Annotated in this window: 202 protein-coding genes and 1 pseudogene (2 of these 203 cut by a window edge); 113 read left to right on the forward strand and 90 right to left on the reverse strand. The window is 56.8% G+C overall.

Features of this window, described 5'->3' with window-relative positions; translation table 11 throughout:
• A protein-coding gene (gene xylA / locus N7578_RS07600; RefSeq protein ID WP_311109669.1) for a xylose isomerase crosses the window boundary here: on the forward strand, positions 1–681 show its 3' portion. It extends 630 nt beyond the left edge of the window; 681 of the gene's 1,311 nt are visible here — the last part of the coding sequence; its start codon lies beyond the left edge, outside the window; its stop codon occupies positions 679–681.
• A 180-nt stretch (positions 682–861) separates the two neighbouring features.
• On the opposite strand, the gene N7578_RS07605 is transcribed toward xylA, so the two are convergent.
• Positions 862–1,467: a TetR/AcrR family transcriptional regulator gene (locus N7578_RS07605; RefSeq protein WP_111790376.1), complete on the reverse strand. Its 606-nt coding sequence runs from the start codon at positions 1,465–1,467 to the stop codon at positions 862–864.
• Positions 1,468–1,527: 60 nt separating this feature from the next.
• Between N7578_RS07605 and N7578_RS07610 the strand changes: the two genes are divergently transcribed.
• From N7578_RS07610 to N7578_RS07640, 7 genes are all read left to right on the forward strand, one after another.
• Positions 1,528–2,397, forward strand: a complete 870-nt coding sequence (locus tag N7578_RS07610; RefSeq protein ID WP_311109670.1) for a DMT family transporter — start codon at positions 1,528–1,530, stop codon at positions 2,395–2,397.
• Positions 2,398–2,900: 503 nt separating this feature from the next.
• Positions 2,901–4,268, forward strand: a complete 1,368-nt coding sequence (locus N7578_RS07615) for a GH1 family beta-glucosidase (protein WP_311109671.1) — start codon at positions 2,901–2,903, stop codon at positions 4,266–4,268.
• A gap of 156 nt (positions 4,269–4,424) precedes the next feature.
• Entirely contained in the window at positions 4,425–5,054 is a 630-nt protein-coding gene (locus N7578_RS07620) for a nitroreductase family protein (protein ID WP_311109672.1), read from the forward strand.
• Positions 5,055–5,521: 467 nt separating this feature from the next.
• The gene (locus N7578_RS07625; protein WP_311110084.1) at positions 5,522–6,562 is read left to right on the forward strand and encodes a methionine ABC transporter ATP-binding protein; all 1,041 of its coding nucleotides are present in this window, start codon (positions 5,522–5,524) and stop codon (positions 6,560–6,562) included.
• Positions 6,552–7,220, forward strand: coding sequence for a methionine ABC transporter permease (locus tag N7578_RS07630; protein WP_311109673.1), 669 nt, complete (start codon positions 6,552–6,554; stop codon positions 7,218–7,220). Before N7578_RS07625 ends, N7578_RS07630 begins: the two co-directional genes overlap by 11 nt.
• Positions 7,221–7,275: 55 nt before the next feature.
• The gene (locus tag N7578_RS07635; protein WP_311109674.1) at positions 7,276–8,052 is read left to right on the forward strand and encodes a MetQ/NlpA family ABC transporter substrate-binding protein; all 777 of its coding nucleotides are present in this window, start codon (positions 7,276–7,278) and stop codon (positions 8,050–8,052) included.
• 145 nt (positions 8,053–8,197) lie between these two features.
• Complete coding sequence (locus tag N7578_RS07640; protein ID WP_311109675.1) at positions 8,198–10,438, forward strand: bifunctional diguanylate cyclase/phosphodiesterase; 2,241 nt, start codon at positions 8,198–8,200, stop codon at positions 10,436–10,438.
• A gap of 161 nt (positions 10,439–10,599) precedes the next feature.
• Here the strand turns inward: N7578_RS07640 and N7578_RS07645 are convergent, their stop codons facing one another.
• The 3 genes from N7578_RS07645 to N7578_RS07655 form a co-directional block, all read right to left on the reverse strand.
• Positions 10,600–11,556: a rhodanese-related sulfurtransferase gene (locus tag N7578_RS07645; RefSeq protein WP_311109676.1), complete on the reverse strand. Its 957-nt coding sequence runs from the start codon at positions 11,554–11,556 to the stop codon at positions 10,600–10,602.
• A gap of 232 nt (positions 11,557–11,788) precedes the next feature.
• Positions 11,789–12,697: a CHAD domain-containing protein gene (locus tag N7578_RS07650; protein WP_311109677.1), complete on the reverse strand. Its 909-nt coding sequence runs from the start codon at positions 12,695–12,697 to the stop codon at positions 11,789–11,791.
• On the reverse strand, positions 12,681–13,169 hold the full coding sequence (locus N7578_RS07655) for a CYTH domain-containing protein (protein WP_311109678.1): 489 nt from the start codon (positions 13,167–13,169) through the stop codon (positions 12,681–12,683). The genes N7578_RS07650 and N7578_RS07655 overlap by 17 nt, the downstream gene beginning before the upstream one ends.
• A gap of 189 nt (positions 13,170–13,358) precedes the next feature.
• Here N7578_RS07655 and N7578_RS07660 point away from each other — a divergent pair, with 189 nt between their 5' ends.
• The 4 genes from N7578_RS07660 (at position 13,359) to N7578_RS07675 (ending at position 15,824) form a co-directional block, all read left to right on the forward strand.
• On the forward strand, positions 13,359–13,997 hold the full coding sequence (locus N7578_RS07660) for a 2-dehydro-3-deoxy-phosphogluconate aldolase (RefSeq protein WP_311109679.1): 639 nt from the start codon (positions 13,359–13,361) through the stop codon (positions 13,995–13,997).
• Between the two features lie 107 nt (positions 13,998–14,104).
• Positions 14,105–14,800 (forward strand): tellurite resistance TerB family protein, encoded by a 696-nt coding sequence (locus N7578_RS07665; protein WP_311109680.1) that lies wholly within the window; start codon positions 14,105–14,107, stop codon positions 14,798–14,800.
• 120 nt (positions 14,801–14,920) lie between these two features.
• Positions 14,921–15,607, forward strand: coding sequence for a GNAT family protein (locus tag N7578_RS07670; protein ID WP_311109681.1), 687 nt, complete (start codon positions 14,921–14,923; stop codon positions 15,605–15,607).
• On the forward strand, positions 15,600–15,824 hold the full coding sequence (locus tag N7578_RS07675; RefSeq protein WP_311109682.1) for a hypothetical protein: 225 nt from the start codon (positions 15,600–15,602) through the stop codon (positions 15,822–15,824). Before N7578_RS07670 ends, N7578_RS07675 begins: the two co-directional genes overlap by 8 nt.
• Here N7578_RS07675 and N7578_RS07680 read toward each other — a convergent pair.
• The 3 genes from N7578_RS07680 to N7578_RS07690 form a co-directional block, all read right to left on the reverse strand.
• Positions 15,815–16,903 carry a nickel/cobalt transporter gene (locus N7578_RS07680; RefSeq protein WP_311109683.1) on the reverse strand — a complete coding sequence of 363 codons (1,089 nt, stop codon included), beginning with the start codon at positions 16,901–16,903 and terminating at the stop codon, positions 15,815–15,817. The two genes, N7578_RS07675 and N7578_RS07680, sit on opposite strands and share 10 nt — an antisense overlap.
• Entirely contained in the window at positions 16,897–17,538 is a 642-nt protein-coding gene (locus N7578_RS07685) for a DUF1007 family protein (protein WP_311109684.1), read from the reverse strand. Before N7578_RS07685 ends, N7578_RS07680 begins: the two co-directional genes overlap by 7 nt.
• A 146-nt stretch (positions 17,539–17,684) precedes the next feature.
• Positions 17,685–18,578 (reverse strand): LysR family transcriptional regulator, encoded by an 894-nt coding sequence (locus N7578_RS07690; RefSeq protein WP_311109685.1) that lies wholly within the window; start codon positions 18,576–18,578, stop codon positions 17,685–17,687.
• A 538-nt stretch (positions 18,579–19,116) separates the two neighbouring features.
• On the opposite strand from N7578_RS07690, the gene odc2 reads away from it, so the two are divergent.
• The 4 genes from odc2 to N7578_RS07710 all read left to right on the forward strand — a co-directional run bounded on the left by odc2 (position 19,117) and on the right by N7578_RS07710 (position 23,131).
• Entirely contained in the window at positions 19,117–20,250 is a 1,134-nt protein-coding gene (gene odc2 / locus N7578_RS07695) for an ornithine/lysine decarboxylase (RefSeq protein ID WP_311109686.1), read from the forward strand.
• Positions 20,251–20,442: 192 nt separating this feature from the next.
• Positions 20,443–21,012 carry an N-acetyltransferase gene (locus tag N7578_RS07700; protein ID WP_311109687.1) on the forward strand — a complete coding sequence of 190 codons (570 nt, stop codon included), beginning with the start codon at positions 20,443–20,445 and terminating at the stop codon, positions 21,010–21,012.
• Positions 21,013–21,478: 466 nt separating this feature from the next.
• The gene (locus N7578_RS07705) at positions 21,479–22,057 is read left to right on the forward strand and encodes a hypothetical protein (protein ID WP_311109688.1); all 579 of its coding nucleotides are present in this window, start codon (positions 21,479–21,481) and stop codon (positions 22,055–22,057) included.
• A 600-nt stretch (positions 22,058–22,657) separates the two neighbouring features.
• Positions 22,658–23,131, forward strand: coding sequence for a hypothetical protein (locus N7578_RS07710; protein ID WP_311109689.1), 474 nt, complete (start codon positions 22,658–22,660; stop codon positions 23,129–23,131).
• A 188-nt stretch (positions 23,132–23,319) separates the two neighbouring features.
• Here the strand turns inward: N7578_RS07710 and N7578_RS23755 are convergent, their stop codons facing one another.
• From N7578_RS23755 to N7578_RS07735, 5 genes are all read right to left on the reverse strand, one after another.
• Positions 23,320–23,568, reverse strand: a complete 249-nt coding sequence (locus N7578_RS23755; protein WP_422646675.1) for a hypothetical protein — start codon at positions 23,566–23,568, stop codon at positions 23,320–23,322.
• 404 nt (positions 23,569–23,972) lie between these two features.
• A complete protein-coding gene (locus tag N7578_RS07720) occupies positions 23,973–25,796 on the reverse strand; it encodes a TniQ family protein (RefSeq protein ID WP_311109690.1) in 1,824 nt (607 codons plus the stop codon).
• Positions 25,797–25,849: 53 nt separating this feature from the next.
• Positions 25,850–26,869 (reverse strand): TniB family NTP-binding protein, encoded by a 1,020-nt coding sequence (locus tag N7578_RS07725; RefSeq protein WP_149147584.1) that lies wholly within the window; start codon positions 26,867–26,869, stop codon positions 25,850–25,852.
• A 4-nt stretch (positions 26,870–26,873) separates the two neighbouring features.
• Positions 26,874–29,135 carry a Mu transposase C-terminal domain-containing protein gene (locus N7578_RS07730; RefSeq protein ID WP_311109691.1) on the reverse strand — a complete coding sequence of 754 codons (2,262 nt, stop codon included), beginning with the start codon at positions 29,133–29,135 and terminating at the stop codon, positions 26,874–26,876.
• Positions 29,132–29,980 (reverse strand): hypothetical protein, encoded by an 849-nt coding sequence (locus tag N7578_RS07735; protein ID WP_311109692.1) that lies wholly within the window; start codon positions 29,978–29,980, stop codon positions 29,132–29,134. The genes N7578_RS07730 and N7578_RS07735 overlap by 4 nt, the downstream gene beginning before the upstream one ends.
• A 1,313-nt stretch (positions 29,981–31,293) precedes the next feature.
• Here N7578_RS07735 and N7578_RS07740 point away from each other — a divergent pair.
• The 3 genes from N7578_RS07740 to N7578_RS07750 all read left to right on the forward strand — a co-directional run bounded on the left by N7578_RS07740 (position 31,294) and on the right by N7578_RS07750 (position 34,527).
• Entirely contained in the window at positions 31,294–31,743 is a 450-nt protein-coding gene (locus N7578_RS07740) for a hypothetical protein (protein WP_311109693.1), read from the forward strand.
• Between the two features lie 202 nt (positions 31,744–31,945).
• The gene (locus N7578_RS07745; protein ID WP_311109694.1) at positions 31,946–32,563 is read left to right on the forward strand and encodes a hypothetical protein; all 618 of its coding nucleotides are present in this window, start codon (positions 31,946–31,948) and stop codon (positions 32,561–32,563) included.
• A 44-nt stretch (positions 32,564–32,607) separates the two neighbouring features.
• Complete coding sequence (locus N7578_RS07750) at positions 32,608–34,527, forward strand: AAA family ATPase (protein ID WP_311109695.1); 1,920 nt, start codon at positions 32,608–32,610, stop codon at positions 34,525–34,527.
• Positions 34,528–35,022: 495 nt separating this feature from the next.
• On the opposite strand, the gene N7578_RS07755 is transcribed toward N7578_RS07750, so the two are convergent.
• A complete protein-coding gene (locus N7578_RS07755) occupies positions 35,023–35,508 on the reverse strand; it encodes a hypothetical protein (RefSeq protein ID WP_311109696.1) in 486 nt (161 codons plus the stop codon).
• A 1,534-nt stretch (positions 35,509–37,042) separates the two neighbouring features.
• On the opposite strand from N7578_RS07755, the gene N7578_RS07760 reads away from it, so the two are divergent.
• Positions 37,043–37,900 (forward strand): alpha/beta hydrolase, encoded by an 858-nt coding sequence (locus tag N7578_RS07760; protein WP_311109697.1) that lies wholly within the window; start codon positions 37,043–37,045, stop codon positions 37,898–37,900.
• Positions 37,901–38,266: 366 nt separating this feature from the next.
• Here the strand turns inward: N7578_RS07760 and N7578_RS07765 are convergent, their stop codons facing one another.
• Positions 38,267–38,788 (reverse strand): PIN domain-containing protein, encoded by a 522-nt coding sequence (locus N7578_RS07765; protein WP_311109698.1) that lies wholly within the window; start codon positions 38,786–38,788, stop codon positions 38,267–38,269.
• A 328-nt stretch (positions 38,789–39,116) separates the two neighbouring features.
• Between N7578_RS07765 and N7578_RS07770 the strand changes: the two genes are divergently transcribed.
• Positions 39,117–39,344: a hypothetical protein gene (locus N7578_RS07770; RefSeq protein ID WP_311109699.1), complete on the forward strand. Its 228-nt coding sequence runs from the start codon at positions 39,117–39,119 to the stop codon at positions 39,342–39,344.
• A 4-nt stretch (positions 39,345–39,348) separates the two neighbouring features.
• Positions 39,349–40,791, forward strand: coding sequence for a catalase (locus tag N7578_RS07775; protein WP_311109700.1), 1,443 nt, complete (start codon positions 39,349–39,351; stop codon positions 40,789–40,791).
• A 50-nt stretch (positions 40,792–40,841) separates the two neighbouring features.
• On the opposite strand, the gene N7578_RS07780 is transcribed toward N7578_RS07775, so the two are convergent.
• Complete coding sequence (locus N7578_RS07780) at positions 40,842–41,195, reverse strand: hypothetical protein (protein ID WP_311109701.1); 354 nt, start codon at positions 41,193–41,195, stop codon at positions 40,842–40,844.
• Between the two features lie 212 nt (positions 41,196–41,407).
• On the opposite strand from N7578_RS07780, the gene N7578_RS07785 reads away from it, so the two are divergent.
• Positions 41,408–42,790, forward strand: coding sequence for an FAD-dependent oxidoreductase (locus tag N7578_RS07785; RefSeq protein ID WP_311109702.1), 1,383 nt, complete (start codon positions 41,408–41,410; stop codon positions 42,788–42,790).
• Between the two features lie 19 nt (positions 42,791–42,809).
• Here the strand turns inward: N7578_RS07785 and N7578_RS07790 are convergent, their stop codons facing one another.
• Genes N7578_RS07790 through N7578_RS07800 form a run of 3 tightly spaced genes read right to left on the reverse strand, consistent with a single transcriptional unit; the run spans position 42,810 to position 45,462 of the window.
• On the reverse strand, positions 42,810–43,205 hold the full coding sequence (locus N7578_RS07790; RefSeq protein WP_311109703.1) for a response regulator: 396 nt from the start codon (positions 43,203–43,205) through the stop codon (positions 42,810–42,812).
• 35 nt (positions 43,206–43,240) lie between these two features.
• Positions 43,241–43,891, reverse strand: coding sequence for a response regulator (locus N7578_RS07795; protein ID WP_311109704.1), 651 nt, complete (start codon positions 43,889–43,891; stop codon positions 43,241–43,243).
• Positions 43,888–45,462, reverse strand: a complete 1,575-nt coding sequence (locus tag N7578_RS07800; RefSeq protein WP_311109705.1) for an ATP-binding protein — start codon at positions 45,460–45,462, stop codon at positions 43,888–43,890. The genes N7578_RS07795 and N7578_RS07800 overlap by 4 nt, the downstream gene beginning before the upstream one ends.
• A 407-nt stretch (positions 45,463–45,869) precedes the next feature.
• On the opposite strand from N7578_RS07800, the gene N7578_RS07805 reads away from it, so the two are divergent.
• Positions 45,870–46,763, forward strand: a complete 894-nt coding sequence (locus tag N7578_RS07805) for a LysR substrate-binding domain-containing protein (RefSeq protein WP_311109706.1) — start codon at positions 45,870–45,872, stop codon at positions 46,761–46,763.
• Positions 46,764–46,949: 186 nt separating this feature from the next.
• Here N7578_RS07805 and N7578_RS07810 read toward each other — a convergent pair whose 3' ends face one another.
• From N7578_RS07810 to N7578_RS07840, 7 genes are all read right to left on the reverse strand, one after another.
• Positions 46,950–47,873 (reverse strand): AraC family transcriptional regulator, encoded by a 924-nt coding sequence (locus N7578_RS07810; RefSeq protein WP_311109707.1) that lies wholly within the window; start codon positions 47,871–47,873, stop codon positions 46,950–46,952.
• Positions 47,870–48,754, reverse strand: a complete 885-nt coding sequence (locus N7578_RS07815) for a helix-turn-helix transcriptional regulator (RefSeq protein WP_311109708.1) — start codon at positions 48,752–48,754, stop codon at positions 47,870–47,872. The genes N7578_RS07810 and N7578_RS07815 overlap by 4 nt, the downstream gene beginning before the upstream one ends.
• 102 nt (positions 48,755–48,856) lie before the next feature.
• Positions 48,857–49,501: a response regulator gene (locus N7578_RS07820; RefSeq protein ID WP_311109709.1), complete on the reverse strand. Its 645-nt coding sequence runs from the start codon at positions 49,499–49,501 to the stop codon at positions 48,857–48,859.
• Positions 49,488–50,978, reverse strand: coding sequence for an ATP-binding protein (locus tag N7578_RS07825; RefSeq protein WP_311109710.1), 1,491 nt, complete (start codon positions 50,976–50,978; stop codon positions 49,488–49,490). The genes N7578_RS07820 and N7578_RS07825 overlap by 14 nt, the downstream gene beginning before the upstream one ends.
• Positions 50,979–50,987: 9 nt before the next feature.
• On the reverse strand, positions 50,988–55,952 hold the full coding sequence (locus tag N7578_RS07830) for an AAA family ATPase (RefSeq protein ID WP_311109711.1): 4,965 nt from the start codon (positions 55,950–55,952) through the stop codon (positions 50,988–50,990).
• Between the two features lie 44 nt (positions 55,953–55,996).
• Complete coding sequence (locus N7578_RS07835) at positions 55,997–56,479, reverse strand: hypothetical protein (RefSeq protein ID WP_311109712.1); 483 nt, start codon at positions 56,477–56,479, stop codon at positions 55,997–55,999.
• 27 nt (positions 56,480–56,506) lie between these two features.
• Positions 56,507–57,352, reverse strand: coding sequence for an enoyl-CoA hydratase/isomerase family protein (locus tag N7578_RS07840; RefSeq protein ID WP_311109713.1), 846 nt, complete (start codon positions 57,350–57,352; stop codon positions 56,507–56,509).
• A gap of 235 nt (positions 57,353–57,587) precedes the next feature.
• On the opposite strand from N7578_RS07840, the gene N7578_RS07845 reads away from it, so the two are divergent.
• Positions 57,588–58,475 carry an alpha/beta hydrolase gene (locus tag N7578_RS07845; protein ID WP_311109714.1) on the forward strand — a complete coding sequence of 296 codons (888 nt, stop codon included), beginning with the start codon at positions 57,588–57,590 and terminating at the stop codon, positions 58,473–58,475.
• Between the two features lie 248 nt (positions 58,476–58,723).
• The gene (locus tag N7578_RS07850; protein WP_311109715.1) at positions 58,724–60,112 is read left to right on the forward strand and encodes a hypothetical protein; all 1,389 of its coding nucleotides are present in this window, start codon (positions 58,724–58,726) and stop codon (positions 60,110–60,112) included.
• 138 nt (positions 60,113–60,250) lie between these two features.
• Here N7578_RS07850 and N7578_RS07855 read toward each other — a convergent pair whose 3' ends face one another.
• Together N7578_RS07855 and N7578_RS07860 are read right to left on the reverse strand one after the other, a co-directional pair.
• Positions 60,251–61,144, reverse strand: a complete 894-nt coding sequence (locus tag N7578_RS07855; protein ID WP_311109716.1) for a competence protein CoiA family protein — start codon at positions 61,142–61,144, stop codon at positions 60,251–60,253.
• Positions 61,065–61,298 (reverse strand): hypothetical protein, encoded by a 234-nt coding sequence (locus N7578_RS07860; RefSeq protein ID WP_311110106.1) that lies wholly within the window; start codon positions 61,296–61,298, stop codon positions 61,065–61,067. Before N7578_RS07860 ends, N7578_RS07855 begins: the two co-directional genes overlap by 80 nt.
• A 137-nt stretch (positions 61,299–61,435) precedes the next feature.
• On the opposite strand from N7578_RS07860, the gene N7578_RS07865 reads away from it, so the two are divergent.
• Entirely contained in the window at positions 61,436–63,235 is a 1,800-nt protein-coding gene (locus N7578_RS07865) for a DUF4209 domain-containing protein (RefSeq protein ID WP_311109717.1), read from the forward strand.
• Between the two features lie 244 nt (positions 63,236–63,479).
• On the forward strand, positions 63,480–63,992 hold the full coding sequence (locus tag N7578_RS07870; RefSeq protein WP_311109718.1) for a GrpB family protein: 513 nt from the start codon (positions 63,480–63,482) through the stop codon (positions 63,990–63,992).
• 217 nt (positions 63,993–64,209) lie between these two features.
• Here the strand turns inward: N7578_RS07870 and N7578_RS07875 are convergent, their stop codons facing one another.
• The 4 genes from N7578_RS07875 to N7578_RS07890 form a co-directional block, all read right to left on the reverse strand.
• A complete protein-coding gene (locus N7578_RS07875) occupies positions 64,210–64,965 on the reverse strand; it encodes an amino acid ABC transporter ATP-binding protein (protein ID WP_311109719.1) in 756 nt (251 codons plus the stop codon).
• Positions 64,962–65,642: an amino acid ABC transporter permease gene (locus tag N7578_RS07880; protein WP_311109720.1), complete on the reverse strand. Its 681-nt coding sequence runs from the start codon at positions 65,640–65,642 to the stop codon at positions 64,962–64,964. Before N7578_RS07880 ends, N7578_RS07875 begins: the two co-directional genes overlap by 4 nt.
• An 86-nt stretch (positions 65,643–65,728) precedes the next feature.
• Positions 65,729–66,502, reverse strand: coding sequence for an amino acid ABC transporter substrate-binding protein (locus N7578_RS07885; protein ID WP_311109721.1), 774 nt, complete (start codon positions 66,500–66,502; stop codon positions 65,729–65,731).
• A gap of 149 nt (positions 66,503–66,651) precedes the next feature.
• Complete coding sequence (locus tag N7578_RS07890; RefSeq protein ID WP_311109722.1) at positions 66,652–67,587, reverse strand: LysR family transcriptional regulator; 936 nt, start codon at positions 67,585–67,587, stop codon at positions 66,652–66,654.
• Positions 67,588–67,770: 183 nt separating this feature from the next.
• On the opposite strand from N7578_RS07890, the gene N7578_RS07895 reads away from it, so the two are divergent.
• The 4 genes from N7578_RS07895 to N7578_RS07910 all read left to right on the forward strand — a co-directional run bounded on the left by N7578_RS07895 (position 67,771) and on the right by N7578_RS07910 (position 70,514).
• Positions 67,771–68,484 (forward strand): SDR family oxidoreductase, encoded by a 714-nt coding sequence (locus N7578_RS07895; RefSeq protein WP_311109723.1) that lies wholly within the window; start codon positions 67,771–67,773, stop codon positions 68,482–68,484.
• A gap of 23 nt (positions 68,485–68,507) precedes the next feature.
• The gene (locus N7578_RS07900) at positions 68,508–68,747 is read left to right on the forward strand and encodes a 4-oxalocrotonate tautomerase family protein (protein ID WP_311109724.1); all 240 of its coding nucleotides are present in this window, start codon (positions 68,508–68,510) and stop codon (positions 68,745–68,747) included.
• A gap of 4 nt (positions 68,748–68,751) precedes the next feature.
• The gene (locus N7578_RS07905; protein WP_311109725.1) at positions 68,752–69,447 is read left to right on the forward strand and encodes a type 1 glutamine amidotransferase domain-containing protein; all 696 of its coding nucleotides are present in this window, start codon (positions 68,752–68,754) and stop codon (positions 69,445–69,447) included.
• 149 nt (positions 69,448–69,596) lie between these two features.
• Positions 69,597–70,514 carry an AraC family transcriptional regulator gene (locus tag N7578_RS07910; RefSeq protein WP_311109726.1) on the forward strand — a complete coding sequence of 306 codons (918 nt, stop codon included), beginning with the start codon at positions 69,597–69,599 and terminating at the stop codon, positions 70,512–70,514.
• 190 nt (positions 70,515–70,704) lie between these two features.
• Here N7578_RS07910 and N7578_RS07915 read toward each other — a convergent pair whose 3' ends face one another.
• The gene (locus N7578_RS07915; RefSeq protein ID WP_311109727.1) at positions 70,705–71,319 is read right to left on the reverse strand and encodes a hypothetical protein; all 615 of its coding nucleotides are present in this window, start codon (positions 71,317–71,319) and stop codon (positions 70,705–70,707) included.
• 330 nt (positions 71,320–71,649) lie between these two features.
• Between N7578_RS07915 and N7578_RS07920 the strand changes: the two genes are divergently transcribed.
• Both N7578_RS07920 and N7578_RS07925 read left to right on the forward strand, forming a co-directional pair.
• Positions 71,650–72,300 carry an HD domain-containing protein gene (locus N7578_RS07920; RefSeq protein WP_311109728.1) on the forward strand — a complete coding sequence of 217 codons (651 nt, stop codon included), beginning with the start codon at positions 71,650–71,652 and terminating at the stop codon, positions 72,298–72,300.
• Positions 72,301–72,427: 127 nt separating this feature from the next.
• Positions 72,428–73,408: a GlxA family transcriptional regulator gene (locus tag N7578_RS07925; RefSeq protein WP_311109729.1), complete on the forward strand. Its 981-nt coding sequence runs from the start codon at positions 72,428–72,430 to the stop codon at positions 73,406–73,408.
• 7 nt (positions 73,409–73,415) lie between these two features.
• Here the strand turns inward: N7578_RS07925 and N7578_RS07930 are convergent, their stop codons facing one another.
• From N7578_RS07930 to N7578_RS07960, 7 genes are all read right to left on the reverse strand, one after another.
• Complete coding sequence (locus tag N7578_RS07930; RefSeq protein ID WP_311109730.1) at positions 73,416–74,066, reverse strand: HD domain-containing protein; 651 nt, start codon at positions 74,064–74,066, stop codon at positions 73,416–73,418.
• 262 nt (positions 74,067–74,328) lie between these two features.
• Positions 74,329–75,279 (reverse strand): aromatic alcohol reductase, encoded by a 951-nt coding sequence (locus N7578_RS07935; protein ID WP_311109731.1) that lies wholly within the window; start codon positions 75,277–75,279, stop codon positions 74,329–74,331.
• Positions 75,280–75,501: 222 nt separating this feature from the next.
• Positions 75,502–75,735 carry a 4-oxalocrotonate tautomerase family protein gene (locus N7578_RS07940; protein ID WP_311109732.1) on the reverse strand — a complete coding sequence of 78 codons (234 nt, stop codon included), beginning with the start codon at positions 75,733–75,735 and terminating at the stop codon, positions 75,502–75,504.
• Between the two features lie 12 nt (positions 75,736–75,747).
• Positions 75,748–76,464, reverse strand: a complete 717-nt coding sequence (locus tag N7578_RS07945) for an SDR family oxidoreductase (protein WP_311109733.1) — start codon at positions 76,462–76,464, stop codon at positions 75,748–75,750.
• A gap of 70 nt (positions 76,465–76,534) precedes the next feature.
• The gene (locus tag N7578_RS07950) at positions 76,535–77,413 is read right to left on the reverse strand and encodes an alpha/beta fold hydrolase (protein ID WP_422646691.1); all 879 of its coding nucleotides are present in this window, start codon (positions 77,411–77,413) and stop codon (positions 76,535–76,537) included.
• A 57-nt stretch (positions 77,414–77,470) separates the two neighbouring features.
• Positions 77,471–78,145, reverse strand: coding sequence for a type 1 glutamine amidotransferase domain-containing protein (locus tag N7578_RS07955; RefSeq protein WP_311109735.1), 675 nt, complete (start codon positions 78,143–78,145; stop codon positions 77,471–77,473).
• A gap of 43 nt (positions 78,146–78,188) precedes the next feature.
• Positions 78,189–78,617: an OsmC family protein gene (locus N7578_RS07960; RefSeq protein WP_311109736.1), complete on the reverse strand. Its 429-nt coding sequence runs from the start codon at positions 78,615–78,617 to the stop codon at positions 78,189–78,191.
• A gap of 219 nt (positions 78,618–78,836) precedes the next feature.
• Between N7578_RS07960 and N7578_RS07965 the strand changes: the two genes are divergently transcribed.
• Genes N7578_RS07965 through N7578_RS07975 form a run of 3 tightly spaced genes read left to right on the forward strand, consistent with a single transcriptional unit; the run spans position 78,837 to position 81,984 of the window.
• On the forward strand, positions 78,837–79,940 hold the full coding sequence (locus tag N7578_RS07965; protein WP_311109737.1) for an NAD(P)-dependent alcohol dehydrogenase: 1,104 nt from the start codon (positions 78,837–78,839) through the stop codon (positions 79,938–79,940).
• Positions 79,941–79,945: 5 nt separating this feature from the next.
• Positions 79,946–81,496, forward strand: coding sequence for a hypothetical protein (locus tag N7578_RS07970; RefSeq protein WP_311109738.1), 1,551 nt, complete (start codon positions 79,946–79,948; stop codon positions 81,494–81,496).
• Positions 81,493–81,984 (forward strand): SCO family protein, encoded by a 492-nt coding sequence (locus tag N7578_RS07975; protein WP_311109739.1) that lies wholly within the window; start codon positions 81,493–81,495, stop codon positions 81,982–81,984. Before N7578_RS07970 ends, N7578_RS07975 begins: the two co-directional genes overlap by 4 nt.
• Before the next feature lie 16 nt (positions 81,985–82,000).
• Here N7578_RS07975 and N7578_RS07980 read toward each other — a convergent pair whose 3' ends face one another.
• Positions 82,001–82,897, reverse strand: coding sequence for an AraC family transcriptional regulator (locus tag N7578_RS07980; protein WP_311109740.1), 897 nt, complete (start codon positions 82,895–82,897; stop codon positions 82,001–82,003).
• 175 nt (positions 82,898–83,072) lie between these two features.
• On the opposite strand from N7578_RS07980, the gene N7578_RS07985 reads away from it, so the two are divergent.
• From N7578_RS07985 to N7578_RS08005, 5 genes are all read left to right on the forward strand, one after another.
• Positions 83,073–83,246 carry a hypothetical protein gene (locus tag N7578_RS07985; protein ID WP_311109741.1) on the forward strand — a complete coding sequence of 58 codons (174 nt, stop codon included), beginning with the start codon at positions 83,073–83,075 and terminating at the stop codon, positions 83,244–83,246.
• Between the two features lie 13 nt (positions 83,247–83,259).
• On the forward strand, positions 83,260–83,889 hold the full coding sequence (locus N7578_RS07990; RefSeq protein ID WP_311109742.1) for a LysE family transporter: 630 nt from the start codon (positions 83,260–83,262) through the stop codon (positions 83,887–83,889).
• 66 nt (positions 83,890–83,955) lie between these two features.
• Entirely contained in the window at positions 83,956–84,282 is a 327-nt protein-coding gene (locus tag N7578_RS07995) for a hypothetical protein (protein ID WP_311109743.1), read from the forward strand.
• A complete protein-coding gene (locus N7578_RS08000) occupies positions 84,242–85,345 on the forward strand; it encodes a D-cysteine desulfhydrase family protein (protein ID WP_311109744.1) in 1,104 nt (367 codons plus the stop codon). Before N7578_RS07995 ends, N7578_RS08000 begins: the two co-directional genes overlap by 41 nt.
• A 495-nt stretch (positions 85,346–85,840) precedes the next feature.
• The gene (locus tag N7578_RS08005) at positions 85,841–86,998 is read left to right on the forward strand and encodes a glycerate kinase (protein ID WP_311109745.1); all 1,158 of its coding nucleotides are present in this window, start codon (positions 85,841–85,843) and stop codon (positions 86,996–86,998) included.
• Positions 86,999–87,026: 28 nt separating this feature from the next.
• Here the strand turns inward: N7578_RS08005 and N7578_RS08010 are convergent, their stop codons facing one another.
• Together N7578_RS08010 and N7578_RS08015 are read right to left on the reverse strand one after the other, a co-directional pair.
• Entirely contained in the window at positions 87,027–88,208 is a 1,182-nt protein-coding gene (locus N7578_RS08010; RefSeq protein ID WP_311109746.1) for a hypothetical protein, read from the reverse strand.
• A gap of 194 nt (positions 88,209–88,402) precedes the next feature.
• Positions 88,403–89,278: a LysR family transcriptional regulator gene (locus N7578_RS08015; RefSeq protein WP_311109747.1), complete on the reverse strand. Its 876-nt coding sequence runs from the start codon at positions 89,276–89,278 to the stop codon at positions 88,403–88,405.
• A 249-nt stretch (positions 89,279–89,527) separates the two neighbouring features.
• Here N7578_RS08015 and N7578_RS08020 point away from each other — a divergent pair, with 249 nt between their 5' ends.
• The 11 genes from N7578_RS08020 to N7578_RS08070 all read left to right on the forward strand — a co-directional run bounded on the left by N7578_RS08020 (position 89,528) and on the right by N7578_RS08070 (position 100,216).
• Positions 89,528–90,715, forward strand: coding sequence for a transporter substrate-binding protein (locus tag N7578_RS08020; RefSeq protein ID WP_311109748.1), 1,188 nt, complete (start codon positions 89,528–89,530; stop codon positions 90,713–90,715).
• A 40-nt stretch (positions 90,716–90,755) separates the two neighbouring features.
• A complete protein-coding gene (gene urtB / locus N7578_RS08025) occupies positions 90,756–91,658 on the forward strand; it encodes an urea ABC transporter permease subunit UrtB (RefSeq protein ID WP_311109749.1) in 903 nt (300 codons plus the stop codon).
• 3 nt (positions 91,659–91,661) lie between these two features.
• On the forward strand, positions 91,662–92,705 hold the full coding sequence (urtC, locus tag N7578_RS08030) for an urea ABC transporter permease subunit UrtC (RefSeq protein WP_311109750.1): 1,044 nt from the start codon (positions 91,662–91,664) through the stop codon (positions 92,703–92,705).
• A 44-nt stretch (positions 92,706–92,749) separates the two neighbouring features.
• Entirely contained in the window at positions 92,750–93,526 is a 777-nt protein-coding gene (gene urtD / locus N7578_RS08035) for an urea ABC transporter ATP-binding protein UrtD (RefSeq protein WP_311110085.1), read from the forward strand.
• Positions 93,519–94,208 carry an urea ABC transporter ATP-binding subunit UrtE gene (gene urtE, locus N7578_RS08040; protein ID WP_311109751.1) on the forward strand — a complete coding sequence of 230 codons (690 nt, stop codon included), beginning with the start codon at positions 93,519–93,521 and terminating at the stop codon, positions 94,206–94,208. The genes urtD and urtE overlap by 8 nt, the downstream gene beginning before the upstream one ends.
• A 30-nt stretch (positions 94,209–94,238) precedes the next feature.
• Positions 94,239–95,759, forward strand: a complete 1,521-nt coding sequence (locus N7578_RS08045) for an amidase (protein ID WP_311109752.1) — start codon at positions 94,239–94,241, stop codon at positions 95,757–95,759.
• Between the two features lie 9 nt (positions 95,760–95,768).
• The gene (locus N7578_RS08050) at positions 95,769–96,674 is read left to right on the forward strand and encodes an alpha/beta hydrolase (protein WP_311109753.1); all 906 of its coding nucleotides are present in this window, start codon (positions 95,769–95,771) and stop codon (positions 96,672–96,674) included.
• A 105-nt stretch (positions 96,675–96,779) separates the two neighbouring features.
• Positions 96,780–97,553 carry an MOSC domain-containing protein gene (locus N7578_RS08055; RefSeq protein ID WP_311109754.1) on the forward strand — a complete coding sequence of 258 codons (774 nt, stop codon included), beginning with the start codon at positions 96,780–96,782 and terminating at the stop codon, positions 97,551–97,553.
• A gap of 13 nt (positions 97,554–97,566) precedes the next feature.
• Positions 97,567–98,514 (forward strand): PDR/VanB family oxidoreductase, encoded by a 948-nt coding sequence (locus N7578_RS08060; RefSeq protein ID WP_311109755.1) that lies wholly within the window; start codon positions 97,567–97,569, stop codon positions 98,512–98,514.
• Positions 98,515–98,567: 53 nt separating this feature from the next.
• A complete protein-coding gene (locus N7578_RS08065; protein WP_311109756.1) occupies positions 98,568–99,530 on the forward strand; it encodes a hypothetical protein in 963 nt (320 codons plus the stop codon).
• Complete coding sequence (locus tag N7578_RS08070; RefSeq protein ID WP_311109757.1) at positions 99,527–100,216, forward strand: hypothetical protein; 690 nt, start codon at positions 99,527–99,529, stop codon at positions 100,214–100,216. Before N7578_RS08065 ends, N7578_RS08070 begins: the two co-directional genes overlap by 4 nt.
• Before the next feature lie 106 nt (positions 100,217–100,322).
• Here N7578_RS08070 and N7578_RS08075 read toward each other — a convergent pair whose 3' ends face one another.
• On the reverse strand, positions 100,323–101,195 hold the full coding sequence (locus tag N7578_RS08075; protein WP_311109758.1) for a LysR substrate-binding domain-containing protein: 873 nt from the start codon (positions 101,193–101,195) through the stop codon (positions 100,323–100,325).
• 237 nt (positions 101,196–101,432) lie between these two features.
• On the opposite strand from N7578_RS08075, the gene ycaC reads away from it, so the two are divergent.
• From ycaC to N7578_RS08090, 3 genes are all read left to right on the forward strand, one after another.
• Positions 101,433–102,044: an isochorismate family cysteine hydrolase YcaC gene (gene ycaC, locus N7578_RS08080; RefSeq protein WP_311109759.1), complete on the forward strand. Its 612-nt coding sequence runs from the start codon at positions 101,433–101,435 to the stop codon at positions 102,042–102,044.
• A gap of 132 nt (positions 102,045–102,176) precedes the next feature.
• Positions 102,177–103,106, forward strand: coding sequence for an XdhC family protein (locus N7578_RS08085; RefSeq protein WP_311109760.1), 930 nt, complete (start codon positions 102,177–102,179; stop codon positions 103,104–103,106).
• Positions 103,100–103,732, forward strand: a complete 633-nt coding sequence (locus N7578_RS08090; protein ID WP_311109761.1) for a nucleotidyltransferase family protein — start codon at positions 103,100–103,102, stop codon at positions 103,730–103,732. Before N7578_RS08085 ends, N7578_RS08090 begins: the two co-directional genes overlap by 7 nt.
• Before the next feature lie 17 nt (positions 103,733–103,749).
• Here the strand turns inward: N7578_RS08090 and N7578_RS08095 are convergent, their stop codons facing one another.
• The 12 genes from N7578_RS08095 to N7578_RS08150 all read right to left on the reverse strand — a co-directional run bounded on the left by N7578_RS08095 (position 103,750) and on the right by N7578_RS08150 (position 119,793).
• Entirely contained in the window at positions 103,750–104,991 is a 1,242-nt protein-coding gene (locus tag N7578_RS08095) for a YbfB/YjiJ family MFS transporter (protein ID WP_311109762.1), read from the reverse strand.
• Between the two features lie 38 nt (positions 104,992–105,029).
• Positions 105,030–105,926, reverse strand: a complete 897-nt coding sequence (locus tag N7578_RS08100) for a LysR family transcriptional regulator (protein WP_311109763.1) — start codon at positions 105,924–105,926, stop codon at positions 105,030–105,032.
• Between the two features lie 127 nt (positions 105,927–106,053).
• Entirely contained in the window at positions 106,054–107,412 is a 1,359-nt protein-coding gene (locus N7578_RS08105) for an FAD-containing oxidoreductase (protein ID WP_311109764.1), read from the reverse strand.
• Positions 107,412–107,870, reverse strand: coding sequence for a DUF4126 domain-containing protein (locus tag N7578_RS08110; RefSeq protein ID WP_311109765.1), 459 nt, complete (start codon positions 107,868–107,870; stop codon positions 107,412–107,414). The genes N7578_RS08105 and N7578_RS08110 overlap by 1 nt, the downstream gene beginning before the upstream one ends.
• A gap of 35 nt (positions 107,871–107,905) precedes the next feature.
• Positions 107,906–110,158 (reverse strand): molybdopterin cofactor-binding domain-containing protein, encoded by a 2,253-nt coding sequence (locus N7578_RS08115; RefSeq protein WP_311109766.1) that lies wholly within the window; start codon positions 110,156–110,158, stop codon positions 107,906–107,908.
• Between the two features lie 28 nt (positions 110,159–110,186).
• Complete coding sequence (locus N7578_RS08120) at positions 110,187–110,678, reverse strand: 2Fe-2S iron-sulfur cluster-binding protein (protein WP_311109767.1); 492 nt, start codon at positions 110,676–110,678, stop codon at positions 110,187–110,189.
• Entirely contained in the window at positions 110,671–111,969 is a 1,299-nt protein-coding gene (locus N7578_RS08125; protein ID WP_311110086.1) for a cytochrome c, read from the reverse strand. Before N7578_RS08125 ends, N7578_RS08120 begins: the two co-directional genes overlap by 8 nt.
• A gap of 277 nt (positions 111,970–112,246) precedes the next feature.
• Positions 112,247–115,747, reverse strand: a complete 3,501-nt coding sequence (locus tag N7578_RS08130; protein ID WP_311109768.1) for a P-loop NTPase fold protein — start codon at positions 115,745–115,747, stop codon at positions 112,247–112,249.
• A gap of 667 nt (positions 115,748–116,414) precedes the next feature.
• On the reverse strand, positions 116,415–116,978 hold the full coding sequence (locus N7578_RS08135; RefSeq protein WP_311109769.1) for a hypothetical protein: 564 nt from the start codon (positions 116,976–116,978) through the stop codon (positions 116,415–116,417).
• 95 nt (positions 116,979–117,073) lie between these two features.
• The gene (locus N7578_RS08140) at positions 117,074–118,147 is read right to left on the reverse strand and encodes an NAD(P)H-dependent flavin oxidoreductase (protein WP_422646676.1); all 1,074 of its coding nucleotides are present in this window, start codon (positions 118,145–118,147) and stop codon (positions 117,074–117,076) included.
• Entirely contained in the window at positions 118,147–119,385 is a 1,239-nt protein-coding gene (locus N7578_RS08145; RefSeq protein WP_311109770.1) for an MFS transporter, read from the reverse strand. Before N7578_RS08145 ends, N7578_RS08140 begins: the two co-directional genes overlap by 1 nt.
• Before the next feature lie 108 nt (positions 119,386–119,493).
• The gene (locus N7578_RS08150; RefSeq protein WP_311109771.1) at positions 119,494–119,793 is read right to left on the reverse strand and encodes a helix-turn-helix transcriptional regulator; all 300 of its coding nucleotides are present in this window, start codon (positions 119,791–119,793) and stop codon (positions 119,494–119,496) included.
• A 306-nt stretch (positions 119,794–120,099) separates the two neighbouring features.
• Here N7578_RS08150 and N7578_RS08155 point away from each other — a divergent pair, with 306 nt between their 5' ends.
• The 7 genes from N7578_RS08155 to N7578_RS08185 all read left to right on the forward strand — a co-directional run bounded on the left by N7578_RS08155 (position 120,100) and on the right by N7578_RS08185 (position 127,593).
• Positions 120,100–121,707, forward strand: a complete 1,608-nt coding sequence (locus N7578_RS08155; protein ID WP_311109772.1) for an ATP-binding protein — start codon at positions 120,100–120,102, stop codon at positions 121,705–121,707.
• Positions 121,704–122,321, forward strand: coding sequence for a response regulator (locus tag N7578_RS08160; RefSeq protein WP_311109773.1), 618 nt, complete (start codon positions 121,704–121,706; stop codon positions 122,319–122,321). The genes N7578_RS08155 and N7578_RS08160 overlap by 4 nt, the downstream gene beginning before the upstream one ends.
• An 839-nt stretch (positions 122,322–123,160) precedes the next feature.
• Positions 123,161–123,412: a hypothetical protein gene (locus N7578_RS08165; protein WP_311109774.1), complete on the forward strand. Its 252-nt coding sequence runs from the start codon at positions 123,161–123,163 to the stop codon at positions 123,410–123,412.
• 54 nt (positions 123,413–123,466) lie between these two features.
• Positions 123,467–124,933, forward strand: coding sequence for an amidohydrolase family protein (locus N7578_RS08170; RefSeq protein ID WP_311110088.1), 1,467 nt, complete (start codon positions 123,467–123,469; stop codon positions 124,931–124,933).
• Between the two features lie 13 nt (positions 124,934–124,946).
• Positions 124,947–125,426, forward strand: a complete 480-nt coding sequence (locus N7578_RS08175) for a DMT family transporter (RefSeq protein WP_311109775.1) — start codon at positions 124,947–124,949, stop codon at positions 125,424–125,426.
• A gap of 83 nt (positions 125,427–125,509) precedes the next feature.
• A complete protein-coding gene (locus tag N7578_RS08180; protein WP_311109776.1) occupies positions 125,510–125,884 on the forward strand; it encodes a carboxymuconolactone decarboxylase family protein in 375 nt (124 codons plus the stop codon).
• Positions 125,885–126,087: 203 nt separating this feature from the next.
• Positions 126,088–127,593 carry a mechanosensitive ion channel family protein gene (locus N7578_RS08185; RefSeq protein ID WP_311109777.1) on the forward strand — a complete coding sequence of 502 codons (1,506 nt, stop codon included), beginning with the start codon at positions 126,088–126,090 and terminating at the stop codon, positions 127,591–127,593.
• 28 nt (positions 127,594–127,621) lie between these two features.
• Here N7578_RS08185 and N7578_RS08190 read toward each other — a convergent pair whose 3' ends face one another.
• Positions 127,622–131,038 carry a TM0106 family RecB-like putative nuclease gene (locus N7578_RS08190; protein ID WP_311109778.1) on the reverse strand — a complete coding sequence of 1,139 codons (3,417 nt, stop codon included), beginning with the start codon at positions 131,036–131,038 and terminating at the stop codon, positions 127,622–127,624.
• A 299-nt stretch (positions 131,039–131,337) separates the two neighbouring features.
• Between N7578_RS08190 and N7578_RS08195 the strand changes: the two genes are divergently transcribed.
• The 4 genes from N7578_RS08195 (at position 131,338) to N7578_RS08210 (ending at position 138,427) form a co-directional block, all read left to right on the forward strand.
• Complete coding sequence (locus tag N7578_RS08195; RefSeq protein ID WP_311109779.1) at positions 131,338–134,331, forward strand: TerB N-terminal domain-containing protein; 2,994 nt, start codon at positions 131,338–131,340, stop codon at positions 134,329–134,331.
• The gene (locus N7578_RS08200; protein ID WP_311109780.1) at positions 134,328–135,650 is read left to right on the forward strand and encodes an ATP-binding protein; all 1,323 of its coding nucleotides are present in this window, start codon (positions 134,328–134,330) and stop codon (positions 135,648–135,650) included. The genes N7578_RS08195 and N7578_RS08200 overlap by 4 nt, the downstream gene beginning before the upstream one ends.
• Complete coding sequence (locus N7578_RS08205; protein ID WP_311109781.1) at positions 135,613–137,865, forward strand: DEAD/DEAH box helicase; 2,253 nt, start codon at positions 135,613–135,615, stop codon at positions 137,863–137,865. The genes N7578_RS08200 and N7578_RS08205 overlap by 38 nt, the downstream gene beginning before the upstream one ends.
• Positions 137,866–138,067: 202 nt before the next feature.
• Positions 138,068–138,427 (forward strand): hypothetical protein, encoded by a 360-nt coding sequence (locus tag N7578_RS08210; protein WP_311109782.1) that lies wholly within the window; start codon positions 138,068–138,070, stop codon positions 138,425–138,427.
• Positions 138,428–138,434: 7 nt separating this feature from the next.
• Here the strand turns inward: N7578_RS08210 and N7578_RS08215 are convergent, their stop codons facing one another.
• On the reverse strand, positions 138,435–138,683 hold the full coding sequence (locus tag N7578_RS08215) for a hypothetical protein (RefSeq protein ID WP_311109783.1): 249 nt from the start codon (positions 138,681–138,683) through the stop codon (positions 138,435–138,437).
• Between the two features lie 484 nt (positions 138,684–139,167).
• Between N7578_RS08215 and N7578_RS08220 the strand changes: the two genes are divergently transcribed.
• The 4 genes from N7578_RS08220 to N7578_RS08235 all read left to right on the forward strand — a co-directional run bounded on the left by N7578_RS08220 (position 139,168) and on the right by N7578_RS08235 (position 142,528).
• The gene (locus tag N7578_RS08220; RefSeq protein ID WP_311109784.1) at positions 139,168–139,569 is read left to right on the forward strand and encodes a MarR family winged helix-turn-helix transcriptional regulator; all 402 of its coding nucleotides are present in this window, start codon (positions 139,168–139,170) and stop codon (positions 139,567–139,569) included.
• 89 nt (positions 139,570–139,658) lie between these two features.
• Complete coding sequence (locus tag N7578_RS08225; protein WP_311109785.1) at positions 139,659–140,954, forward strand: MFS transporter; 1,296 nt, start codon at positions 139,659–139,661, stop codon at positions 140,952–140,954.
• Between the two features lie 230 nt (positions 140,955–141,184).
• Positions 141,185–141,877: an OmpW family protein gene (locus tag N7578_RS08230; protein WP_311109786.1), complete on the forward strand. Its 693-nt coding sequence runs from the start codon at positions 141,185–141,187 to the stop codon at positions 141,875–141,877.
• 207 nt (positions 141,878–142,084) lie between these two features.
• Positions 142,085–142,528, forward strand: a complete 444-nt coding sequence (locus tag N7578_RS08235; RefSeq protein ID WP_311109787.1) for a glyoxalase superfamily protein — start codon at positions 142,085–142,087, stop codon at positions 142,526–142,528.
• Positions 142,529–142,545: 17 nt separating this feature from the next.
• Here the strand turns inward: N7578_RS08235 and N7578_RS08240 are convergent, their stop codons facing one another.
• Entirely contained in the window at positions 142,546–143,712 is a 1,167-nt protein-coding gene (locus tag N7578_RS08240) for a hypothetical protein (RefSeq protein WP_311109788.1), read from the reverse strand.
• A 272-nt stretch (positions 143,713–143,984) separates the two neighbouring features.
• Between N7578_RS08240 and N7578_RS08245 the strand changes: the two genes are divergently transcribed.
• Positions 143,985–144,269, forward strand: a complete 285-nt coding sequence (locus N7578_RS08245; protein WP_311109789.1) for a hypothetical protein — start codon at positions 143,985–143,987, stop codon at positions 144,267–144,269.
• Between the two features lie 403 nt (positions 144,270–144,672).
• Positions 144,673–145,836 (forward strand): MFS transporter, encoded by a 1,164-nt coding sequence (locus N7578_RS08250; protein WP_311110089.1) that lies wholly within the window; start codon positions 144,673–144,675, stop codon positions 145,834–145,836.
• A 102-nt stretch (positions 145,837–145,938) separates the two neighbouring features.
• Here N7578_RS08250 and N7578_RS08255 read toward each other — a convergent pair whose 3' ends face one another.
• The 3 genes from N7578_RS08255 to N7578_RS08265 all read right to left on the reverse strand — a co-directional run bounded on the left by N7578_RS08255 (position 145,939) and on the right by N7578_RS08265 (position 149,141).
• Complete coding sequence (locus N7578_RS08255) at positions 145,939–146,931, reverse strand: WD40 repeat domain-containing protein (RefSeq protein ID WP_311110090.1); 993 nt, start codon at positions 146,929–146,931, stop codon at positions 145,939–145,941.
• Between the two features lie 205 nt (positions 146,932–147,136).
• Positions 147,137–148,237, reverse strand: coding sequence for a GTP-binding protein (locus N7578_RS08260; protein ID WP_311109790.1), 1,101 nt, complete (start codon positions 148,235–148,237; stop codon positions 147,137–147,139).
• A gap of 103 nt (positions 148,238–148,340) precedes the next feature.
• The gene (locus N7578_RS08265) at positions 148,341–149,141 is read right to left on the reverse strand and encodes a creatininase family protein (RefSeq protein ID WP_311109791.1); all 801 of its coding nucleotides are present in this window, start codon (positions 149,139–149,141) and stop codon (positions 148,341–148,343) included.
• A gap of 81 nt (positions 149,142–149,222) precedes the next feature.
• Here N7578_RS08265 and N7578_RS08270 point away from each other — a divergent pair, with 81 nt between their 5' ends.
• The 4 genes from N7578_RS08270 (at position 149,223) to N7578_RS08285 (ending at position 152,676) form a co-directional block, all read left to right on the forward strand.
• A complete protein-coding gene (locus N7578_RS08270; protein ID WP_311109792.1) occupies positions 149,223–149,750 on the forward strand; it encodes a MarR family transcriptional regulator in 528 nt (175 codons plus the stop codon).
• Positions 149,751–149,873: 123 nt separating this feature from the next.
• Positions 149,874–150,896: a LacI family DNA-binding transcriptional regulator gene (locus N7578_RS08275; RefSeq protein ID WP_311109793.1), complete on the forward strand. Its 1,023-nt coding sequence runs from the start codon at positions 149,874–149,876 to the stop codon at positions 150,894–150,896.
• 226 nt (positions 150,897–151,122) lie between these two features.
• Positions 151,123–152,082: a 2-hydroxyacid dehydrogenase gene (locus N7578_RS08280; RefSeq protein ID WP_311109794.1), complete on the forward strand. Its 960-nt coding sequence runs from the start codon at positions 151,123–151,125 to the stop codon at positions 152,080–152,082.
• Between the two features lie 108 nt (positions 152,083–152,190).
• On the forward strand, positions 152,191–152,676 hold the full coding sequence (locus tag N7578_RS08285) for a peroxiredoxin (RefSeq protein WP_311109795.1): 486 nt from the start codon (positions 152,191–152,193) through the stop codon (positions 152,674–152,676).
• A 6-nt stretch (positions 152,677–152,682) separates the two neighbouring features.
• Here the strand turns inward: N7578_RS08285 and N7578_RS08290 are convergent, their stop codons facing one another.
• Positions 152,683–153,438 carry a gamma-glutamyl-gamma-aminobutyrate hydrolase family protein gene (locus N7578_RS08290; protein WP_311109796.1) on the reverse strand — a complete coding sequence of 252 codons (756 nt, stop codon included), beginning with the start codon at positions 153,436–153,438 and terminating at the stop codon, positions 152,683–152,685.
• 296 nt (positions 153,439–153,734) lie between these two features.
• Here N7578_RS08290 and N7578_RS08295 point away from each other — a divergent pair, with 296 nt between their 5' ends.
• A complete protein-coding gene (locus tag N7578_RS08295; RefSeq protein WP_311109797.1) occupies positions 153,735–154,829 on the forward strand; it encodes a TRAP transporter substrate-binding protein in 1,095 nt (364 codons plus the stop codon).
• A 321-nt stretch (positions 154,830–155,150) separates the two neighbouring features.
• Here the strand turns inward: N7578_RS08295 and N7578_RS08300 are convergent, their stop codons facing one another.
• Both N7578_RS08300 and N7578_RS08305 read right to left on the reverse strand, forming a co-directional pair.
• Positions 155,151–157,034, reverse strand: a complete 1,884-nt coding sequence (locus N7578_RS08300; protein WP_311109798.1) for a TRAP transporter large permease subunit — start codon at positions 157,032–157,034, stop codon at positions 155,151–155,153.
• 1 nt (position 157,035) lies between these two features.
• Complete coding sequence (locus tag N7578_RS08305; RefSeq protein ID WP_311109799.1) at positions 157,036–157,599, reverse strand: TRAP transporter small permease subunit; 564 nt, start codon at positions 157,597–157,599, stop codon at positions 157,036–157,038.
• Positions 157,600–158,033: 434 nt separating this feature from the next.
• On the opposite strand from N7578_RS08305, the gene N7578_RS08310 reads away from it, so the two are divergent.
• Positions 158,034–158,258 carry an aa3-type cytochrome c oxidase subunit IV gene (locus N7578_RS08310; protein WP_311109800.1) on the forward strand — a complete coding sequence of 75 codons (225 nt, stop codon included), beginning with the start codon at positions 158,034–158,036 and terminating at the stop codon, positions 158,256–158,258.
• Positions 158,259–158,337: 79 nt separating this feature from the next.
• Entirely contained in the window at positions 158,338–158,871 is a 534-nt protein-coding gene (locus N7578_RS08315; RefSeq protein WP_311109801.1) for a hypothetical protein, read from the forward strand.
• A gap of 111 nt (positions 158,872–158,982) precedes the next feature.
• Here the strand turns inward: N7578_RS08315 and N7578_RS08320 are convergent, their stop codons facing one another.
• On the reverse strand, positions 158,983–160,236 hold the full coding sequence (locus N7578_RS08320) for an FAD-binding oxidoreductase (RefSeq protein ID WP_311109802.1): 1,254 nt from the start codon (positions 160,234–160,236) through the stop codon (positions 158,983–158,985).
• A gap of 234 nt (positions 160,237–160,470) precedes the next feature.
• Between N7578_RS08320 and N7578_RS08325 the strand changes: the two genes are divergently transcribed.
• A complete protein-coding gene (locus N7578_RS08325) occupies positions 160,471–162,198 on the forward strand; it encodes a PAS domain-containing methyl-accepting chemotaxis protein (protein WP_311109803.1) in 1,728 nt (575 codons plus the stop codon).
• Positions 162,199–162,305: 107 nt separating this feature from the next.
• Here N7578_RS08325 and N7578_RS08330 read toward each other — a convergent pair whose 3' ends face one another.
• Positions 162,306–164,336: a hypothetical protein gene (locus tag N7578_RS08330; RefSeq protein ID WP_311109804.1), complete on the reverse strand. Its 2,031-nt coding sequence runs from the start codon at positions 164,334–164,336 to the stop codon at positions 162,306–162,308.
• 122 nt (positions 164,337–164,458) lie between these two features.
• Positions 164,459–164,689: a hypothetical protein gene (locus N7578_RS08335; protein WP_311109805.1), complete on the reverse strand. Its 231-nt coding sequence runs from the start codon at positions 164,687–164,689 to the stop codon at positions 164,459–164,461.
• A gap of 387 nt (positions 164,690–165,076) precedes the next feature.
• Between N7578_RS08335 and N7578_RS08340 the strand changes: the two genes are divergently transcribed.
• Both N7578_RS08340 and N7578_RS08345 read left to right on the forward strand, forming a co-directional pair.
• Entirely contained in the window at positions 165,077–166,411 is a 1,335-nt protein-coding gene (locus N7578_RS08340; protein WP_311109806.1) for a solute carrier family 23 protein, read from the forward strand.
• Between the two features lie 198 nt (positions 166,412–166,609).
• A pseudogene (locus N7578_RS08345) lies at positions 166,610–168,682 on the forward strand (ATP-binding protein).
• 175 nt (positions 168,683–168,857) lie between these two features.
• On the opposite strand, the gene N7578_RS08350 reads toward N7578_RS08345, so the two are convergent.
• The 8 genes from N7578_RS08350 to N7578_RS08385 all read right to left on the reverse strand — a co-directional run bounded on the left by N7578_RS08350 (position 168,858) and on the right by N7578_RS08385 (position 178,607).
• Positions 168,858–170,174: an LLM class flavin-dependent oxidoreductase gene (locus N7578_RS08350; protein WP_311109807.1), complete on the reverse strand. Its 1,317-nt coding sequence runs from the start codon at positions 170,172–170,174 to the stop codon at positions 168,858–168,860.
• Positions 170,175–170,178: 4 nt separating this feature from the next.
• Positions 170,179–171,534, reverse strand: coding sequence for an MmgE/PrpD family protein (locus tag N7578_RS08355; protein ID WP_311109808.1), 1,356 nt, complete (start codon positions 171,532–171,534; stop codon positions 170,179–170,181).
• 4 nt (positions 171,535–171,538) lie between these two features.
• Complete coding sequence (locus N7578_RS08360; protein ID WP_311109809.1) at positions 171,539–172,354, reverse strand: amino acid ABC transporter ATP-binding protein; 816 nt, start codon at positions 172,352–172,354, stop codon at positions 171,539–171,541.
• A gap of 12 nt (positions 172,355–172,366) precedes the next feature.
• Positions 172,367–173,149 (reverse strand): amino acid ABC transporter permease, encoded by a 783-nt coding sequence (locus tag N7578_RS08365; protein ID WP_311109810.1) that lies wholly within the window; start codon positions 173,147–173,149, stop codon positions 172,367–172,369.
• Complete coding sequence (locus N7578_RS08370; RefSeq protein WP_311109811.1) at positions 173,146–173,889, reverse strand: amino acid ABC transporter permease; 744 nt, start codon at positions 173,887–173,889, stop codon at positions 173,146–173,148. Before N7578_RS08370 ends, N7578_RS08365 begins: the two co-directional genes overlap by 4 nt.
• Before the next feature lie 196 nt (positions 173,890–174,085).
• On the reverse strand, positions 174,086–174,925 hold the full coding sequence (locus tag N7578_RS08375; protein ID WP_311109812.1) for a transporter substrate-binding domain-containing protein: 840 nt from the start codon (positions 174,923–174,925) through the stop codon (positions 174,086–174,088).
• A 356-nt stretch (positions 174,926–175,281) separates the two neighbouring features.
• Entirely contained in the window at positions 175,282–177,570 is a 2,289-nt protein-coding gene (locus N7578_RS08380) for an NADP-dependent malic enzyme (RefSeq protein WP_311109813.1), read from the reverse strand.
• Between the two features lie 152 nt (positions 177,571–177,722).
• Positions 177,723–178,607, reverse strand: coding sequence for a LysR family transcriptional regulator (locus N7578_RS08385; protein WP_311109814.1), 885 nt, complete (start codon positions 178,605–178,607; stop codon positions 177,723–177,725).
• A 396-nt stretch (positions 178,608–179,003) separates the two neighbouring features.
• Here N7578_RS08385 and N7578_RS08390 point away from each other — a divergent pair, with 396 nt between their 5' ends.
• From N7578_RS08390 to queE, 11 genes are all read left to right on the forward strand, one after another.
• Positions 179,004–181,433 carry a glucose/quinate/shikimate family membrane-bound PQQ-dependent dehydrogenase gene (locus N7578_RS08390; protein ID WP_311109815.1) on the forward strand — a complete coding sequence of 810 codons (2,430 nt, stop codon included), beginning with the start codon at positions 179,004–179,006 and terminating at the stop codon, positions 181,431–181,433.
• Between the two features lie 279 nt (positions 181,434–181,712).
• Positions 181,713–183,143, forward strand: a complete 1,431-nt coding sequence (locus N7578_RS08395; RefSeq protein WP_311110091.1) for a mannose-1-phosphate guanylyltransferase/mannose-6-phosphate isomerase — start codon at positions 181,713–181,715, stop codon at positions 183,141–183,143.
• A gap of 303 nt (positions 183,144–183,446) precedes the next feature.
• On the forward strand, positions 183,447–184,679 hold the full coding sequence (locus N7578_RS08400; protein WP_311109816.1) for an ABC transporter substrate-binding protein: 1,233 nt from the start codon (positions 183,447–183,449) through the stop codon (positions 184,677–184,679).
• 191 nt (positions 184,680–184,870) lie between these two features.
• On the forward strand, positions 184,871–185,773 hold the full coding sequence (locus N7578_RS08405; protein WP_311109817.1) for a sugar ABC transporter permease: 903 nt from the start codon (positions 184,871–184,873) through the stop codon (positions 185,771–185,773).
• On the forward strand, positions 185,766–186,707 hold the full coding sequence (locus N7578_RS08410) for a carbohydrate ABC transporter permease (protein ID WP_311109818.1): 942 nt from the start codon (positions 185,766–185,768) through the stop codon (positions 186,705–186,707). The genes N7578_RS08405 and N7578_RS08410 overlap by 8 nt, the downstream gene beginning before the upstream one ends.
• Before the next feature lie 23 nt (positions 186,708–186,730).
• Positions 186,731–187,819 carry an ABC transporter ATP-binding protein gene (locus N7578_RS08415; RefSeq protein WP_311110092.1) on the forward strand — a complete coding sequence of 363 codons (1,089 nt, stop codon included), beginning with the start codon at positions 186,731–186,733 and terminating at the stop codon, positions 187,817–187,819.
• Between the two features lie 56 nt (positions 187,820–187,875).
• Positions 187,876–188,640 (forward strand): sugar phosphate isomerase/epimerase, encoded by a 765-nt coding sequence (locus N7578_RS08420; protein ID WP_311109819.1) that lies wholly within the window; start codon positions 187,876–187,878, stop codon positions 188,638–188,640.
• A gap of 25 nt (positions 188,641–188,665) precedes the next feature.
• Positions 188,666–189,799 carry a Gfo/Idh/MocA family oxidoreductase gene (locus N7578_RS08425; RefSeq protein ID WP_311109820.1) on the forward strand — a complete coding sequence of 378 codons (1,134 nt, stop codon included), beginning with the start codon at positions 188,666–188,668 and terminating at the stop codon, positions 189,797–189,799.
• A 119-nt stretch (positions 189,800–189,918) separates the two neighbouring features.
• Positions 189,919–190,629, forward strand: a complete 711-nt coding sequence (gene queC / locus N7578_RS08430) for a 7-cyano-7-deazaguanine synthase QueC (protein WP_311109821.1) — start codon at positions 189,919–189,921, stop codon at positions 190,627–190,629.
• On the forward strand, positions 190,629–190,985 hold the full coding sequence (gene queD / locus N7578_RS08435; protein ID WP_311109822.1) for a 6-carboxytetrahydropterin synthase QueD: 357 nt from the start codon (positions 190,629–190,631) through the stop codon (positions 190,983–190,985). Before queC ends, queD begins: the two co-directional genes overlap by 1 nt.
• Positions 190,982–191,737 carry a 7-carboxy-7-deazaguanine synthase QueE gene (gene queE / locus N7578_RS08440; protein WP_311109823.1) on the forward strand — a complete coding sequence of 252 codons (756 nt, stop codon included), beginning with the start codon at positions 190,982–190,984 and terminating at the stop codon, positions 191,735–191,737. Before queD ends, queE begins: the two co-directional genes overlap by 4 nt.
• Positions 191,738–191,886: 149 nt before the next feature.
• Here queE and N7578_RS08445 read toward each other — a convergent pair whose 3' ends face one another.
• The 6 genes from N7578_RS08445 to N7578_RS08470 form a co-directional block, all read right to left on the reverse strand.
• Positions 191,887–192,936: a Gfo/Idh/MocA family oxidoreductase gene (locus tag N7578_RS08445; protein ID WP_311109824.1), complete on the reverse strand. Its 1,050-nt coding sequence runs from the start codon at positions 192,934–192,936 to the stop codon at positions 191,887–191,889.
• Positions 192,937–192,942: 6 nt separating this feature from the next.
• Positions 192,943–193,728 (reverse strand): ThuA domain-containing protein, encoded by a 786-nt coding sequence (locus N7578_RS08450; RefSeq protein ID WP_311109825.1) that lies wholly within the window; start codon positions 193,726–193,728, stop codon positions 192,943–192,945.
• Between the two features lie 61 nt (positions 193,729–193,789).
• Positions 193,790–194,818, reverse strand: a complete 1,029-nt coding sequence (locus N7578_RS08455; RefSeq protein WP_311109826.1) for an ABC transporter ATP-binding protein — start codon at positions 194,816–194,818, stop codon at positions 193,790–193,792.
• An 11-nt stretch (positions 194,819–194,829) separates the two neighbouring features.
• On the reverse strand, positions 194,830–195,663 hold the full coding sequence (locus N7578_RS08460; RefSeq protein WP_311109827.1) for a carbohydrate ABC transporter permease: 834 nt from the start codon (positions 195,661–195,663) through the stop codon (positions 194,830–194,832).
• The gene (locus N7578_RS08465; protein ID WP_311109828.1) at positions 195,660–196,640 is read right to left on the reverse strand and encodes a sugar ABC transporter permease; all 981 of its coding nucleotides are present in this window, start codon (positions 196,638–196,640) and stop codon (positions 195,660–195,662) included. The genes N7578_RS08460 and N7578_RS08465 overlap by 4 nt, the downstream gene beginning before the upstream one ends.
• A 65-nt stretch (positions 196,641–196,705) precedes the next feature.
• On the reverse strand, positions 196,706–197,971 hold the full coding sequence (locus tag N7578_RS08470) for an ABC transporter substrate-binding protein (protein WP_311109829.1): 1,266 nt from the start codon (positions 197,969–197,971) through the stop codon (positions 196,706–196,708).
• Positions 197,972–198,239: 268 nt separating this feature from the next.
• Between N7578_RS08470 and N7578_RS08475 the strand changes: the two genes are divergently transcribed.
• The 3 genes from N7578_RS08475 (at position 198,240) to N7578_RS08485 (ending at position 199,977) form a co-directional block, all read left to right on the forward strand.
• Positions 198,240–199,253 (forward strand): substrate-binding domain-containing protein, encoded by a 1,014-nt coding sequence (locus N7578_RS08475; protein WP_311109830.1) that lies wholly within the window; start codon positions 198,240–198,242, stop codon positions 199,251–199,253.
• Positions 199,254–199,441: 188 nt separating this feature from the next.
• Positions 199,442–199,639: a hypothetical protein gene (locus N7578_RS08480; RefSeq protein ID WP_311109831.1), complete on the forward strand. Its 198-nt coding sequence runs from the start codon at positions 199,442–199,444 to the stop codon at positions 199,637–199,639.
• Between the two features lie 179 nt (positions 199,640–199,818).
• Positions 199,819–199,977 carry a hypothetical protein gene (locus N7578_RS08485; RefSeq protein ID WP_311109832.1) on the forward strand — a complete coding sequence of 53 codons (159 nt, stop codon included), beginning with the start codon at positions 199,819–199,821 and terminating at the stop codon, positions 199,975–199,977.
• Positions 199,978–200,090: 113 nt separating this feature from the next.
• On the opposite strand, the gene N7578_RS08490 is transcribed toward N7578_RS08485, so the two are convergent.
• Positions 200,091–200,663, reverse strand: coding sequence for a DNA-3-methyladenine glycosylase (locus N7578_RS08490; RefSeq protein ID WP_311109833.1), 573 nt, complete (start codon positions 200,661–200,663; stop codon positions 200,091–200,093).
• Between the two features lie 54 nt (positions 200,664–200,717).
• On the opposite strand from N7578_RS08490, the gene N7578_RS08495 reads away from it, so the two are divergent.
• From N7578_RS08495 to N7578_RS08505, 3 genes are all read left to right on the forward strand, one after another.
• A complete protein-coding gene (locus N7578_RS08495) occupies positions 200,718–201,032 on the forward strand; it encodes a hypothetical protein (RefSeq protein ID WP_311109834.1) in 315 nt (104 codons plus the stop codon).
• A 181-nt stretch (positions 201,033–201,213) separates the two neighbouring features.
• The gene (locus N7578_RS08500; RefSeq protein WP_311109835.1) at positions 201,214–202,269 is read left to right on the forward strand and encodes a murein L,D-transpeptidase family protein; all 1,056 of its coding nucleotides are present in this window, start codon (positions 201,214–201,216) and stop codon (positions 202,267–202,269) included.
• Between the two features lie 19 nt (positions 202,270–202,288).
• Positions 202,289–203,101, forward strand: coding sequence for a L,D-transpeptidase (locus N7578_RS08505; protein ID WP_311109836.1), 813 nt, complete (start codon positions 202,289–202,291; stop codon positions 203,099–203,101).
• Positions 203,102–203,171: 70 nt separating this feature from the next.
• On the opposite strand, the gene N7578_RS08510 is transcribed toward N7578_RS08505, so the two are convergent.
• Entirely contained in the window at positions 203,172–204,506 is a 1,335-nt protein-coding gene (locus tag N7578_RS08510; RefSeq protein ID WP_311109837.1) for an aspartate aminotransferase family protein, read from the reverse strand.
• A gap of 145 nt (positions 204,507–204,651) precedes the next feature.
• On the opposite strand from N7578_RS08510, the gene N7578_RS08515 reads away from it, so the two are divergent.
• From N7578_RS08515 to N7578_RS08530, 4 genes are all read left to right on the forward strand, one after another.
• Positions 204,652–205,200 (forward strand): cupin domain-containing protein, encoded by a 549-nt coding sequence (locus tag N7578_RS08515; RefSeq protein ID WP_311109838.1) that lies wholly within the window; start codon positions 204,652–204,654, stop codon positions 205,198–205,200.
• 616 nt (positions 205,201–205,816) lie between these two features.
• Positions 205,817–206,497: a sugar transferase gene (locus N7578_RS08520; RefSeq protein ID WP_311109839.1), complete on the forward strand. Its 681-nt coding sequence runs from the start codon at positions 205,817–205,819 to the stop codon at positions 206,495–206,497.
• A 224-nt stretch (positions 206,498–206,721) separates the two neighbouring features.
• A complete protein-coding gene (locus N7578_RS08525; RefSeq protein WP_311109840.1) occupies positions 206,722–207,981 on the forward strand; it encodes a polysaccharide biosynthesis/export family protein in 1,260 nt (419 codons plus the stop codon).
• A gap of 7 nt (positions 207,982–207,988) precedes the next feature.
• Positions 207,989–209,257 (forward strand): O-antigen ligase, encoded by a 1,269-nt coding sequence (locus tag N7578_RS08530; protein WP_311109841.1) that lies wholly within the window; start codon positions 207,989–207,991, stop codon positions 209,255–209,257.
• 88 nt (positions 209,258–209,345) lie between these two features.
• Here N7578_RS08530 and N7578_RS08535 read toward each other — a convergent pair whose 3' ends face one another.
• From N7578_RS08535 to N7578_RS08555, 5 genes are all read right to left on the reverse strand, one after another.
• Positions 209,346–209,840 carry a hypothetical protein gene (locus N7578_RS08535; RefSeq protein WP_311109842.1) on the reverse strand — a complete coding sequence of 165 codons (495 nt, stop codon included), beginning with the start codon at positions 209,838–209,840 and terminating at the stop codon, positions 209,346–209,348.
• 187 nt (positions 209,841–210,027) lie between these two features.
• Complete coding sequence (locus N7578_RS08540; protein WP_311109843.1) at positions 210,028–211,386, reverse strand: HlyD family type I secretion periplasmic adaptor subunit; 1,359 nt, start codon at positions 211,384–211,386, stop codon at positions 210,028–210,030.
• 8 nt (positions 211,387–211,394) lie between these two features.
• Positions 211,395–213,593: a type I secretion system permease/ATPase gene (locus N7578_RS08545; protein ID WP_311109844.1), complete on the reverse strand. Its 2,199-nt coding sequence runs from the start codon at positions 213,591–213,593 to the stop codon at positions 211,395–211,397.
• 77 nt (positions 213,594–213,670) lie between these two features.
• A complete protein-coding gene (locus tag N7578_RS08550) occupies positions 213,671–215,692 on the reverse strand; it encodes a hypothetical protein (RefSeq protein WP_311109845.1) in 2,022 nt (673 codons plus the stop codon).
• Between the two features lie 158 nt (positions 215,693–215,850).
• Positions 215,851–216,807: a fibrinogen-binding protein gene (locus N7578_RS08555; protein ID WP_311109846.1), complete on the reverse strand. Its 957-nt coding sequence runs from the start codon at positions 216,805–216,807 to the stop codon at positions 215,851–215,853.
• Between the two features lie 889 nt (positions 216,808–217,696).
• On the opposite strand from N7578_RS08555, the gene N7578_RS08560 reads away from it, so the two are divergent.
• The gene (locus N7578_RS08560; protein WP_422646677.1) at positions 217,697–218,476 is read left to right on the forward strand and encodes a LuxR C-terminal-related transcriptional regulator; all 780 of its coding nucleotides are present in this window, start codon (positions 217,697–217,699) and stop codon (positions 218,474–218,476) included.
• A gap of 70 nt (positions 218,477–218,546) precedes the next feature.
• Here N7578_RS08560 and N7578_RS08565 read toward each other — a convergent pair whose 3' ends face one another.
• On the reverse strand, positions 218,547–218,894 hold the full coding sequence (locus N7578_RS08565) for a hypothetical protein (RefSeq protein WP_311109848.1): 348 nt from the start codon (positions 218,892–218,894) through the stop codon (positions 218,547–218,549).
• A gap of 394 nt (positions 218,895–219,288) precedes the next feature.
• Here N7578_RS08565 and N7578_RS08570 point away from each other — a divergent pair, with 394 nt between their 5' ends.
• From N7578_RS08570 to N7578_RS08590, 5 genes are read left to right on the forward strand one after another with little or no spacing between them, the layout of a single operon-like run.
• On the forward strand, positions 219,289–220,311 hold the full coding sequence (locus tag N7578_RS08570) for a UDP-glucuronic acid decarboxylase family protein (RefSeq protein WP_311109849.1): 1,023 nt from the start codon (positions 219,289–219,291) through the stop codon (positions 220,309–220,311).
• A gap of 1 nt (position 220,312) precedes the next feature.
• Complete coding sequence (gene galE, locus N7578_RS08575; RefSeq protein ID WP_311109850.1) at positions 220,313–221,296, forward strand: UDP-glucose 4-epimerase GalE; 984 nt, start codon at positions 220,313–220,315, stop codon at positions 221,294–221,296.
• Positions 221,293–223,224 (forward strand): glycosyltransferase family 2 protein, encoded by a 1,932-nt coding sequence (locus N7578_RS08580; protein WP_422646678.1) that lies wholly within the window; start codon positions 221,293–221,295, stop codon positions 223,222–223,224. Before galE ends, N7578_RS08580 begins: the two co-directional genes overlap by 4 nt.
• Positions 223,225–223,239: 15 nt before the next feature.
• Complete coding sequence (locus N7578_RS08585) at positions 223,240–223,746, forward strand: DUF995 domain-containing protein (protein WP_311109851.1); 507 nt, start codon at positions 223,240–223,242, stop codon at positions 223,744–223,746.
• Positions 223,747–223,758: 12 nt separating this feature from the next.
• Positions 223,759–224,724: a glycoside hydrolase family 26 protein gene (locus N7578_RS08590; protein WP_311109852.1), complete on the forward strand. Its 966-nt coding sequence runs from the start codon at positions 223,759–223,761 to the stop codon at positions 224,722–224,724.
• Positions 224,725–224,917: 193 nt separating this feature from the next.
• On the opposite strand, the gene N7578_RS08595 is transcribed toward N7578_RS08590, so the two are convergent.
• Positions 224,918–226,105 carry an AGE family epimerase/isomerase gene (locus N7578_RS08595; protein ID WP_311109853.1) on the reverse strand — a complete coding sequence of 396 codons (1,188 nt, stop codon included), beginning with the start codon at positions 226,103–226,105 and terminating at the stop codon, positions 224,918–224,920.
• A 338-nt stretch (positions 226,106–226,443) separates the two neighbouring features.
• On the opposite strand from N7578_RS08595, the gene bcsN reads away from it, so the two are divergent.
• The 3 genes from bcsN to N7578_RS08610 form a co-directional block, all read left to right on the forward strand.
• Complete coding sequence (bcsN, locus tag N7578_RS08600; RefSeq protein WP_422646679.1) at positions 226,444–227,427, forward strand: cellulose biosynthesis protein BcsN; 984 nt, start codon at positions 226,444–226,446, stop codon at positions 227,425–227,427.
• Between the two features lie 88 nt (positions 227,428–227,515).
• Positions 227,516–229,711: a UDP-forming cellulose synthase catalytic subunit gene (gene bcsA / locus N7578_RS08605; RefSeq protein WP_311109855.1), complete on the forward strand. Its 2,196-nt coding sequence runs from the start codon at positions 227,516–227,518 to the stop codon at positions 229,709–229,711.
• A protein-coding gene (locus N7578_RS08610) for a cellulose biosynthesis cyclic di-GMP-binding regulatory protein BcsB (RefSeq protein WP_311110094.1) crosses the window boundary here: on the forward strand, positions 229,711–230,686 show its 5' end (the start). The gene runs 1,451 nt beyond the window's last position; the window shows 976 of its 2,427 coding nt (coding positions 1–976); it begins with the start codon at positions 229,711–229,713; its stop codon lies beyond the right edge, outside the window. The genes bcsA and N7578_RS08610 overlap by 1 nt, the downstream gene beginning before the upstream one ends.

Raw genomic sequence — 230,686 nt, forward strand, 5'->3', positions numbered from 1 at the left:
ATGCTGCATATGGTCGTGGAATACAAATACAAGATCGGTTTCAAGGGAACGATCCTCGTCGAGCCGAAGCCGCAGGAGCCGACCAAGCATCAGTATGATTACGATGTCGCGACGGTCTACGGCTTCCTCAAGAAGTACGGCCTTGAGAACGAAGTGAAGATGAACATCGAGCAGGGCCACGCGATCCTTGCCGGTCACACCTTCGAGCATGAACTGGCGCTGGCATCGGCGCTCGGCATCTTCGGTTCGATCGACATGAACCGAAACGACTACCAGTCCGGCTGGGATACCGACCAGTTCCCCAACAACGTGCCGGAAATGGCGCTGGCCTATTATCAGGTTCTGCAGGCGGGTGGTTTCACGACCGGCGGCACGAACTTCGATGCCAAGCTGCGCCGCCAGTCGCTCGATCCGGAAGACCTGCTGATCGGCCACATCGGCGGCATGGATTGCTGCGCCCGCGGCCTGAAAGCTGCGGCAAAAATGGTGGAAGACGGCGCGCTGTCGAAGCCACTTGCCGAGCGTTACGCCAAGTGGGATCAGCCGGAAGCTCAGAAGATGCTGCGTGGCGAGTACAAGCTCGAGGATATCGCAGCGAAAGTGGAGCGCGAGAACATCAACCCAGAGCCGAAGTCCGGCCGTCAGGAATACCTCGAAAACATCGTCAACCGTTACGTTTGATTGCTATTTTCTTGAGAAGAAGGGGCGGGGACTGTTTCCCGCCTTTTTTTCTCGTCATTTGCTTTGGCTCAGAGTTAAGGTTGTGGTCGCTGTGGAGGTGAACGCCAGTCCGGCAAATTTGCGGAACTGGATGGCAGATGCCACCAACTGAAAGCCACGCGGCGTGGCTGCTTTGCGCCATCAGCAGACATATACTTTAGTGGGCGAAATCAAACGTTTCAGCCCGATTTCACGGAAGCGGGTGAATGCCGACACATCATCCTTGGCTTTAGCGCGAATGAGCGCTCCCTCATAAGCGTCCACGATACTGGCTGTTAGATCATTGATGTTCTCGTCACTGTCGAGCTCGCCATCCCGCTGCGCAGCAGCCAGCACCCCTTGAATACTTTTCTCCCAGCGGTCGAATGACATGGAGAGCGCATCGAGAACAACTGCGCTCCGGCCAGCGGCGCTTTGGGCAATCATACCGTAAAGGCACCCTGCATATGGGGCGTCCGCCTTGTACTCTTGTTCGAGCGCTGCGAAATAGGCATCGAGGCGGGCCAGCGGACGGAGCGACGTGTCTGTGAAGAATGCCTCCCGCACCTGTCGGTACTTTTCCTCATACGCTTCGATGACCGCCACTACGAAGTGATCCTTGCTTTGAAAGAAGTGGTAGAATGACCCTTTCGGCACATCGACGGCCTTCAGGATGGGGCCGATGCCCACACCTTCATAGCCATGCGCCAGTAATTGCCGCAAACCTTCGGAAATGAGGCGTTCACGCGTCGTAGATTGACTATACATCACTAGACCAATCGTCTACTAAATTGTTTATGCACATCTCTCTCCTTGGGTTGACCTCATATGAGCATAGCACGCAGTAGGCTTGTCGGCATCTATCTCGTGATTTCTTCTGCCGTTCTGTGGAGTACGGCAGGACTTTTTGTACGCATCGCCGACATGGATGTCTGGTCGATGGTCGCTTGGCGGTCGGCCTTCTCATTCGTCGCGCTAGGCACTTTCGTATTGATCCGCCGAAGATCGACGAAGAACGGAGTTGAATGGACTTTTGGTCTGCCCGGGGTTGCTGCATGTGCCGTGTCTACGGTAGCGTCGATCACCTACATTGCGTCTTTGCAGTGGACGACTGTCGCGAATGTCATGACGGTCTACGCCACGCTTCCGTTTGCAGCGACCGGGATCGCCTTCTTATGGATGCGCGACCGCGTGACATACCGCTTCGTCATCGCTGGCTGTCTGGCTTTCGTGGGAGTAGCTATTTCGGTCGGAGCAGCTATTTCGGCAAATGACCTTCTTGGCATCCTGGCTGCCTTTATCATGACAGCTGGATGCGCCACACAGATTGTCATTGCCAAACGGTTTCCTAACATGGATTCGATGACGATGACGGTCTTCGCCGCGTTGGCCTGCCTTTGCATCGCCCTTCCGCTCATGCAGTATTCGATGCCGACATGGACACAGCTCGTTGCATGCGCTTTCTATGGGATTTTCACAACCGGAATTGGTTATGTCCTTTTGTTGCTTGGCTCTCGCCGGGTGAGTTCAGGTGAAGCCGGACTATTATCCATGCTCGACGTCATCCTTGGCCCGATATGGGTCTGGATTTTTTACAGCGAGGAGATCAAGCTCCCAGTCCTTCTGGGCGGCGCAGTCGTTTTGACTTCTGTCTTTTGGTATCTTCTACCAGCCCGTAAGGTTGCTGCCCCCGTTTGAGCAATGTCAGTTTCGGGCCACAAGTGTCGTTGGTGATATTTGCTCCATAGCTCGGCAAATTTCTTCTCCCCGCTCGTCCCCGCCCCAGCATTTCGCTGCATCATTGTCGTCGCAACCGGAATAGAAGGGCGATACGCGCGGCGCCCTTCTCGGGCCGGTTGCCGGCACCGAAAACATCGTTCTGGCAGACGTGTTTCGGAAAGGCCCCCCGCTCATGCCAGAGGCGGGAGGGTACGATCCGATAGGTGCCGTAGCAATCTCCTGTCCTTGCAGAAATGCCCGGTGGATGCATCCAATCCTCCCCATACCTCCATGCCCCGCATCTGCCGGGCTTCCTCTTCCCGCATCCCGCCCATCGCGGGACCGAAGACGTTTTTTGCAAGCGCTTTGGATTTCTCTGAAACGTTTTAGAATTGGATGTGTTGCGGCTGTACGTACCGGTCAACATGGTCTAAACCGCCTGTACTTACCCGTTTTCCGGCATGCCAGAGAGGAGTTTTCCGATGACCGATCCCAAGGTGCTTGCAGCCCGGTTCCCCGGCGATTTCCTGTTCGGCGTGGCAACCGCATCCTTCCAGATCGAAGGCGCGACCAAAGCCGATGGCCGTAAGCCCTCCATCTGGGATGCCTTCTGCAACATGCCCGGCCGCGTCCATAACCGTGACAATGGCGATGTTGCCTGCGATCACTACAATCGCCTTGACGAGGATCTCGATCTCATCAAGGGCATGGGCGTGGAAGCCTATCGCTTTTCCATCGCCTGGCCACGCATCATTCCCGATGGCGTGGGGCGCATCAACGAGAAGGGGCTGGATTTTTATGACCGCCTCGTGGATGGCTGCAAGGCGCGCGGCATCAAGGCCTATGCGACGCTCTATCATTGGGATCTGCCGCTCGCTCTGATGGGCGATGGCGGCTGGACGGCTCGTTCCACGGCCTATGCCTTCCATCGTTACGCCAAGACCGTCATGGCCCGCCTCGGCGACCGGCTGGATGCGGTGGCGACGTTCAATGAGCCATGGTGCGCGGTGTGGCTCAGCCATCTTTACGGCATCCACGCGCCGGGTGAACGCAACATGCAGGCGGCGCTGGCCGCCATGCATCACATCAACCTTGCCCATGGCCTTGGTGTCGAGGCGTCGCGTCATGTCGCGCCGCAGGTGCCGGTGGGACTGGTGCTGAATGCACATTCCGTCATTCCTGCCTCGGATAGCGAAGCAGACCGCAACGCAGCCGAGCGCGCTTTCCAGTTCCACAACGGTGCGTTTTTCGATCCGGTCTTCAAGGGTGAATATCCGGCTGAGATGATGCAGGCGCTGGGCGACCGCATGCCGCTGGTCGAGGCGGACGATCTGTCGATCATCAGCCAGAAGCTCGACTGGTGGGGGTTGAATTATTATACGCCGATGCGCGTCGCAGATGATGCGTCCGAAGGCGCGGAGTTCCCGGCAACCATATCCGCGCCCTTTGTCAGCGATGTGAAAACGGATATCGGCTGGGAGGTTTATTCCCCGGCGCTGGCCTCGCTGGTGGAGGAGCTTTACGGCCGTTACGAACTGCCGGATTGCTACATCACCGAAAACGGCGCCTGCTACAACATGGGCGTCGAAAACGGTGAGGTGGATGACCAGCCACGCCTCGATTATTACGCCGAGCATCTCTCGGTGGTGGGAGATCTCATCAAGGATGGCTATCCGATGCGCGGTTATTTCGCCTGGAGCCTGATGGACAATTTTGAATGGGCCGAAGGTTATCGCATGCGCTTTGGCCTTGTGCATGTCGATTACGACACCCAGGTCCGCACCCTGAAGAAAAGCGGCAAATGGTACAGCGCCCTTGCGTCTGAGTTTCCCCAAGGAAATCATAAGTAGACAAAATTATCAGTCTTGCTGATTTTTTTGATGGTTCCCTCCGTGTGCCTGCTTGCGCGGCCGAGCGCATGTCCTATGTCAGGGCGGTTGCGGTCAAAACGCAGCGCCTTCGCTCCGCCGGACGAGGGCTGATCCTCCCAAGGGAAATTTACGAACATGCTTCTCGAAAAACTCAACTGGCGTTACGCCACCAAGAAGATGGACCCTTCCAAGGCTGTTTCCGAAGACAAGGTGGAGCGTATCGTCGAGGCCGCCCGCCTGGCGCCGACGTCCAGCGGCCTGCAGCCTTTCGAAGTGATCGTCGTCACAGATCCGGAAGTCCGCGCGAAAATTCAGGCGATTGCCTGGGACCAGGCGCAGGTCACCGAAGGTTCGCACCTTCTGGTCTTCGCCGCATGGGATAACTACACCGTCGAGCGCATCAACCACATGTTCGATCTGGTCAACGACGAACGCGGCTTCAAGAATGAAGGCTGGGAAAAATACCGCCAGTTCATTCTCGGCCTCTATCCTGACCGTGACCCTGACGTCAATTTCGAGCATGCCGCCCGTCAGGCCTATATCGGCTTCGGCATGTCCGTTGCGCAGGCCGCGTTTGAAGGTGTCGATTCCACGCCGATGGAAGGCTTCGACCCCGCTGAACTCGACAGGATTCTCGGACTGCGTGAAAAGGGGCTGCGCTCTGTCACCATCCTTCCACTCGGTTATCGACAGCCGGAAGGCGACTGGCTCGTCAACCTCAAGAAGGTTCGCCGTCCGCTTGACCAGTTCGTCAGCCGCGTCTGATGTCGTCGGCATTTCCGGAGAAAAAGGAAACCGGTTTTCCATCCGGAATGCGCGAGATGACATGAAGAGGATTTCCGCGGCCGCAAGGGCGGCGGAAATGCTATGCCCCTTGTGACAGGGCGGTTGCGGCGGTGAGGTGTCGCTGCTTTGCGGTAGATTTTTCCACCAATCTGGAATAAATGAAAAATCATCCCTGTAAAAAGATGACGCGTGCGGGCAAACATGCGTCATCCAAGTGCCGCTTGGCGGTGCTGATTAAGTGAGAGCCTGACGTGATGACCCTGAAAGTCTTCTGTAATCGAATGTGTGCCGCCGCCGCATGAAGAACGCGGTTTTTACCGCGACAGGATTTTTCCGACCCGACCCGTCAAGAGTTTTCACACCGAGAGTTTTCAATGAGTTTTGCAGCCAACGCGGCCACATCCCGGCCCTCGGACGCGCCCGTGCAGCAGGCGGGACCGGACCCTATGGTCGTTTTCGAAGGGGTGACCAAAACCTTCGGTGCGACAGATGGCAAGCCCGGTTTCGCGGCGCTTGCGGGCATCGATTACGTCGTGCCAAAAGGTTCGATCACCGGCATCATCGGCCGTTCCGGTGCGGGCAAGTCCACGCTTATCCGCCTTGCCAACGGGCTGGAAAAGCCCTCCACCGGACGCGTGGTGGTGGATGGTGTAGATGTGTCGGCTCTGGAAGAGACGGAGCTTCGCTCGCTTCGTCGTTCTGTCGGCATGATTTTTCAGCACTTTAACCTTCTTTCCTCACGCACCGCTTTCGACAATGTGGCCTTGCCGCTGGAAATCGCCGGTGTCGGCAAAAAGGAGATCGAGGCGAAAGTCACGCCGCTGCTCGATCTTGTCGGCCTTTCCGACAAAGCAAGACGTTATCCGGCGGAACTGTCCGGCGGCCAGAAACAGCGTGTCGGCATTGCCCGTGCGCTCGCCACCTCGCCGAAGCTTCTGCTTTCCGACGAGGCGACCTCCGCGCTCGACCCGGAGACGACGCAATCCATTCTGGAACTTCTGAAGCGCATCAACGCCGAACTCGGTCTTACCGTGCTGCTCATCACGCATGAGATGGAAGTGGTGAAGACCATTGCCTCTCAGGTTGCCGTCATCGACAGAGGACTGATCGTTGAAGAGGGCCGCACCTTCGATATTTTCACCGCGCCGAAACATGAGACGACGCGCAGCCTTTTGTCGTCTTCGGTCGGCGTGAAGCTGCCGCACTGGGTGACGTCGGGACTGAAGGCGGAAGCCTCAGCGGGCGACAGGGTGCTGGTCCGTCTGGTGTTTTTCGGCGATACCGCCTTCCAGCCACTGACGGCGCGGCTCGTTGCCGAGATCGGCGCGGACGTTAATATTCTGGCCGGCACCATCGAGGAAATCTCCGGCGAGCCATTTGGTTCGCTTGTCGTCTCATACCCCGCGACGCCGGAAATCACCGCGCGCGCCAGCCGTTTTTACGCTGAAACCGGACTTCACACGGAGGTGCTCGGTTATGTCGCCTGATATGCTTTTCAGCCTGCTGTCCAAGGGACTTATCCAGACTTTGCACATGGTCGCCGTCGCCGGTATCGTCGGCTCGATCCTCGGCGTGCCGCTCGGCGTCTTTCTCGCCACCAGTGGCAAGGGCGAACTTTTCGCAGCGCCGATGTCGAACCGCATTCTCGGCCTTATCGTCAACGCTGCCCGCTCGACGCCCTTCATCATCCTTGTCGTTGCGATCATTCCGTTCACCCGGCTCGTGGCCGGCACTTCCATCGGTACCAATGCGGCCATCGTGCCGCTGACGGTCGCGACCGTACCCTTCATCGCCCGCCTGGTGGAAGCGGCGATCCGTGAGGTGGACAAGGGGTTGATCGAGGCTGCGCGCGCCATGGGCGCCACGCCGTTGCAGATCGTTACCAAGGTGCTGCTCGCCGAAGCGAAGCCCGGCATCACGCTGGCGCTGACGCTGACTCTCGTCAGCCTTATCGGCTACTCGGCCATGGTCGGCGCGGTCGGCGGCGGCGGTCTTGGCGACCTCGGCATCCGTTACGGCTACCAGCGCTTCATGCCTGATGTGATGCTGGTCGTGGTGCTGGTGCTGATCGTTCTCGTGCAGCTCGTCCAGAGCGCGGGCGACGCGCTTGCCAGGAGCTTTGACAAACGCACCCGAAAGAACTGATTTCATTCACAGTTTCGATAACAACAAAACATCTGATAACCCAAGGAGACACCCGATGAAGAAACTCATTCTCGCAGCGTCGCTCGCCGCCCTGTTTGCAGGCAGCGCACTTGCCGAAACCATCAAGATCGGCGTCACGCCGGCCGAACACGCCCAGATCATGGAACAGGTCAAGAAGATCGCGGCGGCCAAGGGTCTGGACCTCGATATCGTCGAGTTCTCCGATTACGTTGTGCCGAACCAGGCGCTGGCCGATGGCGAGCTGCAGGCCAACTCGTTCCAGCACCAGCCGTATCTCGACAACCAGATCGCTGACCGCAAGTTCGATCTCGTCAGCGTAGGCACCACGATCACGACCCCGATGGGCGTCTATTCCAAGAAGGTGAAGAACCTCGAGGAACTGAAGGACGGCGCGACCATCGGCATCCCGAACGATCCGACCAATGGTGGCCGCGCGCTTCTGGTTCTGGCCTCCAAGGGTGTATTCAAGGTCAAGGAAGATGCCGGCCTGAAGGTCACGCCTGCCGACATCACCGAAAACCCGAAGAACATACAGATCGTTGAACTGGACGCCGCACAGCTTCCGCGTTCGCTGGACGATACCGACGCTTCGGTCATCAACACCAACTACGCCACGGCTGCGGGCCTGAACCCGAAGAAGGACGCCATCGCCATCGAAAGCGAGAAGTCGCCTTATGCCAACGTCATCGCTGTGAACGCCAAGGACAAGGACGCTCCGTGGGTGAAGACGCTGGTTGAATCCTATCAGAGCCCGGAAGTGAAGGCGTTCATCCTCGAGAAGTACAACGGCACCGTCATCCCGTCCTGGTAATATCTGCCGGATGCATCTTGCGAAAAGATGAAACCTCCTCCGCCTTGCGGGGGAGGTTTTTTATTGGCCGGGAAACGTCTTTCATATTGTTTTATACCTGTGTTTTTTTGGGTATCCCGACGTCATGTGGTTTAACCCCTTTTGAATGTTTCCTCCGCAAGATGATGCTTTCGAAGGGGAAATTATGCGGATTGCGCCGCGGGGAATTGTCAGGCACTTACGCATCGGCCGACGCGCTGTCGTCGGGGCGGTGCTGTTTGCGTTTGCCGTGGTTCTTTTCGTCGTGACCGCCCTTGTGCTTTCTGCCGTCGGCCAGATCAAGGATCAGGCGAATTCGCTCGATAACCTGCGCCTGAAGGAAACGACGGCCGGGGCATTGATGACGCTCCGCAATCAGCTCGATGCGACCCTGACAGACTATGCCGTGCGCAACGATGCCGCCGAGTTCGTCTACGCGCCGGACAGGTTCGATTGGCTTGCGGCCAATTACGGCAAGGCCAGCGGCGCCGCCAACCTGTTCGATACGGCGATTGTCATCGATCAGGACGGTCGTGTCCGCATGGCCTATCATGACGGGATGCCAGTGTCGTGGCCGCAGGACAGCTACCTTTCCGGCGGCTGGGGCAAGATGATCGAACGGGTGAGGGAAATGCGTCCCGGCACTTGGTCACAGATGTCCGGTTATGTGAAGACGGAGCACGGTATCGCCGTCGCGGGCGTCGCGCTTGTGCGGGCGAAAACCGGGTCGTTGCCGAATGCTGGCGACGAGCGGCGCTATCTGCTTCTGGCCCGTCACCTCACGGCTTCGCTCGTGGACAGTCTCGCCCATACCTATGTCATCGACGGGCTGGACCTGCAATCCGTGAACCTGCCTGCGCCCAATGCGGTCGAGATCGTCAACCCGGTCGGCGAAGTTGTGGCCAAGCTGGTGTGGCATTCCCGTCTTCCGGGCGATATCAGCTTTCATACCGCTCGGCCGATCATTTTCACCGCGCTCGGTTTTGTCGGCACGTTTTTTCTCATCCTGCTCATACTGGGATCGGCAACGCTCGATCGCCTGAAGGCGGACGAAGCCGCCGCACGCGAGGAGGCGCTGCGGGACCGGCTGAGCGGGCTTATCAATCGCAACGGGCTTTTCATCAAGCTGGCCCGCATGGTCCGGTCCGCCCGCTACGACAAGACGGATGTGCTGCTGCTTTATCTGGATCTGGACGGTTTCAAGGAAATCAACGATTCCTACGGCCATGCTGCCGGGGACAGGCTCATAAAGGGCGTATCGGCCGCATTGCAGGTGCTGATGCCGGAAAGGGCCATTCTGGCGCGGCTGGGTGGAGATGAATTCGCTATTGCCATAAAGGGCGGCGATGTACGCGAGGAGGGGCGCAAGCTGTGCCGCTCCATTCTCGAACTCTTCACCGAGCCGTTCAACATCGGCGAACATGTTGTAAGCATCGGTTGCAGTATCGGTATCGCGATCTCCACGACTGGCGAGATCGGAGGCGAGGAACTCGTACGTCGCGCCGATATGGCGATGTATAAGGCCAAGGAAGGCGGGCGCGGTCGCTACGTTGCCTATGATGAGAAAATGGATGAGCTGCGCGAGGAAAAGCTGCAGCTGGAAGCGGATCTGCGCCATGCCATCGGCAACGGCGAGATTTCACTGGTCTATCAGCCGGTGGTCAATGCCGCCACGCGCGCGATCACCAGCGTCGAAGCGCTTGCCCGCTGGAACAGACCCGGCTCCGGCCCCGTGCCGCCGGATATCTTCATTGCCGCCGCCGAAACCAGCGGCCTTATCGACCGGCTGGGTCTTCTGGTGCTGCTACAGGCATGCGAAGCAGCAAAGCAGTGGCCGTCGATCCGGCTCTCCGTCAACGTGTCTCCCGTCCAGTTCCGCAACCCGGCCTTTGCCGGGCATGTGTCCGATATCCTGAAGAGCACCGGGACATCGCCGGATCGTCTGCGGCTGGAATTGACGGAAGGCTATTTCATTCAGCATCCAGAACGGGCCTGCGTGGCGCTCGACAAGCTCAAGCAGCTTGGGATAAGCATCGCGCTCGATGATTTCGGCGCAGGCTTCGCAAGCGTCGGTTATCTGCGTCGCTTCGGGTTCAACCGCATGAAAATCGACCGTTCTCTGGTCGTCGCGCTGGAGCAGGGCGGTCGTTCGCTGGATATGTTGCAGGCGACCGTCGCGCTGGCCCGCTCGCTGGATATCCCGGTGACCGCGGAAGGCATCGAAACCGAGGAGCAGGCGACGATCCTGCACCTATGCGGGTGCGACGAACTACAGGGCTACCTGTTCTCTCGGCCCGTTCCGGCTGAAAAAATCTGCGAACTGCTTGACGAGCAGGAAAGCCCGGTGAAGCAGCTCAAGGTTTCCTGACCTTTTTAGAGGGGGTAGAGGCCACAAACCCTCTTCCGTCATCCTCGCCCTTGAGGCGAGGATCCATAGTGACCTGCCGCGTGGATCCTCGGGTCAAGCCCGAGGATGACGCCGAAGGTGACGACAGATTATCAGCAGCCCAAGCGGCTTGCGCCTGCAATTTACCGTCCCAGATGCTTTTCGCCGCGCTTTTTCGCCAGATCGATCTGCTGCTGGCGGTCGCGGAACCGCTGTCGGTCTTCTTCCGTGCGGTCGTCATAGCAGCTCGGGCAGGACACGCCTTCTTCAAACAGCGGCGACTGGCGCACTTCCGGCGTGATCGGGTTGCGGCAGGCATGACACAGCTTGTGATCGCCTTCGGCAAGGCCGTGGACGACCGAGACGCGCTCGTCGAAGACGAAGCAGGCGCCTTCCCACAAGCTTTGTTCTTCCGGCACTTCTTCCAGATATTTCAGGATGCCGCCCTTGAGGTGGTACACCTCATCGAAGCCCTGCTCCTTCATGAAGGCGGTGGCCTTCTCGCAACGAATGCCGCCGGTGCAGTACATGGCGATCTTGGGCTTGTTGTGCAGGCCCGGATTGTTCTTCACCCAGTCCGGAAACTCGCGGAAGGTCTTGGTCTGCGGATCGACCGCGCCTTTGAACACGCCGATGGCCGTCTCGTAATCATTGCGCGTGTCGATCAGGATCGTGTCGGGATCGGAGATCAGCTCGTTCCAGTCCTTCGGATCGACATAGGTGCCGACGATCTTGTTCGGATCGATATCGGCCACGCCCATGGTGACGATCTCTTTCTTGAGCTTCACCTTCATCCGCACGAACGGCATCTTGGATGCGCGGCTTTCCTTGTGCTCCAGCGCTGCAAATTCCGGCTGGGCGCGGAGGTACGACAGGACGGCATTTATGCCCGCGTCCGGTCCGGCGATGGTGCCGTTGATGCCCTCCGCCGCCAGAAGCAGCGTGCCCTTCACACCGTTTTCCTGACACAGCGCAAACAGCGGCTCGCGCACGCTCTCGAACCGCGGAAAGCGGGCGAAATGATAAAGGGCGGCCACGAGAAAATCGCCAGCGGACCCCGGTGTGGCGTCCGGGCGGGGAAAAATGGTGGTGTCGGTCATGGGCGCTGAAATACAGCGATGAGGCCTGCAAAGCAATATTTATCCGCTGTTTTGCAGGCGCTGCGCGCATTTTGAAATTCGTCAATCTTGGGAGGTGAATGTACTCCATTGTTGCCGCGAGTGGAGAGATGTGGATGCAGAACCTCTCCTCCGTCATCTTCGGGCTTGACCCGAGGATGACGCCGAGTGTGGTGATAAGCCAGTGGCAAACTCGGTCAGGGTGCCGTCGCGGCTACTTCCCCGCGTGCCGCCACAGAAGCGCGGCGATGCGGCTTTCGGTGCGGGCGGATTCGGAAAACACTTCGCTGGCCAGCACAAGGCTGTCCATACGCAGCGTCTGCTGCTGGCGGATGATGGCGTCGAGAAGCAGCGCCAGCCTGTCGCCATTGCCGAACCGCTCCGGCTCCCGGTCGACCAGGGCCGCCAGAACAGAAAGATCGTGCTCGCGGCCCAGAAGGTCCACCAGCCGCTTGGCATCGGCCCGCTTGCTGCGCATGGCGGATGGCCAGAGCCGGCGCAGCAGGCCCAGATGCATCCAGTAGATCTGGCCTGCCTTGCGCAGATCATGGAAGTGTTCGACATCGGCATGATCGTGACAGTTGGCCAGCGCCTCACGCGCCTTGGCGCGTTGCTTCGACCAGCTTTTGCGGATGAGCTTTGCCGCATCCTTGGCGTCGTCCGGCAGCCGTAGCGCCTCTAGCCGCACGCGGCCTTTTTCGCATCCGGCAATGGCTGCCCTTATAGCGCCGTCGAGATCGACTTCATTGGCGATCGCATCGTCGCGGCGCTCGCGCAGGATGACGGTGACGGACTGCAATGCCGCACTCTGCGTCTGCGAGCGGGCAAAATCCTCGAGATAGGTTGCGGTCTCCACCAGCGCGGTCGCATCGCGGGCAAAGGCGAGAGATTGGGCGATATCCCGGAAGCGGGCGTTTTCCTCGCTGCGGAAATCGGCAGCGGCTGGCTGGATGAGCCGGTAGAGCGCACGGATGCGCTTGAAGCGCTTGCGGGCATCGTGCACGGCCTCGTGCGATCCATTCGGCTGGTCACGCAGGATTTCAATGGCCTCATCGATCAGTTCCAGCCCGGCGCGGCGAATCTCGTCATCGAAGGGCTTCTTAGGATCAATCCTGAAGGGCATCCAGCAGCTCTCCTCGCAGGTTTTCCGTTGCGAGCGACTGGTTGGAAAAACGGCGATCGCCCGTCACTTCCCGCCCGATCCATTCCGGCAGGTCGGGTGTCGCATGTTCATCGTCCAGTTCCACTTCCGCCACGATCAGCCCGTCGTAGTTGCCGTTGAAGACATCCACCTCCCAGGTGAACCCGGCGTGGTTGACGATGTGGCGGGTCTTTTCGATGACGACGCCGGTCGAACTTGCCATCAGTTCTTCAGCATCGTCGAGCGGAATGTCGTATTCGTATTCGTCACGCACCAGTGCGCTCGCGCCGATCTTGATGGTGAGCGTGGCTTTGCGGTTGTCCACGATCCTGACCCGGACCGACCGGTCGCCCATGGATGCGACATAGGCTTGCCTGAACGCCTTGCTGGAGGTGACTTCGGCGCGCCATCCATCATGGGCCACCAGAAACTTGCGTTCTATTTCTTTCGCCATCTATGTCTTTGCCATGAATGCTTCGAAAAACCGACGGGTCAGCCTATTACAAAGATGTGTCATCAAAAAGCGAATTGTTTGAAGTAACTAGACGGAAACGGCCGTCTTGTGCCTCGACATGGTGGCGAAGGCGCGCTAATCCGTAACCCACGATTTCAATCGGTTCAAACGTGCAAGGGAGGCTCAATCTTGGCCCAGGACTCCGAAAAACTGCTCTCCATCCTCAAGCTTCAGCCGGTCGTTCCGGTGCTGATCGTGGATGACGCCGCTTCCGCCGTGCCTTTGGCGCGCGCTTTGGTCGCGGGCGGCCTGAAGGCTATCGAGATCACGCTGCGCACGCCCGCCGCACTGGATGCCATCCGCGCCGTTGCAGCCGAAGTCGAGGGTGCGCATGTTGGTGCCGGCACGATCCTCAACGCCAAGGATTACGAAGCCGCCGCCGCCGCCGGCTCCACCTTCATCGTCAGCCCCGGCCTCAACAAGAGCGTTCTCGAGGCTGCGAACAATTCCAGCGTGCCTCTGCTTCCCGGTGCCGCCACCGCAAGCGAAGTCATGGCGCTGCGCGACGAGGGCTACAAGGTCCTGAAGTTCTTCCCGGCCGAACAGGCAGGCGGCGCGCCATACCTCAAGGCGCTGGCCTCGCCGCTGGCCGGTACCGTGTTCTGCCCGACCGGCAGCGTTTCGCTGAAAAACGCGAACGACTATCTCTCGCTGCCGAACGTCGTCTGCGTCGGCGGTTCGTGGGTTGCCCCGCGTGAACTGGTGGCAACGGGTGACTGGGCAGGCATCACCAAACTTGCCGCGGAAGCCGCCGCCCTGCGTGGCTGACATTCTCCGCAAGGCCCGTTCACGAAGGCGTGAGCGTCGGCCTTGCTGGTAATCGCATCGATACTTCCTATCTCCTGTGAGGATTTTACCCCTCACAGGAGATTTTGATGTTCGACGCCAAGAAACTTCTTGAACAATTCCTCGGCTCCCAGGTGCCGGGCCTTTCGGGAAGTGTCCGCGACAGGGCTGGACAGGCCGCCGATATCGCCAAGAACAATCCGATGAAGGCTGGCGCCCTGGCCGCTGCCATTCTCGGCACCAAGACGGGCCGCAAGCTTGCTGGCAATGTCGCAGCCGTGGGCGGTGTTGCCGCCATCGCAGGGCTCGGATATCTCGCCTACAAGAACTACAAGTCCGGTCAGACACCGGAAGCCGCGCCGAAGCCGGAGCCGCAACTGCTGGCCCCGCCCGCCGATTCCGCGTTCCATCCGCAATCCCCAGCGCTCTCCAATGATTTCGCCCTGAAACTCATTCAGGCGATGATCGCGGCCGCCAAGGCCGATGGTCATATCGACGAAAAGGAGCGCGCTAACATCATGGAAAAGGTGCAGGTTTCCGGGCTTGATGACGAGGCGGAGCGCTTCCTCGAAAAGGAACTGGCCGACCCGCTCGATATCGACGCGCTGGTGGCTGCCGCCCGCACGGAGGAGCAGAAGGTGGAGCTTTACACCGCCTCGCGTCTTGCCATCGAGGCGGATACCCGTGCCGAGCGCGGTTATCTCGATCTGCTGGCTGGCCGTCTCGGTCTGCCGGATGCGCTGGTCGACCACATCGAGTCGACGGTGGTTGCCGCCAAGGTTTGAGTTAAAGGCCAATTCGACGTCATCCTCGGCCTCAGGCCGAGGATGACGCGGAGTTTGACGATGGTCTTGTCATCCACCGACGGCTCGCCTAATCCTTCTCTACGAAATATGGGGAAGAGAATGCGCGATCTGAGTGAGTTCAAGGGATGCCCGACGCCGCAGCCGGTGACGCTGAAGGGCCGGTATGTCACGGCCGAGCCGTTCGATCGCGAAAAGTATCTTGCAAGGCTCTGGGATGCGCTGGGCGGTGAGGCGACCAACGATCTTCTCAAATATTTCCCGCAGGACCGTTTTGTCGATGCTGACGCGTTCGGCGACTGGCTGATCGGTGCCGGCCGGAAGCTCGGCTGGGTGACGCTTGTGTTTGTCGAAAACGCCACCGGCGACGTGGTGGGCATGGCAAGCTACATGCGGCCCGATCCCGCCAATGGCGTGGTCGAGGTCGGCTCGGTTGCCCATGGCGCTAAGATGAAACGCTCGCCGCTCTCCAGCGAAGCCCATTACCTGATGGCAAGACACGTCTTCGAAGACCTCGGTTATCGCCGTTACGAGTGGAAGTGCCACAATGAGAACGAGCCTTCCAAGATCACGGCGAAGCGTTTCGGCTTCACCTTCGAGGGCGTGTTCCGCCAGCACATGATTTCCAAGGGCCAGAACCGCGATACGGCATGGTTTTCCATGATCGACGGCGAATGGCTGCTCATTGGCAAGGCGTTCGAAGCGTGGCTTTCGCCGGACAATTTCGACGCGGCAGGCAGCCAGCGCCGCAGGCTGGAAGATATTCGCGCGGAGCTTGCCGATGGCTGATCGAAAAGAGCGTTCGCCTGCCCTTGCGGCAGCGGCCATCCTGCTCGGCTTCGGCCTGCTGTTCTTCATCATGCCGAAAGTGATGATCTGGCTCGGGGATTATTCGCCCTGGCTTGCGGCAGCCTTCGGCACCGTGGCCGTCCTGTGCTTCTTCCTGCTGTTCTGGCTGCGTGCCCGCTACCAGCGCAAGCGTGACCTTGGCGGTCGTCAGGACTGAAGCGACGCGCCAAGCAGGGCAAGGCCCATCAACAGAACGAAGAGCGCACCGGCGATCTCGATAGCGTGGCTGATGCCGGCTGCCTTGCGGCTGCCGGGGCCGGCTAAGCGCACGGCCAGTCCCTTGGCCGAAACGGCCATGGCGGCAAGCGCCGAGACGGTGATCGCGGTCCCGAGCGACATGGCGAGCACCGACAGCGTGCCGCCGAGCAGAAGTCCGTTCAGGAGCGCGAAGCTCATGACGATGATCGCGCCGGAGCAGGGACGCAGGCCCACCGCGATGATGGCTGACCAAGCCTCGTGCAGGCTGAAATTCTTCGCGCCCAGCATCGTCGGATCCGGCGCGTGCGACTTGCCGCAGGCAACGCACAGATCGCCGCTGCCGCTGTGTTCGTGATCGGCAAAGACCGGCTTGCCCTGAAATCTCAGACCCGTGCCCATGCCCGTGGTGCGGGGAGACGCTGAAGGGCTGCGGACCGGTATCTCGTTGGATGATGTTGCGACCTGAATTGCGGCGGTTGTGGTGGCGAGAGCGCGTTGTTGCCGGGGCCAAAGCGACCAGACTTTCCGCGCCAGAAGCCACGCGCCGAACAGCGCCACCATGGCGAAGCTGGCAATTTCCATCGCCTGCGTCGCTTTGGTCATGGTAATCGATGTGCCGCGCAGAACCAGCCATGCCGCGCCGACCAGCATGATGGCGACAGCGCCCTGCAAGAACGACGAGATGAAGGAGATGACGATGCCGCGTTTCAGCTGCGTCTCGTTGGCGATCATGTAGGAGGAGATGACGGCCTTGCCGTGGCCGGGACCGGCGGCATGGAAAACGCCATACGCAAACGACAGGCCGACCAGTGAGGTCAAGGCCCAGTTGTCGTCTCGCATCGCCCGCAGTGCACTGGTAAGCGAGCGGTAGAACATCTGCTGGTGCACGTTGATCCATTGCAGCAGCGGCGCGAGCGGTCCGCCAACCGAAAAGGACGGTTCGGCCGAACCGATGCCGAGCGGGGATTGCGCATGGGCAACGGCGACGAGAAGGGGAAGGGCAAAAACCGTGAGGATCCAGCTCTTCCGACTTAGCATGTCAGCTCCAGACGGGTTGCGAAGAGCTTCGTCATATCCGTTCCGGTCGGATCGTTGAAGAACGCATCGGTCAGCGTCGTCTGGTTCTGCGAGATGACCTCATCCGGATCGGGCCGCACGACGGCGTGCTTGCAGGCGGCAAGATCCTTGCCTTCGGTCGCCAGATCGCTGTCCTTGGCAAAATCGATGGCCGTATACATGGTGGGGTCCCATGCGCCGAAGCTGAGCTTGCCCTTCACGGGCAGCGGTGCCTTCGGTTTGACGGAAAAGAACATCAGGATCTGGCTGTCCTTGTAATCGACATGGATCGCTTCCGGCTTGCCGAAGGGGACCGATTTTCCGTCGGCGAGGATGTTGGTGTAGTAGGAGTATTCCTCCAGCGATTCCAGCACCGTGCTGCCGATCTCCGCCAGTTCTTCCGGGTCCAGCTTCAGGTCGCTGTTCTTGTCATAGTCCATGACCACGCTGGCGGAAAACATCTCGTCGAAGCGCCAGATGTTGCGTACTTCCTGAACGGTGCCGTCCTTGCCCTCGACGATCTCCATGCGCGCATCTGCAAAGATGTGGGGATGCGCCGTTGCGATGGCCGGAATAAGTGTCAGGCCCGCCAGAAGCGGCAAAAATCGTCTATTCATTCGTCCCGTCTACCCTGCCTTCGAATCTCGGTCCGGACTTTAGCAGAAATTGGGACCGAATTGAGGTTTATGCGGATGCTTCCCCGTGACGCGACGTCACCCTCGGGCTGGACGCGAGGATGACGAAGGAGAGGTTTCCGCCTCTCTCACCCGTTCTTGCGGAACCAGTTGTAGAGGAAATCCACGAAACTGCGGACCTTTGCTGGAAGGTAGCGGCGGTGAGGATAGACGGCGTAGATGCCGCGGTCCTTGGAGATGTAGTCGTCGAACAGCGTCACCAGTTCGCCCGACTGGATATGGGGCCTGGCGATGAAATCCGGCACCATGGCGATGCCCAGCCCGGCGCGGGCGGCGCGCAATGTCGCCTGGGGGCTGTTGACCTCGATCGGACCGCTGATCGTCACCGAATTCGATCCGCCATCCGGCTCGAAATACCGCACGGAGTTATGGAAGCGGGTATTCGTGTCGATGATGAACGGAACGCGGCCGAAATCCTGCGGGCCTTCGAGAGGGCCGTGCTGCGCGACGAAATCGGGGGTGGCGACGGCATAGACGCGGAAATCGGAAATCTTGCGGGCGATAAGCCCGGAATCTTCCAGCCGGGTGATTCTGACGGCAAGGTCGAATCCCTCCTCGATCAGATCGACGAACCGATCCTCCGCGACGATTTCCAGCGCCAGTTCCGGATTTTCCTTTGCGAAATCGATCAGGCTCTGGCCGACATCCGCATCCATGAAGGTGCGGGGAACGGAAATCCTGAGCTTGCCCTTGAGGTCCGCATTCTTCTCGCGCACGAGATCGGCAAGGTTATCGATCTCTTTCAGGATATCGGAAGCGGTGCGGTAATAGGTATGGCCTGCTTCCGTCAGCGAAAACTGCCGGGTGGTGCGGTTGAGAAGCAGCGCGCCGAGATCGTCTTCCAGTTCGCGCACATATTTGGAAAGCAGCGCCTTGGAGCGGCCCGTCTTGCGCGCCGCAGCCGAAAAGCCCTCGGCCTCCACGACATCGATAAACGCGCGGATGCGGGTGAGTGTGTCCATGAAAACCTCCGGTTTGTTCGGCATAATTGAACGATGGGGCGTGGATGTTCAATAAGAAAATAAATGATGAAAAAATCCGCTTCTGCCAAAAAAAATCTCTTGATTATGACCGCGAATATTCTTATCTCCCGGCTTGCCCAAAGTCGCACGTGCCCATGTGTGTCCGCCGGGTCCTCGATGTGGTGAGGATCTCGGTAAGGTACCTGGAACTAACCCCTCCAGTCGCTATTCCGGCCAACCGGGAAATGCGAGGACATATCAAGCAACGACGGTGCGGGCCTTTCTGGTTCTCTGCCGGCTTTCCATCAGCCGGGGTACTAAAGAGGCACACCATCATTGCCGTAAGTGCGGTTGGGAGTATTCCCTCCAATCCCATGGCAGACAAAGCCGAATGATGCTCTGGCAGAGCGTCGTTCACATTCGCGCCTTGAGCGTATGCTAGCGATTCTGCGCCTCCACCGGCTGATTCGTTTGCATATCTCGAGCGTCCTTTGTCCTCTGGAATTTTTCCGGAGCCGGTTTAATAGGGAATACATCGATGACGACTGCACGCATTCTCGACTTCATCAAGACCCGACGTCCCGAAGGCCCTTGCCTCGTGGTTGATCTCGACGTCGTGCGCGACAATTTCAACGCGTTCCGGCACTCCCTGCCGAACAGTGCGATCTACTATGCCGTCAAGGCAAACCCGGCTCCCGAAATTCTCAAGCTGCTCGCTTCCCTCGGCTCCAACTTCGATTGCGCCTCCGTGGCCGAAATCCAGATGGCGCTCGATGCAGGCGCGACGGCTGATCGCATCTCCTTCGGCAACACGATCAAGAAGGAACGCGATGTCGCCCGCGCTTACGCGCTCGGCATCGATCTCTTCGCAGTCGACAGCCATGAGGAAGTCGAGAAGGTTGCCCGCGCAGCCCCCGGCGCCCGCGTGTTCTGCCGCGTCCTGACGGATGGCGAGGGTGCCGAATGGCCGCTTTCGCGCAAGTTCGGCTGCGTGCCGCAGATGGCCGTCGACGTTCTTGTCTACGCTCACCAGCTCGGCCTTGAGTCCTACGGCGTTTCCTTCCACGTCGGTTCGCAGATGATGAACCTCGACGCATGGGATGCCGCTCTGGCCGACGCAAAGCGCGTGTTTGCCTCGCTTTCCAAGCAGGGCATTCACCTGCAGATGGTCAACATGGGCGGTGGTTTCCCGACCAAGTACCTGCGCGACGTTCCGGCTGCCGAAGAATACGGTCAGGCCATCGACAATGCCCTGCGCAAGCACTTCGGCAACCAGATCCCGAAGACGATCATCGAGCCGGGTCGCGGCATGGTGGGCAACGCCGGCGTCATCAAGGCTGAAGTCGTTCTCGTGTCGCGCAAGTCCGACAACGACAACCATCGCTGGGTGTTCCTCGATATCGGCAAGTTCGGCGGTCTGGCCGAAACCATGGACGAAGCCATCCGTTACCCGATCCGCACCGATCGCGATCAGGATGCGATGGAGCCCTGCGTTCTGGCCGGTCCGACCTGCGACAGCGCCGATGTGCTCTATGAAAAGAACATGTACCCGCTGCCGGTCTCTCTGACCATCGGCGACGAAGTTCTGATCGAAGGCACAGGCGCCTACACGACCACCTATTCGGCGGTCGCGTTCAACGGCTTCGAACCGCTGAAGGCCTACGTCATCTAACCTTCGAACGCCGTCTGCTGAAAGGGCGGCGTCTCGACCAAGCTTCCGTTCCGGTTTTGCCGATTGTGCTGATGCGCAAATCCCTGCTTGCTGCACCTCTTCCAGCCGAGGAAAGCGTGTCGGCGGGCCGGAACGGCTCACCTTATTGTTTCAGGGCCGCGTGTGGGCGGTTTTGTCTTGGGAGGGCCGGGCATGGCCGCTCTTTTGAATTCTGTACGGGCATTCTTTACTCCGCAGACGTTCCACGTCGATCAGGAAAACGCGGGCGATGTCGTTGCGCGCGAAAACCTTCTGGACCGCGCCATGGGTGCTGGTCGTCGCCGCAAGTCGTCGGAAAAGCTGCGCGCCGGTCGCGTTCCGGCCGAAGGGCTGGCGCTTGTTGCCCGCGATCAGGACGGTCACATCATTGGCACGGTGCGCCTGTGGAATGTCGAGGCTGGCATTTCGCGTGAAGGCCGCCCTGTCGACGCGCTGCTGCTCGGCCCGCTTGCCGTAGATTCCGCCTATGAAGGAAAGGGCATCGGCTCGGCGCTGATGCGTGCGGCGATTTCCGAGGCGTCCAGCCGCGACCACGGTGCCATCATGCTCGTCGGCGATGCGCCCTATTACGAGCGTTTCGGCTTCTTTGCCGAAAAGACCCGGCACCTCATCATGCCCGGCCCCTTCGAGCGTCATCGTTTCCTGGCGCTGGAACTGAAGGCTGGATGGCTGGATGGCGCTGCCGGCATGCTGATCGCAAGCGGACGCAAACTCTCCGCATAAGACGAGCGGGGAAGGGTGGACTTCCCCTTGCTCTTTGAGATCCTCGGGCCTTGCCCGAGGATTTTTTGTTTCGGGAACTGATTGCGGTTCGGGCAAGAGGTGAAGATCCAGTGTGTGGATCGGGTCGAGCCCGATGATGACGCGGAGGAGGGCGTGCGCGACGCTTTCTCATCCCCATTTGTGCGGAGTCACGCAAAATGACCGGGGAAATACTTCAATCCGGGTATTTTTTGCACGTCATTTTGACCGGGGAGTCAGCTTGAAATGGCCAAAACCCGTAAAGCATTGATTTCAAGAAATAATAACTGCTGGATGTGGCTGGATTTTTCAAGCTTTCGCTCGTTAGCACTCTCCAAAACTCGACCTGTCAGTCACGGCCAGGCGCGAATCCAAGAGCGGCTCCGCGAGTTGTCCCTTGCGTGGCGAGCGGTGATTGTTTCTAAATTGAAATCAAGGAGTAGAACCAATGGACGATCCATGCTCAAGCGAACCCAAAGGTTCCAATCGACTAAAGCTTGATCATTTTGAAGAGGAAGCGGCACGCTCCCGGTTGTACGCTGAAGTGATCAGGAAGTGGACCGCAGCAGGTGCAATCCAATATGATTTAGACGACCTTCCCGAAATGATTGATGAAGGCCGTGAGATTTCGTTTTCGGACCTGGGAATTGAAGACAACGCATTTTTGATTCGCTGCTGTGAAGGAACTAGCCCCTATCTCGATGAGATGCATGAAATCTTCGTAGAGGGTGTCATTGTTTTTAAGCAGAGGTACGAAGGCAAGAACGGGGCTTTTATCACGCTTGTCGCAGGTCGATCAGGTCATGTTAGCAACTGGTCAGAGGGTACAGCGAGGATAGCGAGCGGCTGGATTGACGCGGATCGATCTGTGGACGATGGATTAGCCTACTTTGGACTGGTGGGTGATCCCTTAATATTGGGCTCTGCTAATCTGTTTGACGTGGAGATGTTCCTTGAGAATGCGATCGCGCGGGTTGGTGCGGGTGAGCGGCTCAAAGCTCGCCCATCAAAACCCTACAGCTCCTAACAGGGTGCTGTGGCTCCGGCGCTGTCGCGCCACATTGTTGGCTGCAACTCGAATACTCCATCTAGCTCGCGCAAGACCAACTTGCTCGGCAGCGCCTCTGTGGTCGCCCGGGCGGTAAGGGTGCTGCACTTAGAGTGCTGGTCGACACTGCCTTTCAAGAAAGTATGTATCCGCCAACTCGTCTTAGCCCGGCGGTATATTCTCGTCAGACCCGAGTACGGTTAGTGAAAATCTAAAGTGGCAGCTAAACCAAGAAATATGTTGGCAGTCCCATTTTGGAACATGTCAATTGTCAACAATTACAAAGGTTTGCTTAAATTTCTTGCTTGCAGGCGTCCTTCCGATGTGCTCAAGTATCAACAACATTGGTAACCGGGCAGCGTCGCAGAGAAGGAGGATATGAGCTATGCAGTATGTGCATCAGACCCGAAATCATATCCCGGCGTTTGACCAGTCGGTTGCATTTGATGCCCTTCTTGGCTTGGACGTAGATATCCTTGCCGGTCGCACTATTCTGGCTTCTCAGTCAGAAGAAGTCTCTTTAGCCGATTCCATACGTCGTCGAAGACGACGATGGTTAACGGCAAACAAGGAGACATCATGCCGAATATCGATCTCAACAGAACTGGTCGACAAGAAGACATTGGCGGTCGGAGTATTCACACGGTAGCTTCAGCTTCCGAAGGAAATTTCTCTGAGCATGGAAACGAGGATCGCTTCCATGTCAGCTTCGTGGGTGGACCTGACGAAATCTATGATCAGGTGAAAGAATGGCTGGAGCAGCGTCCGGGTGACCTTGGCGACATCGTCACAGTGAGGAAGAGCGGATCACTAACCTTCGAGGATGCGCCCGATGGTGACTGGTCGGGCCGTTACGCCGATGTGATCTGGGAAGAAACGCTACCGGTGTGGGACTTGGATGGTCCTGACGGCGAACCCATGGGAGCCTTCGATGCCGAAGTTCTTCGGCGTTTGATCGAAACTCACCCGCAATCGTTCAAGGCTCTTCTCGCGAATGAGGGAGAGAATGATGAGCGGAATAACCCGTTCATTGCAGCGTTCTATTGCTACTAGAATCGTAGCCCCGGAGTTGATCCTCTGGGGCTTCGTATTTTTTTGGGGCCGAACGCTACGTCCCTATGTCTGGCAAGCTTTTGAAACTTTGCATTTGGAAGTCTCTATGCAGTCCCAATGCGTGAGATTTTTGTAAGTATTTCCGCGCGGTCAGGTAGGTTGGAGTTCAGGCTCGGTCACGGGTGGATTTAAGCTGCGTTGGCATGATGGCCCAAGGAGTGCCGCTTGTTAGTTTCTCGTTTAATCTTTTCGCGTTCGAGGTGCATGGCCTGGCCGCGTCCGGTGCAGACGTTGGCCGGATTCAGGTTGTCGAAGCTCCCGTGGTATCGGCGATAGTTGTATTGCTCGGCCAAGGCCGCGATCGGGGCTTGGAGGTCTTTCTGGAAGAGGTAGTTTTCCTGGGATGCGGCCTTCAGCGAATGGCACTTCGGTGACATTGTCCACCTTCAGGTTGGTGCACAGATTCCAGGCAATAGTAGCGGGAGTAATCGTCGAGAATGGTCGACAGGTAGAACCAACACCAGCCGGTTTCTAGGGTGAGATTGGCTAGCGTCTCTTTCAGGTCGCTGCTTTCACGACTGCGCGCAGTCACGTCACCGTTGGTCTTAAAGGGGGCGGTCACCGGCAGGATGCCTCTTGGCAGCTTCGATGAACTCCTTGGGTTGGCGGCAGATTGCGGCAATGCTGCCTTCGCCGCGCACCCCTTCAAGAGGGATTTGTCGTCGGCTGAACGGTGCTTGTGTGGCGCGCCGAATGTCCTTGATTGTCTCCTCGAGCGTCGATGTCTCAGGCCCGGTTTTTTCAAAGGCGGTCCGGGACATGAGAAGGATGGCACCGCCAATCAATTCCGAGTAGACGTTCCAGTCGCGTTCGCATCCTGCATTGGTTCGTCGAAAAAGCGTTCAATGCTTTCACGTTCATAAAAAGCGCAAACACCTCCCGCAGTCGGAATCGCGGGCTGCAGCCTATTCTCTCTGATCACACCGCGAACCTGAGGCTGGGTCAGCCCATTCGCCTTCATGAGCTGATTCACCGTGACATAGCGCTCCCGAAATTTCGTGAGCTCATGTCGTGTCATGACACGGTACACGATTGAGCCCGATTCTGACCTAACCTCCTCGAAGGCAATAAAACCATTGTTCTGAAGATATGAAAGGTTTCGAGGCGGCAGGTCCAGAATTCGCATCGCTTCCTTGTTGTCGGCGTGCGTGCTGGATGCCCTTGGACCGACAAGCTCCGCGGGATCGATCATGATGTCATCAAGGAGGAGTTTGCGTCCGCATAGGGCGACGCGACTGAACTCGCCCTTGATCACCTTGGTCAACACGTCGACTAGTCGCATTACATTCCGATCGGCAGCTTCTCTAATAGATTGCATCTCTGGGGATGGTGTACCGCACGCAATCTTTTGAATGGACGCGTACAGCTCCTTTACTTCGTTCTCCGAGATCAAGCGTGTATTTTGTCTACCGCGGTGGCCGATCTGATCCAAATCCAAACGGCGCAAGACACCGGCAGTCACAAGCTGGCTGACCAACAAGGGCTTGCATCTCAGGATTTTCGCGGCCTCGCGGAATTGAATCCTGCCACCAGACATCCGATCAAATAAGGATAGCGCGCTGATGGGGATCGCCTTGGTGTCGATATTAGCATCAACGAGCCGACGCCGCACGACGGGCGCGGAAAATCCAGTCAAAGTCGCGATTTCAGTAACAGTCGTCCAATTTTTTTTCTGCGTACAGGCAAACTTTTTCACAGAACCCGTGAGAGGGTAGTTGGAAGCCACATGAGCCTGAAACAGTTGGCTGATGTATTGGTAGCTCTCCTTTTGCTGACTTTGCCTGATGTGGGTATAGAAGCGACCGTAGCGAAGAAACGTGCCTGCTGCCGCGTTTTGGGAGATGCGGTCGAGAGCGCTGTTGAATTGGTCTACGCCTCCTGCCAGAATTCCATACCCAACGTCGGTAGCCTCGTTGACAGCGTTTTGCGTTAGGTGCTCGAGGGTTTGCTCTCTGCCGTGGACTAGCGCTACGCCCAGGACCCTGCTGATATTGAGTACTACCGCAGTCTCAAGTTTGTCGATTAGCGGCCCGTGGGACGTATCGCCATAGAACCTATCACGAATGAACAAGTCGACCGGGCCGGCGGGACGTTCGGAAGCCCCAGAAGACAGTCGCTGAATTTCCTTGTGCTCGGCGTCTAGTTCCACGCAGAAGTCAAACGAGGGGTTCGTTTTGCGCCCCGGAAGTTCGAGAAGTTCGCAGCCGTGGACATGGCAGGTGCGATACGCCTTCACAAGCCACAACGCCCGGCGATAGCGACGTGTTCCAGGGATACGACTATCTTCCAGTTCGTCGGCCTCAAAGCATTTGGGGCAGAAACGCAATGTATTACGAAGCAGCAAAGCCTGTTCAAAAGTCTGCCCAAACATGGTCACCGAACGATAACCAGAAACCGTCGTAGCATGGTGCAACAGCTGCTCACTTGGCAAGCCAACCAAAGATGAGAGCATTTCGATGGTATCAGATTTGCCGTGGTTAAGACCGTGGAATGACATTTCGTACGATTTGCAGAAGTAATCGAGAGCACCCATGCGGTTGGCTTTCGCCAAACGGGAAAGGTACCCCATGAGGATTTCATCTCGGAAGAGTGGCACTTGGAGCATGTGTCGGATTTCTCTTGCTATAACTCGAAGGGCTTCCCGTGTCGGCAGCGGGATCAATCAACGAGTGTTGTTGTCAGCCTTCCGTTCGCATCAACTTCTCGAACAATCTTGAACCAATCTTCGGCGAGGAAAACGTTCGTGCTGTTGTCGCAGTTGCTGAGCCGTCGATACCCTTCTGCAAAGTGATCATGATTGATGACTTTGTGGTGTGAGGTTTTGTCGTCGAAGATGGCGCACTGGATAGCGAGCTTCATCAACTGCACTACCATTCCAAACCGCTGCAATCCTCCATGCATCAACCGCATGATAAACTTCTTCGTGGGTTTGAACGAAATGGTGAATCCGACAGTAGATGCCAGTTCAATCATCACCGACGCTACGAACGTGATTTCATTCTCCGTAAGCTGCTCCATTTCTACGACACGCGTTCGGCGAGATGTCTGCTGATGGGGGTCGGCCTCAATGATATTCATCATGTCGTCCACGCCACTCATAATCAGCCAAACCGGCCAAGTGTCAGATTGCATGATCGCTTTGACCTGATTGGCTGGATGCTCCTTCGACTTGCTCGTCGTAGCGTGGAGAACGTGCTGGAACTCATCAAAGAAGACGATCTTGTACTCTTTAACCATCAGGGCATCACGCAGCTTGTCCCAGATAGCTGTTTCGTTTTTGAGCGTGCCGCCTGGGTAACCCGCAGCCTTGAGGGCATGTTCGCCGAGTGACTTCATCGAACATCCAGCGGGTGTTTTTACCCAGAGACAAGCCTGCTTCGTGTTGCCATACTGGTCAACATAGGGCTGGAGGCCGGGGTGTGATTTCAGCCGGTGGCGGATCATGGTGCTTTTCCCGCTGCCGGATTTACCCGGCACCGCAATCGCATACCCTTCCGGCATGTTACCTGCGGCGATCTCTGAAATCATGATGTTGAACTCATGGCTGAATTTTTCATCCGTCTTTGTCGCGACATAGAAGTTCTCCAGCTTAGCAAGCAGTTCGCTACGTGAGCGTTGTACCGGGTCCATAGTCGAACGCAGAAACTCAAGCATCGTTTTGGGGGCCTGCGAAGTCATAGTATTACTCCTTCGTTTCGACACGTAGCGTGACTAGGTTGATGTCGAGTTCGTCATCTTCGTCTTCATTCTCGGCAGGGCGGAGAGACTGTGATTTTGTTGCCTTTTGCGTTTTGGTTTTACGAGGAACATTATGGGCGGTGCGCGTCTCGTTCGGCTCTTCCAAAACCCCTGCGTCAAAGGTACCAGTTGGGTTCATAGGGTCATCCTCCGAGGCGCTAACGACTGGTTCGACGGTGCCTTCCGAAACTGGGCGCTGGGACGGATCAGCAAAGTCGACGTAGAGGTGTTTGGACCACTGCCAGTTCATCATGTTCTTGCGTTCGAACATTTTGATCGTCTTCTCTGTAATCAGAGGGCTACCAATCTCGTGAGCCAACCGCGTTGCGTTAGCGGTCTTCTCAACAGCCGCTAGCGTGTCAGCGACGATACGACGTGCGCGCTCCTTGCCAGGCGCGTTGTGGCCAAATTTTCCACGGATGTAGATCACCGTTTCCATCCATTCGGGCACCGATACACCTTTAAAGCCTTCGAAGGTGGCGTATGCGTCATACCACTCGCCGTCACGAGGGTCTTTGAAAGAGATAGCGGACATGTCGCGGTCGCTCATTCGTACTTCCACTTCGCTATTGAGTTTGTGCATCGCGAGATCATCGAGTTCTTTTGACGCGTAGACGTTGCCGAGGATTGTGATGCCGTGCCGTCCGACGATGCGAAGAAGTCGGATGCCGAAGATGTCGCGGTATTGCTCCACGGTCGGCGGAGGAGATACCCCGCGCTCCTGCTGGGAGCCACGATACCAGCGCTCAAGCGGCGTCTCGCCGCTAAGGGATCGATGGGGCGTGTTGTGATAGCAAATGACGATGAGCTGAACGAGGAGTTCACACAGCATCTCGCGGGTGATGTGAGCGTGCTTCTCTGGCTTGTACTGTCCTTTCAGCAGGATGTTCTCGAACGTCTGACCCGAGAAGAAGTGCATGTAGCGGGTACTCAATGACTTGAAGAACCGCTCGACGCGGCTGCGAAGATGGGGATGTTTGCTTGGAGGAATCGCATGCTTGCCAGTGAGAGCCTGCACGACGAGAGGGAACTCGTCGTTTGCGAAGCCCGCTCCAGCATCAGTGTGTACCCGGTCGGGGATGCCACACTGGGGCCATTCAACGATTTCCTGGGAAAGCGCCGTTGTGTACTCTTTGTCACGAACAGCCATCGCCAAGGTGGCAATGGATTCCGCTGCACAAGGTGCGCCAGCAAGAATCCTCATTCCGAGGATAGAACGTGAGTAGGCGTCGAGAGCGATGCAAATCCAAACGCGGCGAATTTTCTCGATCTCAGCCTGGATTTCGGGGGCGAGAAATTCCCAGAAACCGAACATTTCGCAAATCACCATCAGGTCGAGGTTCTGCTCATCCATCTCCACAATGTGGAGTGGGTAACGCGGCTGAAGGCCTTTCCGGCTAATGGCGTGCCGACGGGTTGTGAGGTGATGGTCTTTATCTCGGGCAAGTTTTACGGCGAACTCGTCCGTCGCCGCCACCATCCGGCGGAAAGTGCCATAAGAGCAAAGTCGGCCTGGCTCCTTATTGCGCGTATGGTCACGTTCCATCTTTGAGAACGCGGCCCACATGCTCGGCACGTTTTCGTTCAAAAACTCATTGATGTAGACGCCGAAATACTTCAGTTCGTCCGCGGTGAACTTGCTGCCAAAGGCTACGCGTCCTCGATGTTTCCACACAAGGCTGCTATCCAAACGGTTACCGTTCTGGAAAACCTTTAGCCAGCGACGGAACTGACGGACAGAAACGATCCCACGCTTTTTGTTGCCGCGTGTTTTCCGGGCATCGTCAGCCTTCTCGATCAGCGCCGCGTTCTCCAAGCGGAATTTGCGGAGGAACTTCTTGATGTCGTCGTCAGACTTCGTCAGCGTTCCCTCCTCAAGCTCTTCAAGGAATTGGCGTACGGCTACCGTTTTGAGTGCCACATCCGCGCGTAATTTATCGAGCGACCGTTTGGCGGCACGCTTGATGGCGTTCTCTTTCGAGAAGTAACCTCGCTCAATGACCAATTGATCTAGGTGGATGTGCTCCCGGATTTCCATCCAGGTTAGCACCACCGTATTTTGCGGGCGATCGTCATCAGACTTGATGACCACCCCATCTTCCAGTCGCTCGTCAAAACGATACGAGCGTCCAAAGAACTCGAGACGATCATCGGTCCCGATTTCTGTGTAGGTTACCTTTTTGGGATTTTTCTCTTTCTTCGTCATTTAGATGCCTTTACGAGAGTTACGCGGGAGAGGCGTGTCATGATCACCTCTTCAGCATGCGGGTGGTCGTGCTGAAGCTCGTTGTCGTCGATAAGTCCCCATACGGCGGTCCAGCTGTCGGCGAAGGTGACCGCCGGATAGAGTTCGGAGAAGAGGTCGAAGAGCATCGCCGTACCTCCCATCATCCGAAGCTTTTCCACTAGCCGTTGGTTGGTCGCTTCGTTCTGAAGCTTGCGTGCTCGCAGGCGTTCCTCGGCGTGCAAGACCGCGGGCTTGTTGATTTGACGCTCAGTGTAGATGTGGATGCGATGCGCGAACTTTCCGACGCATTGCTTGGTCAGCAATTCGTGGGTGGTCTTGAGATCGCGCAGGTTACCTTCCGCACGGACGAGATAGAGCGTCCGACAATTGTTGTCGAAGTCTGCGCAGATGTCGGCGTAGTGGTGGTGTAATTTCCCACGATGTGTGAAAGGCAGCGGTCCGAACTGTGTCCGTACACGGACAACTCGCGGATTGCATGCGAGCAGCGTCAGCAGGCCGGCTTCCAGTTGGCTTTCGAGACGATGGCTGGTGCCGCTATCACCGAATGGCATAGTGATGCGGTTACTAACGATGCTCATCCGTTCTTCTACGGGGACACTGTCAGGTTTGTTTTTAAGCGAGATGTCACGGTCGCCTTCTACGATGACCGGATACGAGCGCCCGCGACGACGACCGTCACCTCCATTGCCGTTATCACGTGGTGACGCGAAATTTGTCGTGCGCACATACGGGACGGCTAGAATGTCGCGGCCCTTACGGCGCTCATGAAGAATCTGGATAGCGAGCGGAATTTCGACTTCCATGCTTCGTCCTTTCCCATGCGGGATCGCTCCGTCAGCCTTTCGGCTACAGAATTGAACACGCCGTCGGTCTTCGAGGTCGACCGATGACAGGCCTGTCGCTGCGGTTGCGGCTACAGACGTATGAGGAAGGGGAGGGGTGCAGAGTTGTAGGGAAGGATTGCGTTCGATAGGGGATAACCAAGCGCGGCGACCTGGACGAACGATCCGGAAATGAAGCCAACCCGAGTATGGCTTTGCGTAGCTGTGTTGTTGAGCATGCTGGTTCTCGACCTCATTGCGATCATCTCGCTGGCCAAGGTGTCCTGTCGGGATTACCTAGCTCAGTGAGACGCGAAACACACCTTGTTCGATATTCGCATGAGTTACTCTCCGAGGTTGGTGTCGACTGTGTGCTGCGACACGTGAGCTAGGAGAATGTTCCCATGCGAACATTACTTGTTAGTTAACGCTAATATAGCGTTATCCTTCGCTGAACGCGGCGGGTGAGGTCGAGGTCAATTGAGCTCACAGTGGAGCTCTCTGAGCGATTGGCCGTTAGGGCCAAGGACAGAGCTGGCATGGGTTATCCTTTCCACACGAAGACCTGCAGGTGCGATATAGCGCCCGCGATGATTGAAGATCAGAGTCTTAGGAAAGGAAATTATTTGGTGGTGGTACGCATCGGGCATCTCCTTGAGAGGGAAGTGGTTTAGCAAAACACTCTCCGGGTTAACCCACCCCGGGGAGCATGCTTGGTACGTGATGCTAACGTACCTCCACCGCGGGGACAGTTGTCGTCCTGGGCCGCGCTATCTCTCTGGCAAATCCCGTGTTCCTCGGCGGACCATGCAACTCTTAGGTCGCCGCATCGGATTTGCAACTGCGCATTTAACGATCTTTTCGATCGCGTCAACTGAAATCGACCGAAAAAAGAAAATATTCTAAGTCATTGTTATCGCGTACTAATTGTAAAATTTTAGCAATCGGAAAAACCCATTTATTTTTCCGGGACTTAATCAAAAGTGAAGTTTGAACGAGCAGTTCCCCACCAATCTATGGCCTTCCCTCTATCGCGATGATCGCAACGGAGGCCGCTGATTTCCGCGTGGGGGCCATTGAAAACCATCGGGGGTGTGCTCTAACTTTTTGCCAACAAGACTGTTGCGAACGCTCGATTTCAGAAAGGGAAGGCCAGCAAATGACGAAGAGCATCTGCCTCGAGCTTCTCTCTACCGTTTCTGAGTTCGACACCGACCGCGCTCAACACCGCTCCACCGAGGTTGGAACTTTAGGGATACCCCTCAGAGTCCCATTACCCGACAGAAGGAGCCAATATGTCTGTAAAATCCCGCACCTCGCGTACGATTAACAAAGCCCCGCATCCAACCATCTCCGAGGATGCGTACGCGCGTCGCATTCTCGAAGCGACGTCGGTGGTGGCTGGTTTCCTGATGGCTTTGCTGGCCGATAAACCTCATCGCTGCCTTGATGGCATGTTGATGGTCGTGAGCGCTCAGAATGTCACCTTGGTCCCCGATGGTTCCATTGCCGAGAAGAACACCGCGAACATTCCGATGCCTCGAGGCACCCAAGTGCGCCACGTCCTGGATGCATTGAATGTGGTAGAAGGCGACGTCGAATTGGCTATCAAGCTGCTCTCAGTCCGATTTGCGGAGGCCAACGACACGGGAAAGACTTTGAACATGTACACCGACGAAGAAATCGGTGGACCGAGCGTGGCCCTATACCTGGCGATCCGGGCTTTGGTTGACGGCAAAGCTTGAAATAAGACCTACAGAGCGGCCGGACGACAGCTAGACGTCGTCCGGTCTTTTAAAAAATTAGAACACGCTTATTGACGTTCGGTGATTTGTTCTGTATTTGTTCGCATATGGAACATCTGACCCACCTCATACGAATAGGTTGATCCCCGCCCGCTGCGAGTTTCGCGGCGACGATCAACAGTATTGCGTTGGGGAATTCGAGATGGGTATCGCAGACGCCGCGAAGTCACTTCGCGCAAACCGCAGTTCCGCATCAATCCGTACTTTCGAGCCTTCAGCGACCGTCAAGTGTGATGGTCCAGCTGTCTTCCGTTCTCAGGTGGCGAGAGATACCGCCTGCCTATTCGACGTTAACCCGTCGATCACTTCCTGGCACTGTATGCCGATATCGCTTGATTACGGAGGAGGTGCCCACGTTCCAGATTTTGGTATTGTCGATGATGACGGAAGTCGCTTGTTGATCGATTCACCCGATAGAGCCTCTCCGATCGACACTATGGAGATTGAGGCCTGCGCCTCTCGTCACGGGTTGAGGTATCGGCGTCTCGTCCGTCAGGAAGTCTACGAGGGGTTCCGATTGCAGAATGCCAGGGACCTGCTCCGCTACGGCAACCACACTTTAGCACTTGGTGACCGTCTGAGAGTACTAGCAGCATTGAGCGAACATGGCACGCTCAGCGTAGCAGATTGTTTGACTGTTTTTGCTGAAACCAAACCAATTGCCGGGCTCGCACAGTTGATTTTGCGCGGCTTCGTAGAAATCGACCTCGATACGGAGTTGCTCGGTCCGGAAACGATGGTTCGGCGAATACGGTTCTGACTGACACGCCAGCGTACCCGTTTTCTCCATTATCCGAGGCAGCCATGGAATCCTACAGCGAAAACCTTTTCGCCAACCGCGACCCATTTCACAGCGTTAAATACGAACTCACACTGGCCACACAGCTGGCAATCGTCTCAATCTCGAGGCCAATCAAACGGCTTCTAAAAAGACGATCGTCATTTGTCGCAGCATTCGTTCTGCCGCCGAAAGCAGACCCACATGCGCACAAAATGGCGGCCAAGTGGCTGCTCGCAGGGACAAATCCGACTAACAGTGAACCCGGCAATAACTACGTGTTATTCATTGACGAAGAAACCGATCTTTCCGAGGAGTTTGCTGGGTTCCGGAAGCTCCGAGAAGTTAAACGGGCAATCATTCTTCTTCGGGACGACGCACTGTTGACTGATGAGGTGCGCATTGCATCCGACATTATCGTTCCATTGTCCGAGCCATCTGCCCGTGACTATCGTGTAGCAGCGCACCGAATGGGTGTCACGATCACGACGGCTCAATCCGAGTTCCTGGCAGCACAATCCGTAAGGCGGGTCGAACTCGCTTGGAGGCGCGGCCGATCCATGGCGGCCAGCGTCAAGCGTCTCAGTCTATATCCGGCGACAGAACAAGGGACGCGGTCTGCGGGCTACTTGTCGTCTGGGCCGACGCTACATGAGCTGGCAGGATATGGAGAGGCAAGAGACTGGGGGATTTCTCTCGCCGAAGACCTGAAGGCTTGGAGAGAAGGAGGGCTTTCGTGGGCGGATGTCGATTGTGGTATTCTCCTTTCCGGACCTCCCGGATCGGGCAAGACGTTATATGCCGCAGCGTTAGCGAGGACGTGTAACGTACCATTGATCCTCGGCTCAGCAGCGAGGTGGCAGGCAAGAGGCCACCTTGGAGATATGCTAAAAGCGATGCGCAGAGCGTTCGCTGATGCCGAAGCACAATCCCCGGCGATCTTGCTGATCGACGAGTTTGACAGTTTCACCAACCGTGATGACAGAACTGGTAGTAGCGACAACTACCATCGCCAGGTGATCAACGCGCTCTTGGAGTTGTTGGACGGTGCGCAAGCACATGAGGGCGTCGTTGTCATTGGTGCAACAAACTACCCAGGTATCATTGACCCCGCGCTTCTTAGAGCAGGGCGACTGGAACTCCACTTCTCAATCCCGCTTCCCAATGCTTCCTCCCGCCAGGACATCTTTCGTTTCTATCTCCGAGAAGCCCTTAGAGGAGAGACTTTGGATGCCGTCGTGAAGGGAAGCGAGGGATGGTCTGGAGCAGACATCGAACGTTGCGTCCGCGAGGCGCGTCGAGCTGCAAGAAGAGCAATGCGGCCAATCTCGCTTGACGATCTCCTGGCCGCCATGCCGCCTTGTATCCCGGTGCCGCTGGCAGTCCAACGCTGTGTAGCTGCCCACGAGCTAGGACATGCAATCCTCGGTGTTTTGCTTGAAACAGAACCTTTGGTGTCCGTTTCGATTGCAAGGACAATCTATTATGGCAGATCACCTCAAACAATGGGGCGTACCGAGTTCGATGAACAGCCTTTCAATCGGAGAACGGTACAATACTTCCGAGACAAGATTGCCACTTTGCTCGGTGGTGTCGCAGCGGAAGAACTGCTGTTCAGTAATTTCGAGAACGGTGCGGGAGGCGACATTACCGCGGACTTAAACCGCGCAACCGATCTCGCCACCATGATGGAGATCACGTGGGGTTTAGGTAAAACGCTGACCGTCGAGCCTGGCAACAGCCCTCGCGAACTGGCGGCATACCGCAATCGGCGGAAGAGTCTAGCCAAGGCCGTAGAGGCGACGTTGCAGACCGAATTTGCGCGCGCGAAATCTCTGCTCGAAGAACGCCGGGAAGTTTTGATCGATCTTCACGCGCAGCTCGTAAGGGAAGGAACTCTGACCGCTGCGGTGGTTCAGGCTGCAGTGGGCACGCACGGGAGGTAGGATTATCTCATCAATCCAAAGCCGTCGGAGTCGAACTCGGTCAATGAGAACAGAGCCGCATTTCCCTCTCGGCCGAGGTCAGTGTTGCAGCGATGGAACCTGGCCGGGGGATTATTCGACTACCCATTGCCACATCCATTTCCGAGCTTGAACAACCAAGCTCGGGAGCAAGGATCGGAGTATTGCTGTATCCGCGGGGCCAGCTGAGTTCCCGTAAGGCGGGCGAACATGTGGCCTGGTGCTTATCGCCATCGTCTGGGATGAGGAAAGCGTTATCCAAACACGGGAAGTCATGGTCTATGCCAAAGCGGTTAAAGCCATCATCGAAGGAGTTAGTGAGCGGCGCAATCGCTAATTCTCGCTTGGCTGGTTTTAATAGGCATAAAAACACCGTGGAAGTGATGGTCCGGATTGCAGAAGGCGATATGTCCGTCGAGGAACTCGAGGTTTGGGAAAATTAGCAGGCCGCGCTGATCAGAGGTTATTCGGACTAAGCTATTTCCAATTTGCGGTTGCAGCTTTGAAACTCGTCAGAGCAGCGCCGCGCGCTCTTCTCAAGTGTTTCTGGATGCCTTCTAGGTGTAGTTCAGAATCGATGCCGTGAGCAACACGGTCTCTTTCCAATACCAATGCAGTAAGAAGCTCTTGTTCGAACTGCTTTTTGTTCCTTCCGCGGAACAGCAGTCCCTCTATCCCTTCGGGTGTTATTGCATTGAAGCGACCAGCTCCCAATTCCTCGAAATTGAGAGAGACTATGAAGTTCGGTGCGATTTCCATGTGGGAGAAGTCTTTGTCGTCCCATTCAATGCGATCGCTATTGCAACCGAAATGGAACTCGATAATCGCATCGTCCGGATCGTTGAGTAGCTCCTGCCGGAATACGTCGATTACCCTTTCCGCCTCGTACAGCTGTCCGGCGGTCAACTCTACCCCGTCGAAGTTGTAACAAAAATGCCTTTCTGCAGTCGACGTCTCAATCACACCACACCCCCATTCTGAAATTTGGATGAAGATTTGGAGGCCGAGCGTAAATTATCGGTTAGCGATTAATGTCAGCGAATGACAACTCAGTTCTTTGGTAAAGACAGCGTAACATGGCGTCCCGCGCTCTGCTTCTTTCATAATCCCCAAATCATCCGCTTGGCATCCTTCCGCAAAATAGTTGAGCGTTACCTCTCGTCCGCGTGAGGATAGAGCTTGGAGCAAGCATTCAGGGCATACGGGGGCGTGGTCGTGTTAAAGCGTTTTGCAGTGGTGGCGACTTCCTTAATGGTTGTCTACGCTGGGATCGCTCATGCGGAGATCACCATCGAGCGAGTGCCAATCGACGACGCTACACCCGTCCTCCTGTTGAAAGGCGAATTCACCTCAACCGATAACCCGGAGCAATTGGTCCGAGAGGTCGCCTCTAGCGGTGCCAAAGTGATCACGTTCAATAGCGATGGGGGAAATGTTGTCTCGGCGATGGCCTACGGCAGGACGATCCGAAAGCTGGGTCTATCGACACTGCAGCTTCGGTCGACACAATGCGCATCCGCCTGCGCGCTCGCGTTTGTCGGAGGTATTACGCAAAGTAGGTGAAGTATGCGTCTGACGCTTGGCGTTGGGCTCGGTAACGATCGTGATCGTCGTCGGTTGTGCCAGTGACTGAACCCGCCAGTTCGCGGACCAAAAGCCGCCAACGCCATTCTGCAACCGAGTTTCCGACTAAGCCGTGCGGCCAGACCTGAGCTACCTCTCTGCCATCATGATAGCCAACCCAGCGATCCGTGTCGGGAGGCAAGAGCCAGCGTAACCTATGGATCAACTTACTTCCCTTGTGATTTCGTAGTTGCCGCCCTTGAGTAGTTCGCAGGTGATCTGGCCCATACGAGATGGGTGTGCTTTGCTAGAGAGATGTTCATGAGCCACTCCATCTGAGGATCATCGGCCACGCTTCTTCTTGTCTTCTGGCCCACTCATATCCCGGCCGACCCATTTGAAGAACACTACAAGTGCGGTCCCGATCAAAAGAAGGGGTACAAGAGCTTCAAGGTCGAACATCGTCCATATCTCCGTTCACAGGGAGAGAACTATAGTCGCCCGGTTTTGACGAAACATCTGGCAAAAGTGGGGGGCGACTTCTTACCCCGCTCTATACGGTCCGTGATGGAATACCGTGCCGTCCCGACGGCACGGTGCAAAGAAAATTCCGAAGGGAAAACGGCCGAACCCCTCGTAAGCCCGGCCGAGCTGCGACGCGTTACATCCACAACCGCGACGATCCATCCACGATGTTCCGGTCTTCGTCAATAAGGGTCGGTAGCGTAGGTGTCGGAGATCGTTTAGCGATAACAGTAAGGGCAGCACCTCTGCTGCTGTTGATGATGTCCCGAGCCGTGTGGGCGCAGCCGCAGCCAAGCTCCACGGCCGGATTTCCGTGGTGGACAGACCTTCCGTTATAATAACTGGACTTGACGATCTAATGCCCGTCTGTTGGTTGTGAATTTCATAAAAATCAACCGAGGGCGATGATATGTTTACGTCGGGGATTAGCACTTCACACGGGTCAATTGCTTTCATCGACACAAAAGGGGCCGGCGTTCCTTTGGTGATGGTACATGCCAACTCGCTCTGCAAAGAGGCGTTCAGGCCTCAGATTGAGGCTCTATCTGTAGTGCGACGTGTGATCGCGTTCGATCTCCCCGGACACGGTTTTTCTGACGATGCAATTGATCCCCAGCGCACATACAGCATCCCTGGTTATGCGGACGCACTGCTTGAGGCATTGTCGGGTATGAACGTGGACCGGTTCGTGGCGCTCGGGCACTCCCTGGGTGGACATGTCGTCCTTGAAATGTTGGCGAAGAAAGCTTCGATAGATGGAGCCATGATTTTTGGGACACCGCCGATCGCAAACTCTCCTGAAGGCTTGCAGGCGGGATTCAAACCTAGCCCCGAAATGGCCTATACAGGCAATCCGGTGTTGAGTGACGATCAGGTGAGGATGGTTGTCGAACTCGCGCTGGGAAGTGACGGTGCTGATGAAGAATTCTTTCTCAATGCGGTGCGGCGGACTGACGGTATTGCGCGCCAGTTTATGATCGAAGCGGCCGTGAGAGGGGAAGGTAGCAATCAGCGTCATACTGTAGAGACATCACCGATCCCCATCGCGATCATAAATGGTGAGAATGATGCGGTGATAAACCTCGACTATATCGACGGTCTGGATTTCGCGAACCTCTGGGAAGGCGAGCCAATTCGCATTAAGGAAGCTGGCCATGCCGTTCACTGGGAACAAACGACGAGGTTCAACGAGCTGCTTCTTCGCTTCGAAGATTTCGTGAACGATCGAGCTCAAATCTTAGAGCGTGGTCAGGTTTTGGGAGGCTGACCATAGCCAGCGTTCGAGACCATAAGGGTCTTTGGCCCGAAACTCGTCTGGAATTTCCATCCTCCCCATATGCGCAGGCGAGGATGTAATTGAAGAACTCGTGGTTCGGTATTCGCTCGCCGACGTTCACAATTTCATAGGAATCGGTTATTGTGAGACGTCAGTGAATGAGGGTCACGTGCGGGAACCTATAGCTATCTGGGAGCGGAAAGACGCTGAAGGTCGGATATCAGAAGTCTTTGACGCTGCGCGTAATGATCGCCCTCAAAGCGTACGTGACGAGAATGGATTCTTTGAAATCACATTCAAGCCTCGGCCGAAGGGGCCTATAGGCGCTTTACTATCTCGTGGCGGTCCGAAAGACCGCTAGGCGTATTTCATCGTCGAATAGCTGCCCCTGTTTGGACTGTCTGATTGTTCAACGACCCACACTGAGAACGCCGGATTGTAAACTCCAGGCAGTGCGAAGTATCGGGCTATCAGCGCGAAATCTTTTCCGTTGAGCGTTGCTATAGGCATTCCGTGGACTATGGAAACGGCCGCTATAAACAGGTCTTGTCCCGGTTTTCGTCTCCTTGGATTTTCAGGGTTTGTGTACCAGAGATGATTTAGCGGTTCACAGCATTGAAGCTGGGCTAAAGTTTTTGCAACTTCATGGTTGATTTCTGGATACTTAAAATCCCACTCCAGTAGTTCGTCAAACCAGGCCATTATTTCTGCGGCGAGGCCTGGATGGCTCGCGCCGATGTCGACAATCCCTTGTTGGATTTCCAATAGAACAGGAAATGGAATTGCCAAATCATCCTGCTCGGAAAGCCACTCTGCTACAGAGGGATGGGCTTTTTTATATTGGGCTTGGCTCAAAACACTTGTGTCTAAAAGAAACATCCCCGGTTCTCCAGTCGGGACAATACAAATGTGATTTGGGAAGTGTCGAATGCGATCATCATTCGGTCAATGATAAGTAGTTGTGATTCAGAATTTGGTTGGCGCGGTTGGGGGTGCGTTCAAGCGGTTCCTATCAACGCGGCAGTTTTCGGCGGGGAACCTGTCGCGGGCAATCTGAAGTGCCCGATGAAAGGCTGTTGGATGTTGAAATCGTTGCGATGTACTGGTGATGCATTCTGGCATTCTGAAAGGTAGTAGGCAGTAGTACTCAGCGCTCGCCCCGGACCTCGGCTATCTGGGGCGTATCGAAGGAGACGCGGCGCTTCCCATGCTGCCCACCACCCACCGCACCGAGAGCGCCGACAAGACTGGCAAGAACGCGACCCGGACTGTCACCATCCACAGGCAAATGGAACCGCTTGACGTCCTTGAACCGCGCAAGAAAATTGTCGCTACGGAAAAGCACATCGCGGACCATCGTTCAACAAGACTACCTCACATGCAATACGAGCGTGACGGCTGGCGCGAAGACTTCGATTTTTTCAAATCGGAGTAACTAGATGTCAGACGACAAAAGCAAATTGACAACCGCTTCAGGTGCGCCGGTCACCGACAACCTGAACATTCTGACGGCGGGACCCCGTGGCCCGGCGCTCTTGCAGGACGTTTGGCTGATCGAAAAGCTCGCGAACTTTGATCGCGAGGTCATTCCTGAGCGGCGGATGCATGCCAAGGGCGCTGGGGCATACGGTACGTTTACCGTCACCCACGACATCACAAGGTTCACCAAGGCAAAGGTGTTTTCCGAAATCGGCAAGAAGACCCCAATGTTTGTGCGCTTCTCGACCGTTGCCGGAGAACGTGGGGCGGCGGATGCGGAACGCGATATCCGTGGATTTGCGATGAAGTTCTACACCGAGCAGGGTAACTGGGACTTGGTCGGCAACAACACCCCGGTGTTCTTCTTCCGCGACCCTCTTCGGTTCCCCGACTTGAACCATGCGATCAAACGCGACCCGCGTACGGGTATGCGCAGCGCCCACAACAATTGGGATTTCTGGACACTGCTTCCCGAGGCATTGCATCAGGTCACCATTGTGATGAGTGAACGCGGCATCCCAAAAAGCTTTCGACATATGCATGGGTTCGGCAGCCACACGTTCAGCTTCATAAACAACGACAACAAACGCTTCTGGGTGAAGTTCACCCTCAAGACCCAACAGGGAATACAAAATCTGTCGGACGCCGACGCTGAGGCAGTGATTGCGAAGGATCGGGAGAGCAATCAGCGCGATCTGTTCAACAGCATTGAAAAGGGGGATTTCCCGCGGTGGACATTGTATGTCCAGATCATGCCCGAAGAGGATGCCCAGACATATCATCTGAACCCCTTCGACCTCACAAAGGTCTGGCCGCATGCGGACTACCCACTGATCGAAGTTGGGGTCATGGAACTCAACCGAAACCCAGAGAACTTCTTTGCCGAAGTCGAACAGGCTGCATTCTCACCTGCGAACGTCGTGCCAGGGATAGGATTCTCGCCCGACAAAATGCTTCAGGCCAGGTTGTTCTCCTACGCTGACACACAACGATATCGGCTTGGCGTCAATTTCAACCACATCCCCGTGAACGCCGCGAAATGCCCTGTGCACAGCTATCACCGCGACGGCCAGATGCGTGTGGATGGCAATCTCGGCGCGACACCAAGCTATTTTCCGAACAGCGCGGGTGAATGGGCGGATCAGCCGGACTTCTCCGAGCCACCGCTCGCAATCGATGGGGCTGCGGCACACTGGGACCACCGTGTGGACGCCGACTATTACTCTCAGCCCGGAAATCTGTTCCGGATGATGAATGCGGCTCAGCGCAAGGTCTTGTTCGAAAACACGGCGAGGGCGATTGACGGGGCGAGTGAGGAAGTGAAGCGCCGTCACATCGAGAACTGCCGAAGAGCCGATCCGGAATATGGGGACGGCGTCGCAGCGGCAATGGGGCTAGCCTAAAATCACGACCGCCCAGTCTATAACAGGAGCTGGGCGGACCCGATTTTGCTTTAATACAGTGAAGCAGCCACCACTGCGATCAGAGCGACGATCAACCAGCCGATCCCGAGCATCAGGGTTAGATTGTTCAATGCCGCCGGAAGCACTGCGGTCCGAGCACCCTTCCGGCGACTGTAGGGGACTGGTTCGAAATCATTATCCATTGACCCCGCCCAAAAGGCATCGCCGTAGATCGGAAAGGCGCTTCTCTGGCTCTTGGCTTCACGAGACATGGTTGTGTTGGGGCGGTTTAATGCAAGATCAGAAATCCTCGCCGTATCTTCCTGCAAGGGCAGCAAGCCAAGGGTCGGTACGAGATTTGTCGCGGCGATCGTTCGAAGCAATGCGCTGGATGGAGCGGACATTCCGGTTCCTTTCAAAGCAGGAGAAGAAGTTGGAAAGACAGTACAGCCGGGTCTGCCCTTGAGGTATTACGCGAACGTTTCGCCCTATCATGCTTTGGTCTAGGGTTTTCGATCCTCGAGAAGGTGTATTCAAAAGCGGGGTGTCCGGTTCAATACCGAGTGTGTGTCGCGATGCCAGTTTCCGACGGTTTTCTCATCCAAGGAGTAGCAAGATGACGGGCACAGAACATTTCGATTTGGTTGTTTTCGGAGGTGGCAAGGCAGGCAAGACCCTCGCTATGGACAAGGCGCGCGCTGGCTTGAAAGTCGCGGTAGTCGAGGAAGGTATGATCGGGGGCTCCTGTATCAACATTGCCTGCATTCCAAGTAAGACACTGATCCGAAGTGCTGAGGTCGCGCACAACGCAACACACGTTTCTCCGTTTGGAACCCGTACCTCAGCCGTCTCAATCGACATATCAGTGGTGGCCGCGCGTACGGCAGCCGTGGTGGCAGAAATGGTTGAATTCAATCAGGCTGGTTTTGACGCGAGCGGACTCGAGTTGGTGATCGGGCGGGGGGCTTTTGTTGGTTCCAGGACAATCGAGGTGACAAGCGGGAAGGGCAAGCGTACAATCGCTGGTGACAAGGTTTTCATCAATCTCGGTACGGTTGCTGATGTGCCTGACGTCACTGGGCTAAAAGACGCGAAGCCCTTGACCCACGTTGAAGCTCTCAAACTGAAAGAGCTTCCTCAGAAACTGGTGGTCCTGGGAGGCGGGTTCATCGCGCTTGAACTCGGCCAAGCATTCGCGAGACTGGGTTCAGATGTGACGATTGTCGAGCGTAACGGTCGTCTTGCCGGACGCGAAGATGCGGATTTTGCCGACGCAATCCTTGCTGCTGTTTCAGCTGACGGTGTGAAGGTCGAATTCAATTCGGTCGTAAAAGAGGTTCGCGGAAAGTCAGGCGTGACAGTCGAATTAAACCTCGCGGATGGTCGTCGGATTGATGGCACTCACCTACTCGTTGCCACGGGACGCAGACCGCGCACGGCCAACATAGGTCTCGATCTCGCTGGCGTCAGCACGGACAAAAAAGGCTTCATCGTTGTCGATGAACGGCTGAGAACCACAGCTCCAAATGTCTGGGCGATGGGGGAGGTTGCCGGAACGCCCATGTTCACACACGCGTCCCTCGACGACTACCGGGTTGTAAAAAGCGACCTCGAGGGAGGCTCACGGACGACAAAAGGACGTTTGATCCCCTATTGTGTGTTTGTCGCACCGGAGTATGCCAGGGTCGGTACGAGCGAAACCGAGATGCTAAACCTCGGCCTACCTTACAGGGTTGCAAAGCTCCCCTTGGATGTGGTGCCGCGCGCACGCACTCTCTCCGAGAGAGCTGGCTTTATGAAAGCCGTGATCAGTGCCAAGGACGATCAAATCCTCGGTTTCAGCATGCTGGGCGTTAATGCCGGCGACGTTATGAGTGTCGTTCATACGGCAATGCTTGGAAACCTGCCGTTCACGGCCCTTCGCGACGCGATCTTCGCGCATCCGACGATTTCGGAAGGCCTCAACATGCTATTTGCTAAGGTCGTTCAGCCGACCTGAGTGAAACGGAGAACGCGGTCTAATCCTGTAATGCCATTTCGATGTGATGGATCAAATTGGCGATGTCGGCGGGTTTCGTCAGAAATGCCACCGCGCCTCCTGCCATTGCTCGTGTCCTGGTTCTTTCATCGGAGTAGGACGTCATAAAAATAATGGGGGGACTCGCGCGCTCCAGATTCAGTCGGTCCTGCAGGTCCAGCCCATTGAGGCCAGGCATCATGACGTCGAGCACGAGGCAATCGATTGAGGATCGCCTCGTGTCCGCAAGGTAGCTTTCGGCGGACGCATACAATCTGCTCTCATACCCACACAGCTCGACAAGGTTCTCGAGGGCTTCACGGATGGCTTCGTCATCGTCGACTATGGCGATCGTCGAAATATCGGGCACTTCTACCTCCAGGTCTGCTTGGTTCATGCCGGAGAGTACCTCGCAAAAGCTGTTGTGTGGTATCATACGCTGGTGTGATGTCGGTCAGGCCAAAGAATCTCGCACTGCTTTACGAGCTCGACGACGGACTTGGCCTCCATCTTTCGCATCATGTTGCCCCGATGGATTTTCACGGTAATCTCACTAATCCCAAGGTTAAATGCGACCTGTTTGTTCATCCGGCCCTTTACGACCTCATGCATGACTTCCCGCTCGCGCGGTGTGAGGGTGTCGTACCTTGCTGCCAGCGAGGAGATTGTTGTTTCCTTCTGTTGACGGTCTCGGCTGATTGCAAAGGCCGAGTTCACAGCGTCCAGTACGTCTTGCTCCAAGAAGGGCTTGGTCAGGAAATCGACCGCACCTGCCTTCATTGCCCTGACGCTCATCGATATGTCCCCGTACCCAGTCATGAAAACGACGGGGAGCGAGATGCCGTTCTTTTCAAGCTGCAGTTGGAAATCGAGGCCGTTGACGCCTGGGAGGCGTACATCAAGTAGGATGCACCCGAAAGGCGCGTGTGGCTTCGCCAGCAGGAAGTCTTGGGTGTTAGGATGCTCCGATGAGGTAATGTCGACCGAACGCAGAAGGTCGGACACGGCGGAGCGGATTGCTTCATCGTCATCGACGACATAGACGATAGGGGCCAATGCGTTGCTTACAGATGAGGAGGTCACGCTTCGGCTCCTAGAGGAATAGTCATCTCAAAAAGCGCACCACCGCGGTCGTCATTTCGAGCTGTGAGACTCCCGCCAACAGCCTCCATCATGCTTCTGCATACCGAAAGTCCCATACCCATGCCCGAACTCTTGGTGCTGAAGAACGGTGAAAAGAGTTTGGGCATGACCGCTTCTTCGATTCCGGGGCCAGTGTCCTTGACGCGTAGGGAAAGAGCCGTTTCACCTTCGCGCGAAAGAGCAATATGAACGGAGCGCTTGCTGCTTTCAGCACCATCGATCGCCTGTATTGCATTTGAAATCAGGTTGATCAAAACCTGTTGGAGCTCGATACGCACCGCCGAAACCAAGGGAAGGCCATCCGCGATCTCAGTGGTCAACTCGACGTCGTCTCGTTGCAGTTCGTGTTCCATTAGCGTACGCGTCTCCTCGACCAATTCTGAAACTGAAACAGGCTCGAGTTTTCGCTCGTCCTGTTTGATCAGGTTACGAGCATTCAGGATGATCTCGCTCGCGCGTTGGCTATCGCGAACAATCCTGTCAGCAGATCGACGCACAGAACTGAGGTCTGGCGGGTCTTTATCCAGCCAGCGGATTAATGTCTGAGCGTTTACGACAATTGCTCCGAGTGGTTGATTGAGTTCGTGCGCGTATGACGCCGCGAGAGCTACCACGGTTGCGGCGCGAGCGGCGTTTGAAAGTTCTTGCTGTGCGTCCAACAAAGCTCGTTGCGCTTTTTCCCGCTGGGTGATGTCCAACATCCCCACAGCGACACGGTGATAGCTGCCGGGGTCATCAGGAAATCGTAGGCTCAACAGAACCTCGCGCTCGACACCGTCGCGGGAGGTGATGTAGCACTTCCCTTGGAACTTGCTCCTTCCATGAAATATGCAATCGAGCATTTCCAGCATCGATTCTGAATCCGTCGAGACATATGGGAAGAGTGAGACAGGAAGCGGTTCATCCGACTTCAAACCCAGCAGTTCTCTTGCTGCTTCGTTTGCCGCAACAGTTCGTATCCTCGATACTGCTTCTGCCATCATATCCGGGTTGGCCAGCGCGTAGCTTCGAAAGTCATCGACCCCATTCCGCTTAATGTCTTGTAGGAACGATGCGACGAGCGAGTAGTCCCGCTCCCAAAGCGCTACCTGGCTTTGTTCGAAGATCGACCGATATCGTGTTTCGCTTTCCCGGAGAGCGCCATTCGCCTCAACTAGTTTATCGTTTGCTCTGCTCGTCTTCAGTAGAAGGGTAATGGTGATCCATAGCGCAGCGAGCGACACCATCAATCTCAGCAGGCTTGGAATGTCGACACTATCGAGGTGATCAACGGCGAATCCTGCAAGGCAGAGAATGCTACAAATCACTGAGAGGGCGTATAGACCTGCATGTGTAAGAACAGGGGAGGCCAACAGGAGGACAACGACATAGAGTACCGCGATGGCGCTCTCGATCGAGGTGAAGGCATCGATGTAGAACACGATCAACGTAATCACGACGGCGGCGAGCGCTCCAACCACGTCCTGGATCGACTCCTTTGATGCCAAGTCATCCCGAAACAGTTTGCTCATTCTCACAACAGAACCTCATGAATGGCGTCGATCGGTTCGAGCACCGCATGTGCGATGTTGTGTACGAGCCGGCCTCGTTGGCGTATGGCTAAGGCCTATCATGGAGTGGGCATTGGTGAGGATTATACTCGAGCATAACTGACCGACCGAGCAACGTAATCTATTTGCTCGGTTCTCAAAAAAACGAGGTCGCCGCGGCGGCCGACGACCCTCGGAGATGGTCTATGGTTTGTCGTGGCGTGTTGCTTCTTATCGGACCGCCACTACCTTTGGACTGTCGAAAAGTAGCATTTCAGTCCGCCCCGGAAAATAATACTCAGGTGTGGGGTGCTCGGTACCAACGTAGCCTGTGGGATAGTCAACGGTAGCGCTTTCTCCGTGGACATCCTTCTAGTAGGGGTGACTTCATGGATCGTCTGAAGACTATGGAAATATTTGTGAGGGTCGTGGAGGCTGGTAGCCTGACCAAGGCGGGAGCAACGCTTTCTTCCCCCCGATCCTCAATCACGATGGCCCTAAATCGACTTGAAGAGTACCTCGGCGTCCGGCTCCTGCAAAGGACGACCAGGAGTATCAGTCTGACGGCAGATGGTGAGGTTTACTACGACCAATGCCGCCGTATCCTCCAGGAAATAGATGGTGTTGAAGCGAGTTTGAGGCGTGTCGATGCGGCTCTGGACGGGAAGATTCGGGTTGATATGCCTGTTTCCATTGCGACCTCAGTCATCATCCCTGCACTTGATGATTTCAGAGCGCGTTACCCTGATATAAAGTTGAAGATTGGAGCTAATGACCGTCGGATTGACCTGATTCAAGAGGGGGTGGACTGCGCGATCCGAACTGGTCCGCTCGCAGATTCAGCCCTTATAGGGCGGCGGATCGGCGGCTTCAGTTGGATAACCTGTGCTTCGCCCGATTATTTGTCGGGCAAGGAGAGACCTCAAACACCCGAGCAGCTTTCGGTTCACTCCCTGATTGGGTACTTTCATGGCGATGGCGGCGCAGAGAAATGGGCGTATGGAGATGACTCGCTTTCGCTGACTGTACCCGTCGAGAGCCATCTCTCTGTTAACGAGACATCTTCCTATCTGTCACTTGGAGTTCATGGCCACGGGATCGTGCGGTTGGCGGACTATATAGTTCGCCCCTATTTGACCGATGGAAGGCTCGTTGAACTCCTGCCTGACTATCGGCCGCCCGAAACGCCTATCTCGATCCTTTTTCCGACCGCCAGACACTTGTCACCAGTCGTTCGAGCTTTTGTAGACTGGTCCTCGGCATTGTTTTCCAGGAAATCTTAGTGGCGAGCTGCCCGCCGCGGTGCTGAGCCTTTGCAGCAGCAACAAACTCGGCCCAATTGTAAACTGCCACGATCCACCTCTTCGACACGTATGGAGATGGATATCGAAGAGAGGCTTACGGCCTCTGAATGAAATTGGTAAAGATGGGGTGTGCAGCGCTGAAAGGTTCGCCAGGGAACCGTTTTCTCACGTTGGCGTGATTTTAGCCTTCCGATAAGCGCCCGGCGTAACGTTAAACCGCGACCTGAACAGCCGCGTCAGATGCGCTTGGTCCGTAAAACCGCACTCATAAGCGATGCTGGCAATGCTCTGCATGGTTTCTCTCAATAGTTTTGCCGCGAACTCAATTCGCTGGAGCCGTAGCCATTGATGCACCGCTAATCCGGTAGACTGGCGAAAAGCGCGAGAGAAGGTCAATGTCGGCATGTCGCAGACTGCCGCGACCTCATCGAGCGATAGATCGGTCGCGAGATGTGTTAGGAGGAATTCTTCGACACGGTTCATCTGGATTCTCGTCAGAGAACCAGCCTGCGCCATAGGCCTCGATGCACCTCGGTATTGACCTAGAAGGTACCGGCACAGCGCAATGCCAACGTGGTCGAAGAACATTCGACCCGCCGAAGCAGGATTAGCCAGAGCGGGGAGTAGGGAGCGACACAGGCCCGTCACGATCGGGTCTATACGACCGTCACGGCCCTCTAGTCCTTGGAAACTTGGTAAAGACTCCAGATCGCACAGTTCCTTCAACACAAGGTCTGGGATATGGAATTGGAGACAGTCATAAGAGACCGGAAGATAGGCGCGTGGCTCTTCCTCCAAATGGACCATGCTTAGGGTATCTTTTTGGAAGCCTCCCGAGTAGATGAGGCGTCCGAATTTCCAGAGCTCGTGATGTTTGAGGTCTTCCAGCTGGAAACTGAATACCGATGCCTTTTCGGTCGGAATCGTCGGCGTAAGCTCCTTGCTGCTTTGGTCTGTCCAAAGCCGCGTTACGGTGATTTGCGATGAACGCAGTCCGGTCGTTTTAAGCGACTGAAACTCCGACAGGCCGAAAATTTTTGCAATCTGCGCCCCTGCAGCAGGTTGGTGCTGCCTTGTGATGGCGTTCATCTATTCCTTCTCCAAGCACTTGGTGTCATTCCGACGAGCGTGCTGAATGTGCGTGTTAGGTGAGCCTGGTCTGCAAAGCCACAAAGCCTCGCGATTTGCTTCATCGACAGCGTCGTCGACTGAAGCAGGGTCTGCACTTTTTCGACCCGGTAACGGCGAGCCCATTGGCTGGGTGTCAATCCGGTAGCAGCCCGAAACGCAGAGCTAAACGCTTCCACCGGGATTCCACATTCTCGAGCGATGTCTCCCAGGCCAAGGCTACTGGCATCCTCTGCCGACAGCATTTCTTTGGCCAGACTAAGCTGGGATTGGGACAAAGTCAGGTGAGCCGGTCGCCACGCTTTGCGCCCGTACGCGGCGACGAGCTCCGAAACCATGGCGAAAAACAGCTGATCAATGAATAATCCGGATGACGGTGTTTTGTCGGATAGTGCCGGCACAAGCGCTTGAGCTAAATTCGCCAGTACGAGATTGATTTCGCCGGGTTTGATATCAAAACCTTCGACTTGGTGACTATGGTTTGATTCAGCATAGTCCTTGAGCGCATGCTCCGGCACGTGCAGTTGCAGACAATCGAAAGGGTCGGGAAGTAGTATAGTAGGCTCTTCGGCAAGGTGGACGATGTTTACTGAGTGGCGCTCGTACGGCAGCGAGTTCGAGAGCTTGCCGCCCTTCCAGAGTTCGTGTCTGCCGATCCGCTGCAGCTGTATGCTGACAATGTACGTCTGCTCGATAGGGATAGGGCTCGTCATCTCACTACCAAGCCCTGGAGAGGTTAAACGGACCGCATCGAAGCGTGACCGGGAAGATAGTTCCCCACCCCTGCGTGAAACGTGGGTCGCGCCAACAAACCGTTCCATATGGATGCCTTCGACCGACATCTCGTTCCCCGAATCCAATTGCCTATGCCAACAATTTACAATTGTGGGAACTCACAAATCTATTGGACAGGAGAAAGGGTGACCCCCTACGATCGTAGGGGGTTAGTAGGACGTTCTTTGAACTCCGAGTTGGTCAGCAAAGCGAACCAGCTCTGGCAGCGTCTGAAGATTAAGCTTTTTCATGACTTGCCCTCGGTGCGCTTTGACCGTCGGTTCGCTGATCCCGAGTTGGTGGGCTGCCTGCTTGTTCCCTGTCCCGGTCACGACCAGAGCAAGAACGTCTTTTTCGCGTGGCGTAAGGCTGTCGTAGAGCCGTCGTGCTTGCGCGACCGTTTCCATATCCCGACGGCGTTCAGTATCGCGTTGGAGCGCCACGTGAATTGCGTCTATAAGGTCCTGAGGTCTGATTGGCTTTGTAAGAAACTCCACCGCACCCGCTTTGATTGCCTTCACGGCCATTGGGATGTCCCCATGCCCGCTAATAAATATTATAGGGATTTCGTTGCCGATCTTGTTCAAGTGGTTCTGAAGTGAGATGCCGCTTTGTCCGGTCAACCTGACGTCAAGTATCAGACAGGCCTGCCGCGACAGGTCTACCTCGTCGAGGAATTCCTCCGCGGAGCGATAGGCCTCCACGCGAAATCCAACAGACTGCAGAAGCTCCTGGAGGGCAATCCGGATGTCCTCGTCGTCGTCGACGATATAGACCTGACGAGGATAATCTAAAGCGTCACTAGATTTTGGCATCGTTCACAGCCGGAATTGAGAATGCGAATTTTGCCCCCGCGGTATCCGTCTCACTGCCCGCGGAAATCTTTCCACCGTGAGCCTCGACAATGGACCGACATATGGCCAACCCAAGGCCCATTCCCTCGCGTTTTGTCGTGAACATCGCATCGAAAATCCGCTCATTGTCCAAATCATTTAGACCGGGCCCCGTGTCGGACACCGAAACCTCAACCTCTGCCTCAGAAAGATTCTTCGATGAAATCGTGATCCTTCGCGTGGCAGTCTCTGCTGATGTCATCGCCTCCATCGCATTCATCAGCAAATTAAGAATGAGTTGCTGTAGTTGAACTCTATCCCCATAAACGCGAGGGATACTTGGGACGAGGCGTGTTTCCACCTCCGCATTATGTCGGCGTATCTCTCCCCGCAGGAGGCTGACGACCTCCTGAACAACCTCATTCAGGTCAATCTCAACAAATTTGTCGGGCGATTTACTCGCAAGTCCGCGTATAGATCGGACCACATCCCCGGCTCGATGGCTGTTCTGTGCCATCCGGTCGGCGGCAGCCTTTGCTTGTTCAAGGTATCGCAGACAGGTTTCCGCGTTTGAAACGATTGCGGTCAGCGGTTGGTTCACCTCGTGTGCAATCGACGCCGCTAACTCACCGAGACGCGACAGCCGACCGACCAACGCGAGGTTCGCCTGAGCTTGGCGCAACGCATCGTCCATCTCTTTCTGGTGCCCGATGTCTCTGAAAACCAACACCACACCCGAAATGTCGCCGTTGTCATCGATAATGGGAGCGCCACTATCGTCGATATGAATTTCGGTACCATCCTTCGCGATCAGAAGCGTATGGTTTGCCAGGCCTACTATCGTCCCTAGTCGGAGGACCTTGGCGACCGGGTCTTCCACGGTCAGCCTAGTGTCTTCGTTGATGATCCTAAAAATCTCAACGACGGGACGTCCGGTTGCTTCGGCCAGCGACCACTTGGTCAAGGCCTCGGCGACGGGGTTCATAAACGTGATCTTGCCGAGTTCATCCGTTGCGATAACGGCGTCCCCGATACTGGACAGCGTCGTCGCGTAACGCCGTTCGCTTTCCCTCAGCTTTTTTTCTGCCGCATGTTTGTACAGTGCCATTTCGATGGCGGCCTTGAGCTGTGTTTCCTCGAACGGCTTGAGCAGATATCCGAAAGGCTCAGATTGACCTGCGCGCCTTACGGTTTCGTCGTCGGCGTAAGCGGTGAGATAAACGACAGGAATACGTGCTTGTCGCCGGATCGAGTCGGCAGCCTGTATGCCATCCATTTCTCCTTCAAGGCGGATGTCCATCAGTACGAGGTCAGGGCTCGTTTCGAGAGCCAACCGTATGGCGTCTTCGCCAGTAACGGCAGCGCCGGCGACCCGATAGCCGATATTCTGGAGTTGTAGTTGGATGTCGCGAGAGACGACCCTCTCATCCTCGACGACCAATATGGATGCCTGGCTCAAAATGGTTCCTCAATGCTGAGTGGTGTTGAAGGTTATACTGAATTTGGAGCCGTTGCCCGATTGAATCGACAAGCTTCCACGAAGTTGATCAACGAGATCGGTTACTAGCTGGAGGCCAAGTGTCTCGTTGCCCTTCCAGCCGTCTTTTAGGCCGATCCCGTCGTCAGAAACCACCAGCTCGTAAGTCGGGTGTTTGACTGACAAAATGACTTCAATCTGACCCGAGGTGCTTTCTGGAAATGCATGTTTGAGAGCGTTTGAAACGAGTTCGTTGACAATCAGGCCGCAAGAGACAGCGCTGTCGAGGTTTAGGTCAACCTCATCGACGTGAACATTCAAGCTAATAGATTTTTCACGTGTCCCATACGCACGAAGCAGGTGGGCACAGAGCGTATTCAAGTGGTTCGCCATCGCTATTCGGGCAAAGTTGCCTGCGCGATAAAGGTTCTCGTGGACAAGAGCCATCGAACGGACGCGGTTTCGGCTGTCTTGCAGCAACTCCGCCATTTTTGGGTCAGTCATCCTGGAAGCTTGAAGGTTGAGGAGGCTGCTGATGAGCTGGAGATTGTTTTTTACGCGGTGATGAACCTCACGAAGGAGGGACTCCTTTTCGTCGAGTGACGCATTTTCAAGTGAGATGGCCGCCTGCGCTGCAATTAGTTTCAGTACCGCGATGCGCGCCGGAGAAAATGCTCCCTGATGCAAGCGGTTTTCAAGGAGAATGAGGCCAACTGATTTTCCACGCGCTACGAGGGGAACGATAAGGCCAGAGGTGAATGTGGTTTGATCGCTGACACCTGCATGCTCTATTGCCTCGCCGTCCAACAAGATTGGCTCCTGTGTCCGAAAGGCGTCACGCAGGCGAGGCATCGAAATATCGCTGTCTTTCAACTGTTCTCGACGGAATGCCACGTCGATATGTTCTGCGTCTGCAACAGCTTCGGCTTCGATCCACATTCCATGTTGCTTGGGCATTATCAGTAGCGCACGCTGCGCCCCAGCATTCTCCAGCGCAATCGACAAAAGGGTCCTCACCATTCTGGATTGAACAGCCTCGCCGGCGACGCTGGCGGATGATCTAACCAGCGACTGAAGGTCGAGCTCCCTCGGGACCCCGCTGCTAGCACCAGGCACAACGGTTGGATCAGGAATTGTAGCAAGGTCGGGGTACTTTATCTCCATGTCGCGCAGTTTCCCACCAGCTCCCCACCGACGGTATGCGTTGTAGGCTCTATCTCGATGAGCACTACCTATTGTGCGAAGCCCAAGTTGATCGCAGTATCCAGAAGCGAGTTCGTTGGCGAGAGCCTCAATGTGGGGGAGGTGGTTTTGCTCGGCTGCCGCGATGGCGTTCTCGTAGTGACGAAACGCGTCAATCTGCCTCTGTTCTAACCTCGCGAGTTCGGCCTGCGCGAGCTCGGATTGCGCCTCGAAGTTTTCCGGACAATTGATGCACCAATTGTTGAGTGACGCCACATGGGTCCGAAGCCTTTGAACCTCGTCGACGTAGTCACCCGTTTCCAGCGACAGCGTTCTGGCAAGAGCGATGCATTCGAAGAACGCATTCTCAACGAATTCTAGGTGTCCAGCAGTTGTCCATAATAGCGGTCTAGCCTTCGCAGCAAACTCTATCGCCTCTGGATAGTCACCCGCAAACACTGCCGCCTCCATCCGCCGAATCCAATGCCAACAGGCCGCTATTTCTAATCCGGGTACGGTCGTGATCCTTTGTTCGAAGGCCACCTCGTCAAAATCGCCATCGTCGAATGTGTCGAGAGAAAAGGTCAGCCCCTGCAGACTGCGTACAAGCATCATCTGGCTCGTCACGATGTCTGCGATTAGCCCGAAACCCAATTGCTTGACGAACTCCAGACCAACGTTCGCGCGGCGCTCGACAGAACCAAGCTGGTCTCCGGTCATGAGCATGCTGCTGATTGTCGTACAGGTGCTAAATCCGGCATAGGTCAGGTCCCCGGACTCATGCGACGAAGTGAGCGCCTGACGGTGCAGTTCCCGACCAGAGCGGATAGGCTCGGAGTACGGCAGAACATGGTAGGAAAATGTCATCAAGACGCGCCCTCGGAATCTTGATAATTCCGGGTCTTCCGATAGATCAAGACCTAGTTTCCCAAAACGGTAGCCAGCCGCATAATTCCCAAACATTGGCCCCAGGACCATTCCAAGGTAGGTATAACCCAACGGGGATGCAGGCGTGTTTCCAGACGCCCTGCTGATGTTCGCCATACGGCATAGGACGAGACATACGAGATTTTGGTTTGAGAAAAATGCCGGCGGCAGAACCGCACCAAGCACATCCAGAATTGGCAATTGTTCAGATGTGACTTTCGGTAGCGTTGTTCGCTGTTCGATGGCCCTGTCACTAATTTCGGTCTCAATCTCGCGATATTCGCTCAGTACGTCTTCCCATGTCGGCGTCGCTGACCAATTAATGCCTTCGTGCCGGAGGTAATCGAGGCAGAGTTCGATCGCGAGCGATAGCTCTCCCTTGGCCGTGTAGAGGGTGATCTGAGACCACGTCACTCGAGCAAGCTGAGGCGTGTCGAGAATTCTTTGCCTCAATGCCTGCAACCGCAGTTCTGCATCTTGTGTTCGACCAAGGACGAACTCGCAGTCTGCAATATTGATTTCGAACTCGAATTCGAGTGATTTAGCCTCCGGTGTCGCAACGAGTCTTGCCTGACCACTTCCATGTTCGAAATACGCCAATGCAGAGGCGAATGCGGAAGACTCCTCTGCTCGTTGGCCAGCCTGCAGATTGAAACGCGCTACCTTGAGACGTTCGTCATCGTCTTCCAGCAGGCTTCCCGCTCGATTGTACTGCTGTGCCAACGTGAACACACGCGTCTGGAGCTCCGCGTCGGACAATTCTGCCACCATTCGCCTGGCAATTTTCAGGTGCATGGCTGTCCGCCGCTCTTCTCCCGGGGCGACGTATGCTGCTTCCTGAACACGGTCATGTACGAAGATCACGCCTTGATCTCGGCGCAGTATGAGACCAGCTTGAACCGCCTCATCTATCGCCGATTGATACGGTTCTAGTGCGAGCCCGGTGACCGTGCGGAGCAATTGTACACACACCATGTTTCCGAGCAGTGCCATTGCGGATACGACGTCGTTGGCGGTGTCGCTTAGACGGACGAGCTTTCCCGCCAAAAGTGCCATGACATCTTCAGAGGAACTATTCTCTATTGCGTCACGACGCCAATCCCAGTTCCTCGTATCCGTATTGAAAGCGACCCTCCCATCTTGCACGAGCGCGACCAGAAGCTGCGTGGTAAACAGTGGATTTCCCCCAGCACGCTCGAAAAGAAGGCCCGCAAGCGGCAAAACGTCGTTTCCGCTTACGCCAAGGCTATCAGATACCAGATGAAGCACATCATCATTCGATAGGGACTCCAGCTCAATGACTGGCACCGTTATGTCCGTCTTGTCCACTGAATCGAGCCACAGCTGCAAAGGGTGGGTGTCGTGAACCTCATTCGTACGGAACGCGCCAATAATCAGCGTGTGCCTTAGCGTTTGGGATTCAAGGGTTCGCCGGAGGAAATCCAATGTCGCATGGTCGGCCCATTGAAGGTCGTCCAAAAACAACACGAGGGGATGGCCAGGTGATGAGAACGCTCCCGCAAAGCGCTGAAGGACGTACTGAAAGCGATTTTGAGCCTCACTGGGCGGTAGGCTCGGGACCTCCGCTTGCGGACCAATCAATCGCTCGAGTTCCGGGATCAGCGACGAGATCAGCTTTCCGTTGGGGCCGAGTGCTCCCTTCACCGTTTCGGTGATCTCGTGCTGTCCAAGGCGCTTTCGAGGCGGCAAATTCGTCACCAATCCACGGAAGGCTTGGACGAGTGTTGCAAGTGGAACCTGACGATTGATCTGGTCGAACTTTCCCTCGGCAAAAAGGCCCACGTCCGAGTTGAGGCGGCGATGAAATTCTCCAACAAGTGCTGATTTGCCGACACCAGAAAGACCTGAGATAAGAACGACCTCAGACTTTCCGCTTAGTGCGATCCTGTCGTAAGCTTGGGAGAGCCGGAGTAGTTCTGGCTCGCGGCCGTAGAGTTGATCAGGAATTACCAACGTCCCGCGCGCGTCAGTCCGACCCAACTCGGCTAGTTCGATGCGACCATGTCGAGCAAGCTCGGAACGACAAAATTCGAGGTCGTCTATAAGTCCTTGGAGCGTTTGGTATCGTTCTTCCGCAGCCTTCGCCAACAGCTTCATTAGGACCGATGCGATGGCACTGGGAATGTTGGTCGTCCATCTACCTGGGGGAAGCGGTGGCCGGGCAAGATGGCTGTGTATCCAGTCAGCTGCGGTCTTCGCTGCGAACGGCAGTTTCCCAGTCAGGAACTCATAGAGCGTTACGCCAAGGGAGTAGAGATCACTGCGCATGTCTGGCAAGCGGTCCAACCGTCCCGTGGCCTCCGGAGACAAATACGGAAGGCGTGATTGAGCGAGGACGTCACTTTCCCGGGGAACAGGTCGTTTGATCATCTGAAACGCCGTGTTCGATGCAATAAGGTAGGCGATGTCTTGGCCCTGGATCATTATATTTGCAGGTCGGATGTCGCCGTGCACCAAATTGTTTTCATGAAGGCGAAGGAGCGCCTGACAAATCGCGAGGGACGTCTGGAGGAACGAGTCGAGGGAACGAGAGTTGCTCCCTGAAATCTCAAGAGGTAGCCCACCGAAATCCTCAAGTAGAACACCGACGCTCCCATTGATTTCGACAGGCCCTATGACAGCAGGGCATCCTGATAGCATCAGTAATTCCCGCATAGACCCATTGGTTTCTTCGGTTGTTGCCTCAGGGAGTTCGTGCGCGACTTTGACCTCGCCCAGGAGGGCGAGGTAACTCTGACCGTCAGCGGCCACACGCAAAAGAGACGTGTCGGCATCGGAGCGCAGGGGGATGATCTCGGATTGGAACTCGCGGCCGAAACTCACCATGGCAAATCCTAACGCCTGCCACGCCAAATCGCGGCAGTTCTTCCCTATGACCGAAATTCATATTCCGGTGTTTTTGAGTTGGCAACGCGTCGACCGTGATCATCGTGGTGCCTACTGAGGAAGTATGCGGCGTCACTGGCAGAACGCTGAACTTCGTGGGCCATCTTCCTGCAGAGATGAGATGCGGCAACAGGTGAGAATCCGACGATTTCCACGAGCACGAACGCCAGACGATCGGAAAACGGGAGTGAGTGTAGCAGGGACATGCACGGTTCTTCGTTCTTATTGACTGTCTCTCGACGGTTAGCTTCATCTACACGGGCGAGATCGATCAACTCAGAAAGCAGACCGTAACTTCCGAAGCGTTCCCGCGACGGAGCGGCAAAGCGTGACAACGCATGTTCAATCAAGATGTCCGCTCTTTCCCGACTGCCAGACATGATGGTGGCGATGGCTCGGATGTGTGGGAGGGCGTCAGCCACGGTGGAATTGCAGTCGAAACTTGCAGTCATGATCGGTTCACCCATTAAGCCGAATTCCGGTTGGATGCGGAGTTAGCTTTTAGGTCCGACGTAGAAACCCAACCGCTTCTCAATATCGCTATCTTTTTGCAGGCCCAGCCCGACGAATTCCGCGAGTCTCTTCTGAGCGAACGGTTTCCCGACACTTCCTACGAATGCATCCCAGGCTGGTTGCATTTCGGTGTCTGGTGGCAGGCTTGCTTCGTCCACGAAGCGCTTCGTCACCGCCAGTGCTTCGCGGTCGAAGGACGCGATCCGTCGGGCAAACCGATCAACAAATTCGTCCAGATCAACGTCGGGAATAGCGCGGTTTACGTAGCCATAGAGTTCAGCAAGGTTGCCGTCGATGTCGTCCGCTCCCAGCAGGACTTCCAATGCCCTTCCACGTCCCATAAGGCGAGGCATACGAGCCATCGGACCGCCGCCAGGCACAAATCCTGCCCCGACCTCCCAGTGCGACAACACAGCTCGCTCTCTGCTCGCAAAGCGGATGTCGCAGGCTAGGGCGATTTCACTACCGGAACCCGTTGCACGACCCCGTATTGAAGCGATGGAGACGACTGGAAGTTTGCTCAAGCGAACAAATGAATCAGGGACTGGATGCATCCCGGTGGGGCCTGGCTTCATGTTGATCGATTCAGAGGGATCACGGAGCACATCATAGTGCGCCATGAAATAGTCAGGGCTCGTGCTACCGATGACGACAACCTTTACGCTGGGGTCGCTCTCCAACCTCGTCACCACGTCTGAGAATTCACGTACCATCTCGGGTCCCATGATGTTCAGAGGCGGATTGTTCAGGTTTACTTCCCAGTATTCAGGAGAGTGAACTTTTACTTGGAGCTGCTTGTAATCTGGGAGGCCTTTCTGGGCGGTCATAGCTGTCGTCCTTGGGATCGTTTGGCGTTGAACGACAAGATAGGCTCTTCGATGCCAATCTATTGAACCCACGGGCCAACCTTTGAATGTCGGCACAATTCTTCCGAAATTCGAGCAATCATTCCGTTATGTGCAATATTGAGTTTCAGAATGAGGCAATTCCGACGAAATTGGGAATGATCTAGCTTATGGTCATCGAACGAGCTTTCGTTCACAACCCCAGAAGGAGATGATGATGACTAACGCCCGCTACGCTTTCCCCGCAATTCACCACAAGACCACCGAAGTCGACGGCCTTGAAATTTTCTACCGCGAAGCGGGCAGGGCGGATGCACCGACAGTGCTGTTGCTCCACGGTTTCCCGACCTCATCCCACATGTTCCGCAATCTCATTCCGGCCCTGGCAAACGACTATCACGTTATTGCTCCCGATCTGCCCGGCTTCGGCTTGAGTGCAATGCCGAGCCATACAGAATTCAAGTATACGTTCGAGCGGTTTGCCGAAGTGGTTGACGGTCTCGTTACAAAACTCGGTGTTTCTTCGTATACGATCTACGTTATGGATTACGGTGCGCCGACTGGCTTCCGACTGGCGCTTCGTCATCCCGAGCGAGTGACGGGCTTGATCGTTCAAAACGGAAACGCATACGAGGAAGGCCTTTCTCCCTTCTGGGATCAACTCAAGGCATACTGGGCGACGAATTCGCAGGAAGCTCGTGATGCACTGCGTCCGCTCATGTCTCTCGACGTGACGAAGTTCCAGTATCTTGACGGCGTTTCTGACCAGACCCGAATTGATCCGTCGAACTGGCTCTATGATCAGCAGTTTCTGGATCGACCAGGCAATATCGAAATCCAGCTCGACTTGTTCTATGACTATCAGAACAACGTCGCGCTCTATCCCAAGTTTCAGCAGTTCTTCCGCGATCGTCAGCCGCCGACCCTCATCGTATGGGGCAAGAACGACGTTATCTTCCCGGCACCCGGTGCCGAGGCATTCAAACGCGACCTGCCGAAGGCAGAGTTCCACCTCATCGATAGTGGACACTTTGCGCTCGAGGATCGTGCGGACGAAATCATTCCCTTGATCCAGGACTTCCTTGGCCGCACGTTGAGGAATTAACGGCTGCTTCGGATAACGAGAGAAACAGCGCTAGTAGGTCTGGCGCTGTTTTTTATTTGGGAGCCAACTCGCTATTCTGGCGTTTTTCATCGATCACTGTTGGGAAAAGCCTGAATACAGGACCCAACCAATAAACCGAAACTTCACTGCAATGACGTAGGAAGTAAGGCAGAAGGAACAGAGGTTCGGGGTGATCAGTCCGAGGGGATCGAGCTGTATCCATGACGTGAATCTTACAGGAGGGGCAGATGGGGAAACTGCACAGTCCATCGTGGCAAATTTGTTTGCCGTTGATGGCCATTGTCGGTCTGGTACTCTTACAGGCAGGCGCAGCCTCCAGTGCCGATATAACGAAATCCACTAAAGAGACCTGTGTTCTCTCACTAGAAGGAGAGATTGTCTCAGGCGATTTTTCCCGCCTGGTCGAAATCGCTGCCAAGGAGTTTCTTGGTTTCAATGGCGAGAGTTCGGCGCGCGACACAATCTGCCTAAACAGTCCGGGAGGGAACGTCACAGAGGGCGTTAAAATAGCTGAATTCTTCTATAAGAATGGCGTTGGCACGGTAATTGACGAAGGTGCGGAATGCTACTCCATGTGTGCCATCATGTTCATGATGGGAATTGCACAGGGACCCGAGGTGACCTTCGTCAATCGTAAGCTCCACATCACCGGTAAGCTCGGATTCCATCGCCCGTTTCTCGCCCTGACGGAAGAGAGCCTGATCAGTACTAAAGCGCTGGCCGTCGCTCATGACGTTGCCTTGGAAGACATGAGCAAGATCCTGTTGCTCTCCAACAATCTGGTCCCTTGGTCGAATTCGACGATGATGCGCCCTGATTTAATACAGGAGATGCTCCGGCATATCGGAAACAATTTCTTCTACATCGATACCGTCGAGAAAGCCGGCCGCTTCGAAATCGAGCTTATCGGCCTTCCTAAACAATCCACCCCACCCGAAGAACGCGCGTACTACGCGTGCGAGAATTCCTTCCATTGGCAAGTGGGCCTGATGAAGGACCCCGTCGATGTACGGAAATTCAGGAAACCCGTCACTCAGGACGAGTCTGTCGTCAAACTCCTGAAGACCTCAGATGGCACCGGGTACTATTCGGTGACGAGTAGCGATGCCGGGTATTCCGAAGCGGGATGCGTGATCGCGATAAATAGAAACGGCCTGCAGGGCTGCGGTTACAACGGGATGTATAACGTCCTGTTGGGGCAGGGAGCATGCACTGTAGATAATTTCGCCGATCGGAGTTGGGGGATCAACCAACTCGCTTCATATCGGCCCGGCCTTACGCTGAAAGAACTCGGTGGAGCAGCGGCAAGTGAGGATGTCACGTCGCCTAAGGCGATAATAGGTGCGAGAGTGTCCGCCACGTGCGCGGTCTTCAGTACCAGCGGCGAAAGGGAGATCGAACCCTGTGAAGCTACTCTAAACATCAATGTGATCGTAGAAAATCGGCGATCCGACCGCTACGAATTCCTATGGCCCACGGGCAACAAGACCATTCTTGCGCGCGATGGCGATATCTTCACGATAAACGGCAAGCCGTCTATTCCTTACTCGGACGACGGATATACGCTTTGCGCGCTCAACAGCGAGACGCGGAACCGCTTCTGCTTCAAGCTGTGACAGAAAATTCAGACGCGCACCGCATCGTCTGCTAACTGAGCTGTGACCGGCTGTTCATATTTGCAATAGGATTCGAGTTTGCTCGTCACGTCTCCAGTTTTGATAGGCTCAAGGTGCGCATGCGCATCGAAGTTGGCGCTAACGATAGCGGCGGACGTATCGAGGCCGGGGGACGGGTATAGCGCGTCGCAAGAGCGTCAGATGCCGCAGCTGGCCCCCATTTAGACAGTAATCTATAAAGCTGGCGCGCGTCACTCCTGCGATCACCACGTCGTTCGTCACTGGGTGTAGCAAGAATAGCCACAGGACAGGTTCGGGCAGAGTACAGCCCGCCACTTGAAACTGTTCATCTCCGAAATCGATGAATACAAGGGTTCGTAGCGGAGCCCAACGACGGAATATTCCGGACTTCCGGCGCGGGTACAGATAGAGCGGGTCATCTCTTAGAATGGTGGCGAACTCGACCGCCGACCGGAAGGCTTCGAGATCGAGTTTGTATCGGAGGCCGTCCACGACCCAAACCATTTGCTTGTAGAAAATCTCGCGAGAAAGTCGTTCCTCAGCAGAAATTGGGGAGTGTTGAAGCTCTATGACCAGGCCTCTATCATTCTTCACGTCGGCAATATGACGCTCGCCGTCATCGTCAACATGGATAACTTCTTGCCAGACATCGGGAAACAAGCATTTCCACTTCCGATGCCATTCAGTTTCTGGTTCCCACCAGTGATCGCACTCCAGCTTTTGTTTATGCGACCAGTGCCATATCCGGAATTGGCCGCACTTGGCGATGACGTCCATTCCACAGTTCGGGCAACTGCCGCGGAGTTTTGGTTGCGCCTCTTGGCGTTCCCCATCTACTAATGCGTACCTCAATTTCATGACGTCTCCCCCACTCACTAGAATGCTGCCGAGAGGTTCGCGACGGTCTTTCTCGATGTAAAGACCGTCGTCGTCATAAACGCGGTTTGCTGTCACTAAATGCATAGGTGTTTTGCCACAATTCCTGCGGCAAAAGTTGCGTTTCGGCAACATTTTTTGGGGGGGTGGGGAAGGTCACTTCCGCACGAAGTGATTGCTGCGACTCAGTCGATAAAGCTCGACTGTAGTTTTCTACTAGGCGCGGTACCGTTGCAGCATTGACGGCAACAAAGCGCCAATAGCGGACGTAGCCGCACACCTCGATCATAGTCGCCTCTCAACCTCATCACGGACGTTCCAAAAACGGTAGTGACTTCTCTAAAACTGCCCCTCGTCCATAGGACATTTGAGCAGCGAGAAATTTCGATTTCCTCTATCCATAAAGCTATGACTTCGGAGGAATAGATGAAGGTACCGCTAGAGTTCGAGAACATTATCGCAGATGTGGAAAAACGACAGGAGCCGCTTCCATCTCATTATTTTCAGACAGAATTGACGAAGGCTCGCGCGGCGCTCGGGAATGATCTCGACGCCGACCTAAACGCCGGTGCCTTTGCAGAACTCGTCGCATGGACGCTGACGACTGAAGCGTGGGGCCTAGAGCCGTGGCATTCTTACTTCGGCCCATTCGGTTCATGGATCAGCATCGACGGGAAGAAGGGATTCGCGCCGGCCGTCGACCAGGTCGACGAAGCCATCTTCCAGCATTGGGTCAGCCGTGTCGGTCAGTTCAAGCACCCAGGGCTGCAGGCTCGCTATGCGGACCTATGCTGGGAGCTTGCGAGAACGGTCGGCAATGCTAAGCCGGATTTTCGTCATGCTGTCGCTGCCGTTGATGCATATCTTGAGGGCCTGTCAAGCGGTCTCGTCACAGAGTTTCATGAGCAGATCGCGTCGGCCAGCCGAGCACTTGATATCGCTCGGCAAATACGGGACAACGACCGATCCGAGGCAGCGATCGTCATGCTATTGCAGCTTCATGATAAAGCCGTGGCGGGAGAGGGATGGTGGTGGAAAACCTACGACCGCCTGATTTCGGATAAGGCATTGACCGATGATAGGCGTGCCTATCTTTCCCAGAGCCTAGAGGGGCTAGCGGCCGAATACGCAGACACTGCGAACCCTGAAAAGTTTGACCCTTTCCAGCTTGAGAGCGTCTCTGAACGGCTGAAGGCATACTATAATCGCGTCGGCAGCCGACCGGACGTGGTCCGGCTTCAGGAGACAGTGGGTAGGGCTTTCGAGCACTCCGCCGCTCTCGGAGACAACCTGCGCGCGTCTTCGTTGCTTCAAAGCGCCGAGAACGTCTATCTTGATGCCGGCAAGCAAGAGGATGCGAAGCGAGCGAGGATCGCGCGGACAAAGGCGATCGAAGCGTCTCGTGAGGAAATGCAGTCGTTTGAAACGACTCAAACAATCACGAAGGAGGAAATGGAGGCATTCGTCTCCACGGTGGTCACAGACAATCCGCTGCATACCTTCGCGAGGATTGCGAACCAGTTCGTGCCTGAGGTCGCGCAGATAGAGACCCAGATCAAAAAGAGTGGGGAGAACGGCGGGGGTTCGATCATGGACTTCATTCCCATCGCGATAATGGCGAGAGATCATCAAGCCGCTATGCTTGGAGGCGTAGAAGACGACCTTGACGGACGTGTAGTCCATCATGCCCAGCAAAATGTACAGTGGACTTCACCATACCTGCATCGCGCGCTGCAGTCAGCGATCGAGAAACACGAACTCGACCCATATGCGATTGCGGGGTTTGCCGAGCGCTCGGGTCTGTTCGAAGATTCCAGTTTCCTACTCGAAGGCGTGGGCGCGTGGTTCGCTCATGATCACATGAAAGCAATCCATGTGCTGGTTCCCCAGGTAGAGCGTGCACTCCGCACCATCACCGGTAAACTGGGTGAAGCCGTCACCAGAAAGCACCCAACTATGCCGGACCGCGAGATCGCTATCGGCATGGGTGACATATTCGGAAACAAGGTCGTTAAGGACATCCTCGGCGCTGATCTGACGCTCTATTTTAAGCTCATATACTCCGATCCGCGGGGGCTAAACCTGCGCAACTCGATTGCACACGGCACTCTTGAGCGCGGTATGATCAATGCAGTGATAAGTGATCTCCTGATCCATTCTCTTCTTGTACTTGGCCTGTGGGATCAACTAGCCGACCACCGTAAGAAGAAGGCGGCTGGAGGCTGATGGGAAACTACCCGAACTGTCGCGCGCGTTGTCGTCGGAACTCCATGACCAGTGGAAGCCAGCATTTCCAGTAAGATTTCCCAGAACCCGCCAGTGCGCTTCCACCTCATCTCAGACTTCCGGGAACTGCCTTACGAAGGTCCACTTCGGGCCGGTTGCCGTCTTCTGCTTCGCGCCAATAGGAGACATTCACAGGTTGGATAGGCTAAAACAAAATCGATCTTCCTCGATCATGGATGCCCCTATGCCGACCTCGGTTGAAATTGTTTCTTACGACCCGAAATGGGCAGATGTTTTCACGGAGACCGAAGCCCTTTTGAGAAAACTACTCGGGGGATGCGTGATGGCAGTCGAGCATATCGGTAGCACCGCAGTGCCAGGATTGTCCGCAAAGCCGATAGTTGACGTGGATGTCGTTGTTTCGGGGCTTCGAAGCATTCCCGATGCAAGCGCTCTTCTCATTGGTGCTGGCTTCGAACCCCGTGGCAATCGCTACGACGACGATGTCTGGGCCTTCCTTTGGAAACGCCCGTCACCCCAGTTAAGGGTCTACCTTTGTCCGCCCTCAAACGAGACCCACGAAAGGCGGATGCTTTTCCGGAACTACCTCCGCCGACACGACGATGTGGCCTTGGCATATTCCGCCTTAAAACGCCGCCTTGCGGAGCAGTTCCCGTATGATGGTGATCGTTATACCTCGGAGAAGAGCGCGTTCATTTCCGAGATCGTCTGTGCGGCAAAGAAAGGCGCGGTATGACCGCTTCGGGCCGACTCTGGACTTCCCCTCTGCGCCCGAAAGCAGTCACAGGTCTGACGGATCGTGAGTAAGAGTCTTACGCAGGTCTAGGAGCGGAAATGGAAAGATTGGCCCGTGCACTGTGAGAAAGTTGTTGGAGCGCGGATAACGCATGCGACTCCGCGCTCGCCCATTCAAAAAGTTTCATCGGTGGCATGTTTCAGCCTTAGTGGTTCGATCACATACTTTGCGCCGCACTTATCGATGAAACGAACTGACGGGTTCGTTCATGCCGGGGAGAACGGAAAAGTTCATCTGGAGTGCCTGCTTCCACCACTCTGCCAGCCTCTAGGAATACGACCTGGTTCGATACCTGCGATGCAAGCCGCAGATCGTGCGTCGCCATGACCATAGTCGTGCCTTCCCTGGCAAGCTGGCCTAGAACGTCCACCACCTCTGCAGCCAACTCAGGGTCGAGAGCGGAAGTTGGCTCGTCGCAAAGGAGTACCTGGGGCGACGGTGCCAAGGCTCTGGCGATTGCAATGCGCTGTTGTTGCCCACCGGAGAGATTGGCAGGCCAAGCGTCCGCCTTGTGCGCCATTCCGACCTTTGTAAGCAACTCCATGGCTCGGATGCGGGCCTTTTCCTTCGTCCATTTTTGGACGACAAGAAGGCCTTCCATCACGTTCTCTATGGCCGTTCGATGTGGAAAGAGCTGGAAATTCTGGAACACCATCCCGGTTTGTTTCCGGATTTTTTGGATATCCTGCCAACGAGCCTTTCGACCAGGATGAAACTCTAGGACCTCGGAACCGACCCTGACCGAACCCGACGTAGGTTGTTCCAAAAGGTTGATGCAGCGCAACAATGTGCTCTTGCCACCACCGGAAGGTCCGACGAGTGCCGTGACGCTTCCCTCCGGAAATTGCAGTGAGACCTCTTTGAGGATCACCGCTTCTCCAAACCGTTTTTCAATATTGCTGAGCTCAATCATCGGTTCGCCTCCAATAGCCCGCCGTAGCGGGAGAACCTGGTTTCCAGCCGCGATTGCAAGGCGGAAAGAACGGAACTCAATACGAGATAGATCAGTGCAGCCTGGATGTAGAGAATGAGTGGTTCATACGTTGTCGCAACGATACGCTGTGCCGCCTGGAACAACTCGGGAACCGTGATCGCCGCAGCAAGTGAGGTATCCTTGACGAGCGAAATGAAAGTGTTCGAAAGTGGTGGCACGGATACCCTTGCAGCCTGCGGTAGGATCGTCCTGCGCATCGCCTGCTGCCAATTCATTCCGGTTGAATATGCCGCCTCCCATTGCCCTTTGGGAACAGAACTGATCGCCGCACGGATGATCTCGGACGTATAAGCTCCGACGTTGAGGGTAAAGCCGATTAGCGCCGCAGGAAAAGCATCGAGGAGCACACCGATGCTTGGGAGCCCATAGAAGATCACGAACAACTGGACCAGCAAGGGTGTGCCACGAATGATCCAGACGTAAAAACGGGCGAGCGCCGAGACCGGTGCGGGTCCAAATAGCCGAGCAACAGCAGTCACCAGACCTAAAGCGAGGCCAAGTGCAAAAGAGAGCAGTGTGAGCGGAATGGTGAAGCGGATGCCTGCCCACAACAAAGTGGGAAATGAATCCAACATCAACTGAAGCCAGTGGGGCAAAGCACACCTCTAAAACAAAGCCGTCCGGCGTAAACACCGGACGACTGATTGAACGTGACTGCGCAGATGAGTGCAGAATGACAGGTTTACTTGGATACGTCCTGTCCGAAGTATTTGTCGGAAATAGCCTTGTAGGTCCCGTCTGTCTTGATGTCCGAGAGGGCTTTGTTGATTGAAGCGACGAGATCGTCATCCCCCTTTCGAACGATGATGCCCGAGTAGTCTGCGTCCGACTTTTCGGCAACGATCTTCACGGGAGCATCAGGTTGATGCTTCTTGAAGTCGAGGAAAGACAGGCTGTCATTCACTGTGGCGTCAGCGCGGCGGGTAAGAACCAGTTGGATAGACTGATCGAAACCATCTGTGCCAACCAACTCGGCTCCAGCTGCCTCGGCAAGCTTTCCGAAGTTGCTCGTAAGGGACTGTGCAGACTTCTTGCCTTTCAGGTCCTCAAAGCCTTTGATGTCCGTATTATCATCACGCACGATCAGGACAGCTTTCGAGGCAATATACGGCTCGGAAAACGCGTACTTCTGTTTACGTGCATCCGTGATGCCGACCTGGTTGATAACGGCGTCGTATCGCTTCGCATCGAGACCTGCGATCAGCCCGTCCCATTTGCCTTCGATAAATTCGGCTTTAACTCCGAGTTTCTTTGCTACGGCTTCGCCGATCTCAACGTCGAACCCAACGAGCTTGTTGGAAGAGTCATGGAACGTAAATGGAGCGTAGGTGCCTTCGGTCCCGATCTTGATGACGCCAGCCGACTTGACCTGGTCTAGGTTTTCGCCCGCCATCGACGGAGAAAAAGCTAATGCCTGAAGTGCAGCCGCAGTCGCGATGATTTTTATCCAGCCCATGTCCGGGTTCCTTTAGAGGATTTCGAATGGACTGGCATATAGGGTGAGGTGAGGCCATTCGCACGACAAAGAAAAGTAAAAATCCGCATCCAATTAGAATATTTTTCTCCGCATTGAGCGACCCCAATTCAAAGCGGGGCACCGCACACTTAGCGGGTTGCTGGAGCCGAGCATATTTGAGAGCGCTCGCCGAATTCCTTCCTGAGAAGCGGAACCGCGAAATCTACAAAAGCTCGGACCTTTGGGACCGAAAGTCGCCCTTCAGGGGCTACGATGTGAACAGGCAACGGAGGCGGCTCGTCGTCGGGTAAGACGATCGCGAGCTCGCCGCGTCGCACGTACTCCGCAATCTGGTAACTGAAGACACGGGTGACGCCATTTCCCTCCAATGCGGACGCTATGACGCCCGCAACACCATTTATCGTCAGCCTTGGGCGGATGTGGACCAGACGCTGAGCTGTGCCGCCGTCGCGAGGAGGAAAGCTCCAGCTTTCTTGACCGAATTGTGCAAGCGCAACACAGCGGTGATTTGCCAGGTCCGCGGGTGTTTCGATTGGAGGATTGGATGACAGATAGGACGGCGAGGCACAAAGCACTCGACGGACTTCGCCCAATCTGATTCCGATCATCGTTGAGTCCGTAAGGTGTGCGATGCGTAGACCTACGTCTATTCCTTCATCGACCAAGCTGACTGTTCTATCGAGGAGCAGGAGCTTTGCGTTGACCTCTGGATAGTCTTGCAGAAACGCGTCGAGGATTGGTCGGACGATTGACACGCCGCTTATCAATGGCGCGGTGACCGTCAGCGTCCCACGAGGGGCTTTTGTTTCCCCTGCCGCAAGAAGGTCAGCCTCTTCAAGATCAGTGAGAACTCGACGGCATGCCGACGCATATCGCTCACCAGCCTCGCTAAGCCGAATGGTGCGGGTGGTGCGATGTAGAAGCTGTACACCAACATGGCTTTCCAAAAAGCTGATAGCACGCGTAACGGCTGCGGGAGATCGATTAAGCTTCCGTCCCGCTGCTGCGAGGCTGCCTTCATCAAGGGCACAGACGAACACTTTCATCGCTTCGATGCGATCCATTATTCTTCCTCAACTCGGAATACTGATTTGCAAGTGGTCGATATTCAACCGCTTCAAGCAACATAATAGATATCTAACAGGCGAGGCAATGGAGCCCGCCGCCACATTTCCAAACATCCTCCCAGCGGAAAGCGGGGCACGTTGTTTCGTGTCTGCGCTCCCGTGTACTCAGAAAGAAAGACCATGAGCCAGCAGCAGAAAGTAGCCGTTATCACAGGCGCATCCCAGGGTATCGGTGCAGAGATCGTTAGTGCTTACCGCAAGCGCGGATATGCAGTTGTCGCAAACTCACGAAAGATCGCAGCTTCGAGCGACGAAGGCGTCGTCGCGGTTAGCGGTGACATCGGTGACAGAAAGATCGCTGAGAAAGTTATTGGTACGGCCATCGAACGCTTCGGTCGCGTAGACACTCTCATCAACAACGCCGGCATTTTCATCGCTAAGGATTTTACGGAGTACACTGAGGAAGACTTCAGAAACGTTCTCAATGTGAACGTCGCTGGCTTCTTTTACGTGAGTCAGTTGGCGGCGAAGGAAATGTTGAAAAATGGCGGTGGCCATATTGTCCAGGTCACCACATCCTTAGTCAATCAGCCGATCGCAGGTGTACCGTCGGTGTTGGCATCCCTCACAAAGGGCGGTCTCGATGCCGCAACACGTTCGCTCGCTATTGAGTATGCGTCCAAGGGTATCCGGGTGAACGCGGTTTCGCCTGGCATCATCAAAACGCCAATGCACCCAGCAGAAAATCACGCGTTCCTCGCCGATCTGCATCCAGTCCGACGGATGGGTGAAATCAACGAGATTGCCGAAGCGATCCTGTACCTCGAAGACGCAAAGTTTGTCACGGGCGAGACGCTTCACGTTGACGGCGGACAGCACGCAGGTCGCTGGTAACACGACATAAAGAGGAGGCTTCCATGCCTTATGTGAAAATTGAAGTAACCCGGGAGGGCACAGCTCCCGGGGAGACAAAAACAACCTCGGAGCAGAAAGCCAAACTCATCAAAGGCGTCAGCGACCTTTTGTTCGATATTCTGGGCAAGCCGCCATCTGCAACTTTCGTCGTTATTGAGGAGGTTGAGTTGGAAAATTGGGGCGTCGGAGGGCTTCCCGTAGAAGAGTACCGAAAGCAAGCTTCTGCAACCAAATCGGAATAGGACGATGGAACCGCTACGTATCCTCATGGTGGTTACGTCGCACAGCGAACTTGGAGCCACAGGCCGAAAGACGGGCCTGTGGCTTGAGGGGTTTGCAGCGCCGTACTACGAGTTCGCCGATAACGGCGCTATCATAACTGTCGCTTCGGTTGAAGGCGGAGAACCTCCGATCGACCCTGGAAGTGTCAGTGAAGACCTGCCAACCGCGAGCAGGAGGTTTAGATGTGACCACGCTGCTCAGACCATTCTTCGGCACACGATGGAGATTTCGTATGCGCGGGCGGACGAATTCGATGGTGTATTCTACCCGGGAGGCCACGGCCCGATGTGGGACTTGGCAACCGATCGGCTGTCTGCGAACCTGATTTCAGAGTTCGCTTCTCAAGGAAAACCCGTCGGTGCCGTATGCCACGCGCCAGCGGCGTTGCTTCCGGTTGTCGTAAACGGCGTGAAGCTCATAGAAGGCCGCCGGCTTACTGCATTTTCCAATGTCGAAGAGGACAGCCTCGGACTGACAGCAGAGATGCCATTCCTTCTCGAGAACATGCTTAGGGATGGTGGCGCAATCTATTCAAAGGGCAGTCCTTTCGAACCGTACGCGATCGAAGACGGTTTGGTCATTACAGGCCAGAACCCTGCGTCCTCCGGCTTGGCGGCGGCATTGTTTACGAGGCGGTGCGCTTCGCAGCGGTTGAGGTAACGAACAATACCGTGGCGAGCTGAATTTAAAGCAACTGGTGTCGGGTCTGGCGGCTAGCCGCCATACAATTTAAGGCACCAATACCCCAGTATAATGGAGCATGGGCACTGCCGATATTATGGTCTCCAACGAACAACTCGGAGGCCAATATGTTGGATCAATCGCTTGCGTCGACATTTGGAACACGCGCCTGGGGACCGTACTCCTCTGGTCACGTTTTACATCGGTCGGTGACGGAAGATGGCAACTACCTCTCCGCAATTCAGCAATCCGTAAGGCATGAAACTAGAGGACCGACGAGGAAGATTGAAGACGCAGAAGACGCGTATCTCTTGTCGAGTATCATGGTCAGCAATCCTGAGTACCAACTTTGGGACGATCGCAAGCTCGTCAGGTGCCGCCCGGTGAAGCCGATGGACGTGGAGCTTACCGACCTCCGCCATTGTGGCCGTGACTACCTGCCCACTATTCCAGACGGCGTGCACTTCTATCTCTCTCGCAAATGGCTAGGACAACTTCTGGAGCTTGAAGAGCAGACGCCGGACGTCGAATTGGAGGTTTCTTCGAAGGGGAGTGACGAAACCTTGCATGGGCTTGCGTTGCTTTTCACCCCGTTCTTTCAAGCAGACAGAGACATTGACCGTCTGTACCTCAGTCATCTTGCTATGGCGGTGTCATGGCACGTCCTCCAGACGTACGCGGGCAGGAGTATGGGGTCGAGCGGGTCCTCTGGATACTTGAGCGCTGCCCGGGTTAAGCGGGCGAAGGAGTTGCTTTCGCTTGCCCCCACGAACTCAGCATCCATCGACGAAATTGCACGTCAATGCGGACTTCCACCAGGTCGCTTTGTAAAAGCATTCGAACAGACCTGCGGCATGCACCCTATGCAGTGGGCGCGGTCCCAACGGATCGAATTATCAAAGAACCGTCTTTTCACGACGAAACTGTCGCTCAATGAAATAGCATTCGAATGCGGTTTCGCTGACCAAAGCCATTTCAACAGAACGTTCGTTGCGGCGACGGGATTCACGCCTGCGGTATGGAGGCAGGCGAGGAGGGGACTGTGAATTATCTTCCATAAAGTGTGTCCCTTAGCTACCGCAGAACAGATAAAAGCCGAGCCCATTTTTCAGAGCAACAAAACTCTTGCGCCTTTCGGAACTATCGAGCAGACTCGGCCCATACGATCGAGATCAGGTCATGCTGCGCCTCAAAAATCTTTCGCCAGAGGACGATTCCGTCGAGGTTTCGCACCGTCTATCTACGCCCGAGTACCCAATCGAAGATCGTTTGGGTCCAATTCCCTCGCTGCTTTTCGATACGCCGGCCAAGGTCGAGGCGTTCTTCGCCAACGTCGTTGGGAGCGGCGAATACGTCGACATTCTGATCCAGAAGCCTGTCGCCAGAGGATGTGAAACGGGCCAAGCAATCGTATTCGAGGGTCACCCGATAAGGAAGAAATCCCTCGTCCGCGCTGTGGTAGATTGGTTGAGCCTCCATTCCTTTCCAGAGTCTTTTCGGAAGAGTGGTATATAGAAACGTCAGGTCAATGATCGTCGCGTCAATCTCGAGCCATGTGTGGTAGGGGGCGTTGACTGCGCGAACGTCTACCTCTCGCAATGCAGCGACCGCGTATCGGCAGATTTGTTCAGGGAACGCCGGGTCACCTTGGCTGTAGTAGTTTCCGATGCATATTTGAATTGAACTCGTAGCAAGACGGGGTACGTTTTTTCGGACTATTGTCTGGATTTCTTCTGCGAGGTCTATGGACGTCCAGATGCAGCCGCCTCTTAGGGGCGTATCTGGCGTCTCATATTCCTCAGTCGCGTCTTTTATCTCGGCCGCTACCTTACGGATTTCCTCGAGGTTCATCGCATCTCCCGGAATAAACGATCGAGATATATCTCGAACGAATTAATTCCACGTTGAACAAAGTTCTGCTGGGCGCTGACTGATCGCATCAGCCATGTACGTTTGCCAACTATCTCAAGCGCGCTGTTCGTCAGGTTTTCAATGGATGTTTGTGACGTGCAATCGTCCAAAGCCCAAGTTCAATAAATATGATGCCGGCGCGTTATCCCACCTCAGGTTCCCCTGTCGCGCCGGCCGCTCCTCCTCAAGCGGCGTTGACCCTCTCGCACTTTCCGCCAGTGCGGGAGGGTCCCTTTTTTCAACGACAGAAGCGGAAAGGAGGACAATTCAATGTTGGATAAAGTCACCACCATCGCAGGGATCAAAATCCCCGACAGCCAGATGGCAAAGGATGCGACGGCTTTGGTTCGCGACACAGAAACCGATCTTCTCTACCATCACTCTCGCCGCGTGTTTCTTTTCGGCGCATTGACGGGAGAGCGCAAAAAACTGACCTATGACCCGGAACTCTTGTATATCGGGGCAATGTTCCACGACATGGGGCTGATGGACTCGTACGCGAGCGAAACAGAGCGATTTGAAGTCGACGGCGCGAACGCTGCGAGAGAATTCCTGCATTCATACGACGTGTCCGAACGGGACATCGATGACGTATGGGATTCGATCGCGCTCCACACAACACCTGGGATACCGCAACACAAGCGGCCGGTCGTCTCGCTCGTTACGGCAGGTGTTGAGATGGATGTCCTCGGAATAGCTTACGACGACTTCACCGCCGCACAGCGTGCTGAAGTGTGTCAATGCCATCCTCGGGGCTTGAAGTTCAAGCATGGTATCCTTTCGGCATTCTGCTACGGAACGATCCGCAAGCCGGAGACTACCGCTGGGAACGTGAAGGCAGACGTGCTTGAGCGTATGGACCCGACGTATGAACGTTGGAACTTCGTAGACACCATTCTCAATTCAAAATGGGAAAGCTGACGACTTACGAACAGTCGATTGGGCTTGAGTCCTAAACAACTAAAGGGTCGCCATCTGGCGGCCCTTTTGGATTTTGTGACCGATCGCAATAATTATGTTATGCGGCAGACTTGGATGGGGAGCGATCATGCGAGCGGTTGGGATTGTAGTCTTTCCAGGGGTTCAGGCACTCGATTTTTCAGGGCCGATGGATGTCTTTGACGAGGCCAATGCCTTCATTGAGCCTGACCAACGCTACCGGGTGACAGTCATAGGGCCGCCCGGAACCTTCTCCGCCTCGAACGGCATGTTAATGGTTGCGCACTCCGCCTACGACGAGGCCCCTGACGGGCTCGACTTGATGCTGGTTGCGGGAGGGCCATCACTTCCAGATACTGTGCCTGACGCAAATTTCTTGCGTTGCGTCGCTCGGCTTTCATCCAGTGCCCGAAGGTATGGATCGGTTTGCACGGGCGCGTTTGTACTCGGCCACGCCGGATTGCTAAACAACCGTTGCGTTACGACGCATTGGCAAAACGCTGATCGGCTTGCAGAGCTATTTCCTTTGGCTGACGTCGACCATGATCGGATTTATGTCACTGACGGGCCGCTGATTACCTCGGCAGGCGTTACAGCAGGCATCGACCTTGCCCTAGCGATCGTCAACGAAGATCATGGAAGTGCGGTAGCGCTCGCCGTAGCCAAGCGGCTGGTTGTCGTTGCTCAGCGTCAGGGTGGTCAATCTCAGTTCAGCCCCTACATTACCGCTCCTGCCGACAAGGCGTCGCCAGTCGCTGCGGTCTACGATCACGTGATAAAGAACCTAAAGGATAAGCTCACGGTTTCCGAGCTGGCGGCGTACTCAAAGATGAGTCGACGTAACTTCGCGCGATCCTTTTCACAGGAGACGGGTGTGACGCCTGCAGAATTCGTTGAGCAGGTGAGGGTGGACACCGCTAGAAATCTCCTCGAGGGCAGCGCTATGGCCCTCAAGGAGGTGGCTTATGAGTGTGGCTTCGGTACGCCGCATAGGATGCGCCAAGTATTCTCAAAGAGACTGGGTGTCACCCCCGGACAATACCGCGCGAGCTTCCGCAGAGACGCCAGACAGAACTCGGGCGAAGCTTAGCGATCCCTTAGCTCTCCCACTTCGATCCGATGATAAGGTCAGCAAAATCGACGCGCTTGTACGTTGGGTCCATCTTCGAAAGAACGTCCGCCTTGACGTTGCCGAACGTTGTCTCAGGTTTACGGATCGTCCCCATGCAGAACGACGAGAGAATTCCGTGTTTGAACTTGAGACCGCGGGGGTGGCAATTGCAAACTTCGTCGCGCTGTTCCTTGGTGAACGAGTCAAACTCGATGCCGAGGACATCCATTTCGACACCTGCTGTCACCAGCGCAACGGTCGGCCGCTTGTGCTGAGGAATTCCAGGCGTAGTGTGAAGCGCGATCGAATCCCAGACGTCATCGACATCGCGTTCTGAGATGTCATAGGACTCGAGGAACGCCTTTGCAGCATTTGCGCCGTCGACCTCAAACCGCTCGGTATCGCTAGCGTACGAGTCCATCAGCCCCATGTCGTGGAACATTGCCCCGATATACAAGAGTTCCGGGTCATAGGTCAGTTTTTTGCGCTCTCCCGTCAATGCGCCGAAAAGAAATACGCGCCTTGAATGATGATAGAGGAGGTCGGTCTCGGTATCTCGCACAAGCTCAGTTGCGGCTTTCGCCATCTGGCTGTCTGGAATTTTAATACCTGCAATAGTCTCGGGTGTCTTCGACATGTTGGCTCCTAGATTAGAATGGGTGATCTCATTCGAATTTGCTCATTTTGACCGGTAGATTTTCCAATTTTCGGATGCCAGGTTCAAATGAAGTGGTGGTCGGATTGATGCCAAGAAGAGTACAAAAAGGGCCAAGTGCATTTCGCTAAGCTCGCCTCATAAAAGGGGGGAAGGCGGACACGCGAGCGTTGGCCCTCAACGTATCCGCCTTCCGGATTCCCGCCTCCAGGCCCAACCCCCGGGCGGGAATTTCTGTTAGGGGTCAGGCTGCGGCGTCAGTAGGCCGGGCTAGCTGTGCATTGAGCCAAGAGCGCACGTCTTGTGTCTCAATGTCGTTCTCATAGTTGTAGGTCTTGAGAAAGTCCCACCACATACCGTCCCCCTTGGCGAACGCAGTGCGGTATCGTTGCATGACGTCCTCGGGCCGACGGGCCAGTTGCTCATGAAGCTGCGGGAGAGTGAGTTCTCGCCGTGTGATTTGCCGCCCGAGCGCCTCCTCGATCACGTCAGCCAAGCGGCCGTAAGAGATAGTATCGCCAGCTATGTAGACAACCTCGTTTGCAATCCGTGGCTGGTGAAGGAATATAGCCGTCGTTAGACGACCGATATCCCTGGGGGTGGTGACGGTTACCTGCGTTTCCCAACTGCCAAGTGCGCTTACGATGCCGTTTTCAAGGTCAACGACACCAAATGAAGGCTCAAACAAAAAGCTCGTGAACATTCCCGTGGAGACGATCACCCATTCAGTCTGATCCTGCTCGCGGAGGATTTTTCGGACCTCGAATTGTTCGTCGAAGACGGGTTGCCCGCTGCCTTTACCAACTACATCGTAGTCGACGCCGAATTGCCAAGGGAAGTATCGTCGGACACCCGCGTTGAGAACCGCGCGGGTTATCTTGACCTGCGTACCTGGACCAGCGACGAAGCCCGTGCAGTTAATCACGGTATCGAACTTGGAGAACAGTGCCGTCAGAGCTCCGATGTTGGCTTCAGCCATATCGAACGGCAATAAAGTGACACCAAGCGTTGCAAGCTCACCGAGTGCCTGGACATGATGTGGTTTCGGATCGGCAAGGAACCTCGGCGGGATAAGTACGGTCACGGGACGTTCTTTTTTCCCAAGTGCCGGTACAAGCTCACGTAGGACCGCGAGGCCCAACTCCCCCGCGCCCAGCACGAGAATCTTTTCGGTCGACACGGAATTTGTAGTCATGGAGTTCACTCACTATCTCGATGCAATTGTGGTCTTCGGCCAATTGCCGATGATGTCCGAGTGTAGATAGAGGACAGCAAGGTCTTGGATTAGACGCTCTAAATTGAGCATTCTGTTCGGGATTTTGCGAACAACGGGTTCGTCAGTCTCAATTCTAAGAGCGTCCGATGCGCCACATTCGGGTTCGAGGGGCGACCGCTGCCACCCCTCGGTAAGTAAGCATCAGTTTTTTGACTGGCTGGCCGACGCACTTACGCCGGTCTTTTCCCAGTATTCTTGAACAGGGAGGCCACCGACGCCCCAGTCCTCGAGTTCGACCTCATCGATCACCACCCAAGTTGCCGCCGGAGCTTTGTCGATGACGTCGCGAAGGACATTTGTCATCCCTTCGATAATCTTCTTCTTCTGCTCGGGCGTCGCGCTACCTTTGGTGAACTTCACATTGATGTAGGGCATCGAGAGGTTCCCTTACCAATGGCCGGCGTGCTGGCCGCCATCAACATGAAGGGTTTCGCCGGTCACGAACGTCGCATCCTCGAGGTAGAGGATAGCCTGGACAATTTCCTCGATTTCGCCCATCCGTCCGAGCGGGTGTAGGCCAGCAAGGAATTCATGCGTTTCAGGCGCATGCAAGGGTGTCTTGATAATGCCCGGCGATACGGCATTGAAGCGAATGCCAGCTTTGGCGTACTCGATCGCTAGGCTGCGAGTGGCGGAGTCGATGCCACCCTTGGTCAACGACGCCAGGACAGACGGAACACCGTTGATCGGCTGATCGACCAGGGTGGTCGTGATACTCACAACATGCCCTTTGTCCCCGGTCTTCGTAAGATGGCTGGCGAACGCTTGCGTTGCATAGAAGAAGCCAGCGACATTGACTGCGATTTTCCGCGCGAAATCTTCCTCGGTATAGTCCGTGAAAGGCTTTGCGATGAAAATGCCAGCGTTGTTGATGAGTGTGTCAACTCGACCGAACCGGTCGATCGCAGCTTCGACAAGATGTTTGGCAGTTGCGGGATTCGACACGTCTCCTGCAACCGTGTGAATGGCCTTGTCGGCTCCGTAGAGCGACGGCGAGATGTTGCGCGAATTTGCTACGACATTCCAGCCGAGTTTACGGTAGCCTGCGACGATGCCAGCGCCAATGCCTTGGGAAGCGCCGGTTACGATGACGGTTTTGCTCATTGAAAACTCCATAGGTAGACAAGCGTTCGGCTGAAGCCGATTGCGAGCAGTTCAGATTGATTGTTGAAGGTCAGTAGACGCGGCTGAGGAAATCGCGCATCAGCGGGATGATCTCGTCGGCCTTGTCTTCGAATGCGAAGTGACCGCTGTCGAGCAAATGAAGTTCTGCCGACGGATTGTCACGAAGGAAAGCCTTTGCGCCTTCTGCGGGAAAGATACTGTCATTCGCACCCCATACCAGGAGCGTTGGGGGCTTACGGTCGCGGAAGTACTGCTGGAAGAGGGGATACAGCTCGACGTTGGTCCGGTAGTCGTAGAACAGGTCTAGCTGAATCTCGACGTTACCCGGTCTGTCGAGGAAGTGTTGGTCCACAATCCAGTTCGCAGGATCGATCCGGCTTACGTCTTTGACGCCGTCGACATACTGGAACTTGGTGATCTCCAGGTTCATGAACGGCCGCAACGCGTCTCGGTGCTCGGGCGAATTATCTTTCCAGAGTGCCTTGATTGGGTCCCAGAAGGCTTGAAGGCCGTCTTCATAGGCATTTCCGTTTTGAGATATCAGGCCAGCGACCCGCTCGGGATGTTTCAGGGCAAGGCGGAATCCGGTAGGCGCGCCGTAATCCATAACGTAAAGCACGTAGCGCTCTACGTTGAGTTTCTCCAGTAAGCCATCGATAAGGTTGGCAAAAGTTGCGAAGCCATAATCGAATTCTTCTCTCGGCGGCATGTCTGATAGGCCAAATCCCGGCAGATCAGGCGCGATAACGTGATACCGATCGGCAAGGGCCGGGATCATGTTACGGTACATGTGGGAGGAGCTGGGGAAGCCGTGCAAAAGCACGACTGCCGGCGCATCGGACGGACCCGCTTCTCGGTAGAAGAGGTCAATCCCGCTTACCGTTGCGGTGCGGTGGTGGGTCACGGGAATGGTCTTCGATGTGTTCATCAGCATAGGACACTCCTTAGGGTGGGAGCCGGCGGGGTAATTCCGCCAGCGAGTTTGTCACTTCAAAAGTGTGAGGACCTGACGTGCGGCCTCTGCGGACGACGCCGGGTTTTGTCCCGTAACGAGGTGACCATCGGTGATCGCGAGCACCTGCCAGTCGTCGACCTTCTCGTATTTGCCGCCGAGGCGCTTGAGCTCATCTTCGACGAGAAAAGGTACGATCTTCGTCAAATGGACGGCCTCTTCTTCGGTGTTCGTAAAGCCCGAGACGCGCTTGCCTTTTACCAGAGGGCTGCCGTTGATCTCGACACGGTGGAGCACTGCTGGTGCGTGGCACACCGCGCCGACTGGCTTCCCGGCCTTGTAGAACTCCTCGATCAGCTTGATCGATTTCTCGTCCTCGGTGAGGTCCCACATCGGACCGTGTCCGCCGGGGTAGAAAATTGCATCGAAGTCTTTCTCTGCTACCGTGGAAAGTTTGACAGTATGCGCGAGAGCTTTCTGCGCAGCAGGATCGACCTTGAAGCGCTCGGTGAGCTCCGTCTTGCCCTCTGGCGTGTCGCTCTTAGGATCGATTGGCGGTTGACCACCCTTCGGAGAAGCGAGCGTGATCTCTGCCCCGGCATCGAGGAACGTGTAGTACGGTGCCGCAAATTCTTCGAGCCAGAAGCCCGTCTTCTTGCCAGTATCGCCGAGCTTGTCGTGCGATGTGAGAACCATCAGGATTTTCATGGGTGTTTCCTCATCATTCGTTGGGAAGGCTGGAGCGCCGGGCTTATACCGAGACGACTTCCAACTCGATTTCGACGTTCAGGGCTTTTGAAACCGGGCAACCCGCTTTTGCCTGTTCAGCGATCGCACGAACACCATTGGCGTCGAGGCCCGGGACACGCGCGGCGAGCTTGAGCTTGCTCGAAGTGATTGCGTATCCGTCTGCCACGCTCTCGAGCGTCACATGTGCGCGGGTTTCTAGGTGCTCGACCTTGTGGTTCTGACTGGACAACATCATCGCCAAAGCCATCGTGAAGCAGCTCGCGTGCGCCGCACCGATCAACTCTTCAGGGTTGGTGCCTTTAACGCCCTCGAAGCGGCTGCCGAAGCCGTACGGATAGCTCATTAGCGATCCGCTTTCGGTGGAAACGGAGCCGACTCCGTCCTTCATTCCGCCGGCCCACTTAACCGACGCTGATCTAACAATTCGCACTGTCTTATCCCTGCTTGGAACGTCACCAATTTGGACGCGTGGCGGATCGTGCGACGGAAGGGGGAAGCAATATTGAACGGGGCGTCGATCCGTTGAACCGAGTCCGCCGATCGCGACGTTCAATAGTTCACGACTCCGTCCAATACCGGGGAGTGCTAACGGGGGAGGTTTGACCGAAAGCCGCGCTCACTTTGCGGCGTAGTCAAACAGGAGATATCCATGAAGACCTTTGCAGCCGTTTCACGAGCCGAAAAACAGCCCTTTAGCGTGGAGGAAGTGGTGTTGCCCGAGCCAGAGGGCACGGATGTATTGGTCCGCATAGCTGGCGTTGGCATTTGCCATACCGACCTCGCCAGCCGGGATGGTACCCTTGGTGCGCCATTTCCTTCGATCTTTGGCCACGAAGGCGCTGGAATCGTAGAAAAGGTCGGCCCGCTTGTTTCTAAGCTCAAGCCAGGTGATCACGTGGTTCTTGCTCCCGCTTCCGATGGAACCTGCCGCCATTGCCAGTCCGGTAACCCGATGTACTGCGATCATTTCAATGAGCTCAATTTCCAGACAGACAGCCACGCCGTTGGCGCACGTCTCTCTGACGATGCGACGGCTGCTTTGCGTTATTTTGGGCAATCGTCCTTCGGGCATCATGCCCTGGCATCAGAACGCAATGCCGTCAAAGTCCCGAGGGAGGTGCCGCTGCATCTGCTTGGACCGCTTGGATGCGGTATTCAAACTGGTGCGGGTACTGTAATGAACGGGCTACGTCCAGAAGCAGGTTCGAGTATTGTCATCCTCGGAACGGGCGCTGTTGGATTGGCCGCCATTCTTGGTGCGGTGGTGTGTGGATGCGCTGACATCATCGCCGTCGACCGGGTAGATAGCCGCCTTGAAGTGGCCCGAAACCTCGGGGCTACCAGTACGATCAACACGACCAACGTTTCGGACCTTGGTACGGCAATCATGGAAATCGTGCCACACGGTGTCGACTTCATTGTTGATTGCGCTGGGAACGCGGGCCTCTTGAATGCCGCGATCCTCGGCTTGGGTAAACTTGGTACAGTGGCCTTGGTGGCGGTGCCACCATCTGTTGACCGCAAGCTTGAACTGCCGTGGTTTCCGACGTTGCTTCAAGGTCAAGCTGTGCGTGGCTTTGTCGAGGGCAATTCGATCCCCGACATTTTCATTCCGCGCATGATTGAACTGTACCAGCAAGGCCGTTTCCCGTTCGACAAGCTGATCAAGACCTATCCGTTTAAGGACATCAATAAGGCTGTCGAAGATCAGCTTTCCGGAGCTACAATCAAAGCAGTTCTTACGGTGGAGTGATCCCCATGAATAATGTTACAGCCTCGGGTCTCGACCCACTCCAGATCGGACATATCAGACACTACGATAATCTTTCCCGGCAACTGCCAAACGACTGGTCCCTAATGAAGGGCCGTGGAGTTGGGCAAGACGATTTTGGGGGGTATCGTTTCCAGCTCGCTTACATGGCCTACGCCTTGGCACTGGTCCACAGGCACCGGTTACCGGCTGCGCCTGCCGTCTTTCAGCCAATCATGAAGCGTCTGATAGACAAGCTTCTGCTTCCTGAGGTTTGGATGTACTGGCACAATGTCAGCCGGGGCGGCAGCGTTTTCAACTCCCATCTAGCGAGCGGGTACCAGGAGGAGTGGGACCCGGTTCGCCGTGATAACATTATGTACAGCGCGTATGTCCAATCGCTGACGCTTCTGTACCACTACCTGTTCGATGATCCGGTCTTCGAGGAAGAGGGTTCGATTACCTTTCGTCACTGGTCTTACTTCTGGGGTGGCGACGCCAAGGAATTCAAATACGACCAGAAGTCCCTGAACGACCACCTTTATTGGATGATGGTCCGTAGCGGTTACATCGGCGTCGCATGTGAACCGAACTGCGTATTCCAGATTTGCAATCAGCCTGCGATCCTCGGGTTTCGCCTTCACGATCTCATCTACGGAGGAAACGTGGCGGAGGAGGTTACGCGGGAGTACGAAGCGGCATGGCGAGAGTTTGGCCGTGTCGGTCAGCACGGCCACTACCACATAATGCTCGCCGAGGACACGAAGCAGCCTCGCGAGAATTCTGCTGGATATCCTTGGGTCGATGCCTGGCTCGGCACCCTGATGAACATGTGGAACCGTGATTTCGTTACGGAAAACTATCCCCACCAAATCAAGGACTACCTCATAAAATACGACGATGGCCTCAGGTCCATTCGCTCAACACCAAGGCCTTCCATAAGAGGCGAGACAGTCGTCAACGACGATTCCGATTTCGGTTGGGTGACGACGTGGGCATCCGAGATGGGAGACGAGGAAACGCTATCGGGACTTCTCGAATACGCGGACAGGTATTTAAGTCCTACTTGGCAAAACGGCGGGCTATACTACCCGAGGGATGATCGGGAAAGTGACGCTTTTGGGAACAGACTTCTTGTAGAGCCGCAAACCGGGAACGTCCTGCTCGGATACGCGCGCCTGAACATCCCGGATGGTCTTTGGAAGCTCTACAATGAGCCTTGGAGTAAGAAACGCTTCGCCCAGCCGGCGTTGAGAGAAGCTGCAGACGATCTGGACGTAGAAGTTGCTTATTTCGACGAACACGAGCGGACACTGCACCTGCGAATGGGCCGGAATTCAAAGCGCAGGGCTTCCGGCGAGCTCGGCATAGGTCCAATTGGAAATTCGTCACGTTGGGCCTTGGGCTGCGATGGTGTTGAGGTCGCCCTCGGTTGTGGCACGCAAATCATCTCTAGCACGATTGCAGGTATGTCGCTCTCCAACGGAATATTGCGTTTCCAATGCCCAGAGGGCCCTGCCCGTCGTTTTCGGCTCGTGCTTTTGGCGGAGGAAGTATGATCACGGAACAGCCACTGGCTCTCGCTTTGACAGACCACTTTGGAGAGGCGATTAACCGCACAAGCTTTGATGGGAAATGGCTTCTCGTATTTTTCGGTTTCACCCACTGCCGTTCGGTTTGTCCAAGAAATCTTGAGAAGCTGACCGCAGCCCTCGATTTCGTGTCCGATCTTACGGCTGAAATCCAGCCATTGTACATCACGGTCGATCCAGCTCGTGACTCTCCAGAGGTGATGCGAGCGTTTCTGGAGGAGCGATATCCGAGGTTCGTTGGTTTGACCGGCTCAGACGATGAGATCAGAGAAGCCAAGGATCATTTCGGTGTTTTCGCCCGTCGCCAGGACGAAGGCGATGGCAACTATCAGATGCCACATACGTCTCTGACCTACCTGGTCGATCCCAACGGGATGTATCGAGCGCATTGGCCCGCGGTTCTTGACGTTGACGATATTGGGGATCGTATTCGCCGTTCGATGCGCCCTTCATAAGGGATAGCTGGGCGGCTCATCGGGATGATTGTCTAACGCTTCCGGGTGTCGCCCCTGTCATCGCAACAAATAGACGCGTCATATGTGCTTGGTCAGAGAAACCGCATGCGTATGCGATTTCAGAGATGCTTAATGGGCTCTCGCGTAGGAGGGAGGTTGCCTTCTTCACCTTGTATTCTCGGAGCCAGCGGTGCGGAGGCAACCCGGTTGTTTTTTTAAAGGCCCTCAGGAAACGTTCGACCGGGAGCTCACAGGTTTCAGCCAACTGTTGAATAGTTACGCTGTCCTCGACAGACGACGCGAGCAGCTCTGTCGCGCGACGCAACTGCCAATCAGCGAGCACACCGGGTGGTGCAATTGGTCGGTCACCCCCGCCGTACGTTCTGGCAAGGTGCATGTAAGCCGCTACGGCGACATGGTCGAAAAAGAGAGAGCGGTCTGACACAGGCTCGCCAAAAAGCGGGGAGAGAACCTTGGCGAACGTGTGCATCGCGGGGTCTGCAATGGACGGCGAGAAACGGAGCTCGCTGATCGGTTTCATATGGTTCGCTTGAGCGAGTTCGGAGAAAACAATCTCAGGAATGTAGAACTTCACACAGTCGTAAAAGGTGGGCAGATGCAGCTGCGGCTCATCTTGCAAATTCATTATGCTCATGGTGCCTGCCGGGCAGCTTCCACTCCACATCAGTTTGCCTGCCTGGAACGTTTCGAACTTCGATATGCCTTCTAGCCTCACTGTGACGATGTAGGCTTTCTCCACTGGGATGTAGTCTGTCAGCCCGGAACCTCTCGATCCGGTTGTTACGCGTGTCGCGGCTAGCTGCTCTGACTTCAACGTTGAGGTTCGCATGAAGGGCGCGTCGTCGATGTTGAAGCGACGAGCGAGCTCCAGTCCGTAGGCTCCATACTGCATTTTCCGTCCCCCTTTCGCCGACTATTTTCGAAGCGGGGGGCCGATCTGTCTATTTATACCGGAGTACAGGGTGCAGACACACGGGAATTCAGGTTCAATGAGGGTGTAAAACGTTCAATACAGATTCTTCATATCCGCATAAACGTCGCACTTTCAAAACGCAGGAGTATCGAATATGAGCCAGCCTGATAAGGACGGTGAGCGGACTTCCGCCTCTCTGCCTCTGACAGACAGAGCAGTAAATTCACAAGACATTGTTCCCGCACCTGACGAGGAAGAGCTTCTCGAAGAGGCCCTCGAGGAAACCTTCCCAGCGAGCGACCCCATCTCCTCTTTGCGCTTCACCTGAGTTTTTGGCAAAAATGACGATCCTTGCAATCTATGTTTCCATCCTTTCTGCACTTCTTGCTGCGGCGATAAGCCCGGGGCCGAGCTTCCTGACAGTCAGCCGTATTTCGCTGTCGCGATCACGGGTAGACGGTTTGGCGGCAGCGATGGGCATGGGGCTAGGTGGGTGCTTTTTCTCGGTGCTGGCTCTCGTTGGCCTAACGTCGCTCCTGTCACAATTTCGTTGGTTGGACGTCGCGCTGAAGGTCTTGGGAGGAGCGTACCTAGTTTATATAGGCATTCATTCTTGGCGTAATGCGCGCATGCCATTACCAGCCACGGTAGTCGCGTCTGCCGAAAAAACCGTCTGGTTGAGCTTCCGCTCGGCGTTTCTTGTTCAGGTCAGCAATCCTAAGACGATCGTCGTTTATGCAAGTATCTTTGCCAGCCTCATGCCGTCCGCCGCCCCAATGGAATTCTTGATATCCCTTCCAATTGGCGTCTTCTTGATTGAGACTGGCTGGTACACCGTAGTCGCAGTGGCGTTCTCGTCATCGCGTCCGAGGGCTCTATACGCATCCATGAAGACTTTGATCGACAGGACGGTCGGCGTATTAATGGCAGGGCTGGGCCTGCGGCTCCTGAGCCTAGCCCACCTTCGATAGCCGTCCCGACCACCAATGGCTCAGTCGTCAATGACGTGGCCCGGTTTAAAAGGCAGTGAGGAAAGCATGGTCGAGAAGATTGAGCGCATCCGAGGAACAGTCCCTTCGTCACAAACGCGCATTGATAACAGCTTGTCGATCACGTCCGAGCCGGACAATACCTGGTATGCGAAGCGTCAATCGACCATCAACGAAAACCTTGGAAAACGGTCTTTGTTGACTGGTATGCGGGACGAGGGCAGCGACCATGAGTGCGCAGCTGACAGTCAGGATAGCAAAGATAGAGATGATGGCAATGATGCGGACAAGCGTCTTTCCGGAGAGAGCGAGCGCATAGGTACTGGCAACTGGGATGACGACGTTCCTGATGGGGAACACGTCGGCTACCTCTGAAGCTCTCAAGCGACGACAGCAGCAATCATTTTTATTCAGGATACCCTCAGTGACTGTTTTAGCAGATTACCGCCGCGTGCCGCTTCTGGACGGGCCGACACCCATTCAGCGCCTCTCACGTTTGGAAACCGCGTTCGCCGGAAAACTACGCGGGTCTCGTCTATGGGCAAAGCGCGATGACTTCATGTCGCTCGGCGGTGGTGGCAATAAACTCAGAAAACTTGAGTATCTGATTGGGCAGGCGCTCGCAGAAGGTTGCGACACGTTCGTTGCGACGGGAGGTCTGCAATCGAATTTCGCTCGGCTAGCTGCCGCTGCATGCGCGAAGATCGGTCTGGATTGCGATCTGGTGTTGAGCCAGATGGTCCCGAACCGGAGCACTGAATATCAGAACAACGGCAACGTCCTACTCGACCGTCTATTGGGCGCACGCCTTCACGTTCTCTCTAACCCCCAGAACTCGACCAATTACGTTGAGGCATTGTGCGAAAAGCTCATTGCAGACGGAAAGAAACCCTTGGTGGCCACGCTGGGCGGATCGACGTCAGTTGGGTGCCTTGGTTACGTCTCGTGTGCATTCGAAATTGCCGAGCAAGAACGTGAGATGGGCAGGGAGTTCAGCCAAATTGTTATTCCAAATGGGAGCGGGGGTACCCATGCCGGACTCGTCGCGGGTTATACACTCGCAGGACGCGACCCGAAAACGATTAGGGCCTATTCGGTCCTCGCTCAGACGGAGCTGGCGATCGAAGGTACGAAATCGAAGGCGAATGAGGTGCTTGGGATGTTGAACTCATCGCCCCTATCATCTGAGGATGTCTTGATCGACGGCACACAGCTCGGCGATGGATACGGCCTACCCACTTCCTCGATGAAACAGGCGATAAAGTTACTCGCGCGTGCGGAGGGAATTTTCGTTGATCCTGTTTATGGCGGGAAGGCATTGGCTGGCCTGGTCGAGGACCTTGATGATGGCGAGGTCCCGGAAAATTCCGACATTTTATTTTTGATGACGGGTGGCGGGCCTGGGTTGTTTGCTTACGCCGACGCCCTGGCGCTCTGACGGACTGCAACCCTGCCATTTCGTCAACGTTACTGCGCGGGGGGAGGGGCTGGTGCGGCCGTTTACCTCTGGATGACCAAATTAGCCTTTCTCCGCTCTGCGCATCGGCATGCTGTCGACAAGGACGAAGATTTCGATGTCGCCGACGATGCGTTCATTACGGAGCTGATTGCGGCAGCATCCAGTCTGAGAGCGTCGCCGTTACCGTCGACAACGCGAGCTTCGCCGGCAGTACCCGAATAATGAACATATAACTTCCGCTCCAAACAGCTCGACTTGAGGAGTTTCGGCATGGACTCACTTTTCACAAGTCGAACGCAAGCCAACCCATCGGCGTGCCTTTCGTGCGATTTTCTTCCTACCTCGAATAGTTTTCTTGGGCTCTGAGGAAGGGACAGCGGCGTTTCCGAATCGGAAACAGGGGAATGACGAACTATCATTTCACGCCATTTCACCTTGGGCGTAAGGTGTGGCTCAAGTAAGGGAGGAGGCAAAATGAAGATCGTCATCGCACCGGATTCATACAAAGAAAGCATGGACGCTCGCACGGTCGCATCTGTGATCCAGGCTGCGTTCAGCGAAATCATCCCGGATGTTGAATATCTATCTGTTCCAATGGCGGACGGCGGGGAGGGCACCGTCGATGCCGTAATGGAAACGCTTCGGGGAGCAATACTCACCGTACGCGTATCTGATCCCCTCGGGCGCGAGGTAGATGCAAAATTCGGGTTCGCAGCCGATCAGAAGCTTGCCGTAATCGAGATGGCCCAAGCAAGCGGCCTTGAACTCGTCTTGCCTTCTGATCGAAACGCCCTGCGTGCAAGTACCTATGGTACCGGCCAATTGATCAAGGCGGCTTTGGACGAAGGTGCGACCCGCATTATTGTTGGTATCGGCGGCAGTGCGACCACTGATGCGGGAGCAGGGGCACTGAGAGCGCTTGGTGCTGTTTTTCTGGATTCAGAGGGGGAACCTATTGGAGACGGTGGGGCGGAACTTGCCCGCTTGGAGCGTATCGACCTTCGCAGGTTGGACGAGAGGATAGCGTCCTGTTCGTTGGAGCTCGCCACTGACGTGCGTGCCCCTTTATTAGGATTGAACGGTGCCGCTCGTGTGTTCGCACCACAAAAAGGGGCGAATCCTTACGAAGTCGAGCAGCTTGAGCGCGGCTTGGGTCGATTTGCTGAGGTCATGGCGAGAGATGTCGGTGCCGATGTCGGGAGTGTAGTTGGCGGTGGCGCTGGGGGTGGTATCGCCGCTGGCCTCATCGGTGCGCTCGGTGCACAAGTTCGAACTGGATGGGAACTGGTTGCTGACATAGTCGACCTGCGCGGCAAGATGGCTGGAGCAACATTGGTAATCACCGGGGAGGGGCGTACCGACAGTCAATCGGCGTTGGGAAAAACCCCGGTTGGGGTAGCGTCGGTTGCCGCGCAACTCAGAATTCCAGTTATCAATCTTGCTGGCTCGTTGGGTCCAGGCGCAGACGAGACGTTGGCGCACGGCGTCCGAGCACAATTCGACACGGTTCCACGTCCCATGGAAACCTCTCAGGTGCTGGTGGATGCGTTAGGCAATCTCACGTCGGTGGCCCGAAACATCGCTTCACTGCTCCTAATCGGCATAGAAGCTGGGCGTAACCCAACTGTTTAACGCGGCGAAATTTTCGTATTCCCAAAATTCAGATGGGCCACTTTAGCCCATTTGAGACTTGGCATAGCATTATTTCAAGACGAAATAGCACTACCATTTGAAGGAAAATTTTGTCACATCGCGCTAGGTATTTGGCGTAACCAATTTCCTTCGTCTGGCCCTGTCCGCCTTTCCCGGATTGGAAAGTGATTAATTGGTTTTTTACATCGAGACGCGTCCCGCCGTGATGAGAGGCATTCCTCAGTTGATTGTCGCGTTCAGAGAACAGGCCGTCGAACTCTGGTACCGCAGCTAAGGGTCCAAACCGTCCCAGCTTATCAAGCCGCAAATAGTCTTTCAGCTTGAGATTTTGAAATTCGTCGAATTGTCGACCAGCAATTAAGTTCGAGAAATAAGCTAGAATATCGACACTCGAGGATGATGCTTCAAACGTATTACCGTAGAACATCTTCACTGAACCGAAGTCGACTGATGATGCCATGTTGCCGTCAGGTATCTCGATACCTTGTGCGACGTCAAAATGAACCTGAGAGAACTGATCGTAGCTCTCAAAGTATGACCTGAACAACTCGAAATACCGCTCCGCCCGCTCATCGGAAATCTTGTTGTAGTGCTCTCGGAATCTACCGAACTCTTTTGACTTTAACAGTGGTCGAATTCGATCAAACGAAGCCTGGAAGGGGCTCTCGTAGGCCGGTTGGCTGAAAAACATGGTGAAGCGCCACAGCCAGTCTTGGATGGATGCTAGAGGATCAGAGGCGTAGTAAACTTCCGAGGCCGACTTTAATCTGTCCCCAACGAGATGTTCACGTCCACGACGATGGAGTGACCACGTGGTTTTAAGGAGTTTCCACTCCTCCTCGTAGTCGGGTCGACGATAGGGCCGCTCTCTCCACTTTCCACTATCCAGTTCTTCAACGGGTGCTTCAACGACAGAACCGTTTTTCTCTGCGATTTTGAAGCGTTCTTGAAGATGCTCCATTCGTGGAAAAACGAAATCCAGGTGTCGCTGCTCTTTAGGGACAATAAAGTTTGCATCAACGTTTACGATCGGAGCGCCGATTACCTCCTCGATCCATTCTGCGTTCTCAACTTCCTCCACCCAGTGTGTGATTTTTTCGTAGTCAACACACAGCGCGACGACAACGTCTTCACCGCAGTCGTGGCAAGGAAAACGATGCACTTGTCGAGTTTCTTGCCCCATACCCATTCGCACGGTGTGTGCTTGATTACACGTTGAACATTTGAATGAGGACCGAACAATCATCTGTTTTCTATCTTACAAGCAGAATCTGAGCTTCATCATTTAAATCACTCAATATTAGACCGAAAGGGGATTATCGCCCTTACGGAGAAGGCCTGAGGACTTCACGTATCTGCGTGAATTCTTGAGCGCTACCTTAGCTATCTCCAGATGTCGGATACCGTTCGATAAAGCGCCGCTACTTCCGGCCGCTTCTTGTCTTCTTTCCGTGTGACAATGGATATGGGAGCTGTGATGTCGCAGCCTGCCCAGAACCACAGTCCGTCCTCCGAAGCGTAAGTTTCAACCAACCGCTCTCGTATGAGGCAAACACCCAACCCAGATCGGGCAAGTTGGATAATGGATGCTTCCTGGTCAGCCTCCGCGACGACCGAATAGGAAAGCTCGTTCCGCTCGAACAGATCAGTGAGCATCCTCTTTTGCGAGCTTCCTTTCATCCCACCGATCCAAGGTAACTCGGCGATCTCGCCTAGCTTGAGGTGTTGAGATGGGGATACTAGAGCACTCGGAATAGCAATTACATATGCTTCCTCGCCCAGCACCCGGGCGTCGAGATCATCGTCCTCTACCCTTTCCAGCGAAAAGCAGGCATCGAGTCTTTTCGACCGCAGTCCAGCTAAGCCGTCACCTGAAGTGCCATGTGATAGTGATATGACAATGTTGGGGTGCTGCTCTCTCATCGCCTGCAGTAGCGCGGTAAGCTTGATGCTGTCGGAATCCACGATAGTTCCGAGAGTCAAACGGTAAACTTCCCTTTTTTCACGAGGTGAGAGCAGCCGAGCGAATTCATCCACGGCAGCTAATGCGTGTGTGGCTGTCTGCAGTAGCTCGGTGCCACGGGGTGTGATTTTCATTCCATCGCGCTCTCGTATGAACAAAGCCACACCCGCTTGTTCTTCCAACGCTTTCAATTGCTTGGAGACTGCCGATTGGGTGAGGTTTAGCTGCGCAGCTGCCTTCCCAAGATGGCCTGTCGACGCGATTGTGACGTATGCTCGGAGGTGTTGAAGCTCCATCCAAAATCTTCCCCGTTAGCCTCGGTTCAACCGGAAATACATTTATCGAACTCATTCATGGTGCTGATGGTAACAAATCATTTGTTAAATAAATAGGCGGTGTCTATCGTCTGTACAGTTTTCAGGCATCGGGTCTCCAAAAAGAAAAACTGGGATGGAGACAAATGACTTCAAAGAGCTCGGGCGCTTTAGCGACCGTGATGGGGTCCTGCTGTCTGAAACAAACACAGAAAAAAGGGAACGTAACAAATGACATTCACTCGTCGAACCGTTTTGAAAACAGGCCTGTCTGCGTCCGTGTTAGCGGCTGCATCCGGCACGGCATTGCTCTCCAGCCAAGCAGGAGCCTCGGAAACCGTCAAGCTCGGTCTGCTTCACTCCCTCACTGGCAACCTCGCTCTTTCCGAAGTGGCCCTGATGGAAGCTGAAAAGTTTGCTGTCGATGAAATCAACGCAAATGGCGGCGTCCTCGGTCGCCAGATCGAGGCCGTCATCGAAGATGGTGCCAGTGACTTCCCAACCCACGCGGAGAAAGCCAGGAAACTGCTGCAACGCGACAAGGTCGCAGCAATTGTCGGTTGCTACACATCCGCATCACGACGCGCCATCCTTCCAGCTGTCCGCCAATTCAAGGGACTGCTATATTATCCCACTTTCTATGAGGGCCGCGAGGAAGACCCGCGCGTGTTCTACACGTCGCAAGAAGCGAGCCAGTCGGTGATCCCTTCTGTCGAGTTCATGACAAAGCTGGATGGGAAGACCTTTTTCATCATCGGCTCTGACTACGACTATCCCAGAACCTGCGCGCAGATCGCGACGGCGAAGATCAAGGAACTTGGCGGCACGGTCGTCGGCGAGGACTTTGTCCCGCTGGGTCATGGAGAGTTTTCGTCCATCGTCACGAAGATCAAGGAAGCAAAACCGGACTGGATTTACTCCATCGTCGTCGGTGGCAGCAACGTCGCCCTGTGCAAGCAGTTGAAGGCAGCCGGCCTTGATGGCCTTAAACAGAAAATTCTTTCCAACAATATCTCGGAGAACGAGATCGATGGGATCGGACGCGAGAACGCCGAGGGTATCTACTCGTGCATGGGCTACTTCCAGAGCGTGAAGAATCCAGAAAACGAGCGTTTTGTCTCTGCCTTCAAGGCGAAGTACGGCGAAAATCGTGTGATCGGCGACCCGATGGAGTGTGCCTACAGCTCGGTCTATCTCTGGAAGCTCGCCGTCGAAAAAGCGGGATCGTTCGACGTAGCTGCCGTCGTCGAGGCGTCATCGGGTCTCGAGTTCAATGCACCCGAAGGCCTCGTCAAAATCCATCCAACGAACCATCACATGATAAAGCGGATACGCGTGGGCCGCTCTCGTAGTGATGGCCAGTTCGATATCATCATGGAATCTGAGCCCAAAGAACCCAACCCTTTCCTGAAGAGCTGACGCAAGTCTTCGTTTCAGACAAGAGAGAAAGGGTAGCAGGATGAATACGTTCATCTTCATTACGCAGGCATTCAATGGTTTGAGCCTGTTCACGATCCTACTGCTGATGTCCCTCGGCCTTGCAGTCGTGTTTGGACTGATGGGCGTCATCAACATGGCGCATGGGGAACTCATGACCTTGGGTTCCTACACCACCTATCTCACTGCCCGATATTTCGGGCAGTACTTTCCGGGATGGATGGATTTCTATCTGCTCGCGGCAATTCCCCTTGCGTTTGCGGTCTGCTTCGGCGCGGGCTACGCCTTGGAGCGGGGTTTCGTGCGCTTTTTCTACAAGCGGCCGCTGGATACACTGCTTGCCACGTGGGGTCTGAGTCTCATCCTTCAGCAGACCTACCGTTCGGTTTTTGGAGCGCAGGAGGTGTCGGTACCGTTAGCTCCTTGGCTCGCAGGAGCTTGGCAGCCTGTTCCAGGCCTCGACCTTCCGATCAACCGCATTTTTATCGTCGGTCTTACGCTGGTCGTGGCGGGCTGCGTCTATCTTCTGTTTTTCCGCTCTCGTGTGGGACTGCGAGCCCGCGCGGTGACGCAGAACAGAGCGATGAGCTCTGCTGTAGGGATCAACACGTCACAGGTAGATGCCACGGTGTTTGCGTTGGGATCAGGTTTGGCTGGCATCGCTGGCGCGGTCTTCACCATGATTGGATCGACTAACCCGGGGACGGGTCAGGCATACGTCGTCGATGCGTTTGTGGTGGTGGTTTTTGGTGGCGTCGCAAGCCTCCTCGGGACTGTAGCGTCCAGCTTCACGATCGCTCAGTCGCAGACTGTTCTGGAATACGTCACAAGCAACACGATGGCCAAGGTGGCTGTGCTCGGTCTCGTCGTGCTCGCACTCTATCTACGACCGAATGGTCTCTTCAGTCCCAAGGCGAGGAGCTAGGTCATGGAATCCGTAAAAATCAGAGGTGACCTTCTCACCATTATTGTTTCCGCTGCCGTTCTTGGTTGCGCCCCGTTAGTCCTGGACGCATTCTGGCTCCAGAACCTCGGAAAATATCTCGCATTCGCTTTCGTCGCCTTGGGAATTGTTATCACCTGGGGGTACTGCGGGATTCTTAGCCTCGGGCAGGGGATATTCTTCGGCATTGGCGGTTATGCGCTGGCGATCTACCTCAAGCTGGAGGCGACAGGTGGAGAGCTTCCAGACTTCATGGGTTGGAGTGGGATCGAAACCCTTCCGATTTGGTGGCAACCGTTTGAAAACCTCGGGTTTGCAGTTGCTACTATCGTCGCGTTGCCCGTTTTGCTGGCCTTCCCGTTCGCGTTCTTGCTTTTTAGAAAACGAGTGAACGGTGTCTATTTCGCCATCGTCACGCTGGTCCTGGCGCTGACCGCCAGTATCCTACTTGTTGGACAGCAATCGGTCACCGGAGGGGCAAACGGCATAACCGATTTCTCCACTATCGCCGGCTTTGATCTCTATGCTGACGAAACGGTTCTTGCGCTGTACGTAATCGAGCTTTGCCTGCTAATGGTTGCAGTCGCCCTTTCGATGGCGCTTTTGAAGACACGTCTCGGCAAGATCATCGTCGCCATACGTGACAGGGAGGATCGGGTTCGTTTCTCCGGCTACGACACGGCCTTGCTCAAGGCAGCGGTATTCGCGTTTGCGGCCGTATTGTCGTCCGTGGGAGGCGCGATGTTCACCCTGCAGGTTGGGCTCGTTACGCCCACCATCGTTGGGACAGTCGTCTCTGTGGAAATGGTGATCTACGCAGCTGTGGGTGGACGTCTGTCTCCTGTCGGTGCCGTCGTTGGGGCCATCTTGGTGGGCTTTCTCAAGTCGTACCTGTCCGAACAGTTTCCAGAGGCATGGCTGTTTTTCCTGGGAGGCTGCTTCATCGTCGTCGTGGCATTTATGCCGAACGGTCTCGCTGGTCTGCAACGCGATATCACTTCGCGCCTAATCAACCGGAAGGAGATTTAGGAATGTCGAACGTCGTACAAGCTTTCACTGATTTGGATATTCCGATGGGTTATCCGACGACGCATGTCTCTGCCCTTGGTGGCGGATTGGCAATCCAGGGACTCGGCGTGACCTTTGGAGGGTTCCGGGCAGTCGAAGACCTCAATCTCGATATCGCTCCAAACGAGCTCAGGGTCGTGATCGGTCCCAACGGAGCGGGCAAGACAACGCTTCTTGATATGATCTGCGGCAAGACCCGTCCAACCTCTGGCAGCATCAAGTTCGGTGGGCTCGAACTGACGGGCATGGCTGAGCACGAGATCGTGCGCGCGGGCGTTGGCCGTAAGTTCCAGGCTCCGAGTGTGTACGAAGAGCTCACCGTCGCGGAAAATTTGGAGATTTCCCTCCCGAATACTCATGGCCTTTGGCAGTCGGTGTTCTATCGACGCACAAGCGAAACGCGGCGCAAGGTAACGGAAGTTGCAGATCGGGCTCGTCTCACCCCGCAGCTATCGCGGCGAGCTGGGGAACTATCCCACGGCCAGAAGCAATGGCTCGAGATTGCGATGCTTCTGCTGCAGGATTCACGCCTCCTCCTACTCGACGAGCCTGTGGCGGGAATGTCTCCACGCGAGCGGGAACTCACTGGGGAACTCCTGAGAGAAATAGCGGCGGACAGAACGCTCATCGTCATCGAGCATGACATGGAGTTTGTTGCTTCCATCGCTTCGAAGGTAACCGTTCTGCATCAAGGACGCATCCTATCAGAGGGTAGTGCTGAGGAAGTTCAACGCGATCCCCGTGTCGTTGAAGTGTACCTGGGGGATAGCCATCATGCTTGAACTCTCGAACCTTCACGTAAGCTACGGCGGAAGCACCGTCGTCCGCGGAGTTGATCTGACAATGGACGGGTCCGGGATCAGCGCCATCATCGGCCGCAATGGTATGGGCAAGAGTACGTTGTTGAAGTCGGTCATCGGCATGATGCCCGTTCGCTCCGGGCAAATCCGGTTCGACGGCGTGGATGTTACCCGAGAGCCGAGCTATCGGCGGGTACGCGCAGGTATGGCGTACGTCCCGCAGGGTCGGATGATCTTTCCTGGTCTGACTGTTGAGGAGAATATCAGCACTGGCCTGGAGACGCGTCGGTATGACCGCATCCCTGACTTTGTCTTCGACTTTTTCCCTGTCCTCTCCGAAATGCGGCTGCGAAAGGGCGGACTGCTTTCCGGTGGACAACAACAGCAATTGGCCATCGCACGTGCGCTCGTGTCGAAGCCAAAACTGCTTATTCTCGATGAGCCGACCGAAGGAATTCAGCCATCGATTATCAAGGAAATTGCTCGAACTCTTGGCAGGCTCGGAAAAGAGCTGGGCATCACCATTCTGTTCTCAGAACAGGTCCTGAGCTTCGCGCTCGATCTCTCACAAACTCTTCACGTCATCGATCGAGGGCAAATCGTGCGTACAGCGCGGTGCGAAGATGTCGACGTCGACGACGTGAAATCATTTTTGACGATCTAACCAATTAGAACCCTAGAGAAGGAACAAACAATGCCAGTCCGTCGCCCATCCAAAGCCGAAATCGAAGAACTTGGCCGTCGTCGGCACCTCAATCTTACTGAGGTCGAAATTGACGACATGCACCAACTCGTATGTGAAAACATGGAGTTCTACGACCGCCTTGAGCAAACTCCAGAGCCAACACGTGAGACCGTCCCAGCAATTCGCACACTCGGTGTTCGTCCAGACAAAAACGATGACCCATACAACGCGGTGACGCGCCTCTGCTCTGTCCAACTGCCCGGCGTGAAAGGGAAATTGAGCGGTAAGACGATCGGCATCAAGGACACGATCGCCGTCGCAGGTATCCCGATGTCGGGTGCGTCCAGAGTTCTCTATGACTTTACACCGACCATGGACGCTCCGATCGTAACTCGAATTCTGGAAGAGGGCGGTCACATCACCGCCATGCTAAACACCGACGATTTCGCGTTCTCCGGTGCTGGCCACACGAGCGCCAACGGCATCATGTTGAACCCGGTCGATCCCAACTTCACGGCTGGCGGTTCGTCCGGTGGATCGGCGATCGCTGTTGCGACGGGCCTGGTCGATATAGCAATGGGTGGTGATCAGGGCGGGTCTATCCGTATTCCAGCTTCCTGGACGGGTACCGTTGGTCATAAGCCCACCCATGGTCTGGTGCCATATACCGGAATTCTTGGTTTCGATCAGACGCTGGACCACATTGGGCCGCACTCCAAGACAGTCGAAGATTCCGCTTTGATGCTGTCCGTGATCGCAGGAAAGGACCATGACGTCATCGATCCTCGTCAGCCGACAACGATTGACGTCCAGGATTACCTTGGTGCGTTGACGGGGGACCTTCGCGGGCTGAAAATCGCTGTGGTCAAAGAAGGCTTTGAAATGCCCTTCGCCATGGATGAGGTCAACCACGCCGTACGCGAGGCAATTAAGCTGCTTCCCTCTCTCGGCGCGACGGTTGAAGAAATCTCGGTGCCCCAGCACCTCGACGTTCCGTTCATCTGGAATTCGATAGCGGGTGAAGGTGGCGTTACCACCTTCTATGCCGGACACCACAGCCTGCAGAATAAAGGCTGGTACGATACTAGGCTGATGTCCGCGATGGGGCGCGGGATCAAGACCCATGGCAGCGATTTCTCACCGACGGCCAAGGCTGGTATTCTCGTCGCTGCATACATGGCAGAACAATATCAGGGGGTATTCTACGGTCGCGCGCGCAATCTCGCGAATGCATTGACCCGTACATACAACAAAGTCTTCGAGAAATACGACCTCGTCGTAATGCCAACGACGCCGCAGACGGCGCACGCCGTCCCGGAAAGCCCGGAAATTGATCGCAAGACGTTTGTTCGCATGGCTATGAGCATGGTCGGCAACTGCGCTGCGTTTGACCTCACGGGTAACCCTTCCATTTCCGTGCCGTGCCACGACGTGAAGGGTATGCCTGTGGGCTTGATGTTCACCGGAAGGGCGTTCGACGATGCAACCGTACTGCGGGCAGGACATGCCTACGAGCAGGCAAAGCGTTGAGGTTGGCAAATGAATAAGCTCGAAAAAGCTGGGAGGTTTTTCGTGCCGATAATGGAAGGCTTCGAAGAGCGCACGGTTCAGGCTTCCGGCGCGACCATTAGTGCCTGGATTGGGGGGAGTGGTCCGCCGCTCCTCCTGCTCCACGGCTATCCACAAACACACGTTATGTGGCACAAGATTGCGCCAGTGCTCGCTGAACGATTTACCGTCGTCGCTACAGACTTGCGAGGTTACGGCAAGTCTCAGAAGCCCGATGGTGGAGATGAGCACGTGAACTTCTCGAAGCGGGCGATGGCGCTTGATCAGGTTGAGGTAATGCGCCAGCTCGGGTTCGATCGTTTCGGCGTTGTTGCGCATGATCGCGGAGCCCGTGTTGCACACCGCATGGCCCTCGATCATCCGGATGCAGTGGAGAAAGTTGTTCTCCTCGACATTGCACCGACAGATACGATGTATGGAGCCACCGACAAGGCATTCGCTACGGCATACTATCATTGGTTTTTCTTGATCCAGCCGTACGATTTGCCGGAGAGGCTGATCACGTCCGATCCCGGATTTTATCTTCGTAAGACCCTGAACGCTTGGTGCAAAACACCCGGGTCCTTCCCAGAGGAGGTTATGGCTGAGTATGTTTCGGCATTCTCCGATCCTGAAGCGATACATTCCGCTTGCGAGGATTACCGCGCATCGGCGGGGATAGACTTGCTGCACGATGCAGAAGATTCACATTGCAAGATAGCTCAACCACTCCTCGTGATCTGGGGGGATAGAGGCGTAGTGGGTAACTCTTTCGATGTGGTGGACGTGTGGCGAAAGCGTGCAATCGATGTGCGCGGTCGAGCGCTACCCTGTGGTCACTTTCCGGCAGAAGAGGTTCCGGAAATGCTGCTCGAAGAGCTCAACTCGTTTCTCTGAATCTGGCGAGACTTAACGCCAGCCCGCTGGTGGCTGTTATGGCCGCCAGCCAAATGTCATTTCCAAAAAGACGGCGGGGATCATGGTTTCAAAGGTAGTTGTGTGATGGAAGGTACGATTGAAAGTCTCTATCACTATCCCATCAAGGGCTTGAGCGCTCAGGCTTTGAATGACGTGAATTTGGAAGCTGCTAGCGGCTTTCCGCACGACCGTGTTTTCGGTTTTGCACGTTATGACAGCGGGTTTGATTTCCAGGACCCCAAGCCTTTGCCCAAGGACCGCTTCCTTGTCTTGCTCAAAGAAGATCGACTGGCAGGTCTTCAAACATGCTTCGATCCTGTTTCCCGCAAACTCGTCATGAAGGTTCAGGGAAATATTGCCTTCGAAGGCGATCTCAGCCAGCCAAATGATATCGAGGCCGCGCTTGATTTCTTCTCGGTGATGTTCGAGCTAGATCGGACCAAACGCCCGATATTTGCCCATGCGGGTATCCATCGTTTTACCGACGTCTCGGTCGTCTCCCAGGAATTGATGAACGCCGTATCGCTTATCAATCTGGCATCCGTGCGGGATTTTGAAGGTCGCGTCGGAAAGACTGTCGACCCGATGAGGTTTCGCGCAAATATCTACTTCGATGGATGGGAGCCGTTCTCGGAATTGGACCTCATCGGGACAGAGTTCTCGATGGGTAAGGCGCGTCTGAAGATAACGAGAAAGACGGGGCGGTGCGCGGCAACAGAAGTCAATCCGGTTACCGCAAAGCGTGACATCCCTGTCCCACGCCTGATCATGAAGCACTACGGCCACGCAGACCTCGGGGTCTATGCGGAAGTTCTGGAGCCTGGTCCAATCAAACCTGGCGATACGATCAGAATTTAAGGAAGAGACCTCAATGCAAAGCGATCTGTCACTTGTGGTGCACGCGCGCCGTTTTCTGACTTCCGAAATTTGCGAGTTCGAGTTGCGTGGCGACATCGGGCAGGATTTACCGCCGTTCAGCGCCGGCGCGCATATCAAGGTCACAACGCCATCCGGTGCCGTGCGCAGCTACTCGTTGACGAACGACGAAGCAGAACGTGATCGCTATATCATCGCGGTCAAAAGAGAGGACAGGGGGCGAGGTGGTTCGCTCAGCATGCACGAGGAAGCTGATGTAGGGCAACTGATGAGCGTGACCGCGCCAGCCAACGATATCTCTGTTGCGCCCTCTAAGCGGTACCTACTGATCGCGGGTGGCATCGGTATCACTCCGATGATCTCGATCGTTAGGAAGCTGGTAAGGGAAGAGCGTGACAACTTCAAACTGGTTTACTTGACGCGTTCCCAAGCGGATACCGCGTACCTGGGAGAGCTTACGGCGCTTTGTCCGCCGGAGAGCCTGACAATCCATCATGCCGGGATGACTCCGTCGTCTCAATATGATCTTTGGCAGCATCTGGCGCGGCCCACTGACACCGACATCTATTATTGCGGCCCGCAGCCTCTCATGGAGGCGATAAGGCTCCGGACGATCCACTGGCCTCGCTCTCGTCTACATTTTGAAGACTTTGCGGGCGTGTCAGGGGTCGATGTGGACAGTCACCCTTTCACGGTGCGGCAGCATTCGACAGGTCGCGTTTTCGAAATCCCGGCCGATAAGACAATCCTCGAGGTCTTGCGATCAGAGGGACTGCAGCCGAAGAGTTCCTGCGAAAGCGGGACGTGTGGGACCTGTCGGGTTCGGCTTGTGGCGGGGGAACCGGATCATAGGGATTTGGTCCTGGGGGAGGATGAAAGGCTGGAGGCATTCGTCCCGTGTGTTTCCCGGGCCGTACAGGGCGAGCTGGAACTAGATTTTTGATCTCCATGCCCTGAGAGGGTTGTTCGTAAATTAAGAATTTGCAAACCCGCTGCATGCCAGAGGCCGTGCCACGCTTGTTTCCGCACTTCGGTTTCCAAAGTATGCCCCGCTATAACATATACGATAACGATCTGATTTTTGATTTGGGTGGGCAACCACTTCTCGATCGCTGCGCGGCCAAGCAAATCGGTGGTAACGGTTTCGCCGACGGGCGCACTTACGAGATGATGTTTATCACCCGTATGATAATCGATATGGCGTGCCAGTGGTTTGCTGGCGATTTCGATATATTTGAGCCGTTCGATATATCAGAGGGGTTGGAATGCCTCGTAGACGATTTGATGACCCGTCGAGGTGATGAGGTCGCGTTTTATCAAATCAAGTCCGGTCGAATTGATGAGCGACCTGTATTGAAGAGTGATTTCGTCACTCAACAGAAGCTGGACGAGCTGCATGGCTTTGAAGCAGAATACTATCTTGTGGTCACACCAGCGATGGCGGATTCTGCTGAGGCTTGGATCACGGGAAATGGTGTCCCCTGTGTATTGTGGACGTTTCCGTTCGCAACAGGCTTGCTGGCTATGCTTCCGCTCGATCCGAGTGTTGACAAGGTCCTCGAGTGGTTGACGGGAAGTAAGCGCCCCGGCGTTTGGATTGATCTACACGACAAATTGGTATCAAGATGGATAAGCAAGCGAGACTACGCTATCGCGGAATTATTCGAGGAAATCGCAAATCAGACGCGATACCGGCAGCCTCCAATTCTCCGCGATGATATCCGGCGTGAAACCTTCCACTCGCTCCTTGAGTACTTCGAAATTTACACCGACTTGTGCGAGAAGAATACCTTCACTTTACGGAGTGATCACGGCGACATCGATTGGCTCTGTATTGTGCCTTGCACAATGGAAGTCCTCAATGACTTTGATCAATGGTTTTCGGCAAGACACGAGGTGTCGCCTGGCGAAATCATGATGTGGTTTGAGAACTACATTGAGGAGCTTGAGACAACATGACTACTTTGGCATTGGATATTTTATCAAACCCGAACTCGAACCCGTTCGACTATGCGAAAGCGGTCGATATTGTCCGTATGGATGTTCTCCGCAAGGCTTTTGAGGCAGACGCATTTTCGAAAATAGGCGTACATGCCGTTTCCGCCGCCACAGACTATGAGTTGTTGCTGAAACCCACTGTCGAGACATTACGTGAACGCGGGCATTTGGTCGCGGCGTCATGCCTTTGGCCTGTTTCAAAGGTACTTCTTGAGGGTAGGGTGGATACCACGTCCATCTCGATGGCTATGTCTGAGAAATACGCGTCAAAAATGCCGCTTCTTCTCGTGATGGCGCAGGCGATTGGAACCGTCACGGAACTTCAATCTATCCTCGCGCACGTCCTCTTCGAGATGAGAGAAAACGATTACGAGAGGATCGTCGTACTTTCTCTCGTTTCTCACGTGGATGCTGAAATGCATTTGAAGGGAATGCTGCCGGACCGATACCGCGAAAGCTTTATTTTCCTTGATAGCCGAAAGGATCACGAACTGAGCTTGGAGGGAGTACTCGTGCCGGGCATTGGTGGCACCTCTGCTTATCGAGCTGGTTTCAACTCCCAGGAAGAAGCACGCTCATTTGTCCCCGAAATCTTCAGGAGCAAGTACGATTTCCAAAAAAGGCCTAAACCCGGTCTTCGAATGTGAGATAGACCGTCTTCCGGGTACTTAAAGCTTTTTTTGCTTAAAATTAGCTGCGGGTTATGATCTACCGCGAATTGATTTGGTTACGCTCAACAATACACCTCGGAGGTTAGGCCGCTAACCGAAACGCCTGCTGAAGGCCACCTGCGTCCGTTCGAATCAAATCACCGAACGCGCGCGCTGCAGGTGACTCCCCGCCTTTGCCCCAGTAGAGAGCGAACTCAATTTCAGGCATTTCCGGAAGATATGGTGAGTTCGGTAGCACGCAGAGGTCCGGTGAAATAAAATCGGATGCAAGCGGGGTGATCGCGAAACCTGATAGAGCGGCGGCACGCACACCAGATAGACTTGGACAGGTGTAAACAATGTTCCAAGGCAACCCGGCGTGGCCAAGGGTTTCAAGGGCGGCTGCTCGATAGATGCAGGGCTGTGGGAAGACCGCGAGCTGGACTGGTTCGTCTTCATTGAACTCATAGTCAGGGGCTGCGACCCAATTCATCTTTTCACGGAAGACGAGTTGCCCGCCGTCGTCACCTAATGCTCTTTTCCCAAGCACTAGATCGAAATCACCTTCGTGCAGGCGATCGACGAGTGTTCGGCTGATACCGATTTCCACGCTGAGCGTGACCTCCGGGTGGATACGCTTGAACCGGGCAAGAAGCTCCGGAAGACAGTAGGTCGCGAAGTCATCTGATGCTCCAAAGCGCACCGTACCCTCGAGTTTGGGAGCACCGAAGTGTTGCTTGGCGTCATCGACCAAACGAAGGAACTTCTGTGCGTATCCCATGAAGACTTCGCCGTCGTCAGTTAGGGAAATCGACCTGGTTGTCCGGTTGATGAACGAACGCCCCGCCTGAGCCTCCAACCGTTTGATTTGGTAGCTGACGGTGGACTGTGTCGAATTCAATCGCTCAGCTGCTCGGCTGAAGCCGCCACATTCAATCACAGTAACGAATGCCCGCACGAGTTCTGGCTCAAACATTCCGACCACCATCTAACGAAGTTTTCGATTGACCGATGTTATTTATGGAAATCGCCAATGTCAAATCAGTCCTGACCTATTTCAGGCTCCAATGCGGGCGCTTGATCCGTGCAACGAATGCGTGCGGCGTTCAAGAGAGTTGGACAGTGGCGGCATAACGCTTGTTCCGAAACGGCGACCCCATCAAGAAAAAGGTGGGTGCAGGTTTCACTAAGTGCACGAACAAAAGGTTCTCCCATGTCCGCCACCCCAAGTTTTATCCGCAAGGAAGACGCTGTGGTTCTGATGCTTGATCATCAGACCGGTCTTTTCTCGCTCGTTCGCGACTTTCAGCCCGACGAATTCCGCAATAACGTCCTAGCTCTTGCCGCGACCGCCAAGTATTTCGGCCTTCCCACCATTCTCGCCACGAGCATGGATCAAGGTCCCAACGGCGTCCTGCTTCCTCAGCTCAGAGAAATCCTATCGGACGCACCGGTCATTAAGCGCCCTGGTGAGATCAACGCCTGGGACAACGCGGAATTCCTCAAGGCGCTCAAGGCTACCGGAAAGAAGCAGATCATCGTTGCTGGGATCGTCACTGACGTGTGCGTTGCAATGCCGACCCTTTCGGCTCTGGCAGAGGGCTATGAAGTTTTTGTCGTCGTCGACGCGTCGGGTACATTTAGCACGGTCGCCCGCGATTCTGCCCATCTTCGAATGGCGAACGCCGGCGCGCAGCTCGTCAACTGGTTTGCCGTCGCCTGTGAGCTCCAACGTGATTGGCGCAACGGGATGGAGGGACTGGCAGCGTTGTTCGAGAAGCATATCCCGGACTACGGCAATCTTATCAGCACCCTGAAGCGATAGGCCAACAAGGACCTACTACGCAGGCTCGGATGATGAATAGTCCTTCCGCGGGATCGTACCCGGGGAAGGACGTGCTGATTCAAAATTAGTCAGCGCGTAACGAAGACATCGCACGTGGGATTAGGGGGGACTATGAACTCTCAGACTTCGGCAACATTGATACCAACGCCCATACGCGTATCGTTTGCAGACACCCCATTTGAAATACTTGAGTTCGCGGTCTCGGAAACTCGGCGAGGCATGGTGGCGCTTGCTACGCTCGTTGAGATTGTCGGTGGGGCTGCACGTGGACTGGGCTCCCATGTTGCTGTGGCCGCTGATGGCCGCTTTTGTGGCTATGTCTCCGGGGGGTGTGTTGAAGCCGCCGTCGCGACTGAAGCATTGCTAGCGATTCAAGAGGGACGAGATCGCATTGTACGGTTCGGGGAAGGGTCTCCGTTCTTCGATATTGTGCTCCCATGTGGGGGAGGGATCGCGATAGCCATACATTTGCTCAAAGAGCCGAGCGTTCTTGAACAAATCCTTGGCCGTCTGCAACGACGCCAACTGGCAGGTATGATTTATACTCCAGCCGAGGGTAAACTCGAGGAGGTGGTGGCCTACCCAATACCCGGATGGAAAGGCAGCAGTTTCGTCAGTATCTACGGACCCCGTACACGCATTGTTATTTCCGGCAGGGGAGCGGAAGCGGCGGCTTTGAGACGTCTTGGAAAAGCAGCTGGCTACGAGGTATGGGATGATGGGGCTTCCGGTGCGAGTGAACCGATGATTGATGCGTACACTGCGGTCGCTATTCTCCACCACGACATAGACGCAGAACATCATGTAACCGAGGCCGCTCTTCGTTCGCCCGCCTTCTACATCGGTGCGCTCGGAAGTACCCGCACACACCGCCGTCGCACACAACGCCTCCAAGGGATGAGCTGGTCCCTCAAGGACATCGAGCGTATTAGGGCTCCGATCGGATCGTTTGGCCCTACCAAGGATGCAACCTCGCTTGCTCTGTCAATATTGGCGGACATTACCGCATGCAGGCTCATGGCCTACGGTTCCGCATGGTAACTGTCGTCGGAAAAACGAGTGCATCCGTATCGGTGGTCGTTCTCGCCGCTGGCGGGTCAAGCCGTATGGGACCGCGCAGTGGCCACAAACTCCTTTCGACGTTCGAAGGCTCCACACTTGTTAGGAAATCCGTTCTTACGGCGTTAAGGTCATCAGCTCGGCACGTTGTCGTCGTCACCGGACATCGAAGCGCAGCGATCGAGGCTTCACTCCACGGTCTCGAAATAAGATCGGTGAGGAACAAGCAATATCACCTTGGGATTGGCAGTTCGATTTCGTGTGGTGTGGAAGCCGTTCTCGAAGCTTCTCCTGCCGGCATCATGATCTCACTCTCGGATATGCCTGCCTTAACAGCGGCTCACCTGGATGCACTTATTTCAGCGTTTTCCAGTGCCAAGGCACCGAGCATTGTCCAAGCGACCGCAAACGGAGAGCCGGGAAATCCTGTTATTTTTCCCAGTGCACTCTTCGACGAGTTACGACGGTTGACAGGAGACGTCGGCGCTCGCGCCGTGATCAAGAACGGGAACGTCCCTGTCATACGTGTTGAAATTGGCGATGCGGCGCGGCTCGATGTGGACACACCAGAGCAAGTGATATCCGCAGGCGGAACACTTGAGCCGTGATGTCAGCGATCACGTTGTCATCGAGCCGACCGATGAGCGGCAAGCGGCCAAGCGATGTACATGAACAAATAAGCGACACCGCCCAAAACAAGAGAAATTGCAGCGAGGATTAGGGCCGCGTTAAATCCCTCTTGTTGCACGGAGAACTGTGAAAGCAGGGCTGCCACGACCGGAGGACCCGCAATCTGCCCGATGCTGTAGAGCGCGGTGAGCATGCCCATATATCGAGAAGCGGCGTGAGGCCGAAGTCGTTGGACTTCTTTCATCGCAAAGAAATTGATGGCGGTGAACGGCAGTCCAACCAAGAAGCTGCTCGCAGTGAAGCCAAGCAATGTCTGAAACGGCACGATCGTGAGCACGCCGAGAGCCTGGATGAGATAGGCAAAGAAGAGCAGCAGTCTCGGGTCAAAGCGCCCGATTAGCTTGATCGCAGCTATGCAACCAACGGCGGCCGCAATACCAAAGAGCGGCCAGAACCCATCAAGCCAAATCGAAGGCTGGAGTTCGGCGTGTGCCATCGCTGGCAAGAATGTTGCGGTAATGATGTATCCGAAGCCGGCCAGGCCATACGAGAACGCGAATAGGATCATCTCCCATCTGCTCACCCGAAGTTTGTGACTGTTGTCATTGTTGGCGTGCCGCTCGTGTGGAGCCTCTGGCCGGGTAAAGACCTGCCAAAGGGCAATTGTCACCACAAGGGAGATTGCAGCGAATACCAGCCAGACCCATGATGAGGGCAAGTTACTCCCGAAAAGCTCGAAGGCGACTACGCCGGAGATCGCAATGCCGACACCAGGACCAGTAAAGACTATCCCACCAAGGTGTGATGCCGATCTCCGGGTCAAGTGTGCAAAGGCCCAAGCGGATGTCGCCACAAACGCGAATGCACTGAATACGCCCGCCAGAAAGCGAAAACCCAGCCATGCGACGGGAATGTCGAGCGCCATCCCAGCGGTCAGTATCGCCGTCGCCACCAGACTAATCCTAATCATCACAGCATCTGAGACGACCTTGGGTGCACCCATCATCAGCATCGCGCCCGCGAGATAGCCCAGATAATTGGCGCTTGCGAGCGTACTGCCGAAAGGTATGTCGAGGAGGCCTTCCTTTGCCATGGCAGGCATAAGGGGTGTGAAGGCGAAACGGCCAATGCCCATGGCAACAGCAAGGGAAAGAGAGCCAGCCAGTGCGATTAGCAATCCGGAGTGGCGGTGCGCCTCAAAATTCGCGAACGAGCGTGGATTCGGTAGATCATTCATCGTTGGATTCCGTGCACTTACCAAATTCGGATCGGTGGTTAGCCTTCGACACTTCGTCGAGTTGCAAAGTCAGTCGCGAGGACTGCCTCCTTGAAAGCTTTCACGGCGGAAGTCTGAGCGTCTTGTCGCCAGATCAGATACGTGTCGATTTCGGCGAGCGATATTGATTCAACCGGGGACATTGAACGGTTAAGTTCGAGAACGCTGCGCGGAACTGCCCCTACGCACGATCCCGCGCTAACAGACGCTATGATCGCGTGATATGATTTCACTTCATTAATCTGAAAATGGCGATCGCTTGTTCCATAGCCCGTAAGCCAGTCTTCCGCCACGGAGCGGTAGGCGCAACCACGGGCGAACGCCGCCATGCGTTGAGGTAAAACGTCTTTGGGTTGGTTGACCGGAGGATGACCTGGAGGAAGGATTAACAGAAGCTCCTCGGTGACGATCCTTGTTTTCTCCAGACCGTCTATGTCTGCCCACCATTCGTCCTTTGGAAATGCGACGAATGCACAGTCGATTTCGTACCGCTGCACTGCTTGGGTCAACTGTCGCGTTGGAGCCGTAGTCAAGTCAAACGTCACGGAAGGCCACTTATTCGAAAAGGTCGCGAGTACTGGGGGGAGACGACTGGCAATTGTGCACTCCATTGATCCAACGCGAAGAACGCCAGAAGGAGTGCTCGGATTGACGACATCTTTCGCCTCGTCTGAGAGGTTTAGAATGCGGTTGGCGTAGTTGAGAAATTGCTCACCCGCAGAGGTGAGGACAAATGCTTTCTTCTCTCGGTCAAACAACGGAACGCCTAATTCTTCTTCGAGTTGCTGAAGACGCGTCGTAACGCTCGAAGGATAGCGACCTAGTTGCTGGGCGGCCTTGGTGACGCTAAGTTCGTTCGCAACGGCTCTAAATATGGAAAGAGAAACCAAATCCATCTTCGTCTCCTTTTGAGAATTTAAGCATCTAATATTCTCGAAAAGAGAATTAGTATGGATAAGTTTGCAAGGCTGCCGTGCGTTCGCCGGCAAGCCCCTTGGCGTTCGAGGGGGTGGTTGGCGGCTGCTATTGAGGCAGCCCCCTCAGCAAAGTAGGTATCAGCTCGGACACCGTTGGATGGACGGGGACTGACCACTCGAGATCGGTATAAGTTGTCCGCGCGGTCATGGCGTCCACGAAACCGTGGATGGCCTCGTCGCCTTCGATGCCGAGGATTGCAGCGCCCAGAATTTCCCGGGTATCCGCATCAGCAACGACTTTCATAAAGCCCTTTGTTTCGTCGCGCTCCTTGGCACGGCCCACCCGCGACATTGGTCGCGTTGAGACGGCGACATTACGTCCCGACTTCCTAGCGTCGCGCTCGGTCATTCCAACCCGGCCAAGCGGAGGATCAATGTACAGTGCATAGGCAGGCACGCGACTGGAAAGCCTGCGGTCTTCGACGTCCAGTATGTTGGCCGCCACAATCTCGAAATCGTTGTAGGATGTGTGAGTGAATGCGCCACGCCCATTGCAATCCCCAAGTGCCCAGATGCCAGGAACGTTGGTCTGTAGACGGTCATCGACCTCGATATACCCGCGACTGTCTACCTTCACACCCGCAGCATCAAGCCCGAGATCATCTGTGTTCGGCTTGCGGCCAGTAGCAACTAGGACATGGCTTGCACTATGCACGACGCCATCTGCTTTCACTGATGCGCCGTTGCCGACTGGGTGGAAACCGATCTCCGTAATGCCCGTCCTAATCTCAATGCCTTCGGACACGAGGATATCGCGTATGCCGTCTGAGACATCATCGTCCTCGCGTGGGGCGAGGCGAGGACCCCGTTCCAGGACAGTCACTTCGCTGCCAAACCGCCGATACATCTGGGCGAACTCAAGGCCTATGTAGCTGCCCCCGATAATGACCAGGTGCCTTGGCACTTCTTCAAGATCGATAATCGTCGTGCTTGTCAGGTAGTGGATATCCTGAAGGCCAGGGATATCAGGGACGACAGGACGAGCACCGACGTTGAGAAATATTTGAGGTGCAGCGAGTTCATCACCATTCACCTCAACCGTTGTTGGTCCAGTTAGGCGAGCCTGCCCAGTTATAATAGTTAGGCCGGGGAGGCTGCCAAGCCATTCGGAGAGCCCACTCCTGGAGTCGAGGATCACGTTTCGTGCGCGCCGCCGGACAATGCTCATGTCGACAGTGACGTCAGCTCCTGTTCGAACCCCGAAATCGGCAGCCCGCCGAGCGACATGAGCTGCTCGGGCACTCGCTACCAGCGTCTTGGTCGGCATGCATCCCGCATTGACGCAGGTGCCGCCAAGGAACTTGCGTTCAATCAGGGCTACTTTTAAACCACGCTCGGCCATCCGTGCTGCAAGGAAGGGGCCGGCTTGGCCAGCCCCGACGAAGATCGCATCAAAGGTCGTCATCAGACAGCGCTCACAATAAGGAAGGCACCGATGATGGCGATTGCATCTTCAATGAACGCTGCCGGGTGATCGTTGCCGAGAGCCACTGCCATCTTGCCACGAACGAACGCCCCGCCGTAGGTGCCGATGACCGCCCCAACAATGCCGGCGATCGCGCCTGCGACGAGTGCATCACCCGATGCGCCGATTGCACCCCCAGTGAGCGCACCCATGACAATACGCGTTCCGAATTGAATCGGAACCTTGCGACTGGGTGTCGTTGGTAACTGGTCAGTCACAAGTTCACCGAGCGCCGCGACAGTGAAAATCCATTGCGTCCAATGGTAGCCCATGAACGCCAGGAAGGAGTTGGAGATGTTGAACCAGCCCGCCCAGGCAGCCCACGCAACAGCGGCAGGTGCCGTCATTGCACGGAGACCCGCGATGACGCCGATTAAGAGTGCGAGTGTGATGAGCATTCGGATGTCCTTTCAAATAATCGGCACTAAGCTGCCTAAGAGATGATTGCTTGTTTGACGGCGTCCGCGGTGATGGGAATGTGCCGAAGGCGAGCGCCGCACGCAGAGAAGATCGCATTCGCTATCGCAGGCCCTACAACCGTGGTCGGTGGCTCACCCATCCCGGTCGGGACCTCTGAGCTTTCGACGAATGTGATGTCCAGGGGAGGGACATCAGCGATCCGCAAAGGTGTGTAGGTGTCGAGATTGCGATCAGCTACCTGCCCGTTCGAGAAACGAGTGCCTTCGAATAAGGCGAGGCTCATTCCCCAGAGGGTCGCCCCTTCGGCCTGTGCAAGTGCCCCGCCAGGGTCAACGATCGTCCCCGCATCGATGACGGATGTGATTTTTTTTACGGTGACCGACCCGGACACACGATCTACCGCAACGTGCGCGACGCAGGCGACCCACGTCGGCATTTCTCGCTCCTGACCGAAACTTGTCGCAATCCCCAAACCTTCTCCGGCCGGCAGTGGCTTTCCCCAGCCTGCACGCTCTGCAGCCGTACGGAGCACGTTGGCTTGTCGGAGTGCTCCGCCGATGCTTGCGGGAGCCGTACCAGCATTGCGGCCGTTGCCTGTCAGAAGTCCGAGCCGAAATTTCAGTGGGTCAGTTCCTGTTTCGTATGCAGCCTCGTCCATGAAGCTTTCGAGAGCCCAGTTCGTCCAACCCGGGCCGACGGAACGTAGCCATCCTGGACGAAACGTCTGTTTCGCCAGTTCGCTCGAGATTGCTCTCACCTTTTGAGCTCCGACCTCGTACCAATGGTCCGCTCCATTTATAGAGAATGGATCGAACGGGACGCCGTTCTTTCCCTTGGGCATGAAGAATGGAGCAAGGACCTCGGTTGGCCAACCAGCTGCGGCATGGTGCTCCATTGCAAGGACGCGCTTGTCTGACGAGAATGCCATCTTGAGGGTTTGTACCGCGGGTGATCTGGCAGAATCGAAGCGGCAATCATCCTCTCGCGTAAGGATCATTTTTACAGGGACGCCAAGTGCCTTCGAAGCCAATGCGGCCGGTACAGCATAGTCGCCATTGAGCCTTCTGCCGAAGCCACCGCCGAGCATGTACGACTTGAGAACGATAGATTCCTCTGGCCTGTCGAGTGCTTTTGCCAAAACTGGGAGGATCAGGCTCTGCCATTGGTTTCCGGTGTGTATTTCGAAGACACCGTCCTTTTCGAACGCCAACGCATTGGTGGGCTCAAGCTGAAAGTGCAAGGCGGTTGCGTTCGTGTAGGTCCGCTCGATCTGGTGCGGTGAATCCGCGAATACTGGGTCAGTGTCGGTGTCGCCTGTGTCCAGGATGGAGCCAACTGAGCGTTCCGCGATGAGCTCCGCTGCGTGTTTTTGAAGTGCCTCTTCCGAAACGGAATGAGTTGGCCCCGGATTCCATTCTACGCGAAGGCGATCTGCAGCACGCATTGCGGCGACATAGGTTTCACCGATGGCCATGACCCAGCCTGGGACGGTGCCGGAGCTATCGTTGAGGACAACGTGTCGGATATAGCCTTTGACCTGCCGTGCTTCGGTCTCGTCAACGGAGAGAACAGTCGAGCCGTATCGGGTTGGCGGTAGAACGGGGCGAGCATAGACCATCCCTTCAACCGATGCGTCGATACCGTAGCGAGCTGTGCCATTGATCTTCGGAGGAATGTCCAATGCATCAACTGGACGACCGATGAGTTTGCGCGACTGCGGAGATTTCATAGGCAAGGCCTCGACCTCGTCCGCGCTGAAAGTACGCGTGATACCCCGGGAAACAATCTCACCGTAGCTGATACTTCTATCGCCCGAGACAACACGACCGTTAGCTGCTACGCAGTCCGACGAACTTACTCCAAGGAGTTCAGCGCCCCGGTCTATCAACGCGATGCGTCCTGCAGCGCCGGCCTTGCTGAAGACGGGATAGGTTTGGAAAACTGACCAGCTTCCGCCAGTTACCATCAATCCCCATTTGGCTGCTGTATCAACGTGGGTGATACGGACCCTGTCCCATGGAACCTCGAGTTCGTCGGCAAGTATGCGTGCGAGTGAAGTACCAACGTGTTGGCCCATTTCAGCGCGGATGATGTTAATTTCGACGCCGCCACTCTTATCAATGGCGTACCAGATCGTCGGCTCGAAAGCCTGTTCTGGAACGATCTCGGCGCTTGAGGGGAACGAAGGTGCTGCTTGCAGTTTGGAGGCGAAGCCGAAAGCCGCCAGACTGCTCGATACGCCAATGAGAAATGCGCGCCGAGACATCAACCCTCGGGACGCTCCATCGCCCAGTCTAGCCATGTGCATGAACCTCTCTCGCAATTGCTGCGGCCCGCTTAATTGCCGCCCGGATGCGCGGATAGGTCATGCAGCGGCAGAGATTCCCTTCCATTACGGCGTCGATGATCTCATCGGATGGCTCTGGGAAATCTGTAAGCAAGGCGACCGCCTGCATGATTTGGCCGGACTGACAGTAGCCGCACTGGGGTACTTGCATCTCTTGCCACGCGAGCTGTACGGGATGAGCCGCGTCAGCCGACAAGCCCTCGATGGTTGTGACATGGCCACCTTTCAGGGACTCTATTGGAGTAATACAAGATCGGAGCGGTCGGCCTTCCGCGTGGACGGTACAAACGCCGCACATCCCGATACCGCACCCGAACTTAGTTCCGGTAAGCCCTACGTGGTCGCGTATAAACCAGAGCAGCGGGGTGTCCCCGTCCTCGGTTGTTTCGACGACAGTTCCGTTCACCGTAAACGAAATGGGCTCGCTCTTATTAGTCATTGAATGCAGCCTTTGTGCGGATTTCGGATATGCGCCCCTCGACGTCATTCCATGGGGCGAGGTCCGTTCGGCTTGAGCGGAGATAATTTACGAGCGATGCAATCTCGCGGTCATCGAAGGCCTGACGGAACGCAGGCATCACAAGACCCGGAGCGCCATCTTGCGCGTTTATGCCATCGAGAATGACGTGGATCAGGTTGTCCGGCTTATCGAGAAAAAGGGACGAGTTTAATCCAAGCTCAGGTCGCTGGGCGATCGCGCCCGTCAGGGCATTGAAGTGGCAGGTCGCGCAAGCGGTGACGTAAAGACGTTCACCATTGGATGCCGTATGGACATCAGTCCTCTGGGCATCGACTTCGAGAGCGCGACGTTCAACCGCGTCCGGTTCCGCTTTCTCTTTTCCAATCGACAGAAGCAAGTAGTTGGAGATGGCTTCGATATCGTCGTCAGGAAGAGCAGATAAACCGTGTATGACGGGAGACATTGGACCAGCGGCGCTGCCATGGCTCTTGCTGTAACCAGATCGGAGGTACTGTGTGAGTTCCTGCGGAGTCCAGGACGTTGGTGCGGGGCTTTTTCCGTTGATTGCAGGGGCGGTCCATCCGTCTATGTCAGCTCCATCCATGTGGCGGCTTGCAATTTCGGCTCCGAGAAGATTCCGCGGCGTGTGGCAAGCGCCACAATGCGCGATACCCTCAACCAGGTAGCGTCCTCTCTCCTGAGAAGCGGTAAGCGCCGTTTCGGGTTCTCTTGGTTGCTTTACGAAGAGAAGTTTCCATCCGGCTTGAAGAAATCGAATGTTCAACGGGAACGGCAGCGTGCTCTCGCGGTTTTCGGCAACGAGCGGCGTGCGGGTCATGAAGAACGCATAAAGTGCGTTGATGTCGTCATCGTTCAGGAGGGCGAAGTGGTCATACGGAAACGCAGGGAAAAGGTGTGCTCCATCCTTCCTGACACCTTCGCGCATTGCCCGCGCGAACGCCGCTTGTGACCATTTCCCAATCCCTGTTTCCGGATCGGGAGTGATGTTTGTGGAGTAGATTGTCCCGAACTGTGACTCCAGGCCGCGACCACCAGCAAATGGTCGGGTTGGGTCGCCGTTATGACATTCGCCACAGAATCCGGCGTTCGCCAAAACCTCCCCACGCGCGATTAACTCCGGGGAAAATGACGCTGGTTGAGATGGGGGATCGGTAATGTCTGATCGCCATCCGTAGGCCAAAAACCCCGCACAGCCAATCAAAGCCGCGATGCCCACAATAGCCAGCCACGCTCGTATCGATTTCGCCATCTTCGACAATGCCTATTCGTTTCTCCCCGCGACGATAGGCGTGATTGTCCATGTTCGATTGAACGGCACAGGCAATTATTTTACTTACGGAACCGTTTCGTAAGATGTCACCTGCAGACACTCAACCACATAGGTGATCGGTGGTGGCAACGGCACAGCTCTTCGATTAACTTCTTTGCCACAAAGTAGAGTTGCTGTCGGAACTGACTTGTCAGAATAGTCTGGGAGCGCTGCTTCCATGATCCAGTCGCACTCCATTGTCAGCAGAGAGCTCGCCCTACTTGTCGCCCGCACCAAACCAGACTTCCCAGAAACTTTTGGCTTTCCGCTTCCCGTAGAACAATTCACCCAGTTGCCGGGCCCGCTCCCTATTCGCAAGAGATTCTGAGAAAACGGTCATAGCACCATGAAGCTTTTCTCGTGTGCTCTCCTGAGAGGCTGCGATCATATCCTTGATCTTGGCGTGACCCAGAGCCTCGAAATCGCTGAGGACGACGTTGTTGGACCCCTCGATTGCTGCACACAGGAAGAAACGGATAATGCCGTCCTTCTCATCCTTTCGCAGGTGGTCCCAGGAACGAATTACCTGGCTGACGGTTTTCGGGAAATAACCGACCGCAACCGAGAGAGTCGCCGGGGTCACATCCCTTGTTCCCTCCCTCATTTGTCTATACATATCACCGTGGAAGCTTGGTTCGATGGCTTTCATGAGCAGATCGAAATTGGTTGCTCCGGATGGCGTCAAACGGCCGGCCAATACATCCAACATCATCTGCACGACGACATCGCGAAAGCTAGGGTCGTTAAATTTGAAACTGGCCCCCTCGATCATCTCCGAAAGCATCGTGGCAAGATCATCTCCCGCGACAAGATGCTTACGCCAGTCTGTGACTGGCGTCTCCTGCAGTTGTTGCGCCACATGCTCTCGGACCGCCGTCCATCCGCTACCCCCCAAACTTCTAATGTCTCGCAGAAGCGCAACGGAAAATTCGTGCAATCCAATTTTGGAAATGTCGGATTGGTCTATTCGCTTATCAAATCGTTTCATGACCTCGCTAATCGCCTCACCGAGTAGTTTTTTTAAGAAGTCGTAATTGCCATTAACCGTCTGCAAATTAATTCTTGGGAGCTCACCTTTGGTGAGTCCGAATTTGATGATCTGATTAGTGAGCTGGTTGTCGGGCTGTTTAGCCCCATCAGCAATAAGAATTGAGAACACGGCTGCGGTATTATGGAGTTCTGCCATTTTCTCAAGTTGCTCAGAAGTTACACCCTCCCCTGTCGTCAGAGCATTTGCGAATACTGCAAAGTCCTCGGTTTCGTCTGGAAGCAGACCGTTGCGAGTTTGTTTAGTGGGCGTGGTCAACGCCATCTGTCCAGGAAACTGCATCGCGAGGAACAGCGCGGAGCCTAAGAGTGAATCGGTCGACGATTCCATTGCCTCGGTGAGATGGGTGAAGAATGGTGAGGCGCTGAATATGTTCGCGATGTTTTGGTTCGCACGATTTCGGAAGGGAATCTGCGTGAGTAATTCGGCAGTGAGCTCGATCTGCTGCCTGAACCTTGGGAGATCGCCAATTTCCGGCTGACTAAGCTGCTCCACAAGTTCGGAGAGCATTGAAGTTTTCACCCCTTCGCCAATAAGCTTTGTTCCGGCCATTTCCTCCAATGCTGCCCTCATTTCTGCTGGCCGTTCGAATGCGTATGTAGCGTAAAGTAACTCCTCCCCTGCGAAATCGATCTGTGCTCGACCTAGCCAACCCAAGCGAATACCTTCAGTCTTGGCATGTGCCGCGAAACCAAACAGGAACCTCGGGTCGCTCGAAATTTCGATTTCTCGGAGCTCGTTTGGGAGGATTTGGCTCGCGCGTTCAGACATTAGCTTTTGATATAGCCCACCAAGAAACGCAGCCCAACGTACTCCATCATCTATCTGAAGATTGGGCTTGCCCGCCCGACTCGGCTGGCTTTTGCTCGCAAGCGACCTCACGAGCAAAGGCAATTGTTCGGCTTCCGCAAGCTCTATCACTGAAAGTAGTTTTTCGTAAACTTTAGGGTCCGAACTGAAATTGGGGGAGCGAATTACAGAACTTACGAGGCTCTTTCTGAAATGCGCGTTAGCATCACCCTTATAAACCTTGGAAAGTGCGGCGAAATTCGCGACGACGCTAGCAAGCTCGCTGCTTTTCCCCCACTCCTCAGTATTTTCCTGAATAACCTGATCAACTCGAACATCGAATCCTGCAGAGTTCGATATCTCAATGAGCTTTTCGGCGCTCTGGATCGCAGCGTCTTTAATTCTTTGGTCCAGCATTAGCTGCAGTGCCAAGTCGGGATCGACATTGAAGATCATCGCCGACAGGTTTTGCTCAAGGTCGGCATCGTCGGCAATCTGACGCACACGCGCCTCGATCGATTTCGGATCATTTAAAAGGCCTGGGTTCGCTTCTAAGGCGTCCTGATATGCAATATAAACCGCTACGGTCGGCAGCTTAAATCGACCGCCATGGAGAACGTACATACTTGCCAGTTCGTTGATGAACCCGATGATTTGCCTTGGTGTCGCGCTCCCGTTTTGATTACGGATGATCCGGTCGAAGATCAGATAGACACGGAAGAGTTCATCGCTATCCGAGACCTCGGGCAGAGCCTTGCCCATTCCTGCGATGAAAAATTCGCGGGAGTTTGACATGACCGGCGGTGAGACCTGAAGAATCTCGTCAAACGTTTTAGTAAAAATCTCGCGCGCACCCAAAGGCGATATTGCGGCGTGGGTCTGTACGCCTTCAGGGAACTTTTGTTCCTCGACGAGGTGACGGTGATATGGGACGATAACGGTCACGGACTTCTTGGGGTCCAAATTTCTGACGGCTGGATTGCCGGAAAAGACGGCTCGCACTTGAGCCCAGTATTCGTTGATTTCCTTTCTGGGCAAGCGGTCGATGTTGTCGAGGACAATGACGACCCTCACCATGTCGGACTGTACAATAGAGAGAATTTCCCTAAGAGTCGTTTGGAATTCAAAATCATTAGGGTCGATTTCTCTTATGTATTGCGTGACCCTCTGGTCTTCGACTTGCTTTGACCCGATCAACAAGGTCTGTGAAAGCGCGGCCCGGTATTTATCCTCTAAGCCTGTCCAGAAGCCTCCTCTCGATGGTTTCCAGTCGCACACCATCTTCCGGAGCGCCCATAGGAACGTACCTCCGATGAAAATCGCTAGCATCATGAAGGAGTTGGACGAAAAAAAGTCGGTCTTCTCAGAAAGCGCATCGAACTCGGATTTTGCCCAGAAATAGTACAGAGGCAGAAAAGGCAGGGCCATGATTACCAGGACACCCCACCAATCGAGTATTGATTGATTTGTTGAGCGAACCTCTCGGACCTTGCCCTTTACCTTAGCCTCTACTTCTTCCAGCCTTGAACGATGCTTCGGAAACGTCGCAATCGTCCAATCGAGAAAATGCTCGAGCAGCGATCTCCTGAACGAGGAACCCTGCGATTGCCAAATGTCGAAGGTGAAGAAACGATAATCTCGGTTCTCTTTGGTCTTCCTCTCGGCGAGAATTTTTCGGGCGATCTCGACCACCGTTGACTTTCCGCTACCCCATGGGCCATCGAGACCTATCGCTCGATCGTTACCCGAGAAGTTCGCTATTGCTTTCGATAGCGCTATGGCGGTTCGCTCGTGACCTTTGCCGTTGAAGTGGTCCTCGTTGGAAGGCTCGTCGATGAGAATCGATCTGCGTATTACACTCATGGTTATGAGGGCCCCCATCCTTTAAACAACTGAAGAGTGTAAAGGGATACGTCTGCACGAAGACCGCGGCAATGCTGGCGACACGGTAGGTTTGAGAAATTAACAGCATACATTGGCGGACGCCGGCCTGCTTCACATCAGCATATGGTTCGCTTTTCAATCAAGGATGAAAGGAAAGCCGCTCCTCACCGCTACCGCCAAATTATGTATGTCGCGATAGCGGTACTGTCGTCCTAGTTTCGGTGTCCAATATCGTCCATGTGCGAGCCAATGCCGATATTTGAACGCGCTCTTCAAGCTGGATACATCCCGCGGATCGACGTTTGTATGATCCCTCCACAGATCAAGAATCTGATCCTCCAACTTGACCCTCGTTTGTCGATTTTTGTGTAGCCCCCGGAACGCCCTCGACAGTGGATCGCGTAACCTTTGATCAACACGATTGGCATAATCGATCCTGAATAATGCCTCGATTCCGCTCAACAACGCCAAAGATGATGTCAGCTCGAACTCAGAAAGCCTGTTGTTCAAACGCGAGGTGACCTCCCGCGGGGTCATCATAGCCCACCGGACAACATATCTCGGTCCAGAGGGGTCAAAAAAGTCCTTCAAGGAGTCGGAGACGTCGTTGAAGTGATCGGAATAATCAGAGATTTCAATGTGCTGATTTGAAAAGCTAACGCCACTAGGCATTCACGACTTCCATAAGCATTGCGTGAAAGGATTTTTCAGTGAGCGCGTCAAAAACCACTCTCGGCGGAGGTGTTGCAATTTTCCAGGCGAATTCATCAAAATCGCCTTCATTTTCAACTGAAATACTGCGTCGTCCCTGAGGTGTTTCGTTGACCTTCACCTTAATTAGGTCTTCTGGTCGGCGAACGTCTCTGTGCACAAGAACGAGCCTCGCATCGCCAAAAGGCCCTTTGACGTCGACGCGTCCCCGCCCACCGATGATCAAGGTGCCGATGGGTACCAACTCGACTTTTTGACGACCGATTTCAATAATCATTGTTTGAGCCGAATAGGAACCAAGATACCTCTCGTCGAGCTCTGTTTCCTTATACTTTATCCTGATAGCGCCCCTGCGAACATGGCGACCTAAGTACGCTTCGATTACCTGATATAGGTCGCTAAGCGATTTCTTCCATTGGCTCGGCCGTAGTTGCAATTCTGGAGGGGGCTCAAACGGGCTGTCTTTCTCCAAAACGCGATCCACAAACGCGTCGAACTCTTCATCTATTTCGGGCACTAATACACTCCGATTACGTTCAGCCAGCGGCTGTTATACCTGCACTGGAAATGTTATGCGGCCGGCCTGGCCCCGGCAAGCCCAAGTTGCCTCGGCTATAGACATCCCAAGAGCACTGCCGATTCCTCTGCAAGATTTCGTGTGAGGTCGGCAGCTGGCATGTGTGGCGACAACTTCGCAGCCTGACCAGACCAGAGATTTGTGAAAGCGTCGCTTCCCATTTCCTCTGCAGCGCTTCGCAGAGGAGCGAGAGCTGATCCCGCTGTGGGGAAGGCAGGCGCGAGCTCACTAAGCGGTCCGACCTCGCGCATGATCCGGTTCACAACTCCTCTCGCTGGTCGGCCGGTAAACACATTTGTGAGGGCGGTATTATCATCGGAGGCTGTTTCAAGCGCTTTGCGGTGTACTGCGGGAATTTTCGCTTCCGGACTGAACAGGTAGGCAGTTCCGATCTGTACCGCCGACGCACCCAAGATCAATGCCGCGGCGACGCCTCGGCCATCCCCGATTCCCCCAGCAGCGATGACGGGAACCTTTACCGCGTCAACGATCTGCGGAACGAGCGCCATCGTTCCCACCTGCGTGGACATATCCGATGAGAGAAAATTGCCTCTGTGGCCGCCGGCCTCGAAGCCCATGGCGATGACGGCGTCTACGCCCCTTTCTTCGAGCCAAAGTGCTTCAGACACTGTCGTCGCAGAGGAGATGATTTTCGCCCCCGTATTCCTGACACGCTCGACAAGTTCGGACGGCGGGAGGCCAAAGTGAAAGCTTACCACCGCCGGGCGTAGTTCCTCGACGACCTCACAAAATGCGGTGTCGAAGGGCTTCCTTCCGGTAGTCGGAAGTGGAGCGGAAGGGTCCAGTCCCAGCTCTACGTAATACGGCGCAAGACGTCCTCTCCAACGCATATCCCGAGCAGGATCGGCTTGTGGCATAACGTGCGAAAAGAAGTTTACGTTGATCGGCTTTGATGTCTGACGTCTTACCTGGGAAAGAATATCCCGGAGCTGCTCCGCAGAGTATTGCGCGCTTGGGATCGAGCCAAGCCCGCCTGCATTGGAAACCTCTACCGCCATTTCCGGTGTAGACGCTCCCGCCATGGGAGCTTGTATGACTGGTAGGTCAATTCCAAAGAGGTCAATAATTCTGCGATCTTTCCATTCCATCAGGGAACAGTCCTTTCAGAGATATGCGGATCGGGTCGGCGAAACGGGGCAGGGCGGCTGTCGTCCTTCAACCCCGCAACAAGAGCAGCGGCAACAAGAGCCAAAGCCATCGATGCAAACCAAACGATAGTGTAGTTCCCGGAGACGTCGAAGATGAATCCGCCTGCCCACGCACCCGCCGCGCCGCCTAATGCGTGGCCAGCTGATAGGAGCCCCATGGAGAGACCGAGGGTGTGGACGCCCAGACGGCTCGCAATGTAGCTGGCGGTCACGGGGACTGTCGAATAGTCGAAGATACCAAAGAGCACCGCGAAAATCAGAAGAACGCTGTAGTCGGTTCCAACGTAGGCCAGGAGAATGAATGCCCCGGCGCGGATGGTGTAGATAACGGTCAAAAGGAGAGGGCGGTTATAGCGGTCGGCAAGCCACCCCGCGAGGATCATGCCTCCGAGATTGACGCCCGAGAGAATCCCGTAAGCAGTGGCACTTGGAAGGGGGCCAAATCCGCAATATGCAGCATAAGGCATCAAGTGCGTTTCTATAACGCCGCTGGTCGTGAAACCACAGATCGTGTAGCTCCAGAGAACGATATGGAAGACCGGGCTTTTTACCAGCGTCTTGAGATTTCTGGATAGGCTTGCACCGTGGGTTCCTTCCGCGACATCGTAGTTGTCGAGGGATCGCACCGCAGGCCCCTTGAGCAACAGAACAGCTACTGGGATGAGAACAAGGCAGCCGACGGCCAGCACGACAAACGAGGATCGCCAGTCACCCGCCTGCATCATCGCGGCGACGATTGGCATGAGTAGAAGCTGGCCACCTGTCGATCCGGCTGTACCAATACCCGTTGCAAGGCCACGGTTTGTTTCAAATCTTTGGGCGATAGCTGCCGCGACGACATGTTGAGCGATCGCCCCGAAACCGATGGCTGCCACAACGGCAAACCCAAACGGAAGAAGCCAGTTGGTCGAGCCTGGAGAAGCAAAAACTACCAATGCCAGTCCGACAGCAATGGTGAGTAGTCCAAAAGACAGCAGGAATCTGGGGCCCCGCTTATCGGCCACGCTACCTGCAAAAGGGGCGACGATGGCCATCACAATCATGGCCGCGGCCGCGATCGATGAGACCGTCCCGCGGCTCCATCCAAATTCAGATTGCCATTCGGGCATCGCGAGCGAGAGTGACCCTCTAACTGTGAAGGAGAACGCGAGTGTCACGAAGCCGAGGGCAACAACCATCCATCGCCCACCTGTTGCCCTAGTGTCGCCAGTATATGAAGCTGTGCTCACCGCGGTTCTCCTCGCGTCTCTCTATTTAAAGGTGATCGCGAGGGTCCTCTCAGCGCCTTAGATTTTTAAGAGGGTCTCCGAGAAGTCAGAGAAGGCGCTCTCCACGCGTTTGAAGTATGTGTACTTTCCAATCCGCAAGGGGCGGATAAACCCGGCCGCGGTGAGAATCTTGAGGTGAACAGACGCGGTGGCTGGGGTAATCCCCAGCTTCTCTGCAATGTATAGCCCACAAACGCCCTCTGCTTCGTCCACGGGATGTTCCGGGCCGAAATATGCTGACGGTTTCTTCAGCCATTCGACTATCTGAAGCCTGTTGGCATTCGCCAGAGCGCTGGCCTTCTCAACAATCTCATCCATAATTTAACAATTAGCATATCGACTAATCGATGTCCATCGCTATATTGTGCCTACCTTTATGGAAACTCACGTTTGGGGTCTCCGTCTTGAACGTTTTGGCAAACCATTGAACGGGGACTGTCAAAAGGCTGTCTAGGGAAGACGTCCGGGTCAGCTCGTTCGAGGCTTCAATCCAAATCCGTGTTCTGACGTACAAGACGAGATTTGGAGAAGAGCTATCCTCTCAGCCTACTCGGAGCCCAATTACGTCAGGTCGGAACAGCGGAGTGTCCTGTCGGCAGGCATTTCGGAATGAGGAATTGATTGATGTACTTGCTGCCAATGATGTCAGCTAGCGCCGAAGTGTCGGATCGCCAAAAGCTTGTGTTTGGAGTGACTTCGGCCGCGCTCGGGTTCGCTCTGCAAGCCTTTCACTTGGAATCTTCGATTCCGGGACTTGCGCCGATGCTTTACGCCGTGGGCTTAACTCCTGCTCTAAACGCCAGGCACATCAGGCAGATTGCGCTTTCAGCTACCTGCGTTGCGATGCTTTCGTTGGTGGCGATCGCAATCGGACATGACCGTCTGCATCCAGGAACCACCGTGCCCGAGCTACTGGCTACTTGGGGTACGATCACAGCCATCACCGTGCTGCTGACCGTTGCGTTCCGCCTTAAATCGAAGGTCTCCGCACTCAGCAAAGAACTTGAGAAAGAGCGTCGCAGGTCTCAGGCGTTGTTCGATTTGAGTCCGGTGGCGTTGTGGGAACAGGACTACACGGACATCGTGAAGTTTGTAAGAAAACTGAGAGACGCCGGGGTAACAAGCGTTGCGGAGCATGCGGCACTTAACCCCGATTTTGTTAACACGGCTGCGAACCTGATAACGACCCGCGCTGTAAACCGCGCGGCTTTGGAGATGTTGGGCGCGGAAACCGAAGACGAGCTGCTTGGGTGTCTTCAGAAGTTCCTCTCAGAGGATACGTCACCGTTCATCGACGTGATGCAGGCAGTGCTTGACGACCAGCGTTGCTATGAAGGCACGGCCAAAATCCGAGGCCCTCGCGGTCGTGTTTGTACGGCCTATATCGCAATCCGCTTTCATAGTCGCGAGTGCGGGTCTGAACGCGTGATTGTTGGCATGATGGATGTCACAGAGCGTCAACAAATGATCTCTGATTTGAGGGAGGCGAATGTCCAGTTGGAGACCGCAAGAAGGTTCTCTGAAATGGGCATACTGGCGAGCACGATCGCCCACGAACTGAGCCAGCCCATAACAGGCGTCACCATGAATGCGCAGACCGCGTTACGCCGGTTGGCGGGTAAAGCAGATGTGGAGTCTGCGATACGCTCAATTGAGCTCGTGCTTCGAGACGGTCGACGGGCGGGTGAAATCATAGCGCTTACTCGTTCAAGAATGTCGTCTGGCACTTCGGTACCGGCGGGACCGGTTTGCCTTGACCGCCTCATCGAGGAAGTTGTCCAAATGATGCAGGAGGAATTGGTCGCATCGGGAGCGCGGGTGGAATTGCGCCTTGAAGGTAACGCAACCGAAGTTGCTGGGCCGCGAGTGGAACTGCAACAAATCTTGGTCAACCTGCTCTCAAATGCCGTGCACTCCGTAAGAGATACTGATGCGAAGAGAAAACGTGTCGTCATCAAAACGCAAACGCTTCCGTCAGGCGAAGTATCTGTACAGGTTTCCGATAACGGTGCCGGAATATCCGAACACATCGCTGACCGATTGTTCGCTCCCCTTGTCACGACCAAGAAAGACGGCATGGGCTTGGGACTTTCCATCGCCAAGAGTGCCGTCGAGCGCCGTGGCGGGCGGATCAAAGCCTGTAACAACCCTGGCGGAGGTGCAGCATTCGAATTCACGCTGCCGGAGTTTTCTAAGTCGTCGCAGAATTTTCAGGTGGGTTCAACACTATGACAGGAGCTGCTCCGCTCGTCTTCATAGTTGACGACGACGAGAGCGTGCGCGACGCGCTCTCCGATCTGCTACGGAGTGCGGGAATAGACAGCGTATCTTTTGGTCGCACAAGCGAGCTTTTGAATTACGCTCGGCCCGACCGACCCAGCTGTGTTGTCCTTGATGTCCAACTGCCCGACCTAAACGGCCTTGAGCTTCAGGAGCGGCTCGCGGCAGATAAACAGAACCTACCAATTGTTTTCATAAGCGGCTTCGGTGACGTCCCGACTTCGGTGCGCGCGATGAAGGCCGGAGCCGTCGACTTCCTGTCGAAGCCGTTAGACGCTGATGAACTCTTGGCGGCGATTGATAAAGCGATTGAGCTGAACCGCACAGGCCGAGAGGCTGCGCGACAACTGATTGAAATAGAGGCGCTTGTCGAGAGTTTGTCGCCTCGAGAAAAAGACGTTCTGCGTCGTGTATCATCCGGACTCCTCAACAAACAAATAGCGCACGAGCTCGGCTTGACTGAGGTCACCATCAAGGTGCATCGTGCCAACATGATGAGAAAAATGCAGGCAGGATCAATCATCGAACTCATACGCTTGATCGATCCCATCAAGGACCGCCTATAAACTCGCCCCTTTGAAAAATTGATTGATCACGTCGTAATCGACGGACGCTTCCCGCGTTGCGGAAGGGTCGATGTATTCGGTAGCCCACGCTCCATCCGCGTCGGGATAGACGATCTTCACCCGCGGCACAGTTGACCCCAGTGCGATTGCAGCAGACCTCGCGGCCGATAATGCAGTCTGAACCGTCGAAAATGGTGCCGACCAAACCTCATGAAGTCGATAAGCAAACCCCTCTGAACGCGGGGCTATTTGACACGTGATGTGCATGACGCCCGCTCCCTACAGTTAGGTGTGGTGGGAGTTGGCCTGCGTTTGCGTTCAGTATCCAACTCGAAGAAATAAACCCTGGCAGTGGGGGCGCTCGCCAAGAAATTGGTCGCAAGGATCAGGTACGCCACAAGGCACCCCATCGCTCCCATTACCAAGAATATCGGATATGTGGGGAAGGCCTCAGGAGGCTGTGTTCTCAACTGCCGTTGCATCGCTCCCTCCTAATCGTTGTTACGATGGAGAGCCTACGATCTCGGACGGCCGGGATATTGAATAATTAGCCAGAGGGTTGAACGCGGTCACGTTCTAACGCCGCATGGGAAAACCGAGCGCGCGATTGCTCATTTATTTTGAACATTGAGTTCCTTTCCTTTTGGCTTCCGCAAACGTGCTGTGCAGGCCATCTATTCCCTGCGCTCGCTTAGCCAGTCGCACAACGAATATCGGAAACATTCAAAACAACGGATTGGGCAGGTCGTACTGTTCGGCGGCCGGATTCATATCGGCAGCAGAAATTAACCGTTCGCGACGTCCAGCTGAACGCACCCAATTCCGAAAGGAACCAAGCCATGAAGGCGATCGCTGTAGCCGCAACTGCCGTTCTTCTCGCCTCGCCGAGCTATGCTGTGGAGCCAATACCGGGGAGTATTACCTACAAGCACCCCGCGCCGATCTATCTGCTAAAATCACCTGTTGGCAGCAAATTTTACCCCAGGTTCGCCATGGGAAACATGAAGATGGTTGAGACCTACGAAGTCCAAGCGGACCACAGCATCAAGCTAATCAGTCGAACTGTGCCTGCCGGCTTAGGAAAATCGTGAGCCGAACGAGCTTATGCGAACATCAATTCTAGCATTCAATTAAAGGTGCAAAAAATGACACCCACTCGTCGTAATTTCCTAACCGGAGCGACTGCATTAACCGCGGCGGCGTTTGCGGCTTCCGGCAATGGCAACCCTGCCAAAGCAAGCTCGACACCTAGCCCGATCCGGACAAAATCCAGCGCAACGCCGCTCCTGATCAAGGGCGGTACTATTATCACCATGGATGAAAAAACTGGCGATCTCGCTCGGGGCGACGTTCTCATCAAGGGCGACAAAATCGTCAAGGTCGCTCCCGAGATAGAAGCCTCTAACGCCGAGGTTTTGGACGCGGCTGGCAAGATCATTATCCCGGGGTTCGTGGATACCCATCGTCACGCCTGGGAAGGCCAGCTACGTCGCGTAAACCCGAACTCTGCTGATCTCATGAACTATCTTGAAGGGACGCACCTGTCTTTTGCGACGAAGTACAGGCCGGAGGACATGTACATCGGTAATTTGTTGACTGCTCTCGGGTGCATTGACGCTGGCATCACAACGATTATCGACAATTCCCACAACAGCCGATCAATCGATCATGCGAGAGCGGCAGTCGAAGCGTTGCGAGAAGCTGGCATCCGCGCCGTGCACGCCCCAGGTGCGCCGCTCGCCGGAAATTGGGAAAAAGACAGTTGGTACGATGATCTCGCCGTCTTGCAGAAGGAGAAGTTCTCTGACGCCGGCGATCTTGTTACCATGGCAATGATGACCGCCCCAGATGCGGATCAATGGGCCGTGGGGCGCAAGTTAGGTCTTGATCTCGTCACCGAGTTCTTCGGCAAGGAAATGTCGGACATGCTGGTCGGCTTCCAGAAAGCCGGAGCACTTGGCAAGGACAACATATTCAATCACTGCACCGGGTTGAGCAGCGAAGCTTGGCGCATCATTGCGGAGCAGGGGGTGAGGGTGGACGTCTGCCCAAGGTCGGACGCTCACTGGGCCCTTGAATCCGGCTTCTTCGGGTATCAGGACGCAATTGATCACGGTCTCCGTCCCGGCTTCAGCATTGACAATGAGAGTGCTTACGGCGGCGACATGTTTACGGAGATGCGCACGGCTTTCTATCTTCAACGCAGCGCAGCGCAGACCAAAAAGGTCCGTGGCGACAAGGACGCGCCGAAGCCCGTCTCAATGCGCGATGTCCTCCGCGCAGCAACGATTGACGGTGCCCGCGTAGCTGGGCTCGACGGCAAAATTGGCAGTCTAACGGCTGGCAAGCAAGCCGATATCGTCATCATAAACGCGAACGATATCAACCTCTATCCGTCGGCGAATGCTGTCGGGACTGTCGCAGGCGCTGCGGATCGTGGGAATGTGGAGACGGTCATCGTCGGTGGAACGATCCGTAAAAGCGGTGGAAAGCTGACGGGTGTTGATATGCCGAAAATCCACCGCGCGACCAATAGCTCGCGATCCTACCTCTTCGAAGCGGTCGGCTTCCGTGACGATATCTTCGCCGAGGAGTTCGCACTTCACCCTTGATTTGGAGAGCACGATGTTAGGGTTCTATTTTGCACTGGCCGTTGTCGCGGGATGTGCGATTTCCGTTCAAGCAGCGGTCAACGCACAGCTATCCGCCGGGATCGGTGGAAACGTCTTCAGTGCGGCATTTTACTCCTTCGCCACAGGGGCGATCGCACTCGGAATAATCGCGTTTTTGCATGGCGGGATGACGACAGCGTTGTCACTCATTCCGTCGCAAGCACCCTGGAAATTGGTGGGTGGTCTGCTTGGGGCCGGCGCGATCTTTTGCACCGTTTTCCTCGCCCCCAAAATCGGTCTGGCAAACCTCTTCATCCTGATCGTTGCGGGGCAACTGGGGACGTCCCTAGTCATCGATAACTTTGGACTTCTGAACGCTGCGTTGCGTCCCATTAGTGCAATCAAGTTGACCGGAGCTTTGTTCGTCGTTGGGGGCGCACTCGTGACCCTCTTCGGCGACCGTGCTCTCAGTTGGTTTGGTCACGCCGCTTGAAACAACCAAGAACGTAGGTCGCAGGTTTCTGAAGAACCTGCGACGAACACAACGCTCCTATAAACATTTATGAAGGATCGATTATGTCGTTCGACAGCAAACTGGAAAAGGGAAAAGCGTTGTTCGAAGAACTCGCTGGCTTTCCTGCACAGGCATTCATCGATAGTCTCGATGGCATTTCTCCCGACTTTGCTCGAAGGGCGCTTGAATGGGAATTTGGTGATGTCATGGCCACTACGAGCCTAGACCGCCGCATGCAGGAGGCGGTCGCAATCGCAACGTTCGCGACCCTCGGCGCGACTGCAGCTCCGATCCTGAAGTTCAGGATTGGCACGGCGTTAAAAGCTGGTCTGACGAAGATGGAGATCGTCGACATTCTGAACCAGGTTGCGCTCGGTGTGGGTTTGCCTGCCGGGATCGCAGCGTTGCGTGTCGCGGAAGAGGTGTTCGGGGAGTGAGTTCGAGTTGACGAGCGCGCGTATAGCCACAAGCCGCAATTGCTGAAAGGCGACTGCGAAAGGAGTCTCCCTCACCATACTCGCGTATAGTTGTTTTGCGTTTCGATATCTGATCGGAATCCCGGTGCACGGGGCAGTGCGGTGTCATTGTGAGAGGCCGCACTTAGCCTTGCTGTGTGATGGATCAGATGGGGAGTTGCGCGATGGAAGGCAGCACAGACTATCTCTTAGTGCTCTTCAATCAGCCCATCGTGCAATTTGCCATACTCGTCGTCTTCAGGTTGCTTGCGCGTCTTCTGACAGGCGAGAGTGGCGCTGGGAAGCTGGTCGCCAACCTTCTTTTCTTCGCGGCGCTAACGGCACTTTTGCTCTATCACCGTATCCCGCCTTACGTTCCCGATATATCTCCGGACAATGTTTCTGACCGGGTAGCATCAGGCTTATTGAAAGCAATCTGGTGGGGAGGTGGTGCTATGCTACTTGCCAGCCTCGTTCGCACATTTCTAATATTCGAGCGCAAGCCTAAAGAGGGGAGGCTACTTCAGGACCTTGTTGTCGGTTTAATCTACGTAGGCGCGACATTAAGTGTGATTTCCTACGTGTTCAGCCTACCTGTTCGTACGATCATCGCCACCTCCGGAGCGCTTGCGATTATTCTCGGTTTGGCGCTGCAAAGCACGCTGAACGACGTCTTCTCAGGTATCGCCCTGAACCTTGGTCGCCCGCTCTCAGTAGGAGACTGGATTGTTGTTGACGAGAACACGCAAGGGCGCGTCGTCGAGACGAACTGGCGGTCAACAGAACTCCTAAGTCTCACAAACGACCTCGTAGTTGTACCGAACAGCGTGCTAGCAAAAAGTCGCATCACCAATATCAGTGGTCCGGACAGGTCCCACGGCGCAACGCTGATTGTTCGCCTCCTGCCAAACAAGCCACCAGCAATCATCCTACAGGCGATGGAACGTGTTCTCCTCAGCAGTAACTCGATAATGAAGGCACCAGCACCATCTGCCAATATTCTGACGATGGATCGATCTTCGCTGGATGTAGAACTCTCTTTCCGTGTGGGAGATTTGGCGCAGGTACCCGCTGCTCGGAACGAGCTTTACGATCTTGTTTTCCGCCATGTTGAGGCAGCAGGTTTACAGCTTTCGGACCGTCCGGGCTCCATACATGTGTCGCAGACGCCAATTGAAAGCAAGGCAGCAACACAGTCTTCAGCGCGACGGTTGATGGACACCATTCAACTTTTTACGGCATTGACCCCAGAGGAGAAGGATGGTCTCGCCGCGACAATGAACAGGCTGACCTTTCGAAAGAACGATATCGTCGCACATCAGGGAACGGCGCTTACATCGCTTATGATCCTTCGCAGCGGTGTGATGGCGATCGAGGAGGCGGAAGAGGGAATAGTTGCTGAGCTTCAGCGACTTGCACCCGGAGATATCTTTGGCGAAAGAGGAGTCCTAATGGGGGCGCTTGAACTGGGGGACATCCGCGCGTTGACTGCGTCGGTCATCTACGAGATACCCAAGCAACGTTTGGCGGACATCATGCGGGATCGACCCGCAATTGCAGACGAGTTGGCTGCGCTCCTGTCGGCCCGGACACAAGCCGAAGAGCAGATGCGTATCATGTCAGCCAGAACCACTTCCAGTCATAACGCCAGCTCGCTGTCGGTGAAAATCAAACACCTATTTAGATTGTAAGCGAACAAACGTGCGTATTTCTGATAATCTAACCGATAGCTTTCTCCAAGTAACGACAGAAGGCATTGGCTAGCTGAATTTGTCTCGGCGTTTTACATTCAGCTTCAAATATTCGGGGTGAGGCGACCAAAATCGCTAGACATTTGGCGCGCGAGACGGCGACGTTGAAACGGTTCGCACTGTACAAAAACTCCATGCCTCGAGGGGCGTCGGTGTAGCTTGAGGTAGACATCGAGTAGATCGCGATAGGTGCTTCCTGACCTTGGAACTTGTCGACGGTTCCTACCCGGTAACCCGGTAGGCGTTTCTGTATCTCGAGAACTTGGGCGTTGTAGGGGGTGATGATGAGAATGTCGTCCTCCGATAGAAGGTGCTCTCTGCCTAGACGGTCAACCCATTTCGCCTTCGTTGACATAAGCGTCTTGACAATATGGACAATTTCGTCGGCCTCCTCGATTGAGGAACTTGTGTTGCCCCCGTGGTCGACGGGAACATATCTAAGACCCGCCCCGCTGAATCCACTATCGGAAAGCAACACCTGTCGCTTACAGCTCTCGACGCTTGAAAGTTTGGATTCGTAGAAAAGCTCGGAGTTAAACTCACAGATAGATGGGTGCATTCGCCAGCTGTTAGCCAGAAATAACCCTTGGGTAGGGCCAATCGTTTGTTTCCCGTTTAGAACGTGCTCAAGCGAGGAAACGCCAACGCCGTCCGGATGCGTACCCTGTGTAGGTTGATCGAGTTGTTGGGGATCGCCGAGTAGTACGAGACGCTTCGCAGCATGTGAGATAGCAAGGACGTTGGCTAGTGACATCTGCGCAGCTTCATCAACAAACAAGACGTCCAGAACCTCGAAAGCTTCCTCTCGAGCCCACGAAAAACTTGTCGCTCCGGCTACGTGGCATTGTCCCGATCTTAGTGAGCCGAATAGGTCAGGGTTATCCTTCGCCACCATTATTCTATCTGTCGCTTTTTCTGGGTTGTCGGAACCTGGCTTTTGAACGCAGTGGAGGTCTAATCCGATTTCACTGCTGGCCTCGACAACTTTGTCCAAAAGGTTCCGGATGACCTTGTGGCTGTTGGCCGTGATCCCGACTTTCTTGCCGTCCTTGACGAACTGGCAGATCATCTTCGCACCAGTGTGTGACTTTCCGGTCCCCGGCGGGCCTTGTATTGGAAGTACACCGCGTTCCATGGTCTGAGCGATCCTTACCGCCGCATCGAGCGTAGACTCGCCATCTTCTAAAAGCGTGCCGGATGATAGTGTGGGCGGCCGTCGAAGCAGCAGGTCCCGTGCGGCCTGGAATGGGCCGTCTATTGACATGCCCGCAGCTGCCACATGATCGCCAACCCTGATAAGAGCTGCAGCTTGTTCTTTAGCTTGGACGACCTCGTGCATAAAGACAGCCGCTGGATGAACGGAAAGTGTTGCTTTTGTCTTCTTGATATCAACCGTGCCATTCTCTGACGAGATGTCGATCACCTTACCAAAATTACCCCCGCCAACTTGCTGAAGCGATTTCCCCACCCGTACATCACTGTCCTGCGGGACGAAGGAATAACGGTGGATAGGAATTTTCGAGTTCCCATCCGGTATCTCTTCCAAGAAGACGAGACCAGAGAGTGCAGATTTTTCGTCCAGCAACTCCTCAACGCTCAATTCGGCGAGCCGAAAATACTCCCACCAAGTTGCTTTCTCTTCGCGACGATGCCAATCAAGCGTATTAGCCAAGACCCACTGGGATTGCTGCTCGTCATTTCTGTCAAGAGGGTCGACAGGGATACCGTCGAGAAGTCTTGCAGTAAGCTCGGCGACCTTTGCTTGTTGGTCTGAAATGTCGGTGCTTGCTGCGCCGTTCGATGGGGAAGGGCGTGATACCTCACTGCCGTTGGCAATTATCCTCTCACGTTGCCTTTCAAGCCAATCCCTAAGTGACATTGTTGAAATGCAGTCATCGCGATTGTAGCCTTCGATGATTTCTTTTTCCGCATCGCTGATTGATGCAACATCATCGAGCTCGATGGCAGCTTGAAAAGAAGTCAATGCTCGGTTGGCATCCCTCAATGGAACCGCGCGAATATACTCGTAGAAGTGCTCAAGTCGTTTGAGCGAGTAACTTTCAACACTCGCGCGTACTGAATTTCTAACGACGCTGTAGAGGTCTACGAACACCTGCCCACGTAAAAGTTGGTCTACCTCGCTCTCTCGAGAGGCGTATCTTCCCATCAAACGTTTCAAAGCCGCGGGCTCATAGGGTGCAAAATGGTAAATGTGGAGTTGGGGATATTCTCTAAGTCGTTCTGTCACGAAATCGACGAAACGCTCGAAGACTTCTTTCTCTGCAGCGCGATCAAATGCCCAGTCAGAGACATGAGTTATCTCGCGTTTTGCTCCCTCAAAACTATAGCCAAAAAGATATTCTAATCCGTGCTCCCCCACAAATGGATCACCTTCGATGTCGAAAAATATATCCCCTTCACTCGGTTCTGGGAGGGCGGCCAACCCAAAGCCAGGCAATACGGGCAGTAGTTCAAACTTTTGAGCGCCTTCGGATCGCGCCTCAAACTGAATCCTGGCTTGTTCTTTACTCCTTTCAAAGGACTGACGTGTCCCGCGTTCAGGCTTCCAGCGTGTTTCTAACTTGATCGTCGCAAGCTTGCCGAGTGTGTCTATTCCAATCTTGCGCAGCTCCACCATCTGATTTGTCGTGATGCCCGCGACATAACTCAGATGATCATCTTCCCGGCGGCGTTTTTCACAAACATCGAACCATCGACAGATGTCGCAGTGCATGTTCGGTTCAGGATAGCTGGTGTAGGTTCCCGAAGTACAGGCCATCTCTAGCGCTGATTTTGCCTTTCTGTAGTACGCTCCGTAATCTGCCATCCGGTACATTTTGGGGGTGTAATCGGACCAAGGTACAATAACGTAGGCGTTCTCCGGTGGAGCGTATTGTGTCGACGCCAGAAGATCGGAATAGAGACAGAGTTGAAGAACGGTCCCGCCTTTTGTTTCTTGGGCCAGTTTGGTGTCGTATACCTCGTAAGACCAAGAGCCAAAGCGGCTTGGCGTTTCAACGCGCCGGAGAATATCCGACCGTCCCGCCCACTGCCCTGCGCGCAGGGCACCTTGAATGATCACGTCAACACCACGGGTCATCGCGTCGATGGTGGCAGCTACGTTGCTATCCTCAATACTGACGCCCTCGACCGTCACAGTGGAAAGGCCGAGTTCGATCAAGCGTTTTATAAACGCCTGTTCGTGGCGGAAACCACGTTCTCGGAGTGTGTCAACAAACGGATCGTATGTAGTGGGCTTGCAGAGTTCCCCGTGAACCACTTTAAGGTCTAGGTTCGTCATATGATTGCAGTTAAGAAAGCCGACTAAGTCTGATGCACTGAGCTCGATTTTATTAGTTCTGCTCCTCAAAGTCCCCTCCAACATGTTTCTACAAATTCTGCGAGTCCAGGATTTTGAGCCTCTGGCATTCCAGCCACGGATAAGCTTCGACGGGCGTTGTTTTCAGGCGTAGTGAGTAGAACGCCGACTTCCAGATCGTTTCCAGGCCGATTGAACCGTTTGGTGTTTAACCGAAAGCCGCGATGTCAAATCCATTTCACGGGCATTTTACTCACCGGGTGCCAGTCTCCAAGTTAGTCCAAAACGGAAACTCAATCTCGCTCTTCTCTCTTGGTTACACAAGTACTCCGTGTATATTGTCACCAAGACAGGGGGTGGAGAATTTGCGAAGTCTAGCTTTGTTTTCATTGGCGCTGGGAATACTCTTACTTCCGTTAGGTGGGGAAGCGCTTTCCCAAAGCCGAACTCCAAGGGAAATCCAGCAGGCTTTGGCTGACAGAGGGTACGCTGTCGGCACAGTGGACGGTGTATGGGGACGACGCTCGATTGCTGCACTAAAGGCGTTCCAAACGAGTGAGGGCTTACCGACAACCGGCGTTGTCGATGAGACAACGCTGAAAGCCCTTGTGGCACCTCCACAACGTTCTGCAGGAGATACTGCGGCAACGAGTGAAAGTTCTCCTCCGTCTTTCGGAGTCGCTCCAAAGGTCGATCGCGCGAGTTTACCTCCCATTCAAGGCTCGACAGCCAATAAAACAATACCGACAAACGAGGCCCTGCCAGCTACAGAGATAAAACAGAACTCTGACGATGTTGAGCATGTAGGCGATTTGACACCTGCCGTAGACCCCAGTACGCCGTCCACGAGCGCTTCAGGAAATATTCTGCCACCTCCGCGCGCAGATGGTAATGAACCGTCGCGATCACGAGGGAACAAAGCAGCGTCTACTTTTGGAAAAGTCGCATTTTGGGGAGGTGTCATTCTTCTCGTAGTGGTGTGGCGGCGTGGGAGGAAGAAACGCGTTGCAAGTCCAAAAGCGATTCAACCGAGCACTATGCCTTATGTAGAAATCAGTACGACCAATCCTCGGCCGTTCGTCCAACACAAACACTCTGTGGCTGCGAGCGCCGAAACAGACAATGACACCTTGGTTGAGATCATCGCTCCGAGAACTCTTTCACCGGAATCCGGTACGGCGATTAAAAAGCCTGGGCCGCTTGCCACACACAACGAGCTGGTGAACGACTGGGTAACTCGGAATAGTGTGAAGGACGACCGTAGACCAGCAATGCCTCATACCAGAGGAAGTTCGGTATGGGTGGCACCTGAGAGCCCGATTACGGTTGGACCATTCACCATCACAAAAGGTCTTATCTACGTTGGCTCATCTCTACCTAAGCAAGGTGGGTGGAGCGACCAAGAAAACTGTTTAATTGACCCAAGGCAAAAAGTCGCGAAATCTGGTGATCCAAGTGGTGAGACGATGGGGTATTGGCCATCATACGCTCAGCTCACACCTTCAGCTAGATACTCTTACCTTGAATGGCTGGCCGGAGATCGGTCAAACCCAGAAACGTACATTGGATACATCTTCCTCTATTTCTATGGTCTTGAGCGTCGGTTGATGTTAGAGCCTCTAGCCTCGGGAAACGCCGAGGTCGTATCCGAAGTTCAAAGACTGCTTGAAATCTACGGTTATAATGGGTCGTTCAATCGCTACGCTAGCGAGTTGCTATCTGCGCAAGAGCTTAGAAGTGGCGAGCAGTCACCTTCGCTAATCGCGAGCCTGCAGCGAAATGGATACGAAGTCCCAACAGCCATAAAGATCGCGATTGGAGTTCGGGTCCGCGATAAGCGACCGATTGAGCCAGACTTGTTGTTGCGCTTTGTTCTGACCCACCCAGAGACCCGAGTGCGCACTCCCGCTAAACGTGCACCGGAGATACTCAGGACGCTTTTTATTGCCGCTGCGGAAGAACGTTATCCCGACGGCTACGTGATGAAGCCAGGACGAGTGAAGGCGTTGAAGAAGCGATACCGTGCCTGCAGCGGTACCTTCGAAGTCGATGTCGACGTACTCGGAGGTGCAATTCCTGACGTCACCGATCGTTCCGAACCCATCAATACCGCGAGAAAAATATTCGATAAATGTACCGATGAGTTGGAAGAGTTCAGTCGAGCAGTGGGTCGGTTACCGGGACTGAAGCCAAATCTATCAGCAATTTCGAAACTGCCCTCGTCTTTACGCCGAGGGGAGGCCGAAAATCTCGCCGGTTCGCCTGTAACTGTTTTGGATAACATTGCAAAACAACAGGCATTTGCGACAGTGGCACAAATTGCTTCCGTCACGGGGGTCAGCCTCGGAGATGCGCCGACGAAGGGAAAGCTGCGCGAAATCGCACAGCTATGTGCATCATTTAATCTAGGCGTCACATTCGATCCCGCCTTTGCTTTTAAGGTGGCGGCAGCAGACGACAAGGCAATTCTGTTTCCTCTACAATCCGATCAGGTTGGAGAAGCGACGTCGCGCTTCAGACAGCTTCAGCTTAGCCTAATGTTAGGTATGGTTGTTGGGTTCGCCGACGGTGACTTCCATGAAAATGAGCGAAACGCCATCCTCGAGAAAATATCGCAAGCTGTTGGTTTGACGGAAGATGACCGGCTGCGATTGATAGCCGAGGTGCGACTTAGTGAAACAAATCCAGAGAGGCTCGAAGATTGGATGAAACGTCTCAAAGACGTCCCGTCCGATGCACGGGAGGCAATTGCGGACGAACTGATAGTCATGGCTACGGCGGACGGTGAACTTCATGCGGAAGAAATCCGGAAGTTGGAGACAATATTCCGGCGAATGGGACTTCCAACAGACGACCTATACGACAGGCTACACGGTTCTAGTCGGATTCTGAAAGACACGAATGATGCCGCTGTTTCTAACGGCGTCAATCCAGGCGCGACGAGCCAGAGAATTGACCTTTCACGGCTGAAGAGTATTCGTTCTGAGACACTCGTAACCTCCAGCGTTCTTGCCGATATTTTCACTGAAGAAGAGGATGACGTCTCCGTCGCGGCAGATCAGATTCCAAGCGACGCGACCTCGTCCAGCGAACTTTTTGACGGCTTGGAGCAACGATTTGGACTCCTTCTGTCAGAGCTTGTCGCACGGCAGTCTTGGTCGGCCGCTGACTTCGAGCATTTGGTGCGCGATGCGGGCCTAATGCCTGGCGCTGCTAAGGAAGCAATCAATGAATGGGCTCTGGATCGTTTTGACGACCTCCTTATCGAGGGTGACGATCCGGTCGGTATCAACATGCATCTACTGACATCTACATCTGTGACGCAATCTGAACAAGTTAAAGAAAGCCTATCCGCATGACCGTTAAACCGCCAGCCATCAAACCACGTGACCGCGATACAATCATAAATGCTCTGCGGGCAGGTGTTGTGCCGCGGCTCGGTTTACAGCATATCCAAGTCGGACGGCAACGAGAGATCGAAGCCGTAATCCGCGATATCACGCGCATAGGGCAGGGTGGGGCAAGTATCCGGTTTGTTATCGGGTCCTACGGCGCAGGTAAAACTTTCTTCCTTTTCCTCGTTCGGCAGATCGCCCTTCAAAGTAAGCTAGCGGTTTGTCAGGCAGACCTCTCACCGGACCGTCGCATCCACGCCTCAAACGGCCAAGCGCGCTCTCTATATGCTGAGTTAGCCAGAAGTCTCTCAACCCGAACTGCCCCAGACGGTGGGGCTATAAGAAACATTCTTGAGAGCTATATCCAGAAGGCGACTGAACGAGCAGTTGCTTCCGGTATTCCGGTGGAGGCTGCGGTCAAAAACGGTCTCGGCGACATCAGGGAGATGGTAGGGGGGTACGACTTCGCTACGGTCGTCGCTGCCTATGCCCGGGGATATGAGGAAGGCAACAATACTTTACAGGATAATGCTCTGCGGTGGTTGAGAGGAGAATATACAACAAAGACCGAGGCACGCACCGATCTTGGTGTACGGACGATAATAGACGACGCGGCATTCTACGATGGTCTTCGTCTCCTTGCTCGTTTCGTTCGGATTGCTGGCTTCGGTGGATTGCTTGTGACGTTGGACGAACTGGTCAATTTATACAAATTGCAAAACGCTCAAGCTCGAAGACAAAACTACGAGCAAATATTGCGAATCCTAAATGATGTGTTGCAAGGCACCACTGAGGGTATCGGGTTCATCCTCGGAGGAACGCCGGAATTTTTGCTCGACACACGGCGCGGCCTTTACTCGTACGAAGCCCTTCAAAGCAGGCTTGCCGAGAATAGCTTTGCCGTTGGTGGACTAACTGATTACTCGGGACCCGTAATCAATCTACCCAGCCTCACTCCTGAAGAGTTGTTTCACTTGCTCGAGCGCTTACGTGATGTGTTTGCCGGTGGTGACGCAAATAAATATTTGGTTCCCGACGACGCGCTCATAGCGTTCATGGATCATTGTTCAAACACAATCGGTGACGCCTACTTCCGCACTCCACGTAATACAGTCAAAGCTTTCGTCGATCTGCTGGCAGTGCTCGAGCAGAACCCGGAAGTGCGATGGAATGAAATTTTGACGGAGGTCTCCGTGCTTGAAGACCGGCAGGGTTCGATCGACCAAGAGGAAACAGAAGATTCCGATGAAGGTGATGACGAACTTGCCACGTTCCGCCTTTGACAGCCTTAGCCCACTCGTTCAAAAGTGGATTTGGCAGCAGAAATGGCAGCGGCTCCGCGATGTCCAGGAGAAGGCCATACCTGCGGTCTTGAACGGCGGTGACGTCGTCATTTCTGCTCGAACGGCGGCTGGAAAGACAGAGGCGGCAATGTTGCCGTTACTTACCCGAGTCTTAGCCAAAGATAATTGGGACGGCTTCGCCGTATTATATGTCAGTCCTCTCAAAGCATTGATAAACGATCAGTACCGTCGTTTGGAAAGCCTATGTGAAGCGTGCGATATCCCACTTCACAAGTGGCATGGCGACGTGTCAGCCGACATTAAGGCAAAGGCACGAAAGCGCCCTAGCGGTATCGTCTTGATCACGCCCGAGTCTCTCGAAGCTTTGCTAGTGCGACGAGGTCGGGAAATTCGTTTCCTGTTCGCATCGCTTGATGCGGTCGTAATCGACGAGTTGCACGCTTTCATTGGAAGTGAGCGCGGCATGCAGTTGCAATCCATTCTGACCCGTATCGAAGTTGCCTGCGGCCGGGATCGCATTGATCGGATAGGTTTATCGGCAACGTTGGGAGACATGCAACTCGCCGCTGAAGCGCTAAGACCTTCTCAGGGAGCACAGGTGGTTCGGATAGAGGGAGATGATGAAGGGAGCGGCGTAAGACTGCAAGTGAGGGGGTATTACTCTGGAGAACCAGAACCTGGGACTGTTGCAATTGATGGCGACAATGAACTGACAGACTATGACAGAGGCGGGGATGAAGCCGAGATTCACGGCATTCCAGATCGATTGGCGACTGACATATTTCGTTTTCTCCGAGGCAGACGGAATCTGATTTTTGGTGGGTCGCGCCAAAGAGTGGAGCTGTTCGCTGATCGGCTTAGGAGGATGTGTGAAGGCCAGCGAGTCCCAAACGAGTTTTTCCCGCACCATGGTAGCCTCTCGAAGGAAGTGAGAGAGGACGTCGAGGTTCGGCTGAGGGATGATCCGAGGCCGACAACGGCGGTTGCAACGACGACACTCGAGTTGGGCATCGACATAGGCGACGTTGAAAGCGTCGCGCAGATCGGGCCGGGGTTTTCTGTCTCGTCACTTCGGCAACGCTTGGGTCGCTCTGGTCGGCGCGCTGGAAGCCCGGCAATCATTAGAATTTTTGTCATTGAGCCGCCGCCCTCTCGCGGAGGGCATCCCCTAGATAGGCTGAACCTCGATCTGATTCAGTCTATCGCGATGATCGAGTGCTTAAAAGCGGGATGGTGTGAGCCCCCGTCGCCAACTGGTCTACATCTTTCAACACTACTCCATCAAGTGCTCGCCTTGGTCGTCCAGACGGGCGGTGTGCAGCCAGCTACTGCATGGAAGGTACTCTGTGAGCGGGGGCCCTTCAAAACGGTCGATAGGCCGCTTTTCGTCGACTTACTGAAGTGCATGGGTTCAGAGGAAAACAAGCTGCTTGAACAATCGCCTGATGGACTGCTAATGATTGGAGCCAGTGGCGAAAAGATCACTGAATCATACGAATTTTATCCAGTATTCGTGACACCACGCGAGTACCGAATATTGAACGATAACCGTGTTCTGGGCACTTATCCGCTCGACTCGGGTCTGAAAGCCGGCGAGACGTTGATCTTTTCGGGGAGGCGCTGGCGGGTTATCACCGTTGATGACGCGGCCCGGATTATACACGTGAAGGCAGCCAAGGGGGGGAAACCCCCAAAGTTCATCGGAACGGGCGGCGCTATTCATGACCGTGTAGTGCAGGAAATGCGTAGTGTTCTCAGTGGAGACGAACGCTTCCCATACATTGATAGCTTCGCTCAAGAGATGCTGAATGATGCAAGGGCAACATATAACGAGCTTGGTTTAGGAAGCTCATCGACTATTGAGTTTGGCGATGGCGTGATTGTGTTGCCGTGGGTTGGGACTAGAAAGCTGAAGACGCTTTCACTGGCATTGCAGAGTGCGAATTTTCAGATCACGGAAGTCAACCACGGTATCGAACTCACTGCCTGCACCGCCGACGGCGTACGAACACATCTACGGGACCTAGCTGCGGGGAAAGTGCCGTCCGTCGCAACGTTGATGAGCGGCGTTTCTCAGCCCCATGTGGCCAAGTTTGATTCCTTTCTCACCTTGGAGTTGATGACGGCGCTTACGATCACGGAACGTCTGGAATATGAGGCTTTGCCTGAGATAGCCGCTAATATGGTCTTGTGATCTGGTTGTCTGTCCAACCTCGGTTCACGTTTGCCTCCGAGCGCTTTGGATGAGGCGCGTTTATGTCTTCAACGTGTCACATCTCTCGGAGAAACATCTGTACCCTAAAAGTTTTCATCAAAAGTCTGTTCCCGCAGGAGTAGTTTAAGTTTTGGTCAGACATCCGGTTTAGTCAAAGAGCGTTATTTATGAGGGAACTCGGATGACGGCACTGATCAAAAGTTTTAAAACTCGCTACGTTTTTTATGTTGAGTTGGTAAGCAACGACATATTGTTGGGTACGGGGCAGCTTACCTCAAAATTCGATGTAGCCGACTTTTCCGCAAATGATGACGTCCATGTTGCTCTCGATGACTTCGATGGGTTCGATTGTGTGGGTGCGGATGATCTTCCCGGCTATGTAGCTGTAACTTTCTTCCGCGTCGTGAATGGCCGCAAAATCTGGTTGCGCTCCTACCTCTATGGGCCTGGAGGATACATAGGTGATTTCTCTTTGCCTGCAGGAGCTTTGCAGGCGGCGAGGGTTCAGCGTGACAAACACAACCGCATGTATGGTATGTGAAGTGGTATCACCTAGCTGTGCCGAGGCCCATCTCGAGCAGCTTGACGTTGAAAGGATGTTCTTTTTTTAGCATGCTTTGCCGACCATGCGTTTGTTCATAGGCTAGATTGTTCTCTACCCGCCCTTTGAATTCGGAAAAGCGGAGCTTCAATGCTTCGCTCCCATCGAGTCGAACCTTCTCCGTAAATGCGGAAATCAGGTGCTTTTGCGTCGCGCAACTACCCGTCTCTTCCGCAAAGCCTAAGCGTTCAATCAAGAGTTCTTCCCACGGTTTCACCTTGCCTCGCCAAATTCGTCTGTCGTCTTTCTCTATTTTGTACAGTTCGACGGCCGGCGCAAATCCAGCCTCCAGGGCGATGACGGCACGTCACGCTGCAGCCTGAACGTTCGCTTTGGGTGCAATTGCTTAACGAGTGGCTGGAAACAAAAGAATGTCGTGAATTATACATATAGTACAAATAATCAAAATCTAGTGCAATATGAGAAATTTGTCTGCGGTAAAGTAAATGTCTGTATCTTGTATTATAATTTAAATACTTTTGCGTTGAATAATGCTTCTTAAATATTATATTTTTTAGCCATCGATCTATCGATGATCGTTGATTTTCGATTTGCAACTGGCAAAATCAAAAAAAAAGCTAAGGTCGTTTTGGTGACTCCCGGTCAGAATCCGTGACTCCTTACACCATTCCTGCCTGTTATCGCTTGCATTTCAAGATTTGCAGGTATATACCCGCAATATGTCGAGCGATTCCTGTCATTGCATCCTTTTGCGCAAAGCCTCTCGTCGCATCTCGTCCTATTATGACGAGGCGCTGGCGCCGCTTGGCGTGAACATCGGTCAATTCAGCCTGCTGCGCAACATCAACCGTGTGGCACCGGTGTCGCTGACGGACCTTGCCGCCCGTGTGGAGCTGGACCGTTCGACCGTCGGGCGCAATGCCAAGGTTTTGGAGCGCATGGGGCTTGTGGCCTTCGGCCACGGCGAGGACCAGCGCGAGGCGATGCTGACAATCACGGAACAGGGCCATGCGATTCTGACAGAAGGCGCTCCGCTGTGGGACGGCGTTCAGGAGGATATCGAAACCCGTCTGGGGCCGGAAAAGACGAAACAGCTGCAGGAACTGCTTTCGGCGCTTTGATATTTTTATGTAAAGCGGGTATATGCCCATAAAAACGGGTATGCACCCGTAAAATCCGCCGGAAGGCGATGAGGAAAGGGACCAACACGATGCTCTCCACACGCCTTGCAGGATGGATGGCCACCAGAAATCTCCACTACGGATGGCTGGTTGCCGCAACCACCTTCCTGACCATGCTGGCGACGGCTGGCGCCATGGGATCGGCCGGAGTGATGATCCAGCCGCTGCATCAGGAATTTGGCTGGGATATCGCCGATATCTCCACCGCTATGGCCGTGCGACTTGTGCTTTTCGGCCTGCTTGGGCCTTTCGCTGCTGCCTTCATGAACCATTTCGGTATCCGGCAGGTGGTTGTCACCGCGCTTGCGATGATCATGGGCGGCATCGTCGCCTCCCTGTTCATGACGCAGGTGTGGCAGCTTCTTCTTTTGTGGGGCGTGGTGATCGGCGTCGGCACTGGCATGACGGCGCTGGTGCTGGGCGCGACGGTCGCCAGCCGCTGGTTCACCAAACGCCGCGGGCTTGTCATCGGTTTGATGACGGCCAGCAACGCCACCGGCCAGCTCGTTTTTCTGCCGCTTCTTGCCGCGCTGACGGAAGCCTATGGATGGCGCACCGCGCTGACGCTGACCGTCGCCGTGATCGCCACGGCCATGGTGCTCGTGCTGCTCCTTATGCGTGACCATCCCGCCGATGTCGGTCTGCCCGCCTATGGCGAAACGGTGGTGGCAAAACCGCAGAAACAGGACCACAAATTCCTCGCGACGCTGGTGTCGCCGATCCTGACACTGAGAAGCGTTTCCGGAAATCCGGTGTTCTGGGTTCTGTTCGGCACGTTCTTCGTCTGCGGCCTGTCGACCAACGGGCTGATCCAGACCCACTGGATCTCGATCTGCGGCGATTTCGGCATGGCGGCGGTCACGGCGGCGGGAACGCTTGCGGTCATCGGCATCTTCGATTTCGTCGGCACGGTCTTTGCCGGGTGGCTGTCCGACCGGTTCGACAACCGCTTCCTGCTGTTCTGGTTTTACGGCCTGCGCGGCCTGTCGTTGATCTACCTGTCGTTCTCCGGTTTCAGCGTCATTGAACTGTCGATCTTCGCCGTATTTTACGGCCTGGACTGGGTGGCGACCGTGCCGCCGACCGTGAAGCTTGCCGCCGAGAACTTCGGGCGGGAAAAGGCTGGCCTCGTGTTCGGTTGGGTGTTTACCGGCCACCAGCTCGGCGCTGCCACCGCCGCCTTCGGCGCGGGTTTCTTCCGCAGCGATTTCGGCACCTATATGCCGGCGCTGCAGATCGCCGGACTGATGTGCATGATCGCGGCGATCTCCGTGCTGCTGCTGCGCAAGCCGGGGCAGACGACGCTTGCACCGCAGGCGGCCTGATTCGTCGACATTTGTTGAGTGCTCGCATTCTCATGCCGGGAATGCGAGCGGAACGGGAAGAAGCCGAAAAGCGAGATTTTCAGGCAATGTCCTGATGCTTTGATCCATCTCAAACAGCTTGTCCCAGCGATGGTGATAGTGGCGGCGACGGCTGCCGGAACCGGAATTCGATTCTGTCCTGCGGCGCGCCGGTTCGGGCATGTCCCGACCATGCATCAAGGAGAGAAGAGATGTTGAGCAAGAATGGAAAAATCGCGCATCTGCTGGCGGGTGTCGCGGCGGTGATGGTTTCGGGCAGCGCGATGGCCGGGGATCTCGCGCCCGCGGCACCGGCGCCGACGGCCGAGGAGGCGATTGCCGCGGCGAGAAGTCCGTGGATGCTGCGCGTGCGCGGGCTTGGCGTCATCACCCATGACAGCGGTAGCGTCGATGGCGTGGCGGGTGCCGGGCTCTCCTACTCGGATACGGTGATCCCCGAACTCGACATCAGCTATTTCTTTACCGACAACATCGCCGCCGAACTGATCCTCGGCACGACCTACGCCAGGATCAGCGGCGAGGGTGTGCTGGCCGGGACGCCGGTCGGCAAGACGTGGTTGCTGCCGCCCACGCTGACGCTGCAATATCACATCACCGATTTCGGCGCGTTCAAGCCCTATATTGGCGCGGGCGTGAACTATTCGCTGTTCTATAACCAGTCCGAGAAGCCCGGTTTCACCAACCTCGACGTCAAGAACACGTTCGCGCCTGCGCTGCAGGTTGGTTTCGACTACATGCTGAACGAACATTGGGGCGTGAACTTCGACGTGAAGAAGCTGTTCCTCAAGACGGACTGGACGGCGGAGCTGAACGGCGTGCCGGTCAGTGGCAAGGCCAGGCTCGACCCATGGCTGATCGGTGCGGGTGTCACCTATCGCTTCTGATGGTGCGGGGTGGGCGCTGCCACTTTGACGCGCTGCGTCCGATGATATATACGGATGGCCACGGGCAGGGAGCCCCGGCCGTCCGCAGGCGTTTTCGCCATGGTGAAGCTTCCTTATTCGATAACGGTCATCCCATGTTCTGCATGTCGACGATGGCAACGCGGGCTCCCTTCGCAAACTCCGGCATGCTGAGACTGGAGAACCGTTATGAGCGCTTCCAAACCGCTTCCGTCGCTCGAGGGGCTGAAGGAACAGGCTAAGCGCCTGCGCGCAGCCCTTGAAGGGCAGGGGCAGGCAATTTCCCATTCGAAGGCGCTGGAACTGATCGCCGCGCAACATGGCTTCCGCGACTGGAACACGTTGCATGCGGCGGCCGGAAACCGGCCAGCCTTCAATCCCTATCTTTTAGGGTCCCGCGTCGAAGGCCACTATCTCGGCCAGCCCTTCGTGGCGTCGGTGCTGGGCGTGCAATCGCTCGGCGGCGATCCCGAACGCTACCGGCTGACGCTGCATTTCGACGACCCGGTGGACGTGGTGCGCTTCGAGAGCTTTTCCGCTTTCCGCCAGCGCGTTCACTGCAACGTCGATGCAACAGGCCGCACGTGGGAGAAAACCTCCAACGGCCGCCCGCAGGTGGAACTGCGGTGGTAGCTTGAGCGGAGTGGTGCCTAGAACGTACCCGTAAAACGCGACGTGACGGCAGAGCCGCGATAGGACAGTTCGTCGTCGCGCTCGCCATGCAGCAGGCGGTCGAATTCCACTTCAAGCCTGCTGCTCTTTCCGGTTTCGAGCGAGAGCGTGGCGACCAGCCGCCGCTCGGTGATGTCATAGTTGTAATACATCCAGTCCTTGTGAACCCGGCGCAGCGCAAGGTCGAGGCCCACCTTGTCGGTGAGCTTGCTTTTCATGACGAGCTGCCAGCGCCGATGAAACTCGCCGATCGGATCGTCGGGATCGAACAGTGCGTAATCCTGCGAATAGCCCGTGCCGAAGGCGAGGCTGTCGGAGGCTTTCCATTCGGCTTCGGCGCGAAGATAGGGGCGGGTACGCTCGATCTTGTCGCTGAGTTCATCGCCGGAAATCCTCGTCAGCCCAGCCTCGGCCAGAAAGGCGAGGCGGTCGGCAAGCTTGTAGCCGTAGGCAAGCGAGCCGCGCAGCGTGTTTGCCTCGAACCTCTCGTATTTTTCCTGTTGGCCTTCCGGCACCAGGATGCGGTCATAGGCGACCGTGACACCTGCCTCACCACCGCCCAGCGGCCGGACGTGCTCGGCCTTCAGCGACAGCAGCGCTTCGTTGGCCTCCAGCCGCGTGGGAAGGAAAAAGGCGGGCTTGAAGCGGGCAGTGCCTTTCATCAGGCTGGTCAACCCGGCCGTCAGCGTGGTCTTGCCGCCGAGCGCCAGAACGCCGACGGTGGAAGATGCCTCCAGCTTGTGATCCAGCTGGCGGTAGCCGATATCCTGTTCGGGAAAGTGAAAGAAGATGTCACCGCTGTCGCTGCGCGTTCCGCGAAGCTCAGCCGCCCATTCCAGCCGCTCCGAAAGACGTTTTGTCAGGCCCAGCGTTGCGGTGGTGTTGTGTTCGTTGGCAAAGAGGTAGCGGGGTACGCGCACCTCCTCATGATCGAGCGAATAGCGCAGTTCCGCACCCTCAAGCTCCACCTTGCCATTCATGCCAAGCCCGGCCCGCAGCGAAATGGCGCTCAGGCGGTTGGTATCGCCAAAATAATTCGTGTCGTAGGTCGCACCGGAAGAATAGCTGAACTCCGGACCTTCGGCGCGCACGGAAGAGGCGCAGGCAAGGCCGATGACAAGCGCTACACATCCCCCCAGTCGCATCTTCATCTCCGATGGCTAATTGAGGAATATCTTATATTTACATGGTTAATAATTTTCTCAGCAGGTTGCGATCTGTGTATCGTTTCTGAACGGTGCGAGAGGGCAAATATCTCCGCCACTGTTCGGAGTATAATTAGGTAAAATTTTATGAAAATCTCCAGTATTAATGTTAGTTATTTATTGTAATATTAGGCTTCGCTTGAATTAGAATCCTCTAAATATACAGTTCAATCACGCCAGACGGCGTTGATCAAACTCAAGAGGAGAGTGAAATGATTGTTAAGTTTGCTTGTGTTGCTGCCGCTCTTACTGTCGCTTCCGTTGGTCAGGCCCATGCCGGCGGTCTTCTGGGCATCCTGTCCGGAAACAGCAACAAGAACAGCGCGCTCATCGTCGTATCGCCAAGCATCGACCTCGGCGTCAGCGGTATCCTGTCCAATAACGGGATTCTGAACGGCAACAAGACCGGCATCCTGAATGGTGTCCTGAACGGCAACAAGACCTCCGTTGACGTCATCGACAACAACGACAACGGCAAGAAAAAGCGCCGCCACTAAGAAGCGGTCATCCTGAAGAACTGGGGGCGATGCTCCCTTGAGGGTGGTGACAATGTTCCGGGTCGCTCCATAGGCCGCAGGAACATGCTCTTACTCGTTCCCCCGGCGAGGGGCCAGCACGATCACGTCCCTGATCGCAAGAGTATCTTGGACTGCGCGCTCGCGCGGTTGCTGGATGCCGGATCAACCCTGGGCCAGATCCAGGGACCGGAATGTCGGGAAAAGGGCACTTGCCCCAACGTCATCACTCTCAAGGGGGCTTCGCCCCCTTTTTTCGTTACGGCCATAAGGTTCACCCGCGCTCTTCCGACTGACGCGCAGGCTTGAACACCGCATCCTTTTGGTGTGAAGGTAGGGCTCGCGCCACAGACTTCATTCGATTCCCATGATGCCGAGACACCTTATGCCGGGCGGCTTCGATCGTCAGGCCTATATGATTGCGTTGCTGGTCTTCGTCGCTGGCGGCACCAACGCGACCATCGTGCCGTTCATCGGCTTCTACGTCATTCAGGTGCTTGGTCATCCGCCCGCCACCGTCGGCCTCTACAGCGTCATTGCCATGATTTCCTCGATCATGGGCAGCCGGATCTATGGCGAACGGGTCGATGCCGGAATCAGGATCCGGCCGCTGCTCATGGCATCGATCATCGGGGCGATGCTTGCGGCAATGGCGGCGATGTTTGGCAATCTTCCGCTGCTGGTCGCGATCACCGCGCCTGCCATGGGGCTTGCCAATGCCGCCACGACGCTGGTGTTCAGTTACGGACGCCATCACGGCCGCGAAATGGCGCTCGATGCCGCATCCTACAACGCCTTTCTGCGCGTGATGGTGTCGCTGGCATGGATGGTGCTTCCAGCCGCCGCCTACCTGATCGCCGATCTTGCCGGGGCGAGGGCCGTGTTCGCCAATGGTCTGCTGATGGCGACAATATGGGGTGGGCTGGCACTGGCCGTGGTTCCGCGTGATCAGAGCTGTCCCATGGAGCGGCCGGCAGAAACGGAAGCCGATGGCGGTCGGAACGTGCCGCTGCTTCTGGCGGCCGGGGCAACATTCTGCATGTCCTTTGCCCATTCGCTGTGTGCCTCGGCGCTGCCCGTTTTTCAGGTGCGCGAGGTGGGCTTTCCGGATTACGTGCCCGGCCTGTCGCTCAGCGTCAAATGCGCGATGGAGGTGCTGCTGATCCTGCTTGCGCCGAAGATCATGCGCAGGGTCAGCGCCCGCGTCATTCTGGCGGGTGCGGCGGTGGTGGCCATCATCGCCTTCAACATCATCGCGTCGGTGCAGAGCCTGCCCGGCATGGTGTTCGGCGCGGCGATGGAGGGCGCCTATTACGGCCTGTTCGCCGGAACCTCGCTGACCTTCCTTCAGGGATTTTCCCGAGGACGCATGGCGCGGGCGACGGCGCTCTACATGAACTCGATCTTTCTGGCGAGCCTGTTTGCCGTGCCGCTGATGGGCCTCATCGCGCAATATGCGAGCTTCGGGCTCGCCATCCGGCTTGCCTCGGCGGGTGCCGGTGCTGCCCTGCTGATGTTGTTTCTAACGCGTCGTCAGGTGACGGCGTAAGGTGCGGTCAAGCACGGAGTTCCCTCATTCCTGTGACGAGCACAGGAATGAGGGAAAACGTTGTTAAGCGCGCTGCAGACAAGGATTGAAGCGCTCTGATCCTCACGCCGAAATGTCGATGACGCCGCAGTCGCCTGCTTCAGAGGCGAAGGACAGAAGCTTGCCGGTGGCGCTCCAGTCCATGGAGGTGATGGCCCCCTTGCCGGGGCGGCGCAGCAAGGCTTCCTTGCCGTCTACCACGCGCACGCCGAGGATCATGCCATCGATAAAACCGATGGCCAGAACCTCTTCGGCCGGATGGAAGGCAACGGTGGTGACCATGATGTTGGCGCGGGTGCCCAGCTCCAACGGCGCCTTGCCCATCGGACCATCCTTGCCCGCAAAAGGCCAGACGATGGCGGCGGGTGCGCCGGATGAGGCGAGCCATTTGCCCTTCGGCGACCAGGACAGCGATTTGACTTTGGAGGGATATCCCGTCATGCGCATGTGGCGGGCTTCCATGCCACCCTTGGTGGCTTCCATCTTCCAGCCGTGCAGGGCGTTTTCCTGCATGGTGGTGACGAGGAACTTGCCATCCGGTGAGAAGGTGACGCCGGTATGGGCGCCTTTCCATTCCAGATCGACAGGATCGCCAGCGGTGGCCACCCAATGCAGCGTCACGCCGTTGTAGCGCGCCACCGCAATGCGCATGCCCTTGGGAGCGAATGCGATGGCCTCCACCGTACGCTCTTCCTTGAATTCCTTGACCGTTCCATCCGACAGGCGCACGAAGCTGGACTTGCCGACGCCGTAGGCAACCGCCTTCTGCGGTCCACCCGCGACGACGCTGATCCACTTGCGCGGCACGTTCGCCAGTTCGGAAAGCGAACCATCGTGGCCGATGCGCAGCACGCGGCCATCCTCGCCGCCGGAAATGAGCGTGGCGCTGTAGGGGTCGCGGATGCAGGTCAGAAGCCCCTGATGCGCCTCTGTGACCTTTTCTCCGCCATCCAGACGGTGAATGGTGCCGGCAGCAGTGGCGAAAAGTGGAATGTCGCCGAGAAAATGGGTCGAGACCACGTGGCCTTCGATATCAAGCGGGGCAACAGTCGGCATGGGGAGAATGTCTTTCTTGTGTGGTTGCTTGCTCTGGTTCTGGCCAGAATGGATAGTTTCAGCAAGGAGCGTTCCTCGCGACGTCATGGCCGGGCTTGCCCCGACCATCCATATGTTCCGGTAATGGCTCCTCGGGTCAAGCCCGAGGATGACGTGGAGATCGTCGTGACGGGATCAGGTCCGGCATGACGGGGCCGTGAACGGCTCAGGCCGTGGCTTCGCAGGCGTGAAAACTCTTTTCGAGCTTCTCGCGGTCGAGGTTGCGGCCGATGAAGACGAGGCGCGTTTCACGCTTTTCGTCTTCCTTCCACGGACGCTGGTGATCGCCTTCGATGATCATGTGCACGCCCTGCACGACGTAACGCTCGGCGTCGCCCTTGAAGGCGATGATACCCTTGAGGCGCAGGATGTTTGGGCCATCCGTCTGCGTGACTTTCTGGATCCATGGGAAGAAACGATCCGGGTTCATCTCGCCGCCACGGAACGAGATCGATTGCACCGTCACGTCATGGATCGGTGAAGGCGCGCCATGATGGTGGTGGTGATCGTGTCCATGGTCGTGATGATGGTGGTCGTGATCATGGTGGTGATGATCGTGTCCATGGTCATGATCGCAATCTGGGCCGCAGACGTGATCCTCATGGCCATGCTCGAGGAAATGCGGATCGTTTTCCAGAGCGCGCTCGAGATTGAAAGCACCCTGATCCAGCACGCGGGCAAGGTCGACACCCGAACGGGTGGTCTTGTAGATGCGGGCCGACGGGTTGATGGCGCGTACGATATCTTCGATGCGGGCGACTTCTTCCGGCGTGACGAGATCGGTCTTGTTGACGACGACGACATCGGCAAAGGCGATCTGGTCTTCGGCTTCGCGGCTGTCCTTCAGGCGCAACGGCAGGTGCTTTGCATCGACCAGCGCCACAACGGCGTCAAGCTCGGTCTTGGCGCGCACGTCGTCATCCATGAAGAAGGTCTGCGCAACCGGAACCGGATCGGCAAGGCCGGTGGTTTCGACGATGATCCCGTCGAAACGGCCGGGGCGACGCATCAGACCTTCCACGACGCGGATCAGGTCGCCGCGCACGGTGCAGCAGACGCAGCCATTGTTCATTTCGTAGATTTCTTCGTCCGACTCGACGATCAGGTCGTTGTCGATGCCGATCTCGCCGAACTCGTTGACGATGACCGCATATTTCTTGCCGTGGTTTTCGGACAGGATGCGGTTGAGAAGGGTCGTCTTGCCAGCGCCGAGATAGCCGGTCAGCACGGTGACTGGAATGGGCTTGGCTGTTGCTGTTTCGGTCATGGAAACCTCGTGTCAAAACAGGCCCGGCGAGACCGGGCGGAAAGTGTTGCCGTCCATATAGGCGTGTGGCCGGGGCAGTTCAAAGAGATTCTGATGAAGTTTTTCAAATCTTGTTATGAAATAACGTTATGTCAAACGCGTTGATGTCTTCCAGCAGCTCCACAAAGCCGTTCACCGCGTGGGCGATGAGCCTTTCGCCTTTTTCCGCAGTGGCCGCGGCGGCGTTGCCTGCCACGCCGTCGTCATTCAGATCGCGCATCATCCAGCCGAATGCATGTGGGCCATAAGCGCGCAGATGTTTGAAAATCTTCGCGAAATCCGCCTGACGGGACGGGAAGGAGCGTGCTTTGCCCATATCCACCCTGTCCGGATAAAGCGCCAGCATGACGGATGTTTCGATATCTCCGCCGTGGATGTCGAAGGTCTTGTCTTCCGGCCGGACGATTTCCGGGGGTATGCCGAAGCGGGTCCAGCTTGTCGCCACCGCCAGCATGCCAAAGCGCACACGCGCCTCGGTCGCCACGATGGTCAAGAGCGGTGAGTTGCCGCCATGGGCGTTCAGCATCACGAACTTGCGCACGCCCTTGTCGTATTCGGCTTCAGCGATGCTGAGCCAGCGCTCCACCGCCTCGTCGTAACGCAGCGATCGGGTGCCCGGCACATCAATGTGCTCGATGGAATAACCGACCGGCTCCACCGGCAGGAAGGAAACGGGCAGCGTTTTCGGCAGTGCCGCGCCAAGGCGCGAGACGATGCCTGCGGCAATCAGCGTGTCCGTTTCGAAGGGCAGATGCGGGCCGTGCTGCTCATACGCACCAAGGGGCAGAACCGAAATGGTGGCGCTTGCAGGAAGATGCCGGTCTGTTACGTTTTCGTCGTGATATTGCGTGTATGTGTTTGGCATCTGGCGATCCGGGCGTGCATTCGTTAAGGATTTCCAGCAACATATATCGGTTCCGCCATTCGACAAAAAGGCATCTCCGGCATGAGCAAGGACAAAAGCGGCCAGAAGGACAAAAGCGCCAAAAAGGAAAAGGGCAGCAAGAAGTCCCGTGACGGCAAGAAGAAGGACGAGCTTTTCAATCCGGAAGAGTTGGCGCAGTCCATCACACAAGCCGCGCGGTCCATGCGCACTGCGCTCAGCCACAGCCTGTCGGAAAGCGGGCTTTATGCGGGGCAGGACGGCGTGATACTCGCTCTGGCGCAGGAAGGCAGCATGAGCCCCGGCCAGATCGCCCAGAAACTTGGCGTGAAAGCACCGACCATGACGCGCACCATCGGTCGTATGGAAGCGCAGGGTTTCGTGGAGCGCAGCGACGATGACGGCGATGGCCGCGTGACGCTGGTGAAGCTGACGGAAACCGGACAGAAAAGCGTCGAACACATCAGCGCCTCCATCGCGGCGTGCGGAGCAAAGGCCGTGGAAGGTCTTTCGGCCAAGGAAATCCGCACCATCGTCAAGCTGATGCGGGCCATCGATGCCAATCTACAGGCGGCCGATCCGCAGGATTGAAATTTTAAACAATAATTATTTGTTGGCGGCTTTTTTCTTAAACGGGTTGCGGGTTTTGTTTAAATTGTTTAATTGCGATTTAAACAAAGCCGTCTGTTGACGACATGCCCGTGGAGGAATGCCGTGGCCCAAAAGGTCAAACTGTCGACGATTGCCGAAAGCCTTGGTCTTTCCACCGCCACCATTTCCCTTGCCCTTCGCGACAGCCCGCTGGTTGCCTCCGACACACGGGAGAAGATCAAGGAACAGGCCCGCGCGCTGGGTTACATCTACAACCGTCGCGCCGCCAGCCTTCGCACCTCGCGCTCCGGTATCGTCGGCGTCGTTTTCCATGACGTGATGAACCCGTTCTACGGCGAAATTCTCAAAGCTATCGAAAGTGAACTCGACCGCAGCCGCCAGACCTTCATTCTGTCGAACCATTACGATTCGGTCGAAAAGCAGCGCACCTTCATCGAGACGCTGCTGCAACTCGGCTCCGACGGCATCATCATGTCACCCGCCATCGGCACACCGATCGAGGACATGAAGCTGGCCGAAGAAAACGGCATGCCTGCCATTCTCGTGGCCCGCTCCATGGACGGCGTGGACATGCCGACCTATCGCGGCGACGACAGCTACGGCATTTCGCTGGCCACCAACCATCTCATCAGCCTTGGTCACCGTACCATCGCCATGGTCGGCGGCACCGACCAGACATCGACCGGCCGCGACCGTTACCAGGGTTATGTCAATGCGCTGCGCAAGGCGGGCATCGAGGTTGATCCGAACCTGCGCATTCCCGGTCCGCGCTCCAAGCAGGGTGGTTTCGAGGCGGCGCTGAACTTCCTCTCCCTGCCGCAGAAGCCGACCGCTGCCGTCTGCTGGAACGATCTGGTCGCCATCGGCCTGATGAACGGCATTTCCCGCGCCGGGCTTGTGCCGGGGGTCGATGTTTCCGTGACCGGTTATGACGACCTGGAAGAAGCGGCTATCGCCACGCCAGCGCTGACAACGGTGTCGAACGGACAGGCCGAAGTCGGGCGTCTGGCGGCGCGCGCGCTGCTCGACAGGCTGGCGGGCAGCCACGAGCCTGATGGCGTGCACCTGATCAAGCCGGAAATGCGCATCCGCCAGTCTACCGGGCCGGTTCGCCCGCGGGTTTGAGCCGCAATCCGGCTTGCTCGCCCTGCTGCGCGGACACAAAACCCTTCGACGCGCCTGCGCGACAATCTGATGCCGGAGCGGGTTTCGGCATGGCTTGGCAGTTCTATGAAAAACGGCATGAAAAATGCTGTTTAACCCATTGTATTTGCGTATGGACCTTTTCATTGCCGCCAAGCTTTGAAAAGATCGCTCCCGATATCCAAGGAATCAGGAGGAATATCCGCACATGTCAGAGAAGAAGGCCGTCGTTCTCGTTCCGGGCAAGATCAATCCGCGTGTTCTCGAACGCCTTGACGGGAAGGCCGAGATCATCGCCGTGCCCGCAGGGCCGGAGCCGGTGCTGCCGGAAGGTGCGGCTGAGCGCATCAATGCGATTGCCGTTTCCGGTGTCGCCAACGCCAAGTGGATCGATGCGCTGCCCAAGCTCGAAATCATCGCGAATTTCGGTGTCGGTTACGATGGCGTCGATGCCAAGCACGCGGCCACGCGTGGCGTTGTCGTGACGAACACGCCGGACGTGCTGAACGATGAAGTCGCCGATACGACGATTGCCCTGCTCATCAACACCGTGCGCCGCCTCTATCAGGCTGAAAGCTGGCTGCGTGACGGGAAATGGGTTGGCGAGGGGCCGTTCGCGCTTTCGCCCTTTTCGCTGCGCGGCCGCAAGGTCGGCCTTTTCGGCATGGGCCGCATCGGACAGGAAATCGCCAAGCGCCTGGAACCGTTCAAGGTGGAGATCGGCTATCATACGCGCAGCAAGCGTGACGGTCTGTCCTACACCTATTACGGCTCGCTGAAGGAGATGGCGCAGGTGGTCGATACGTTGATCTGCATCGTGCCGGGTACGCCGGAAACGCACAAGGCGATCAATGCCGAGATCTTCAAGGCACTCGGGCCGCAGGGCGTCTTCATCAACGTCGGACGTGGCTCCAGCGTGGACGAGGATGCGCTTCTGGCGGCGTTGAAGGATGGCACGCTGGGTGCGGCCGGTCTTGACGTGTTCTACGCCGAGCCGAAGGTGCCCGACGCCTTCCTGTCGCTGCCGAACGTCTCGCTGCTGCCGCATGTCGCCTCGGCCTCGATCCCGACGCGCAACGCCATGGCCGATCTCGTCGCCGACAACATTCTCGGCTGGTTCAAGGACGGTAAGGTGCTGACGCCGGTGCCGGAAACACCTATCAAATAAGCGCACGGCAAAAGCAGATGCAAGGGTGAAGAGCCGATGGCGGTGGATAAAACGATACCGGAAGATGACGGGCAGGCCGCCCATCTGCCGGGCACTCCCTTGCCTTAAGTGACGCTCACCGCCACGGATGGCAAGCCCGTTCATCTCAGTGATCTCAAAGCGTTGACGGTCATCTATATCTATCCGATGACCAGCAGTCCGAATGGGCCTGCCGTCGATAGCTGGGCGGAGATACCCGGTGCGAAGGGGTGCACGCCACAGTCCTGTTCGTTCAGAGATCATTTCGCCGAGTTGAAGGCGCTTGGCGTCGCGCATCTTTACGGCGTGTCCGTACAGGATACGGACTATCAACGGGAGGCGGCAGAGAGGTTGCATCTGCCTTTTCCGCTGCTTTCAGATGAAAACCGGCAATTTCAACAGGCTTTGAGGTTGCCGGTTTTTGAAGCTGGCGGCATGACATTGCTGAAACGTCTGACGCTGATCGCTTCCGACGGAAAGATCCGGCATGTGTTCTATCCGGTTTTCCCGCCAGAAAAGAACGCAGACGATGTTATCGACTGGCTGAAAAGCGCGCATTCGAAAGCATCTGGCTAGCCGGTATCACGCCTTGCTGGCCTGATACTCCCTCACAGCCTTGCCGAAGGCTTCGAATAGGGCGCGGGACGGAGCATCCGTCTCCGCCCAGTATTCCGGGTGCCATTGCACGCCAACCGCAAAGCCCCGCGCATCGATGACAGATACGGCTTCAATGGTGCCGTCTTCCGCCGTCGCTTCCACCTGAAGGCGCGGCGCTGTCTCGGCTATGGCCTGACGGTGCAGTGAGTTGATCTGGATTTCGCCTGACACGCCGAGATGCTGGGCAATGCACGAGCCTTCACGCACATGCACCGGCTGGCGGATGGCGAAAGCCACGTCGCGGTCGTCGTGCTCCGGCTTGCGGTGATCCCAGACGCCGGGTTGTTCCTGAATTTCCGACGCCAGCGTGCCGCCGAGCGCCACGTTCAGCTCCTGAATGCCGCGGCAGATGGCCAGCATGGGAATACCGCGTTCGAGGGCGCGGCGGATCAGCGGCAGGCTGGTGGCATCGCGTGCCGGATCGAACGGGCCGTCGCTTTCCTGCGCTTCTTTTCCGTAAAGGGAAGGGTGCACATTGGTCGCAGAGCCCGACACCAGAAGGCCATCGACGCGATCCAGAATTGCGTCGATATCGTTGCCGTCCTCGAAGGCCGGGATGATGAAGGACATCACGCCCGCTACTTTCAGCGCGGCGGAGACGTACTGGTTCTGTGCTGCGTGCCAGTCGGCTCCGGTGAAATGCCGGATATCGGCGGGGACGGCGATGATGGGTTTCGACATGATGGCTCCGGCAAGAATCTGCGGCACTATGTGCGACTGCCCTCACGGCAAGTCAAGCGGGCCTTCGTCTAGCGGCAAAGATGCATTCGCCTAAAGTATAAGGCTTTCGGGCTATATTTTACTCGGACATAAAATGTGACGTGGACGTTCGGGGATTTCTTCCAAACATGGCTTCTTTGACGGCTCAGGCGCAGCGAAACCGCTTGTCAGCCGGTTAACAGCGTGTACCATCATCGCGATGCCGAGCAGCGAGGGGAATTAAGCTGCCGGCATGGTTCATATCTGGGAGGATATAGATGGATCGTCGTTCCTTTATTAAAAAAGGTGCGTTGGCGGGAGCCGCAACGGCTCTGGCTGCGCCCGCCATTGCGCAGCAGAATACCAAGATTACCTGGCGTCTGACGTCATCGTTCCCGAAATCGCTCGACACGATTTACGGCGGCGCCGAAGATATTGCAAAACATGTTGCAGCCGCCACCGACGGCAATTTCACGATCCAGACCTTCGCCGCCGGTGAGATCGTTCCCGGCCTGCAGGCGGCCGACGCCGTTTCGTCCGGCACGGTCGAAATGTGCCATACCTGCTCCTATTATTACGTCGGCAAGGATCCGACCTTCGCGATCGGTACGGCCATACCCTTCGGCCTCAATGCGCGCCTGACGAACTCCTGGTTCTACGAGGGCAACGGTAACAAGCTGCTGAATGAGTTCTACGCCAAGCACAATCTCTATGGCATGATTTCCGGCAACACCGGCGCGCAGATGGGCGGCTGGTTCCGCAAGGAGATCAACACAGTCGATGACTTCAAGGGCGTGAAGATGCGCATCGCCGGTCTTGCCGGCAAGGTTGTCGAAAAGCTCGGTGTCGTGCCGCAGCAGATCGCGGGCGGCGACATCTACCCGGCGCTGGAAAAAGGTACCATCGATGCGGCGGAATGGGTCGGCCCCTATGACGACCACAAGCTCGGCTTCTACAAGGTCGCGAAGTATTACTACTATCCCGCCTTCTGGGAGGGCGGTCCGGTCATCCACTCCTTCGTCAACCTCGACAAGTGGAACAACCTGCCCAAGCAGTATCAGACCGTGCTGCAGGACGCCTGCGCCTTTGCCAACACCAACATGATGGCAAAATACGATGCCAAGAACCCGATCGCGGTGAAACAATTGGTGGGCGAAGGTGCGGTGCTGCGGCCATTCAGCCAGGAAATCCTCGAGGCCTGCTACAAGGCGGCGCAGGAAGTCTACGCCAACATCTCCTCGTCAAACGCGGATTTCAAGAAGATTTACGAGGACCAGGTGGCCTTCAAGCGCGAGGGTTATCTCTGGATGCAGCTCTCGGAATACACCTTCGACACGTTCATGATGATCCAGCAGCGGAACGGCAAACTCTGACGTAATCGGGACAAGGCGGACCTGAGCGAGAACCCCGCAGGCTACGGACTGCGGGGTTTTTGTCGTTCGGTGTTTTCGTTGAGGACGCTGCAGTGACGATTGGTCCGGCAAAAAGTTTGGAGAGGCGAGCGGGATCCCGAAAGAGATGCATTGATCTCTCCTCCGTCATCCTCGGGCCTGACCCGAGGACCCATTGATTTCAATGATTTATGGATCCCCGCCTCAAGGGCGAGGATGACGTGGCGTTTGAAGAAGTGTTTGCGGGCAAACGCAGACGCTCGGTTACTTCCACCTTTGTCGGTTATCCGTTCTATAGCCCTGTTACGGCCCGATCTTAGGCGGCTGGCTCAGATCGGGTTGCGTGTTCTGCGCGGGCTGCTGCGGCTGCGACGGCGGTGCGGCAGCATCCGGCTGCGGGCCACCCAGATTGAGCGGCGGCAGTCCGAGGGCTGGCGGCGCTGCGGGTGCAGGCTGGCTTCCTCCGGAGGGGCCGCCGAGGTTCAGGGGTGGAAGGCCCATGGACGGCTGCTGCGGTGACGAGCCGCCTCCGCCACCGAGCGGCGGTAAGGTGAGACCGCTGCTGCCCGGACCGCCCGGTATCTCGATCTTCACGTCGTCTGGATTGATCGTCGGATGGCCACTCTTGTAGACCATGACAAGGCCCGGGAAGGCGATGACTACGAGGATCATCACGAACTGGATGACGATATAGGGAAATACGCCCTTGTAGATTTCCGTTGTCTTGACGCCCGGCATGGTCTTGCCCGTTACCTTGTCGACCCATTTGGAGTTGGGGGCGATGGAGCGCAGGAAGAACAGCGAAAAGCCGAAGGGTGGCGTGAGGAACGACGTCTGGAGGTTGATGCCGAGGATGATGCCGAACCAGACGAGATCGATGCCGAGCTTTTCGGCGACCGGCGCCAGCAGCGGCACCATGATGAACGCGATCTCGAAGAAATCCAGGAAGCAGCCGAGAATGAAGATGATGATCGTGACGACGATCAGGAAGCCATATTCACCACCCGGGAGGGCTAGCAGCAGCTCCTCGATCCAGACGTTGCCGTTGATGCCGTAGAACGTCAGGCCGAAAACACGGGCGCCTATGAGGATCATCATGACGAAGGCGGAAAGCTTCGTGGTGGCATCGAGCGCGTTCTTTACGGTGGCAATCGTCAGGCGGCCCTTGGCGAGTGCGAGCAGGAGCGCTCCGGTCGCGCCCATCGCGCCGCCTTCGGTCGGCGTTGCGATGCCAAGGAAGATGGTGCCGAGCACGAGGAAGATGAGCGCCAGCGGCGGCACCAGCACGATGATGACCTGCTCCGCAAGACGCGAAATCAGCTTCACGCTCGTCATGGCGTTGAAAAGGGCAACCAGATAAACGGCGATGACCGCGAAGGCCAGCGCTGCCACAAGCTGCCATTCCGGGCTTGCGATACCTGTGAACAGGACATGCATGCCAAGGAAATAGAGCGCCACGGATATGGCGATCATGACCAGCAGCGATGTGACGCCATTGCCGAGCGTGCGGGCCTCTGGCGGCAGGGCTGGAACGAGAGAAGGCTTGAAGATGGAGACCGCGAATATGTAGGCGCAGTAGGTGGCGACGATGAGCAGCGCGGGGTAAAGCGCGCCGACATACATGTCGCCGACCGAGCGGCCAAGCTGGTCTGCCATGACGATCAGCACGAGTGACGGCGGCACGATCTGCGCCAGCGTTCCCGATGCAGCAATTGTTCCGGCGACGAGTGGACGGTTATAGCCGTAACGCATCATTATCGGCAGCGAGATCAGACCCATTGCCATCACCGATGCCGCGACGACACCGGTGGTGGCACCGAGCAGGGCGCCGACGAGGATGACCGCATAGGCGAGGCCACCGCGGATCGGGCCGAACAACTGGCCGATCGTATCCAGCAGGTCTTCCGCCATACGCGAGCGCTCAAGAATGATGCCCATGAAGGTGAAGAACGGGATCGACAGCAAAGTGTCGTTATACATGATCCCGTAGATGCGTTCGGGATGCGACTGTAGAAGCGGCCAGAATAGCCGGATTTCCGGTGATATCCAGGACAGTTCCACGCCGAGCGCGAAATAGATCAAGCCGCCAGCCGCAAGGGTAAAGGCAACGGGATAACCAAGCAGCAGCATGAGCATCACGCTGGAGAACATCACCAGCGGAAGGTTGTGTGCAATGAAATCGATCATGTCAGTTCCCCACCGTCCCGCTGGTTTCCGTTACGGTTTCAGGCATTTCTCTGGGGTCATCGATGTAGCCCGCGATCACCGCGTAGCGCTTGATGATTTCCGAAAACGCCTGAACTAGCAGCAGGGCAAAGCCCGCAAGTACGACAAGCTTGGCTGGCCAGATGATGAGGCCACCGGCATTGGAGGACATTTCCCCGGAGTTGAACGAGGTCCAGAACCACGGCCACGCCAGATATGTCATGAGGGCTGCGAAGGGGACGAGGAAAATGATGTGCAGGACAAAATCCACGATATCGCGGGTACGTTTCGACCATGTTGAGGACAGGATGTCGATCCTAACATGTTCGTTTTTCAGAAGCGCATAAGCGGCAGCCATCATGAAGACGGTTCCGTAGAGATACCACTGTACCTCAAGCCATGCATTCGACGACACGTCGAACACCTTGCGCACCACGGCGTTCGTGGCGCTGATGAGAACGGCCGCCAACAGAAGCCAGGACACAGATTTCCCGATGACCGTCGTGACCGTATCCACGGCCCGACTGAAGCCCAATAAAAACTTCACTTTCCCCTCCTCAAGGACCAAATCCAAGGTCCGTCGTGGCGCTTGTGCCTGAGCGGCGATATTGACCTTTCATCAGGCAAGCGCGGTATTTTTCTTGTCGCAGGTGCTTATTCAGTCGTTGCAAAAAAAGCAATCGTGAGTGGCGTTTGCATCCTCCCCTGAATCGACTAGTTCTTACACACCCGCAAGACTTGATCGTGCACTGATTTTACCTGCCGCGCTACGGCAATAACCTTTTGCGACACATTAAATTGTACTTTTCCACGACGGACGAAACCGTGCGGACAAGGGCCTAGGTGCATTGCGCTTTTCCGCCGCTTCATGTTACCTCTGGCAGTGGAGAATTCCGTTGATCGGGGATTGCCGGGAGGGGCTGCCTTCGTCTGCATGGGCGCAAGGGGCTGTCGAGGCCGATGGAAGAGGGAAAGAAAGACATGAGCGAACACCACACGGGTCCGGTCGAAGTTGGCGCGCCGATGGATTACCCCCAGCACGAAAAGACCTATTCGGGTTTTCTCGCCATGACGAAATACGGCACCATGCTGGTGTGCGTTCTGATGCTCGCCATGCTGGCAGGTTTCTTCACCACCGCCGGTTTCCTTGGCGGTCTGGTGGTTTTCATCGTTCTCTCCGTCGCCGGCTTCTTCCTGCTGCGCTGACATCTTCCTTCCCCGAGCTGAGGAACTTGCCGTGCCCGGCTCGACGGGCGCGTAAAGCGATGTTTTGCGAGGGTCGATCATGAGAATTGTCGCGTTTCTCCTTGTCCTGCTTGCAGCGTGCGTTCAAGCGGCGTCTGCGCGGGACTTTTCCGCTGCGGAGCGCTCCACCCTGACCGGGCAGATCGCCCGGTTCGAAGCCGCGCTGAAGGGCGATGACTTCGATACGGTCGGAAAGACCGTGCCGCCGAAAATCCTGGAATCCATCGCATCCGGCGCAGGTGTCTCCGTGGAGACGCTGCGGAGCGCGCTGAAAACGCAGATGCAGATGGCACTTGCTTCCGTCAAGCTCGTCGAATTCGGCATGGACATGGGCGCCGCGCGTTTCGAGCAGACGCCGGATGGAACGCCCTATGCGCTGATCCCCACCCGGACACTGATGGAAACGGACGGGCAGAAGATCGAGGCGAAGTCCCATACGCTGGCGCTGATCGATGGCGGCGAGTGGTATCTGCTGCGCGTCACCGACCAGCAGCAGGTGACGATCCTGCGCAAGGTATACCCGGCCTTTGCGGCCGTGCAGTTTCCGGAAGGGTCCGTTCAGCCGGTGGAGTGATCGGTCTTTCGTAACACAGCGGATCGTTCTGCGCTGTCATCCTGGGGTAAAGCCCGAGGATGACGTCATGTATGTTGCTTTCCCGATGGCTCGCGCCGGTTTTCCCGAGGGTCAGGAAAAACGGCCGGGACGGAAGGGGTCGACGGAGATCGAGGTTTCCTCGCCGTTGGCGATCTGCGTCACGAGGCGGGCGGTTGCCGCCGATTGTGTCAGTCCGAGATGGCCGTGACCGAAAGCGTAGATGACCGAGGCCGCGTTCCGTGACGGGCCGATGACGGGCAGACAGTCCGGCAGGGAGGGGCGGAAGCCCATCCACTGCTTGCCGCCTTCGGTCTTGAGGCCGGGCAGGAAGCGGCCAGCCTTTTTGAGCATGGCTTCCGAACGCCTGAAGTTCGGCTTCAGATCCAGTCCGCCAAGTTCCACCGCGCCGCCAACCCGGATGCCCGAAGACAGCGGCGTGACGACGAAACCGTGGTCGTTGAAATAAAGCTGGCGCGTCAGATTGAAGGAGCCGGCGGGCAGGGTGGTGTTGTAGCCACGCTCGGTTTCCAGCGGCACGATGTTGCCGAGTCCGGTGGCAAGCGGCTTCGACCATGCGCCCCCGGCGATGACCACCCTGTCGGCATCGATCTTGTCGCCGTTGTCGAGCGTGACGATGGTGCTTTCGCCGACCGCATCGATGCGTTTCGCCTCACCCTTGCGTAATGTGGCGCCGCGGCTGATGACCAGATCGAACACGGCGCGGGTGAAGTCGCGCGGGTCCGATACCTGCAAGCCATCCGGCGAGAACATGGCGTGACGGAATTGCGGAGCAAGACCAGGCTGCAGCGTTTCGATCTCCTCGCGCCCGACGCGCTGGAAAGCGAAACCCGCCTCATGCTTTTCGTCCCAGTCCTTCGACGCGGCGTTGAAGCTTGCCTCGCTGTCGTAGAGATCGAGCGTTCCGGTCTTCGAAATGAAGGGCGACAGTTCCGGCATCGCCGCAACCTGCGTCATTTCGGTGGCGGCAAGCAGGTTGATCTCACGCAGCGTACGAAGGCCATGGCGGAACGACGGTTCGGCGCTGGCGCGCCAGAATCTCCACAGCCACGGTGCTATTCTGTGTGCATAGGCGGGTGGAACGCTGAGCGGGCCGAGCGGATCCATCAGCCAGCGCGGCGCCTTCTTCATGATGCCGGGAGCGGGGATGGGAATGATTTCCGGAAAGGCAAGAATGCCGGCATTACCGGCACTGGCGCCGCCGGCGATCTCGCCGCGTTCCAGAAACACCACCTGTCGCCCGGCCCTCTGCAGGTACAGGGCCGACATGGAACCGATGATGCCGGTGCCTACCACCAGCACGTCGCATTTGAGGGTTTTGGCCATCGGTGCTCCCGCAGTATAATATCGTTCAGGAGCGCCATAACAACGAATGCTTACCCTTTGGAAGCTGACATCGTGTTGCAAAGGCAGAAATATCAGCACTGTGACAAATAAGCGAAGAGTCCGCCCGTCATGACCGGCGGTTATATTTAATGGCTATTTAACGGTCGCCGGATAGTGTCCCGCCACGGCACGGTTCACGCGTCAGGTGCCTGTCATTGCTGGGGATCGCATATCATGTCACGCTTTTCCAAATTCGGTCTGGATGCATCTTCCGTGCTCGACGCTCTGAGTCGCTCGCAGGCGATCATCGAATTCGATCTGCAAGGCAACATCCTCACGGCCAACGAGAATTTCTGCAAGGCAGTTGGTTACCGGCGCGAGGAAATATTCGGCCGCCATCACAGCATGTTCGTGCTGCCCGATGAGGTTCAATCCCCGGCCTACAAGGCATTCTGGGCAAAGCTTGCGCGTGGCGAATACGATCAGGGGCAATATTGCCGCCGCACCAGGAGCGGAGATGAAATCTGGATCGAGGCGTCCTACAATCCGGTATTCCGTTTCGGTAAGCCTTACAAGGTCGTCAAGATCGCCACCGACATCACCTCCATCAAGCGCAAGAGCGCCGAGGATGAGGGCAAGCTGGCGGCGCTGTCGCGCGCGCAGGCCATGATAGAATTCACGCCGGATGGAACGATCCTGGGCGCGAACGAAAATTTCCTTGCCGCACTCGGTTACGAGGTGGGCGAAATCGTCGGCAAGCATCATGCGATGTTCTGTGAGCCGGACTATGCCCGCTCACCGGAATACAACTCGTTCTGGGAGGAGCTGCGGACCGGCAAGTTTTCGACCGGGCAGTTCATGCGGCTTGCCAAGGGCGGCAGGCGCATCTTCATCCAGGCGTCCTACAATCCGATTTTCGATGACCGCGGGCGTGTCTTTAAGGTCGTGAAATTCGCGCTCGACGTCACGGACCGCATGCACGCCGTGGAAGAGCTGGGCGGGGCGCTGGCGCGACTTTCGGAATGCAACATCCGCGTCACACTCGATACTCCGTTCGTCGGTGAGTTCGAACGGCTGCGGTGCGACTTCAACAAGTCGATCGGCGAATTCCAGAAGACGCTGGTGAACGTTCTGAGCCAGACCGGCGATCTCAGCAAGAGCAGCCAGGACGTGCGCGAGGCATCGGAAAACCTGGCCGAACGTTCGCGTGAGCAGGCCTCCGCACTGGAGGAAACCTCGGCAGCGCTTGGCGAAATTACCGCTACAGTTCGTGCTTCGAGCGAGAACACCCGGGAAACCCGCAGGCTCGTACAAAGCGCACGTGCCTCGACGGCGGCCTCCACCGAGGTCGTCGGCCAGACCGTTACCGCCATGCAGCGCATCGAGGCGGCCTCTCGCGAGATCAGCCAGATCATCGGCGTGATCGACGAGATTGCGTTCCAGACCAACCTTCTGGCGCTCAACGCGGGTGTCGAGGCAGCGCGCGCGGGCGAGGCTGGCAAGGGTTTTGCCGTGGTGGCGCAGGAAGTGCGCGAACTCGCGCAGCGTTCGGCAACAGCCGCCAAGGAAATCAAGTCGCTCATCAACAACTCGGGTACGGAAGTTCTAGAAGGCGTGAGACTGGTCGGAGCCACCGGTGACGCGCTGAAGGAGATCGATGCGCTGGTGCGCCAGATCGACGGCAATGTCGACAAGATCGCGAAGGCGGCCGAAGAGCAGACGGTCGGTATCGGCGACATCGGCAAGGCAGTGGGCCGGATCGACCGCATGACGCAGGAAAACGCCGCCATGAGCGCCCGCACGACGGCCATCAGCAACACGCTGGCCCAGGGTGCCGAGGCGCTGTCACAACTCGTCAGCCTGTTCAAACTCAACCGCCGCAACACGCAGCGCGACGGCTCGTCCATTCCGAGCAAATATGCGGGCCGAGGCTCTACGGTCGCAGAGCGCAACGCGGCGTGACACGGTGATACGCGACAGCTTGTTGCCCACGCAGCCGTCCCCGAACGAATGTCGGTGACGGCTGTATTTATTGCAAAGGCTTGCGGTGACGGATTGACGGTGTCCGATCAGTTCGCCGTTGCCTCGATCTCGACCTTGTCGAGAAGAAGCATCGGATCCTGTGACGCGGCCACGAAGTCAAACAGACCGAGGCCATTGGGGCCGGTGGCCTTCGCTGTCACGGTGAGGCTGCCCGGCGAGCTGATAAAGCGCAAAAGCGCTTCGGTGGCGTTCTGAAGGTTTGGCCGGGTGCTGGCGATTTCCTGTAGACCCGCCGTCGCCACCATCGTCAGCACACCCCGCACCTGATCTTCCGTCATGCCGTTTTCGGCTGCATAAAGCTTGATGCCTTTGGAAATAAGCCCTTCATCCTTGATGGTCAGCTTCACTTCACGGCCCGCAAGGCCAAAAAGCGCGGCCTGCATCCGGCCCGTATCCAGCGAGAAAAACTCCTCGGTGAAACCGCTGACCAGACCGGAGAAGTCGACGCTGCCGATATCCTTTCCGTTGAAGGATATTTCCCGGATCACCAGGTTATTGTTGGCCTCATCCCATCCGGCGGCAAGCCCGTAGGAGAGTGTCAGAACGTCCATGCCCAGCTTGCGCATCTGGACGAGAGTTTCATCCGTGGAGTTTTCAGGGATAGGAAGGACCAGATCCTCCTGCCGGATCTGAATATCTGTCGGGATGCCGTTATACGGTTTCGTCAGCGCCATCTCGTAATTCTTGAGCGCGAACTTGACGCGTTCGGGAACGCTTGCCGCAGCATCGTCCTGCCCTTCGGCATCCTCGTCTTTCGAAGCGGCGACATCGACATTGAGGCCTGCAAGACGGATGGTGCCGAACTCGGGCATCAGCTGGCCGAAAGGAAAGGTTTCGATCTGCTGCTCGTCAAGTCCGGCAAGTGTATGAAGCCCCTTGAACGTGGAGCTCCAGTCGAAGCCATCGATACTTGCTTCTGCAACTTCGATTGTGTCTTCGCCGATCTTTATCGACATGCCATGCTGGCTGAGGCTGACCTTGCTGTTGTCCAGCTGGATTGCCATGCGCTCCACGGACATGGCCATCCGCTCGCCGGCAGCCTCACCTTCCGTGATCGTGGCATCGGCCTTGAAGCCGAGCAGCTGCACGTCCATCTTGCCCATCATGTCGAAAATGGACAAGGCTTTGGCAATGAATGCCTGCCGTTCCTGCGGGGAAAGCTCATTGAGGTCTGTCGTTGCGGTCAATGCCTCAAGCGTTTCCATAAGCGGCTCGGCGGGCATCCGCATGCTGACACCGTCGCTGCGCGCTTCGTCGTAACTGAAGTGACTGTCACCATCCGAGACGGTGATCGCACGGACCGACATCGGCCCGTAAAGCGGCTTTGCGTCCTTATCGTCAGCGCCGGCTTTTTCGGTGTAGAGCCGTGCCAGATAGGCCGCGTCGAAATCCTGACCGGTTATGGCGCCGGTGGAGACGACCAGCTGCTTCTTTTTCGTCGCGCCCTCGGAATCCGGGACGTCGAGGGTAATGTCGTAATTGCCGTTTCCGGCCGAATAGTGTGCGATCTTGCCGTTGGCTATATCTGTGAGGGCGACATCCTTGTAGACCGTCTTCTGGCTGATATTGGCAAACGACTGGGTGGTGTTCACCTCCGGTACGGAGATGCGCTTTGCAGCAAAGCTCTGAACCTGCTTCGATACAGACACGGCATCCTTAGAGTCCACGACCGCGTTCAGGAGGTCGCGATCGACACTCGCTTCTTCAATACGGACAGTGGGCATCGATACAGTGCCAGTCGGCATCGCGATATCGACGTCGCTTGCCTCGATGGCGCTTTCCAGAAAGGGAACCTTCGGCCGCCCGTCGACCGCCGCAATACGCACAGTCGTGCCATTGGCCAGCGGCAACGTCAGATTGCGCAGATGAATTCGCCCGAGGAAATCAACATCGATGGAATCCGCCGTGCCGCCGCTGCGGGCAACGAGTTCGTTGACCTTGGCTTCGTAAACGCTCTTGATGCCGACGACACCAGCGGCGACAACCGCGATGACAGCGACCGCCGCCCACAGTGCCTTACGCCGGCCCTTGCCGGTTGGATTGCCGATCTGTTCCACGAAGCTACCCTCTTAACAATACGAATTGAAACTGTGCGACTTTTAGGCACGCTCAGGTTGCTGCGCAAGCCGGTACGAAAATTCCGACCTGGGTGCTCCGGGCGAGCGGCGCAGCGGCAGAATCAGGCCGAGAACTTCACGCTCACGCCGCGCTGGCGGAAATAGGCCTGCATCAGCTTGCGTCCCTGACGGTTGCCGTGCGCGAGCCTGGCCGGGTCGAAGACGGCTTCCTTGACACCTTCACGGGCCATTGCGAGCTTGAGTGCTGCGATATGTTCATCGATGCCCTCGTTGTCCGATCGGATCGATGCGTAAATCTTCTCTATTGCCTCGGCTACAGTCTGTTCGCTCACGGCGCCTATCCTCTTACTGTCGAAAGCGGCCGGATAGCACAGATTTTCGCGTTGGCATAATGCAAGCGGACGCCCGTCAACAGTTACGCACCGTAGCGGCAGCCGATCTGTCGTGACACCTTTGCGCGACGAAGGCCAACGAACGGTCGATACGAGTTGTACAGGCCGGCGTATCATCGATGTGGGATAAACGTTTCCGCCCGATGACATTGACTGCCGATTGGCGTATCGCAGGCTCTGGCAAACCGTATCGGACGATCTGAACCTCAAGGCCTTGCGCGCAAGGGGGAGCGATGGTGCGCGCCGGGACGGCCGAAAGTTGCAATATTCCGCTTCAGACCTCGCCATTGAAGGTTGCCGGGCGGGCCGAACATCAGGGGGAAGACCATGAGCGAGACGGGCGGCTATTTTCCGCGTTGGAAACTGAAAACGGAAGGGCGCATCTTGCCCGATGAGCGGCTGCCAGCGGGGCAGACCGTCGTGCTCGGCCTGCAGCATGTGGTGGCGATGTTCGGTTCGACCGTTCTTGCGCCGATCCTGATGGGCTTCGACCCGAACGTCTCGATCCTGTTTTCCGGCATCGCGACGCTGATCTTCTTCATCGCTGTCGGTGGGCGTGTGCCGAGCTATCTCGGTTCGTCCTTCGGCTTCATCGGACCCGTGCTCGTGGCGACCGGTGCCGCTGCCGGGGTGGCAAACCCCAACATTGCCGTTGCGCTGGGGGGCATCATTGCTGCCGGTGCCCTCTATGCGCTCATTGGTGTCATCGTCATGATGGCCGGTCATCGCTGGATTGAACGGCTGATGCCGCCGGTGCTGACGGGCGCGATTGTCGCGGCCATCGGCCTCGTGCTCGCGCCGATTGCGATTTCGAGCGCATCCGGCGTCGGTCCGGCAAGCCCGAACGGCGACCAGTTCTCACGCTGGATTGGCATCACGACCTTCGCGGCCGTGGGGCTGGTCGCGGTCTACGCGCCCGGCATGGCGCGCCGCCTGCCGATCCTGATCGGCGGCGCCATCGGTTACATCGCCTATCTGATCTTCGCCAACGGCATGGGATATGGCGCAGCGGTCGATTTCTCCGGCGTTGCGGCCGCCCAGTGGTTCGGCCTTCCGAAGTTCACCGCACCCGTCTTCACCGCGTCGGCCATCACGCTGATCGCGCCGGTGGTCATCATTCTCGTTGCCGAAAACCTCGGACACATCAAGGCGATTGGCGCGATGACCGGCCGCAATCTCGACCCCTATCTCGGCCGCGCCTTCATCGGTGACGGCGTTGCGACGATGGTGTCTGGCGCTTTCGGGGCCACAGGCATGACGACCTACGCGGAAAACATGGGCGTGATGGCGGTGACCCGCATCTTCTCGACGATTGTCTTCCTTGTCGCTGCGGCCGTCGCCATCCTGCTCGGCTTCTCGCCGAAGTTCGGAGCGCTGATCCAGACCATTCCGGGTCCGGTTCTCGGTGGTCTTTCCATCGTCGTCTTCGGCCTCATCGCTGCAACGGCTGGCCGGATCTGGGTGGAGAATAAGGTCGATTTCGCAGAGCCGCGCAACCTCATCACCGTGGGGGTGGCGCTGGTTCTGGGTGCAGGCAATTTCAAGCTGGACGTCGCGGGCTTCACGCTAGACGGTATCGGCACGGCGACGATCGGCGCGATCCTGCTCTACCACGCTCTCGGCCTCAACGGTAAGCGCGACAGCAACGACCGCATCGCCTGATTGATGGCCTCACTGATGGAAGCCGCGCTTTCCTGCCGAAATCTGGCGGAGAGTGCGGCTTCCAAAGCCCTGTACGCAAACAAACAATCTCGAATTGGAACAAATCTCCCTGCGGTTCGTTTTGCGACGCCAAGCGACTAAACCGGGGATGGTCGCCGGCCATCCGACAACCGTGTCCTCGAATGTTCCGAGCCATACGTGACCCAAACAGACCTATCTATCGCAGCGAGCGGATCGGCCAGTCAGAGCGAAGCGCGTTACTGCGCATTGTTCGAGGCCATCGATGACGGGTTCTGCATCATAGAATTCCAGGACGGCCCGTTGGGGGCATTGAGCGACTACGTGCATGTCGAGGCCAACAGCGGCTATGAGCGGCATACGGGCATACCCGACATCGTTGGAAAGTCGGTCTACGAGATCGCCGCGAGCGAGGCGAAGGAATGGGTCGATCTCTACGGAAAAGTGCTTTCCACGGGACAATCCATTTATTTCGAACGGGAGTTCAAGGACGCTGGCCGTCATATCGAGGTGTCTGCATCAAGGATCGAACCGCCGAGCCTCAATCAGGTCGCTGTGCTGTTTCGCGACATCACCAGACGCAAGCGGGCTGAAGCGGCCCTTCGTGAAAGCGAGGCTGTTGCGCGTGAAAACGGCCAGCGTGTTCAACTTGCACTTTCCGCAGGCGCCATCATCGGAACATGGTTCTGGGACCTGCCGAATGACCGCTTCACCATAGACGAAGCGTTCGCAGGCGCGTTCGGGCTCGATCCGGCCCTCGGCCGAAACGGTTTGACGCTGGCGCTGATCATCGAGACGGTGCATCCCGATGATCAGGCGCAACTGGCTGCCGTCATCGAACAGGCGCTGAAGACGGGTGGCCCTTTTGTGCACCAGTACCGGACGAAGCGATGTGACGGGAAATATTACTGGCTGGAGGCGAACGGACGCGTTGATCTCGATGCCGACGGAACGCCGGTGAGCTTTCCGGGCGTGCTGATCGACATCGAGGGGCGGCGGGCTGTCGAAGCCGAGCGTGATCGGGTGACGTCCATGCTTAGGGAGCTGAACGAGACACTTGAGGTGCGGGTGGCGCAGCAGACGGCCGAACTCATGGCTAAGGAGGAGGCCCTCCGGCAGTCCCAGAAGATGGAGGCCGTGGGACAGCTCACAGGTGGCCTAGCACATGACTTCAACAACCTGCTTGCGGGCGTTTCCGGCTCGCTCGACATGATAAAAACACGGCTGCAGCAGGGCCGCATCGGCGAGCTGGATCGTTATCTGGAGGGCGCGCAAGGGGCGGTGAAACGTGCGGCTGCGCTGACCCACCGCCTGTTGGCCTTTTCGCGGCGGCAGACCCTCGACCCCAAGCCGACGAATGTGGACCGGCTGGTGGCCGGCATGCACGAGCTTGTGCAGCGTACCGTCGGCCCGCAGATTTCCGTGGAGACCAGGGTCGGCAAGGAACTCTGGCCAACGCTGGTGGACCCGAATCAGCTTGAGAACGCCCTTTTGAACCTGTGCCTCAATGCCCGCGACGCGATGCCGGACGGTGGCCGTATCACGATAGAAACACACAACCGGCAACTAGGTGAGGCAGACGCCCGCAACTATAGTCTGGCTCCCGGCGACTATGTGGTGATGCGGGTTTCAGACACGGGTATCGGCATGACGCCCGATGTGCTGGAGAAGGCTTTCGATCCGTTTTTCACGACGAAGCCCATCGGTGTCGGCACCGGCCTTGGCCTCTCGATGATCTAAGGTTTCACGCGCCAGTCCGGCGGGCAGGTGAAGATCGAATCGAAGTCTGGCGCCGGAACAATGGTCAGCCTGCTCCTTCCGAGGCATGATGAGCGGGAAGAAAACGAGACGAGGTCCGAACCGGAGTTCATGCCTTTGATGGCGACGCAGAAACGGGTGCTTGTCGTTGACGATGAACCGCTTGTCAGGATGCTGGTCGTCGATGCCGTGGAAGATCTGGGCCTTGAAACATTGGAGGCCAGCGACGGACCGCAGGCACTGGAAGCTCTCAGATCCGGCACGCCGATTGACCTGTTGATCACCGATGTCGGGTTGCCGAACGGCATGAACGGCCGTCAGGTTGCAGATGCGGCGCGGGAACTGCGGCCCGGACTGAAAGTCATGTTCATTACGGGTTATGCCGAAACTGCTGCCCTGGCACCCGACAAGCTGGGACAGGGCATGCAGGTGCTGACGAAGCCTTTCGACATGGCTGTTCTTGGCCGCCGCATCCAGTCCATGCTGGAAGACTGATGCCGCCTCGGGTGACACTCCGCCGGGGCGATTTGACGGCGTTCTGGATCGATGGCGAGAAGACGCCTGCAAGCGTGAAATCGTTTTAAGAATTAGCCGTATGCCATTGAAACATATGGTTGATAAAAAGTCGTCCGGCCGCGATATCCGCGGCCGGCGATTGATCGAATACTGCTTACGCCTTTAGCGTCGGGCGGGAAATGCCGAGGTGGTCGCGAAGCGTCGTGCCTTCGTATTCCGTGCGGAACAGGCCGCGTTCCTGCAACAGCGGAACGACCTGGCTGTTGAACTCTTCCAGACCGGCGGGAAAGAAGGGAGGCATGACGTTGAAGCCGTCTGCCGCACCGTTTTCGAACCATTCCTGCATGCGGTTGGCGACATCGTTTGCCGTACCCATGACGATATGGTGGCCGCGACCTGCAGCGACGCGCAGCGCCAGTTCCCGGATCGTCAGCTTTTCGCGACGGGCAAGTTCGGTCAGAAGCTCGGCGCGGCTGCGCAGCTGGTCGGAAAGCGGCAGGTCCGGCAGCGGGCCGTCCAGATCGTAGTCGGCAAGGCTGTGGCCGATACGCTCCTCGAGCAGCGGCATGGCGCTCTTGATATCCGTCCAGCGGTTCAGTTCCTTGAGCTTTTCGCTCGCTTCCTCGAAGCTTTTGCCGATGACCGGCATGAAGCCGGGCATGACGGCAACGCTTGCCGGATCCCGGCCGAACTTTTCGACGCGGCCTTTCAGGCTGGTGTAGAACGCCTGCGCTTCGGAAATCGCCTGCTGGGCGGTGAAGACGATATCGGCGGTGCGGGCGGCGAGATCCTGCCCTGGACCGGAGGAACCCGCCTGAATGAGAACCGGGTGGCCCTGCGGCGTGCGCGGAATGTTAAGCGGGCCTTTGACCGTGAAGTATTTGCCCTCGTGGTTGAGGACATGCACCTTGTCCGGATCGACGTACCGGCCGCTTTCCTTGTCCTTGATGAAGGCGTCGTCATCCCAGCTGTCCCACAGGCCGCGCACGACATTCACGAACTCTTCAGCGACGGCGTAACGCTCGTCATGCTCCGGGTGGCCCTTGGTGAAGTTGGCCGCCGTGCGGGCGTAGGACGTGGTGACGATGTTCCAGGCGGCGCGTCCGTGGCTGAGATGGTCGACGGAGGCGAAGGCGCGGGCGAGGTGATAGGGCTCGCCGTAGGTGGTGGATGCGGTGGCGGCAAGGCCGATCTTTTCGGTGACCATGGCAAGCGCCGAAAGCAGTGTCAGCGGCTCGAACCGGGCGATCATCGAGGGGTGTGCATCCACGCCGCTCGTCAAACCGTCTGCCAGGAACACCATGTCGAACTTCGCCGCTTCGGCCATCTTCGTGACGCGGGTCAGGAGGTCCAGGTTCTCGCTACCAGCTTCGGCGTCAGGGTGGCGCCAGCCGGAAACGTGGTGGCCGGCCCCCTGCAGGAAAAGGCCGAGATGCATCTGTCTTTTACGGGTCGTGGTCATGGGGATCATGCCTTCATTTCGATTGTGTTGTCTGGACGAGAAGCGCTTCGAGCTTCTCCAGATCCGCCGCGGTCGTCATGGAACGCACCAGCGCGGGAATGCCTGCGAATTTCTCATTGCCGCCGGTCGCATCGATGAACTTGTCCGTCGGGTCCGAAATGCTCGGCAGACCGTCGATGCGGCGGGAAAGCTTTGTACCGTCCGTTTTCGTCACGTCGATCACAACGAAGCGGGTGGTCGGATCGGGCGAAAGGCGGCGGGCGGTTTCGTCATGCGTGCGTGTGACCTTGACGGACAATGCAAGGAGATCGGCGCGCACCGGGCGCTCATCGAAATGGCCGATCAGCAGCGCGCCATCGATCAGTGCAGCTGCAAAGACATACTCCGCGCTGAAGCGGGCGTCGATGCCTGTGGCGGGCGTTGCCGAGCCGATCAGGGCGGCATCGCCGCCGGGCGGGAAGGTGATGGTGACGGAGGCGATATCATCCGCCGTCAGGCCGTTCTCATTGCGCAAGGCGAGCGCGCCGACGGCAACCGGATGGCTTGCCGTGCAGCATGGGAACGCCTTCAATGTCAGGCCCGGCGTGACGATCTGCCATGGCGCGCCCCAGCCTTCCAGCACGCGCTCGGGCTGTTCAGCGCCAAAGGCGAAGGCGGAATAAAAGCCGATGGCATTTTCCAGAAAATCCGGTGCCCCCTGAAAACCGGCTTTTGCGAGCCGCGCTGCGGTGAGGCCCGCTCGGCTGGCGAGCCCCGCGTGAAGCGGCTTGGCATCATATCCGAATTGCAGGCGAAGCCCGGCGGACTGCGTTGCGGCAAGGCCAAGTGCGACTGCCGTGATGTCAGCGTCGAATTTCAAAAGATGGGCGATGGCCGCTGCCGTGCCGATGGTGCCGAGCGTTGCGGTGGCGTGGAAGCCATTTTCGTAATGCTTCGTGCCGAGCGAAAGCCCGAGCCGCGCCATGGTTTCCAGCCCGACGATATAAGCGGCGATAAAGGCTTGCGCCGTGGCCTTTTCCTCTACCGCGACAGCCAGCAGCGCCGGGATGATGGCGACCGTCGGGTGGCCGCGCACGCTGCCATGCACGTCGTCGTAATCCAGCACATGGCCGGAATGGCCGTTGATGAGAGCGGCGGTGAAAGCATCGGTGCGCAGTTCGCGGCCGATGATGGCGGCCGTGCCGGAGGTGCCGGGTGTGAAGGTGTCCATCAGGACCTGCGTGCTTCTATCGGAAGCACCACCCAGAACGCAGGCGAAGAGATCGATCAGCGCCGTACGGGCAATCGTGACCGCCTGTGCATCGGCAAGCGGATCGGAGGCGACGATGGCCTCTGCCAGATGACGCGTGAGCTTTTCGGGAACGGCCATGGCGTCAGATTCCTTCGCCGTCGCTGACCCTTGCAATCTGCCCGCCAAGCCCTTTGACGAAGGCGTTGATGCGCGGGTTGGTCGATTTGTAGAAGATATGCTCCGGTGTGCCCTGATCGACGATCAGGCCGTTTTCGGTGAAGACGATATTGTCGCTGATTTCCTCGGCAAAGCGCATTTCGTGGGTGACAAGAATGCTGGTCATGCCGTCGTTGACGAGATCGCGGATGACAGCGAGCACTTCGCCTACGGTTTCCGGATCGAGCGCGGAGGTGACCTCATCGAAGAGCACCAGTTCCGGGCGCATGGCGAGCGCGCGGGCAATGGCCACGCGCTGCTGCTGGCCGCCGGAAAGCTGGCCGGGATAGGCATCCACCTTCTGCGACAGGCGCACCTTGTCCAGAAGTTCACGTGCGTGACGCTCGGCATCGGCCTTCGAGACGCCCATGATCTTGATCGGAGCGATGGTGATGTTTTCCATCACCGTCAGGTGCGGGAAAAGGTTGAACTGCTGGAAGACTATGCCGATGCGCTTGCGCAGCGCGATGCGCTCGGCTTCCGTTTTCAACAGATCGACGCGGGTGCCGCCGACGCTGATCTTACCCGACTGCGGGATGAGCAGGCCGTTGATGCAGCGCAGGATGGTGGACTTGCCGGAGCCGGACGGCCCGATGATGGACACGGCATCGCCCTTGTTCACCGAAAGGTTGATGCCCTTCAGCACCTGATTGTCGCCGAAGGCGAGATGCACGCCTTCCAGTTCGACCAATGCCTGGGTGTCGGGGGCTTTTTCAGCGGTTTGGGGAGCAGTTGCGGACATGACGATTTCCAATCAGCGGGAAGCGAAGCGCCGCTCGAGGCGCTGCGTGAAACGGGACACCGGATAGCAGAACAGGAAGAACGCCATCAGGACGGTGAGATAGACGACCACGGTAAAATCGTTGCGCTGCACGGCAGTACTGGCGTCTGTCGCGGCATGCAGAAGCTCATGCACGCCGACAAGCGAGGCAAGCGCCGTACCCATCGTGATCGAGGCATAGAGGTTCATCCACGGCGGCAGCGAGCGCTTCACACATTGCGGCAGGATGATCCAGCGAAGCGTCTGGTTGCGGGAAAAGCCAAGACCCTGTGACGCTTCCCACTGCGCAGTCGGTATGGACTGGATGGCGCCGCGGGTGATTTCGGCGATGTGGGCGCTAGCGGGAATGGCAAGCCCGACGACGGCCTTGATCCAGTCCGGGAAGGGGATGTAGTTGCCGAAAATGACCAGCTCGAACGGGAAGATGTAGGTGGCCGCAAAGATCAGCACCAGATGAGGGGCGTTGCGGAAAATCTGCACATAGGTCAGCGCCGGTGCGCGCACGACTTTGTAAGGCGCAAGCTCCATGATGCCGAGGATGACGCCGATGAAAGTGCCGATGGTGATCGCCAGAATGCTGATGAGCACATTCATCATGAAGCCGCTGGCGAGATATGGCAGCCATTGCAGCAGCACCTGCCCGAGCGATGGGTCGAAGAGCAGCCACAGGATGACGGCGATGAACACGCCGCAGACGAGGAGCGTTCCGAAAGGCAGTTTTTTCGCCGCCTGCGTTTGAGAAACCACCGCGCTCATTGGCCGAACCCCGGAACTGCAAGGCGTCGTTCAAGCCAAGCACCGGCTCTCGCGACGATCAGATTGATGACGCTGAAGAAGATCAGGATCACGAGCATCAGCTCCACCACGTTGTCGCGCTGCGTCCAGATGAGGATCGATGCATAGGTGATCTCGCCGACGGCTATGGCCGAACCGACGGTGGTGAGCTTCACAAGATTGACGAGGTTGTTGATGATCGACGGCAGGGCGGTGCGGATCGCCAGCGGAAACTCCACGTAGCGCAGCACTTCCAGCGAACTGAAGCCGATGGCGCGTGCCGCCTCGATCGTGGTCGCCGGAACGGCTTCGATGCCTCCACGCAGCGCTTCGGCATGGAAGGCGGCGATGTGAAGGCCGGTGACGGCGACCACCCAGAAGAACGGCGTCAGCGGGTTGTTCTGCGCGCCGCCGAGCGCGTTCGAGATGAGCATGTTGAGCACAAGGAAGCCGCACATCAGCTGCACCAGCGTCGGCGTGTTGCGCGTCAGTTCCACATAGGCGCGCACCGGAGCCGCCAGCCACGGCTTGCCGGAGGTCAGCATCGCGGCAAAGATGAAGCCGAAAACGAGGCTGAGCGGCAGCGTGACGGCGACAAGGATCAGCGTCATCTTCATGCCGCTGAGCCAGATCTGAACCTCGTAGCCGCTGTTCAGAAAGTCGTAGTTGAGGCCGATTTTGGCCGCCAGTTCTATGAAGCGCGCAATAAAGGCGTCCTGCATCGCAAATCCAATGGTGTTGTCGCGGTTGCCGCTACAAAGCATAAACGAACGGCCGGGGAAACCCGCCGTTCGTTATGGTGATGACGAATCGTTCCGCCTCCGGGATGTCATCCTCGCCCGTGAGGCGAGGAGCCATGAAGCCAATCCCTTTGTATGTTCGGATCAAACCCGAGCATGGCGGGCCAAGGGGAACCGCTTATTGTGCGGCCGAAAGCTTCTTCTTCTGCTCTTCCATGTAACCGATGCTCGGCAGGCGGTTGGCCTTGGCGAACTCGATCATCTTGCCGGAAGCGTGCAGCTCCTTGACGATCTTGTCGAGCGCAGCCTGCGTATCGTCTTCGCCCTTGCGCAGCCAGATCACGCTGTCGGACGGGATGAGGTCGGTCGGGATCAGGATGCCATAATCTTTCCATTCGTCGGCGCGGTCCTGAAGCATCAGGCTGAGCGTGCCGTTGACGTGAACGGAGACGTCGCAGTTGCCGCCTTTAAGCGCCAGAAGCGATTCCGGTTGGCTCGGAAGCGCCTTGACCTCTGCGCCGTACTCTTCGATCAGCGGCTGCGTGTAGTTGGAACCCTGTGAAACGCAGGCGATCTTGCCCTTCAGGTCCGCCCAGTCCTTGATGCCCGAGTCCTTGCGACCGATCGCGGCACCGCCCTGGCGGTCATACGGGGTCGGTACGTAGCCGAGCGTCTTTGCCCGCTCTTCCGTATACTGCATGTTGGCGATGAGGATATCGACCTTGCCCTGCTGCAGGAACTGCACGCGGTTCGGCGGCGTGACGGTTTCCGTCACCAGTTCGACACCGAGACCAGCGGCAAGCGCCTTGGCAACATCGATGTTGAGACCCTTCTGCTCCTGCGTTTTCGGATCGATGAAGCCGAAGGGCGCGCCGGAGAGGATGACGCCAACGGTCAGCTTGCCGCGACCCTTGATCCGGTCGAGCGTTGCATCGGCATGGGCGACGGTGGCCATTGAGGCGACAAGGACGCTTCCGGCAACGAGTTTTGCGGCGAGTTTGGAGAAGGTAAAGGCCATCGGTATTTCCTCTTGAGTATGGGTGGAAACTACATGACAGGCCCGGCCAGGGCGAGAATTGGTATTGCGTCAAAAATCTCGAGGATAAAATTGCGTTCCAATAAATTTTGCAGGTGGAAAAAATATCCTAATTTTTAAAAAATGTAGAATCTTGTTCTGCTGTGTGGCGATTAAAGCCGGTTCCGGGACGCGGAAAATATCCGCGGTATAAAACGGGCTTTGCAATCTGGCTCGGTCATCTTCGCCCTTGGGGCGAGGATACATGGTGCGCCGCCGATTATGAATCCTCGGGTCTAGCCCGAGGATGACGTGGAGAGTGGGGGCGTTCGTTTTTTTCAAACGCCCCCAATCATTGTTTATCGTCCGGCGTTGTAGGCCGCGATTGCCGCCATGTTGACGATATCGCTGTCCTTGGCGCCCATCGCGGCTATCTGCACCGACTTGTCGAGGCCGACGAGAAGCGGGCCGATGACGGTTGCGCCGCCGAGTTCCTGCAGCATCTTGGTCGAGATCGAAGCGGAGTGGATTGCGGGCATGACCAGCACGTTGGCGGCACCGGACAGGCGTGCGAACGGATACTGGCTCTGCATGCGATGGTGGTTCAGCGCCACGTCAGCGGACATTTCGCCATCGACCTCGAAGTTGACGTTGCGCTTGTCGAGGATCTTCACCGCCTCGCGCACCTTGTCGGACCTCTCGCCGACCGGCTGGCCGAAGGTGGAATAGGCAAGCATCGCCACGCGCGGCTCGTAACCGAAACGGCGGGCAAGACCGGCTGCTTCCTCGGCGATATCGGCAAGGTCTTCGGCGTTCGGCATGTCGTGCACGGCGGTATCGGCCACGAAGACCGTACGGTTGCGCGACACGACAAGCGATACGCCGATGACGCGGTGGCCGGGCTTGGTGTTGATGCAGCGGCGGATGTCCTCAAGCGCGGTCGAGTAGTTGCGGGTAACACCCGTGACCACGGCATCCGCGTCACCCATCGCCACCATGCAGGCGGCGAAATGGTTGCGGTCGTTGTGGATCAGGCGCTGAACGTCACGCAGCAGGAAGCCGGTGCGCTGCAGGCGGGCGTAGAGGTAATCGATATAGGCATCGACGCGGGTGGAGAGACGGGCGTTGGTGATCTCGATATTGGGACGGTCGAGATCGATACCCGCCTTTTCGGCGTTGGCGCGGATGATGTCGTCGCGGCCGAGAAGGATGGCGGTGCCAAGCCCCTGAGCGGTAAACGAGATCGCGGCGCGCATGACCTGCTCTTCCTCGGCTTCCGCAAAGACGACGCGCTTCGGCGACCGGCGAACACGCTCGTAAAGGCGCTGTGTGGTGGATGCCATCGGATCGCGGCGGGCCGAAAGTTCACGCGCATAGGCGTCGAGATCCGGCAGTTCGCGGCGGGCGACGCCGGTTTCGATAGCTGCTTTTGCGACGGCTACCGGAATGGCCGAGATCAGACGCGGATCGAAGGGAACGGGAATGATGTACTGCGAGCCGAAGCGCGGCCGGTTGCCCTGATAGGCGGCAGCCACGTCATCCGGTACGTCCTCACGCGCCAGATCGGCCAGCGCCTGTGCGGCGGCGATCTTCATGGCATCGTTGATCTGGCTGGCGCGGACATCGAGCGCGCCCCGGAAAATGTAAGGGAAGCCGAGAACATTGTTGACCTGGTTCGGGTAGTCCGAGCGGCCGGTCGCCATGATGGCGTCGTCGCGGATGCGGGCGACTTCTTCGGGCGTGATTTCCGGGTCAGGGTTGGCCATGGCGAAGATGATCGGCTTCGGCGCCATGGATCGGATCATCTCTTCGGTGAAGGCGCCCTTCTGGGAAAGGCCGAACACCACGTCCGCACCCTTCATGGCTTCCGCCAGCGTGCGGTTTTCGGTCTTGACGGCGTGGGCGGACTTCCACTGGTTCATCCCTTCGGTGCGGCCCTGATAGATGACGCCCTTGGTATCGCAGAGCGTGATGTTTTCCGGGTTGAAGCCCATCGCCTTGATGAGGTCCATACAGGCGATGGCCGCCGCTCCCGCACCGTTGCAGACAAGCTTTGTCGTCTTGAAATCGCGGCCTGTCAGTTCGATGGCATTGATGAGGCCAGCGGCGGCGATGATGGCGGTGCCATGCTGGTCGTCATGAAAAACGGGTATGTCCATCAACTCGCGCAGGCGGCTTTCGATGATGAAACATTCCGGCGCCTTGATGTCCTCGAGGTTGATGCCGCCGAAAGACGGGCCGAGGTAACGCACGCAGTTGATGAATTCGTCGGCGTCTTCGGTATCGACCTCGAGGTCGATGGAGTCGACATCGGCGAAGCGCTTGAACAGGACCGACTTGCCTTCCATCACCGGCTTGGAGGCCAGTGCGCCGAGGTTGCCGAGGCCAAGGATGGCCGTGCCGTTGGAAATGACGGCGACCATGTTGCCGCGGGTCGTGTAGTCGTAGGCTGTTGCCGGGTTTTCGGCGATTGCCTTCACCGGCACGGCAACGCCCGGCGAGTAGGCCAGCGACAGATCGCGCTGGGTCGCCATCGGCTTTGTCGGGGTGATTTCCAGTTTGCCCGGCCGGCCGATCGCATGGAAATCCAGTGCTTCCTGATCGGTGACCGAGGTTCTGTTGCTTGCTGGTTTCGTCGTGTCGGACATAAGGGGCTTGCTTCCTGTCAATCGTTTAAAGGCCCGCAGTGTTATTTTATTTTTCGCGCACCTGCCAAGCTTTGAATGTTGTTCAGTGCAGCAAAAGTGCTGCGTGCGAATTTACCGTGCGATTCAATCGATTAAGTCAGGGAAACGCGAAATCACATTTCCCGCGCCATAGCCAGAAATGACTGGACGAACCCGGCCGGAACGCCGCGCCGGACAAGAATGGCGCTTTCCGAGAAGGCTTCCTCATGACTGAGTGGCACCCCGGTCAGGCCCCTTGTGGAGCGCACGGTTTTTTCCGGCAGGATAGAGATGCCGACACCGGCCTCGACAAGCGCGAGGATGGTGTTCACGTTGGCGATGCGTATGCCGATCCTGGCTTCCAGTCCCCTGTCTTCGAAAAGCTGGAGCGCGCTATGGCTCAGCCCCACCCCGATCTCATCGACCGGCAGCAGAAGATTTTCGTGCGCGATGTCATCGATCGATACCGTCCGGCGGGCTGCAAGCGCGTGTCGCTCGTTCAAGGCGACGCACAGCTGCGACCTGTCGAAGGGCAGCGCCCGCAGGCTCTGCGGCAGCTGTGGCAACGGTGCGCGGACAAAAGCGATATCCGTCTCACGCGAGGCGACCTGCTCGATGATCTGCGCCATGGTAGTGCCCGGCAACAGTTCCAGCCTGACTTCTCCGTGGGCGGCGATGTATCTGGCGACAAGCGCGGGCAGCTTCTGGTCGGCCATGACGCTGGTGCCGAAGCCGACGCGCAGAATGCCGAATTCGCCACGCCGGATCTGATCGGCCTTTTCCTGCGCCTCTCTGGTTCGGTTGAGGATTTCCTCCGCCTCCACCAGCATGGCTTCGCCCGCTGGCGTCAGCTCCACGCCCCGGTTGATCCTTCTGAAAAGGCTGAAGCCCAGAATCTTCTCAAGTTGCCTGACCCGCTGCGTGACGGCGGGTTGGGCGATGCCGAGCTGCGAAGCGGCGGCGCGAAAGTTTTTCATGCGGGCGGCTTCCACGAAAATCGTGAGTAGGCGCGTGTCCATCTGCCGAAAATCCTATGTATTTCCAAATGTCGTGATATAAGTATACATTATCAAAACGGATGTTGCGGCGCATTGTCATGGTGTCGCGTGCGACGTTATACCGCGACCAGGGTTTCGACCGCGCCACTGCTCCTTTTGGGATGCGTAAGGGGCCGAAGCCGGGGGGATTTGTTCTGGCGCTTGCTGTTGTCCATTCGGGCGGCGGCGAGATTTTGCGTTGAATGGTCACCATGAGATTCATGACGGAATTCCTCCCACCCCCATGTCTTCGTTCAGCATCGCCGCTTCCATGCGGTCCTCCTCCTTTGAGCGGAGCGGACTGTCCCGGTCGTGCCGGGCATTGAACGATCATTGGCGCGCCTTTCATGGCCGCTCTCTTAACCGGACGTAAAATCAATGAGCCATCCAACAGTCTCCACGTCACTTCCAGCCAGGTTATGGCTGTTTGTGCTCGGGGCCGTCATTCTTCTGGCGGGCCTGTTCTTCGCCATCGGTGGCGGCAAGCTCGCCGCACTCGGCGGTAGCCTCTATTTCGTGACCGCAGGCATTGCCCTCGTCGTTTCCGGCCTGCTGGTCATCCTGCGCAAACCCGCGGGCGCGCTGCTCTTCGGGCTGGTCGTCATCTTCACCGCCATCTGGGCCGTGTGGGATGCGGGCCTTGAATTCTGGCCGCTGATCTCGCGTCTCCTGGCAATTGGCGTCGGCGCAACCGTGGTGGCGCTTTCCTATCCGTTGCTGCGCCGTGCGGTTGGCAAGACGCCTGCCTATGTGCCATCCTTCGCGCTTGCCGCAGTGCTGGCGATTGCCTCTGCCGCTGGTTTTGCCGGCATGTTCGTGCCGCATCCGACCGTTGCCTTTAACGGCACGCCGGCCGCGCTGACGCCGGTTGATCCCGCAACGGAGCAGAAGAACTGGGAGCATTACGGCAACACAACAGGCGGCTCGCGTTTCGCCGCGCTCGACCAGATCACCCGCGACAACGTCAAGGATCTTCAGGTCGCCTGGACCTATCGGACCGGCGATACGCCGATCAGCCCCGGCGGCGGCGGCGCGGAAGACCAGCTGACCCCGCTGCAGGTCGGCGAAAAGGTGTTCCTGTGCACCCCGCATAACAACGTCATCGCCATCGATGCCGACACGGGCAAGGAACTGTGGAAGAACGAGATCAACGCGAAATCCTCTGTCTGGATGCGTTGCCGCGGTCTGGCCTATTTCGATGCGACCCGTCCGGTCGAACAGCCCACCGCTCCGGGGTCGACCCCGGTCACCGCGGTTTCCGTCGCGCCGGGCGCGCTTTGCGAACGCCGCATCCTGATGAACACGATCACGGCCGAGCTCATCGCCCTCGACGCCGATACGGGCGCATTCTGCCCCGATTTCGGCACCAATGGCCGCGTCGATCTGAAGGTTGGTCTTGGCGAAGCCGCCGATCCGAGCTACGTGCTGACCTCGGCGCCGACGCTTGCCGGCACCACCGTCGTCGTCGGCGGCCGTATTGCCGACAACGTTCAGGTCGACATGCCCGGTGGCGTCATGCGCGGGTTCGACGTGATCACCGGCGAACTGCGCTGGGCTTTCGATCCGGGCAACCCGGAAATCACCAAGCTGCCGCCGGAAGGCCAGACCTACACCCGCTCGACACCGAACGTGTGGGCTGCCATGTCGTATGACCCGGTCTCCAACACGGTGTTCCTGCCGGTCGGCAGCCCTTCGGTCGATCTTTATGGCGCAACCCGCACCGAACTCGACCACAAATATGGCGCGTCCATGCTGGCGCTCGACGGCACGACGGGCCGCGAAAAATGGGTCTACCAGACGGTCCACAACGATCTCTGGGACTTCGACACACCGATGCAGCCGTCCTTCTTCGATTTCAAGAAGGCCGATGGCTCCGCGGTTCCGGCGCTCACCTTCGGCACCAAGGCCGGCCAGATCTGGGTGCTTGATCGCGCCACCGGCCAGCCGCTGACGGAAGTTGCCGACGTTCCGGTCAAACCGGGCAAGATCCCGAACGAGCCTTATGCGCCGACGCAGAAGCTGTCGGTCGGCATGCCGCAGATCGGTGCACAGACGCTGGTCGAAAGCGACATGTGGGGTGCCACGCCGTTCGATCAGCTGTTGTGCCGCATCGCCTTCAAGGGCATGCGTTATGACGGCGTCTACACGGTTCCGGGTCTCGATCTGGCGCTCAACTTTCCGGGCTCGCTCGGCGGCATGAACTGGGGCGGCTTCTCCACCGACCCGACGACGAACACGATCTTCGTCAACGACATGCGTCTCGGCCTTTGGATCCAGATGGCGGAAGCCGCACCGACCACCGCCGTCAACAGCGGCTCCGAAGCGGTCAACACCGTCATGGGCGTCGTGCCGATGAAGGGTACGCCCTATGCGGTCAACAAGAACCGCTTCCTGTCGGCGCTCGGTATCCCCTGCCAGGAACCGCCTTACGGCACGCTGACGGCGATCGACATGAACACGCAGCAGATCAAGTGGCAGGTTCCGCTCGGTACGGTGGAAGACACCGGCCCGATGGGCATCAAGATGGGCCTGCCCATTCCGATCGGCATGCCGACCATCGGCGGCTCGCTCGCCACCCAGGGCGGCCTGGTGTTCTTCGCTGCCACCCAGGACTATTACCTGCGTGCGTTTGACTCGGCGACCGGCAAGGAAGTCTGGAAGGCTCGCATGCCGGTTGGCAGCCAAGGTACTCCGATGACCTACAAGTCGCCGAAGACCGGCAAGCAGTATGTCGTGATTTCGGCGGGTGGCGCACGTCAGTCTCCCGACCGCGGCGACTACGTGATCGCCTACGCACTGCCGAACTGATTGCCACGCGATCAACGCTGAACGGACCCCGGGCCATCGGCCCGGGGTTTTTCTTTGCTTTGTCGAACGGCGAAGGATGGAACCGTGGGGCTTGTCCTGCGTTGGCAAAACGGGCAGGCAGACAATCGGGATGCGCCACTGCTTTTCACCGTGCTTTCACCAGACGCAATTATGCAAGCTGCGCTTGGTTGTCCGTGAACGGATGATGGCGTCATGACAGAATTTGTATATTCTCCGGCCCGCCGGGACATCGGTATTGGCATTCGGAAAGGTAAAGTTGTGACATCACAGGTACGAAAGATCACCCCCGTTCTTCTAGCAGGGGGGGCCGGATCGCGGCTCTGGCCGGTGTCACGCGACCAGTTGCCAAAGCAGTTCCAGCCGCTTGTCGGCGATCTTTCCACATACCAGCAGACATTGCAGCGCGTGTCCGACCCCGCACTTTATGACGGTCCTCTGGTTGTGACCAACGAGGATTTCCGCTTCTTCGCCCGCCGTCAGGCGGAAGAGATCGGCCTTTCCGCGACGGTGGTTCTGGAGCCTGCGCGCCGTGACAGCGCCGCCGCCATGGCCGCAGCCGCGGTCCTCGCCGAACGCCGCGAGCCGGGTTCGCTGGTACTGGCGCTTGCCGCCGACCACGTCGTTCTGGACGCCGACAAGTTCTCCGACGCCGTGACGCTGGGGGCGAAGGCTGCCGATCAGGGCTCCATCGTCGTGTTCGGTCTGGTGCCGACCGAGCCGCGCACTTCCTACGGCTACATCAAGCCTGGCGAGGCAATCGATGGCGAGAAGGATCTGAGCGCCGTCGAGGCTTTCGTCGAAAAGCCGGACATTAAGACCGCCATCTCGTATCTGGAGAAGGGTTATCTGTGGAATTCCGGTAACTTCCTGTTCCGCTCCGATGTGATGATAGCCGAGCTGAAGGCTTATGCGCCGGAAATCCTTGCCGCCGTCACAAAGGCCGTAGAGCAGCACGAAAGCGACCTCGGCTTCGTGCGTCTGCATCAGGAGAGCTTCGAGGCATCGCCGAAGAATTCCATCGATTATGCGGTGATCGAGAAAACGAAGCGCATGGCGGTCGTGCATGGCCATTTCCGCTGGTCGGATATCGGCAGCTGGGATGCTATCTGGGAGATCGCCGAGAAGCGCGACAATGACAACGCTGTGGAAGGCGATGGTGTGTTCATCGATTCCGAAGGGTGCCTCATCCATTCCACCAGCCTGCTGACGACGGTGGTGGGTGCCAAGGATCTCGTAGTGGTGGCAACCAAGGACGCGGTTCTGGTGGTGCCGAAAAACAAGGTGCAGTCCGTGAAGGGGCTGGTGGAAACGCTCAAGGAGAGCGGTCACGCACCGCAGACCGAAACTCACAAGCGTGTTCATCGCCCGTGGGGGTCGCTGGAGCACATGGATGTCGGCCAGCGTTACCGCGTCGGGCATATCAAGGTTGAGCCCGGCCATCGCATCTCGTTCCAGAAGCACTATCATCGATCAGAGCACTGGATCGTGGTGAAGGGCACCGCCACGGTGACGATTGGCGACGAGACGAAGCTGCTCACCGAAAACCAGTCGGTTTACATTCCCATCGGCCAGCCACATCGTCTGGCCAACGAGGGGCAGATCCCGCTGGAACTGATCGAAATCCAAACTGGTGCCTATATCGGCGAAGACGATGTGATCCGCATCGAGGACGATTACAGACGGCCCTGAGGCTTACACAGGGCAGGCCCGCCGGCCTGGTTTGCCCTGTTCCTCGCCTTCGTCATCCCTGGTCTGCGGATCGGGGTTGACAGGAAACGTGACGGCGTATCGAGCAGACGTTTTGCGCATGTCCAAGCGGGGTTTTTTCGGCGTTTGAGCCGATCACCATCATTTTCTCCAGTGAAAATCACGTTTTTTCAACGGCTTAATACGTCTTTTTCGGCTGTTGGGAGATTCGTGTTTTAGGCGGTTGCACATTCAAAATTCTTCGCATAGGCTCCAACTGCAACGTTTCAGTGAGGGAGGAGACTCATGCGCATGCGTGCAATTTCTATGGCTTTCGCGGCCAGTGTAATGATTCCGGCTGGTCTGGCCGGGGCGACCGATCTTGAGGTGACGCATTGGTGGACGTCGGGTGGGGAGGCTGCCGCCGTCGCCGAGCTTGCCAAGGCTTTCGACGGTACGGGTAACAAATGGGTGGATGGTGCCATCGCAGGTTCGGGTGGTACGGCGCGACCGATCATGATCAGCCGCATCACCGGTGGCGATCCTATGGCGGCGACGCAGTTCAACCATGGCCGTCAGGCCGAGGAACTGGTACAGGCTGGCCTGATGCGCGACCTGACCGATGTTGCGGAAAAGGGCAAGTGGAAAGACGTCATCAAGCCCGCAAGCCTGCTCAATAGCTGCACCATTGATGGCAAGATCTATTGCGCGCCGGTGAATATCCATTCCTGGCAGTGGCTTTGGCTTTCCAATGAAGCTTTCAAGAAAGCCGGTGTCGAGGTTCCGAAGAGCTGGACGGAGTTCGTCGCAGCCGCACCCGCCCTGAAAAAAGCTGGCATCCAGCCGTTGGCGCTGGGCGGTCAGGCGTGGCAGGCGAACGGCCTGTTCGATACGCTGACGCTTTCGATCGGCGGCAAGGATCTCTACGAAAAGGTCTACAAGGACAAGGATGCCGAAACGGCGGCCGGTCCGGACATGGCGAAGATTTTCGCTGCGGCCGTTGCAGCGCGCGACATGGCCAAGGGTACCAACGTTCAGGACTGGAACCAGGCCACCAACATGGTCATCACCGCCAAGGCCGGTGGCCAGGTGATGGGCGACTGGGCGCAGGGTGAATTCCAGCTTGCCAACCAGAAGGCCGGAACGGATTACACCTGCCTTCCGGGTCTTGGGTTGAACGACTATCTGACGACCGGCGGCGACGCCTTCTATTTCCCCGTTCTGAAGGACGAGGCGAAATCCAAGGCGCAGGACGTTCTGGCCGAGGTGATTGTCGATCCCAAAACGCAAGTTGCATTCAACCTGAAAAAAGGCTCGCTGCCGATCCGCGGTGACGTCGATCTGGCTGCCGCGAACGATTGCATGAAAAAAGGCCTTGAAATTCTGGCCAAGGATCATGCGCTCACAAGCGTCGATCAGCTGATTTCTGCCGATACGCAGAAGCAGAAAGAAGACCTCATGGCGGAATTCTTTGCGGGTTCGATGAGCGGTGAGGACGCGCAGAAGCGCTTCGCGGACATCATCGGCTCGGCGGACTGATCGCTAACCTCCCGGCTGGGAGTGTTTCGCACTTCCCCGTCTGAGAAGACATTACGACACGTAGTGGTTCAAAACTGGCGTACACCTTCCCTCATTCCTGTGACAGCACAGGAATGAGGGAGTTCAAAGGCGCCGTGCGGAAACAATGCGTTTGGTAGTGATCTACTGCAACGTTTCAGGAGGAGAGTTATATGGCGGGTAAAGTGCATTCCGGCCGCCCCAACCAGCTTTTCCGCAATCTCAATTCGAAGATTGCGTCCATCCCGATGATCCTGACGGCCATCGTGATCTTTCTTGGCGGAACGATCTGGACCGTCGTCTATTCCTTCACCAACTCGAAACTGCTGCCGCGTGCGACCTTTATCGGCTTCGAACAATATGAGCGTCTGTGGGCCGCGCCGCGCTGGATCGTGTCGATCCAGAACCTAGCCATTTACGGCATTCTCTCGTTGATCTTCAGTCTGGTGATCGGCTTCCTGCTGGCGGCGCTGATGGATCAGAAGATCCGTTTCGAAAACACTTTCCGCACCATCTTCCTCTATCCCTTCGCGCTGTCGTTCATCGTCACCGGTCTGGTGTGGCAATGGCTGTTGAACCCGGAGTTCGGCATCCAGTCCGTGGTGCGTTCGATGGGGTGGGAAAGTTTCACCTTCGACCCCCTCTACAATCCACAGATCGTTATCTACGGCATCCTGATCGCCGCACTCTGGCAGGGGACGGGGCTTGTCATGTGCCTGATGCTGGCGGGGCTTCGCGGCATCGATGAAGACATCTGGAAGGCATCTCGGGTCGACGGCATTCCGATGTGGAAGACCTATATCCTGATCATTATTCCAATGATGCGGCCGGTTTTCATCACGACGCTGGTCATCATCGCCAGCGGCATCGTCAAGGTCTATGACCTCGTTGTGGCGCAGACCAGCGGCGGTCCCGGCATCGCCTCCGAAGTCCCGGCGAAATACGTCTATGACTACATGTTCCAGGCGCAGAACCTGGGGCAGGGCTTCGCCGCCTCGACCATGATGCTTCTCACCGTCGCCATCATCATCATTCCATGGGCCTACCTCGAATTCGGAGGCAAGAAGCGTGGCTAACATCAGCACACTGAATACGGTCGTCGCCGGTGCCGATCCTGTCGCCAAAGACCTATCCGGCCCGCGCGGCCAAAAACCGAGAAAGACGCTCTCGCGGCGTAACATCATTCTCTACGGTACGCTCATCGTCGCTGCCGCCTATTACCTGCTGCCGCTTTACGTGATGGTCGTGACCTCGCTGAAGGGCATGCCGGAAATCCGTCTCGGAAACATCTTCGCCCCCCCGGTGGAAATAACCTTCGAGCCATGGGTGAAAGCATGGGCGAACGCCTGCACGGGCCTGAACTGCGACGGGCTTTCGCGCGGTTTCTGGAATTCCGTGCGTATCCTCGTTCCATCGGTCATCGTCTCGATCATCATCGCGTCCGTCAGCGGTTATGCGATGGCGAACTGGAAGTTCAAGGGATCGGAACTGTTCTTCTCGATCCTCATCATCGGTGCTTTCATCCCCTATCAGGTGATGATCTACCCCATCGTCATCGTGCTGCGCGAAATGGGAGTCTATGGCACGCTGACGGGCCTCGTTATCGTCCATACCATCTTCGGCATGCCGATCCTGACGCTGCTGTTCCGCAACTACTTTGCCTCCCTGCCGGAAGAACTGTTCAAGGCGGCGCGCATCGACGGCGCGAATTTCTGGCAGATCTATTTCCGCATCATGCTGCCGATGTCTTTGCCGATCTTCGTGGTGGCGATGATCCTGCAGGTGACGGGTATCTGGAACGACTTCCTGTTCGGCGTCGTCTTTACCCGCCCCGAATATTACCCGATGACGGTGCAGCTCAATAACATCGTCAATTCCGTGCAGGGCGTGAAGGAATACAACGTCAACATGGCCGCCACGCTTCTGACCGGGGCCGTTCCGCTGATCGTCTATTTCGTCTCCGGCAGACTGTTTGTGCGCGGCATTGCCGCAGGTGCAGTAAAAGGTTGAGCTATATGAACAAAAACGTTTCCATCAACAAAAGCGTTTCCATTCGCGATCTTTCCCTGTCGTTCGGCGCAGTCACCGTGCTGAAAGATCTCAATCTCGACATTTACGACGGTGAGTTCCTCGTTCTGCTCGGCTCTTCCGGTTGCGGAAAATCGACATTGCTCAACTGCATTGCCGGCCTTCTGGAGCCGACCGACGGGCAGATTTTCATCAAGGACCGCAACGTCACCTGGGAGGAGCCGAAGGATCGCGGCATCGGCATGGTGTTTCAGTCCTACGCTCTTTATCCGCAGATGACGGTGGAGAAGAACCTGTCCTTCGGGCTTCAGGTCGCCAAGGTGCCGAAGGAAGAAATCGACCGGCGCGTCAGCCGCGCTGCGGAAATCCTGCAGATCGGCCCGCTCTTGAAGCGCAAGCCCGCAGAGCTTTCCGGTGGCCAGCGCCAGCGCGTCGCCATCGGACGCGCACTGGTGCGCGACGTGGACGTGTTCCTTTTCGACGAGCCGCTCTCCAACCTCGACGCCAAGCTGCGTTCGGAACTGCGCGTCGAAATCAAGCGGCTGCACCAGTCGCTGAAAAACACGATGATCTACGTGACGCACGACCAGATCGAGGCGCTGACGCTTGCGGACCGTATCGCCATCATGAAAAGCGGCGTCATCCAGCAGCTTGCCGATCCGGTCACCATCTACAACAAGCCGCGAAACCTGTTCGTGGCGGGCTTTATCGGTTCGCCGTCGATGAACTTCCTGCGCGGTGAATTGGTGGAGAAGGACGGCAAAGTGGTGTTCATCACGAATGGTGTGAGCTTCTCTCTGGATGGTTATACGCCCGAACAGCCGCTTGCAGCCGGCCGCGCCGTGGTGCTTGGCGTGCGCCCCGAACATGTGCGCGTCGATGCCGATATCACCGGCGGGGAGGTGCACGATGCGGTGGTCGATATCGAGGAGCCGATGGGCGCCGACAACCTGATCTGGCTGAAACATGCCGGTCACACGCTATCGGTTCGCGTTGGCGGCCACAGGCGCTTTTCGCCCGGCACCAAGGTGCGGATTGCCTTCGACATGTCCATGGCCTCGCTGTTCGATGCGACAAGCGAAGACCGGCTCTGACGAACTAATTCATTTCCCCACACACATCCCAAGACGAATATCTCATGGAGGAGACTATGACAGAACTTGGCTTCCAGCTTTACAGCGCGCGGAACTTCCTGCCGTTTTCCAATATTTTCAAAAAGCTGTCGGCAGCCGGTTACAAACAGGTGGAAGGTTATGGCGCCATGTACGCCTCGCTGGATGAGGCAGGGCTGAAAGGGCTGCGTGACGAACTGGACGCGAACGGCCTCACGATGCCGACCGGCCATTTCGGCCTCGATCTTCTGGAAGGCGATCCGACGAAGGCGCTGAACATCGCCAAGGTTCTCGGTGTCGATGCGATCTATTGCCCTTATCTGATGCCGGACCAGCGTCCCTCGGATGCGGCAGGCTGGTTCGCATTCGGCAAGCGCTTGCAGGAAGCAGGCAAGCCGTTTGTGGATGCGGGCTTGACCTTCGGCTGGCATAACCACGACTTCGAGTTCAAGACACTCGATGACGGCTCGACGCCGCAGGAGCAGATCCTTGCCGGTGGACCGGACCTGAAATGGGAAGCGGACATCGCCTGGATCGTTCGCGGTGATGCCGATCCCTTCGCGTGGATCGAAAGTTACGGCAAACGTATCACCGCCGCTCACGTCAAGGATATTGCGCCGAAGGGTGAGAACACCGACGAAGACGGCTGGGCCGATGTAGGCCATGGCACGCTGGACTGGAAGGGGCTGGTCAACGCGCTGAAGACCAAAAGCGCCACGAAGAACTTCGTGGTCGAACACGACAACCCCAAGGACATCGACCGGCTGATTACCCGGTCCATCGCCTCTTTCAAAACCTATTGATGACCATTCTTTCGGAGTAATGACCATGGCCAGAGATCTTGGCGTCGGCATCATCGGATGCGGCAATATCTCCACCACCTATTTTTCGCTGGCACCGCTCTTCAAGGGGCTGAAGGTGTTGGCCTGCGCCGACCTCAACCGCAACGCTGCGGAGCTGAAAGCCGAGGAATATGGCGTGAAGGCGCAGTCCATCGAGGAACTTCTCGCCAATGACGAGATCGACGTGGTGGTGAACCTCACCATTCCCGCCGCGCATTTCTCCGTCTCGAAGGCGGCGCTGGAAGCGGGCAAGCACGTCTATTCGGAAAAGCCGCTGGTGCTCTCGCTGGAGGAAGGCGAGGAACTGCGGCGCATCGCCACCGAAAAGAAGCTGTCCGTCGGTTGCGCGCCGGATACCTTCCTTGGCGGCGCGCACCAGCTTGCGCGAAAATATATCGATGAAGGCAAGGTCGGCCGCATCACCTCCGGCACATGTCATGTGATGAGCCCCGGCATGGAGATGTGGCACCCGAACCCCGGCTTCTTCTTCCTCAAAGGCGGCGGGCCGATCCTAGACCTCGGCCCCTATTATATCGCCAACCTCATCAACCTGATCGGTCCGGTGAAGCGTGTCGGCGCGCTGACCTCCATGGCCAATCCGACCCGCACCGTGACCAGCCAGCCGCTTAACGGGCAGGTCATTCCGGTCGAGACGCCGACCAACATCCACGCTTTGCTGGAATTCGTGAACGGCGCGACGATCACGCTTTCGGCAAGCTGGGACGTGTGGTCGCATCGTCACGCGAACATGGAACTCTATGGCACCGAAGGTTCGATCTACGTGCCGGACCCGAATTTCTTCGGCGGTGTGGTCGAGGCGAGCGGTCGCGACAAGGATATCAAGCCGCTGGAGGACTGGGCGCATCCTTTCGGTGTTTCCAATCAGGAAAGCCCGAACGGTCCCCGCGCCAACTACCGCACGGCGGGTCTGGCCGATATGGCGCAGGCGCTGCTGGAGGGACGCGATGCGCGTTGCTCGCTGGATCGTTCGCTGCACGGTATCGATGTCATGACCTCGATCCTGAAATCCGGCGAAGAAGGTCGCTTCATCGAATTGACGACGACCTGCACGCAGCCAGCCGCACTCGGTGTCGAAGAAGCCAAAGCGCTGCTGCGCTGATACGAACGATAGCGGCAGAGAGAAATTTCCGCCGCTCTTCACAACGACGCGGCTTTGCGTTAAAAGCCGCGCCGTAATCCGGTCGCAGCCCACCCGGTCAAAACAAGGGATCCCAAATCATGAAGACCATCGTCATCTGCTCCGGCGGATTGGACTCCGTTTCGCTTGCACACAAAATCGCTGCGGAACACGAACTTATCGCTCTCGTTTCCTTCGATTATGGCCAGCGCCACAAGAAGGAACTGGATTTCGCCGCCGCCTGTGCCGTGCGTCTCGGCGTGCCGCATCACATCATCGATATCCGCGCCATCGGCGCGCATCTGACCGGCTCGGCCCTGACCGACGACGTGGATGTGCCGGACGGTCATTATGCGGAAGAAACCATGCGCTCGACGGTGGTGCCGAACCGCAACGCCATCATGCTGACCATCGCCTTCGGGCTGGCGGCGGCGCAGCAGGCCGATGCCGTGGCAATCGCCGTCCATGGCGGCGACCACTTCATCTACCCCGATTGCCGCCCCGGCTTCATCGACAGCTTCAACACCATGCAGGCCCATGCGCTGGAAGGTTACGCGAACGTTCAGCTGTTTGCGCCTTATGTCACCGTTTCCAAGGCGGCGATCGTCGTTGACGGCGCGAAATACGGCACTCCATTCGGCGACACCTGGTCCTGCTACAAGGGTGGCTTGCGGCACTGCGGCCGCTGCGGCACCTGCGTCGAGAGGCGCGAGGCGTTCCATCTGGCCGGTGTCACCGATCCGACCGACTATGAAGACCCGGATTTCTGGGTGGCCGCGACGCATGCCTATGCGGCGCAGGAGGTGCGCTGATGTTCCGTATCACCAAGGAGTTTCATTTTTCCGCCTCGCACCAGCTGAAAAGCCTACCCGCCGATCACCAGTGCGCCCGTCTGCATGGCCACAACTATGTGGTCGAGGTCGAACTTACCGGTGCCGAGCTGAACGAGCACGGTTTCGTTCGCGACTACCATGAGCTTTCGCCGCTAAAGCATTATATCGACGATCATTTCGACCATCGCCACCTGAACGACGTTCTCGGCCATGACCGGGTGACGGCAGAATGTCTCGCGCAGCATTTCTACGACTGGTGCAAGGCGCGTCTGCCGGAAACCAGCGCGGTGCGTGTGAGCGAGACGGCGAAGACCTGGGCGGAATACCGGCCATGACCCTGGCCGCTCCCAAAGCAGCGCCCAAGGAAACGACCATCCGCATCAGCGAAATCTTCGGCCCGACGATACAGGGCGAGGGGTTGCTGATCGGGTTGCCGACCGTGTTCGTGCGCACCGGCGGCTGCGACTATCGCTGTTCGTGGTGCGATACGCTGCATGCCGTCGATAGCGAGTATCGCGATACATGGCTGCCGATGTCCGTCGAGGCGGTTTGGCAAGAGGTGCGCAGGCTTTCCGGGAATGTTCCGCTGACGGTTTCGCTGTCGGGCGGAAATCCGGCCATCCAGCCGCTTGGCAACCTGATCGAAAGAGGCCATGCCGAGGGATATCGCTTTGCGCTCGAAACGCAGGGCAGCATCGGCAAGGACTGGTTCGGCGATCTCGATTATCTGGTCTTGAGCCCCAAGCCTCCATCGAGCGGCATGGAAACCGACTGGAAGGCGTTCGAGGACTGTCTGGCCGCGGCCGGCAATGGGCCGCAGGTGGCGCTGAAGATCGTAGTTTTTGATGATGCGGACTATGCCTATGCGAAACAGGCGTCGGCCCGTTTTCCGCATCTGCCGGTCTATCTCCAGCCCGGCAACCACACCCCACCACCGCCGGACGATGACGATGCACGCGTCGATATCGATGGCATCATGGATCGCATGGTGTGGCTGGTAGACAAGGTTTCCAACGACCGCTGGTTTGCCGCCCGCGTGTTGCCGCAGCTCCATGTTCTTTTGTGGGGAAACAAAAGAGGCGTGTGAGCAGCGGCCCGTATCTTCTCCCTGACGGTGAGGAGAAAGGCGCGCAGGATGAGGGGGCGGGAAGAGCGAAACAATTGCCGCTCGCCTCCTCATCCGACTTTTCGAAACATCGAGTGGCGACGTCGCTTGCGACGTCGCCACTTGTTTGATTATGCCGAAACTGCCAGTTCGCGGCGTTCGCGGTCTGCTACGATCGACAGGTCGAGAACCTTCTGCAAATTCGCAGCGTGACGGAAATCCGGGTCTGCCGGGCCGCCCTGCATCACCGCTCTGGCGAATTTTTCGTAGTTTGTCGGTACGCGGTCAACCTCGACGGTCGTCCACATCGCCTTCTCCACATCTTCGCCGAGGCAGGTGCGCAGGCTGGAATATTCCGGCGTGTGAATGACTTCCAGCGCGCCCTTGTCGCCATGAACGCGCAGGCGAAGCTCATTGAGGTGGCCGGTTGCCCAGCGGCTGGCATGGATGACACCCATGGCGCCGTTTTCAAGCTCGGCGGTCATGGTGAAGCTGTCATTGGCGTCGAGGTCGTAGACCCCGATCCTGTTGCCTTCGTATTTGTCGAAGGTTTTCAGCCGCGTGAAAATGCGTTCCACATCGCTGCCCGCGCCATAGGAGGCGAAATCGAGAATGTGAATGCCGACATCACCCAGTACGCCGTTGGAGCCATGCTTGGTGGAAAGCCGCCACAGCCACTTGCTCTCCGTCATCCAATCGCCCCATGCCTTGGAAACGAGCCAGCTCTGGAGATAGGATGCTTCGAGGTGACGAACCTTGCCGATCTTGCCCGCCAGTACCATGTCGCGTGCCGCCTGCAAGGGCGCCACATTGCGATAGGTGAGGTTGACCATGGCGACGAGGCCGGATTTCTCCGCCGCATCCGCCATTTCCGCCGCCTTGGCGTAGTTTTCCGCCAGTGGCTTTTCGCAGAAGACGTGCTTGCCCGCCGCTAGAAGCTTCAGGCTTGTCGGATGGTGGATGCTGTCCGGCGTAACGTTTGCCGCCGCATCGAACTCACCCCACGCAATCGCGTCATCCAGCGAGGTGAAGGTGTTTGCAATGTTGTGACGCGCCGCAAAGGCGCGCACGATCACGTCATCCACATCCACCGCCGCCACCAGTTCGACGCCGGGGATTTCCGAAAAATATGTGGCATGATTGTTGGCCATGCCGCCGGTTCCGAGAATAAGAAGTCTCATGGCTGATTACCTGTAACCTGCTTCGCCTGCTTTATGCAGTCTGGGGCCGCGTTCCTCGATAGGCTCCAGCGCCTTTTCGACGGGAACGTTGGGCGCGTCATGGATGCTTTTCAGGGCGCCGACCGGATTATAGGCCCATTTCACCGAATTGCTGATGACCTTCTGCACGTTGGCATCGTGGTATGTCGGGTAGGTTTCATGGCCGGGGCGGAAGTAGAAGATGTTGCCCGCGCCACGCCGCCATGTCAGGCCGGAACGGAACACCTCGCCGCCTTGGAACCACGAGATGAACACGGTTTCCAGAGGTTCCGGCACGGAGAACTGCTCGCCGTACATTTCCTCGTTTTCAAGCTCGAAATGCTCGGGAAGACCGGCCGCTATCGGGTGGCGCGGATTGATGGTCCAAAGACGTTCGCGCTCGCCAGCCTCACGCCATTTCAGCGCGCAGGGGGTGCCCATCAGCCGCTTGAACGGCTTTGAGAAGTGGCCGGAATGCAGGACGATGAGGCCCATGCCCTCCCAGACGCGTTTGGCGACGCGCTCGACGATCTCATCCTGAACCGCGCCGTGATCCTTGTGGCCCCACCAGACGAGAACGTCGGTGTTGTCGAGGCGGTCCTGCGAAAGACCGTGTTCCGGCTCCTGAAGGGTCGCCGTGGTGGCGCTGATGCCGTCCACCGTGTTCAGTGCATCGGCAATCGTGTTGTGCATGCCGTTCGGGTAGATCGAACGCACCGTCTCATTGATGTGTTCATGGATATTCTCGCCCCATACAACCGTGTTGATGGTCATTGTCATGCTCCTCGGTAAACGCCGAAATCTTGGGTGGTTCCGGCAAAAAGAAATGGATAGATCAGGCCGCGCCCCGGGCAGGGTTGCGGGCAATTGCCCGGCCTTCGACATCGAAACGGTGGATCTGTGCCGCATCCGGTACGATGACGATGCGCTCGCCGGTCTTGCGATTGGAAACGCCTTCCTCGCGCACCACGACAGGTTCATCCGCCCCGATCTCGACATAGATAAAGCTGTCGGACCCCAGCATTTCGGAATGTACGATCTCGCCGGACCAGCCGTTTTCGCCGCTGGAAATGGCGATATGCTCCGGGCGAATGCCGATGGTTTTAGCGCCTTCCGCCTCGGCATATCTGCCGGTGAGGAAGTTCATCTTCGGTGACCCGATGAACCCTGCGACGAAGGTGTTGACCGGCGTTTCATAGAGTTCGAGCGGTGTGCCGATCTGTTCGACGCGGCCGTCGCGCAGTACGCAGATGCGGTCCGCCAGCGTCATCGCTTCCACCTGATCGTGGGTGACGTAGATCATGGTGGTGCCGTGCATCGAGCGGTGCAGCTTGGCGATTTCCAGCCGGGTGGCTACACGCAGAGCGGCATCAAGGTTGGAGAGCGGCTCATCGAACAGGAACACCTTGGGATCGCGCACGATGGCGCGGCCGATGGCGACGCGCTGGCGCTGACCACCGGAAAGCTGCTTCGGCAAGCGTTCCAGATAGGGCGTCAGTTGCAGCATTTCGGCGGCTGCCTCGACCCGCTTGCGGCGCTGGTCTTTGTCTGCTCCGGCAAGCTTCATGCCGAAGGCCATGTTTTCGAACACTGTCATATGCGGATAGAGCGCATAGGACTGGAAGACCATGGCGACGCCACGTTTGGCAGGCGGCAGGCGGTTGACCGCCTCGCCATCGAATGACAGCGTGCCGCTGGAGATTTCCTCCAGCCCGCAGATGAGGCGCAGCAGCGTGGACTTGCCGCAGCCGGACGGGCCGACGAAGACCATGAATTCGCCGGAGCGGATATCCATGTCGATGCCCTTGATGACATCGAAGGCGCCGAAGGATTTACGAAGATCGCGCAGTTGGATTTTGGTCATTTGATTTTCTCCTAGCCTTTGACGCCACCGGCGGTGAGGCCGGAAATGATGCGTCGCTGGAAGATCAGGACGAGGACGACGAGCGGAAGAGTGACGATGACGGAGGCCGCCATGATCGATCCCCACGGGATTTCGAACTGCGAGCCGCCCGACAGGAGCGCGATGGCGACCGGCACCGTGCGCTGCTCGTTCGATGATGTAAAGGTCAGCGCGAAGAGGAACTCGTTCCACGCCGCGATGAAGGCGAGAAGGCCGGTGGTGACGAGCGCTGGCCACATCAGCGGCATGAAGACCTGACTGATGATGACCCACGGCGTCGCGCCATCGACGATGGCAGCTTCCTCGATCTCGATCGGCAGATCGCGCATGAAGGTGGTCAACACCCATACCGTGAAGGGCAGGGTAAAGATCATGTAGGAGAAGATCAGCGCCAGCGGCGTGTTGAAGATGCCTGCCCAGCGGATCAGTTCGAACAGACCGGCGAGAACGGCGATCTGTGGGAACATGGAGACGGAGAGGATCGTCAGAAGCAGCAGCGAACGGCCGCGAAACCGCACGCGGGCCAGCGCATAGGACGCCGTGACCGCCAGAAACAGCGATACGATGACGACACACGATGCGATCATCAGCGAGTTGCCGAGATTGCGCAGGAAGCTGCCGTTGCCGAGCACGAAGCTGTAGTTGGCCAGCGAGAAGTCTTTCGGCCAGTAATCTATCTGGAACAGTGCCGTTCCGGATTTCAGGCTGGTCAGGATCGCGTAATAGAACGGGAAGACCGAGATGACGATGATGACTGCCACCAGCGCATAGAATGCCGACGTCTTGAGAATGTTGGGAAAGGTCATCGCGCGGCTCCATCGGTGTTGACGCGCCCGAGCCACATATAAACGACCGTGATCGAGGCGATGATGAGGAACAGCATGGTGGAGGCGGCCGCGCCGTAGGCGAACTTGTCGAAATCGAACAGGTTTTCGCGGGCCAGGACCGACATTGTGCGGGTCTGGGCGTTGTTCGGCGTCAGGATATAGATGAGATCGAAGACGCGCAGCGCATCCAGCATGCGGAAGATCACGGCGACCATCAGTGCTGGCCGGATCATCGGCAGGGTGACGCGGAAGAACACCTTGACCGGATGGATTCCATCCACCTTGGCGGCCTCGTACATGTCCTTCGGCACCATCTGAAGGCCGGCGAGGATGAGCAGCGCCATGAACGGCGTCGTCTTCCAGACGTCGACGATCAGGACCGCAATCATGGCGGTATCAGGGTTGGCGGTCCATGCGATCTTGCTGGAGATCAGGCCGAGATTGAGGAAGAGATCGTTCAATATGCCAAACTGGTCGTTCAGCATCCACGCCCACATCTGGGCAGAGACGATGGTGGGGATGGCCCACGGAATGAGGATCGCGGCGCGGACGATGCCGCGGCCCTTGAACTCGGCGTTCAGCACCAGCGCGACGACAAGGCCGAGAACGGTTTCGATGCTGACGGAAACGATGGTGAATTTCAGCGTGTTGAGCACTGCGCCCCACCATGCGGGATCCGCGAGCAGGCCGCGATAGACGGTGCGTCCGCTGCCGAGCGTGATCCAGGTGAGGTAGTTCCTGAAGCCGACGAACTGTGCATCGGACAGATTGGTCAGCGAGGCATCCGTCAAGCTGAACCAGATGGTGCGCACGAGCGGCCAGCCTGCGACGAGGGCAAGCACGAACAGTGTGGGAGCCAGAAACAGCCAGGCGGACCGAAGGCGTTCCGACTGGAGATCGGAGCCGGAACCGGCGCCCGCCGTCACGGCTGGTCTTTCTAGAGCGATATCGTTCATGGGGATGTCTCACGGTTGGGGCATCGAAAACGGCGAGATAAGCGCCGTTTTCGATGCGAGCCGGATTACCAGCCGTTGCCTTTGAGGTCGGTCAGTTCCACCTCGAGCAACTCGAGATTGTCGGCTGCCGAGCCGTTGCCGGAGAGCGTGTTGTGAACAGCGCCCCAGAACTTGGCGGACACCTCGTTATATTTCACCTTCGCTGCGGCCGAGGGACGCGGAACGGCGGTCTGGAAAATCGGCTTCCAGGTCGGCATGAAAGGCTGCGCCTCCGCAACATCCTTGTCGTCATAAAGCGCTGCGATGGTCGGCATGTTGGAAAGCTGGACGGCGCGTTTCTTCTGCGTTTCCTTCGACGCGAGGAACTTTACCAGCTGGATGGCCGCTTCCTGATCGTCTGAGTATTTCGAAACGGCAAGGTTCCAGCCGCCAAGCGTGGAGGCGGGGTCCGCCCCAGCTTCACCGGCAGGCAGTGGTGTGACGCCGAACTTGCCCTTGATGGCGCTGTCGGCACCGTTACCCAGTGCGTAGGCATAGGGCCAGTTGCGCATGAAGACCGAATTGCCGGTCTGCCAGACGCCGCGCGCTTCCTCTTCCTTGTAGGCGAGGACGCCCTGCGGGGCGATGGAGCCGACCCAGCCCTTGACGGTTTCGATGGCCGCGGCCGCCTTCTCGTTGTTGATGGAGATATCGCCGTTTGCCTCGACGATATGGCCACCGCCCGCCGATGCGATCCATTCGAGCGCGTTGCAGGTCAGACCTTCATAGGCGCTGCCCTGGAAGACGAAGCCCCAGAGATCCTTCTGGCCTGCGGCACGCTCCTTGTCCTGAATTTCCTTGGCGGTTTCGCTCAGCTCCGCCCATGTCTTCGGCGGCTGCTTGCCGTGTTTCTCAAGCAGATCCTTGCGGTAGAACAGCGCCGGAGCGTCGGTGAACATCGGCATGGCGACGAGCTTGCCGTCCACGGTCTGGGAGGCGACAATCGATGGGAAGTGATCGCCGATCACATCCTTCGTGGCTTCGGTCAGGTCTACGAACTGGTCGGCCAGTTGCGGCGCCCACACCACGTCGGTCTGGTAGACATCGACATCCTTGTTGCCCGCGGCAAGCCACAGCCGGTACTGGCTGAACTGCTCGCTGGACGACGACGGCATGGTGACGAGATTGACCTTGTGGCCCGTCTCCTTTTCGAAAGCGGCGATCTGTTCCTTGAAAAACGCGACGTTCTTGCCCGTCGAGTTGGCGGCAATCGACAGCTCGGCTGCCTGCGCAGACACGGCGGCAGATAATACGCTGCCGCACAGAAAAATGGTTCTCATGGAAATATTCATCGTCAAACTCCTCCGTTGGCGCTCGCAATCTTCCTCAAAATTGAAAGCGCTTTTGACTGGCGTGAGGCTGTCAAAAGCGAAGGTTTCTGTCAATACCCTTTGTTGATAGTCGATAATTCAGCGAAATCTTCGGGATTATTTCGGCGTTTGCCATTGAGAGTCGTCAACTGTAAGGTTTCAGGAAGGTAAAATTTGAAAACGCTTTCAATTTTTGCTGGCTTGAAAATTCCGCGGCTAGGCCGCATGCAGATACAAATTGGCAAATCAGATGAAGCTCAAGGAATTTGCAGAGAAGGTGGGTCTGTCCCCCACCACCGTCAGCCGGGCGCTGGGTGGCTACCCCGAGGTGCGTGAAGAGACGCGCCAGCGGGTGGCTGAGGCTGCTCGCAAATACGGTTACAGGCCGAACGCCAACGCTGTACGTCTGGCCACCGGCCGGGCGGGCGCAATCGGCGTCGTGATGGGCCGTTCGGGCGGCGGTCACTTCTTCTCCGAATTCATGGGCGGCATGGCGACGCGGCTCGAGCGCGAGGAAACCGATATCCTCGTCAGCGTCACTGTCGATAACAATCTGGACGAGGAACAGGCGATTTTCAGCCGCCTGGCGGCCAGCGGACGGGTGGACGGTATCATCGTGCACTCGCCGCGCCCGGAGGATGAACGTATCGCGCTGCTGCACCGGCTCGGCGTTCCATTCATCGTGCACGGGCGGTCGAAGACGCCGTTTGACCATGCCTGGCTCGACATCGACAACTACGAAGTCACCTATCGCCCGACGATCCATTTTCTCGATCGCGGACACCGCCGCATCGCGCTTATCAATGGCCCGACCGGGCGCACCTTCGTGAAGGATCGCGAGCAGGGGTTCCTCGATGCATTGGCGACCCATGGCATTACGCCCGATCCGCGTTTCATGCTGAGCGAGCAGTTCAGCGAGGATACCGCCTTCCGCTTCGCCCGCTCGCTTCTGGAGCAGACCCCGCGCCCGACCGCCTTCGTGGCGGGAGCGATGATGACGGCGCAGGGCGTCTATCGCGCCGCCGGGCAGCTGGGGCTGACGATCGGCAAGGATGTCTCCGTCATCGCCCATGATGACGTGTTTCCCTATCTGACGCCGGAAAGCATGATGCCGCCGCTTTCGACTACCCGTTCGCCCATGCGTATGGCGGGCATGCGCGTGACCGACCTTCTGCTGCAGATCATCGGTGGGCGTCCGGTCAACGAGGTGCAGGAACTCTGGCCGGTGGAGCTTATCCTGCGTGAGTCGGTCGGCAACCCCTGAGGTTTCCGTGCCTGAAGTTTTCAGGATAGTTCACTGATTCCATTCCGTTTTGTGAACGTCGTGTGAGTGATGTTCTCTCTTGGCCCCCTATACGCGTCAGACGTCTTGTGTATAATCGAAACATGTCCGGTGAATGTGAGGCAAACCGGGCAAACGCGTTTGGGAGACGCGTCCAAGGAGGGTACCGAATGTTCGAGTTTTTGAAGCCGCAACCGCAGACCGTGATCGATGATGTCGAAGCGACCGGCACTTACGCCGACGCGCTTTTGAACGTTCCGCAGCCGGAACTCTCCCGCTCGACTGCTCGCGAGCAGGGACATGAGGCCCACACCCGCGACTACCGCGAAGATCGTGATGTTTCCCGCAGCGCGCTCGGTTTCGCCTGATCGTCTCGTGACTTGTTTTTCCCGTTAAATTGGAACGCATGTGCGTCTGCGCCGTTTTCCTGATGTGCATCATCAATGATGGACGGCGCAGCTTGAGCGCAGGGACTTGTCCGGCGAACTGACCGGAGAGCAAATGTGTTTGCGCCGTCCTTTCGGTTGTTAGCAGGAAGGATGCTGAGATGCCCATCGGTCCCGTCGAACCTCATCCCGATCTTCCGAAGCCAGTGCCGCCACAGCCGGAGTTTCCTCCCGTGGACGAACCGGAGCCCGACCGTCTTCCGGATGAGGAGCCCAACCCCAATCCCGACGAAAATGACGATCCACCGATGGTGCTTTAACGGGCTTCCCGTGAAACACGCTGAAATCAGATTGATCTTCGGGTCAGGCCCGAGGATGACGTTGCGCTTGGACCATTATCTTCGAAACTCAGCTGCGTTCCTTGCCGCGCGCTTTACCCTTCAAAACGCTTGCTGACAAAAGGCGATCCGGCAAGGCCGAAACGCCAGGGGTAATCCTCAGCCTTGCTGATGCCGATTCGCCGGCCGATGCTTACGGCTGCGGCTTCCTTCGGCATCTTGAGCAGGAACGGTTGTCCGGCGAGTGACGCGCCGTCGAGCTCGCGGGTGATGCCCAGTGCTTCGCACAGTCGCCCTGGACCGGAGCAGAGAAGTTTCACCTTGTCAGTTCCGCGCCGGAGTTTCATCATGTCCAGGCCGGTGAACGGTTCGATGGCGCGCAGCAGGACGGCCGACCCCGGCGCACAGACGACATTCGCGCACCAGTGGATGCCGTAGGAACGGTAGACATAAAGATGACCCGGCGGGCCGAACATTGCCCTGTTTCGAGGTGTTTCGCCCCTGAAACTATGGGAGGCTGGATCGTCCGGGTTGTAGGCCTCGGTTTCCACGATGATGCCGCCCGTATTGCCGACGCGGAACTCTGCGCCGATCAGGGCGCGGGCGACGTCCACGGCATCGCGGCGGAAGAGGCTTTCGTTCATGTCCGGGCCAAGGATTTGATCCATCGGGAATTCCTTCTACCGCTTTCCGCCTCGCATCAGAAACAAGGAGAAAACGCCATGCAACGTGAAACGACATGTGTAAAGCGGGACGGCGACGTTGTCTCGGTGGAATTGACCACGACCGGGGGCGATCAGGTGTCTGTCCGCCTGGCCGTCGCCGGCAGCGGCATCAGTGATGCAGATGCGGTCAGCCGTGCCGCTGCGGTGCTTGCCGGACTTGCCGCATCGGCGGCGCAGGACACCTTGCATGGAAAGGCCAGCGCCCGTAGCGCAAAGGACCGCGACGTGCTGGAGGAGGAACTTGAGGAAGGGCTGGAGGACAGCTTTCCGGCAAGCGATCCCGTCTCCGCCACAATTACGTCGATCGTCTGACACGACGGCAAGCGAGCGATTTTTCCTGCCGTTGACGGAGGTGTCCGGGACCGCTCACGGCCTTGTGTGGCTATGATTAACGAAAGGGTAACGTCTCTTCACGAGTCTTTATGCCCATGGGAGGTTGCCGCTATATGGCCACCTTCGCTAGATAAGCGTCAACTAAATCAGGCTGGACGTCATGGGCATCAAGGGACTGCCGAACTCCGCATCCGCGGAATTCTGGCAAAGAGTAAAGGCAGGAATGAGAGTGGCTGCGGTCGTCGCCATAGGCGGCGGGCTTGCCGCATGCACGTCCATGGGACTCGAAAGCGTCAAGAAGGATCCGCCGAAACTTTCCTCGAAGATGGCTGCACAGATGTCTGCCAAAAGCATGCGGCCGGAAAGTCCTGTGCTGGTGCGCATTTTCAAGCAGGAAAGCGAACTGGAAGTCTGGAAGGTCGACAAGACCGGCAATTATGCGCTGCTGAAGACATATCCCATGTGCCGCTGGTCCGGAAAGCTCGGGCCGAAGATGGCATCCGGTGACCGGCAGGCGCCCGAAGGCTTCTATCACGTCTCTGCGGGCATGCTGAACCCGAACTCGCAATATTATGTCTCCTTCAATCTCGGTTATCCCAACCGACTGGAATCCGCCCTGGGTTACACGGGCGAGGCGCTGATGGTGCATGGCGCGTGCTCGTCGTCCGGCTGCTACGCCATGACGGACGCGCAGGTCGGCGAGATTTATGCCATCGTCGCGCGTGCGCTTCAGGGTGGGCAGGACCGGTTCCAGGTGCAGGCCTATCCGTTCCGCATGTCGGCGCGCAACATGGCCGCCCACCGGAACGATGCCAACATGCCGTTCTGGCGTACCCTGAAGGAAGGCTACGATTACTTCGAGGTAACACGACGCCAGCCAAAGGTTTCCGTCTGCGGCCGCCGTTATGTGTTCAACAGCGAGTTTGCCGGTGGCGAACCCGCCGATCCGCTTGCTGCCTGCCCGCCCGCCGTCAACCAGCCGGATCCGGCGGTGGCGTCGAAACTGGCTGACGAGCAGCAAAAACTTGCCGCCGCGATGAGCGAGGGAACTTCCGTCCCTGTCAACGCTTATGTGGATGGCGGCATGCATCCCAGCTTCCGGGCCATTCTGAAATCCAGCGGTGCCAAGTCCATGGCGGCGAAGGTTTCCGGCACGAAGTACCCGATAAGCCGCCCGGAGGCGGCCCTGGCAGACCCCTTTGCCGGTGTAAGATGATGAATATGAGGTTTTTCAATTGAACGACACGACGACGACCCGGCGTGGGTTCCTGCTCGGTGCAGGTGGACTGGCGCTTGCAGGCCTGGCCGGTTGCAATACCACGGCACGCGAGGCGGCACGGCCCGCAGCACCCGCCGATGACCCGATGTATGCGCTGATGTATGGGCCTAAGCCGGATGAACAGTTCCCGCTGCCTGAAATTCCCTACAAGAGAATTCCACGCCGCTTCCTGCGCCAGATGGTGTCGAACCCGACTGGCGAACGTCCCGGCGTGATCGTCGTGGATACCGCCAACCATTTCCTCTATCTCACCTACGAGAACAATCAGGCCATGCGGTACGGCGTCGGCCTCGGGCGCCAGGGCTTCGAATGGTCCGGTCGTGGCGTGATCCAGTACAAGCGGCAATGGCCGCGCTGGACGCCGCCGGATGAGATGGTCGCCCGCCAGCCGGAACTGGAGCCCTACAGCTCGCGCAATGGCGGCATGCAGCCCGGGCTGCAGAACCCGCTCGGCGCACGCGCTCTCTACATCTTCAAGGATGGCAAGGATACGATCTACCGTCTGCACGGCTCTCCGGAGTGGTGGACGATCGGCAAGTCGGTGTCTTCCGGCTGCGTTCGACTGATCAATCAGGATATCATCGACCTCTACAATCGCGTGCCTGACGGCACGCCGATCGTCGTGACGGCATTGGGTCCGGCGCAGGAGGGCATTCCGATTGGACCGGCCGGGGTGCCGGTGGACGACGGAATCTATCCCGTCTCGCAGTATGGCGGTTCCGGCAAAGTCATGGGCGACGGCCTGCCGCGCCCGGTACAGAGCTACTGATCCCATATATATAAAGAGCCAAAAGGCCGCGCCGTCCGTCGACAGCGCGGCCTTTCTGGTTTTCAGGCTATCAATGGGCGCGTTTCAACGCATCGCCGAGGATCGAAACGATATCGTCGAAGTGCGACCTGTCGGCAATCAGCGGTGGCGACAATGCGATGATGTCGCCGGTCACGCGGATGAGCAGGCCGCGCTCGAAGCAATCCGTGAAGACGTCGTAGGCGCGTGCGCCCGCAGCGCCGTCACGCGGCTGCAATTCGATGCCCGCGATGAAGCCGATGGTGCGGATATCAATGACGTTCGGCAGACCCTTGAAGGAGTGGATGGCGTCGTGCCAGGCATCCTGCAGTTCGGCGGCGCGGGTGAACAGTCCTTCTTCGCGGTAGATATCGAGTGTGGCAATACCGGCCGCGCAGGCAACCGGATGGCCGGAATAGGTATAGCCGTGGAACAGCTCGATGGCATTGTCCGGACCATGCATCAGCGCATCATGCACCTTGCGGCTGGTGAACACCGCACCCATCGGGATCGCGCCGTTGGTCAGACCCTTGGCGGTGGTGACGATATCCGGCGTGACGCCGAAGTAGTTGCTGGCGAAGGAGGTGCCCATGCGGCCGAAACCGGTGATGACCTCATCGAAGATCAGGAGAATGCCGTGCTTGTCGCAGATGGCCCGCAGGCGCTCCAGATAACCCTTCGGCGGCACGAGAACGCCGGTTGAACCGGCAACCGGCTCGACGATGCAGGCAGCGATTGTTTCGGCACCATGCAGGGCGACCAGCCGCTCCAGATCGTCCGCCAGATCCGCGCCGTGTTCCGGCTGGCCCTTCACGAAGCTGTTCTTCACCGGATCGTGGGTGTGGCGCAGATGGTCCGCCGGGATCTGCGGGAAGACACGACGGTTGTTGACGAGGCCGCCGACCGAGATACCGCCGAAGCCGACGCCATGATAACCGCGTTCGCGGCCTATCAGGCGTGTGCGGGTACCTTGGCCGATGGCGCGCTGGTAGGCGATGGCGATCTTGAGCGCGGTATCGACGGACTCGGAGCCGGAGCCGGTATAAAAGACGCGATCCAGTTTCGCGCCATCCGGTCCCGGTGCGATTTCGGCCAGCCGCTCGGCAAACTCGAAGGCGATCGGATGGCCCATCTGGAATGAGGGCGCATAATCCATGGTCGACAGCTGGTGCTTGACGGCGTTGGCGATCTGCTGGCGACCGTGGCCGGCGTTGACGCACCATAGGCCGGCGGTGCCGTCCAGAACCTGGCGGCCATCCGTGCTGGTATAGTACATGCCTTCCGCACTGGCCAGCAGGCGCGGATTGGCCTTGAACTGCCGATTGGCCGTAAACGGCATCCAATAGCTGTCGAGTGAAATGGCGTTGGATCGGTTCGGGTTGTCCATAAAGCTCTCCTGTTTGCTGACGGCGATTGAAATCTATTTTTCTGACTGAACAAGTCCTTTTCTTGAGTTCGTCAAGCTATTGAAAACGCATCCGCCATGTTAGAAAGTTTTCGATATTTCGAACAATGGAAACAGGGGTGCGACCATGTCGGTCGATATCGGCGGGCGTCTGCGTCATTTGAGGATGCGTCACAACATTTCCCAGCGGGAACTGGCGCGTCGGGCCGGGGTGACAAACTCCACCATTTCGCTGATCGAATCCAACACGTCCAACCCTTCGGTCGGCGCGTTGAAGCGCATTCTCGACGGCATTCCCATCGGTCTTGCCGAATTCTTCGCCTTCGAGCCGGAAACCACCCGCAAGGCCTTCTACCGGGCGGACGAACTGGTGGAGATCGGCAAGGGGCCTATTTCCTTCCGCCAGGTGGGTGACAATGTTTTCGGACGCAGCCTGCAGATCCTCAAGGAATGTTATCAGCCGGGCGCGGACACCGGCAAGGTGCCCTTGGTGCATGATGGCGAGGAGGGTGGCATCATCCTGTCCGGACGGCTGGAGGTGACGGTGGATGACGAGCGGCGGATCCTCGGGCCGGGTGATGCCTATTACTTCGAAAGCCGCAGACCGCACCGCTTCCGTTGCGTCGGACCGGTGCCCTGCGAGGTCATCAGCGCCTGCACTCCACCAACCTTCTGATTGTGATTCCCGATGATCTCCCGCAGGCGTTGGTGATAGCGCGACGTCCTGAAATGCAATTCTTCGAGAGGTGGTGAAATTATTCTCGATTTATCTTCGAGGAAAAACAAATTTATGCCGCATTTAAGGCGCCTTTCGGCCATATTTCCAACTTTTCCATCGCTTTTTCTTGGTTGAAGGGCGATTTCCTTAGAGAAATTCAAAGACGATATATCAAATTTTATATGCATTGCCGCAATCATGTTGCGATGCAAAAAAAATTAAACGCTGTCTATTTTCGCGTTTGTTCTTCATTTTTCTTCTTCATTTCATCAAGTGACAAGAAACACATAAGAAAAACAGAACAACGAAATAGAAAAGAATACATGGTCCGGGCGGAGCCATGCTCCAATGACATGGCATCTGGCACATTTGTTTCTTTTTTATGCAACTGCTAATATTGCCCGTGGGCTGTTCGGGGTGCACCGCAAGAATTCGCATAGACGGCCATACGCGATCTGCCTTACAAAAAGTCCATTAACATCAAATTCCGAACACAGACTTGTTATCTCCTTTGGGAGACAAAGACGCGCCTCCGGGCACCGACCTATCGCAAAACACAAATGGAGTTATCTCTATGAAGTCCGCGACTCGATCGGCTGGTTCGCCATTAAGCAACTCCGAAGATTTCGATGTCAGTTTTCCTATCGGGGGGATCGCAAAACGCAGTTTCGACGTGACGTCGGCCCTGCTTGCGCTCCTCATATTCAGCCCGATCTTCCTTTTGATCGCAGCGCTCGTGAAATTTTCCGACCGCGGTCCGGTGTTCTACGGGCACCGCCGCATCGGGCATAACGGCCGCTACTTCCATTGCCTGAAATTCAGGACCATGGTGATGAATGGCGACGAGATGATGCGCCAGTACCTTGCGGCCAATCCCGAGGCTGCGGAAGAATGGCGTACGACGCGCAAGCTCAAGAACGATCCCCGAGTAACGGTGGTCGGGACGGTGCTGCGCAAGCTTTCTCTTGATGAGCTGCCGCAACTCATCAACATCATTCGTGGTGAGATGAGCGTCGTCGGTCCGCGTCCCGTGGTCGACGAGGAGCTGACCTACTACGAATCCGCTGCATCCTATTACCTCAGCACCCGTCCGGGTTTGACAGGTCTGTGGCAGATCAGCGGCCGCAACGACGTGTGCTACAAGACCCGCGTCGCATTCGATACGCAATACGTGCAGAACTGGTCGATGATGCGGGACATGTCCATCATCTTCAAGACCATCCCTGCTGTCTGCCTTTCCCGCGGAAGCTACTAACCCGATAGTTTATCTGTTGCCGTTGCCGTTCTTTGTTGTGCCACGCATCCTGCAAAAAACCTCGTACGGGGTTTTCAGGATGCGTTTCGGGTCCTGACGAAAGCAGGATGGATCCGAGGGCGAAAACCATTTTGGCCGCTCCGGCGGATTTTAGCGACTGGCCTTGTCCGGTCGCCCTATCGGTTGATCGCCGGAATGGCGATCCGCAAAAAGGGAGTTTCCCGATGAACGGCATTTTCGCCGCCACTCACCGCCCGCTTGCCGCTCTTGTGCTTGCCGCCTCCGTCGCGTTCGCCGCGCCGTTTGCCGCGATGGCCGAGGGGCAGGGGCAATACAAGCTCGGTACCGCCGACAAGCTGCGAATCCGCGTCGCCGAATGGCAGCCCGCCGATGGCAGCATCCGCAACTGGGATGTCATCAACGGCGACTATTCCGTTGGCCCCTCCGGTACGCTGTCGCTGCCCTTCATCGGCCAGCTCCAGGTGGGCGGGAAGACGCCCGCCGAAGTCGGCGAGGCGATCGGCGCTGAACTGCAGAGCAAGTTCGCGCTTCGCAATCTTCCCTCCGCCGCGGTCGAGATCGCCCAGTTCCGTCCCGTGTTCCTCGCAGGCGATGTGCAGACACCCGGCGAATATCCTTATGCGCCCAATCTGACCGTTCTCAAGGCTGTCAGCCTTGCGGGCGGCCTGCGCCGCTCCGATGCAGGACAGCGGTTTGCCCGTGACTTCATCAACGCGCGCGGCGATGCCGCCGTTTACGACAACCAGCGGTCCCGATTGCTGGCACGTCAGGCGCGGCTGATTGCCGAGGTCAAGGGTGATCCGAACATAGCAAAAACGCCTGAAATGGAGAAAATCTCCGATATCGATGCGCTGCTGGCGAGTGAAGGCGCGTTGATGAAATCCCGAACCGAGCGTTACACGCTGCAACTGAAGGCACTGACGGATCTCAGGGCGCTTCTGGAAAGCGAAGTGGATTCGCTACAGAAAAAGACGGAAACCCAGAACCGTCAGCTCCAGCTTGCGAATGAGGACCGCGACCGCGTGAACCGGCTGAACGAGCAGGGGCTTGCGCTGTCGCAGCGGCGCATCTCGGCGGAAGAGCGGGCCGCGGAAGTGGAATCGAACCTGCTGGATATCGATACGGCCGCCTTGCGCGCCAAGCAGGATATCAACAAGGCGACCCAGGACGAGATCAACCTGCGCAACGACTGGGATGCCCAGCGTTCCAAGGAGTTGCAGGATACCGAGGCCGAACTGGAAAAGCTGAACCTGCAACTGTCGACCAGCCGTGAGCTGATGTCCGAGGCGCTGGCGCAATCGGCCGAGGCGATCCGCTTCGATCCTTCAGGCAAATCGGCGACCATCAGCTACGTCATCGTGCGTGAGGAAGGCGGCAAGGCGAAGGAACTGAAGGTGGATGAGAACACCATGCTTCAGCCGGGCGATGTCATCAAGGTCGCATCCGAAATCCTGATGCAGTGAGGCTCGCATGCGGATTGCCAAGTCGGCGCTGATCGATCCCGAACGCAATGAAATCTACGGAACGGCGGCCATTGCGCTGTCATTCTTCGTGTTCGCCTACTCGTCACGTTTCGGGCAGATCTCGATCCTGGCCTATTACGGCGTGTGGTTTCCGCTGATCGTGGTGAACTACCGGCAGGTGCTTGGCAACTATGTCCGCTATCTCTGGATTTTCGCCTTCGGCATTCTGGCGGTGCTTTCGACCTTCTGGTCGGATGCCGCCTCCGTGACGATGCGTGCTTCCATCCAGTACCTCACCCATATCGTCTGTGCGCTGATCGCCATGCGGCTCATTTCGATCCAGACGCTGACGCGTGGTGCATTGATCGGCATTACGGTCGTGCTGCTCTACTCGCTGCTGTTCGGCATCTATCTGTTCGATGCGCTGGATGGCACCTATAGCTTCGTCGGTGCCTTCTCCTCGAAGAACCAGCTCGGCTTTTATGCCTCGCTCGGCGTGATCTTCGCGGTCGCATCGGTCGTCGTGCTGCGGCAGCGGGGCATCTGGCTACCGGTGGCGGGTGTCACGGGATTGCTGTCGGCCTACAGCCTGCTTGCCTCGCAGTCCGCCACATCCGTCATTACGACCGCGGCGGCGGTCGGTCTCATTATCGGTTTCCTGCCACTCGGCATGCTTTCGCCTGCCAACCGCCGCGGAATATTTCTGGCACTCGGCGGACTTGGTGCGTTGCTGGTCGTTGCCTCTCTGCAGTTCGGGCTGCTCGATGCCGTTCTTGGTGTTTTCGGCAAAGACACGACCCTGACCGGCCGCACCTATCTCTGGCAGCAGGGCATAGAGGCTGCGCAGCGTGCACCGATCCTCGGTGTCGGTTATCAGGGGTTCTGGGTCGCAGGCTTTGCCGATGCCGAACGGCTGTGGAACGACTTCTTCATCACCGGCCGCAGCGGCTTCCACTTCCATAACACCTATATCGAGGTTGTGGTGGAAAACGGCCTTGTCGGCATGTTGCTGCTGGGGGCTGTGCTTTACGGCACACTGTTCGGCCATCTGCGCTCGGTGCTGGTGCGCGAAAGCGATCCGCAGGGACTGATCCTGTTTGCGATCTGCGCGCTCTTCGTCGTACGCTCCTTTGTGGAGATCGACATCATATTCCCGTACCAGATCGGCTCGTTCCTGCTGTTCTATGCTGCCGGAAAGCTCAGCCTGCCCGCTCAGAAGGCGAGGACCAGCGAAGCAATACGGCACCGAGCGCTGCGGTTACAGGCCGGGCGGTGACTCACCACGCTGCTGTCTCTGCCCATCACACATTCGGCGTCATCCTCGGGTCTAGCATGAGGATGATCCGTGAGGGGCGTGGAGCGGACTACAGATAATCCGCCGATACGTGCGGGCTTGCGTGAATGAAGGCCCACATCACCTTGCTGATCTCGACGATCCCGGCGATCGATTTTTCCAGCTGCTCGATTTCCTTTTCGTCCATCTGCTCCACCTTGCCATAGCGCACCTGGCTGTCATCCTCGACAAGGCGCATGAGCTGTGTGCTGGAAATCTCGCCCTTTTCATCAAAGGAGTAGATGCAGTGATTGTATTTGTTGCGGGTTTTCGCTTCCTTTTTCAGGCTGGCGATGATGGCGAGAATTGTCTTGCGATCCGCTGGGGAGGTGGACGGGAGCTTCGCCAGCCGTTCGACGAGGTCCATACGCGCGCGCGTGGTGTTCAAAGTCAGGAAGACTACGATGGCCGCTTCCTTCTCGACCTTGAGAAGGTGGACAATCAGATAGATCATGAGGCTTTCGGTGTTGGTCCAGACATAATTCAGCCTGCCGACCATCAGCAATACATCCGACATAGCCGCCATGCCGTCCTCCCAAGCCCACAGTAATAAGACGTGTATTATATGCGGCACATCGGGGAAAAAACAGTATATCAGGCTTGTGTCGTAACCTTTCTTTGAAAAACAACGTCCTCCTCGGGCTGGGTCCGAGGAGGACGGAGGGAGGAATATCGCGGCACTGCCAGGAGCCTTTACGCGTCCTCCCTGACCCTTATCTTTCCTTGAATGCTCGCGACATGCTGTCGGTGACCGGCTTGACCAGATATTCGAAGAAGGTACGTTCGGATGTCTGGATCAGCACGTCGGCGGGCATGCCGGGTACGGGATGGAAATTGTGAATCTTGGCAATTTCCTCGTCTGGGATCTGCACGCGCACGATGTAGACGTCCTTCACCTGAAGGCCGGCATTTTCCTCGATGCTGTCGGCCGATACATAGAACACCTTGCCATTCAGAACCGGTGTGGTGCGCCGGTTGAGAGCGGATAGGCGCACGGCGGCGGTCTGGCCCTCATGCAACTGGTCGATGGAGGTACGCAGCACCTGTGCTTCGAGGATTAGCGGAACGTGGGCCGGCAGGATTTCCATGATCGGCTTGCCGGTGGTGATGACGCCGCCCGGTGTGTGGTAATAGGACCGCACCACCGTGCCGTTGACCGGAGAGCGGATGACAGTGCGTTCGAGCACCTTCGCCGCTTCGCGGACCTGTTCGCGTACGCTGTCCAGATCGGCCTCGGCTGTTTCCAGTGCATCGAGCGCGGCCTGCCTGTTGGCATTGACGGCGATGATCGCTTCCTGCCGGAACTTGGCGACCTCGGCCTCGCTCTGGTTCATTTCGCCGGTCAGACGGGCGATATCGCCCATAGCGTCGGCGATGGCGCGTTCCAGCGCCAGCATGTCGGTCTTGCGGATGACACCGTCCTTCGCGAGGCGTTCCTTGGAATCGCGTTCCTGCATAAGGAGCGCCAGCTGGCGTTCGAAGGCCTGTTTCTGGCCGTCATAACCGGAATAGCGAAACGACAGTGATTTGATGTTCTTGTCGATCAGGTTGAGCTGTTCTTCGAGCTTCACCTGCTTGCTGTGGAACACGACATTCTGACTCTGGATGATGGTGCTGATATCCGGGTCGCTGGCTTCGGCCATGACGATATCCGGGATCTTGAAGCTCTTTTCGCCCTGCGCTTCGGCGCGAAGGCGGTTGACGATGGTTTCCAGTCTGAGGCGGCGCAGTTGGAGCATGCGCTCATTGGCAAGAGCGGTCGTCTTGTCGAGCGTTAGCAGGACATCGCCTTCCTTCACCGTCTGGCCTTCGTTCACCATCAGTTCCTTGATGATGCCGCCTTCAAGATGCTGGACGATCTTGTTGTTGCCGGTGGCGACGAAACTGCCCTGCGCGATGATGGCGGAAGCGAGCGGGGCTGTGCCAGCCCAGTAACCGAAGCCACCGAACGAGGCGAGCAATACGGCAAGGCCGATGGAGCTGTGCAGCCGGATCGAACGCGGCACTTCGCTGTACCATTCGATCTGGCCCTGTTCGCGGGTTTCGATGACCGTTTTTTTCCTCTTGAACATGGCTGGCCTCAACCTTCGATCTGCTGGGACGGTTTGTCCTGACGGCCATTATTGCCCGACAGAGCCTGCAGGACTTCCATTCGTTCGCCAAACATGGCGACCGTTCCGTCTTTGAGCACCATGATCTTGTCGACACATTGCAGAAGTGCAGGGCGCTGCGTGATGGTGACGGTGGTGATGCCCTGTTTCTTGGCGTGCAGCAGCGCCTTTGCCAGCGCCTGTTCGCCATGCGTATCGAGATTGGAGTTCGGCTCGTCCAGAACGACGAATTTCGGATCGCCGAAGAAAGCGCGGGCAAGCGCGATGCGCTGTTTCTGACCGCCGGAAAGAGGCGCGCCATCGGCGGCCACGACCGTCTCATAGCCCTGCGGGAAACCTGCGATCAGCTCATGCACGTCGGCGAGAACGGCGGCTTCATAGATCTGCCGGTCCTCCACGTCGTCGCGCATGCGGCAGATGTTGGCCTTGATGGTGCCGGGGAAAAGCTGCACGTCCTGCGGCAGATAACCGATGCTTTCACCGAACTGGCGCTGGTCCCAGTTGCGCAGGTCCATCAGGTCAAGGCGCACGTTGCCGGAGGTGGGCAGGATGGAGCCGACCAGCATCTTGCCGAGCGTCGTCTTGCCGGAACCGGAGTTGCCGATGATGGCCAGCGATTCGCCTTTTTTCAGCGAGAAGGAAATGCCGTTTAGGATGACCTTCTTCTGTGGAGGGGGAACGAACAGCACGCGCTCGACATCAAGCCTGCCTTCGGGGTTGGGAAGACGCAGGCGCGGGAAGTTCAGCGGCGAGTTCACGAGCAGCTGTTTGATGCGGCCATAGGCTGTCGCCGACTTGTTGAACTGATGCCAGCCTTCGATCGCGCCTTCGATCGGTGCAAGCGCACGACCGGATATGATCGAGGCGGCGATGACCATGCCGCCCGTGAGTTCGCCCGACAGCGACAGATGCGCACCCCAGCCGAGCAGCGAAACCTGGGTGATCATGCGTGCGGCTTTGGATACGCCGGAGAACATTATGTTGCGGTCCTGCGCGGCAACGTGCGATTTCAGCGAACCTGCCGTTTCGCGACCCCACATCTTCACGGCTTCCGGGATCATGGCCAGCGCATTGATGATCTGCGAGTTGCGCGACATGGAATCCAGATGGAAGTTGGCGCGGCTCAAGTAACCATTGGCTTCTGCGAAAGGCCGCGCGGTAAAGCGCTGGTTCAGCCAGGCGATGATGAACAGCACCGCGCAGCAGACCATGATGATGATGCCGAGATGCGGGTGGACGAGATAGACGACCACCACGAACAGCGGCATCAGCGGCGCATCGAGAAAGGCGATCAGCGTGCCGGACGTCAGGAACGAGCGGAGCTGCTGGAGGTCCTGAAGCGTCTGATAGTCCTTGCCGGTACCGTGGAGGGATGCGCGCGCGGCAGCTGACAGGATCGGCGCCCCGAGCTGGACCTCCAGCTCGACGGCGGTGCGCATCAGGATGAAGCGGCGGATTGCGTCCATGAACGCCTGCAGCAGAACAGCGCCGACGACGGCGACGGTCAGCATGACCAGAGTGTCCATGGAACGGCTTGTCAGAACGCGGTCGGAAATCTGGAACAGGTAAAGCGGAATGGCCAGAAGCAGGACGTTGATGGCGACGGTGAACAGCATCACGATCACCATGTTGCGGCGAACCGCGGCGATACCCTTGTGAAGACTGAGTGCAAAGTTGACCGGTTCGCTGCGCTTGTGAAAGCCGCTGCGGTTTTCACCACCGCCGCCGCCACCACCGCCGCCCTTGTCTTCCGGGGGCTGACCGTTGCCGCCACCGCCCGTGACGGGGCGGCGCTCGTTTTCGCGGATAGGTCCGTTATTGTTGTCGATGGTTTTTGCGAAAGGCAGGTCCGGCGCCGACTTCAGCGTCCCGGCATCGACCTTTGCTTGGGGGGCAGGCTGTGGGGCGGGTTGAGGCTTGCCGGTCTCAGGCCTGGCATCATGAGAAACATCGCGTGCTTCAGGCTGGGGGGCTTTCGTGGGAGCAGCTGCCGGCTCGGAAGACTGGGCTTCGATGACCTTTTCCGTCCTGTCCGCGCCGGAGAGCTGGCGCAGATTCTCAACGGCGTCGTTGATTGCCGAAATGCAGGCTTCCGTCAGCTTGCTGTCCTCGGCGTCTGGGTCCAGCGGCAGTCCCACGGCAATGGTTTTTCTTGGTAGATGATCCATTTTTCCCGGTTCCCTGAGCTTTTTTCTTTATGATTCCGTTTTTCCCGGAATGCGTCTCGCGCCTTTGTCATTCCCGTTCAGGCGGTAACAGCCTGCATGACGTCGGCGGGATGGGCATTCGACCATGACAGGTCATGCCCGGCATTGATGACCCCATCGGACTCATCAGCCGCAGTTGCGGGATCGTCGTGAAGAAAAGCGATGACCTCGTTTGCCAGCTGGGTGGTCGGATGCGGCTGAGACGTATCATTTTCAATAATGCCGCCCTGAATGAGGATCGCGTCGGAATAGACGCCACCGGCGACATAGGTGGTGTTGCCGAAGCTGTCGTAATCAATGATCTGCGCAATATTGACGACGGCATTGCTGCCGGTATCGATGTGCACCGTGGCGTCCTGATTGTTCGCGAGAACGGTGGCCGCGGCCTGCGTGACGTCGTCGGAATCGCCCAGTACGGCGACCTGCTTGATGAAGCTGACGTCGTAGAGATTGCCGGTAATGTAAAGGACGTTAAGTCCTTCATATCCCGCGAAATTTGCATCATGCGCCAGGCCGTCTGGCATGTTCGGGTCACGCTCGTTGATAGCGTTGACCGTCTGCACGACGTAATCCGGCATCGTTTCGAAACGGCCATCGCTGCCGACGTTGTGGATCGAGGCATCGTTCCACAGCAGGTTGTTGCCGGATTGCACGGTGGCGCCATCCGGTGCGCCCTCGTTGGCACGAACCCAGTCGTTGTCATAAAGCACGGCGATCTGGCTGATTATGTTCATGTCCAGCACATGGCCGCCGACGATGATGAGATCGTACTGCATGCCGATGCCGAGGAAGTTGGCGATGTTGAGTACAGCGTTGCCGCCCGTCAGCAGGCTGATGCTGACTCCCGATGTCGTGATCGTCATCGTGTCGTTGTCACTGACGAACTGGTACTGCTCGGTCCAGTGGACGAAGGAGACATCGCCTTCCAGAACGCTGACCCGCCAGGCGGTGGGGAAGATTGGCGTTTCGCCGGTTTCCTGGCTGCTGTCGCCGGTATCTTCTGCACTCGGATAGACGCTGCGCTCGAAGCTTGCGATGTTGTAAGCTGCGGTTGCCGCCTGATCCTCGGAATGCGAGAAGACGGAGCCGATTTCGTCACGGTCGCTGTAGATGAATGCCTGGGTGATGGCGTCGATCTGGTGATAGTCGCCCATGACGGCAGTGACGGATGTCATGACGCCGGTATTGATGACGCTGACGATATTGGCGACCACATTCGCGCCGGCTGCCACGTCGACACTGTTGCCTGCCGGGTCATCCTGATGCAGCGAAACGTCGCTCTTTTCCGGGTCTTCCGGTGGCTTGGCGATGCCGCGATCAGGCATCACGTCGTCGAGTGCCGGTTTTTCATCGACGAGTTCGCCATTGATATAGGTGCCGCTGATGCTGTTGCCTGCCAGGACGAAATCCTGATCCGCATCCGTGCCGAGCGAAGTGACATCATTCTCGCGGGCATCGTCGATATAGTCGTGTGCGGTTTTGGCGAGCGCCTGCAGCGTGTCGTAGGTGTCGGTCCGCTGGAAAGTCGAGAAGGGCGTAAAAATTGACGCCTCGTTATAGAACTCCACGGTGCGCTCGGTCACGAACGTCGTATCGCGGCCGACATTCGGGCCGTCCGTCATGTTCAGATAGTCGTCATCCTGAAGCAGGTTGACCTGCGAGACGTGCGCGATGACCGAACCGGGGCCGGCATGGACGACGAGTTCCTGCTCCTGATCGAACGAAAGACGACCGGGGAAGCGGAAATTTGCAACGGAAATGTCGGCCGGTATGGAATCGGCGAGTTTTTCCAGATCGTATTCGACCATGCGAGCGAAGTGGGGCCGCATATATTCGAGGTCGTGATAGCCGGCGTGGTATTTTACGCCGGGATCGTAGTCTGCGAGCTTGAGGTCGTAGTCTCTGTCCGGTACTGCGTTCAATTCGGAAATCGGCAGCTTGTTCACATCCGCCGGTGCGTGGCCTTCGGCATATTTGCTTCTCAAACGTGCCTCTTCCATCTCCATGTCGAAAAGACCGATGAAGTGGGCAATGATGTCTGAAATTCTGTCGACATGCATGGCGGATCCCTCCCTGACCGCTGCGGTCGGGACCGGAGGGGGCGCCTGCCTCGCTTGTTCACAGATGAAGAAGCGTTGCTGATTACAGGCACCCGGTCGTCAAACCGCAAGCTGCACCGGCGAATGCCGGTGCAGCTCTTTTCGTGAAGAGATGGTGATCAGGAGTCTTCGCCGACGTCCGACACACTCGAGTTGCCGCCGGTGATCGAAACGTCCACCGCATTGGAGAGCATGTTGGCGCCCTGTACCAGTTCCAAATGGAAGCCGGAGTTTGCAAGGATCGCCGATGCGTCTGCAGTGCTTGTACCCGCGACGTCGTCGCCTGCCTTGAGGTCCCAACCCTTGCCGTCGATGCCTTCTGCGCCATAAGCGTCACCGGCATCGGCCTTGAGGTGGTTCTCGGCACCGTCGTTGTTCATCTTCACATCCCAGGCCTTGTCCTGGTCCGCGAGATGATTGGCCTGAACGAGGCTGAATCCGGTGTCGTTGCCGTCACCGCCCAGCGCGCCGTTGAGGATGTTGTCGACGTTGAGGGTAAAGGAGAAGTCGTCGCCGAGGTTGAAGGTGAGATCGCCACCCGCGACACCGAGATTGCCGACATCCTTGACATGATCGATGTTACCGAAGTCGTCATCCGACTTGTAGAAGCTGTCTGCAGAGGACGAGTTGTAGCTTCCAGTGGTCGTTTCAGTCTTGGTGGTCGTATCGTCGTCGGAGTAGGAGAAGGTCTTGGTATCCGTTTCCGTCGTCGTCTTGATGTTGGTGTCGTCATCGCTGTACGACTTCGAGTCATAGCTCCAGTCGTAGTCGCTCTTGATGTCGGTGCTGGTTTTCACCGTGGTGTCGTTGTCGTTCACCGTCTTGGTGTCGTTGTCAGTCAACGATACGTTGTCGCGATTATCGCCATTGCCGATCGCGACATCGATCTTGGCGTCAACATCAACCTTGGTTTCGGTGCTGTTGTCGCTGTAGTCGTTGTTGCGGTTTTCGCCGTTCGCGGTGCCGACGTTGCTGTCGTCAACCTTGGCGTCATTGGTCGATGTGTTCGCGAAGCCTTCGGACAGCGCGCCGATCTTAGTGATGTCGTCGCCCGCAGGCTGAGGGTTGTAACCCATTTCGATTCCTCCGAAAAAAGCTCGGAGCAGCTTTCGAAATCCCTCTCATCTTGTATGGGATTTTATCGCGCTTGCTCCGTCGTTGCACAATTTTGCAGACATACGCGGTACGTTTTATCTGCGGTTTGATGGTGCCCGTTGCCGGGTTCTCTTCGTTGAGTTGCCTGTGCACCACTCGATACAAAGGCGCACAAATCCGTTCCGTGCTTTGCAAAAAAGCCGGACGGCATTCTTTATTTTTTCATGTGCATGTTTGCTGAGAATGATCCGGCGGTATCAAACACACGTCAGCGCCGGAGATGCTTTTCAGCAGTTGCCACTGGTGGGCGACGGCTGGACTTTGCAGCAGAAGAAGCCCGGTTCCTAGATATCAATTCGGGCTAAACTGAACGGGCTCATTGCTCCCCAGGGGTGCCGGGTGGGCTGAAAACGGCACTTCAAGACCGTTTCGAAACACAAATATATGCGGCTGTACCCCGCAAAAGCGGGAGTTTCAGTTGTTATGGTTTATTTTAGGGGGCCGATGCCCGGCATCCCATTTTGGCACATATATGTATGTTTCCATGCGAAAACATATCAACTAAAGGTTTTATTTTTGAAAACTCCAAAACCTTTGATGACGTTTTTCTAATGTATTTGTCGGATTAATATTGAAGTTATGCAGGTTATTATCCGCCTGTAACCAATTTTGTATGCCGTTTGAAATAAATAACCCGTTTGGGCCATTTATTTACACTGCTTTTCGTATTAGCCTAATTAACGGGTAATTAATGATAGTTGACATGCCATATTTGGGGGCGGGGGTCTCCGAGTTCATCGACTGCCAAGCACGCAAGAAAAGCCAAATAAGAAAAAGAAAGTAACGCGTAAGCGCTTTAGGGAGACGTTAATGTTCATGGGATCGTCAAATTTCGCAGCTGCCAAGCAAAACAATGTAACCACGCCCAAAAGTGGAACTCTCCTGGTCATCGCGGAAGCGGACCTGTTTTCCGAGTGTCTCGTGGAGGCGTTAGGCAAGAAGTTTCCGGGATATGCGGTGGTGAGCCTGAGCTCATCGGCCGCGATCCGGGAAAGCTACGACTCCGATGTCCGGCTGGTATTGCCCTATCGCATATCCACCGGGCGTCTTCAGACCATTCTCGAGGAGGTCCGGGACAAGCATCCCGATGCACCCATCGCGCTGGTCGTTGAAAGTGTCGACAGATTTGAGGATCACATTAGGCAACTTGTCGGCATGCGGATCATCGACGGTATACTGCCACTCAACCTGCGGCTCGACGTTTTCATGGCTGCGGTCGATCTTCTGATGAAGGGCGGCGAGCATTTCCCGGCGGCCCTTCTTGGCAGACTGACGCCTCATCATGGCGCCGTGCATGGGGATGACGTCAAATCCGGCAGCGTGATCGCCAATCGCGCCGATGCTCTTGCCGCCAGCAAAAGCGAAACATCGTCGCTCACAACCCGTGAGGTCCAGATTCTCGATCTTTTGTGCAAGGGCACCCAGAACAAGATCATCGCCGACAGGCTTCACCTGTCCGAAAACACCGTGAAGGTCCACGTTCGCAATATATATAAGAAGATGAACGTGCGGAACCGGACCGAAGCGGCATCACGCTTCTTCAACAAGGATGACGATGCGGGTCAGTCGGGTGGTCGCTGGAAGAACTGAGCGGGCGGTTCTTTGCATCTCTTATAAGAAGATGCGGGGACACGCCCATCAGCTTCACGAGTTCACACCATCAGGGCCGTAGGAAGCAGCGCGACTTCTGACCGAAGCCGCTCGGCGAGCATATATAGGGCGAGGAGCCGGAATAGGTGGGGCGTGACGCCTCGGGCGAGGCGGAGGCATCCGCGACAAGCACCGGATTGGCTTTCACCGACTTCTGATATCCGTAGGATGTCTTGACGGGTTCAACACTGGTCTTGACCGTGGTCGTGTCGGCAGTCGCGGTTCTGGCGAACACGCTATCCTCGACGATGGAACACGAAGCGGTTGCAAGAGCGACTGCTACGAGCGCAGAGGCGGTCAGTACCGGATTACGGCGTACGGTATTCCCTGCATGGAAATAAGACTTTTCATTCATCATGCATGTCCCCTGAAGTTCAGCGCTCTCATCATTCCGCCGGTCGGTTCCCCTCGGCGAAGTCTGGCTTGCAACGCCAGACTACCCCCGATCTATGGAGTGAAGCTTGTGCTAATGCTTAATAAGAAAGGCATAATGGAGGCATAGTTAAAAAGGATTAAATAAGACGTAGATTTTGGGGTTTTACAATAATCAATTGTAATATTCTGAAAAAATCACGTTGACCGATTGCATGATGAGCATATCATCAAAGTTGAAATCTACCGAATGCCAAGACATTTTCCTCCACAATAAGTAAAAATCGGAGGGATATAGTCTGGAATATCTCGAAGCATGAATTTTGAACGAAGCTCTATGAATCAGTGCACCTGATTCATCACGGGGAGGAGTGTGTGTAATGCGTAATTTCGTTCCCAACGATCACGACAACGGTGCCACAATATATTCCGACTGGCGCCCTGGCCAACGCGTTCTTGTCAACGGGGGCGCCGGTTTTCTAGGCTCCCATCTTTGCGAACGTCTTTTGAGCTCGGGTCATGAGGTGATCTGTCTTGATGATTTTTCCACCGGGCGTGCTGAAAATGTCGAGCATTTACAGTCGAATACCCGGTTTCTGATGGTCAAGCACGACGTCCGTCAACCTTATGATATCGATGTGTCGCTGATCTTCAATTTCGCCTCGCCAGCCTCGCCGCCGGACTATCAGCGCGATCCTGTCGGCACGCTGCTGACGAATGTGCTGGGGGCGGTCAATGTTCTGGAAGTGGCCCGCCGTTGCGGCGCGACCGTCGTGCAGTCCTCGACTTCGGAGGTCTACGGCGATCCGCTGGTCAATCCGCAGCCGGAAACCTACTTCGGCAACGTGAATACCATCGGGCCTCGCGCCTGCTATGACGAAGGCAAACGCAGTGCAGAAACATTGTTTTTCGACTACCACAGGTTTTATGGTGTCGATATCAAGGTTGGACGCATCTTCAATACCTACGGGCCGCGCATGCGCCCCGATGACGGGCGCGTCGTTTCCAATTTCATCGTTCAGGCTCTGAAGGGCGAAGACATCACCATTTATGGTGATGGCCGTCAGACGCGCTCGTTCTGCTATGTTGATGACCTGATCGACGGCTTCCTGCGCTTTTCCACCAAGTCGAGAGATTGCATCGGTCCGATCAATCTTGGTAATCCGACGGAAATTCCGGTGCGCGAACTGGCAGACATCGTCATTCGCATGACGAACTCAAGCTCGAGGATCGTGCACCTGGCAGCCGCCATCGACGATCCGCAGCAACGTCGTCCGGACATCTCCAGAGCCAACGAGCAGCTGAGATGGCAGCCGCGGGTGCCGCTCGAAATCGGCCTCCAAAAGACCATCGTCTACTTCGATGCGCTGCTGACAGGCAAGAAAATTGCGGAGGCCGTATGATATGGCCCGCACGATCCTCGTCACGGGCGGGGCCGGATTTATAGGCAGCCATATCTGCAAGGCATTGGCGCACTCCGGCTTCAAGCCCATTGCATACGACAATCTTTCGACAGGTCATTCGGACTCCGTTCGCTGGGGTCCGCTGATCGAGGGCGACATCCTCGACCGCAGCATGCTGAAGGCTACGCTGCAGGAATTCGATCCGTCCTTCGTGATCCACTGTGCAGCCAATGCCTATGTGGGTGAGTCCGTCGAAAACCCGCGCAAATATTATCGTAATAACGTAGCAGGCAGCCTGTCGCTTCTGGATGCCTGCCTCGACCACAACATTGGCGGACTGGTGTTCTCTTCCAGTTGCGCCACCTACGGTGTGCCGCATCAGTTGCCGATCCGCGAGGAAACGGCGCAGATTCCGGTCAATCCTTACGGTCGCACCAAGCTGATCTTCGAGATGGCGCTGGACGACTATGCCGCCGCCTATGGCATGCGGTTCGTCGCGCTTCGCTATTTCAACGCGGCGGGGGCTGACCCGGATGGCGAACTCTGCGAACGCCACGAGCCGGAAACGCATCTTATCCCCCGTGCCTTGATGGCGGCGTCGAACCGCCTGCCGCAACTTGATGTTTTCGGCACGGATTACGATACGACGGATGGCACCTGCATCCGCGACTACATCCATGTCAGCGATCTGGCCGATGCTCACGTTGCCGCCGTCAACTATCTTCTCGAAGGCGGGGAGACGCTGCGCGTCAATCTCGGCTCGGGTCATGGAACCTCGATCAACGATATCGTCATGGCGATCCATCGCGTGACCGGGCAGGAAGTGCCGATCCACTACGGAGCGCGGCGTGCCGGGGATCCGCCGGCGCTGTTTGCCGATATCGAAAGGGCGAGGGAAGCACTCGGCTTCGAGCCGAAGCGTTCCGACATCGACACGATCATCCGCACGGCAGGTCCAGGCTTCGGGCTGGAGGTGCTGTCATGACGACCCCCGGTAATCCTTTCCCTGTCCGCAAGCATGCCGCCGTGGCACGTGCGCTGACGGTCCCTCTCTTTACCGGCTGGAACCGGACGGCCTACTGGCTCGGTATCGGTGGCTGGATGGTGACGCTCGTGTATTTCTGGGCCTGGTGGCTCGGCCGCGACATGGTGACGGAATGGCCGTATTACACGGTCGTGACGGTGACGCTGGCCTGGGTCACGCTGATGCCGTCCTACTTCATCTTCATCTTTCTCAATGCCCGCATGGTCAATCCCGAAGTACCCTTGCCGGAGGGGCGGATCGCCATGGTCGTCACCAAGGCGCCTTCAGAACCCTTCGCGGTGGTTCGCAAGACGCTGCTGGCCATGCTGGAGCAGAAGGGGCTGGAGTATGACGTCTGGCTGGCGGATGAGGATCCGAGCGCAGAAACGCTGAAATGGTGCGGCGCGCATGGCGTGTTCGTTTCGACCCGCAAAGGCGTGGCCGATTACCACCGCAAGACTTGGCCGCGCCGGACGCGCTGCAAGGAAGGCAACCTTGCCTATTTCTACGATCGTTACGGTTACGAGCGTTACGATTTCGTCGCTCAGTTCGATGCAGACCATGTGCCGGAGCCGACCTATCTGCGCGAAATCATGCGGCCGTTTTCAGATCCAGCGGTGGGCTATGTGTCTGCGCCGAGCATCTGCGACGCCAATGCGCATGAAAGCTGGGCTGCGCGCGGCCGGCTCTACGCAGAGGCAACCCTTCATGGTGCCCTGCAGGTGGGGTACAACAATGGCTGGGCGCCACTATGCATCGGTTCGCACTACGCCGTGCGAACAAAGGCGCTGAAGCAGATCGGTGGACTGGGGCCGGAACTTGCCGAGGACCATTCCACAACGCTTCTGATGAACGCTGGCGGATGGCGCGGTGTGCACGCGGTTGATGCCATCGCCCATGGCGACGGACCGGCGACATTCGCCGATCTGATCGTGCAGGAGTTCCAATGGTCGCGAAGCCTGATGACCATTCTGCTCCAATATTCAAAGCATTATGTACCGAACCTGCCAGCGAAGCTGAAGTTCCAGTTCCTGTTTTCGCAGTTCTGGTATCCGTTGTTTTCTGGCTTCATGGCGGTGATGTTCGCCCTGCCGGTTGTGGCGCTTGTGACGGGCCGGGTGCTGGTCAACGCCTCATATCCGGCATTTCTGCTGCATTTCCTGCCGATGTCGCTGTTCATGATCCTGTTTGCGTTTTTCTGGCGATCGACAGGCGCGCTCCGTCCGCATGACGCCAAACTCTTCAGCTGGGAAGCCGTGGTCTTTCTGTTCCTGCGCTGGCCATGGTCGTTGATGGGCGTGTTTGCGGCGATCCGCGACTCGATCCGTGGCGACTTCGTGGACTTTCGCATCACGCCGAAGGGGGCGGGCGAAAAGCCGCCTTTGCCGATCCGGGTCGTTGCTCCCTACATGGTGATGGCTGCGCTGAGCCTCGTTGCCATGGCTGCCGCACCGCATGATGGCCATGCCCAGGGCTTCTACATCTTCACTGCCATCAATGTGGCGATCTATGGCGGATTGTCGGTGTTCGTGCTGATACGGCACACCATTGAGAACGGGGTACCGCGACAGGGCAGGGGCAGGCATGGCGCACTTGCGGCTGCTGCCTGTTCGGTCCTGCTTGTCGCCGCCGGTACGGCCGAACTGAGGCCGCATGCCCTCGGCGCGTTAGAGGCTCTGTCGTACGGACAGCCCTACGTCACCTTCACCGAAACACGCTTTACCGTGGCGGGTGCGGGCACCGAGGGAGCGAGATCGCTGCATCTGAAATTGCAGATCAATCTGCCAGGGCGTGCGCAACGGCTGGAGACCCAGGCGGAACCCGCTCCGCCGCCGCCCACGACTGCATTCCAGGAAATCATGCTCGCCGACAATAGGGTCAGGCGATAGAAGGAGGAGGCTGTAATGAAAAAAACAACAACAAGCAGATGCGGATTCTCCGCTTTCGTACTCTGCCTTGCGGTGATCGCGCCAAACGCTGTCCTCGCCGCAGGCGGCACGAAGACGCCGAAATCGCTGCGGACCAGCGAAGTCGTGGACATGTTCTACAACAGGACATGGAAATGGGATTCGGGTGGTGGCCGGTTCATCGCGGATGGCCGCAAATTTATCGCCGCGACCGAGGAAAAAGGCCAGAAATCCATCGGCGAAGGCCGCTGGACGGTGGATTCCAAGGGGACGCTTTGCATGCGCGCGACATGGAAAAGCGATGCTGGCAAAGGCAAAGCCGACACCTGTTTCGACCATGCCCGCATCGGCAAGGTGATCTATCAACGCAAACAGGGTGGCGACTGGTATGTGTTCCGTCACGACCCGCCGCGTCCCACCGATGAATACTCGAAACTCGTTCGAAAGGACGAGGTTACCGCGCAGGTCGCCGCCTATGGTCAGGCGATGACTGTGAAGAAGTAGGGAGCAAGTGTCATGCAGATAACAAGAAGAAAATTACTGTTTGCGGGTGGCGCTGCTGCGGCGTTCACGGCTGGCATGTATCCCGTGCTCAAGCTCTCCGCTCAGGGTGCCGCCCCCATGGCGGCGACGGGAATGAACACGATTGCCGACAAACGGCCTGTCCTGCACGCCGATGGCATTCGCTTCGGGGCATACGATCCGCATGGCGATTTCACCAGCCAGAAAGGTGTCGCGACCGAAGCGCTCTTCCTGCCGTGGGAAGACGTCGACCTCGATAGCCTGAAGCTGGCGGATGCCTATGCCATGGAACGTGGACGCAACGTGCTGATCACGGTCGAGCCATGGTCATGGGATGCCAACCGGCGGCTAAGCTCCGACGAGCTGCGACGCAAGGTGCTGAGAGGAGACTATGACCAGAACATGCTGGCGATTGCCACACGCATGGCGGAGATGAAAAGCCCTCTGATACTCCGCTGGGCACAGGAAATGGAGGATATATCCGGCCGTTTCACCTGGTCCGGTTGGGCGCCCCAGGACTACATCGCCGCCTACCGGCGTATGGTGGATCTGACCCGCAAAGCGGTGCCAGGTGTGAAGGTCATGTGGTCGCCGAAGGGCATGGACGGCTTGCGCGTCTATTATCCTGGCGACAGCTACGCAGATCTGGTGGGCCTCTCGGTCTTCGGTTTCGAAGACTACGACAGAATAGAATATGGCGGGCCACAGAAATTTGCCGATCTTCTGCGCAAGGGCTATGGACTTGTGGAGAGCTTCAACAAACCGGTGTGGGTTGCCGAACTCGGATATGAAGGCGGCGATTCCTATGTCCGTCCGTGGATGGACGACGTGACGCTGAAACAGGCGGATTTTCCGAAGCTGGAGCAGGTCGTCTACTTCAACGATCAGGAGGTCCATCCATGGCCACATAATCTCGGCAGGCCGCAATGGCGTGTCGTGCGGGCTCCGCGTCGCGTGTGACCATATCGCAGCAGTTTCGGCGACCCTTAGAGCAGAAAACCGTGCACCTTTACCGGTGCACGGTGCTCTATGTCTGACTTGCTCTACCATCGTGAACTTCCGACAACCCGTGTCCGATTTCCCGGCCCATGCGTAGATGCAAGGTTTTAGGGTCATATCCCCCGAACATTGATTGACCCCGGGGTCGCCGCTTTTATCCCGCGCTGGATGCCAGCACGTCTTCCGCCTCATAGATGGCGCAGACGATATGATAGAAGGTGCTGGCCGGTGCCGGCTCGTCGATCATCGGCTTCTCGGCCGGCCACTTGTCGAACCACAGACCCTTGACCGGCGTGTCGAGGAACGGCTGCAATGCGCCAATGGCCCGGACGCCCGACGCCAGATAGCGCTGCCGCTCCTCGCCAATGGTGACGCTTGCGAGCCGTACGGCGGCTTTCAGCCATTCGGTCTGCGGCCAAAGCCGCGCCAGTCCGTCATGGACGGAGAAATCGTCGTAGAGGCTCATGATCGCCACCTTGCGGCGCGCACAGATGCCGTATTCCTCACCGATCTGGAACAGGCGCTTTGCTTTTGCGATCGCATCCGAATTCCCGCGCAGGCTGCCCCAGCGGACCAGAAGCCACGCCCATTCGAACTGGTGACCGGGTTCCATGATGCGGCCCTTGTCGCCCGGATAGGGTTTCCAGTCGTGGTCGAAGAACTCACGCAGCCCGCCGTTTTCGCTATCGATGAAACGGTGCATCGCGAGCATCGCGATCTCGTCGGCAAGCGCCGCCCACGGCCCTTCCGGGTCTTGGGCTTCCCACGCCAGCATCGCCTCGAAGAGGTGCATGTGCGGGTTGGAGCACAGCGGCGTGCGTGGCGGGTTGGCCTCCTCGAAGCCGGTGACAGGGTGCTTGTAATCCCGCTTCAGGATGGAGAGGATATCGAGTGCACGCGTGCGCATCTCGTCACGACGCGCAGGGATGGTCGCCGACGCCTGAGCCGCGGCGAAAAGCGCGAAAGCCTGATTATAGAGATCGAAGGTGGGATCGATCAGTTTACCGGTCTGGTCGGCGAGATTGCCGTAGAGGCCGTTATCCAGCCGGTACACCCTGTCGAACCAGGTAAGGCCGTGGTTGACGGCCGCCTGCCAGGGGCCGTTCCAGCCCTTTTGGCCGGCCGCTGCGAAACAGTAGGCCTGACGCGGCTGCACGCGCGAACGGCGGTTGTCGGCGAAGATCGGTTTCGCATCCTGCCCAACGCGTTCGTAAAACCCGCCATCGGGCTTGGCCGCTCCAACTTGCCACCACAGCGGAAGTGCATCTTCGTCAAGCCATCGACGCAGGACACGCACCTGATCGGCCAGTTCGTGCGCGATACTCGGGAACTGAACTGTCATGGGTTTAACTCTCTGTTTTTACGTTTAAAAAGAGAAATCGGTCAATCAAAATGGATTTATCTGCCGAGAAGTAGACCATGGGCGATATTGCGCTGCAACCTCAAAATTTACCGATCCTTAATACAGCCAACCGTTTGCTTGGCAACATGGTTCCATGAGTAATGCAGTTGTGGTGGGTTTTGATTCACGCGCGGCTTTATGTATGTCGAAAAATTGCAACCTAAAATTTGATATTGCTAATTCATTATCCTCACGTATTTCGTAGGAATGGTCTGGTCTTATTTGATTCGGTCTTCCTTTAACCTGTGCGGGCAATGGGTGGACAAAGGGGAAGGGCAGTGAGATTTTCTGCCTTTGCTTCATTGCTGTTTTCTGTTGCGGTGCTTTCCGGCTGCAATACTCCTGCGGGCGTTCGGTCGTTCGGGGGCGCTCAGATGCTGTCGTCCTCAGAAGCGCTGGTTTTCCCACCGGCAGGCGGTCCCGAAATCGTCACCGTCATCGGCCGAACCTACTCCAACGCGGCTGAACAGAAGATCATCCTGCGCTCCGCCGCGGCGACGCCCGGTCAGAACTACTTCAAGGCGGAGTTCTTCGGGCCGCAGAAATCCGAGGATACCGGTGGGGATGCGCTGCCTTTCGGCGGTTTCCGTACGGCAATGGTCGCACGCGAGATCCGCTCTGAGTTTCCGGGACTGAACATCGCCATGTCGGCTGCCTATCTGCAGAACAGCTACGGCGCGTTTTCCTATGCCGCCGGGCGCGGACGCGGCGCCGACACGTGCCTTTATGGCTGGCAGGACATCCGCTCGCCCGAAAGCATGCGGCAGGATTTTCGCAATCTCGGGCGGATCAAGATCCGGCTGCGTCTCTGCGAGCCGGATGCGAGCGTCGAGCGCCTGCTGAACGTCATGTATAATTACACGATTACCGGTTCCTATGCGTCGTCCAGCTGGAATCCGTACGGCACGCCCCAGCGCGTCGACCCGAACCTCGGCCGTCCCGGTCACCCCGTTTATCCGTTGAGGTCGGCCGATGTGCCGATGCGTCCGGGGCAGGAGGTAACGGCTTCCGTCCCTGCCGTGCGCCGCGCCGTGGCCAGAACCGTGCCGGCGCAGGCTGAGGTGCAGCAGCCTCTGCCGCCGGTGGCGCCCGTCAGCATACCATCGCCCCTGCCCGCAGGCGCATCCGGCCAGCAGATCAGCCCGGTGCCGGGTAGCCAGACACAGAATGCGGTGCAGACGCCTTCACAGGTCCAGCAGGTCGTCATTCCGTCTCCCGCCTGCCTGACCGGCTCCGGCAGCAGGGGATGCGGACAGCCATAAGAACGCAGGCCGGAAGCGGCGTGCAAGCAAACATGAAAACAGGACCGGACCGGCATATCGGTCATGGAAACGAGCGGAAAGTTTCTGGATGAACAAGGCCATTACGATCATTGTCTGGTTGCTCGTGTCGCTTTGCGTTCTGGCCATCATCACGATGCCGGTCAGCCTCCAGACGCATCTGGTCGCGACGGCGATCTCGCTTGTTCTTCTCGCAACGATAAAGTCGTTCAACGGACAGGGTGCCTGGCGGCTGATCGCGCTCGGTTTCGGCACGGCGGTTGTCCTGCGTTACGTCTACTGGCGCACGACAAGCACCCTGCCGCCCGTCAATCAGCTGGAAAATTTCATACCCGGCTTCCTGCTCTATCTGGCGGAAATGTATAGCGTGATGATGCTCGGCCTGAGCCTTGTCATTGTCTCGATGCCGCTGCCATCCCGCAAGACACGGCCGGGGTCCGCCGATTACCGCCCGACGGTCGATGTTTTCGTGCCGACCTACAACGAGGACGCCGAGCTTCTGGCCAACACGCTGGCCGCTGCCAAGAATATGGATTATCCGGCTGACAGGTTCACCGTCTGGCTGCTGGATGACGGCGGCACCGTGCAGAAGCGCAATGCAGCCAGCATTCCCGATGCGCAGGCCGCGCAGCGCCGCCATGAGGAGCTGCAGAAGCTCTGTGCGGATCTGGACGTGCGTTACCTGACACGCGAGCGCAACGTTCACGCCAAGGCGGGTAACCTCAACAACGGACTGGAGCATTCGACCGGCGAGCTTATCACGGTGTTCGATGCCGACCACGCGCCGGCAAGGGACTTCCTGCTTGAGACGGTTGGTTATTTCGAGGAAGATCCGCGCCTCTTTCTCGTGCAGACGCCGCATTTCTTCGTCAATCCCGATCCCATCGAGCGCAATCTGCGCACCTTCGAAACGATGCCGAGCGAGAACGAGATGTTCTACGGCATCATCCAGCGTGGCCTGGATAAGTGGAACGGAGCGTTTTTCTGCGGTTCCGCCGCGGTGCTGCGTCGTGAGGCGCTGCGGGATACAGACGGTTTCAGCGGCGTCAGCATCACAGAGGACTGCGAGACGGCGCTCGCTCTGCATTCACGCGGCTGGAATAGCGTTTATGTCGACAAACCGCTGATCGCCGGACTGCAGCCTGCGACCTTCGCAAGCTTCATCGGCCAGCGCAGCCGCTGGGCGCAGGGCATGATGCAGATCCTCATCTTCCGCCAGCCGCTTTTCCGCCGTGGCCTCTCGCTCACACAGCGACTGTGCTACATGTCCTCGACGCTGTTCTGGCTTTTCCCGTTTCCGCGCACGATCTTCCTGTTCGCGCCGCTTTTCTATCTGTTCTTCGATCTGCAGATCTTCGTGGCATCGGGTGGCGAGTTCCTCGCCTATACGGCGGCCTACATGCTGGTGAACCTGATGATGCAGAACTACCTGTACGGCAGTTTCCGCTGGCCGTGGATTTCCGAGCTTTACGAATATGTGCAGACGGTCCATCTGTTGCCCGCCGTCGTGTCGGTGATCTTCAATCCCGGAAAGCCCACCTTCAAGGTCACGGCGAAGGATGAGTCCATCGCCACGGCGCGGCTTTCGGAAATCAGCCGTCCGTTCTTCGTCATCTTCGGCGTTCTGCTGATCGCCATGCTGTTTGCGATCTGGCGCATCTACAGCGAGCCCTACAAGGCGGACGTGACGCTTGTCGTTGGGGGCTGGAACCTTCTCAATCTCATCTTCGCCGGTTGCGCGCTCGGTGTCGTGTCCGAACGTGGTGAAAAGTCCGCCTCCAGGCGTATCACCGTCAAGCGCCGCTGCGAAATCAGCCTCGATGACGGCGCAAGCTGGGTGCCGGCCTCGGTCGAGAACGTTTCGGTTCACGGCATGCTCGTCAATCTTTTCGACAGCGCTCTGAGTTCGGTCGAGAAGGGAACGCCGGGCATCATCCGCGTCAAACCGCACAGCGATGGCGTGCCCGAGACAATGCCCATCAACATCGTCCGCACGGTGAAGGGAGAGGGGTACGTCTCCATCGGCTGTACCTTCTCGCCGCAGCGTGCCGTGGATCACCGGTTGATTGCCGATCTGATCTTTGCCAATTCCGAGCAATGGAGCGAATTCCAGCGCGTTCGCCGGAAAAATCCCGGCCTCATCCGTGGAACGGCGATCTTTCTCGCCATCGCGCTGTTCCAGACGCAGCGCGGCCTGTATTATTTCATGCGCGCCATGAAGCCGGAAGCACCGGCAGAGGCCAAACCGGCTGGAGCTGCCAAATGATGAAACGGCACCTCACTGCCGGACTGCTCTGGAGCCTTGCCGCAAGCGGCGCGATTGCGCAGTCCACGCCGTTCGACATGTCGCGGGAGCGGCCAGCCGGAGCGACGAAGGCGCCTGCACCCGCTCCGGTACCGATCCCGATCCCGGTTCTGCCCCAGACACCGCAAGTCGCTCCGCCTCCGGTCGCGGTTCCGACAGCGCCGCCGCAACCCGTTCAGGCACCGGCTCCCGCTTCGGTTGCTGTGACGCCACCGGTCAGGGCTGCTTCCATGCAGGGCGGCGAAAACCGTCGTTATGTATTGCCATACGAGAAACTCACCCTTTCGGGCGAGATGGATCGCCGGCAATGGAGTTTCTATCTCACGCCGGAACAGGCGCAGGCTGCCGTTTCGCTCAACATCGGCTACCAGAATGCCGTGGTCGTTGCGCCGGAAAGCTCGAGCCTGCAGGTCAGCCTGAACAATGTGCCGCTGGAGGCGGCGCGGATCGAGGCGCCTGACGTTGAGGGAACCGTTTCCCTGAAAATTCCGCAGGGCATCTTGCAAGCCGGCTCGAACGTTCTGACGCTGGGCGCCGAGCAGCGTCATCGGACCGACTGCACGATCCAGTCGACGTACGACCTCTGGACCGAAATCGATCCGGCGCAGACCTATATTGGCTTCAATGCGAATGTCGGTGGCCGTTTCGTCAATCTGGACGATATCCAGGCGACGGGAGTGGATGCCGCTGCGACGACTTTGATAGAGATCGTTGCTCCCGGCCTTGCCAATCCTGCACTCGCAAGTTCGCTGCTGCGTCTGTCGCAGGCTCTGGCGCTGAGAACCCAGATGCCGAACCAGAACATCCGGATCGTAACGACGCTGCCCGCAGAGCGGAAAGCCGGAACGCTGGTTGTCCTCGTCGGAACGACGCGGGAACTCGCAGGCCTAGCCGGAAACCTGCCGCCGGAGGCTTCGACGGCCGCATATGCCGGTT

Source organism: Agrobacterium tumefaciens (assembly GCF_031801495.1).
Classification (GTDB): domain Bacteria; phylum Pseudomonadota; class Alphaproteobacteria; order Rhizobiales; family Rhizobiaceae; genus Agrobacterium; species Agrobacterium tumefaciens_K.

Coding starts and splice junctions, on each gene's coding strand:
- N7578_RS07760 (WP_311109697.1), top strand. CDS start 37,043: ATGTTTACGTCGGGGATTAGCACTTCACACGGGTCAATTGCTTTCATC.
- N7578_RS08115 (WP_311109766.1), bottom strand. CDS start 110,158: ATGTCTCGGCGCGCATTTCTCATTGGCGTATCGAGCAGTCTGGCGGCT.
- N7578_RS08510 (WP_311109837.1), bottom strand. CDS start 204,506: ATGGACAACCCGAACCGATCCAACGCCATTTCACTCGACAGCTATTGG.
- N7578_RS08535 (WP_311109842.1), bottom strand. CDS start 209,840: ATGGCGGCTATGTCGGATGTATTGCTGATGGTCGGCAGGCTGAATTAT.
- N7578_RS08055 (WP_311109754.1), top strand. CDS start 96,780: ATGGAAGGTACGATTGAAAGTCTCTATCACTATCCCATCAAGGGCTTG.
- N7578_RS07665 (WP_311109680.1), top strand. CDS start 14,105: ATGTTCGACGCCAAGAAACTTCTTGAACAATTCCTCGGCTCCCAGGTG.
- N7578_RS07705 (WP_311109688.1), top strand. CDS start 21,479: ATGGACGATCCATGCTCAAGCGAACCCAAAGGTTCCAATCGACTAAAG.
- N7578_RS08070 (WP_311109757.1), top strand. CDS start 99,527: ATGACTACTTTGGCATTGGATATTTTATCAAACCCGAACTCGAACCCG.
- N7578_RS08000 (WP_311109744.1), top strand. CDS start 84,242: ATGACGACGTTCCTGATGGGGAACACGTCGGCTACCTCTGAAGCTCTC.
- N7578_RS08065 (WP_311109756.1), top strand. CDS start 98,568: ATGCCAGAGGCCGTGCCACGCTTGTTTCCGCACTTCGGTTTCCAAAGT.
- N7578_RS08095 (WP_311109762.1), bottom strand. CDS start 104,991: ATGAATGATCTACCGAATCCACGCTCGTTCGCGAATTTTGAGGCGCAC.
- N7578_RS08350 (WP_311109807.1), bottom strand. CDS start 170,174: ATGATCCCCATGACCACGACCCGTAAAAGACAGATGCATCTCGGCCTT.
- N7578_RS07770 (WP_311109699.1), top strand. CDS start 39,117: ATGCTGCCCACCACCCACCGCACCGAGAGCGCCGACAAGACTGGCAAG.
- N7578_RS07940 (WP_311109732.1), bottom strand. CDS start 75,735: ATGCCCTACATCAATGTGAAGTTCACCAAAGGTAGCGCGACGCCCGAG.
- N7578_RS07870 (WP_311109718.1), top strand. CDS start 63,480: ATGCCGACCTCGGTTGAAATTGTTTCTTACGACCCGAAATGGGCAGAT.
- odc2 (WP_311109686.1), top strand. CDS start 19,117: ATGACGACTGCACGCATTCTCGACTTCATCAAGACCCGACGTCCCGAA.
- N7578_RS07865 (WP_311109717.1), top strand. CDS start 61,436: ATGAAGGTACCGCTAGAGTTCGAGAACATTATCGCAGATGTGGAAAAA.
- N7578_RS08290 (WP_311109796.1), bottom strand. CDS start 153,438: ATGTCGAAACCCATCATCGCCGTCCCCGCCGATATCCGGCATTTCACC.
- N7578_RS08520 (WP_311109839.1), top strand. CDS start 205,817: ATGAAGTCCGCGACTCGATCGGCTGGTTCGCCATTAAGCAACTCCGAA.
- N7578_RS08085 (WP_311109760.1), top strand. CDS start 102,177: ATGAACTCTCAGACTTCGGCAACATTGATACCAACGCCCATACGCGTA.
- N7578_RS08455 (WP_311109826.1), bottom strand. CDS start 194,818: ATGACCAAAATCCAACTGCGCGATCTTCGTAAATCCTTCGGCGCCTTC.
- N7578_RS08570 (WP_311109849.1), top strand. CDS start 219,289: ATGCGTAATTTCGTTCCCAACGATCACGACAACGGTGCCACAATATAT.
- urtE (WP_311109751.1), top strand. CDS start 93,519: ATGCTTGAACTCTCGAACCTTCACGTAAGCTACGGCGGAAGCACCGTC.
- N7578_RS08500 (WP_311109835.1), top strand. CDS start 201,214: ATGGGCATCAAGGGACTGCCGAACTCCGCATCCGCGGAATTCTGGCAA.
- N7578_RS08145 (WP_311109770.1), bottom strand. CDS start 119,385: ATGGTTGTTGCCCTCGGCTTCGTGACACTCGCGTTCTCCTTCACAGTT.
- N7578_RS08210 (WP_311109782.1), top strand. CDS start 138,068: ATGACGGCACTGATCAAAAGTTTTAAAACTCGCTACGTTTTTTATGTT.
- N7578_RS08175 (WP_311109775.1), top strand. CDS start 124,947: ATGTTAGGGTTCTATTTTGCACTGGCCGTTGTCGCGGGATGTGCGATT.
- N7578_RS08485 (WP_311109832.1), top strand. CDS start 199,819: ATGCCCATCGGTCCCGTCGAACCTCATCCCGATCTTCCGAAGCCAGTG.
- N7578_RS08380 (WP_311109813.1), bottom strand. CDS start 177,570: ATGTCCGACACGACGAAACCAGCAAGCAACAGAACCTCGGTCACCGAT.
- N7578_RS07610 (WP_311109670.1), top strand. CDS start 1,528: ATGAGCATAGCACGCAGTAGGCTTGTCGGCATCTATCTCGTGATTTCT.
- N7578_RS08565 (WP_311109848.1), bottom strand. CDS start 218,894: ATGATGAATGAAAAGTCTTATTTCCATGCAGGGAATACCGTACGCCGT.
- N7578_RS08075 (WP_311109758.1), bottom strand. CDS start 101,195: ATGTTTGAGCCAGAACTCGTGCGGGCATTCGTTACTGTGATTGAATGT.
- N7578_RS08190 (WP_311109778.1), bottom strand. CDS start 131,038: ATGTTGGAGGGGACTTTGAGGAGCAGAACTAATAAAATCGAGCTCAGT.
- N7578_RS08580 (WP_422646678.1), top strand. CDS start 221,293: ATGACGACCCCCGGTAATCCTTTCCCTGTCCGCAAGCATGCCGCCGTG.
- N7578_RS08140 (WP_422646676.1), bottom strand. CDS start 118,147: ATGGAATGGAAAGATCGCAGAATTATTGACCTCTTTGGAATTGACCTA.
- N7578_RS08585 (WP_311109851.1), top strand. CDS start 223,240: ATGAAAAAAACAACAACAAGCAGATGCGGATTCTCCGCTTTCGTACTC.
- N7578_RS07605 (WP_111790376.1), bottom strand. CDS start 1,467: ATGTATAGTCAATCTACGACGCGTGAACGCCTCATTTCCGAAGGTTTG.
- N7578_RS08280 (WP_311109794.1), top strand. CDS start 151,123: ATGTCAGAGAAGAAGGCCGTCGTTCTCGTTCCGGGCAAGATCAATCCG.
- N7578_RS07875 (WP_311109719.1), bottom strand. CDS start 64,965: ATGATTGAGCTCAGCAATATTGAAAAACGGTTTGGAGAAGCGGTGATC.
- N7578_RS08150 (WP_311109771.1), bottom strand. CDS start 119,793: ATGGATGAGATTGTTGAGAAGGCCAGCGCTCTGGCGAATGCCAACAGG.
- N7578_RS08220 (WP_311109784.1), top strand. CDS start 139,168: ATGTCGAGCGATTCCTGTCATTGCATCCTTTTGCGCAAAGCCTCTCGT.
- N7578_RS07615 (WP_311109671.1), top strand. CDS start 2,901: ATGACCGATCCCAAGGTGCTTGCAGCCCGGTTCCCCGGCGATTTCCTG.
- N7578_RS07800 (WP_311109705.1), bottom strand. CDS start 45,462: ATGAGCAAACTGTTTCGGGATGACTTGGCATCAAAGGAGTCGATCCAG.
- N7578_RS07925 (WP_311109729.1), top strand. CDS start 72,428: ATGCGAGCGGTTGGGATTGTAGTCTTTCCAGGGGTTCAGGCACTCGAT.
- N7578_RS07680 (WP_311109683.1), bottom strand. CDS start 16,903: ATGCTAAGTCGGAAGAGCTGGATCCTCACGGTTTTTGCCCTTCCCCTT.
- N7578_RS08005 (WP_311109745.1), top strand. CDS start 85,841: ATGAAGATCGTCATCGCACCGGATTCATACAAAGAAAGCATGGACGCT.
- N7578_RS08320 (WP_311109802.1), bottom strand. CDS start 160,236: ATGGCCAAAACCCTCAAATGCGACGTGCTGGTGGTAGGCACCGGCATC.
- N7578_RS08265 (WP_311109791.1), bottom strand. CDS start 149,141: ATGCCAAACACATACACGCAATATCACGACGAAAACGTAACAGACCGG.
- N7578_RS07980 (WP_311109740.1), bottom strand. CDS start 82,897: ATGCAGTATGGAGCCTACGGACTGGAGCTCGCTCGTCGCTTCAACATC.
- N7578_RS07685 (WP_311109684.1), bottom strand. CDS start 17,538: ATGAATAGACGATTTTTGCCGCTTCTGGCGGGCCTGACACTTATTCCG.
- N7578_RS07725 (WP_149147584.1), bottom strand. CDS start 26,869: ATGACTTCGCAGGCCCCCAAAACGATGCTTGAGTTTCTGCGTTCGACT.
- N7578_RS08060 (WP_311109755.1), top strand. CDS start 97,567: ATGCAAAGCGATCTGTCACTTGTGGTGCACGCGCGCCGTTTTCTGACT.
- N7578_RS08530 (WP_311109841.1), top strand. CDS start 207,989: ATGCGGATTGCCAAGTCGGCGCTGATCGATCCCGAACGCAATGAAATC.
- N7578_RS07720 (WP_311109690.1), bottom strand. CDS start 25,796: ATGCTCCAAGTGCCACTCTTCCGAGATGAAATCCTCATGGGGTACCTT.
- N7578_RS07745 (WP_311109694.1), top strand. CDS start 31,946: ATGGGTATCGCAGACGCCGCGAAGTCACTTCGCGCAAACCGCAGTTCC.
- N7578_RS07830 (WP_311109711.1), bottom strand. CDS start 55,952: ATGGTGAGTTTCGGCCGCGAGTTCCAATCCGAGATCATCCCCCTGCGC.
- N7578_RS08125 (WP_311110086.1), bottom strand. CDS start 111,969: ATGGCGAAATCGATACGAGCGTGGCTGGCTATTGTGGGCATCGCGGCT.
- N7578_RS07765 (WP_311109698.1), bottom strand. CDS start 38,788: ATGTTTCTTTTAGACACAAGTGTTTTGAGCCAAGCCCAATATAAAAAA.
- N7578_RS08225 (WP_311109785.1), top strand. CDS start 139,659: ATGCTCTCCACACGCCTTGCAGGATGGATGGCCACCAGAAATCTCCAC.
- N7578_RS07730 (WP_311109691.1), bottom strand. CDS start 29,135: ATGACGAAGAAAGAGAAAAATCCCAAAAAGGTAACCTACACAGAAATC.
- N7578_RS08260 (WP_311109790.1), bottom strand. CDS start 148,237: ATGACCGAAACAGCAACAGCCAAGCCCATTCCAGTCACCGTGCTGACC.
- N7578_RS08295 (WP_311109797.1), top strand. CDS start 153,735: ATGGATCGTCGTTCCTTTATTAAAAAAGGTGCGTTGGCGGGAGCCGCA.
- N7578_RS08270 (WP_311109792.1), top strand. CDS start 149,223: ATGAGCAAGGACAAAAGCGGCCAGAAGGACAAAAGCGCCAAAAAGGAA.
- N7578_RS08355 (WP_311109808.1), bottom strand. CDS start 171,534: ATGGCCGTTCCCGAAAAGCTCACGCGTCATCTGGCAGAGGCCATCGTC.
- N7578_RS08385 (WP_311109814.1), bottom strand. CDS start 178,607: ATGGACACGCGCCTACTCACGATTTTCGTGGAAGCCGCCCGCATGAAA.
- N7578_RS08340 (WP_311109806.1), top strand. CDS start 165,077: ATGAGCGAGACGGGCGGCTATTTTCCGCGTTGGAAACTGAAAACGGAA.
- N7578_RS07690 (WP_311109685.1), bottom strand. CDS start 18,578: ATGGACACACTCACCCGCATCCGCGCGTTTATCGATGTCGTGGAGGCC.
- N7578_RS08015 (WP_311109747.1), bottom strand. CDS start 89,278: ATGGAGCTTCAACACCTCCGAGCATACGTCACAATCGCGTCGACAGGC.
- N7578_RS08515 (WP_311109838.1), top strand. CDS start 204,652: ATGTCGGTCGATATCGGCGGGCGTCTGCGTCATTTGAGGATGCGTCAC.
- ycaC (WP_311109759.1), top strand. CDS start 101,433: ATGTCCGCCACCCCAAGTTTTATCCGCAAGGAAGACGCTGTGGTTCTG.
- N7578_RS08490 (WP_311109833.1), bottom strand. CDS start 200,663: ATGGATCAAATCCTTGGCCCGGACATGAACGAAAGCCTCTTCCGCCGC.
- N7578_RS08590 (WP_311109852.1), top strand. CDS start 223,759: ATGCAGATAACAAGAAGAAAATTACTGTTTGCGGGTGGCGCTGCTGCG.
- N7578_RS07895 (WP_311109723.1), top strand. CDS start 67,771: ATGAGCCAGCAGCAGAAAGTAGCCGTTATCACAGGCGCATCCCAGGGT.
- N7578_RS08110 (WP_311109765.1), bottom strand. CDS start 107,870: ATGCTCATCACACTCGCACTCTTAATCGGCGTCATCGCGGGTCTCCGT.
- N7578_RS08160 (WP_311109773.1), top strand. CDS start 121,704: ATGACAGGAGCTGCTCCGCTCGTCTTCATAGTTGACGACGACGAGAGC.
- queE (WP_311109823.1), top strand. CDS start 190,982: ATGACCCTGGCCGCTCCCAAAGCAGCGCCCAAGGAAACGACCATCCGC.
- N7578_RS07890 (WP_311109722.1), bottom strand. CDS start 67,587: ATGGATCGCATCGAAGCGATGAAAGTGTTCGTCTGTGCCCTTGATGAA.
- N7578_RS08010 (WP_311109746.1), bottom strand. CDS start 88,208: ATGGGTATGGGGCAAGAAACTCGACAAGTGCATCGTTTTCCTTGCCAC.
- N7578_RS07995 (WP_311109743.1), top strand. CDS start 83,956: ATGGTCGAGAAGATTGAGCGCATCCGAGGAACAGTCCCTTCGTCACAA.
- N7578_RS07935 (WP_311109731.1), bottom strand. CDS start 75,279: ATGACTACAAATTCCGTGTCGACCGAAAAGATTCTCGTGCTGGGCGCG.
- N7578_RS07985 (WP_311109741.1), top strand. CDS start 83,073: ATGAGCCAGCCTGATAAGGACGGTGAGCGGACTTCCGCCTCTCTGCCT.
- N7578_RS07805 (WP_311109706.1), top strand. CDS start 45,870: ATGGATCGTCTGAAGACTATGGAAATATTTGTGAGGGTCGTGGAGGCT.
- N7578_RS08465 (WP_311109828.1), bottom strand. CDS start 196,640: ATGAACGATATCGCTCTAGAAAGACCAGCCGTGACGGCGGGCGCCGGT.
- N7578_RS08045 (WP_311109752.1), top strand. CDS start 94,239: ATGCCAGTCCGTCGCCCATCCAAAGCCGAAATCGAAGAACTTGGCCGT.
- N7578_RS08230 (WP_311109786.1), top strand. CDS start 141,185: ATGTTGAGCAAGAATGGAAAAATCGCGCATCTGCTGGCGGGTGTCGCG.
- N7578_RS07950 (WP_422646691.1), bottom strand. CDS start 77,413: ATGAACACATCGAAGACCATTCCCGTGACCCACCACCGCACCGCAACG.
- N7578_RS08460 (WP_311109827.1), bottom strand. CDS start 195,663: ATGACCTTTCCCAACATTCTCAAGACGTCGGCATTCTATGCGCTGGTG.
- urtD (WP_311110085.1), top strand. CDS start 92,750: ATGGGTTATCCGACGACGCATGTCTCTGCCCTTGGTGGCGGATTGGCA.
- N7578_RS08595 (WP_311109853.1), bottom strand. CDS start 226,105: ATGACAGTTCAGTTCCCGAGTATCGCGCACGAACTGGCCGATCAGGTG.
- N7578_RS08525 (WP_311109840.1), top strand. CDS start 206,722: ATGAACGGCATTTTCGCCGCCACTCACCGCCCGCTTGCCGCTCTTGTG.
- N7578_RS08370 (WP_311109811.1), bottom strand. CDS start 173,889: ATGCAGGACGCCTTTATTGCGCGCTTCATAGAACTGGCGGCCAAAATC.
- N7578_RS07735 (WP_311109692.1), bottom strand. CDS start 29,980: ATGGAAGTCGAAATTCCGCTCGCTATCCAGATTCTTCATGAGCGCCGT.
- N7578_RS07790 (WP_311109703.1), bottom strand. CDS start 43,205: ATGAACCAAGCAGACCTGGAGGTAGAAGTGCCCGATATTTCGACGATC.
- N7578_RS08100 (WP_311109763.1), bottom strand. CDS start 105,926: ATGGATTTGGTTTCTCTTTCCATATTTAGAGCCGTTGCGAACGAACTT.
- N7578_RS08555 (WP_311109846.1), bottom strand. CDS start 216,807: ATGGGTTACAACCCTCAGCCTGCGGGCGACGACATCACTAAGATCGGC.
- N7578_RS08235 (WP_311109787.1), top strand. CDS start 142,085: ATGAGCGCTTCCAAACCGCTTCCGTCGCTCGAGGGGCTGAAGGAACAG.
- N7578_RS08450 (WP_311109825.1), bottom strand. CDS start 193,728: ATGACCATCAACACGGTTGTATGGGGCGAGAATATCCATGAACACATC.
- N7578_RS07775 (WP_311109700.1), top strand. CDS start 39,349: ATGTCAGACGACAAAAGCAAATTGACAACCGCTTCAGGTGCGCCGGTC.
- N7578_RS08550 (WP_311109845.1), bottom strand. CDS start 215,692: ATGCATGTCGACAGAATTTCAGACATCATTGCCCACTTCATCGGTCTT.
- N7578_RS07990 (WP_311109742.1), top strand. CDS start 83,260: ATGACGATCCTTGCAATCTATGTTTCCATCCTTTCTGCACTTCTTGCT.
- queD (WP_311109822.1), top strand. CDS start 190,629: ATGTTCCGTATCACCAAGGAGTTTCATTTTTCCGCCTCGCACCAGCTG.
- N7578_RS07955 (WP_311109735.1), bottom strand. CDS start 78,145: ATGAAAATCCTGATGGTTCTCACATCGCACGACAAGCTCGGCGATACT.
- N7578_RS07750 (WP_311109695.1), top strand. CDS start 32,608: ATGGAATCCTACAGCGAAAACCTTTTCGCCAACCGCGACCCATTTCAC.
- N7578_RS08020 (WP_311109748.1), top strand. CDS start 89,528: ATGACATTCACTCGTCGAACCGTTTTGAAAACAGGCCTGTCTGCGTCC.
- N7578_RS08315 (WP_311109801.1), top strand. CDS start 158,338: ATGAGAATTGTCGCGTTTCTCCTTGTCCTGCTTGCAGCGTGCGTTCAA.
- N7578_RS08420 (WP_311109819.1), top strand. CDS start 187,876: ATGACAGAACTTGGCTTCCAGCTTTACAGCGCGCGGAACTTCCTGCCG.
- N7578_RS07650 (WP_311109677.1), bottom strand. CDS start 12,697: ATGCCCTTCAGGATTGATCCTAAGAAGCCCTTCGATGACGAGATTCGC.
- N7578_RS07625 (WP_311110084.1), top strand. CDS start 5,522: ATGGTCGTTTTCGAAGGGGTGACCAAAACCTTCGGTGCGACAGATGGC.
- N7578_RS08560 (WP_422646677.1), top strand. CDS start 217,697: ATGTTCATGGGATCGTCAAATTTCGCAGCTGCCAAGCAAAACAATGTA.
- N7578_RS08250 (WP_311110089.1), top strand. CDS start 144,673: ATGCCGGGCGGCTTCGATCGTCAGGCCTATATGATTGCGTTGCTGGTC.
- queC (WP_311109821.1), top strand. CDS start 189,919: ATGAAGACCATCGTCATCTGCTCCGGCGGATTGGACTCCGTTTCGCTT.
- N7578_RS07860 (WP_311110106.1), bottom strand. CDS start 61,298: ATGATCGAGGTGTGCGGCTACGTCCGCTATTGGCGCTTTGTTGCCGTC.
- N7578_RS08545 (WP_311109844.1), bottom strand. CDS start 213,593: ATGGATCATCTACCAAGAAAAACCATTGCCGTGGGACTGCCGCTGGAC.
- N7578_RS07920 (WP_311109728.1), top strand. CDS start 71,650: ATGTTGGATAAAGTCACCACCATCGCAGGGATCAAAATCCCCGACAGC.
- N7578_RS08205 (WP_311109781.1), top strand. CDS start 135,613: ATGAAGGTGATGACGAACTTGCCACGTTCCGCCTTTGACAGCCTTAGC.
- N7578_RS07975 (WP_311109739.1), top strand. CDS start 81,493: ATGATCACGGAACAGCCACTGGCTCTCGCTTTGACAGACCACTTTGGA.
- N7578_RS08540 (WP_311109843.1), bottom strand. CDS start 211,386: ATGTTCAAGAGGAAAAAAACGGTCATCGAAACCCGCGAACAGGGCCAG.
- galE (WP_311109850.1), top strand. CDS start 220,313: ATGGCCCGCACGATCCTCGTCACGGGCGGGGCCGGATTTATAGGCAGC.
- N7578_RS08425 (WP_311109820.1), top strand. CDS start 188,666: ATGGCCAGAGATCTTGGCGTCGGCATCATCGGATGCGGCAATATCTCC.
- N7578_RS08495 (WP_311109834.1), top strand. CDS start 200,718: ATGCAACGTGAAACGACATGTGTAAAGCGGGACGGCGACGTTGTCTCG.
- N7578_RS08120 (WP_311109767.1), bottom strand. CDS start 110,678: ATGACTAATAAGAGCGAGCCCATTTCGTTTACGGTGAACGGAACTGTC.
- N7578_RS07965 (WP_311109737.1), top strand. CDS start 78,837: ATGAAGACCTTTGCAGCCGTTTCACGAGCCGAAAAACAGCCCTTTAGC.
- N7578_RS08365 (WP_311109810.1), bottom strand. CDS start 173,149: ATGAGCGCGGTGGTTTCTCAAACGCAGGCGGCGAAAAAACTGCCTTTC.
- N7578_RS07675 (WP_311109682.1), top strand. CDS start 15,600: ATGGCTGATCGAAAAGAGCGTTCGCCTGCCCTTGCGGCAGCGGCCATC.
- N7578_RS08400 (WP_311109816.1), top strand. CDS start 183,447: ATGCGCATGCGTGCAATTTCTATGGCTTTCGCGGCCAGTGTAATGATT.
- N7578_RS07655 (WP_311109678.1), bottom strand. CDS start 13,169: ATGGCGAAAGAAATAGAACGCAAGTTTCTGGTGGCCCATGATGGATGG.
- N7578_RS08180 (WP_311109776.1), top strand. CDS start 125,510: ATGTCGTTCGACAGCAAACTGGAAAAGGGAAAAGCGTTGTTCGAAGAA.
- N7578_RS07810 (WP_311109707.1), bottom strand. CDS start 47,873: ATGAACGCCATCACAAGGCAGCACCAACCTGCTGCAGGGGCGCAGATT.
- N7578_RS08255 (WP_311110090.1), bottom strand. CDS start 146,931: ATGCCGACTGTTGCCCCGCTTGATATCGAAGGCCACGTGGTCTCGACC.
- N7578_RS07905 (WP_311109725.1), top strand. CDS start 68,752: ATGGAACCGCTACGTATCCTCATGGTGGTTACGTCGCACAGCGAACTT.
- N7578_RS07620 (WP_311109672.1), top strand. CDS start 4,425: ATGCTTCTCGAAAAACTCAACTGGCGTTACGCCACCAAGAAGATGGAC.
- N7578_RS08360 (WP_311109809.1), bottom strand. CDS start 172,354: ATGTCCGCAACTGCTCCCCAAACCGCTGAAAAAGCCCCCGACACCCAG.
- N7578_RS08405 (WP_311109817.1), top strand. CDS start 184,871: ATGGCGGGTAAAGTGCATTCCGGCCGCCCCAACCAGCTTTTCCGCAAT.
- N7578_RS07700 (WP_311109687.1), top strand. CDS start 20,443: ATGGCCGCTCTTTTGAATTCTGTACGGGCATTCTTTACTCCGCAGACG.
- N7578_RS23755 (WP_422646675.1), bottom strand. CDS start 23,568: ATGTCACCGAAGTGCCATTCGCTGAAGGCCGCATCCCAGGAAAACTAC.
- N7578_RS08310 (WP_311109800.1), top strand. CDS start 158,034: ATGAGCGAACACCACACGGGTCCGGTCGAAGTTGGCGCGCCGATGGAT.
- N7578_RS08480 (WP_311109831.1), top strand. CDS start 199,442: ATGTTCGAGTTTTTGAAGCCGCAACCGCAGACCGTGATCGATGATGTC.
- N7578_RS07915 (WP_311109727.1), bottom strand. CDS start 71,319: ATGAACCTCGAGGAAATCCGTAAGGTAGCGGCCGAGATAAAAGACGCG.
- N7578_RS08325 (WP_311109803.1), top strand. CDS start 160,471: ATGTCACGCTTTTCCAAATTCGGTCTGGATGCATCTTCCGTGCTCGAC.
- N7578_RS07930 (WP_311109730.1), bottom strand. CDS start 74,066: ATGTCGAAGACACCCGAGACTATTGCAGGTATTAAAATTCCAGACAGC.
- urtB (WP_311109749.1), top strand. CDS start 90,756: ATGAATACGTTCATCTTCATTACGCAGGCATTCAATGGTTTGAGCCTG.
- N7578_RS07740 (WP_311109693.1), top strand. CDS start 31,294: ATGTCTGTAAAATCCCGCACCTCGCGTACGATTAACAAAGCCCCGCAT.
- N7578_RS07840 (WP_311109713.1), bottom strand. CDS start 57,352: ATGACCGCCCAGAAAGGCCTCCCAGATTACAAGCAGCTCCAAGTAAAA.
- N7578_RS07900 (WP_311109724.1), top strand. CDS start 68,508: ATGCCTTATGTGAAAATTGAAGTAACCCGGGAGGGCACAGCTCCCGGG.
- N7578_RS08390 (WP_311109815.1), top strand. CDS start 179,004: ATGAGCCATCCAACAGTCTCCACGTCACTTCCAGCCAGGTTATGGCTG.
- N7578_RS08155 (WP_311109772.1), top strand. CDS start 120,100: ATGTACTTGCTGCCAATGATGTCAGCTAGCGCCGAAGTGTCGGATCGC.
- N7578_RS07845 (WP_311109714.1), top strand. CDS start 57,588: ATGACTAACGCCCGCTACGCTTTCCCCGCAATTCACCACAAGACCACC.
- bcsA (WP_311109855.1), top strand. CDS start 227,516: ATGAACAAGGCCATTACGATCATTGTCTGGTTGCTCGTGTCGCTTTGC.
- N7578_RS07850 (WP_311109715.1), top strand. CDS start 58,724: ATGGGGAAACTGCACAGTCCATCGTGGCAAATTTGTTTGCCGTTGATG.
- N7578_RS08165 (WP_311109774.1), top strand. CDS start 123,161: ATGAAGGCGATCGCTGTAGCCGCAACTGCCGTTCTTCTCGCCTCGCCG.
- N7578_RS07670 (WP_311109681.1), top strand. CDS start 14,921: ATGCGCGATCTGAGTGAGTTCAAGGGATGCCCGACGCCGCAGCCGGTG.
- N7578_RS08245 (WP_311109789.1), top strand. CDS start 143,985: ATGATTGTTAAGTTTGCTTGTGTTGCTGCCGCTCTTACTGTCGCTTCC.
- N7578_RS07640 (WP_311109675.1), top strand. CDS start 8,198: ATGTTTCCTCCGCAAGATGATGCTTTCGAAGGGGAAATTATGCGGATT.
- N7578_RS08240 (WP_311109788.1), bottom strand. CDS start 143,712: ATGCGACTGGGGGGATGTGTAGCGCTTGTCATCGGCCTTGCCTGCGCC.
- N7578_RS07815 (WP_311109708.1), bottom strand. CDS start 48,754: ATGTCGGTCGAAGGCATCCATATGGAACGGTTTGTTGGCGCGACCCAC.
- N7578_RS07645 (WP_311109676.1), bottom strand. CDS start 11,556: ATGACCGACACCACCATTTTTCCCCGCCCGGACGCCACACCGGGGTCC.
- N7578_RS07820 (WP_311109709.1), bottom strand. CDS start 49,501: ATGCCAAAATCTAGTGACGCTTTAGATTATCCTCGTCAGGTCTATATC.
- N7578_RS07945 (WP_311109733.1), bottom strand. CDS start 76,464: ATGAGCAAAACCGTCATCGTAACCGGCGCTTCCCAAGGCATTGGCGCT.
- N7578_RS07710 (WP_311109689.1), top strand. CDS start 22,658: ATGCCGAATATCGATCTCAACAGAACTGGTCGACAAGAAGACATTGGC.
- N7578_RS08185 (WP_311109777.1), top strand. CDS start 126,088: ATGGAAGGCAGCACAGACTATCTCTTAGTGCTCTTCAATCAGCCCATC.
- N7578_RS08105 (WP_311109764.1), bottom strand. CDS start 107,412: ATGACGACCTTTGATGCGATCTTCGTCGGGGCTGGCCAAGCCGGCCCC.
- N7578_RS08470 (WP_311109829.1), bottom strand. CDS start 197,971: ATGAATATTTCCATGAGAACCATTTTTCTGTGCGGCAGCGTATTATCT.
- N7578_RS07855 (WP_311109716.1), bottom strand. CDS start 61,144: ATGTTGCCGAAACGCAACTTTTGCCGCAGGAATTGTGGCAAAACACCT.
- N7578_RS08300 (WP_311109798.1), bottom strand. CDS start 157,034: ATGATCGATTTCATTGCACACAACCTTCCGCTGGTGATGTTCTCCAGC.
- N7578_RS07635 (WP_311109674.1), top strand. CDS start 7,276: ATGAAGAAACTCATTCTCGCAGCGTCGCTCGCCGCCCTGTTTGCAGGC.
- N7578_RS08445 (WP_311109824.1), bottom strand. CDS start 192,936: ATGAGACTTCTTATTCTCGGAACCGGCGGCATGGCCAACAATCATGCC.
- N7578_RS08475 (WP_311109830.1), top strand. CDS start 198,240: ATGAAGCTCAAGGAATTTGCAGAGAAGGTGGGTCTGTCCCCCACCACC.
- urtC (WP_311109750.1), top strand. CDS start 91,662: ATGGAATCCGTAAAAATCAGAGGTGACCTTCTCACCATTATTGTTTCC.
- N7578_RS07630 (WP_311109673.1), top strand. CDS start 6,552: ATGTCGCCTGATATGCTTTTCAGCCTGCTGTCCAAGGGACTTATCCAG.
- N7578_RS07885 (WP_311109721.1), bottom strand. CDS start 66,502: ATGGGCTGGATAAAAATCATCGCGACTGCGGCTGCACTTCAGGCATTA.
- N7578_RS08200 (WP_311109780.1), top strand. CDS start 134,328: ATGACCGTTAAACCGCCAGCCATCAAACCACGTGACCGCGATACAATC.
- N7578_RS08050 (WP_311109753.1), top strand. CDS start 95,769: ATGAATAAGCTCGAAAAAGCTGGGAGGTTTTTCGTGCCGATAATGGAA.
- N7578_RS07835 (WP_311109712.1), bottom strand. CDS start 56,479: ATGGGTGAACCGATCATGACTGCAAGTTTCGACTGCAATTCCACCGTG.
- N7578_RS07780 (WP_311109701.1), bottom strand. CDS start 41,195: ATGTCCGCTCCATCCAGCGCATTGCTTCGAACGATCGCCGCGACAAAT.
- N7578_RS07785 (WP_311109702.1), top strand. CDS start 41,408: ATGACGGGCACAGAACATTTCGATTTGGTTGTTTTCGGAGGTGGCAAG.
- N7578_RS08375 (WP_311109812.1), bottom strand. CDS start 174,925: ATGGCCTTTACCTTCTCCAAACTCGCCGCAAAACTCGTTGCCGGAAGC.
- N7578_RS07910 (WP_311109726.1), top strand. CDS start 69,597: ATGTTGGATCAATCGCTTGCGTCGACATTTGGAACACGCGCCTGGGGA.
- N7578_RS07970 (WP_311109738.1), top strand. CDS start 79,946: ATGAATAATGTTACAGCCTCGGGTCTCGACCCACTCCAGATCGGACAT.
- N7578_RS08090 (WP_311109761.1), top strand. CDS start 103,100: ATGGTAACTGTCGTCGGAAAAACGAGTGCATCCGTATCGGTGGTCGTT.
- N7578_RS08170 (WP_311110088.1), top strand. CDS start 123,467: ATGACACCCACTCGTCGTAATTTCCTAACCGGAGCGACTGCATTAACC.
- N7578_RS08130 (WP_311109768.1), bottom strand. CDS start 115,747: ATGGGGGCCCTCATAACCATGAGTGTAATACGCAGATCGATTCTCATC.